General features: G+C 45.5%; 167 protein-coding genes, 15 tRNA genes, 3 rRNA genes, 1 pseudogene and 2 riboswitches (1 of these 188 only partly in view). Of the genes and pseudogenes, 132 read left to right on the forward strand and 54 right to left on the reverse strand.

What is annotated here, in order from left to right:
• Positions 1-29: 29 nt before the first annotated feature.
• Together NSQ91_RS03745 and NSQ91_RS03750 are read right to left on the reverse strand one after the other, a co-directional pair.
• Positions 30-476: a GNAT family N-acetyltransferase gene (locus NSQ91_RS03745; protein ID WP_340916472.1), complete on the reverse strand. Its 447-nt coding sequence runs from the start codon at positions 474-476 to the stop codon at positions 30-32.
• 21 nt (positions 477-497) lie between these two features.
• Complete coding sequence (locus NSQ91_RS03750) at positions 498-1,487, reverse strand: DUF4003 family protein (protein ID WP_340916474.1); 990 nt, start codon at positions 1,485-1,487, stop codon at positions 498-500.
• Between the two features lie 223 nt (positions 1,488-1,710).
• Between NSQ91_RS03750 and NSQ91_RS03755 the strand changes: the two genes are divergently transcribed.
• A complete protein-coding gene (locus NSQ91_RS03755; protein WP_340916476.1) occupies positions 1,711-2,553 on the forward strand; it encodes an aldo/keto reductase in 843 nt (280 codons plus the stop codon).
• A gap of 44 nt (positions 2,554-2,597) precedes the next feature.
• Here NSQ91_RS03755 and NSQ91_RS03760 read toward each other — a convergent pair whose 3' ends face one another.
• A complete protein-coding gene (locus NSQ91_RS03760; RefSeq protein WP_076185118.1) occupies positions 2,598-3,164 on the reverse strand; it encodes a TetR/AcrR family transcriptional regulator in 567 nt (188 codons plus the stop codon).
• A gap of 194 nt (positions 3,165-3,358) precedes the next feature.
• Here NSQ91_RS03760 and lpdA point away from each other — a divergent pair, with 194 nt between their 5' ends.
• From lpdA to NSQ91_RS03775, 3 genes are read left to right on the forward strand one after another with little or no spacing between them, the layout of a single operon-like run.
• On the forward strand, positions 3,359-4,753 hold the full coding sequence (gene lpdA / locus NSQ91_RS03765; protein ID WP_340916478.1) for a dihydrolipoyl dehydrogenase: 1,395 nt from the start codon (positions 3,359-3,361) through the stop codon (positions 4,751-4,753).
• Positions 4,750-5,379 carry an HlyD family efflux transporter periplasmic adaptor subunit gene (locus NSQ91_RS03770; protein WP_076308495.1) on the forward strand — a complete coding sequence of 210 codons (630 nt, stop codon included), beginning with the start codon at positions 4,750-4,752 and terminating at the stop codon, positions 5,377-5,379. Before lpdA ends, NSQ91_RS03770 begins: the two co-directional genes overlap by 4 nt.
• A complete protein-coding gene (locus NSQ91_RS03775) occupies positions 5,363-6,514 on the forward strand; it encodes an ABC transporter permease (RefSeq protein WP_339246432.1) in 1,152 nt (383 codons plus the stop codon). Before NSQ91_RS03770 ends, NSQ91_RS03775 begins: the two co-directional genes overlap by 17 nt.
• A gap of 20 nt (positions 6,515-6,534) precedes the next feature.
• Here NSQ91_RS03775 and NSQ91_RS03780 read toward each other — a convergent pair whose 3' ends face one another.
• Positions 6,535-7,158: an NAD(P)H-dependent oxidoreductase gene (locus NSQ91_RS03780; RefSeq protein ID WP_340916481.1), complete on the reverse strand. Its 624-nt coding sequence runs from the start codon at positions 7,156-7,158 to the stop codon at positions 6,535-6,537.
• Positions 7,159-7,326: 168 nt separating this feature from the next.
• Between NSQ91_RS03780 and NSQ91_RS03785 the strand changes: the two genes are divergently transcribed.
• Positions 7,327-8,001, forward strand: coding sequence for a winged helix DNA-binding protein (locus NSQ91_RS03785; protein WP_248549437.1), 675 nt, complete (start codon positions 7,327-7,329; stop codon positions 7,999-8,001).
• Between the two features lie 2 nt (positions 8,002-8,003).
• Here the strand turns inward: NSQ91_RS03785 and NSQ91_RS03790 are convergent, their stop codons facing one another.
• From NSQ91_RS03790 to NSQ91_RS03800, 3 genes are all read right to left on the reverse strand, one after another.
• Positions 8,004-9,317 (reverse strand): purine/pyrimidine permease, encoded by a 1,314-nt coding sequence (locus tag NSQ91_RS03790; RefSeq protein WP_340916485.1) that lies wholly within the window; start codon positions 9,315-9,317, stop codon positions 8,004-8,006.
• Between the two features lie 100 nt (positions 9,318-9,417).
• Positions 9,418-9,861 carry a cyanase gene (cynS, locus tag NSQ91_RS03795; RefSeq protein WP_076302909.1) on the reverse strand — a complete coding sequence of 148 codons (444 nt, stop codon included), beginning with the start codon at positions 9,859-9,861 and terminating at the stop codon, positions 9,418-9,420.
• Positions 9,862-9,900: 39 nt separating this feature from the next.
• Positions 9,901-10,485, reverse strand: coding sequence for a beta-class carbonic anhydrase (locus tag NSQ91_RS03800; RefSeq protein ID WP_076185111.1), 585 nt, complete (start codon positions 10,483-10,485; stop codon positions 9,901-9,903).
• A gap of 138 nt (positions 10,486-10,623) precedes the next feature.
• On the opposite strand from NSQ91_RS03800, the gene NSQ91_RS03805 reads away from it, so the two are divergent.
• Positions 10,624-11,061 (forward strand): Lrp/AsnC family transcriptional regulator, encoded by a 438-nt coding sequence (locus NSQ91_RS03805; RefSeq protein ID WP_076185110.1) that lies wholly within the window; start codon positions 10,624-10,626, stop codon positions 11,059-11,061.
• Between the two features lie 44 nt (positions 11,062-11,105).
• Here the strand turns inward: NSQ91_RS03805 and NSQ91_RS03810 are convergent, their stop codons facing one another.
• Positions 11,106-12,044: a helix-turn-helix transcriptional regulator gene (locus NSQ91_RS03810; RefSeq protein WP_248549439.1), complete on the reverse strand. Its 939-nt coding sequence runs from the start codon at positions 12,042-12,044 to the stop codon at positions 11,106-11,108.
• Between the two features lie 99 nt (positions 12,045-12,143).
• On the opposite strand from NSQ91_RS03810, the gene NSQ91_RS03815 reads away from it, so the two are divergent.
• Positions 12,144-12,593, forward strand: coding sequence for a VOC family protein (locus NSQ91_RS03815; RefSeq protein ID WP_076128596.1), 450 nt, complete (start codon positions 12,144-12,146; stop codon positions 12,591-12,593).
• 114 nt (positions 12,594-12,707) lie between these two features.
• Here the strand turns inward: NSQ91_RS03815 and NSQ91_RS03820 are convergent, their stop codons facing one another.
• Together NSQ91_RS03820 and NSQ91_RS03825 are read right to left on the reverse strand one after the other, a co-directional pair.
• Complete coding sequence (locus tag NSQ91_RS03820; RefSeq protein ID WP_139329906.1) at positions 12,708-13,313, reverse strand: hypothetical protein; 606 nt, start codon at positions 13,311-13,313, stop codon at positions 12,708-12,710.
• A gap of 95 nt (positions 13,314-13,408) precedes the next feature.
• Positions 13,409-14,119, reverse strand: coding sequence for a hypothetical protein (locus tag NSQ91_RS03825; RefSeq protein WP_340916491.1), 711 nt, complete (start codon positions 14,117-14,119; stop codon positions 13,409-13,411).
• Between the two features lie 152 nt (positions 14,120-14,271).
• On the opposite strand from NSQ91_RS03825, the gene NSQ91_RS03830 reads away from it, so the two are divergent.
• The 8 genes and pseudogenes from NSQ91_RS03830 (at position 14,272) to NSQ91_RS03865 (ending at position 23,604) form a co-directional block, all read left to right on the forward strand.
• Positions 14,272-15,969, forward strand: coding sequence for a hypothetical protein (locus NSQ91_RS03830; protein ID WP_340395029.1), 1,698 nt, complete (start codon positions 14,272-14,274; stop codon positions 15,967-15,969).
• Between the two features lie 113 nt (positions 15,970-16,082).
• Positions 16,083-16,289 (forward strand): annotated as a pseudogene (locus tag NSQ91_RS03835) (PAS domain S-box protein); the annotation flags it as partial.
• Between the two features lie 71 nt (positions 16,290-16,360).
• Positions 16,361-17,962, forward strand: a complete 1,602-nt coding sequence (locus NSQ91_RS03840; RefSeq protein ID WP_340921398.1) for an ATP-binding protein — start codon at positions 16,361-16,363, stop codon at positions 17,960-17,962.
• Between the two features lie 233 nt (positions 17,963-18,195).
• On the forward strand, positions 18,196-18,540 hold the full coding sequence (locus tag NSQ91_RS03845; RefSeq protein ID WP_076128602.1) for a YojF family protein: 345 nt from the start codon (positions 18,196-18,198) through the stop codon (positions 18,538-18,540).
• 23 nt (positions 18,541-18,563) lie between these two features.
• Positions 18,564-19,217, forward strand: a complete 654-nt coding sequence (gene bshB2 / locus NSQ91_RS03850; protein WP_038574105.1) for a bacillithiol biosynthesis deacetylase BshB2 — start codon at positions 18,564-18,566, stop codon at positions 19,215-19,217.
• 203 nt (positions 19,218-19,420) lie between these two features.
• A complete protein-coding gene (locus NSQ91_RS03855) occupies positions 19,421-21,328 on the forward strand; it encodes a flagellin N-terminal helical domain-containing protein (protein ID WP_340916493.1) in 1,908 nt (635 codons plus the stop codon).
• A gap of 165 nt (positions 21,329-21,493) precedes the next feature.
• Positions 21,494-22,867, forward strand: a complete 1,374-nt coding sequence (locus NSQ91_RS03860) for a hypothetical protein (protein ID WP_076305178.1) — start codon at positions 21,494-21,496, stop codon at positions 22,865-22,867.
• An 80-nt stretch (positions 22,868-22,947) separates the two neighbouring features.
• The gene (locus NSQ91_RS03865; RefSeq protein WP_038574107.1) at positions 22,948-23,604 is read left to right on the forward strand and encodes a M48 family metallopeptidase; all 657 of its coding nucleotides are present in this window, start codon (positions 22,948-22,950) and stop codon (positions 23,602-23,604) included.
• 58 nt (positions 23,605-23,662) lie between these two features.
• Here NSQ91_RS03865 and NSQ91_RS03870 read toward each other — a convergent pair whose 3' ends face one another.
• Entirely contained in the window at positions 23,663-25,360 is a 1,698-nt protein-coding gene (locus NSQ91_RS03870; RefSeq protein WP_076305179.1) for a PucR family transcriptional regulator, read from the reverse strand.
• Positions 25,361-25,901: 541 nt separating this feature from the next.
• Here NSQ91_RS03870 and NSQ91_RS03875 point away from each other — a divergent pair.
• The 8 genes from NSQ91_RS03875 to NSQ91_RS03910 all read left to right on the forward strand — a co-directional run bounded on the left by NSQ91_RS03875 (position 25,902) and on the right by NSQ91_RS03910 (position 34,599).
• The gene (locus NSQ91_RS03875; RefSeq protein ID WP_081391937.1) at positions 25,902-26,612 is read left to right on the forward strand and encodes a DUF2877 domain-containing protein; all 711 of its coding nucleotides are present in this window, start codon (positions 25,902-25,904) and stop codon (positions 26,610-26,612) included.
• A 3-nt stretch (positions 26,613-26,615) separates the two neighbouring features.
• Positions 26,616-28,160: an acyl-CoA synthetase FdrA gene (gene fdrA, locus NSQ91_RS03880; RefSeq protein WP_076305180.1), complete on the forward strand. Its 1,545-nt coding sequence runs from the start codon at positions 26,616-26,618 to the stop codon at positions 28,158-28,160.
• Between the two features lies 1 nt (position 28,161).
• Positions 28,162-29,592, forward strand: a complete 1,431-nt coding sequence (locus NSQ91_RS03885) for a YlbE family protein (protein ID WP_076305181.1) — start codon at positions 28,162-28,164, stop codon at positions 29,590-29,592.
• 89 nt (positions 29,593-29,681) lie between these two features.
• Positions 29,682-31,223, forward strand: a complete 1,542-nt coding sequence (locus tag NSQ91_RS03890) for a hypothetical protein (protein WP_036684876.1) — start codon at positions 29,682-29,684, stop codon at positions 31,221-31,223.
• A 34-nt stretch (positions 31,224-31,257) separates the two neighbouring features.
• A complete protein-coding gene (locus NSQ91_RS03895; RefSeq protein WP_076305182.1) occupies positions 31,258-32,523 on the forward strand; it encodes a tetratricopeptide repeat protein in 1,266 nt (421 codons plus the stop codon).
• Positions 32,524-32,559: 36 nt separating this feature from the next.
• Positions 32,560-33,510, forward strand: coding sequence for a carbamate kinase (gene arcC / locus NSQ91_RS03900; RefSeq protein WP_076128616.1), 951 nt, complete (start codon positions 32,560-32,562; stop codon positions 33,508-33,510).
• Between the two features lie 192 nt (positions 33,511-33,702).
• Entirely contained in the window at positions 33,703-34,284 is a 582-nt protein-coding gene (locus tag NSQ91_RS03905) for a hypothetical protein (RefSeq protein ID WP_076305183.1), read from the forward strand.
• A gap of 21 nt (positions 34,285-34,305) precedes the next feature.
• Complete coding sequence (locus NSQ91_RS03910) at positions 34,306-34,599, forward strand: transposase (RefSeq protein WP_076305184.1); 294 nt, start codon at positions 34,306-34,308, stop codon at positions 34,597-34,599.
• A gap of 69 nt (positions 34,600-34,668) precedes the next feature.
• Here the strand turns inward: NSQ91_RS03910 and NSQ91_RS03915 are convergent, their stop codons facing one another.
• A complete protein-coding gene (locus NSQ91_RS03915; RefSeq protein ID WP_076185095.1) occupies positions 34,669-36,390 on the reverse strand; it encodes a cellulase family glycosylhydrolase in 1,722 nt (573 codons plus the stop codon).
• A 341-nt stretch (positions 36,391-36,731) separates the two neighbouring features.
• A riboswitch (cobalamin riboswitch) is annotated at positions 36,732-36,932 on the forward strand.
• Between the two features lie 163 nt (positions 36,933-37,095).
• Here NSQ91_RS03915 and NSQ91_RS03920 point away from each other — a divergent pair.
• The 5 genes from NSQ91_RS03920 (at position 37,096) to NSQ91_RS03940 (ending at position 46,079) form a co-directional block, all read left to right on the forward strand.
• On the forward strand, positions 37,096-41,775 hold the full coding sequence (locus tag NSQ91_RS03920; RefSeq protein WP_076305185.1) for an S-layer homology domain-containing protein: 4,680 nt from the start codon (positions 37,096-37,098) through the stop codon (positions 41,773-41,775).
• Between the two features lie 71 nt (positions 41,776-41,846).
• Entirely contained in the window at positions 41,847-42,836 is a 990-nt protein-coding gene (locus NSQ91_RS03925) for a DUF4430 domain-containing protein (protein ID WP_076190128.1), read from the forward strand.
• Positions 42,836-43,726, forward strand: coding sequence for an energy-coupling factor transporter transmembrane component T (locus tag NSQ91_RS03930; protein ID WP_081391938.1), 891 nt, complete (start codon positions 42,836-42,838; stop codon positions 43,724-43,726). The genes NSQ91_RS03925 and NSQ91_RS03930 overlap by 1 nt, the downstream gene beginning before the upstream one ends.
• A complete protein-coding gene (locus NSQ91_RS03935; RefSeq protein WP_076305187.1) occupies positions 43,699-45,369 on the forward strand; it encodes an ABC transporter ATP-binding protein in 1,671 nt (556 codons plus the stop codon). Before NSQ91_RS03930 ends, NSQ91_RS03935 begins: the two co-directional genes overlap by 28 nt.
• Complete coding sequence (locus NSQ91_RS03940) at positions 45,351-46,079, forward strand: ECF transporter S component (RefSeq protein ID WP_036684891.1); 729 nt, start codon at positions 45,351-45,353, stop codon at positions 46,077-46,079. Before NSQ91_RS03935 ends, NSQ91_RS03940 begins: the two co-directional genes overlap by 19 nt.
• A gap of 312 nt (positions 46,080-46,391) precedes the next feature.
• Here NSQ91_RS03940 and NSQ91_RS03945 read toward each other — a convergent pair whose 3' ends face one another.
• Both NSQ91_RS03945 and NSQ91_RS03950 read right to left on the reverse strand, forming a co-directional pair.
• The gene (locus NSQ91_RS03945; RefSeq protein ID WP_076305188.1) at positions 46,392-47,666 is read right to left on the reverse strand and encodes an MFS transporter; all 1,275 of its coding nucleotides are present in this window, start codon (positions 47,664-47,666) and stop codon (positions 46,392-46,394) included.
• Between the two features lie 69 nt (positions 47,667-47,735).
• On the reverse strand, positions 47,736-48,647 hold the full coding sequence (locus NSQ91_RS03950) for an ArsR/SmtB family transcription factor (RefSeq protein WP_076305189.1): 912 nt from the start codon (positions 48,645-48,647) through the stop codon (positions 47,736-47,738).
• Positions 48,648-48,965: 318 nt separating this feature from the next.
• Between NSQ91_RS03950 and NSQ91_RS03955 the strand changes: the two genes are divergently transcribed.
• Together NSQ91_RS03955 and gshAB are read left to right on the forward strand one after the other, a co-directional pair.
• A complete protein-coding gene (locus tag NSQ91_RS03955) occupies positions 48,966-50,318 on the forward strand; it encodes an MATE family efflux transporter (protein WP_340916507.1) in 1,353 nt (450 codons plus the stop codon).
• Positions 50,319-50,337: 19 nt separating this feature from the next.
• Positions 50,338-52,668, forward strand: a complete 2,331-nt coding sequence (gene gshAB / locus NSQ91_RS03960) for a bifunctional glutamate--cysteine ligase GshA/glutathione synthetase GshB (RefSeq protein WP_076305190.1) — start codon at positions 50,338-50,340, stop codon at positions 52,666-52,668.
• Between the two features lie 80 nt (positions 52,669-52,748).
• Here gshAB and NSQ91_RS03965 read toward each other — a convergent pair whose 3' ends face one another.
• Positions 52,749-53,192: a hypothetical protein gene (locus tag NSQ91_RS03965; RefSeq protein WP_036684901.1), complete on the reverse strand. Its 444-nt coding sequence runs from the start codon at positions 53,190-53,192 to the stop codon at positions 52,749-52,751.
• A 183-nt stretch (positions 53,193-53,375) separates the two neighbouring features.
• Between NSQ91_RS03965 and NSQ91_RS03970 the strand changes: the two genes are divergently transcribed.
• The 7 genes from NSQ91_RS03970 to NSQ91_RS04000 all read left to right on the forward strand — a co-directional run bounded on the left by NSQ91_RS03970 (position 53,376) and on the right by NSQ91_RS04000 (position 60,570).
• Entirely contained in the window at positions 53,376-53,930 is a 555-nt protein-coding gene (locus NSQ91_RS03970; RefSeq protein WP_076305191.1) for a hypothetical protein, read from the forward strand.
• Between the two features lie 239 nt (positions 53,931-54,169).
• Positions 54,170-55,534, forward strand: a complete 1,365-nt coding sequence (locus tag NSQ91_RS03975; RefSeq protein ID WP_081383601.1) for a Dyp-type peroxidase — start codon at positions 54,170-54,172, stop codon at positions 55,532-55,534.
• A gap of 2 nt (positions 55,535-55,536) precedes the next feature.
• Positions 55,537-56,031, forward strand: coding sequence for a hypothetical protein (locus NSQ91_RS03980; RefSeq protein ID WP_076179118.1), 495 nt, complete (start codon positions 55,537-55,539; stop codon positions 56,029-56,031).
• A gap of 64 nt (positions 56,032-56,095) precedes the next feature.
• On the forward strand, positions 56,096-57,031 hold the full coding sequence (locus NSQ91_RS03985; RefSeq protein WP_076305192.1) for a catalase family peroxidase: 936 nt from the start codon (positions 56,096-56,098) through the stop codon (positions 57,029-57,031).
• A 136-nt stretch (positions 57,032-57,167) separates the two neighbouring features.
• Positions 57,168-58,445, forward strand: a complete 1,278-nt coding sequence (locus NSQ91_RS03990; RefSeq protein ID WP_076305193.1) for a glycoside hydrolase family 5 protein — start codon at positions 57,168-57,170, stop codon at positions 58,443-58,445.
• Between the two features lie 84 nt (positions 58,446-58,529).
• Positions 58,530-59,177 (forward strand): response regulator transcription factor, encoded by a 648-nt coding sequence (locus tag NSQ91_RS03995; RefSeq protein ID WP_036684906.1) that lies wholly within the window; start codon positions 58,530-58,532, stop codon positions 59,175-59,177.
• The gene (locus NSQ91_RS04000; protein WP_081391940.1) at positions 59,161-60,570 is read left to right on the forward strand and encodes a HAMP domain-containing sensor histidine kinase; all 1,410 of its coding nucleotides are present in this window, start codon (positions 59,161-59,163) and stop codon (positions 60,568-60,570) included. Before NSQ91_RS03995 ends, NSQ91_RS04000 begins: the two co-directional genes overlap by 17 nt.
• A 171-nt stretch (positions 60,571-60,741) precedes the next feature.
• Here NSQ91_RS04000 and NSQ91_RS04005 read toward each other — a convergent pair whose 3' ends face one another.
• Genes NSQ91_RS04005 through NSQ91_RS04015 form a run of 3 tightly spaced genes read right to left on the reverse strand, consistent with a single transcriptional unit; the run spans position 60,742 to position 63,794 of the window.
• Positions 60,742-61,881, reverse strand: coding sequence for a DHHW family protein (locus NSQ91_RS04005; RefSeq protein WP_076305194.1), 1,140 nt, complete (start codon positions 61,879-61,881; stop codon positions 60,742-60,744).
• 20 nt (positions 61,882-61,901) lie between these two features.
• On the reverse strand, positions 61,902-63,287 hold the full coding sequence (locus NSQ91_RS04010; protein WP_076305195.1) for an MBOAT family O-acyltransferase: 1,386 nt from the start codon (positions 63,285-63,287) through the stop codon (positions 61,902-61,904).
• Between the two features lie 6 nt (positions 63,288-63,293).
• Complete coding sequence (locus NSQ91_RS04015) at positions 63,294-63,794, reverse strand: DUF4358 domain-containing protein (RefSeq protein ID WP_036684911.1); 501 nt, start codon at positions 63,792-63,794, stop codon at positions 63,294-63,296.
• A gap of 227 nt (positions 63,795-64,021) precedes the next feature.
• Here NSQ91_RS04015 and NSQ91_RS04020 point away from each other — a divergent pair, with 227 nt between their 5' ends.
• On the forward strand, positions 64,022-64,459 hold the full coding sequence (locus NSQ91_RS04020; RefSeq protein ID WP_036684913.1) for a HEAT repeat domain-containing protein: 438 nt from the start codon (positions 64,022-64,024) through the stop codon (positions 64,457-64,459).
• 11 nt (positions 64,460-64,470) lie between these two features.
• On the forward strand, positions 64,471-65,049 hold the full coding sequence (locus NSQ91_RS04025) for an SMI1/KNR4 family protein (RefSeq protein WP_076305196.1): 579 nt from the start codon (positions 64,471-64,473) through the stop codon (positions 65,047-65,049).
• A gap of 91 nt (positions 65,050-65,140) precedes the next feature.
• On the opposite strand, the gene NSQ91_RS04030 is transcribed toward NSQ91_RS04025, so the two are convergent.
• Positions 65,141-66,736: an acyl-CoA synthetase gene (locus NSQ91_RS04030; RefSeq protein WP_076305197.1), complete on the reverse strand. Its 1,596-nt coding sequence runs from the start codon at positions 66,734-66,736 to the stop codon at positions 65,141-65,143.
• Positions 66,737-66,905: 169 nt separating this feature from the next.
• On the opposite strand from NSQ91_RS04030, the gene NSQ91_RS04035 reads away from it, so the two are divergent.
• Positions 66,906-67,427: a GNAT family N-acetyltransferase gene (locus tag NSQ91_RS04035; protein WP_036684918.1), complete on the forward strand. Its 522-nt coding sequence runs from the start codon at positions 66,906-66,908 to the stop codon at positions 67,425-67,427.
• A 186-nt stretch (positions 67,428-67,613) separates the two neighbouring features.
• Entirely contained in the window at positions 67,614-68,318 is a 705-nt protein-coding gene (locus tag NSQ91_RS04040) for a hypothetical protein (protein ID WP_076130101.1), read from the forward strand.
• A 98-nt stretch (positions 68,319-68,416) separates the two neighbouring features.
• On the opposite strand, the gene NSQ91_RS04045 is transcribed toward NSQ91_RS04040, so the two are convergent.
• Positions 68,417-68,542, reverse strand: coding sequence for a DUF4023 domain-containing protein (locus NSQ91_RS04045; protein ID WP_051491363.1), 126 nt, complete (start codon positions 68,540-68,542; stop codon positions 68,417-68,419).
• 168 nt (positions 68,543-68,710) lie between these two features.
• On the opposite strand from NSQ91_RS04045, the gene NSQ91_RS04050 reads away from it, so the two are divergent.
• The 13 genes from NSQ91_RS04050 (at position 68,711) to NSQ91_RS04110 (ending at position 99,199) form a co-directional block, all read left to right on the forward strand.
• Complete coding sequence (locus NSQ91_RS04050; protein ID WP_340916513.1) at positions 68,711-73,069, forward strand: S-layer homology domain-containing protein; 4,359 nt, start codon at positions 68,711-68,713, stop codon at positions 73,067-73,069.
• Positions 73,070-73,947: 878 nt separating this feature from the next.
• On the forward strand, positions 73,948-74,148 hold the full coding sequence (locus NSQ91_RS04055; protein WP_340916515.1) for a hypothetical protein: 201 nt from the start codon (positions 73,948-73,950) through the stop codon (positions 74,146-74,148).
• 88 nt (positions 74,149-74,236) lie between these two features.
• Positions 74,237-79,291, forward strand: a complete 5,055-nt coding sequence (locus NSQ91_RS04060) for an endo-beta-N-acetylglucosaminidase (protein ID WP_081391941.1) — start codon at positions 74,237-74,239, stop codon at positions 79,289-79,291.
• A gap of 178 nt (positions 79,292-79,469) precedes the next feature.
• A complete protein-coding gene (locus NSQ91_RS04065; protein WP_076208103.1) occupies positions 79,470-81,293 on the forward strand; it encodes a cache domain-containing sensor histidine kinase in 1,824 nt (607 codons plus the stop codon).
• Positions 81,286-82,806: a response regulator transcription factor gene (locus NSQ91_RS04070; protein WP_076105357.1), complete on the forward strand. Its 1,521-nt coding sequence runs from the start codon at positions 81,286-81,288 to the stop codon at positions 82,804-82,806. The genes NSQ91_RS04065 and NSQ91_RS04070 overlap by 8 nt, the downstream gene beginning before the upstream one ends.
• Before the next feature lie 175 nt (positions 82,807-82,981).
• Complete coding sequence (locus NSQ91_RS04075; protein ID WP_076130103.1) at positions 82,982-84,484, forward strand: ABC transporter substrate-binding protein; 1,503 nt, start codon at positions 82,982-82,984, stop codon at positions 84,482-84,484.
• Between the two features lie 124 nt (positions 84,485-84,608).
• The gene (locus NSQ91_RS04080) at positions 84,609-85,514 is read left to right on the forward strand and encodes an ABC transporter permease (RefSeq protein WP_282579979.1); all 906 of its coding nucleotides are present in this window, start codon (positions 84,609-84,611) and stop codon (positions 85,512-85,514) included.
• 24 nt (positions 85,515-85,538) lie between these two features.
• Entirely contained in the window at positions 85,539-86,462 is a 924-nt protein-coding gene (locus NSQ91_RS04085) for a carbohydrate ABC transporter permease (protein WP_036684927.1), read from the forward strand.
• Complete coding sequence (locus tag NSQ91_RS04090) at positions 86,459-88,753, forward strand: glycoside hydrolase family 3 N-terminal domain-containing protein (protein WP_076305201.1); 2,295 nt, start codon at positions 86,459-86,461, stop codon at positions 88,751-88,753. The genes NSQ91_RS04085 and NSQ91_RS04090 overlap by 4 nt, the downstream gene beginning before the upstream one ends.
• Positions 88,754-88,757: 4 nt before the next feature.
• Positions 88,758-91,916: an alpha-mannosidase gene (locus NSQ91_RS04095; RefSeq protein ID WP_076305202.1), complete on the forward strand. Its 3,159-nt coding sequence runs from the start codon at positions 88,758-88,760 to the stop codon at positions 91,914-91,916.
• Positions 91,917-91,952: 36 nt separating this feature from the next.
• The gene (locus NSQ91_RS04100; protein WP_076098666.1) at positions 91,953-93,272 is read left to right on the forward strand and encodes a glycoside hydrolase family 125 protein; all 1,320 of its coding nucleotides are present in this window, start codon (positions 91,953-91,955) and stop codon (positions 93,270-93,272) included.
• Positions 93,269-96,430, forward strand: a complete 3,162-nt coding sequence (locus NSQ91_RS04105; protein ID WP_370510808.1) for an alpha-amylase family protein — start codon at positions 93,269-93,271, stop codon at positions 96,428-96,430. Before NSQ91_RS04100 ends, NSQ91_RS04105 begins: the two co-directional genes overlap by 4 nt.
• A gap of 21 nt (positions 96,431-96,451) precedes the next feature.
• Positions 96,452-99,199: an alpha-mannosidase gene (locus NSQ91_RS04110; protein ID WP_076305204.1), complete on the forward strand. Its 2,748-nt coding sequence runs from the start codon at positions 96,452-96,454 to the stop codon at positions 99,197-99,199.
• A gap of 44 nt (positions 99,200-99,243) precedes the next feature.
• On the opposite strand, the gene NSQ91_RS04115 is transcribed toward NSQ91_RS04110, so the two are convergent.
• A complete protein-coding gene (locus NSQ91_RS04115; RefSeq protein WP_076305205.1) occupies positions 99,244-99,531 on the reverse strand; it encodes a hypothetical protein in 288 nt (95 codons plus the stop codon).
• A 472-nt stretch (positions 99,532-100,003) separates the two neighbouring features.
• Here NSQ91_RS04115 and NSQ91_RS04120 point away from each other — a divergent pair.
• From NSQ91_RS04120 to NSQ91_RS04210, 19 genes are all read left to right on the forward strand, one after another.
• Positions 100,004-101,561: ribosomal RNA gene (locus tag NSQ91_RS04120) — 16S ribosomal RNA — on the forward strand.
• A 262-nt stretch (positions 101,562-101,823) separates the two neighbouring features.
• A 23S ribosomal RNA gene (locus tag NSQ91_RS04125) occupies positions 101,824-104,749 on the forward strand.
• Between the two features lie 145 nt (positions 104,750-104,894).
• Positions 104,895-105,011 (forward strand): 5S ribosomal RNA (gene rrf / locus NSQ91_RS04130).
• Together the 16S, 23S and 5S rRNA genes with 15 tRNA genes alongside form the textbook arrangement of a ribosomal RNA operon.
• Before the next feature lie 57 nt (positions 105,012-105,068).
• Positions 105,069-105,145, forward strand: a tRNA-Ile gene (locus tag NSQ91_RS04135).
• Positions 105,146-105,148: 3 nt separating this feature from the next.
• Positions 105,149-105,224, forward strand: a tRNA-Asn gene (locus tag NSQ91_RS04140).
• Between the two features lie 5 nt (positions 105,225-105,229).
• A tRNA-Ser gene (locus NSQ91_RS04145) sits at positions 105,230-105,322 on the forward strand.
• Positions 105,323-105,337: 15 nt separating this feature from the next.
• A tRNA-Glu gene (locus tag NSQ91_RS04150) sits at positions 105,338-105,409 on the forward strand.
• Positions 105,410-105,415: 6 nt separating this feature from the next.
• Positions 105,416-105,491 (forward strand) — tRNA-Val (locus NSQ91_RS04155).
• Between the two features lie 15 nt (positions 105,492-105,506).
• Positions 105,507-105,583, forward strand: a tRNA-Met gene (locus NSQ91_RS04160).
• A 71-nt stretch (positions 105,584-105,654) separates the two neighbouring features.
• Positions 105,655-105,731: transfer RNA gene (locus NSQ91_RS04165), tRNA-Met, on the forward strand.
• 25 nt (positions 105,732-105,756) lie between these two features.
• Positions 105,757-105,834 (forward strand) — tRNA-Asp (locus NSQ91_RS04170).
• A gap of 16 nt (positions 105,835-105,850) precedes the next feature.
• Positions 105,851-105,925: transfer RNA gene (locus tag NSQ91_RS04175), tRNA-Gln, on the forward strand.
• 7 nt (positions 105,926-105,932) lie between these two features.
• A tRNA-Lys gene (locus tag NSQ91_RS04180) sits at positions 105,933-106,008 on the forward strand.
• A 15-nt stretch (positions 106,009-106,023) separates the two neighbouring features.
• A tRNA-Leu gene (locus NSQ91_RS04185) sits at positions 106,024-106,108 on the forward strand.
• 7 nt (positions 106,109-106,115) lie between these two features.
• Positions 106,116-106,190, forward strand: a tRNA-Gly gene (locus NSQ91_RS04190).
• Positions 106,191-106,200: 10 nt separating this feature from the next.
• A tRNA-Arg gene (locus NSQ91_RS04195) sits at positions 106,201-106,277 on the forward strand.
• 32 nt (positions 106,278-106,309) lie between these two features.
• Positions 106,310-106,383, forward strand: a tRNA-Pro gene (locus NSQ91_RS04200).
• A 12-nt stretch (positions 106,384-106,395) separates the two neighbouring features.
• Positions 106,396-106,466 (forward strand) — tRNA-Gly (locus NSQ91_RS04205).
• 101 nt (positions 106,467-106,567) lie between these two features.
• Entirely contained in the window at positions 106,568-107,032 is a 465-nt protein-coding gene (locus NSQ91_RS04210; protein ID WP_076279888.1) for a YdeI/OmpD-associated family protein, read from the forward strand.
• Between the two features lie 69 nt (positions 107,033-107,101).
• Here NSQ91_RS04210 and NSQ91_RS04215 read toward each other — a convergent pair whose 3' ends face one another.
• Entirely contained in the window at positions 107,102-107,557 is a 456-nt protein-coding gene (locus NSQ91_RS04215) for a GreA/GreB family elongation factor (protein WP_076130676.1), read from the reverse strand.
• A gap of 396 nt (positions 107,558-107,953) precedes the next feature.
• Between NSQ91_RS04215 and NSQ91_RS04220 the strand changes: the two genes are divergently transcribed.
• Positions 107,954-108,148: a sporulation protein Cse60 gene (locus NSQ91_RS04220; protein ID WP_036686883.1), complete on the forward strand. Its 195-nt coding sequence runs from the start codon at positions 107,954-107,956 to the stop codon at positions 108,146-108,148.
• Between the two features lie 151 nt (positions 108,149-108,299).
• Here the strand turns inward: NSQ91_RS04220 and katA are convergent, their stop codons facing one another.
• Positions 108,300-109,757: a catalase KatA gene (katA, locus tag NSQ91_RS04225; protein ID WP_076187446.1), complete on the reverse strand. Its 1,458-nt coding sequence runs from the start codon at positions 109,755-109,757 to the stop codon at positions 108,300-108,302.
• Positions 109,758-110,019: 262 nt separating this feature from the next.
• Positions 110,020-111,636, reverse strand: coding sequence for an alpha-glucan family phosphorylase (gene glgP, locus NSQ91_RS04230; RefSeq protein ID WP_076219778.1), 1,617 nt, complete (start codon positions 111,634-111,636; stop codon positions 110,020-110,022).
• A 256-nt stretch (positions 111,637-111,892) separates the two neighbouring features.
• Here glgP and rbsK point away from each other — a divergent pair, with 256 nt between their 5' ends.
• Positions 111,893-112,822 (forward strand): ribokinase, encoded by a 930-nt coding sequence (gene rbsK, locus NSQ91_RS04235; RefSeq protein ID WP_218641834.1) that lies wholly within the window; start codon positions 111,893-111,895, stop codon positions 112,820-112,822.
• 61 nt (positions 112,823-112,883) lie between these two features.
• Complete coding sequence (aroD, locus tag NSQ91_RS04240) at positions 112,884-113,648, forward strand: type I 3-dehydroquinate dehydratase (protein WP_076305084.1); 765 nt, start codon at positions 112,884-112,886, stop codon at positions 113,646-113,648.
• Positions 113,649-113,732: 84 nt separating this feature from the next.
• Here the strand turns inward: aroD and NSQ91_RS04245 are convergent, their stop codons facing one another.
• From NSQ91_RS04245 to bglX, 4 genes are all read right to left on the reverse strand, one after another.
• Positions 113,733-114,485, reverse strand: coding sequence for a MerR family transcriptional regulator (locus NSQ91_RS04245; RefSeq protein ID WP_076187440.1), 753 nt, complete (start codon positions 114,483-114,485; stop codon positions 113,733-113,735).
• A gap of 173 nt (positions 114,486-114,658) precedes the next feature.
• Positions 114,659-115,411, reverse strand: a complete 753-nt coding sequence (locus NSQ91_RS04250) for a 3'-5' exonuclease (RefSeq protein ID WP_036686897.1) — start codon at positions 115,409-115,411, stop codon at positions 114,659-114,661.
• Positions 115,412-115,597: 186 nt separating this feature from the next.
• Entirely contained in the window at positions 115,598-116,566 is a 969-nt protein-coding gene (locus NSQ91_RS04255) for a metallophosphoesterase family protein (RefSeq protein ID WP_076305085.1), read from the reverse strand.
• A 116-nt stretch (positions 116,567-116,682) separates the two neighbouring features.
• The gene (gene bglX / locus NSQ91_RS04260) at positions 116,683-118,842 is read right to left on the reverse strand and encodes a beta-glucosidase BglX (protein ID WP_076305086.1); all 2,160 of its coding nucleotides are present in this window, start codon (positions 118,840-118,842) and stop codon (positions 116,683-116,685) included.
• Between the two features lie 643 nt (positions 118,843-119,485).
• Between bglX and NSQ91_RS04265 the strand changes: the two genes are divergently transcribed.
• The 5 genes from NSQ91_RS04265 to NSQ91_RS04285 all read left to right on the forward strand — a co-directional run bounded on the left by NSQ91_RS04265 (position 119,486) and on the right by NSQ91_RS04285 (position 125,028).
• Positions 119,486-120,430 (forward strand): ABC transporter permease, encoded by a 945-nt coding sequence (locus NSQ91_RS04265; protein ID WP_305953532.1) that lies wholly within the window; start codon positions 119,486-119,488, stop codon positions 120,428-120,430.
• Positions 120,431-120,458: 28 nt separating this feature from the next.
• A complete protein-coding gene (locus NSQ91_RS04270; protein WP_076105429.1) occupies positions 120,459-121,355 on the forward strand; it encodes a carbohydrate ABC transporter permease in 897 nt (298 codons plus the stop codon).
• A gap of 80 nt (positions 121,356-121,435) precedes the next feature.
• A complete protein-coding gene (locus NSQ91_RS04275; protein ID WP_076105428.1) occupies positions 121,436-123,013 on the forward strand; it encodes a DUF3502 domain-containing protein in 1,578 nt (525 codons plus the stop codon).
• A 68-nt stretch (positions 123,014-123,081) separates the two neighbouring features.
• Positions 123,082-124,104: a LacI family DNA-binding transcriptional regulator gene (locus NSQ91_RS04280; protein WP_036686912.1), complete on the forward strand. Its 1,023-nt coding sequence runs from the start codon at positions 123,082-123,084 to the stop codon at positions 124,102-124,104.
• A 36-nt stretch (positions 124,105-124,140) separates the two neighbouring features.
• Positions 124,141-125,028, forward strand: coding sequence for a sugar phosphate isomerase/epimerase family protein (locus NSQ91_RS04285; RefSeq protein WP_076279882.1), 888 nt, complete (start codon positions 124,141-124,143; stop codon positions 125,026-125,028).
• Positions 125,029-125,115: 87 nt separating this feature from the next.
• Here NSQ91_RS04285 and NSQ91_RS04290 read toward each other — a convergent pair whose 3' ends face one another.
• From NSQ91_RS04290 to NSQ91_RS04315, 6 genes are all read right to left on the reverse strand, one after another.
• Entirely contained in the window at positions 125,116-125,895 is a 780-nt protein-coding gene (locus NSQ91_RS04290; protein WP_081387266.1) for a spermidine synthase, read from the reverse strand.
• Complete coding sequence (locus NSQ91_RS04295; protein ID WP_076194378.1) at positions 125,867-127,366, reverse strand: response regulator transcription factor; 1,500 nt, start codon at positions 127,364-127,366, stop codon at positions 125,867-125,869. The genes NSQ91_RS04290 and NSQ91_RS04295 overlap by 29 nt, the downstream gene beginning before the upstream one ends.
• 17 nt (positions 127,367-127,383) lie before the next feature.
• Positions 127,384-129,216, reverse strand: coding sequence for a cache domain-containing sensor histidine kinase (locus tag NSQ91_RS04300; protein ID WP_076130665.1), 1,833 nt, complete (start codon positions 129,214-129,216; stop codon positions 127,384-127,386).
• Between the two features lie 35 nt (positions 129,217-129,251).
• Positions 129,252-130,085, reverse strand: coding sequence for a carbohydrate ABC transporter permease (locus tag NSQ91_RS04305; RefSeq protein WP_076130664.1), 834 nt, complete (start codon positions 130,083-130,085; stop codon positions 129,252-129,254).
• Between the two features lie 2 nt (positions 130,086-130,087).
• Positions 130,088-130,981 carry a carbohydrate ABC transporter permease gene (locus NSQ91_RS04310; RefSeq protein ID WP_076105422.1) on the reverse strand — a complete coding sequence of 298 codons (894 nt, stop codon included), beginning with the start codon at positions 130,979-130,981 and terminating at the stop codon, positions 130,088-130,090.
• Positions 130,982-131,088: 107 nt separating this feature from the next.
• Positions 131,089-132,435, reverse strand: coding sequence for an ABC transporter substrate-binding protein (locus NSQ91_RS04315; protein WP_076194381.1), 1,347 nt, complete (start codon positions 132,433-132,435; stop codon positions 131,089-131,091).
• A gap of 312 nt (positions 132,436-132,747) precedes the next feature.
• Here NSQ91_RS04315 and NSQ91_RS04320 point away from each other — a divergent pair, with 312 nt between their 5' ends.
• The 5 genes from NSQ91_RS04320 to thrC all read left to right on the forward strand — a co-directional run bounded on the left by NSQ91_RS04320 (position 132,748) and on the right by thrC (position 142,580).
• Positions 132,748-135,300: a beta-mannosidase gene (locus NSQ91_RS04320; RefSeq protein WP_076194383.1), complete on the forward strand. Its 2,553-nt coding sequence runs from the start codon at positions 132,748-132,750 to the stop codon at positions 135,298-135,300.
• 25 nt (positions 135,301-135,325) lie between these two features.
• Positions 135,326-137,479 carry an alpha-galactosidase gene (locus NSQ91_RS04325; RefSeq protein WP_076305088.1) on the forward strand — a complete coding sequence of 718 codons (2,154 nt, stop codon included), beginning with the start codon at positions 135,326-135,328 and terminating at the stop codon, positions 137,477-137,479.
• 333 nt (positions 137,480-137,812) lie between these two features.
• Positions 137,813-138,778 (forward strand): alpha/beta fold hydrolase, encoded by a 966-nt coding sequence (locus NSQ91_RS04330; RefSeq protein ID WP_076194460.1) that lies wholly within the window; start codon positions 137,813-137,815, stop codon positions 138,776-138,778.
• A 1,658-nt stretch (positions 138,779-140,436) separates the two neighbouring features.
• Positions 140,437-140,940, forward strand: a complete 504-nt coding sequence (locus NSQ91_RS04335; protein ID WP_036680734.1) for a CYTH domain-containing protein — start codon at positions 140,437-140,439, stop codon at positions 140,938-140,940.
• A 248-nt stretch (positions 140,941-141,188) separates the two neighbouring features.
• On the forward strand, positions 141,189-142,580 hold the full coding sequence (gene thrC / locus NSQ91_RS04340; protein ID WP_340916531.1) for a threonine synthase: 1,392 nt from the start codon (positions 141,189-141,191) through the stop codon (positions 142,578-142,580).
• A gap of 87 nt (positions 142,581-142,667) precedes the next feature.
• Here the strand turns inward: thrC and NSQ91_RS04345 are convergent, their stop codons facing one another.
• Positions 142,668-143,942, reverse strand: coding sequence for a PucR family transcriptional regulator (locus tag NSQ91_RS04345; protein WP_340916534.1), 1,275 nt, complete (start codon positions 143,940-143,942; stop codon positions 142,668-142,670).
• A gap of 121 nt (positions 143,943-144,063) precedes the next feature.
• Here NSQ91_RS04345 and NSQ91_RS04350 point away from each other — a divergent pair, with 121 nt between their 5' ends.
• The 6 genes from NSQ91_RS04350 to NSQ91_RS04375 all read left to right on the forward strand — a co-directional run bounded on the left by NSQ91_RS04350 (position 144,064) and on the right by NSQ91_RS04375 (position 152,031).
• Positions 144,064-146,004, forward strand: coding sequence for an NAD(P)/FAD-dependent oxidoreductase (locus NSQ91_RS04350; protein ID WP_076219701.1), 1,941 nt, complete (start codon positions 144,064-144,066; stop codon positions 146,002-146,004).
• Between the two features lie 29 nt (positions 146,005-146,033).
• Positions 146,034-146,846 carry an acetoacetate decarboxylase family protein gene (locus NSQ91_RS04355; protein ID WP_081386450.1) on the forward strand — a complete coding sequence of 271 codons (813 nt, stop codon included), beginning with the start codon at positions 146,034-146,036 and terminating at the stop codon, positions 146,844-146,846.
• A gap of 77 nt (positions 146,847-146,923) precedes the next feature.
• The gene (locus tag NSQ91_RS04360) at positions 146,924-147,697 is read left to right on the forward strand and encodes an SDR family NAD(P)-dependent oxidoreductase (protein WP_036680744.1); all 774 of its coding nucleotides are present in this window, start codon (positions 146,924-146,926) and stop codon (positions 147,695-147,697) included.
• A gap of 250 nt (positions 147,698-147,947) precedes the next feature.
• On the forward strand, positions 147,948-148,934 hold the full coding sequence (locus NSQ91_RS04365) for a Gfo/Idh/MocA family protein (RefSeq protein ID WP_038568824.1): 987 nt from the start codon (positions 147,948-147,950) through the stop codon (positions 148,932-148,934).
• 22 nt (positions 148,935-148,956) lie between these two features.
• On the forward strand, positions 148,957-149,832 hold the full coding sequence (locus NSQ91_RS04370) for a radical SAM/SPASM domain-containing protein (RefSeq protein ID WP_036680750.1): 876 nt from the start codon (positions 148,957-148,959) through the stop codon (positions 149,830-149,832).
• A 129-nt stretch (positions 149,833-149,961) separates the two neighbouring features.
• Positions 149,962-152,031, forward strand: a complete 2,070-nt coding sequence (locus NSQ91_RS04375; RefSeq protein WP_076305090.1) for a class I SAM-dependent methyltransferase — start codon at positions 149,962-149,964, stop codon at positions 152,029-152,031.
• Between the two features lie 98 nt (positions 152,032-152,129).
• Here the strand turns inward: NSQ91_RS04375 and NSQ91_RS04380 are convergent, their stop codons facing one another.
• From NSQ91_RS04380 to NSQ91_RS04390, 3 genes are all read right to left on the reverse strand, one after another.
• Positions 152,130-152,945, reverse strand: coding sequence for a hypothetical protein (locus NSQ91_RS04380; protein ID WP_076282118.1), 816 nt, complete (start codon positions 152,943-152,945; stop codon positions 152,130-152,132).
• A gap of 174 nt (positions 152,946-153,119) precedes the next feature.
• Positions 153,120-154,007: a helix-turn-helix transcriptional regulator gene (locus NSQ91_RS04385; RefSeq protein ID WP_076129612.1), complete on the reverse strand. Its 888-nt coding sequence runs from the start codon at positions 154,005-154,007 to the stop codon at positions 153,120-153,122.
• 48 nt (positions 154,008-154,055) lie between these two features.
• Positions 154,056-154,946, reverse strand: coding sequence for an AraC family transcriptional regulator (locus NSQ91_RS04390; protein WP_076129611.1), 891 nt, complete (start codon positions 154,944-154,946; stop codon positions 154,056-154,058).
• A gap of 128 nt (positions 154,947-155,074) precedes the next feature.
• Here NSQ91_RS04390 and yicI point away from each other — a divergent pair, with 128 nt between their 5' ends.
• Positions 155,075-157,396: an alpha-xylosidase gene (gene yicI / locus NSQ91_RS04395; RefSeq protein WP_340916545.1), complete on the forward strand. Its 2,322-nt coding sequence runs from the start codon at positions 155,075-155,077 to the stop codon at positions 157,394-157,396.
• 124 nt (positions 157,397-157,520) lie between these two features.
• Positions 157,521-158,690, forward strand: a complete 1,170-nt coding sequence (locus NSQ91_RS04400) for an SGNH/GDSL hydrolase family protein (RefSeq protein ID WP_076129609.1) — start codon at positions 157,521-157,523, stop codon at positions 158,688-158,690.
• Here the strand turns inward: NSQ91_RS04400 and NSQ91_RS04405 are convergent, their stop codons facing one another.
• Together NSQ91_RS04405 and NSQ91_RS04410 are read right to left on the reverse strand one after the other, a co-directional pair.
• On the reverse strand, positions 158,691-160,352 hold the full coding sequence (locus tag NSQ91_RS04405) for a response regulator transcription factor (RefSeq protein ID WP_076129608.1): 1,662 nt from the start codon (positions 160,350-160,352) through the stop codon (positions 158,691-158,693).
• On the reverse strand, positions 160,349-162,169 hold the full coding sequence (locus NSQ91_RS04410) for a cache domain-containing sensor histidine kinase (RefSeq protein ID WP_340916549.1): 1,821 nt from the start codon (positions 162,167-162,169) through the stop codon (positions 160,349-160,351). The genes NSQ91_RS04405 and NSQ91_RS04410 overlap by 4 nt, the downstream gene beginning before the upstream one ends.
• A gap of 136 nt (positions 162,170-162,305) precedes the next feature.
• On the opposite strand from NSQ91_RS04410, the gene NSQ91_RS04415 reads away from it, so the two are divergent.
• The 4 genes from NSQ91_RS04415 (at position 162,306) to NSQ91_RS04430 (ending at position 167,512) form a co-directional block, all read left to right on the forward strand.
• Positions 162,306-163,187: a carbohydrate ABC transporter permease gene (locus NSQ91_RS04415; protein ID WP_036680772.1), complete on the forward strand. Its 882-nt coding sequence runs from the start codon at positions 162,306-162,308 to the stop codon at positions 163,185-163,187.
• Complete coding sequence (locus NSQ91_RS04420; RefSeq protein ID WP_036680774.1) at positions 163,187-164,020, forward strand: carbohydrate ABC transporter permease; 834 nt, start codon at positions 163,187-163,189, stop codon at positions 164,018-164,020. The genes NSQ91_RS04415 and NSQ91_RS04420 overlap by 1 nt, the downstream gene beginning before the upstream one ends.
• 61 nt (positions 164,021-164,081) lie before the next feature.
• Positions 164,082-165,383 carry an ABC transporter substrate-binding protein gene (locus NSQ91_RS04425; RefSeq protein WP_340916552.1) on the forward strand — a complete coding sequence of 434 codons (1,302 nt, stop codon included), beginning with the start codon at positions 164,082-164,084 and terminating at the stop codon, positions 165,381-165,383.
• A 137-nt stretch (positions 165,384-165,520) separates the two neighbouring features.
• Entirely contained in the window at positions 165,521-167,512 is a 1,992-nt protein-coding gene (locus tag NSQ91_RS04430; RefSeq protein WP_340916554.1) for a beta-galactosidase, read from the forward strand.
• A 374-nt stretch (positions 167,513-167,886) separates the two neighbouring features.
• On the opposite strand, the gene NSQ91_RS04435 is transcribed toward NSQ91_RS04430, so the two are convergent.
• Positions 167,887-168,288 carry a hypothetical protein gene (locus NSQ91_RS04435; protein ID WP_340916557.1) on the reverse strand — a complete coding sequence of 134 codons (402 nt, stop codon included), beginning with the start codon at positions 168,286-168,288 and terminating at the stop codon, positions 167,887-167,889.
• A gap of 69 nt (positions 168,289-168,357) precedes the next feature.
• Entirely contained in the window at positions 168,358-169,191 is an 834-nt protein-coding gene (locus NSQ91_RS04440) for an AraC family transcriptional regulator (RefSeq protein WP_254848824.1), read from the reverse strand.
• Between the two features lie 119 nt (positions 169,192-169,310).
• On the opposite strand from NSQ91_RS04440, the gene NSQ91_RS04445 reads away from it, so the two are divergent.
• The gene (locus NSQ91_RS04445; protein WP_076279876.1) at positions 169,311-171,341 is read left to right on the forward strand and encodes a beta-galactosidase; all 2,031 of its coding nucleotides are present in this window, start codon (positions 169,311-169,313) and stop codon (positions 171,339-171,341) included.
• 77 nt (positions 171,342-171,418) lie between these two features.
• Here the strand turns inward: NSQ91_RS04445 and NSQ91_RS04450 are convergent, their stop codons facing one another.
• Complete coding sequence (locus tag NSQ91_RS04450) at positions 171,419-172,108, reverse strand: hypothetical protein (RefSeq protein WP_076305094.1); 690 nt, start codon at positions 172,106-172,108, stop codon at positions 171,419-171,421.
• A gap of 199 nt (positions 172,109-172,307) precedes the next feature.
• On the opposite strand from NSQ91_RS04450, the gene NSQ91_RS04455 reads away from it, so the two are divergent.
• Entirely contained in the window at positions 172,308-172,865 is a 558-nt protein-coding gene (locus tag NSQ91_RS04455) for a DUF1273 domain-containing protein (protein ID WP_036680784.1), read from the forward strand.
• Positions 172,866-172,967: 102 nt separating this feature from the next.
• Positions 172,968-173,291 carry a YciI family protein gene (locus tag NSQ91_RS04460; RefSeq protein WP_143759986.1) on the forward strand — a complete coding sequence of 108 codons (324 nt, stop codon included), beginning with the start codon at positions 172,968-172,970 and terminating at the stop codon, positions 173,289-173,291.
• A gap of 6 nt (positions 173,292-173,297) precedes the next feature.
• Here the strand turns inward: NSQ91_RS04460 and NSQ91_RS04465 are convergent, their stop codons facing one another.
• Positions 173,298-174,755, reverse strand: a complete 1,458-nt coding sequence (locus tag NSQ91_RS04465; protein WP_076305095.1) for an amidase family protein — start codon at positions 174,753-174,755, stop codon at positions 173,298-173,300.
• A gap of 170 nt (positions 174,756-174,925) precedes the next feature.
• Between NSQ91_RS04465 and NSQ91_RS04470 the strand changes: the two genes are divergently transcribed.
• Complete coding sequence (locus tag NSQ91_RS04470) at positions 174,926-176,053, forward strand: copper amine oxidase N-terminal domain-containing protein (RefSeq protein ID WP_340916567.1); 1,128 nt, start codon at positions 174,926-174,928, stop codon at positions 176,051-176,053.
• A gap of 96 nt (positions 176,054-176,149) precedes the next feature.
• On the opposite strand, the gene NSQ91_RS04475 is transcribed toward NSQ91_RS04470, so the two are convergent.
• The 3 genes from NSQ91_RS04475 to NSQ91_RS04485 form a co-directional block, all read right to left on the reverse strand.
• The gene (locus tag NSQ91_RS04475) at positions 176,150-176,644 is read right to left on the reverse strand and encodes a hypothetical protein (protein WP_076099543.1); all 495 of its coding nucleotides are present in this window, start codon (positions 176,642-176,644) and stop codon (positions 176,150-176,152) included.
• Between the two features lie 69 nt (positions 176,645-176,713).
• Complete coding sequence (locus NSQ91_RS04480) at positions 176,714-178,129, reverse strand: HAMP domain-containing sensor histidine kinase (protein WP_076129601.1); 1,416 nt, start codon at positions 178,127-178,129, stop codon at positions 176,714-176,716.
• Positions 178,117-178,800: a response regulator transcription factor gene (locus tag NSQ91_RS04485; RefSeq protein ID WP_232061150.1), complete on the reverse strand. Its 684-nt coding sequence runs from the start codon at positions 178,798-178,800 to the stop codon at positions 178,117-178,119. The genes NSQ91_RS04480 and NSQ91_RS04485 overlap by 13 nt, the downstream gene beginning before the upstream one ends.
• Positions 178,801-178,947: 147 nt before the next feature.
• Here NSQ91_RS04485 and NSQ91_RS04490 point away from each other — a divergent pair, with 147 nt between their 5' ends.
• From NSQ91_RS04490 to NSQ91_RS04510, 5 genes are all read left to right on the forward strand, one after another.
• Entirely contained in the window at positions 178,948-179,661 is a 714-nt protein-coding gene (locus tag NSQ91_RS04490) for a YceI family protein (protein WP_076129600.1), read from the forward strand.
• Between the two features lie 167 nt (positions 179,662-179,828).
• A complete protein-coding gene (gene mutT / locus NSQ91_RS04495; RefSeq protein WP_076185009.1) occupies positions 179,829-180,224 on the forward strand; it encodes an 8-oxo-dGTP diphosphatase MutT in 396 nt (131 codons plus the stop codon).
• A 40-nt stretch (positions 180,225-180,264) separates the two neighbouring features.
• On the forward strand, positions 180,265-180,591 hold the full coding sequence (locus NSQ91_RS04500) for a nucleoside triphosphate pyrophosphohydrolase (RefSeq protein ID WP_076302821.1): 327 nt from the start codon (positions 180,265-180,267) through the stop codon (positions 180,589-180,591).
• 37 nt (positions 180,592-180,628) lie between these two features.
• Positions 180,629-180,979: a DUF1648 domain-containing protein gene (locus NSQ91_RS04505; protein WP_081391932.1), complete on the forward strand. Its 351-nt coding sequence runs from the start codon at positions 180,629-180,631 to the stop codon at positions 180,977-180,979.
• A 44-nt stretch (positions 180,980-181,023) separates the two neighbouring features.
• Positions 181,024-182,022: a Gfo/Idh/MocA family protein gene (locus NSQ91_RS04510; RefSeq protein ID WP_445670797.1), complete on the forward strand. Its 999-nt coding sequence runs from the start codon at positions 181,024-181,026 to the stop codon at positions 182,020-182,022.
• 80 nt (positions 182,023-182,102) lie between these two features.
• Here NSQ91_RS04510 and wrbA read toward each other — a convergent pair whose 3' ends face one another.
• Positions 182,103-182,738: an NAD(P)H:quinone oxidoreductase type IV gene (wrbA, locus tag NSQ91_RS04515; protein WP_076129597.1), complete on the reverse strand. Its 636-nt coding sequence runs from the start codon at positions 182,736-182,738 to the stop codon at positions 182,103-182,105.
• A 156-nt stretch (positions 182,739-182,894) separates the two neighbouring features.
• On the opposite strand from wrbA, the gene NSQ91_RS04520 reads away from it, so the two are divergent.
• From NSQ91_RS04520 to NSQ91_RS04530, 3 genes are all read left to right on the forward strand, one after another.
• Positions 182,895-183,467 (forward strand): GyrI-like domain-containing protein, encoded by a 573-nt coding sequence (locus NSQ91_RS04520; protein ID WP_312149557.1) that lies wholly within the window; start codon positions 182,895-182,897, stop codon positions 183,465-183,467.
• A 1,314-nt stretch (positions 183,468-184,781) separates the two neighbouring features.
• A complete protein-coding gene (locus NSQ91_RS04525) occupies positions 184,782-185,336 on the forward strand; it encodes a pyridoxamine 5'-phosphate oxidase family protein (protein WP_340033996.1) in 555 nt (184 codons plus the stop codon).
• 569 nt (positions 185,337-185,905) lie between these two features.
• A complete protein-coding gene (locus NSQ91_RS04530) occupies positions 185,906-187,306 on the forward strand; it encodes an ADP-ribosylglycohydrolase family protein (RefSeq protein ID WP_340916579.1) in 1,401 nt (466 codons plus the stop codon).
• Between the two features lie 608 nt (positions 187,307-187,914).
• On the opposite strand, the gene NSQ91_RS04535 is transcribed toward NSQ91_RS04530, so the two are convergent.
• The 3 genes from NSQ91_RS04535 to NSQ91_RS04545 form a co-directional block, all read right to left on the reverse strand.
• Positions 187,915-189,687 carry a hypothetical protein gene (locus NSQ91_RS04535; protein WP_340916582.1) on the reverse strand — a complete coding sequence of 591 codons (1,773 nt, stop codon included), beginning with the start codon at positions 189,685-189,687 and terminating at the stop codon, positions 187,915-187,917.
• A gap of 147 nt (positions 189,688-189,834) precedes the next feature.
• Positions 189,835-190,761, reverse strand: coding sequence for a hypothetical protein (locus NSQ91_RS04540; protein WP_340916585.1), 927 nt, complete (start codon positions 190,759-190,761; stop codon positions 189,835-189,837).
• Positions 190,754-190,906 carry a hypothetical protein gene (locus tag NSQ91_RS04545; RefSeq protein WP_155986556.1) on the reverse strand — a complete coding sequence of 51 codons (153 nt, stop codon included), beginning with the start codon at positions 190,904-190,906 and terminating at the stop codon, positions 190,754-190,756. The genes NSQ91_RS04540 and NSQ91_RS04545 overlap by 8 nt, the downstream gene beginning before the upstream one ends.
• A 205-nt stretch (positions 190,907-191,111) precedes the next feature.
• On the opposite strand from NSQ91_RS04545, the gene NSQ91_RS04550 reads away from it, so the two are divergent.
• The 9 genes from NSQ91_RS04550 (at position 191,112) to NSQ91_RS04590 (ending at position 210,360) form a co-directional block, all read left to right on the forward strand.
• Positions 191,112-192,929 (forward strand): vWA domain-containing protein, encoded by a 1,818-nt coding sequence (locus tag NSQ91_RS04550; protein WP_340916586.1) that lies wholly within the window; start codon positions 191,112-191,114, stop codon positions 192,927-192,929.
• Positions 192,930-193,017: 88 nt separating this feature from the next.
• The gene (locus tag NSQ91_RS04555) at positions 193,018-196,407 is read left to right on the forward strand and encodes a tubulin-like doman-containing protein (RefSeq protein ID WP_340916588.1); all 3,390 of its coding nucleotides are present in this window, start codon (positions 193,018-193,020) and stop codon (positions 196,405-196,407) included.
• Positions 196,408-196,411: 4 nt separating this feature from the next.
• Entirely contained in the window at positions 196,412-198,814 is a 2,403-nt protein-coding gene (locus NSQ91_RS04560; protein ID WP_081383413.1) for a transcription initiation factor TFIID, read from the forward strand.
• A 293-nt stretch (positions 198,815-199,107) separates the two neighbouring features.
• Positions 199,108-200,382, forward strand: a complete 1,275-nt coding sequence (locus NSQ91_RS04565) for a vWA domain-containing protein (RefSeq protein ID WP_340916591.1) — start codon at positions 199,108-199,110, stop codon at positions 200,380-200,382.
• Positions 200,383-200,406: 24 nt separating this feature from the next.
• Positions 200,407-201,048 (forward strand): beta-mannanase, encoded by a 642-nt coding sequence (locus NSQ91_RS04570; protein ID WP_076309540.1) that lies wholly within the window; start codon positions 200,407-200,409, stop codon positions 201,046-201,048.
• A gap of 82 nt (positions 201,049-201,130) precedes the next feature.
• Positions 201,131-202,393 carry a hypothetical protein gene (locus NSQ91_RS04575; protein WP_076129587.1) on the forward strand — a complete coding sequence of 421 codons (1,263 nt, stop codon included), beginning with the start codon at positions 201,131-201,133 and terminating at the stop codon, positions 202,391-202,393.
• Positions 202,390-205,386 carry a GAP1-N2 domain-containing protein gene (locus NSQ91_RS04580; RefSeq protein ID WP_340916596.1) on the forward strand — a complete coding sequence of 999 codons (2,997 nt, stop codon included), beginning with the start codon at positions 202,390-202,392 and terminating at the stop codon, positions 205,384-205,386. Before NSQ91_RS04575 ends, NSQ91_RS04580 begins: the two co-directional genes overlap by 4 nt.
• Before the next feature lie 127 nt (positions 205,387-205,513).
• Positions 205,514-205,716: riboswitch (cobalamin riboswitch) on the forward strand.
• A gap of 170 nt (positions 205,717-205,886) precedes the next feature.
• The gene (locus NSQ91_RS04585) at positions 205,887-208,451 is read left to right on the forward strand and encodes a DUF4430 domain-containing protein (protein ID WP_340916599.1); all 2,565 of its coding nucleotides are present in this window, start codon (positions 205,887-205,889) and stop codon (positions 208,449-208,451) included.
• Positions 208,452-208,653: 202 nt separating this feature from the next.
• Positions 208,654-210,360: a methyl-accepting chemotaxis protein gene (locus NSQ91_RS04590; protein WP_340916602.1), complete on the forward strand. Its 1,707-nt coding sequence runs from the start codon at positions 208,654-208,656 to the stop codon at positions 210,358-210,360.
• A 1,893-nt stretch (positions 210,361-212,253) separates the two neighbouring features.
• Here NSQ91_RS04590 and NSQ91_RS04595 read toward each other — a convergent pair.
• Positions 212,254-213,390 carry a polysaccharide deacetylase gene (locus NSQ91_RS04595; protein ID WP_340916605.1) on the reverse strand — a complete coding sequence of 379 codons (1,137 nt, stop codon included), beginning with the start codon at positions 213,388-213,390 and terminating at the stop codon, positions 212,254-212,256.
• 487 nt (positions 213,391-213,877) lie between these two features.
• Here NSQ91_RS04595 and qoxA point away from each other — a divergent pair, with 487 nt between their 5' ends.
• From qoxA to NSQ91_RS04640, 9 genes are all read left to right on the forward strand, one after another.
• Positions 213,878-214,897, forward strand: a complete 1,020-nt coding sequence (gene qoxA, locus NSQ91_RS04600) for a cytochrome aa3 quinol oxidase subunit II (RefSeq protein ID WP_036680822.1) — start codon at positions 213,878-213,880, stop codon at positions 214,895-214,897.
• Positions 214,898-214,935: 38 nt separating this feature from the next.
• Positions 214,936-216,879, forward strand: a complete 1,944-nt coding sequence (gene qoxB / locus NSQ91_RS04605) for a cytochrome aa3 quinol oxidase subunit I (protein WP_076129582.1) — start codon at positions 214,936-214,938, stop codon at positions 216,877-216,879.
• Positions 216,876-217,472 carry a cytochrome aa3 quinol oxidase subunit III gene (gene qoxC, locus NSQ91_RS04610; protein ID WP_042124373.1) on the forward strand — a complete coding sequence of 199 codons (597 nt, stop codon included), beginning with the start codon at positions 216,876-216,878 and terminating at the stop codon, positions 217,470-217,472. Before qoxB ends, qoxC begins: the two co-directional genes overlap by 4 nt.
• Positions 217,473-217,476: 4 nt before the next feature.
• Positions 217,477-217,767 (forward strand): cytochrome aa3 quinol oxidase subunit IV, encoded by a 291-nt coding sequence (gene qoxD / locus NSQ91_RS04615; RefSeq protein WP_036680878.1) that lies wholly within the window; start codon positions 217,477-217,479, stop codon positions 217,765-217,767.
• Positions 217,768-219,156: 1,389 nt separating this feature from the next.
• A complete protein-coding gene (locus NSQ91_RS04620) occupies positions 219,157-219,546 on the forward strand; it encodes a GntR family transcriptional regulator (RefSeq protein ID WP_076129581.1) in 390 nt (129 codons plus the stop codon).
• Complete coding sequence (locus tag NSQ91_RS04625; protein ID WP_076280586.1) at positions 219,539-220,441, forward strand: ABC transporter ATP-binding protein; 903 nt, start codon at positions 219,539-219,541, stop codon at positions 220,439-220,441. The genes NSQ91_RS04620 and NSQ91_RS04625 overlap by 8 nt, the downstream gene beginning before the upstream one ends.
• Complete coding sequence (locus NSQ91_RS04630; RefSeq protein ID WP_143763920.1) at positions 220,395-222,437, forward strand: hypothetical protein; 2,043 nt, start codon at positions 220,395-220,397, stop codon at positions 222,435-222,437. The genes NSQ91_RS04625 and NSQ91_RS04630 overlap by 47 nt, the downstream gene beginning before the upstream one ends.
• A 353-nt stretch (positions 222,438-222,790) precedes the next feature.
• A complete protein-coding gene (locus tag NSQ91_RS04635; protein WP_076304982.1) occupies positions 222,791-223,345 on the forward strand; it encodes an RNA 2'-phosphotransferase in 555 nt (184 codons plus the stop codon).
• Positions 223,346-223,384: 39 nt separating this feature from the next.
• Positions 223,385-223,906 (forward strand): mismatch-specific DNA-glycosylase, encoded by a 522-nt coding sequence (locus NSQ91_RS04640; protein WP_076129577.1) that lies wholly within the window; start codon positions 223,385-223,387, stop codon positions 223,904-223,906.
• A 1,091-nt stretch (positions 223,907-224,997) separates the two neighbouring features.
• On the opposite strand, the gene NSQ91_RS04645 is transcribed toward NSQ91_RS04640, so the two are convergent.
• A complete protein-coding gene (locus NSQ91_RS04645) occupies positions 224,998-225,933 on the reverse strand; it encodes an MraY family glycosyltransferase (RefSeq protein WP_076129282.1) in 936 nt (311 codons plus the stop codon).
• A 168-nt stretch (positions 225,934-226,101) separates the two neighbouring features.
• On the opposite strand from NSQ91_RS04645, the gene NSQ91_RS04650 reads away from it, so the two are divergent.
• Entirely contained in the window at positions 226,102-226,803 is a 702-nt protein-coding gene (locus NSQ91_RS04650) for a YjjG family noncanonical pyrimidine nucleotidase (protein WP_076304983.1), read from the forward strand.
• 60 nt (positions 226,804-226,863) lie between these two features.
• On the opposite strand, the gene NSQ91_RS04655 is transcribed toward NSQ91_RS04650, so the two are convergent.
• The gene (locus tag NSQ91_RS04655) at positions 226,864-227,841 is read right to left on the reverse strand and encodes a ring-cleaving dioxygenase (RefSeq protein ID WP_076304984.1); all 978 of its coding nucleotides are present in this window, start codon (positions 227,839-227,841) and stop codon (positions 226,864-226,866) included.
• Between the two features lie 179 nt (positions 227,842-228,020).
• Between NSQ91_RS04655 and NSQ91_RS04660 the strand changes: the two genes are divergently transcribed.
• The 3 genes from NSQ91_RS04660 to NSQ91_RS04670 all read left to right on the forward strand — a co-directional run.
• Positions 228,021-228,827, forward strand: coding sequence for an AAC(3) family N-acetyltransferase (locus NSQ91_RS04660; RefSeq protein ID WP_076129279.1), 807 nt, complete (start codon positions 228,021-228,023; stop codon positions 228,825-228,827).
• Between the two features lie 99 nt (positions 228,828-228,926).
• Complete coding sequence (locus tag NSQ91_RS04665) at positions 228,927-229,859, forward strand: manganese-dependent inorganic pyrophosphatase (RefSeq protein ID WP_076129278.1); 933 nt, start codon at positions 228,927-228,929, stop codon at positions 229,857-229,859.
• A gap of 239 nt (positions 229,860-230,098) precedes the next feature.
• Positions 230,099-230,686, forward strand: partial view of a Glu/Leu/Phe/Val family dehydrogenase gene (locus tag NSQ91_RS04670; RefSeq protein WP_076129277.1) — the 5' portion only. The gene runs 519 nt beyond the window's last position; only the first 588 of its 1,107 coding nucleotides appear in the window; the start codon lies at positions 230,099-230,101; its stop codon lies off the right edge, out of view.

The raw sequence follows: 230,686 nt of genomic DNA on the forward strand, positions 1-230,686 counted from the left end.
CATTGAACTGTCTCCTGCATAGGAAAAAGCTACTTAAGCGACATGTGCAGGATAGGAAAAGGATTACCTTGTTCGTCGAGTGCTGAACGCTCAAAAACCTGAAATCCCATATGCTCATAGAAACCTAAAGCTTGGGGATTTTGCTCATTTACATCCACGAGGTGTACGGCGAGTTTCTGCATGACATAAGCTACTAGCGCTTTTCCAACCCCTTTTCCCATTGCAGCAGGTTCTACGAACAGCATTTCAATCTTATTATTCTGAACCCCTATGAAGCCAAGCAACTGTTCCTCATCATCTGTAAAAGCAAACAAATCGCTTATGCCCTCAAGCGCCTGCGTGACCAGCGGCCGCAAAGCATTGATCTCCTGCTCGGATAGAAAAAGATGAGTATGCCGCACGGATGATTCCCAAATGTTCAGTAGACGGTTTAACAATTCTTCATTTCTTGTTGTGAAGATTTTTATTGAGTCCATATCTTTCCCTCACGATTCAATCTAATTCGAAGAAGAAGCTGCAGCCGCAGCTGATGCAGCCGCTGCCCCGGCAAGAGCAGCCTGTTGCGCAATTACAATATTGGTAATATTGGTAGAAAGCATCGTAGTTAATACGCCGTTTTGCACATCCTCCACAGATCTGAAGGCTACCAGTGCAGAAGACAAGAGCAGTAATTCCTGCTTGCCAATAGACCAGTTCCCGAAGCCCTTTTTTGTACGCAAAAATTCGTAAGTCTCCGAGACATCAGTAACGATGTCCTCCTTGTTGCAAGGGAGCAGGGATAACACGCCCAGTGAGGAGAGGGTATATTCCTTGTCTAGCCGGATACCCTGTGCACGAAATGCATCTCTTAATGCCAATACACGGTCCGCTGCTTGAAGGGCTTCTTCCCCAAGAACCAATACCTGGGTCAGGGCTTGCACACTGTTGCCTGACATAAACTCGGGCTTAAGCGTTACATAGAGCTGCTCCATGCGGTCCACGCCACTCTCAACATCGATATCGGAAAGACCAAGCATCGCGGAGAAGATATAATCGTCCTGTCCGGTAAGGAAACGATGTTTTGCCTTCATACTATCGTAAAATAGCTTTGCCCGTTCTACCGTACGCTGATATTGATCCGATGTTTCATTAGCAGCGATTTGATAGGCAGCAACGACGAGATAATCAGAGGCTCTGAATTTGGCTTCCTTCATTAAATCATACACGGCAAGTGTGTTTGCAAGCAGAGTTTCCTTCTCGTCAGAAAGAGAGAGCAGGGCAGCAATGCTGATCACCGAAGTCCCTCTAAATTGAGAGAAAATCCCGGTACTCTCCTTAATTAGCTCATAGCTGGCACGGATGGCTTCGTCATCTGCAACTTTGTCTTCTACAGCATACAATAGTGCCGCTAACCGATTAACCATTGCATTTTGCCATGGGAAAGCTTTTTTGATCCTCTGAGCGTTGTCTGCGAACAATTCAAGCCTAGCAGGATATTGCTCCTTCATTGGATACACCTCTTATCTCTACTTTTAATTCATAACATTACGAAAATCCTGTGTTGTAGATTCATTTTACTATAAAAAATAAATCGGATGCCCACGAAAGCGGCTTACTAATAGGCTAGAGGTTGTTCAGGTGACCCAATGATTGAGTTTACTATGAGGATGTTATAATAATTATAAGATGGATCGACAGGGGTTTAAATGACAACAAAGGAGAAGAGCGACGATGACTGAGAGAATACCTGAAATCGTATTGAACGATGGAGTGAAGGTGCCTGCGATTGGTTTTGGTACCTACGCGTTAAACGGAACTGAGGGAGCACAAAACATCACTAAGGCGATTGATGTTGGCTATCGTCTGATCGACACTGCGTTTAATTATGAGAACGAAGGTGCTGTAGGCCAGGCTGTTCGGCAAAGTTCTGTGCCTAGGGAAGAGCTACTCATTACTTCCAAACTGCCAGGACGCCATCACTCTTATAAAGAAGCGTTGTCTACTATACAGGAGTCTTTATTCAGAGCCGGATTGGATTATTATGATTTCTATCTCATCCACTGGCCTAACCCTAGAGTGAATTTATATGTTGAGGCCTGGCAGGCGATGATCGAGGCACGTAAGCAAGGTTTGATTCGCTCCATCGGTGTATGTAACTTTTTGCCGGAGCATATTGAACGTTTGATACAAGAAACTGGTATAGCGCCGAGTATGAATCAGATTGAGCTGCATCCTCATTTTAATCAGGAAGAGCAACGTGCATGGAACAAAGAGCATGGGATAGTGATTGAATCGTGGAGTCCATTGGGACGGGCTAGCAGTGTACTGGAAAATGAGGAAATAGCGGAAATAGGCAAGGTTCATAATAAATCGATATCGCAGGTTATCTTACGTTGGCATATACAGCTTGGGGCTATTCCCATTCCAAAGGCTTCTTCTCTAGAGCATCAGCGTGATAATCTGAATATTTTTGATTTTGAATTATCGGAAGCTGAGATGACCGTTATTTCCGCATTAACCTCGCCAACAGGTCGCATAGCTGATCAAGATCCCGCATCGTATGAAGAATTTTAATAAATTTAACTACGACACGCCATTTATTGGCGTGTTTTTTTATATTAGACTCTTACTAGCGCTTTGGCATACTGTTTGCCAGACGAGAGTAGGTTGTCGCTCAGTTCAGGATCTTTAACCGTCCGTGCAAGAACAAGGGAGCCAACCATAGTACTGAACAGTGCACTACCTTTGGACGCGTCAATTCCCGCCAGATTAGAGATAAAAGCAATCATCCGTTCCAGTTCCTGCGTGAATACCTGCCGAACTTCTTCTGAGGAACGGGATATTTCGCTAGAAAGGGCAGGGATAATGCAGCCCATCTCCATTTTGTCGCGGTGATACGGACTTAAATAATAATCAATGACAGCATTGATTTTGGGGTTCTGCTCTTCCTGGTCAGCGACCTTCTGCAGAAGTGCGATGGTATCGCTGATGGCATACCGGCAGGCTTCCGCGACAAGCTGTTCTTTGTTGTCAAAATGGGAATAAAACCCGCCATGAGTTAATCCGGCCCCCTTCATAATGAACGGAACGCTTACATCGTGAATACCGTTGGTGCGAAAAGCCTGAGCAGCACTTTCAACGATTTTATTTCGAACTTTTATTTTATGACCTTTGGGATACGGCATTGTAATCACTCCACAGCTTCATAGTTCTACTTTTAAAATATTATAGGCGTCATAATAAAGCCTGTCAATTTAGCGATTCTGAGAAAGTTAGCTTGTGAAAGGCGAGGCAAGGTTATTGACTGTTTTAAAATATGATGGTAATAATATATTACGATCATCATATTTTAAAAAAGTTCAACAGGAGGTATCAGGAGATGAGTAAGCTTGAAGCCGTAGAAACATTGGTCATTGGATCAGGTCCGGGAGGTTATGTGGCGGCGCTGCGATCTGCACAGCTTGGGATGAAAACGGCGATTGTTGAACGCAACCAGCTTGGCGGAGTCTGCACGCATGTTGGATGTATCCCATCCAAAGCATTAATTGCTGAATCACATCGCTATGATTTGCTCAGTCCTTTCAATTTTGCAGATGCGTCAGCATCTTTTAAAAATGCTCAGGATTTTAAACAAGGAGTTGTGAATAAGCAGGCAGGTGGAGTCAGTTATTTATTAAAGACTGCTGGGGTGAGCATTTTCGAAGGAGAGGCTAGTTTGGTTGATGAACATACAGCTATCATCAGTCAGTCTGGACAGGAGCAAACCTTATCCTTTAAAAACGCTATCCTGGCTACAGGATCTCGTCCGATTGAGCTGCCAGCCTTTCCTGTTGGCGGACGTATTTTGTCTTCCACAGAAGCACTGTCGCTCCCTGAGATTCCAACTAGCCTAGTAGTTATAGGTGGGGGCTATATTGGTGTCGAGCTGGGGCAGATGTATGCCAAATTCGGAACAAAGGTAACGATTCTGGAAGGGGGAGAACAAGTGCTGCCTGGATTTGAGGCGGAGCTTGTGAGCCCTGTTGGAACGCAGCTGAAAGCCGATGGCATGAAAATTATTACCGGAGCGACAGCTGTGGACGTAGTGGAGAGTGCAGATACCATTACACTGCATTATTTAAAAAATCAGGAACAGCAGCATGTTACAGCGGAATATGTGTTAGTTACTGTGGGCAGAAAACCAAATACAGACGGCAATTTAGGACTAGATCGCATAGGCTTGCCAGTGACGAGTAGGGGATTGATTGCGACGGACGAACAGTGCAGAACAGCTATCCCGCATATTTTTGCAATTGGAGATATTACGGCAGGCCCGACTCTCGCTCATAAGGCATCGTACGAAGCAAAGATTGCGGCAGAGGCCATTGCAGGTCTCTCCTCCGAAGTTGATTATCGAGCCATCCCGCTCGTTGTTTTTTCGCACCCAGAGCTGGCCAGTGTCGGCTTAAGTGAAACAGAAGCAAAGGCAAGAGGCATTTCGCTGGTTATTGGCAAATCCTCCTTTGGGATTAACGGAAGAGCCTTGGCCTTGAGGGAGACGGAAGGTTTCGTCAAGCTTGTAGCGGACCTAAATTCAGGAGTCGTAGTGGGTGCGCAAATCGTTGGAGTAGAGGCATCCACACTCGTGTCGGAGCTTGCTCTTGCTATTGAGATGGGAGCCACTGTGGAGGACTTGGGGATGACCATTCACCCTCATCCCACATTGGGAGAAGTAATTATGGAGGCTGCTGAAAATGCAGTTAAAAAAATGGTGATGAAAGAGAGTGGAAAATGAAGATAAAAGCAGGGCTATATATAGGAATTGCGATTGTGCTGATTGTTGGAGGGGCGCTTCTTGCTGTAAAAGGAAAGGATGCAGTCAGTCAGGCTGAGAGCAGGAAACAAGGGATTCTGGATGCGGAGCAGAAGACAATATTTTATCAGAATAGTCCAGGGTCAATTGTCGAGGTCGGTGTGGCTGCAGGTGATTCTATAAAACAGGGAGAGGTGCTGTTTAAGGTTAAATCTGCTGAAGGAGAAACGGATGTAGTTGCGCCGGAGGACGGATCAGTCAACAAGATTATTGTAAAGCCGGGAGATCTAGTCCAGCTAGGAATGCCAATGGCGGTTTTGCAAAAAAACAACTTTTATACAGATCTCTACATACAAGAAAGTGAAATCCAAAAGCTAGAGGTGAATCAAAGTATTGGCGTTCATTTTCCATATTTGGAGCACCCAACGGAGGTGACAGGTGTAATTACATCTATCGCAGCCGCGCCTCAATTTGCGAGCTTACGTATGTCACGTGAAAAAGGGCAAGCCGATTTAAGCATGTTTCTTGTCCGTGTAACTATGGATGGGAATGCTGATTTGCTTCCGGGGATGACAGCGGAGGTGAAGCTCGATGAAGTCACTGATTGACGAATGGAAGTACGTGGCGGGCAGTAAGTATTTACGCCTGATTTTTATAGGTCCGCTTATTGCGGCCCTATTTTTTGGCTTAATGTTCTCGAAGAACCAAATCAGCGAATCGCATGTTGTTGTCATTGATGAGGATCACAGTTCGTATTCACGACAGCTGATCTCAAAGATAAATGCCTCTCCATATATGAACGTAACAAATGTGTACTCCAGCCGCCTGAACCCAGAGACGTTACTAGCAAATGAGCAGGCTGTAGCGGTCATCATGCTTCCCAAAGAGTTGGGGCAACATCAGCAGCAGGGGATATCAACGAATATTGGCATCTTAATGGATAATACAATGCCATCAGGGTTAACCGGCATCCGGACTGCGATTCAGGAAGTCATCCAGACGGAAAATGTGACTCTTTCTATGACCCGGCTCCTCCAAAAGGGGGTGGATGCCGAAACCTCTAAAGGGCTTGCTTCTCCGTTATCTCTCCAGCAGCGGATGTTGTTTAACCCGACCACAAGTTATGTGGGTTTTATGGTCATTGGATTTGTGAATATTGTGGTGCTGATGATTACAACAAGCGCAGCGGGTTCAATTGTCCCTCGGTTGCGGCAGGAGGGGAAACTCTTTGCAAACGGGAAGTCTCCTTGGCAGATTTGGGTTCGCAGTGTACCTTACGCTGTTTTGACCACTATTTCGCTGCTCCTATGTTATGGCTTATTAAAGCAGGTGGGGGGAATGCGCTTTGAAGCAGCGCCTTATCTGTTTATTATTCCACTGTTTGTATATGCCTTTGCCTTGTCGCTTATGGGTCTGTTGATTGGTTATACTGCCAAAGACGTGTCCAAAGTTAATTTACGAACCAATTTCGTGTTGTATCCGTCGTTTCTTGCTACTGGAATCCAGCTGAGTCCACTTGCCTTTCCAGAGTTCTTTCAAATTTCCGCATGGGTATTACCTATGAACTGGCTTAATCGCCTCATACGTGGAATGGCTTTTCGGGATGGGGCGCTAACAGCCTACAGTCAGGAGCTGGGGGCGCTGCTGATGATTATCGGCGTTGTATCCTTATTCATTGGATTGCTGGTGCTTAGGGAGATGAAGAAACCAGAGATTCAGTTCTCAGAATCAGTCAGCGCTTGAGTAATTTGATCTAGTCTAGTTTAGTCCAGTCGTGCAAACCGTTGTTCTGTTTTATCAAGATGCTTCACCCGCTCTTCTAAGCTGCGATCTGACATCCCGGCATAATTATACCAACGGAGGTTCTTCCGTATTCCCATTTTGCGGAAGGTGCCTCTGAATAGAATTTTGGTGATGGGGTTGCCAAAAATCCAGCGATAAAAGAAGTCGGGCGTGTTCATTACGGTCAGCAGGGACACTCCTTTAATATTCGGGAGCAAGCATTTGAAGGGCCGCCCAGGTTTAGTTTCTTTGTAGACAATGCCTTTTGCGAATACCTTATCAAGAAAACCTTTGGTAAGAGCGGGCATGGCTTCCCACCATATAGGGAAAATGAAGACAATATGATCCGCTGCTATAAGACGCTGCTGATAATTGGCGACTAGCGGGTCGGTGGTTCTCTTTTGCCGCCAAGCAGTGAGTTCTTCGTGCGACATGACGGGATCAAATCCATTGGCATGCAGATCGATAAGATCAATCGTATGGCCTTTGATGGTGAGACCTCGCATTACGGAGGCTAATAAGGCTGCGGAATAGCTTCGCTGATGGGGGACATTCTCGGACGCTGTTGCTCCGTATGGATGATCAAAAATAATTAAGACATTCATATAAATACCTTCTTTTCGTATTATTGTTTCCTTGAAATAAAATATTAACCATGGAAACAATAATACGTTTTAAGTTTCCTTGTTGTCAATATTATTTCTAGGAAACTTTATTTATGATCTGTGTCTTGTTAAAATGAGCATAAGATGAATTTACGAGGAGACTTAACAGTGACGCATTCTTTCGAGAACTTACCTAATAAGGATATTCTGATAAAAAAACTGATAGAGATGATTCCCCAACTACAAAAGCGATTTCAATCGGAGGATGATGAAGAGAAGGAATGGTTGATTCAGAACTGCAGTAACCCCCTTATCATTGATTTCCTCCAAGACTCCACAGTCATGATGCTGCATGTAATAGATGCGATTGGACAGCTTGAGCCGGTGAATGGCACTACCATTTCGAAGCAATTCGGAATTCCGAAAGGCAGCGTGTCCAAAATCACTAGAAAATTAGTGCAGCAGCAAATTATTCGCACGGAGTATCTTCCCGATAATAAAAAAGAAGTGCTGTTTCTTACAACACCTCTGGGTAAAGAAATATTCGTTTTGCACCAAGCTCTACATCATCAGATGAATAAAGGGATAAACCGGTTTCTACAGAGATATAACACAGATGAATTGTTATTTCTGATCCAAGCGTTCAGGGATACTTTAGAAGCATCATGGGTTCATTCGGAATCGGTTGCTGAAGAAGAACTATTAAACACTGGAGAATCTCTTGAGGCAATGAAAAACGATGAAATGAGTCAAATCGTAGACATGCTTAACCAACTGGATACGCGTAACCTCAAAAAGGCTAAGGCAGTTCTCCAAGCTATGTTTTTCACCCCTTTTGATTAGCTTTATATTTTTTGATAATGGCTTATTTTCTTTTCACCCTTCCACAATTGCTCTAAAAGCATGGCCAGTATAGTGCCGACAAGCAGACCATTACTGCAAATATATCGAAGTGTGGAAGGAAGACTCTGAAATACCGCTGGAGGCAAAAACATAAGTCCGATGCTCACCAACAACGTTATTCCTAGTATCGTTAATCGGCGATGATCAAGCTGTTCCCGCAACAAGGATTGGAATGCAATCCCTACGATTTGTACAAAAGTAGCTAGAAGTGCTGCACTGGCTACTGGCGCTGGAAGTAACGCTAGCACATTGACAACGGACGGCATAAGCGCGATAACGGTTAGTAACAGACAGGCCATAAGAAATGGCCGAATTCGCTTTTGCCCCGTTAATTTCATAAAGCCCGCCGAGGCTGGCAATGGAACAACGCCTATCGTTGAGAATAGGGCGGCTAGTATATGAGAGATCCCTCCCGTCCAAATCCCTCGACTTAATGCTGTTTTTTCATCTTTCGGTACAACCAGAACTACTTGTTTTACAGCGGAAATAGAAGAAATTGTATTGGATACTAACAAAAACGTAAACAACAGTGAGGTAATCACGATCCCTAGATCGAATTGAGGTACTCCCCAAGCAAAAATTTGAGGGAACTTCAAGACGGGAGTTGAAGCTGTAAATGTTAGCCTCACTTTCCCCAATGCTGCAAATAGTCCCGAACCCAAGCCGATTCCAATCAGTACGGCGTAACTACTAATCCATCCGCTTCCTTTAATAGAGAGAAAAATAACAAGTCCAAAAATAAAAAAGGATATGAGTGCTGCCATAACATCTGGTTCGGCGCTTGTTCCCTGTAATCCAAGCATGCCCTTGACTAATACACCGCTTAATTGCAAGGAGAGAATGAACAAAAATGAACCTGAAACTAAGGGTGTAAATAAAAATTTAAGCCTATAAACTAGCCCTGTAGTTCCTAATACGAAGAGAAGAAGACCGGCTACGATTAATCCTCCTTCTAGAATTTGTAATGTATGCATCTGATCTTGCCCTTGAATGAAGGCTAAGTTGCCTAATATGACAAAGATACTTACCCATGATCCCGCAGGTCCATCTGCAATAGGGTATTTATGTCCGAAGCACCCCTGAATAAACGAACTGATTCCTACAACGAAAAACGTCCGCTGCATTAAGGTTGAAATTTGTTCAAACGACAATTGAAAAATACCTCCAATGACAATGGGCAGAGCCACTGCATTGGCTAGCAAAAAAATAAACCATTGTACAGTACTGAGACTATTAGTAACGCGTTTATTCTCCATATCAACTCACCTTTACTATTGTTAACTTTACAATCTATACGGAAAATGAAAGCCACCTTTCGATTTGAAATCGTTAAAAGGTGGCTTGCTTATTAATCTATTACCATTTGCGGTATGGCAAAAACTTTCCGTTCATCGTCAGAATGATGCGGTCACCGTTCGGATCTTCTTGCTTTTGTACGTCGAATTGGAAATCGATTGCGCTCATGATACCTTCGCCAAGCTTCTCTAAAACAAGTTCTCTAATCGTTGGACCGTATACAAGCAGCATTTCGTATAGGCGATACAATCCTGGATCTGTAGGCGGCATATCGATGACATCACCACGGTGTGGGATTTGTGCGAGCGCTTGAACCACTTGTTCGTCGAGTTCAAGCAATTCCCCCATTTTATCTGCTTCATTACGTGTCATTGTTGCTTGACCCAACAGTGCAGTTACAACCCAGCTCTCTGAATGCTCGCTTACCTTTGCGATTTCGCCCCAAGTTAATCCTTTTGCAAATTTAGCGTCCAATATCTGTTGTGTCGCTTCTTTTCTATTCATATTTCATTGCTCCCTTTAGTTTAGTATAATGAGTATCGCTTAGTGCTTGTCGTGGCCTGTTACTTGTTCATATCCATTTACAATCAGATCGAGTTTACCAGTGTCTGGTGCAATCACCAGACCATGAACAGCTACCTCTTTCGGAATGAGCGGATGATTACGCACCAGATCTATGTTTCCTCTAATCGAATCTACGACATTCGTAAAGCCGAACAACCATTTATGAAGATCGATACCTGCATATTCAAGTGAAGAAAGAATTTCTGGTGTCGCGACTCCGCGATCCATTATTTTTTGAAGTGTTCCTTCAGGGTTGCTTTGACTCATGCCACAATTGTGGTGACCGATGATATAAATTTCTTCCGCATTCAGTTCGTAGACAGCCGTTACGATACTGCGCATGATGCTTCCAAATGCATGGGTAATCGTTCCACCTGCTGTTTTGATGACTTTGGCATCCCCATTGTGTATGTTTAGGGCTTTAGGCAGCAGCTCAATCAGTCGAGCATCCATGCATGTTACGACAATCATGCGTTTTTTAGGGAATTTCGTTCCCTCATAAGGTAGATACTCCTTGTCTTCTACGAACTGATCGTTATACTCCAAAATTTCTTGTAATAGCATTCTTGGGCCTCCTTTGAAGTGTTTTAGTTATCACTGTTTCAATGGCTACTAACTAGTGAATCAGGATATAACTAAGTATAGATATTCATGCTTAAATGCTGAATAAGTTGGCGAAACGCTATATGTCCATTTGCTTTCATGACGAAAGGATTGATTTTTATTTTTGATCATATCGATTTTGCGATACTAGCATTACTAAGAGAAAACTCCAGAATTCAGTGGAAGGACATTGGCCAAAAGATACATATGACCGGCCAAGCGGTCGGAAATCGCATTAGGCGTTTAGAAGATTTGGGGGTTATCGAGCAATATACGATCGTTACTAATAAAGCAAAGCTAGGTCTGTCTATCACAGCCTTTATTACATTTTTTGTGGAATCAGCCAATCATCCTTTATTTCAGAAGTTCGTGATGGCAGAGGATGCTATTACCGAAGTGCATCGAATTAGCGGAGAAGGATGTTATGTATTAACCGGACATTTTGCTTCTAATGAGGAGCTTGAGGCATTTCTGGCTCAACTTTTGAATCATGGGAATTATCGAGTGAGTCTATCCATCGGAAAAATAAAATCTTAATCCATACAAAAAAGAGGGGCGTAGACCCCTCTTTTTTTTCCAATTTATAATTTTTGATAATGATGTAAGAGATTCTCTATTCTATTCTGAATCATTTGTTTTAAGGCTTCAGGTTTCACGGATGTAACAGCATGACCATATCGCATAAAATAATTAGCCAAGAAATCCTCTTCACCTGGATTATAGAATCCCTTAATGACTGTTTTCGGACCCACCTCTATTTTCATAGAAGGATAATGTTCTTTATAAAAAATATCCTTTGCTTGTTCCGCAATCTCAACTTCAAAGTCAATACTCTTCGCAGACTGATAGATTTCTAATGAACGACTAAGAAGTTCTTCTATAGAATAACGAGCTTTGCTTTCCTCTTCTTCAATGAAGGTTATTCGATCACATCTAAAAACTCTATATGTATTCGTCGTAAGCTCTATTCCAGTGGCATACCATTGACCAAACTTAGCGGAAATCCTAAAGAATTGAACAGGGTAGCTTTTTGTTTGGTTTTCTTTTGTATATGCAATGTTACAGGCACTCTCATTTAGAATACTTGCTAGGATTTTATCTAAAAAACGGCTGACATGCTTATGCTGATACATTTCGAATTGCAGGACCTTTTTCATTTTGTGAATTTGGTTGATTTGTGTACTCGAAAGACAGTGCTCGAACTTTTCGTTTAGCTTGTTAACACTCAGATGAAAGGGTGTAGATTGATAAGATTCTAACGTCAGCATGGCAAAATACAGCGCATAGACTTCATCTATCGTGAAAATAATAGGGGATAACAATCTGTTTTTTAAAAGTCCATAACGTCCGTGTCTTCCATGTTCCGCGAAAATAGGCATACCTAATTGTTCTAATGAACTAATATCGCGTAGAGCTGTACTTTTTGAAATAGCGTATTTATCCATGAGATCACTTAAATTAAAGAATTCTCGATTGTTTAAGTACCTCATCATGTCATTTAACCGTTCTGATTTTTTCATATATAAAACTCCTTATAAGGGTGTCATGTTTTGATACCTTTATATAGGATAATAAGTTTAAGGCCAGATATCAAATATATAAAAGGAGAGATTTATACTATGAGTACAACCCTAGAAGTAGCTATTTTTTTATCGATGAATGGAAGAGCTAAGGAAGCTATAGAATTTTACAAAGAACATTTTAACGCAGAGGAATTGCTACGTGTCACCTATCAACAACTAGCAGAGCGTGACAGCTCCATACAGCTTACGGATGAAAATAAGGATTATATTACTCACTCTGTCTTGTTAATCGGAAAAACAAAAATAATGATAGCAGAAGATACAATGAATACGAATGAGAAATATACAGTGGGCAATAACACTTCATTATGTATTCAAAGTGCTGACTTAGAGGGGATTGAAGGTTTTTATAAAAGCTTAATCACAGACGAGCGCGTGAAAATTATTGCTCCTTTATCTAGCAATGTGTTTAGCAAAGCCTACGGTATCATTGAAGATCCCTTTGGTATTCAAATCCAACTCATGTTTGATGAAAGATTACATTAAAAAAGCTTCCTGCTTCTAAAACAAACTAAGTTTAATATTCAGCCGACTTAATTTCAGGTGTATTGTCCTGAGTTTGGCCGGCTTTTTTTGAGAGTGCTATCTGAGGAATATAAATTATTTCAATTCCCCGGTGTCCTTCATATATTGATAATGCTGAGTGAGCTGCTGAAGGGTCGTTTCTTCATTAAAACTGAAATCATTCGATAAAAAGTAAGCGCGTGAGAGATCCTTTTGATTTTCAAACTGGTAAGGCAGTTCATCAATGCGCCTTCCTCCCACGCGGCTGATCTCTGGGAATTCAGCAATCGCTTGAGACATTGCATAAATCTTTTGGGAGAACTCTGGGATTGAATTTGGTGGAATTGAAATCACATAATCGGTGGTTCTCAGGAACTCGAGAAAGCTAGTTTGGGTGAAATCTGTTTTCTGATAAGCTTCCCAAATAGCATCGGTATTCACGGGTTTACCCAGAATCCTTTGATAGACATCTGCATATTTTTTAATCCAGAGGACTTCCTCGTAATTCTTAGAAACGTTATATTTATCAGTTTTGTGAAGAGGATACTGGATAATGTACTGTTGGTAGTTAAATTTGATGTCTGGATTGAGCTTAGGGTAGAGCTCCAAAATGTCGGATCCATCGTCATTTTTTCCTATGACTCTTGAATATTCAAAATCAATAAAATAGTATGCCTTCATATATGCTAGAGCATTCTTCACATATTTATCTCCTGACTTGTGACTCCCCGAGAAGCACCCTGTCAACAGAATACAGCAAATGATCATCAGAATGGAGATTTTATAAGAGCCTCTCATCACTCATTCCCTTCTTTCATCTGTTCATAACTGCTAACAAATTGCCTATAGATTTCATAAGAGTCGTATGGTTCAGCAGAAGCGAAATTGTGGCGGATCAATTGCAGCTTTGTACTGCCTTCAAATCTGTATGGAAGTTCTATGGTGGAACCGAGCTGATTGACTAAATTCGGAGAAGGTGGTCTGTGCGGATAGAATTCCTTTATAATCTCATAAAAGTCCTTGGATAACGGAATGAAATCTTTTTCGGTAACTCCATCGATGATATATGGTGCGGTTCCATCCCTCTCGTATGTAGATTTGTAAATCTCCCCATACTTCAGCGTTTCACTGAAATAGTCAGAAGGGAACTTGAAATTTAAATGTCTGGCGTACAATGAAGGGGCATAAGCAAAGAAAAGACCGTCTAGATAACTTTCCTGATGTTGTTCCGAACGAAAAATTGAATAGTATGATTTCGCATAAATGGAACTGGCAAAAAATTTAATGTTCGGATCATTAATGGGAGATAAGATTAGTTTCTCATAACCGTCTTTGTTGGTTACGCCCGTCCGTTCTACTACTTTGAATTGTAGGTTGTATCTTGGGGAGAGTGTGTTCAGAATATCTTTTTCGTATCGATTGCCAGACTTTGGACCTGGTCCACAAGCTGTCAACAGTAGGATTAAGGCTAGAATGATCAGTAAGTAACCATAATTTGTTCTACTCATATACGCCTCCAGTATTTTGAATTTATGTCCATTATATACCATACCCCGTTTTCATAATTAAGTTAAACGCGATTACCGATAAGATTAATAGATGGATACTGTGATTACCAAAAGCATGCCATTGTAATTATGTTTAAATGGAGGAAAGACGGATGAAGAGGATTTTTAGTGTTTTGCTAATTGTATTACTGGTTATACCAGCGCTCGGCACTACAACCTTTGCGAGCAGTACGGTGAAGGCTAAGGTAACCGAGAGCAGTACATATTTTGATGGAGAACAGCGGAACCTGAATGGGTTCAACATATCGAATAACAATTATTTCAGACTACGCGATTTGGCAGAGTATTTCTCGGGAACGAGCAGCCAGTTTGATATCACTTGGAATAAAGCGAACAATGCGATTGAGATCATAACTGGACAAGCTTATACGCCCGAAAAGAAAACAACAAGTAACTATTATAGCCGCAATAGAAATTATGCAGCTACGCTTTCAAATTCTAAGGTGTTGGTCAATGGACAGTTGCAGTCTATTACGGCGTACAATATTGATGATAACAATTATTTTCAGTTGAGAGATTTGGCGGGTAAAATTCCGTTCGATATTGAATTTGACGTTCAGTCTGATCGCATATCGTTATTCTCCACAATCCCAGATCATGCTTACCGGGTAAAGACGGCGGCTGTAGCTGAGAGTAATGCGGAATCTTCTTATTTTCCTAGATGGAAAAGTACGGCCTCTTCTTATCTTGTGAATAATAAGGATGGGACTGTAAGTGTTATTGAGGCGAACAAAGAGTTTACGATTGAAACGTACAATGAGAAGTACGAACTAACAGGCAATAAGAGCATTCCTTTTGAGCTTCCGGTGTTTGGTGGCTTCTTTAGTGGGGAGAAGTATAACTATATTGCTTTTGGCCAAGAGAACCGCGAAGAGAATGATAGCAAGGAAGTCATTCGTATTGTCCGTTATGATAAAAGTTTCAATAGAGTAGACAGTGTCTCCATAAAGGGTGGGGAGAGCTATACCGTTAGCCCGTTTGATTCAGGCTCCGGTAGTATGGCTGAGGCTGGAGATACGCTTGTATTTCACACCTCACGTACAAGATACACGACAGAAGATAAATTAAATCATCAATCCCAGCTTACCATTATTGTAAATACTAAAACCATGACCGTGACCAATGATCTGGGAAGATTCCAGAAAAATCATGTCAGTCACTCTTTTGACCAATATGTATTGTTTGATGGTACTGCGCATGTTCTAGTCGATCATGGCGACGCTTATCCCCGTTCGATTGTTCTGAATAAAGGAGACGGAGCCAGTTATAACGAAGTGGATTTATTTAATATTCCCGGCAAAATCGGAGCGAACGCGACGGGTGTTTCTATAGGCGGATTTGAGATGTCCCCGGCGAACTATATAGTCGCTATGAATTCGGTAGATCATTCCCTAGTCAAAGAGTATACATCTTTTGAGATGGTGGGTTTAGAAACGGACCAAAGGGATGTCATGCTTAGTGTGTTGCCCAAGTCCAACCTGAGCAGTAATTCGGTGAATCACATTACCTTGGCTAAATATGTAGGCACGAACCTGATCGCGTCCATCCCTAAGCTAGTAAAAATCACAGACGACAAAATGATGGTGCTGTGGCAGGAGTTTGATAAAGAGAATCATCCGGGTGATCTGAAATATGTTCTTATAGATGGAGCGGGAAAAGCTACTAGCGACATCCAAACGATCAAGCATTTTGCCTTATCAGAGTGCAGTCCTATTATTAGTGGAGACAAAATCATTTGGTATACGAACAATAAAGGATCCAGAGTGTTCTATTCGATCCCGTTAAATTAACGGATTCAATTAACAACAAAGTGGGTAAATTAGACTATAAGCTATAAATAGGACCTTCTAAATAGAAGGTCTATTTTTTCACGCAAAAATTACATCATCCCATGGAGGTCGCTATGCATCGCGTAAATCTAAACCAGGAACAATTCAACCAACAGGTGATTAATCACGCCTCCTTTGGGATCGCCCTTTTATCGCCAAATGGTTTGATTCTGACCGTAAACCCGGCCTTTGAGCAGACTTTTGGTTATTCCACTGAAGAGTTTGAGGGTATGCGGTTAGAAGACCTTTCTCACCCCGAGGATTTCGGCAACCTTCATGATTTAAAAGCAGTTTTGGGTGAGGAAACAGAAGTGCAGATGGAAAAGCAGTTTATCACAAAAATGGAGATTATATTTGGGGACAGCTCACGCTCCACCTATTCAGCGACGAGTCGAACCAGCCAGCATACTTCATTTGCCAAATCGTTAACATTACAAAGCAAAAGGAATCCGAGCAACGCCTTCAGGAGTCTGTTGAACGGTATACGTCGCTTAAAAAATATAACCATGACGCCGTCATTTCTTTTGACCTTGATGGTCGAATCATTAATACCAATAGTATGGCGGAAAAGATAACGGGCTATGCCATCGAGTCCGAGTTGATCGGGATGAAGCTTGCGAGTCTGATTGGAGAAGAGAATGTCCAGCGCATTCTGGAAAGAGCCCTTTACGATAATACAGTTGAGCAGTATATCAATAAGCTTGTCACTAAGGACAGCGAAGTCGTTGAAGTGCTCACCAGTATTGCACCTATTTATGTGAACAATCATAATATCGGATTTTATCTTATATGCAAGGACATTTCCGAGCAAAGGCAATTGTCGCTAGCTAAGGAAGCCGCAGAGTCCACGAATAGAGCTAAAAGTGAGTTCCTGGCTATGATGAGTCATGAAATTCGCACTCCCATGAACGGGGTGATAGGCATGACTGATATTCTGCTTGAAACAGAGCTTAATGAAGAACAACGTGAATATGTAGAAATCATTCGCAAAAGCGGAGGAATCCTGCTCAATATAATCAATGATATTCTTGATCTTTCAAAAATTGAGGCAGGCCGCAGCGAGCTACAAGAGGATACATTCGATCTGCGAACTTGCCTCAAGGACAGCTTTTCTGTTATTGCAATAAAAGCTGAACAAAAACATCTGGAGCTCACCAGCATCATAAATCATGATGTTCCTGACTTTATTTACGGTGACGAGGAACGCTTGAAGCAGGTGTTCTTGAACCTGCTAGGGAATGCTGTGAAATTCACACCCGCGGGCAGCATATCGGTAAAAGTGAGGCTTGTAAAGGAAGATCCCTTCCTGCTGGCCTTTACGGTAACCGATACTGGCATTGGAATTGATCCTGATCGACTTACTGATATTTTTGAACCGTTTGAGCAGGTGGATAGCTTTATGATGCGGAGACACGAAGGCACGGGTCTTGGCCTTGCCATCAGCCGCAGAATTGTCGAAATGATGGGTGGTGAGATCTATGCGGAGAGTGACGGCAAGAGCGGTACGTCGGTTACCTTCACAATCAGGCCCAAGAAATCAGTGGTAATCCCTAGCCAAGAGGCTAACATTAACAAGCTTCATACCGCACGTGAGGCGAGAATTTTACTTGCTGAAGACAACTCTATCAATGCGCTAGTGCTGACCAAAATACTCGAAAAAATGGGTCACAGCGTTATCGCCGTAACAAATGGCATAGATGCGGTTGAAGCAGCACGGAAAGAACCCTTTGATCTTATTTTATTGGATCTTCACATGCCCATTATGAACGGTATAGAGGCTATGAAGATGTTAAGAGATGAGCATCAAGAGAAATGTCCGCCCATCATCGCGGTCACGGCTAATGCTTTGAAGGGTGACCGTGAAAATTGTCTAGCTGCCGGAATGGACGAGTATATCAGCAAGCCTGTAAAGCGTGAAGTCATCATAAAGATGTTAGATCAGTTTGTGATCTAATATAAACAGCATAACCTCTCAGTGATATTATCCCCTTCAGGTGAACAGTAAAAAGCCAGTCCATTACTGTTACACTTGGAGGGGATCGCTCTATCCATTGAATTACATAGCATTGCACGTTATACTTTGAAAAGAAATACGGACCCGCTTATCATATAACAGATCCGTCCTTCTATAAGGTATGGATCTTATTTTTTGTATGTATATATTCAGTCAGAGACGGAGGCGCAACATTGCAGCTAATCAATCAATCGGAAGTACAAGATAGGATCGACCTGCTTAAAGATCAGGATCTATATATCCATCTTGAGATGACAACGGGAGCCTACGCTGCCCATTTAGATAGTTCGAAGCATCCAGCCGCTACTTTTATTACCAATGCTGTTATTCGATATTCCCATGGTTCGATTTCCGGCAACGGTCCTTATCGGGTCGGCTTAAAAATGTCGCAGGGCTGGGTTTACTCGGAAGGGCTAACTCACTATGAAGAGAGTGAGACAGGCAGATTGATTATGGCTGGACATGATGCTCAAGGCAAACTGATCGTATCGTTACAATTAAGCCGAGAGCCGTTCTAATGGAAGAGGAGATGAAGAGTTCTGTGGAAAAACATATTCTTGTTATTTTGCCACATCCGGATGATGAGGCCTTCGGTATATCAGGTACCCTTGCCAAACATATACAAAATGGGACCCAAGTTACCTACGCATGCCTAACGCTTGGAGAAATGGGCCGCAATATGGGCATCCCGCCCTTCGCAAATCGGGTAACCCTCCCAGAAATACGTAAGAAGGAGCTGGAGGAATCCTGCGAGGCTATTGGCATACAGGATTTAAGAATGCTTGGTTTTCACGACAAGACGATAGAATTCGAAGATCAAGTCTTGCTCGATGGGCAGATTGATGCGCTCTTGAAAGAGCTTAAACCTTCGTTGATCATCACTTTCTATCCAGGGTACAGCGTACATCCTGATCACGATGCTACTGGAGCCGCAGTGATCCGAACCGTTGCAAGACTTCCAAAGGAAGAAAGACCTCCTGTTCACTGTATAGCTTTTGCTAATAATATTGTAGAGATTGGGGAGCCAAAGGTTATCAATGATGTGAGAGATTTCCTCAAGCACAAGATGGCGTCCATTCAGGCGCATCGTTCCCAATTCCAAGCTGCTGAGCTGTTGGGCAGCAAACCTTTAAATGATAAAGAGATCCAAGCTCGTTTTGGAACAGAACATTTCTGGATTTATCCGTTTGAATGATAATGATCTAGTCAGAATTTTAGCGGTGATCTGTTGTCGGTGCTTAACCGGTGATAGATCGCCGTTTTTGTATGTGAATATTCAACTTTTCAGCGGGGGACGGTGGGAATTTAAGGCGAGGCCTTAAGACACGGGTAATTTGACCTAAAAAATTACTAAGGACTATCCGATATAGAAGATACTAACAATTGAAAGGTGATTAAATGCGAATCGGTCACAACATCACGTCTTTAAATAGTTTGAACAGATTAAATAAAAATAATAAATCTATTACAAGTTCACTAGAGAGGTTATCTTCTGGACTTCGGATAAATATAGCGGCAGATGATGCTGCAGGATTAGCAATTTCTGAGAAAATGAGAGCACAGATTCGTGGATTGTCTCAGGCAGCAAGGAATACACAGGATGGTATTTCACTAATTCAGACTGCTGAGAGTGGACTTGGAACTATACAAGATCCTAATCTGCTAAGACTACGGGAGCTTGCAATACAGGCTTCAAATGATACCTTAACAAATTTTGATCGAACATTGATTCAAAAAGAAGTTGAGCAGATAAAGCTTGGGATAAATGATATTGCTAATAACACTCAATTTAATGGAATTTATTTATTGAATAATGACCTCGAAGTAAACACGAATATTACCCCAGTACAGGGCAATATAAGTACGAACTGGACCGCTAACATACCTGCCAGAGATTTATCTAAGACTTCAGATGGAGGTTACGTCGGAATAAGAATTCCCGGTAATAATCCCTTCAAATTAGATAGTATGGGTAATCTGGTTTGGTCACAAGCAATTCCTAATATGGATGTGTATAGTATTAAGGAATCTAGTGATGGTGGTTATATTTTATTAGGAAATGATTTCTCAGCAGGGGCAATTTCCGATCAAAGGATAAATATAATTAAATGGGATGCGAATTTGAATGAGCAGTGGAGTACAGGGGTATCTGGTGTCTACTCCATTATGGGGAATGAAGTAATTGAGACTAGTGACGGTTCCTTTATTGTGGCAGGGACGGGTTCCGGTATTCAAAATTGGGATGGCCTTATGGCTAAATTTAATAGTAGTGGTGTGCAACAATCCACCTCGATAGTGGGTTCTTCACAATCCAATCCTGTTGGCTATGGAAGCGAAGAATTTAATTCTATTATTGAAATTGCTGACGGCGGTTATTTGGCTATTGGTTCATCAAGTCTCCAACTAAACGGTTCTTATACCGATAAGTCAAGCTGGGTTGTGAAATATGATAGTAACTTAAATCCGTTATGGGACACACGAGTCGGTGCTGCTGGGGATGATGAAGGTTACCGGGCCATCGCAACCAGTGATGGAGGGGCCATAATTGTTGGTTCTTATAACGACTCTACTAAAACTAGTGGATTAATCTATAAACTAGACAGTAGTGGAAACGTATTGTGGGAGAAGAATATCTCAAATGAAACTTCCAACTCCAGTCAACTTACTAGCATTACAGAAATGAAAGATGGGAATTACATCGTTGGAGGAATAGTAGATAATAATTATCGTCTTTCCATCTTTGATCCACAGGGTAATGAATTGGCTAATGTTAATCTAAATGGTGGGGGCTCTACGGATAGACTAAATAACATTATTAGTAATGATGACGGAAGTTACACTTTTTCATCTACAACTGGGATAACCAATTTCAATGTATCTTACGGATCAAACCCTGGTACCACATATGATTACAAAACAGTAAATCTTCAGGTGGGAGCAAACTCTGGGAATAACTTCGCTGTTAAATTAACAGATGCTAGAACTACTGCTCTGGGAATTGCGGATATAGATCTTTCAACTAGACAAGGTGCCGAATTAGCGATTTCGAAAATAGACAAAGCTATAAATACCGTTTCATCCAGGCGTTCAATGTACGGCGCGTATCAAAATGCATTAGAACATATCCATAATAACCTAACCAATTACGAAGTAAACTTAACAGCAGCTGAATCACGAATAAGAGATGCGGATATGGCAAAGGAAATGATGAAGCTTACCAAATACAATGTCTTATCTCAAGCATCACAAGCGATGTTGGCTCAAGCTAATCAACAGCCTCAAGGCGTGTTAGAGTTGTTAAAATAGGGCTATACATACAGTCTATGCATTTCAGTGCATAGGCTTTTTTTAGAATCTATGATGATCTAAGAAATGATTTACAAAAAAATTTCCAGAGACTATTATATTTCTATGCGTAATATTTTCCTTTTTTAACTAGATTATTGTAAGAATTTATCTTTGGAGGTTCAAATGAAAAAGCACGACAAAATCATTTCCTTCATCTTCATGTTCATTATGATGGTGACGGCTATTTTCTGGGTAAACTCGACCACTAGTTGGACTATGATGGGTACCCTTGCTTCCGTAGCCTGTTTCGTACTTTTTGTATTATTGGGACTCCGCACTATACCTGTTTTGACAGATTTTGTTCTGACAAATCCAGCACCTGAAGTAACTCTGGAAGATGAAATACGGGACAGAAAGCAGGCTTGGCTATATATTATCGGCTGGGTTGTGGCTAGTAGGGTCTTGCTTATGATTATCGGGTATATATTTTTGATCATACAGAATGGCTATTCCGGTGGTTTGTTTAGCAAAATAGCTGAGACCTGGCATATATCGGGGATCGACGCTTCACATTATTTGGGCATCGCGGAGAATTGGTATGTGACGGAGGGAGATCCGAAATACCATATTGTGTTTTTTCCTTTTTTTCCAAATCTAATTAAAGTAGTTCAGGTATTCGTAGGGAATTATCTCGTCGCTGGATTCATCGTTTCTAATATTTGCTCGCTTGTTGCTGCCTTGGTCGCCTATGAGCTTGCCGCACTAGACATGCATCGAAAGAGTGCTATGCGAGTAGTAAAGTATATTTTTATATTTCCGGCTGCGTTCTTTTTCTTTATTCCTATGACCGAATCTCTATTTCTGGCCTTATCTCTGTTGTGTTTATATTTTGTGAGAAAAAAAGAATGGCTCATCGGATGTTTATGCGGTGCACTTGCAGCGTATACGCGTTCTCCAGGGGTGCTGTTGATTGTACCGGTTGCGATTGAATTTGCACGGGAACTTATCGGGAATTATAAATTACTAGATAAAAAAGCGTTTATACATAAACTGACCACCGCCATTGGCTGTCTTGCTATCATATCGATGGGTTTGCTGGCTTATCTTTACATCAACTATTATGTTACGGGAAATGCTTTTCAGTTCAGTATTTACCAGAGGGAGCATTGGTCACAGAAGTTCTATCTCTTTTTCGATACCGTAAGATATCAGATGGAATATGCGGTGGGCACCTTTAAAAGTGGAGATAGCCGTTCTTTTCTCGGCATGTGGCTGCCTAATTTAATCGCTATATTCTCAGCACTAATTATCATGTTAATGGGAGCAAGAAAACTACGGCCATCCTACACTGCTTATTTTATCGTGTATTTTGCTTTCGTAGTGGGAGCTACTTGGCTGCTGTCAGCCCCGCGTTATTTGCTTGTTGCCTTTCCGCTAGCTTTTGCTGCCGTTGCGCTCACTAATGAAAAGCCGAAGGATGTTGCACTCACTGTTATATCTGTTGTGGGTAGTATACTGTACTTGGCAATGTTTGTAGCGGGATATCCGGTGTATTGAGGAATCGTGCTAAAATAGGAGAACGTCTAGGTGCGTTCTTCTTTTTTATTGCGAATAATCTTATAGAAACGATGGTGGGTATGAAGATTGATTACGACAATCAGGTGATCGAGTTTAATGTTCAATATGGAAACGGAAAAAAAATCTCCATTCATATAGATTCGTCAGGGCGCATAACACTCAAGGTTCCTAAGAAAACATCTGAAGAGACGATTAAAAGTGTGGTTGAGCGTAATGGCAAAATGATTGTGGAGAAGCTGCAAAGTCTCGAAGCGGCTCGTGAAACGCCAAAGATGATCAGAGCCTACGAAGATGAAGGGAAGTTCCTGTATCTAGGCAAATATTATTCTCTGCATGAGCTTATAGAGACAGCGGAGCTAAGTGAAGAACAACTTCAGTTAAAGCTGAAAAAGTTCTATTTCTCTAGCTGCAAGAAGCTTATAGGAGAGCGGATCACTAGGTACCAGACGCAGCTTAGAGTAAAACCTAAGAGTATCGAGATTGTAGAGTCCAGGACCAAATGGGGAAGCTGCAGCTCCGATAAAAAGCTAACCTTTAACTATCGTCTGGCCATGGCTCCCGTGGAGGTTATCGATTATGTGATCATTCATGAGTTATGTCATTTGCTGCATATGAACCATGATCGCTCCTTTTGGCGACGGGTTGGAAGCCTAATGCCGGATTATAAGGAGAAGGAAGAATATTTAGCAAGATATGGACGGGCTATGACGTTATGAAAAAAAGGGTATTCCAGTGCAACTAGAGTAATGGTTGCCGGGAATACCCTTCGTTATTTTAACCCCTTTGCAGCAATCGATAGAGGTTAAGTGCCAGTTGAATCTCGAATAACTCATCTGAGTTTTTCAGATCTATATTTAGCAAATCTTTGATTTTATCAATCCGGTAAATAAAGGTGTTGCGGTGAATAAACATCGCTTTGGCGGCTTCGGTTACATTCTGATTGTACATAAAATAGTACTCCAAGGTAGACATGAATCTCGTGTTCATCGTCTGGTCATGTTCATGGATGCCTCCCAGAACTTTGTTAAAGAATGTCTCCATTTCCGTAGGCTTAATATTGGAATCCAAAAAATGATAGACAGAATAATCCTCGAAGTGAGCAATGCTCCGGCTGTCTTTATTAAACCGCTGCATGAGCCGCATAGCTTCCTGGGCCTCGAAGAAGCTTCGATGGAGCGAAGCAAGTGTCTTATACTGACTGCCAATGCCGATGAGAAAATGATTTTTAGTCATTTCCTGAGCCAGCAACTGCAGCACCTCTTGAGCAAAGGCTTTCGTATCGCTTACGGAAATTGGCGGTTTATTTTCATTTTTTCCGATCAAGATGATGATTTGCTGATTGCGATAGTAACAGATTAGCTCTCCACCTGCATTACTGGACAAGCCATAGATTAAATTGACACATTTTTTGACCATATGCTCCATTTCGTATTTTCTATAAACCATGTCCGTGTAGTTTTCCAGCTGTGTAGCTTCAATATGGATAACTGTACAGTAATACGCATAGTTAACTTTAAGCCCATGCATAGCAGATAGGGAATGCAGTGTTTCTGTTGAAGTAATATTGCCAGCTAATAAGTCGTCGAAGAAGTCCTGCCTAATTTTATGCTTTACCTCTTCGATTTCCTTGGCTTTGATCCGGTCCAGTGCAAGCATCGTGGATACATGCTCTAACGCGGTGTAGTCAAATTCAACCAGCTTGCGTACCGTTTGCAGAACGACGATATACGCGTAAGCGTTACTGGATACAGAAACCGGCATAATGCAGCACTTGTACGGCTGTCCCTGAGAATAGTAGGTGCGTTTGATGGATTTTTTGATTTCAGTAATATACTTTGGGAAAGCTACCGTGAACTCTGGTGGAAAAACAGGCCTGTTCTTCACCAGTGGCAGGAATTCCTGAAGTGGAGATGGGTTATCCTTATGATCTGTATAGCAGAGTAGGTTCCAGTCTCTATCTAATATAAGAACAGGGTTATGGATCGTGTCGGACAATTCCGCCGATATTTGCTCAATACCGCCTCCTTCGAGTGCGATTTTGAACAGCGCATTATGAAGGTCGAGCGAGCGTCGGTTCACTGCATCGTAATCCGCGTTGGTCTTTTCGTTAATGATCGCAATGACTCTGGACAAGGTGTATTCAAAAGGGAGCTCCAGTAGCGGGAGTCCATGCTTATCAGCAAGCTCGATCATATTCTGCGGGATAGCATCGAAATATCGCTTCATTTTGATGCAGAGTCCTGCACAGTTATTCTCCACCAGCTCATGAATGAATTTGTTCTGCAGCTCCGTGCTGTCTTTGAAGATATATCCGGTGGATAAAAGCAGCTCGTTCGAGGTCAGCCAGTCAAATACGTCCGGATTCTCGATGATATTAACTACGGAGATTTGATTGTTTAGACCAGAATGCCCCGCAACGATCTTTATGCCTTCGATGGATTTGATTTGTAAGATATCTTTTATCGTTAGCATCAATTCACACCTCTCATCTTCGCCCATTGTGCAATGTGCATAGTGATTGCTTGTTGTTTTTAGTGTTCTTGTATGATGACCCCCAGTGTACGGAGGACTACAATAAGGGTGTCAGGTAACGTTTATCCGTTAAACTGTGATATATTTCACAAAAATATCCTTTTTCACACAGAAAGCAGCTCAATCTTCATCATTCTTGGAATTTTATGAACTGAGTGTAACATCTTCTATCATTCATCATCAACCGTTAAGGTTTTTTTATGAGAACGCTTTCTATATAGGATAACCTGACAGTAAGTGACCAAACCATTATCTACTTCCTTCTCAAGGGGGCGATCAAACGGAGCATTCTCAGAACAAGTGTACCTCTTATTTAAAAGCTGGGATATCCAGTGATAGCGCGTTCTTTTATCGGATTCGAGAATCAAGATTTTTCGGAAATGTACACAGCATATTTGAGCGGACGATAAATGTAAGGTGCAAGGCAACTGATGAATTATATACCATTGCGAGCAGTAGGGTAGATAATGCGCCTAATACTTTGATCACAGAGGTTAGTAGTTTTTCGGATCTTGGACTGGTTGTGGGAGATGAAGTTTTTGCGGAGAATGATCAATTATATATTGGCACTAAGCTTTCAATATCGATCAAGGAACTGACAGTTTGGCAGAGCTCTTTATCTATTTTTCCAATAGAACTAAAGACGCTAAGAGATAATTTGGCTGCGGCAAGGGCTTATATCAATAGCTATGGAAAACCAGGCGGTATAAAGCAGTTTGCGGGTTCTAGCAGCTTTGAGAGAGAAACGATGCGGCTGCTGGAAGAGCAATCTTCAGGTCTTCTGAATGCCTTGGCGAATGACAGCATGGAAGAGGCTACTCATTATGCAATTCGACTAATGGGATTAGGCCCAGGGCTGACTCCGTCGGGAGATGATTTTTTAGTTGGATTGTTTGCTGTGATCCATCTGCCTCAGAGTCCTATTAGTAAATATCAGCCGTGGTGCAGGGAAGTCGTGAACGAAGCAGCTGAATTAACGAATCAAATAAGCTATATGGCTCTGAAAAAAGCGGCTTGGGGTCAGGTGAGAGAGTCAATGGGTCAGTTGCTGCATTCGCTCATGTATGAGAGTAAGGAAACTATGCTTCTTGGCTTATCGGCAGTGCTGGATATAGGTTCTTCTTCCGGAACAGATATTGCCTTGGGGATCATTAGCGGTTTGGATCTTAATCTAGAACAACGTTGGAGGTAAGATATGTCGACTAAAATAGTAATTAAAAGAAACACATACTTTGATTCCGTCTCGCTCATGTCGTTGTCGACCAAAGCGAATCAAATAGAGGGTGTCGAACAAGCTTTTATCGCAATGGCTACTCAAATGAATAAAGAGGTATTAGCGAATGTAGGGCTGATAACCCCTGAGCTAGAGGAAGCTAAGAATAGTGACCTGATGATCGTAATCAAAGCAGCATCCCCTGAGCTGGCTGAAGTTGCCTTTGAAGCAATCGAAGAGCTGTTTATTAAAAAAGACAGTGCAGTTGGCGGTACAGCGCTTAAATATCCAACAATTGAGTCGGCAGTGAAGAATATGACAGCAGCTAATCTTGCAGTGATTTCAGTCAACGGAGCGTTTGCAGCCAGAGAAGCAAGAAAAGCGCTGGAGAATAATCTCCATGTCATGATGTTCAGTGACAACGTAAGCGTAGAAGACGAAATTGAATTAAAAAAAATAGCACATGAGCGTGGATTGCTGATGATGGGGCCGGATTGCGGAACCGCGATCATTGGAAATATGGCATTATGTTTTGCTAATAAGGTTCGTAAAGGCAATATCGGCATCGTGGGTGCATCCGGCACAGGAAGTCAGGAAATCAGCGTGCGGATTCACGATTTTGGCGGAGGCATCTCACAGTTGATTGGCACAGGCGGCAGAGACCTAAGTGAACGTGTCGGCGGAGTAATGATGCTTGATGCGATGAAAGCGCTTAACGAAGACGAAGCCACTAAGGTCATTGTGTTGATTTCCAAGCCACCCGCCAAAAGTGTGGAACAAAAAGTTCTGAATGAAATCAAAAATATGCATAAGCCTGTCGTGGTCTGCTTTATCGGAGGAACGGAGGAAGCTGTTCTGGAAGCAGGTGGACATTTTGCCAAAACAACTAAAGAGGCCGCGCTAAAGGCGGTAATTCTATCCGGCATTGATGAGAGCCAAATTGACAAGCATCCGCTAAACCTTCCGCTGATTGAGGAGATTAAGGTCAAGCTGAAGCCAGAACAGAAGTATATTCGCGGGTTATTCTGCGGCGGTACTTTATGTGATGAAGCGATGTATCTAGCGATGGAGAAATACGACGATGTCTATAGCAACATTCCAAAAGATCCGGAATATCAGCTGGGTGATATCCATATCAGCCAAGGACATACGTTTATTGATTTTGGGGATGATGGGTTCACTAACGGCAAACCACATCCGATGATTGATCCTTCTTCACGGATTGCCAGATTCAAGCAGGAAGCAAAGGACCCGGCGGTGGGCGTGATCATTATGGATTTTGTATTAGGCTATGGATCGCATGAGGATCCAGTAGGTGTTATGGTGCCTGCAATTATTGAGGCTAAGCAAGCAGCGGAACAAGAAGGCAGACATTTGGAGATTGTCGGCTATGTACTTGGAACCGATCTGGATACACCTTCCGTCCAAGAACAGCTTGATAAGTTGGTATCCGCGGGCGTTACCTATGCAAGCAGTAATACGAATGCAGGACTTCTTGCCAGAGGTTTTGTAGAGAAGGGAGTATAACATGAGCAGAATCAATGAGTTATTTAAGAGTGAACTTCACGTTATCAATGTCGGCCTAGAAATGTTCAAGGATGATATCCTGAAGCAAAAAGGCAACGTAACCCATCTGGAATGGAAGCCACCTGGTGGAGGTAAGCCCGAATTAATTGCCGCACTGGATGCGTTAGAGCAAGAGGGAATTGCTGCAAAGATTGAGGCTGCCAATAAGCTGGCTGTAGAGCGAATCGTGAATTCACAACCGGTATTGGTTGGTTTTGATCAAGCGATCAACGTCGTACCAGGGATGACTAAGACTACGATATTACATGCAGGACCTCCGATTACCTGGGATAAGATGAGTGGTCCCATGAAAGGTGCAGTTACCGGCGCTTTGGTCTTTGAGGGCTTGGCGAAGGATCTGGATGAAGCTGCCGAACTAGCGGCATTAGGTGAGATTACGTTCTCCCCTTGTCACGAGCATAATTGTGTGGGTTCCATGGCAGGGGTAACCTCAGCCTCTATGTTCATGCACATTGTAGAGAATAAAACGTATGGCAACATCGCTTATACGAACCTTAGTGAGCAACTGTCGAAAATCTTGCGGATGGGTGCAAACGATGAAACGGTCGTTGCCCGTTTGATCTGGATGAGAGATGTGCTTGGACCGATGCTGCGTGAGGCGATGAAGTTCTCTGAGAACGGCATTGATCTGCGGCTCATGTTATCCCAGGCGCTCCATATGGGAGATGAATGCCATAACCGCAACAACGCTGGAACGACTCTTTTGATTCAGGCATTAACGCCGCTTATCCTTAGAACGGATTTTACCAATGAGCAGAAAATCGAAGTGTTCGATTTTGTGGCAATGAGTGATTATTTCTCCGGACCAACCTGGATGGCTCTTTGTAAATGTGCGCTTGATGCTGCCCATGGCATCGAGCATAGCACCATCGTAACAACGATGGCTCGCAATGGCGTGGAATTCGGTATTCGTGTCAGTGGAATGCCAGGCAATACCTGGTTTACCGGCCCTGCGCAAAAGGTTGTCGGACCGATGTTTGCAGGGTATAAGCCGGAAGATTCGGGACTCGATATCGGTGACAGTGCGATTACCGAAACCTATGGTATAGGTGGCTTCGCCATGGCAACCGCGCCGGCGATTGTAGCATTAGTTGGGGGAACCGTAGATGATGCCATGAACTATTCTGTGAAAATGAAGGAAATTACTACGACGGAGAATCCAAATGTGACGATTCCTTTGTTGAACTTCCGCGGAATTCCTACTGGAATCGATATTCGTAAAGTGGGTCAAACCAGCATTATGCCAGTGATCAACACGGCTATTGCCCATAAGGATCCAGGCATCGGAATGATTGGAGCCGGAATCACTCATCCTCCAATCGAGTGTTTCGAGCAAGCCATTCTCGCTTTTAGCCAGAGCATGCATTCATAGAACCACCCGCCCTTCAGGCCTATTCAAGGGCCTGAGGGCTTCATAAGCCATTGGTATGTAAGCGCTAACGATCTAGGGGGAGATTTATTATGGATCAAGTATTTATGAAGATGTTCTGGAAAAAGGGAGATTGGGCCGCGTTTTTCGGGCTGCTTGCTAACAATTTAACCAATCTGCTTACGATGATTTCATTGTTAATTTTTGTAGTAGGATTTCCGGAAGGTATGGTTTACGGCAGAGTCGTTCCTGCGTTTGGACTCGCGATTTTTATCGCAAGTATTGCTTATGGCTGGTTTGGATATCAGCTAGCCAAAAAAACAGGCCGAACGGATATAACCGCATTACCTTCAGGACCTAGTGCTCCATCGATTTTTACGGTAACTTTTCTAGTGTTAATTCCCGTATTTAGAGAAACCAATGATGCATCATTTGCGCTGCAAATTGGTCTCGTATGGTGTCTGTTCGAAGCTTTGATCCTTATTGTCGGCTCATTTCTGGGAGATGTGCTGCGTAAGGTTATTCCAAGAACTGTGCTTTTATCTTGTTTATCTGGACTTGGATTGTTATTGCTGGCCATGAACCCGATGCTGCAATCCTTCGAAACACCAGTGGTTGCTTTTGTTGTACTTGTGATCATCTTTATTAACTGGTTTGGCAAATCGCCGATATTCAAAAAAATTCCTACAGGATTCCTGCTGCTGATTGCTGGAACCGCGCTGGCTTGGATATTCGGTTTGCAAAATCCAGAAGCGATCACAACGGCTCTTTCAACACTTGGGTTTAATCCACCTGAGGTGCATATTACCAGCTTAATTCAAGGGATTCCGCATGCCTTGCCATACCTGGCTTCTGCAATTCCATTGGGACTGGCGAATTATATTTTTGACCTTGAAAATATTGAGAGCGCACATGCTGCGGGAGATCCTTATAACACTCGTAACGTTATGCTAACGAACGGGGTTGCTTCAAGTATTGGTGCTTTTACAGGTAATCCGTTCCCGGTAACTGTGTACATTGGTCATGCAGGCTGGAAATCTATTGGGGCTGGACTTGGTTATACCATAGCTTCTGGTTTCTCCATGTTAATTATTTGTCTCTTTGGCATAGGAGCACTGCTGTTGTCTATCATACCTGTTGTGGCGATTGTTCCGATTCTGGTCTATGTCGGGGTCGTTACGGCGAATCAGGTGGTTCGAGAGACACCTAAAAATGAAGTGCCCGTTATCTTTATCACCTTGTTCCCATGGATTGCTAACTGGGCTTTAACGCTTGCGAACAACATTTTTAATGCGGCTGAAACTTCGGCTTCTAAGGTGGGGATTGATCTCTTATTAAGTAAAGGGGTTTATTACAACGGGCTGATGCATTTAGGAAATGGTGCACCGCTTAGCAGCTTGATTTGGGGCTCCATCACTATTTTCTCTATCCTGAATAAACCACTGCGGGCTGCTGTCTTTGCTGTAATCGCGTCTGGCCTATCTTTATTTGGGATCATTCACGCGCCGACTGTTGGATTTGCTCAAGCTTCACTTATGCCGTTCGTATACGCCTATTTGATGGTTGCAGGATTATTTGTTTATAAGCATTTTTCAGACCTTCGTGACCCAGCGAACAAGCTGCAATCCGAATAAATAATTGATAAAAAGAAATAGGAGAGCTAGAGCCATGACTAATCAAACTCTGTCAGAAGATTTAATTCAAGCAGCGGATCGCGGGGATTTAGCTGCCGTAGAACAGCTTTTAGCTCGTGGTGCCGATGTTCATCATAAGGATGCCAGTGGTCGTACTGCGCTGATGGCGGCAACGCAAAAAAATCATATTCCTCTCGCTCAAAAGCTGATTGAAGCAGGCAGTGACGTGAATGCAAGAGATATCACTATGTTATCACCCTACCTGTGTGCCGGTGCCAATGGATTTCATGAGATTCTGTCTTTAACTCTTGCCGCAGGTGCGGATACAACCAGTGTAAATCGTTTTGGGGGAACTACACTGCTCCCCTCCAGCGAGAAGGGGTATCTAAGAACTGTTCAGAAATGCCTGGAAGCAGGTGTTGCAGTTAACCATATGAACAATCTGGGATGGTCTGCCTTGTTGGAGGCAGTAATTCTCGGGAATGGTGGCCGTTTATACTCCGATATTATTCAGTTGTTGGTGGATGCTGGAGCGGATGTTCAATTGCCGGATCGTGACGGCAAATCATCGTTGCAGCATGCCGAAGAGCTGGGTCAGGAGAGGGTCCTCCGTATTCTCAATAAAGAAAAGCTAACGCTTCATCCACGTATTCAAAGCGCTCAAGAGCTAGCTCGGGCAGAGGATTTCCGGAAAGCAAGTTTGGTTATGGAACATGCAGTGCAAGAGGACAGTAATAATTCAGACTTCTATTACTATAAAGGATACTTCTTAGGGGAACTCGGGAGATATGAGGAAGCTCTGGCAGCCTATCAACAGGCACTTACTATTGATCCGGATGACCTTGATTTCTATTTCTATACCGCAAATGCCTACCGAATGATGAAGCGATCCGAGCAAGCGTTAGCAGAGTATGACAAAGTGATAGAACGCGATCCTGGCGAAAGCTTCTTCCGCTATCATAAATCCAATTATTTAAGAGAGTTGGGCAGGCATGAGGAAGCGGTTAAAGTTATGGATCAGCTTCTGGAACAGCAGCCTGAACGGTATGATTTCTCGTTTCATAAGGCGAACAGCTTGAGATCACTTGGCCGGCATCAAGAGGCAGTTGAGGCGATTGAGAACGCAATTGCTAACGATCCGAGCAATCCTTTATATCATCATCATAAGGCACAGTCACTTGGTTTACTTGGTGATCATGAAACGGCGATTCAAGAAATAGATATTGCTATCAGCTATAATCCTGCCAATCCGGATTTTCACTCCGCGAAGGAACAATTTCAGCTGGCCCTTAAACGCTAATAAATGAGGATCAACTGATCCGTCAGGAGGAATGGAATGAGTAAATTTATAGTTGTAGCCATTGGCGGTAATTCATTGGTGAAAGACAATGGCCGCGATTCTATAGAGGATCAATCTGAAGCAGTACGTGAAATTGCTGTCAATATCGCTGATCTGGTGCAAGCAGGCAACGATGTGGTGGTTACTCACGGCAACGGTCCACAGGTTGGATTCGAGCTGAGACGAAGCGAGGTGGCTTCGGAAGTCACTGGAATGGATGTTACTCCGCTGGTCAATTGCGTGGCGGGCACGCAAGGGGGCATAGGCTATTTAATTCAGCAGGCCTTAACAAATGAATTCATTCATCGCAGATTAGACAAAAAGGTTGCCACAGTCATTACTCAGGTCGAGGTTAGCAAAAATGATCCGAATTTTCAGTCTCCCTCGAAACCAGTGGGCTCCTTCTTCACGCTTGAGCAAGCAGAGGAGATGAAGCGTGCCAAGCCAGATTGGGTCATCATTGAGGATTCAGGACGAGGTTACCGCCGTGTTGTTCCATCGCCTAAGCCGATTGATATCGTTGAAAAAGACGTCATTAAATCACTCATTGAGACGGGTTATGTGGTAATCGCTGTTGGCGGAGGCGGGATTCCTGTGATCAAAACCGAAAATAATACCTACGAAGGTATCGATGCAGTCATTGACAAAGACTTTGCTACAAGTCTGCTGGCCGAACAGATCGATGCAGAATCTCTTATCATTACAACAGGAGTTCCTCAGGTATGTGTGAATTTCGGTACGCCTGAGCAGAAGGCTCTTGAAGAAGTTACAGCGGCAGAAATGTTGGTATATGCGGAGCAGGGTCATTTTCCTGCTGGCAGTATGCAGCCTAAAATTGAAGCAAGTCTTGGCTTTTTGAAAAAAGAGGGACGCAGAGTTATCATTACCAATCCGGAAAATATGAAAGCTGCGATGAGCCAACAGGCTGGCACACATATTGTAAATTAATAGGATCTAATTTATCTCATCATTTCATGGAGACCGCCACTGATCTAAATCAGGGCGGTTTTTTGACATATTCATGAATTGTTATCTAACTGTTGCTTTCAGATGGCCATATTCTGGTGAATAAAAGGAAGATAAGAGGTAAAACTATGTCCACTATAGAGAAAAAAATACATTAAAATGCGGGGGTAAAAGATGATATCGAATAAAGGAACAACACAACGTTTTACCAGGGCTACAATTCTTTGTTGTATTTGTGCATGTACGGTATTGCTAAGTGGATGCACTAAAGCAGCGGATGAGACTCAAGTGCCTACTCCAACAGCTCAAGTAGAAACCGCAGCACCTTCTGCAGAAGCAACTACACCTGTACCTACGAATAACGCAACAGAACAACCCCTAACATCTGCGTCACCCGGCTCAAATACTGGGAAACTTCCAGAGGGGGTTAGCATTCAGAGAGTTATCAAGGAGGTTTCGTTAAAAGATAACTATCATAAAAAGGTTGAGCTGCTAACTGACGGAGGCAAGCGGGTCACCATCACAGATCCGAATCAAAAGATTGTTTTGCAGCAGATTGAATATGACGGAAGGATCACTGCGGTTAAGGGTAAACAGGTTACTGTTCAAGTGGAGGGCGGTAAAGAGCAAACCTTAACGATTCCTGATCATATAGTCATTGAAGATGAAGACAAGCTCGGATTGAACAATGGCGTTGAAATCGAGTGGACGGTAAATGCAGACGGACAAATCGAAAGTGTGGAACTGGACGATTAAAAAATTACCGAGGTGAGCTGGATGAAATTTCTAATCGTACTTGGTAGTATTCTTGTTCCCATTGTTATGCTGATGTTACAGGGGAAATCGATAAAGTGGCGTATGGTTTTCAATGTTGTTTCGATCTTAAGTACGATTATCTTTGGAAATATTTCCGCCTTGGCGATTTACGAGATATTAAGAGATCGCGCTGTGTTTATGACCTCGATCCATGCGATATTTTTGAATCCAATGTTTCTTATTACCGGAGCCTATCTTGGCGTATATTTAATTTATCGATTGATGATAATTTCGTATGATGAGGTTTATATGTGATAGGTAGAATACAAATAGGGATGTTCCCTGAAGGGACACCCCTATTTGTGTTGTTAACAGGACCGATGCTTAAGAGGACTTTCCTACAACGTTTGTTCCGCTCTTCGTGATCTTGTAGGTGATAATATCCCCATTCCAGAAGTGGAACTTCAGGATAACCTCGCCGTCTTTAACATCTTTAAAGAACGCGGGAAGCAGCTTGATTTCTTTAGTGTTATAAGAAGGTGAGAAGGTATTGCCGAATTCCTTAAATGGAGTCCAGTCCTGCGGACCTGCATTGCCACCAGCGGTATACACAGCTTCCATTGTGGCAAGCTGGTTACCATTAAAGGTGGTCGGAATGGCAAAGGATTCAGTCGTGCCTTTTGCATCGCTTAATTTAGCTGTGTCATACACAATGACCTTAAGTCTCCACGCAACACCCTTGTTGAATTTCAGAGTCAGCACGGCATTTTCACCGTATTTTTGGGAAGCTGTGAGCTTTTTGAGTTGGCTGGCTTTGAGGGTAAGCTCCTCACCATTTAAGGTGTAATCTTTACCTTTGGTCAGATACTTTCCGTTGGCACTAATGGTGGTTAGCTTATTGCCGTTCAGGTTTAGCTTAACCTTGGTATCTTTGATTTGTGCACCTTTTTTTAGGTAGACCAAATCGCTTTCGGTGCTGGAGGAACGCTCCTTCAGACCAGACATTAATACATTGTGGAGTTCAGGATCAGACCACTTATAAGTTTTACGGTTGAAATGCTGCCCGTTATCCCAGAGCATGGAAGTCATTTTCTTTTCTTTCAAATAATAAGTCAGATACTCAAAGAATTTAAGCTTCTCGCCCTGTTCAATCACACCCGTGTCTTTATCGAAACCTAATAAACCAAATTCGCCGACGATGACAGGGATGCCTTTAGCTACAAATGTATTGTAAACGTTATCAAAAGTTTGAGTGATATCGTTTTTTGTATCTTTTTCAAACGTGGTGTAGCCGGCAATGTTCACACTAAAAGGCCAGAAGCCATAGAAGTGAACGGTCGCAATAATATTTGGATCGTTCAGAGCCGTAATCGTCTTATAGAGATGATCCATTCTTGTTTGCGTAGGTGAAGACTCTAATGAAGGTAATACAAGTGGGCGGAGGTCGTTTTTCCCACCGGATTTCCGCACGATTTGATAGAAAGAGTTATTAAGTTCAGTAAGCATTTGCTCCATTTTTGCTTCGTCCGTGCTTCCACCATCGGTGAACCGAGGCTCATTTATGCTCTCGAACATCAGCTTATCGGATTTGTCCTTGAAGCGATCGGCAATTTGAGTCCAGGCTGCATCATAACGCGCCAGCGTTTCATCGTGTTTTTCTTCCATATGGCTTACCCATAGCCAGGAATCATGATGGACATTAATCATGACATAAAGCTTGGCGTCCAGTGCCCAGCCGACAACTTCTTCCACACGGTCGAGGTAGGCCTTTTCTAGGGTATAGTCTGGTGCCGCACCCATGTGAGTATCCCAGGTCACAGGAATCCGAATGCTTTTATAGCCTTGAGCGGCGATCTTTTTAATAAGATCTTGGGTCACACGTGGATTGCCCCAGGAGGTTTCATCCTCACCTGTAGCATCTAAAGTATTGCCAAGGTTCCATCCGGGCTGCATTTCGTCTACATAGGATTGGATCTTACTCTTTGGCGCTGCCTTAGCTTGTTGCTCGTCCTTAGTTGCAGCTGCGGCCATGGATGAGAACAGAGAGAGCAGAAGAGCGGTGACAAGTGTCAATGATAAGAAGGATTTCTGGATTCGCGTAGTCATTGAATTCTCCTTTGTGAGATAAATTTAGGATGCTTGGACCTGGCTTTGACGCTGTACTCGGTGGTTAGATGAATACAAACACCTCCAGTTTTATTTTGTAAACGCTTTCTGAATATACCCTAACATAGAATACACTTAGCGAGTACCTTACTAATTTGTGGTAAATTCATATAAGAATTAGTGATTTAAATTAATTTACCCCACACTTGGATAAAGAAATTATTTGAATAACCCTACTCGTAGAAATTGGTTATTCAATAGGATTATCTCTAGCTGCCCGTTATACAAAAAAGAAATATAACATGACAAAAGCATATATATTAGATATGATGAAGCATGAAAATTTAAAATTAGAAATAGGTGCCAACTATGAATGTTGCGGAAGTACAATCATAGATTGGTTAAATGGAAAGCGGGTGTGAATCCCGCGCGGTCCCGCCGCTGTGAAAGAGGAGTCCTTGCAAAATGCCACTGGGAAACTGGGAAGGCAGCAAGGGTGATGATACTTGAGCCAGAATATCTGCCTTTTTCTGTTACACCATCAAACTCTACGATCGATAGAGAGGTGCTTGAATAGTGTTTGCCAGCTATTACTGTGGTTCACTATCTTAACCTCTTGACGTTTATGTTGAGTGGTTTTTTTGTGGTTATGAGAAAGTTTATTCTGTTTTTTATCATAGGTATGAAGGGAAGGGTTATGGAAAAATGAAGAAAAATAAGTTTTTAGCGTGGTTACTTATTGTAGCTGTATTTATTACGACATTCTCTACAAGTGTAATCCCGGCTCAAGCAGATGGAGCAAGCTCTACCCTTAAAGGGTATGTATCTGTATCCGTAGAGAAATTCACCTTAGGCCAAGGGTATATTAAGGAACCTATTAAAGTTCCGATTTATGAAGGCGATAATGGCGCATCTTTAATAACACGTGCGCTAGGTGATGGGAATTATAGATATTTAGGAAATATAGATAGTGGTTTTTATTTATCAGAAGTTAAAGATAGTGGCAGAAGCGAAGTCAATATTCCACAATATATTTTAGATATGATTTCAGCCGATGGGAATACAGTCAGCACTAAAGCAGACCCCGAGTGGTTAAGTCAGTTTGACTACACCTCCATGTCGGGTTGGATGTATGCAGTAAATAATGTGTTTCCTCCGTTTGGGATGACCGATTATAAGCCTCAAGACGGTGACATCATTCGAACTCAGTTCACCACTTATGGCTATGGTTCTGATCTTGGCGGCTGGGGGGAAATCCCAGTTCAACTTGCCAATAAGGATGCTTTAACTGCGGAAATCGCCGAGATTAACAGTGCCCCTAATAAAGAAACTATTTTGGACAGACCAGTAGTGCAATCGGCAGTTTATGAAGCCTATTCCGTGCTCGAAAACATGGCAAGCTCTCAAATAAGTGTAGATCATGCGCTTGTCGGTCTTAATAATGCATTAGACATAGAACCCCCTGTTATTACAGTAAGTGGCATACAAGATAAACAGGAAGTATCCAATAAAGAAATAAGCTTCAAAGTAGCTGTCACAGACAATGTATATAGTGACATTACTCCAGAAGTGAAGCTGAATGGAGTTACTTTATCACCTGCAAATGGGGAGTATAAAGCTACTCTGAATTCAGGCAGTAATGCAATTACTGTAACGGCTCTTGACGGAGCTGGAAACAAAACAAATGTAACTTATCAGGTTACTTACAAACTGGAAACTTCAGTTGCCGTCAAACAACAGTTAGATAAAAACCTTGCTTATATTTTAAATACTGTAAAGAATCCAACGTTTGGAACAGGCAGCGGAGAATGGTCGATCCTTTCTCTGGCCCGGGCGAACTATACAGTACCTAACGGTTATTACGATCTTTATTACAACAATGTAGCAACGAAAATAGCATCAATCATTAAAGAGGATGGAAAACTCGACGCCAATAAAAGCACAGAGAATTCCAGAGCAATATTAGGACTTACCTCTATCGGAAAAGATATCACAAATGTTGCGGGATATGATCTGAGAAAAGCACTCGCTGATTATCAATATATCCAAAAGCAAGGCAATAATGGTCCGATTTTTGCTCTGATTGCGCTAGATAGCCATAACTATGAGATTCCTGTAGTTGATGGAGTTACAGAACAGACCACAAGAGAAAAACTAGTTCAGTACATTTTAGATAAAGAGGTTAAAAAAGGTACAGCAGAAGCTGGTGGCTGGGAATTAGGCGTAACCAAAGCCGATGTCGATATGACTGCGATGGCGATGCAAGCTCTTGCACCTTATTATGCATCCCGTGATGATGTAAAAGCTGCCGTGGATCGGGCCATCCAATGGCTGTCCGATAACCAAAACAATCAAGGCGGATTTACAAGCTGGGGAAGCACTAGCAGCGAGAGTATCTCGCAGGTAATTGTAGCCTTAACTGGTGTAGGCGTAGATCCGCACACTGACGCTAGATTTGTTAAAAGTGGAAATTCGCTTATTGATGCATTACTTAGCTTTGCTGCACCTGAGGGTGGATTTAAGCATATCCTCACAGACAAAGTGGACAATATGGCGACGGACCAAGGTACGTATGCTCTTGTGTCCTATGATCGTCTGATCAATCATAGCAACCGTCTCTTTGATATGAATGATGTGCAACTGGAACAACCAGAAGAACCGGGGCCTGGGCAACCAGAGGGTCCGAAAGAACTTCCGTTACCTTCTGGGGAGAACCCGAAAGTTGAAATCCCAAATGACGCTAATGATTATATCGTTCCGATCAGCGCTGGAGATAGCAACAAAGAAATCACAGTAGCTATTTCAGAAGAAAATCAATCAAAGGTTAGTGTCAATTTACCAAGTAACAGCGACCTTCCTCAGATAGAGGCCATAAAAGGTAACGTATCTGTAGTCATTCCTAAGGGTGCAAAAGTTACGAGTGGGGATGCCTCAACGATTGAACTGATTTCAGCTTTAACCGGTGCAGAATCTGCACTAAAAGATAGTGTGAATCAGATTATTCCTGGGGACAAGAAGCTTGATAACATTCTTCAAGCATTTTCCATGGGTGGTAGTGCAAGAGTAGAATTTAGTCAATTTATTACGTTAACCTTTAAGGACCTTAAAGGAAAAGAAGCTGCTTATATTCAAAATGGCACCCCTCATGCCATTCAAAAATTTGCAAGTGATGACTTAGGTTTTGCAAGCGGTAAGTCTGAGTATGCCTATGATAGTGGAAATGACTTAATTGTAAAAACCAATCACTTCACTGACTACATTGCGTATGCTTCCAGTGCAGTACAAACACCTGGCGGCGACGGTGGTAACGGTAATGGTAGCGGAAATGGTGAAGGAAATGGCGGCAACAATGGTGGCAACAATGGTGGCGGAACCACTCCATCGAAACCATATGTAATCCTGTCCGTGGATAAGCTTACGATTAATAAGGGATATGTTGTTCCATCTGTACAGGTAGAGCTACAATCTGGTGACACAGTGTGGTCTGTACTAAAAAGAGTGCTGGATAGCCGCGGTATCGACTATAGAGATTCCTGGAACAGTGACTTTGGAAGTGTATATGTTGAATCCATAGCTGGTGATGGGGAATTTGACCATGGCAGCGGCAGTGGATGGATGTATAATGTGAATGGGAAATATCCTAATTATGGAGCATCTTCATATGACCTAAGTTCCGGGGACAGAATTCAGTGGCGTTATACTACGAATTTGGGTGTGGATCTAAATGCACCGATACCAACTACAAGCCCTACTCCAACCCCAACGCCTAAGCCTGGTGCTACTCCTGCTCCTGGTGGGGGAGCTAATCCGGAAGCCGGCGTTGATCCAAATGTGAGTCCATCTCCAACAGTGACTCCTAAGGATCCTACCCAGAACACGAATGATATTAAACAACTGTATACAGATGCTGATAAGATCTCTTCCTGGGCCTATTCAGCGATTGAAACAGCTACAGTAAAAGGATATATCCAAGGTAATAATGGCCAGGTGAATCCGAAAGCTTATATCACAAGAGCGGAGTTCACTAAGATTCTCGTTTCTGCATTAGAACTTGATATTAAGAGTGATAAAGGCATTACCTATAAGGATGTCGCTCTAGGTGATTGGTTCTATCCATATGTGAATGCTGCGCATAAGGCAGGTCTAATCACAGGCTTTAATAATGAATTTAAGCCAAATGACAAGATTACTCGTGAGCAGATGGCAGCAATTATCGTCAGAGCATTGGCCATCCCGGCGACGAAGCCAGGAACAGCGATTAAAGATATCAACACCGTATCGGCATGGGCCAAAGCAGATGTAGAGACCGTTGTTGCGACTGGTTTGATGTTAGGTGATGATAATCAATTTAAACCTAAAGAGCTTGTAACTAGAGAAATGGCGGCTGTTGTAGCTACTAGAACCCATGATTATAAGAGTGGGAACAAAGTGGTTAGTCCGACTATTCAGAATAAAGCAGTTAGTTCTTATATTCAGAACACAGCTACCTTTTTGCAAAAAACAGTAACAAACCCGGTTATCTCCTCGGTTGGCGGGGACTGGACAGTGTTCGGGCTGGCTCGTTCAGGCGTGAAGGTTCCAGATAGTTATTACACTAAGTACTACGCGAATGTAGAAGCAACTCTTAAAGAAAAAGCTGGGAAGCTGCATAGCGTAAAATATACGGAATATGATAGAGTTATTTTGGCATTAACTTCAATCAACAAAAATATTGATAAAGTGGCGGGTTATAACCTACTGGAACCGCTCGCGGATTTTGATACTGTAATTAAGCAAGGTATTAACGGACCTGTGTTTGCTCTCATTGCACTGGACAGTAATCATTACGACATTCCAGTGGTTAAGGATGTAAAGACGCAGACGACTAGAGAGAGGCTCATTGATTATATTTTGGGCAGAGAGATCAGCGGTGGTGGATGGGCACTAGGCAGTAATGCTACAGCGGCTGATCCAGATATCACGGGGATGGTCATTCAAGGCTTAACGCCTTATTACAAAACCAACGCCAAAGTAACAGCTGCTGTGGACCGGGGGATTGCTTGGTTATCCAAAACACAGACAGCAGACGGTGGTTTTGCAAGCTGGGAATCTACAAATTCCGAAAGCATCGCTCAGGTGATTGTAGCTTTAACTGGCCTTGGTATTGACCCGCATAAGGATTCCAGATTTATTAAAAATGGACATTCCGCAGTAGACGCATTGCTTAGTTTTGCTGCACCTGAAGGTGGTTTTTATCACGTGAAGCAGGGTGGAGTAGGCAATGGAGGCGCGCAACCAGGAGAAGTAGATCTTATGGCTACGGATCAGGCGATGTATGCACTGGTTTCCTATGATCGGCTCGTTAATGGCCAGACCCGTCTTTATGATATGACAGACGTCAAATAGAATTATATTTAGAGAGATAAGCAAGGGTAGCGTGTATACCCTTGCTTATTATTTAAGGTGGGACTAGAGAAATGAACAAGAAGAAATGGTTAACCGCGATACTAATCATAGGTGTATTGGCTATCGCCTTCTTTTGGGGCGGGGATTACCAGAAGAGCCCAAACAAGGTCGCAAATAGTAGCGTTGAGACACAGGTTATAGAGCCAGAGAACACTGCTTCCGCAACAAATGATGATGTTGAACCCACTGAGGCCATCGCTACCGAGACAACAGAGATAACACCGTCAGCTACGCCAAGTGAAACAGCTAAGCCCATTGAAACCCTAAAACCAAATGAATCGGCAACACCAACGGAAGCTGTAACACCAACAGGAACTGCAGCACCAACAGAAGTTGTAACACCGGTCGCAACAACAAAACCTGCTGCAACGAAGCAACCGACCGCAACGCCGAAAGCGGCTAAAACGTCCGTGCCGGAAACGAAAGCGACGGCAAAACCCGTAACAAAACCTGATTCAAAAGTAGCGACAACAGAAACCAAGCAGGAACCGAAAAAGGATAAATTTCTTACCGATCCAGTGCCAAGCGGGAAACCTAAACCAGTGGAATGGCAAGATGCAACGGTAGATAAGAAGAAGCAATTAACGGCTACCTTGTCCGTCTCAGCAGCAACAATTTTAGATAACATGGATATTTTTAATCAGGATAAGCTTGAAGTATTGCCGGCAGATGGTATCATTTATAAAGCGCAGAAGGTAACCTTTTATGAAGGTGAGTCTGTGTTTGATGTTTTACTAAGAGAAATGAAAAAGAATAAAATCCATATGGAATTTAGCATGACGCCGATCTATAACAGTAATTATATTGAAGGCATAAATAATCTGTATGAATTCGATGCTGGAGAGCTCAGTGGATGGATGTACAAAGTAAATGGCTGGTTCCCTAACTACGGCAGTAGCCGTTATGTTCTCAAAGATGGAGATGTCATTGATTGGGTATACACTTGTGATCTAGGTCGAGATGTGGGTGGTTATGTAGCCACAGGAGGAGCTCAGAAATAATGAAGGATAGCTTTTCTACCTTTCATCCGTTTGTGAATTTTCTATATTTTGTTGTTGTATTGCTGTTTAGCATGGTGTTCATGCATCCTATATTTCAAGTGATTGCCCTTATTAGTGCTGTAGCCTACTCAATTATGTTAAAAGGAAAAAAGGGCATCCGATTTAATCTGCTTTACATGATTCCTTTTCTGCTGTTTATGGCAGTGATGAATCCTGTTTTTAATCACCAAGGGGTAACGATCTTGTTCTATTTAAACAACGGGAACCCTATTACGAAGGAATCGATTCTTTATGGCGTGGCAGCGGCGTGTATGTTTGTGACGGTAATTATTTGGTTCTCCTGTTATAACGTCGTGATGACCTCGGATAAGTTTATTTATATATTCGGAAAAATACTGCCGGCACTGTCGTTGATTTTTTCGATGGTGCTTCGTTTTGTTCCTAGATATTTAGCGCAAATCAAGGTGATTTCGAATGCTCAAAAATGTATAGGCCGGGATGTCTCACAGGGAAATCTCCTCGCGCGTGCGCGGAATGGCATTACGATCCTCTCCATTATGACCACCTGGGCTTTGGAAAATGCGATTGAGACAGCAGATTCCATGAGATCGAGAGGGTATGGATTGCCGGGCCGTACAAGCTTTTCTATCTTTCGGTTAGATGCCCGAGACAAAGTAGCCCTCTTGATCATGACAGGCTTAATTGCGCTGGTAGCCGTAGGGGCAGTGATGGGTGAGAACACCATGAGATTCCATCCGTCGATTAAAGCGAGCGCAATTACGTCCTTTAGTATTCTTATATATATCGCTTATTTTGCGTTATGTATGATCCCAGTGCTCATCAATATGGTGGAGGCAATGAAATGGAAATCTATCGAATCGAAGAATTAAGCTTTACTTTTCCTGAACAAGAGCAAGCGGCTCTTTCGAATATTAATCTTACGATTGAAAGTGGAGACTTCATTACTATTTGTGGAAAGTCAGGCTGTGGCAAAAGCACTCTGCTTAGACAACTGAAAACAATTCTAACCCCACATGGCAATCGCCAAGGGGCAATTTATTATAAGGGTCAACCTGTAGAGGAGATTGATCAAAGAACGCAGGCAGCGGAAATTGGTTATGTACTCCAAAGTCCGGACAATCAAATAGTGACAGATAAAGTATGGCATGAGCTTGCCTTTGGGCTGGAGAGTTTGGGGTATGATCATTCTACTATTCGTCTGCGTGTGGCGGAAATGGCCAGTTTTTTTGGGATCCAGACCTGGTTTCATAAAAGTGTGACTGAGTTATCAGGCGGCCAGAAGCAGCTGCTTAACTTAGCCTCCATAATGGCTATGCATCCCTCGGTTCTAATCCTCGATGAGCCTACCTCCCAGCTAGATCCTATTGCGGCTTCCGATTTTCTGGAGACGGTCAAAAAAATAAATCGTGAGCTGGGAACAACCGTGATCATGACCGAGCATCGTCTAGAGGATGTTCTTCCGCTTACAGATCGGTTGATTGTGCTGAATGAGGGAGTTGTGATCGCCGATGATACCCCGCAAAAGGTGGGCGAGGCTTTAAGTAAGCTGAACCATCCGATGTTTCTGTCCATGCCCTCACCGATGCAGATTGTTGCAGGAGTAGATCATGACTTAGCGTGGCCTGTGACTGTGAAGGAAGGGCGCCAATGGTTGGATGCTTTTCTAAAGGGTAAGACTCCTGCAACGATGGCAGAAACTCAGCCTAGCACGAAAGAGGCCGGCCCTGTAGTCATAAAGTTTAAGGACGTATGGTTTAAATATGATAAAAATGGACCGGATATCATTAAAGATTTGTCGTTTGAAGTGAAGCAAGGGCAATTTTATTGTATTGTTGGCGGGAATGGAACAGGGAAGACATCGACGCTGTCGCTGATGAGCGGGATCCTTCAGCCATACAGAGGGAAGGTTCTTATCGGCGGGAGCAACCCTGCGAAGATGAATGCCAAAGCGTTGTTTACTAACAATCTGGGCATCCTCCCGCAAAATCCGCAAACCTTATTTGTGAAAAAAACAGTCGAGCTAGATTTATATGAAATGTTATCCCAGCTCTCTTTGACGAAGGAAGAAAAAACCGCCAGAGTTGAAGCTGTGGTAAAGTTCGCAGAACTGGAACATCTCCTCTCCATGCATCCGTATGATCTCAGCGGGGGAGAACAACAGCGTGCAGCGTTGGCGAAGGTGCTTTTGTTAGAACCGAAGATTCTGCTGTTGGATGAACCGACCAAAGGACTGGATGGACCCTTCAAAGAGAAGCTAGCCGTATTCCTGCAAAAGCTCAATGCCGAAGGCGTTACTATTGTAATGGTCTCGCATGATGTTGAATTTTGTGCCAAATACGCTGAGGTCTGCGCCATGTTTTTTGATGGAAGTATCATCACTACGAATGAAGCACAGAAGTTTTTTGCGGGAAACAGCTTCTATACAACGGCCGCCAACCGTATGGCGCGTCATGTATGGAATGAGGGAGTAACGATAGAGGGTGTGATTGATTTATGTCAAAGAAGCAGATAACGGATCGTCGTTTGAGTCGTCGAACTTTATTAGCGGCACTACTAATCCTCATAGTCATTCCAGCTACGATTTTATTAGGCATCTTTGTGCTAAATGATCGGAAGTATTATTTTATCAGTCTATTAATTGTTATCTATACGATGATTCCTTTTGCGATGGTATTCGAGAACCGGAAGCCGCAGGCGAGGGAGCTGATCGTTATAGCGGTGTTAGCAGCCATTGCCGTGGCGGGACGCGCAGCCTTTTTTATGTTGCCGCAGTTTAAGCCAGTGGTTGCTATTGTCATCATCGCAGGGGTAAGCTTGGGTGCGGAGGCAGGGTTTCTGGTTGGCGCTGTTGCAGGCTTTGTCTCGAATTTCTTCTTTGGGCAGGGGCCTTGGACGCCTTGGCAAATGTTTTGTTTTGGCATCATTGGCTTCCTGGCGGGCATTTTCTTCAAGAAGGGTCTGCTTAAAAAGAATAAGCTGTCGCTGTGTATATTCGGAGGCTTAGCGACGTTTTTCGTATACGGAGGCATTATCAATATAGGCTCGCTGATGATGTTCACTTCAGAGTTCTCATGGCCGGCTTTAATGACCACTTATATTTCAGGTTTTTGGTTTGATATGGTGCATGCGATCTCGACGGTGGTGTTTTTGTTTTTTATTGCTAATCCTATGATTGAGAAGTTGGATCGGATAAAAACGAAATATGGGTTGATTGAGCCTTAGGTTCTTGGTATTAGCTTTTGGAGGTTTGTGCGCTTTTTACGCTGGCGGACGCTCCGCTTTTCCACAATCAGTCCGTTCTCTCCGTTGCTATCAGCGCGAATTCCAAAACACCAACACACAAACACAAACTAAAGGCTCAACGCCTCCCGCTTCGGTTTTTACCGGAAGGGGGAGGGGAACTAGTGGCTACGAATCAAGCCACTGTGACAAACCACTGAAAAGAGAATATACCTAGTAGCGATGCTCTTAGGTGAAGACTTATAAAAACAGGCGATGTTCCGGTATCCGGTATCGCCTGTTTTTTTGATTCACTTAACGTTCAGCAACAACTTTGTGCGGGGGAACCCCGGCATCGGGCTGCCTATGAGTGGCTTCAAGTGTGGAGAGGTCACCGTCCAGTGTTTTGAGTCCGGGGAGCAGCAAGGCTGCGCTGGCGCAGAGCATTGGAAGCAAGCCGGCGATGACAAAAAGCGCAGGCACACCATAGAGTTCAGCAATCGCGGCGCCGGCAAAAGCACCAAAAGGCTGTAAACCGCCACCGATTAAAAAACGGATGGAGTTGACTCTTCCTTGCAGATTGCCCGGAACCAGACGTCCATGGAGTGAAGAGCTTAAGGAGCCGAAGAAGGGGCCTATCGTTCCGGTGGCGAATACGGCGGCGAGAGCAAAAGAAAAACTAGGAAATAACCCCCATAATGTTGTAACTAAACCGATGGTCCCCAGACTTCCGAGCATGACAAACCGCCTCTTTTTAATTTCCCCTATCATGGAAATGACGCTTAGCCCGACTAAGGTTCCAAGTGCGAAAACTGTACTAAGTGTGCCCATCGTCGCCGCATCACGGTGGAGCACTTCGCGTACAAAAGGAACCATCATGGTCCAGACGGCAATAGAGCTTAGATTACTAATAGAGGCCATCATCATTATCGTAAGCATGGCGGGGAATTGTTTATAGAAGGTAAAGCCCTCAGCTATTTCGCGAACGTAGATGGCAATGGAGAAACGGCCTGGAGCTGGAGAGGGCTTGGGTAGCTTCTGCAGGCACAGCAAGGTAGTGATGGCCGCAATGTAACATAACATGTTGATGCTAAGGGCTGGCAGCGCGCCACTGGCAGCGGTCAACGCTCCAGCCAGGGCGGGGCCCAGCAAGACTGCTGCACTTTTACTGCCATCGATGATAGCAAAAGCCCGCACCAGCTTCCGGCTATCGGCAACGCCGGGAATAACAGCCATGGCTGTTGGCATGAACAGGGCGGCGCAGGCCCCGCTGAGACCAGCGGCGACAAACAGATGCCACAGCTGCAGTTGGCCAGCCAGACCCATGCCAAGTGGCAATGCTATAGCCAGCAGGCGAATGGCTGCCAAGCAGGCCATAAAGCGTACCCGGTGGAGTCGGTCGGACAGCGGCGAGCCCAGCAAGCGCAGCAGCAGCTCAGGTATGCCGGAGCTGAGTGCGAGTGCTCCCATCGCTAGTTTGGAACCCGTCAGCTCATAGACGAGCCATTCCATAGCCAACAAGCCAAAAGCATCCCCAAAAGCACTTAAAGTTATGGTTGAGAGTAAACCATAATAGCTGCGTTTTATCATAGCCTGTTCGCTCCTTTCTTATATTTCTCGCATATACGCTTACCGTCCTTATAAGGACGCTTAAGGCGTTTATGCTTGACTCTCTAGATATGACCCAATCTGTTGCGGTAGCCCATTTAAGGCTTCCAATCGCAGGCTATACGATGTGCTTTTAACGTTGGTATGGACAATGACCAGCCCTGCTGCGCGCAGCGCGATCAGATGGTAGTGGATTGTACTTTTAGAAAGTCCGACTTCCCGCACGATTTCCGTGAAATTCAACTGCTTGCCTGTAAGCAAACGAAGGATATACAGCCGCGTCTCATCCGAGAGTGCCCGGGTAAGGCGAAGTAGTGCTGGAGCAGGCCGGCCAGCTTCCGGAGGGAGAACATCACAAGAGTAGCTAGTGAACACGAATTCATCAAACATAGAGGTGGTGACCAGTGGGCGGGCATGATATTGCGGAATGATAATGACCTGCTTCAGACGTTCGGTTGGATAGAGGCGCATTCCGTCGGTTGCTGCTTCAAATACTTCCATATCATTGTTCCCATTCAGTGTCGTTCGTCTTGACTCGGCTTCCTGTTCAAGCCCTTTGAGGATATTAGGTTCGATTCCATTGAAGTAACCCGCGTTCCATTCGCGCAGGATGTCAGAGGCAGTGTCCCTTAGCTCGGAAAGATTAGAGGGGACCGATTGGCCGAAACGTCCAGATATTTCATACAGTTCACCCGAAGTTAACCCATCAAACCAATCCAGAAAGCTGCTAACCGAACGTTCTACTGGACAGCACCAAATGTAGGGAGCCAAACTGAAATCATCAAGTTTCTTAACGACCTCTTGCATTTTACGAAGCAACATCGGGGCAAATCTTGCTTGGACTTCACGTACCCAGAGCTTACCGGAATCCATAGCAGTATGGTTCTGCTTGCTTAGAAAAGCAGTCATACTGTTCACACATTCATACATGGGGGCAAAATCGACTTCTACTTTATATTCCATGAGCTTCTCCATCCTTTGAGTAAGTTACTGAAACATTTATTAGTTCTATAATTATAGAACTTATTATTGGTTTTATTGTAAACGAACTATATTCCATTTTCAATAGCTTTTCGACTGAAAACAAAAGAAATTTTAATTACGAAAAAAAGACAGTTTCGTTGGGCACATTTTGTGCATTAGGAACTGTCTTTTGATGTCTACACAATTTATATAATTTTTAGGAGTTCTGAGTAGATTGCTCAAATATAATCAATTGATTATATAAGTGTTTGGTTATATAATCAATCTGAAACTCAGATGAAGAAGGTGTTTTTAGATTTGAAGGAATTGCAGGGCATGAATGATTTGACTCAAGGTCCTATTATGCCTACCTTAATGAAATTAACGCTTCCCATTATTGCGACGAATTTCATCTCCACAACCTATGGCCTCGTCGATATGATTTGGGTTGGAAGATTGGGAAGTGGTCCTGTTGCCGCGATTGGCACGGCGAGTTTTTTCATTAATCTAGCGATTGCATTGTCGACTATGATTACGATCGGTACAGGGATTAAGGTTGCGTTTTGTATGGGATCTGGCCAGATAGAGAAGGCTAAATCATATATTAAGAACGGGTTTATGATGTCTATTTTATTAGGACTTCTCTATATGAGCTTAGTTCTGTTGACCAACAATCAGTTGATTGGTTTTTTTGATCTTGGAAGTGATGAAGTTGAACGGATGGCACGACAATTTTTAGTGATTTCGATCTTCGGGACGGTATTTTCCATCGTAAATACTTTGTTTGCCACACTCTTAAACTCGATGGGAAATAGTAAACAACCGTTTCAGATCTACTCCGTTGGTCTTATGGTTAATATCGTCCTTGATCCATTTTTAATTTTTGGCTGGGGCAGTTTTGAAGGTTGGGGAGTAGCGGGGGCAGCCACGGCAACATTGACAGCGAACATCTTAGTTACGGCTCTTTTTATCATAAAGACAAGAAAGTCAGAAATCATTTCGAACACATCAGCATGGGACAGTCGTCAAATGAAAGAAGTAATTCGTATGGGACTTCCGATCACAATCCAACGGGTCACCTTTACGCTCATATCGATCGTCATTGCTAAGATCATAGTACGTTTTGGGGCGGATGCGATTGCGGTGCAAAAAGTAGGGATTCAAATTGAATCTATTTCTTATATGACTATTGGAGGACTACAGGGAGCTATTGCTGCCTTTTTTGGACAAAATTATGGAGCACGCCGATTGGACCGTATAGGGCAGGGATATCGTAAGGCTTTGATCTTAACCTCCATCTTTGGCGTGATCATATCGCTTATATTTATTGCGTTCCCGCAGCAGCTATTTTCCTTGTTTTTATCAGATCAGACAAGCCTGGAATTAGGCACTGATTATATGCGCATCATTGGCTACTCTCAATTATTTATGTGTATGGAATTAATGACAGTAGGTGCGTTTAACGGCATTGGCCAAACTCATATCCCGCCGATCTTCAGTATTACATTTACTGCACTGCGAATTCCACTAGCCTTGATTTTATCCGAACCTTTTGGCCTGAATGGGGTGTGGATGTCGATTGCTCTAAGCAGTGTGTTTAAAGGGGTTATTCTTGTGTTCTGGTTTAGAAGATCTTTATTCAAAATGAACAAACAGCAGATAAACTACTAAGCAAAGGATGATCGTTGAAATGGCTTTATTAAATCGTAAACTCATACAGCTTCTGAGGGATAACCATTTGAATAAGGAGCTTTTTCACGGCGAATTTGGACTGGAAAAAGAAAATGTCAGAGTGGATCCAGAGGGAAGGCTTGCGCTGACACCACATCCTAAAGCTTTTGGCAACAAAATGGAGAACCCGTATATTCAAACCGATTTCTCAGAGAGTCAAATTGAAATGGTCACCCCCTCTTTTGATTCTATTGATGAGACTTATAACTTTCTGGAGGCGCTGCAGGATATTGTGTCGCTTGAGCTCAAGGAAGAATATCTGTGGCCAAGTAGTAATCCTCCGAGGCTACCGAATGATCAGGACATCCCCATTGCCAAGATGGGTAATCCGATTGAGGATGAATACAGACATCAGCTAGCAGACAAATACGGTCGCAAAAGACAATTGCTGAGCGGAATCCATTACAATTTCTCTTTTGATGAACAATTTCTGAGACAGCTTCATGACATAGCAGATCCACAGGTGAGCTTTAAAGAATTCAAAGACGCTACCTACTTAAAAATAGCCCGTAACCTATTGCGGTACCGTTGGCTTCTTATCTATTTAACAGGCGCCAGCCCTATTTTTGATAAGACTTATATGGAACAATGTGTTGCTCGCGGGGAATCAGATGACGACAAAAGCTTTTATTATCAGAATATGAATTCACTGCGGAATAGCGAATGTGGGTATCGAAATGAAAAACCTCTTTATGTATCTTTTGCTTCGTTAAAGGATTATGTTCATGATTTACAAGCTTTGATCGAATCGGAAGAATTATTAAGTGTAAAAGAGTTTTATAGTCCGGTTAGAGTGAAGACAGCAAGAGGCAAACACCCTTTAGAGGAACTGATGCAAGATGGGATAGCTTATTTGGAGCTTCGGTTTATTGATCTGAATCCACTCTACAAAATAGGAATCGGCAAAGAAACGATGATTTTCATTCATCTTTTTATCCTGTATATGCTGCTGAAGGAGGACGAACCGTTCGGAGTAGAGGATCAGAAGATGGCGAATCTTAATCATGATCAACTAATCATGGAAGGAATAAAGGGATGTTTGCATGATTACGGGGATTCATGTACAACGATGGAGCAGCAGGCATTAACTTGTATTCATGAGATGCAGGATATGATCCAACTGTTGAACCCGGAGAATGAAGTGTTTTTGAACGTATTGCATGGAGCTAAGAATAAAATTGTAGAGCCAGACCGGAGTTTTGCAGCTATTGTGAAGTCGGAAGTTCAACAATCCTCTTTTGTACAATACCATCTGAATAAAGCTAAACAATATGCTAAGGAAAGTCTTGCGAATGGATACCGTTTTGTGGGATATGAGGATCTGGAGCTATCTACACAGCTTCTTTTGAAGGCAGCGGTTAAACGTGGCATTAAGTTTCAATTGATCGATCGGGAAGAGAACTTTGTAGTTCTTACGCAAGGTGATCATAAAGAATATATTAAGCAAGCTACGAAGACCTCCCTTGATTCTTATAGTACGGTATTAATCATGGAGAATAAGATCGTTACGAAAGAAGTTCTTAAACAGCAAGGCATTCGTGTTCCCGCAGGAGAAGCTTTTCGAAATCTGGAAGAGGCAATGAATGCGCATGGCACTTACCGTAACAAGGCTATTGTGATTAAGCCCAAATCAACCAATTTTGGACTCGGCATTACTATTTTTACAGACGACTTCTCTAAAGAAGATTATCAAAAAGCCTTCGAAATCGCCTTCGAGTTTGATCGAACAGTGCTACTAGAGGAATTCATGACGGGTAAAGAATATCGTTTTCTTGTCATGGGTGATGAAGTAGTCGGAGTATTGCACCGGGTTCCTGCAAATGTGATTGGAGATGGTGTACATACGATTGAACAACTAGTGCACGAGAAAAATAAGGATCCGTTAAGAGGCCGTGGGTACAAGACACCACTTGAGAAAATTCAGATCGGTGAAGCAGAAGCGATGTTCTTGAACAACCACGCTCAGGCTTGGAGTGATATTCCTCCATTAAACGAAGTCATCTATCTTCGGGAGAACTCTAATATTAGCACGGGTGGTGACAGCCTGGATTTTACGGATGAGATCCCAGATAGTTATAAGGCTCTGGCGATTCAAGCGGCTAAAGCTGCGGGCGCCACTTTTTGTGGAGTGGATATGATGATTGATGACATCAAGGAAGAAGCCAATGATACGAACTATAGCGTTATTGAGATTAACTTTAATCCAGCGATTCATATTCATTGTTATCCTTATAAAGGGAAGAACCGAAAGGCGGATGAACGGATTCTGAATCTATTATTTGGGGAATAAACAGAAGCTCAACCAGTACCTTTGGTTGAGCTTCTGTTTTTAAAGGGGCAATTCGCTCCCTCACCCACTACATGTTCATGTTAGGAGTTACCCGCAGCTGCAACGCCACTAAAGTTTCTGGCTTGGACATTATTAAAGGGATCTGTTGCAGCTGCATTTGTGAAGATCTCTGCTGTGTACTGAATTTGACCTGTTGCGACAGCCGCTGGTGGTGGAATATCTACTGCTGTAAAACCGAAAGCTTCATTTTCTCTGCTGATCGCAACCCCAAATGTCGTGGTGAAAATGATCGTTCCGTTTCTGCGAACATTAACGGTATTGGTATTGAAAAGAGGATTGTTTTCTACTTTTAGAAATCCGGTCAAAAGTACGCGGACATTGCCTTGATTCTCAGCCGACACGCCTGCGGTCTGAATACCAATATCCCCAAAAACAAGGGGAGTCGCCGCTAGTGGAATAACTGCTGGTGTAGCATCCGAAGCAGCTTGGTTGGATAGTCTTAAATCTACAAACTGAATGGTCATCTTATATTCACCTCCTATAAATAGAATATGATAGAAGAAGAGTTAACTCTTGGATTTGCTATATAATTCATCAGCTACCTACTTGCATGGCTTGATGATCAAGTGTTAAATGAAAGAAGGGTTATAAGTTTAAGGAAAGGCGGAGCTATTATCAAATATAGGAATAAGTCTAAAAGGATATTATTGATTTCATTGATGCTATTGGCAGTAGTTATCATTGGTGCGGTGGTGCTTGGGGAACGCGGAGGAATAATGAGTAAATCCGAGAGCTCTTTCAAAAGTCCTGCTGAACCGTCGCCCCTTATCATTACACATGAGAATAGTACAGATGCTATAGAGAATTATGTCATTCTAAAGACGAGCTGGAATGGAGCGGACTATGATCGGGCTTCCTTTTACTATACGGCTTGGCATAGTGAACCTACGCTTCTAACGGGGCTGCATCGTTTGAAACCAGGGGAGAAACTGCAGGTCGACTTTGGAGATTACGCACCGAGTGAAGTCACAGTAAAGATGGCCTATCTAACTGAGAGCTTTGATGAATCGCAGCTTCCAATTGTAGAAGTTCCTGTAACACTCGTCGAAGGGAATTATGAATTTGTGAACCCTCCAGCATCCACCAGTGATATTCCCACTTCGGGTCGCGTCTTTAGTGTTATAGCTAGATGGGGTGAGAACATCTGCGAATATGTCTTCGCATCAGATGGCAAGTTTGATAACTATGAATATGATTTGTGAGGTTAGTCGAAGATAAGAGATGTTCTAAAGCCGGTACGGTTTTAGAATATCTCTTTTTTGTCTCGATTTTAGACAAATCTAACGATGTGTCTATTTTTTAGACAATGTACCGTTATTGTCTAGTTGGGGAGGACTGTTAACCTGATTAACCATTTAGGGCTAAGTTTAATTAGATCGAGAGACGGATGAGAGAATACCCGTTTTTAATATTATGAAAACAACTTTAAGACGAGGGAGGAGTGAGCGTCATAGGTACAGAAACGGAAGAACTGAATTATGATGACATTCAAGGAATCGTCTTACAAGAACGGCCTACCCCCTACGTAGGAACCTATGTATTGCTGTCTATCGATCATCAACAGGACGGGAAAGTGATGCTGAAGCGGCTTCTCGACGAAGTGACGTCGGCCGGACAGTGGAATAATCCTCACGAAGGTGCTTGGGTCAACGTTGGTTTTACCTATCAAGGACTCCAGAAGCTGGGGATTCCCAAGGAGTCACTCAACAGCTTCGACCTGGAGTTCCGGGAGGGCATGGCTGCCCGGGCAGCTAAGCTAGGGGATGTAAACGAAAGCAGCCCGGAGCACTGGGAAGACCCGCTGGGTACTGACAAAGTCGATGTGGCGCTTGCTCTGTTCGCGCCCACCAAAGAAGCGCTGCTACAAGCAGAAGAAGCAGCCCGTCGAATCCACTGCGAACTGAATGGTGTATCCGTCGTTTACCAGCTGGATGTCGGAATGAATCCTGACGGACGTACTCATCTGGGATTCATGGATGGAATCAGCAATCCGAGAATCGAAGGAAACCATATACCCAATGCGGTGGGACAGGAAGCGGAGATTAAAGCCGGTGAATTCCTGTTCGGGCATTTAAATGAATCCGGCACTATAACACAGGGACCACAGCCGGCAGAACTTGGCCACAATGGCAGTTACCTCAGTTTCCGCAAATTGCATATGAGGGTCGCGACTTTCCGTCGTTATTTGCGGGAGCATGCGGATAACCGGGAAGAGGAAGAACTTTTGGCCGCTAAAATGGTAGGAAGATGGCCGAGCGGAGCCCCTTTAAGTCTGGCTCCTGAAGCAGATGACCCGGCACTGGGCGAAGACGTCAGCCGACGGAACGCATTTACGTACGGGGATGATCATAAAGGGTTGAAATGTCCGGTAAGCTCGCATATCCGTCGTGCATTTCCCCGAGACAGCTTGCAGGATTCGGTTGTTAATGTGAACATTCACCGGTTGCTCCGGCGGTCAACGATGTATGGCCCTATACTGCCAAAAGGTGTAATGGAGGATGATGGTCAGGATAGAGGCCTTATTTTTGCAGGTATATGCAGCTCATTGTCCCGCCAATTCGAGTTTATCAAGAGCGATTGGTTAAATGGAGGCAATTTCGCGGGCATGTCAACCGAGAAAGACCCTATTACCGGTAAGAATGAGGGGGAAGGGATGTTTACCATTCCGGACAAACCTATTCGCCACCGGATGAAAGAAATTCCAAGTTTTTCAATCACCAAAGGCGGGGAGTATTTCTTTGTTCCCAGCATGACTGCATTGCGGTGGATGGCAGAGTTGGATCAACATACATCTAAGGAGGAATAAACATGTTAGAAAGACAAGATCAGACTAATCCGATTACAAGCGCTGGACGTGCCGGCCTGCGGGAAGGTGAAATATCTGAGCTTACCATCATTGCGCCGCTTAAAGAAGGTGGGGCGGATCGTCTCCGTGAGAAGCTGAAAAAAAGTGCATCGAGACAAGCCGAAACGATGGCGAAGATCGCGACCGTTCACGACATGCGCTTCGTAATCTTTGATAACGACACGCGGCTGTTGTTCGCGACGGCTTATGATGGAGATTGGGATAGTTATATCGATGATTTTGGAACTGAAATTCCAGAGTTGTTGAATAACATGTTTAATGAAGTGAAGGATTTTCCGGGAATTGAATCTTCGGAAGCGAAAGACTTCATCGCCAATCATCAGATCACTGCATCCGGCTGGTACAGTGCTTATCCCGATGCCACGGTCAGAGATATTTGGCGCGGACAGCGAATTACGAAGGCCTGGAACGACTTGCTTGACGCATCACAAAGCTAAATAACTAGAAAAGGGGGCTTTGTCCCCTTTTCCTTCCTGATAAATTACAAAGAGGTGAACGAAAATGAACAATAATAAATCAGTGTCGTCTGAACTCGCAGAAGAAGCGGTAAACTCCATTGAGGAGGTAGCAGGCAAATATCCGGGTTATCGACGCGCGCACGCCAAAGGTGTTGTCTACCAGGCGGTGTTCACCCCTAACGGCCAAGCGGGTCCTTTAACAACAGCGCCACATTTGCAAAATCATGAGGTGCAAGCTCTTGTACGCTTCTCCAATAGCTCGACTAATCCGTCCATCCCTGATGTTTTTTCGCCTGCAAAAGGAATGGCGGTTCAGTTTGTATTGCCTGATGGGGGCGTGACAAGTTTGGTGACAATTACATTGCCGATCTTTTTTGCCAAAACACCGCAATCCTTTATTAATATCTTACGTACAATTAAAGAAAATTCGTTTGAGGGAGCGACCATTGCAGACAAATTCAAAGCCGTCATGGAGAAGTATTCGGAAAGCCGGGCTGGGCTTCAAGCCGTGAAAATGCTGCAACCGCCACTCAGTTTTGCAACCAACCTTTATCATTCCATTCATGCCTATTACTTCACCAATGCTGCTGGCGAGCGGCGGGCTATTAAATATGAGTGGGAACCGGAAGCGGGTCTGCACTTTCTGGCCCAGGAAGAGGTGGAGAATCGATCTCCCGATTATTTGGAGGATGAACTAATCGAGAGACTGTCCAAAGGTCCGGTGGCGTTTCAATTGACAGTAATCCTCGGGCAGGAGGGAGATCCTACGGATGACCCGACGTCTGCTTGGCCTGAAGACCGGGAACGGATTGTTGTCGGCCATTTGTCGATCACCGGCGTGGCAGACGAGAAGGCTCAAGAGTACGTCTTTGATCCGACAGTTGTACCTGCCGGCATTGAATGCTCTGAAGATCCTATTCTGAACTTTCGACATGATGCCTATGCGGAGTCACATTCCCGTCGAAGTACTAATCAGTAAGCATTTATTTTATATTCTATGAATATGATCGGGCTGTCCTAGAATGTCTGCCGACATCCTTAGGGCAGTCTTTTTAGGTATCTCTTGTGACACTCTTGTAACAGAGATTGGCTACGATAGGTTACGAGGTGAGAGAATGAAGAAGTTTAAAGGATTTATCGTATTGATTTTGTTGGCAGTCGTAGGATGCAGTGCAGCAACACCACAAGCAAATCTTGAACCGGAGAAGGAGGTAAAGAAAGAGGTCAATGAGAAGATCGCTTTCTGGGATCAACAGCGTAAAGGAACAAATTTCATGAATTCCAAATCTATACCCGAAAATTATGATGCAGCGAAAGAAAATAATATAGAGTTCATTAGACTTGCGCCAGATAAATGGGCAAAAGATAGTGATTTCCTGTTTAACGATCAACCGGATGCTAATCCAGATAAAGACTTTTTAATAGGGAATGCAGATAAATACGAGGGGCTTGTTGAGGATGATTTTACAGCGTTAAAAGCAGACTTGGATGCAGCCGAGGCGCGGGGTTCAAAAGTAGTGCTGACAGTCCTTAGTTTGCCCGGCGATCGGTGGCGGCAGTTTAATAATTATACAAATGATGATCGAATCTGGAAGGATTTCAGTTATCATGAACAAGCGGCAACATTTTGGAAGGATCTTGCGGAAAGATTAAAAGATCATCCTGCGGTGGTCGGCTATAATCTTATTAATGAGCCACATCCTGAACAAGCTACTGGATTTAATGATTTCTGGACAGAGGATTACAACGAATGGTATAGCTCAGTGGAGAATACTCCGGCGGATTTGAATCTTTTATATGAGACTATTGTGACAGCGATTCGAACCGTAGATACGGAAACCCCTATTATCGTCAATTCTGGTCTGTATGCTACACCATGGGCCTTTAAATATTTGAAACCCATCGATGATGCGAATGTATTATATGCTTTTCATATGTACGAACCCTACGAACTCACCAGCCAAAATAAGAAAAAAGGCTTAACCTATGAATATCCTGGAACAGTTAAAGTAGGTGAGGAGAAGACGGAAAAAGCATTCAATAAGAAAGCCTTAAAGGATTTTCTAGAACCTATCGCACAGTGGGCAGAAAAAAATAACATCCCTGCTAATCGTATTGTCGCTGAAGAATTTGGCACGAACCGGCTTGTAAAAGGTGCAGATCAATACTTGGCTGATTTAATCTCGATTTTTGCTGATTACGGCTGGCACTGGGCGTTTTATGCGTTCCGGGAGGATACTTGGGATGGCATGGATTATGAACTTGGCACTGAGCCACCAACCTGGGAGTATTGGGAAGCGATAGAGAAGGGTGAACAGCCTGATCGAAAGACGGTCGATAACCCGATATGGAACGTACTGACGAAGGGATTAGGTGTAGAGAAGTTGCAATAACGTAGCATGAAAATATATGAAAAGGTGAAACCTGTAAAGGATTTCGCCTTTTTCTTCTGATAACTATAGGAAGGAGAATCTACTTTGAATATTTTAATTGCGGATGATGAGAAACACATGACCACTATATTGAAGACTTATTTTGAAAAAGAAGGCTATAACGTTTGGACAGCAGCGGATGGTGAGGAAGCGCTAGAGCTCTTTTTTTCCAATAGGATTGATCTTGTGGTGCTGGATTGGATGATGCCTAAGCGAAGCGGGCTTGAGGTTTGTAATGAAATCAAGAAGGTTAGTTTGGCTAAAGTTGTAATGCTGACCGCAAGGTCTTCCCATGATGATGAATTCAGTGCCTTGGATATAGGAGCAGATGAATATATAAGAAAACCATTCGACCCAAGGATTTTGATGCTTAGAATTAAAAAAATGCTAGGCACTGAAAAAGTGGCTGCGATTAGGGATTTAGAAATCGATTTTGAGCGGAAGAAAGTGTACAAGAATGGGGCCGAACTGGCGTTATATAAGAAAGAATTTGAATTACTAACCTTCCTGTATGAGCATAAAGGACGTATTTTATCCAGAGATGCCTTATTGTCTGCGGTTTGGGGAATGGATTATCTGGGTGAAGAAAGAACGGTAGATACGCATATTAAGAGGCTGCGCGATAAGATTGGGGCCGACCACGTGATCACGCATAGGGGAATGGGGTACAGCTTCCATGATAAAAATTCATAAAATAAGTACGAAGTTATTGATCATGGTGAGCATTATTTTGCTGATTGTTTTTGGTACGTCTTATTTCCTGCACAACTATTTCTCAGCAGATTATTACCTATACAAAATGAAAACCAAGATCAACACCATTTATGACGAAGTAAAGGATCTCCGTTTGGATCAACTCATGGAAAATGAAAGCAGGATCGAGAACAATAATAACGTAACGATTGTTAGGGTTGAAAACAGTGGAAGTACAGCAGAAATTAACGAAAATATTCAATTTGCGTTGTTTAAAGATAAGGTGGCACTTAATAAATTTTGGATCACAGATGAGGTATTACAAAAAGTAAAACAAGGCAACACGGTTAATCTTTTATTTAATCAGGGCAAATTGAAATCGAGTCTGTTAACGAAAATATACGAGCAGGATAGCAGTCTAATCCTCATAGGAACTGTGGTTGTGCACAATACAGATGCCTTGACCCTCGTAAATCAATTCAGCTTTTACTCCATTCTACTGGGGATTATTATCAGTTTGCTGTTAGTGGCTTATTTTTCAAAAAAGATCATTACACCGTTAGAGCAATTACAGGATGTCGCGAAGGATATATCCAATCTCGATTTTAAACAAGTGACGATTCAAACGGGGGATGAAATCGAAGAGCTCTCGAAAAGCATCAATCAGATGAGTCAGCGTCTAAAGAGCACCCATGCCAAATTGGAGGAGAAAAATCAAAGTTTAAATACCCTTATCTCAAGCATTTCGCATGAAGTGAAAACACCATTATCCTTAATCCAAGCCTATACGATTGGCATTCAGGACGGTCTGGATGATGGCACGTATACGGATATCATTTTGGAGCAAGTGAAGTATACGTCGGATATGGTGGATTATTTAATTAAATTGTCCAAGATCCAGAAGTCAGAAGTGCATAAAGAGCCTTTTGATCTTAAAGAGCTTCTGCTAAAAGTGATCTCACATTATAATATTACGTTAAAAAATAAAAACATAACCTTAATGAGCGACTTTCATTCGCTTGAATCCTCTATCGTTGAAGAAGATATCAGCCAAATCGAGATAGTATTCAACAACTTAATTAGTAATGCCATTAAATATGGTGAAGAGGATTTTTTTGAAATAAAACTACGGAGTGACACTACGCGTACATTAAAATTTACGATCTTTAATAAAACCACTCGCCTGAAAACGGAACATTTAGCGTATATCTGGGACCCATTCTATGTAATTGAAGAGTCTCGAAATAAAGAAATCTCCGGTACTGGACTTGGCCTGTCCATAGTCGCGGAGATACTTGCTAAAAACGATCTGAAATACGAGTCCAGATTAGAGGACTCATATATTAGTTTTAGTATTTGGTTTGAAGTTAAGGAGGGAATTTTGGAACAGTAGGAGCGTTAGCGTTCGCCTGAAAGCTTTCCGAAGGAAAGCTCGCATCGGAAGCATAAGCTGTCTCCGGATGTTATCCGCTGATAGCGGTAAAATCAAAAACATCTGGAGACAACAGCGACCGAAAGTCCAACATTCCCGCAGTTACGCACAACACCTATTCCCTGAGTGCCTTTAATTTAACTTCAATAGCGCCGCATTATCAATAAAAGTAGCCGTATTAAAAAGCAGCAAGACATCCTTGATATCATTTTGAGCCATATAATCACTGATGTTTCCATTATAATAACGGATATCGATCACATGGATTTCAGGCACATGCTGAGTCAGGAAAGGAATAACGCTATGTGCATAAGAGTCCTTGATGACGAGCAGCTTTTTCTGTTTGACCGTTGTTGGATCAAGCTGGCTGGTGATTTTCATTAGCGCATGTACGCCCCCTAAGAAATAAGAGTACTTATCCTTTTTCTCCAGATAACTTAGGTCATACATACTTTTTAAAGTCTCACCGGTATCTTGAATGTACATTTGGGTGGATACCTCATGATTAGGTTTGTACATTTGAATGGAATCAGGTGTGACCCCGATAAATTGCCCCCGGGTATGATAGCTTCCGAGAAATGAATTACTCACAGTCTGAATCTGGTATTCGCTCTGGGACAGAGGCTGCCAGCCCATGCTTTGAGCATAGGCTACATAAGCTAAGTAGGCACCGTAGGTTGTCCAGTGATGGTCGGTCCGATAGTAAATGGGTTCTGCGGCATGTGGGCTAAGAACATCAAATCCATTTATAAAAGTAAGGCTATCTCCTACATCCTTAGCTATTGTTTGATTCACCTCAGCTTGCGAGTAGACAGGAGCTAACCAGGGTAGACGTTCCTTGTACAAGCCAACCGATGTAGGTGCCAATAAGAAAGTGGTGTTTGCATCGGGATTGTTATCGGCAAAGCGTTTCACAGCTGCTGCATATTGCTGAACTTTAGTGTAATCAGGTGCTGCGAATTTTTCGAAAAGATAGCCGTCTTTTCCTTTATAGATTCCGTTATTCTCTTGCTGTAGCCTCATCTGTTCCACCGCCGATTTCACCCATACCCATTTGGCCCGAAATGGAAAATGATCAGTTACAAAGCTTTCGGCCTCTTCCGCATAGGTATGGGATAATAAATTGTCCCATGTCAGATGGGGGGCCTTTTGCAAATACCGGTTCTCAAGCTCAGAGAAACGCTGAACAGGCAGTAAGAAAAAGAGGATAGCGACCAGAAATAACGTTGCAACAAATCCCCCAACCAGGATTCGATCCGTCTTCTGCTTCATAAACAATCACCCCCTAATGGTTAGAACCGGAAATATAAAAATGGATTAAAGGTTGCATCTACTAAGTAGGCAACAGATAGGAAAAATAACACGCCATACCAAACAAGAGCAGGAACCGATCTAGAATCTATCCGCTTGGAGATTTTCACAGGTGTAGAGGCAAAGGTTAACACCACGAGTAGAATTGCGTTCGTGTAAGTGAAGTATAAAGTGGTGTTATTCCATAACGGCTGTCCATTAAAGCCAAGCATCGCATGTAAGTAGCCAATGACCAGAGGAAGTTCTTCAAAAGCGAACAAGACCCATCCGATGAGTATAAGTACTACAGCATATAAATGTCTTGTCCAACGGGGGAGGCGGCTTAATAGCTTTAATCCCCACCATTTTTCAAAGATAAGAATGACCCCGAAGTATAATCCCCAGAGCAGAAAATTCCAGCTGGCCCCGTGCCAGATACCCGTGAGCAGCCATACGATGAGGATGTTGCGCACTTGAACGCCTAACCCCTGGCGGTTGCCTCCAAGCGGGATGTAGACATAGTCACGAAACCAACTGCTAAGGGAAATATGCCATCTTCGCCAAAAGTCAGTAATACTCTGAGAGATATAAGGTTTGTTGAAGTTCTCATTAAAGCGGAAGCCGAACATGAGACCGAGACCAATAGCCATATCCGAATACCCGCTGAAGTCAAAATAGATCTGAAAAGCAAACGCAATAACCCCAAGCCAAGCGGTAAAAGCAGGCAGGGAATCTAGATTGGAGCTGGATATGGTGTGCCAGAGCAGACCGATGTTGTTGGCGAGCAGTACTTTTTTGGCTAATCCGATTATGAATCTCCGTACACCTTCTGCGAACATGGGGATATCGACCGTACGTTCACGTAGTTGCCCGGCAATGGTGTTATATTGAACAATCGGACCTGCTACTAACTGTGGAAACAGGGCTACAAATGTACCGAAATCAATCCAATTGCGTTGTGCTTTCGTAGTTCCTCTATAGACGTCAATAATGTAGGACATGGATTGAAAAGTATAAAATGAAATCCCAATAGGTAAAGGTAAATCCGTTAAAGGAATATGTGTACCGAGGAGTCCATTTATATTTTGGATGAGAAAATCTGCGTATTTAAAATACGACAATAAGCCTAGATTAATAATGACGGAACTAACCACAATCCACTTGCGCTGCACCGCAGTCAGCTTTGGTCTGCTGAGAAGTAGACCAAAGCTGTAATCTGTAATGGTGGACAGCAACATGATTACAATGTAGACAGGTTCGCCCCAAGCATAAAAAAACAGGCTGCTTAAAAACAATATGAGGTTTTTGATTCGCCAGGGCGAAACATAATAGAGCGCTAGGACAGCCGGCAGGAATAGGAATAGGAAAAGTAGGCTGCTGAATACCATGGTTATTTATTTTTCTGTGAAGTAAGTATCGAAGTCTGCTACGAGTTTATCTTGATCCGCAGGATCAGCAATAACGAACAGGAAATAGTTACCCTTTTTAATAAGTTTATAGTTCTTGGCATTTTCGTATTGATCAGGCAGATAGGTTTCGAATTGTTTTTGAACATCTGTTGCACGCGCTTTGATGGCATCCTCAACAGTAGTCATATCTTTTACATCTTTAACTTTCAGAACGGCGATTTCGTTAGTTTTCACATTCATCATAGGCATTCTAATGCTATAATCTTCAAGCAATTCTGGGTTGAGATGATATAGCTGTTCGACTGTAGCCGCATCAAGCTCCATTAATGATGGCTGCTCTACTTTGCTCAGCATTTGATCGACCATTTCTTTTGCAGTTAGATTCGTTTCAATGGCAGCTCCATTGTTACTGTTGTTGCTGGAACAGGCGCCAAGCACCACACTTAGTACAATGGTTAACGCTAGCATGAAGGTATGCTTTTTCAACTTAGGTCACTCTCCTTGATGTATTGTCTGAATTTCTCTAGTTACTAACGTATATAGTCGATAGAATGTTGCGCTGGGTACTTACTCCGGATACTTTACCCATATTTTTGCGGAAATATGATATTCACATGAATTCATGCAAAGATCTTCCTCTCTTAGCTTGCGCAATGGTTGGTTATACTGTTACTGTAAGATAGATAGTTTTTAATAGAAGGGGATTGAACGGAATGATCGAAGAACTGAACAATGAACTACCGGAGAATTATGAGGAATTAAAGAAAGCTGCCAACCGCTCTGCGGATTGGAGAGCGCGTCTAGAAGCAGTTGAAGAGCTGGGACAGACCAACCACAAACAAATTATCGATATCCTGACGCGTTTAATGGAGAGCGATCCTGTATATACAGTTCAAGAAGCTGCTTACCTTAAGCTGAAGGCTTTTGGTGAAGACGTTAAGGTGCCATCGAAGAACAAGCCTGAACTAGTTAAAGGCGTATCCAAGATCCTGCTGAGAATTAAAAAGAGCCTGCCAAGAGATCATTCTTACGAGGACTTCAAAGAGAAGCTGAAGAAGATGAGAGTTGACGTGTACGACGCTTATGAAGGTGAAAAAGGCGCTGACTTCGATACGTGGCTGATGAAGATGTGGACTTCCGCAAATAAGTAAAGGATGACAATATGCACACCAATAAATTGACAGAACAATTTCAAGAATACCTTAAGCTGTCCGCAGAATTACGCCCTGATTATATTGCCAGCTTGGGCAAGGGTGATAACGAAGCAAAGATAACGGCTGTTTTGCCGGAGACTCCTGAACTGCTGAAAGCTATTTATAGCACTGTCTCAGGGACAAGCAGTGAGGAAGAGGAACCAAGCCTTATCGAATTTATTCCAGGGTACCGCCTGATTCATATGGATGAATATGAAGAGGAGATGAAGGTATTAGCTGGGATATTGGAGGAAAAAGGTCAACATCCTGATGGAGTTATCTTGCCTATCTTAACGAACTATGGCAGTGATTTCATTTGTTATTATAAGTCTGCTGAGGGTGTGGAACAGGTATGTGACCTGCTCCATGATTTCGGCGATTTAATTGTGATGTATGATTCGCCTGATAAATTCCTAGAGACCTTATGCGAGTTCTACAAGCAGGAGGTTTATTTCCTGGATGAAGAGGGCTACCTCGATTGCGATTTAGTATTAGAAGGCGAAGTTGGTGCGGCACTGAACCCGGATGCGAAATATTGGTCCGAGTAACGGCCTGATGCCAAATAAACAAGAGCAGCAGTCCATTATGGATTGCTGCTCTTGTTTATTTTTTAATAAGGTGAATTTTATATGGCTATGTTTATTCCTGCGCAGCTTGGTTCTCCTGCTCACGAAGCTCTACTCGCCGTATTTTACCGGAGGTCGTCTTCGGAAGATCCTGAATAAACTCGATTTTGCGCGGATATTTATAAGGGGCTGTCCACTCTTTAACATGGGATTGCAGCTCTTTTACAAGCTCTGGTGAACCAACAATCTCATCCTTGAGCACGATAAATGCTTTAACAATGTGCCCACGGATCTCGTCTGGACTGGCTACGACCGCACATTCCTTGACGGAGGCATGCTTCATCAATGCTTCTTCTACCTCGAAAGGACCGATAGTGTAACCTGAGCTAATGATGATGTCATCTCCACGACCCTCGAACCAGAAATAACCATCTTCATCCTTCTTTGCCCGGTCGCCGGTTATGAAGAATTCGCCGTGTGTGGAGCTTTCTTTTCTACCGGGATCTTTGTAATAAGTGTGGAACAGGGCTGGCATACTCAAATGTACTGCAATATCACCAACCACTCCAGCAGGTAGTGGCTTACCGTCTTCGTCCACAACCTCGACTAAGCCGGGTGCGATTGATTTACCCATAGAACCAATGCATATTGGAGTATCTTTGAGTGTTCCGATAATCAGTGTGCTCTCCGTCTGGCCGTACCCATCACGGATCGTGATATCGAATTCACGCTGAAAGGTGTTAATGACCTCTTGATTTAATGGCTCTCCGGCAGATACTGCACATCGCAGGGTAGACAAGTCGTAACGACCTAAGTCTTCTGTTTTAGCCATTAGACGATATTCCGTTGGGGTGCAGCACAATACTTGAATTTTGTGATCCTGCAATAGCTGCAAATATTTTTTGGGATGAAAGGATCCACTATATACAAAACCTGTAGCTCCGTTGCCAAGAACGGTTAAGAAGGGACTCCAGATCCATTTTTGCCAGCCGGGAGCTGCTGTTGCCCAGACGGTGTCAGATCCTTGAATATCCAGCCATTGAGGTGAGGTGATCCGCAAGTGAGCATAACCCCAGCCATGACTATGAACGACCGCTTTAGGGTTGCCGGTAGTACCTGAGGTGTAAGCGAGAATAGCCATATCATCCCGGCGGCTTGCGACTGCTGTGAAGGTATCTGGTTGTCCAACCATCAGACTTTCTAGATCCAGCCAGCCTTCACCGAGTTCGTCTGAGCTGCCAGATACGGAAAGACGGTAATCGAGAGCAGGAAGATCCTCTGAGATTTTATTAACTTCCCCGGTTACTTCGGACCAAGCAATAACGGCTCTGGCTTCAGAATGGCGCAGGCGGTAGGATAAATCTTTGGCACGCAGCATTTCTGAGGATGGAATGATGGCAAGTCCTTGTTTCAGACAAGCTAAATAGATGACATAAGCGATGATGCGGCGTGGAACCATAACAAGAACACGATCCCCTTGTTGCAGCCCAAGCTTCGCAAGTCCTCCGGCCAGCCGGTTAGCTTGTTTGCGTAATTCACCGTAAGTAATTTCCTCATAATCTCCTTGCTCATTTAACCACTTAAGCGCAATCTTCTCAGGAGCATGGCTTTCCATTTCCGAAGTGAGATTGTAGAACTCAGGTGCGATCCATTGCTGATTATCCAATATGAACCTCTCCTATATCAAACAAGATGTGTATAACTGTTCTATTTAGTATATCACGTTATCCTAGTACCAGGTACTAGTACCTTGAGTTCTTAATGAATTTCGGGTTAAGATAATATGTGTAAGGTAAACTTATAATAGACCACAAATCCAGAAAGTGAGAACTTATGTTATGAATCACACAACTTTTGATGAAATATTCGCTATTATGGAAGCCTCATTTCCTACTTCTGAGATCAGAACCTTTGAGGGACAACAGGAGTTATTGGACGTTCCAGATTATCGTCTCATTACCGAGATGAATTCTGAGGGTAAAATTGTTGCTTTTATGGCCTGCTGGGAGTTTCCCGGCTTTCGTTTTGTAGAACATATAGCAGTCGACCCGAGCATCAGAGGTGGAGGAATTGGCAAAAAGCTGATGACTGAATACATCAGTCTATCTAACAAGCCTGTCCTTTTGGAAGTTGAGCGGCCACTGGGTGAAATGGAGCAGCGGAGAATCGGCTTTTATGAGCGGCTGGGCTTTCATTTGAACCCTTACGATTATGTGCAGCCTCCTTTGCGTGAAGGAAATGAAGATTTACCACTCTTAATTATGACTTACCCTAACCCTGTTGATGAAGAAGAATTCCAACTTTATAGAGAAATTTTATATTCAGAAGTGTATAAGGTTACAACTCCGTATCAAGGTTAAAGCCCTCAGCAATCCGTTAAATCCTTATGGGATAAGCGGGTTGCTGTTTTTCTTATACAAACCAGAGCTCCAGATGAATAGTTTCTTTACAAATTGGGTACAAGTTAAATACAACTTAGAGACATATTCCTTTAAAACTTGAGCTAAAGTAAAAACCGAGATTGATCTTCTAAGGAGGCATAACATATGAAAAGTAAAAAGTTCATTATAGCAACGATGGTATTTGGGATGGCAATTACAGGTTCGGCTGGTGTGTACGCAGGAACTAAGCTGCAAAAAATCACCGCATACCTCAATCACAGCATTGGATTTAAAGTGAATGGTGCAGCTTATACGCCTGTTGATAATAAAGGTAACACATTAGCTCCGATTACTTATAACAATACAACCTATCTTCCTGTACGTGCCTTGGCTGATGTGTTGAAGGTGCCAGTGACTTTTGATGCGGCAGCGAATCAGGTCATTCTGGGTACTGGAACTGTGGTGCCGGATAAAGATACATTAACACCAGTACAGTACAGCAACGCTCAAAAAGAACAAATTTCTAAAGCTTTTGCAAATTTCGATGGGTTTAAAACGGTTTATGCACCAGCACAAATGGTGAGTGGAGATGCTTTTCAAAAAGCAGCTAGCTCTGAAGATGGAGTGTACTTTTTGTTCGACCATATGAGGGTGAACGTTTCTCCACGTGACTACTCCTATGATTACAAAGGCGATACCGTAAAGCTTTCCAATGGTACAGAAGCTAAGTGGTACAGCCCTACCAGCGATTCATTGTTTTTGACCTATAAACTGGATGATCGTTTTGTGACGATTAGTTCTCCAGACAAGGCTTTGAGCAAGGCACAATTAGAGAAGGTAGCCGTGAATGTGGTGAAATGGAGTAAATAACTCCTTTAAAAGCAAAGCTCAATATACAAAAAGTAAAGCAGCAAGTCACTCCGATCCGGGAGGGCTTGCTGCTTTTTTTGTTTTCGTGTAGGCGTGTTCTATTTACTGTGCTGTTTATTAGGCAGCTTTTGGCTTGGTGTTCCTTTACCGTGATTCTGTTTGTTCTTTTCTGCTTTCTTCTGGGTGTCGTGTACTTTGTCTACAAAAGCCTGAGTATCGTCCATGTTTGTCCTCCTTGATCATAACCTTGCCGTTACTGTAACCACTTTTGCCTGATTAAATACACAAGCCGTTTTTACAAACTAGTGGATCAATCCGTACATTGTGAAAATATTTAGTAGTTACTATGAATGGATGCAAGCATTTCATAATAACAGTAAGGGAGACTGATTATGAACAGGTTATTAAAACAAGCAGTATCCATGACACTAGCCTTCGTTATGGTACTGGGACTTACATTTACAGGAATGCCAGCTTTTGCAGAAGACAGCAATGAGGATGCTGGATTACTGCAATTACAAACGCTAGAGCCAATAACACTACTGGCGGGCAATTCTACATGGAAATATCTAGATAACGGAACGGATCAAGGTTCGGTATGGCGGTCTGTTTACGATGATTCTACATGGGCATCAGGCCAAGCGCCGCTTGGTTATAAAGATTCTGGGGCCGGAGTCAGCAGCAAGCAATTTGGTGCTCTGAATACAAATATAAGCTACGGCACGGATAAAAAGAAGAAATATCGTACTTCCTATTTCCGGACAAATGTAACTGTGAATAAGGAAGAAATTACGAAATCGGATAAAGTATTAGGTAATTTTGCATTTGATGACGGAGTAGTGCTGTATCTGAATGGTGCAGAAATCTACCGCGAGGCTATGCCAGCTGGTGAAATCGACTATCAGACACTTAGTACAACTAATGGCAGTGATCCAAATGAGTATACAAAGGTTGACCTAACGGAAATCGTAAAAGCCAATCTGAAGGATGGAAGTAATGAGCTTTCAGCTGAAGTTCACCAGACGGGCGACACTAGCTCTGACCTTTATTGGGATATGAGCCTGATTGCTTATCCTGTAGTGGAGACAGTAGAACCTGGAGTTGGGAAGCCTGATTCTATCGCAATTACTTTTAATGGCAACCCGCAGACTAGTATGGGATTCAACTGGTATGCACCTGAAAGTGTGACTGGCACCAAACTGGAAGTAGTAGAAGCTTCTAAATTGGAGAATGGCCAGTTTCCTGCGGCAGGCGCTCAATCTTATGAAGGGACATCCGTTACAACTAGTGTGTATATGACAAAAGCGGATAAATCAGCTAAAAAACCAGTTGTGCTAACCAGCCATAAGGTAATAGCGGATCATCTGCAGCCGGGAACGGAATATGCTTACCGTGCTGGGGATGGACAAGCTGATAACTGGAGCGACGTAGGAACTTTTAAGACAGAAGGCTCCAGTAATCAGGCTTATAAATTCTTATATACAACGGATTCCCAAGGAACAACTGAAGAAGATTTTGATATCTGGAATCATACCCTTCAAGAAGGATTAGCTAAATTCCCGGAAAGTGAGTTTATCCTGAATTCTGGTGATTTGGTGGATAACGGTGATATTGAGGAGCAATGGGGATGGTTTTTCAATAAGCCTAAGGATATTTTAGCGAATATTCCGTTGGTTCCTTTGGTAGGCAACCATGAAAGTAAAAATTATAGCAATTATAGCTCTCATTTTAATTTGCCGAACGTATCGAATACAGGTGCGAAACCTGATGGTTCTGTATATTCTTTTGACTACGGTTCAGCACACTTTATGGTAATTAATACAGAATATTATGGTGCAAGCTCGAATCTTGAGAATAACGAAATTTACAATAAACAAGTGGAGTGGCTTCGTAGCGAAGCGGCAAAAAGCAATCAGAAATGGAAGGTTGTGCTTCTGCATAAATCTCCTTATTCCGTTGCCAATCACACCAATGATACAGATGTACTTTTTTACAGAGCGCAATTAACGAAGGTATTTGACGAGCTTGGCATTGACATGGTAATTGGCGGGCATGACCACACCTTTGCTAGAAGCTATCAGATGTACAACAACAAGCCATTGACGGATATTGTTCCGGACTCAAACGGAGTAGTAACTGATCCTAAGGGTACTTTATACCTGATTACAAATGCAGCGGGCAACAAGAAATACAACGTAGCTTCAGGAACATTCCCGTTTGCAGCTAAATACGGACAGCCTGGTAAGGAAATGTTCACGGGGATGACGGTAACGAATGATGAGCTTTCTTACGAAGCCTACACCACAACAACTGGTGGTTCTACAGACTTGTATGATAACTACAGCATTCATAAATCGGAAGTAGCAGTTAAACCTGTGCAAAATGCAAAGGCTACTGCAGCAGATGGTGGTAAAATAACGTTGACTTGGGATGCGCCAGCTTCCGGTGCACCAGTGTCTGGATATCGTATTTATGAGCAAAATGATCTGGTATCGGCAAATTGGACGGTCAGTGTTCCTAATGAAGAAGGTAAAGCTTCTTATACTTACACTGTAGAAAATACTAATCCAAACCAAACCTATCAATTTGTTATCAAAGCTGTAAGTGAAAGAACAAATTCAGAAGCTGCTATCGCTTCAACGGATTCGATTAAAAAAGTTACAGTTACCTTTAATGGCGACCCAGTGAGTGCAAAAGGCTTCACTTGGTACACAGCGTTGAAGTCTACTGGAAACGATCTGCAGGTTGTAGAAAATACGGGCGTTACTCCAGACTTTGCTAAGGCTTCTGAGTTTACAGGACGTTCGGCGGTTTCCAGAAATTCAAAGGACGAATTAGTTCATAAAGCGGAAGCTTCGGGCCTGAAAGCTGATACAAAATACTACTTCCGTGTAGGTGATAAAGCACTAGGTCTGTGGAGTGCAGTGGGAACTTTTGAAACTGCCGCTAAGACAGGAGCATTTACTTTCATCGATTTGGCTGATACACAGGCTAAGACCGAAGATGAAGCGATTCTTTCCGGTGAAACGATGGCAAAAGCACTTACGACGTTCCCGAATGCTGAGTTTGTGGCGATTAACGGAGATATCGTGGATACCGGAACTAATGAATCCCAATGGAATTGGCTGCTTGGTCATTCGCAAGATACCCTGCTTAACACGACCATCGTGCCAGTGGCAGGGAATCATGAGGATAAGGCAAATGCCTTTTATGAGCACTACAATATTAAGGAAGCACCGGGCTCTGCAACAGAAACAGGAGCTTATTATTCCTATGATTACAGCAATGCTCACTTTGTAGTCCTGAATACAAATGAGAATTCCGATGAATTTGCTAACTTCAGCCAAGCACAGTTGGATTGGATGAAGGCTGACGTAAAAGCAGCGAAAGCTGCTGGAGCGAAATGGATTATCGTAGCTATGCATAAAGGTCCGTACACAACCTCTAACCACGCTACTGACAAAGACATTATGGGTACAAATGGAGAAAGAGCGAAGGTTGCTCCAATGATGGCTGAACTGGGCATTGACTTGGTTCTTCAAGGGCACGACCATATTTATGCCCGGACCAAGCCAATTAAAGCTGATGGAACTGCGGCAGACACAGTGAAGATCAAGGAAAGCTTCAATGGTCAAACTGTAGAGTACACAGTAAATCCAGATGGAACGATCTATCTGATCCCAGCTACAGCGGGAGCGAAGGTTTACTACAAGAACATGAAACCAGAATTGGGAGATGCGTATTATAATCTCTTTGAAGTAGCAAATGAGAATACAGCTGCTAAATACGGGCCGGACCCAAGTGATGCTACGCGCCCCAAACGCGGTCAAGTTCAGACCTTTGTAGGTATTACTGTAGATGCTGGCAAATTAACAGCTGTATCTTATGAGATCGATCAGAATATTAATGATGCTAAACCATATGTTCTGGAAGAGTTCGGTATTATTAAGGAAGCAGATCCTGAAGTAAACCCAACACCAGAACCTACAACAACGCCGACAACAGCGCCAACGACAGCACCAACAACGGAACCTACAACGGAACCTACAACGGCGCCAACAACGGCACCAACAACGGAACCAACAACAGGATCATCAACAGGACCAGTGACAACAACAAAACCAACAGCAACACCAACGCCAACAGTAGCACCAACAGCTACACCAGCACCAACAACGGTGCCTACACCAACTGCAACACCAGTAGTCAAACCATCATTGACGGATACTGGCAGCCATTGGGCAGCAGCGGCTATTGAGAAAGCAGTAGCAGGGGGCTTCGTTAGCGGTTATCCGGATAATACTTTCCGTCCTAATCAGAAAGTAAATCGGGTTGAATTTATCACTATGCTGGCTCGTGCCCTGCAATTGCCGGACAGTGGTAGCACTTCAAGCTTTAAAGATTCAGCGAAGATTCCGGCATGGGCCAAGTCCTTTGTAGCTCAGGCAGTAGCTTTGCAAATTATCAGCGGCTATGATGATGGTACCTTCCGTCCTACGCAGGAGCTTACTCGCACTGAATTAGCAGTTATGGTTGTTAGGGCTCTGGGTATTACAGTAGATCCAAAAGCGACCTTAACCTTCAATGATGCTAAGGATGTACCCGCATGGGCAGTACCATATATTGCGGCAGCAGCAGAAGCGGGCATTGTGAATGGCATAGGACAAAATCGTTTCGCACCTAACCAGGTAGCGTCCCGGGCCGAAGCAGTAACAATCATTCTGAACTTGCTGGAGAAGCAAGGAAAGTAACTAAATCGGATGGTTTGAAAAAAGATTGCCTCAAGGTCATCGTTGATGACGGAGAGGCAATCTTTTTTTTCGTAGCTGGGTAGTGTGAGGGAGGAAGCGATACGGTGGTGTGGCGGAAAAGAGAGGCAAAAGTGCCTCAGAAATGAGCGAATGCAGCGGATTGGCGTGAAAGAGAGGCAAAAGTGCCTCTGATTGTGAATACGGCGGATGGGCGTGAAAGAGAGGCAAAAGTGCCTTTGATTGGAGTGAATACGGCGGATGGGTGTGAAAGAGAGGCAAAAGTGCCTCTGATTTGAGCGAATACGGCGGATTGGCGTGAAAGAGAGGCAAAAGTGCCTCTGATTGGAGTGAATGAGGCGGAGTGGCGGAGATGAGAGGCAAAAGTGCCTCTGATTGGAGTGAATACGGCGGATGGGCGTGAAAGAGAGGCAAAAGAGCCTCTGATTGGAGTGAATACGGCGGATGGGTGTGAAAGAGAGGCAAAAGAGTCTCTGATTTGAGCGAATACGGCGGATTGGCGTGAAAGAGAGGCAAAAGTGCCTCAGAAATGAGCGAATCCGGCGATTGGCGGACATGAGAGGCAAAAGAGCCTCTGATTGGAGTGAATATGGCGGATGGGCGTGAAAGAGAGGCAAAAGTGCCTCAGAAATGAGCGAATGCGGTGGATTGGCGTGAAAGAGAGGCAAAAGAGACCACGCTCCTTCATCCTCTTTATATTTTCAACCAACATATGTTTAACGACCCACTCATTGCCAGGATATCGAGCCCTGATAGCACGATAATCTTTAATTTATCCAGCATATCTTTAATTTTGCGGCTATTTGTAAGGAAAGATCTGGGTTAGATTAGGGTGGACTAATCAAAGTAAGGCAGGAGGGGTGCCGACAAAATTGAATGCGCTTGCACGATCGGGGTTGAATACAGAATGTGCTTGCACGAATGTGGTTGGATACAGAATCTGTAGGCAGAAGAGAGTAGAAGTAGAAGAAGAAGAAGAAGAAGAACAAGAACAAGAAGTAGAAGTAGAATTAGAAGTAGAAGAGGGTAGGAGCAGCAGAGGGACGGGACAACAGAAGTAATCTACTTGCTGTTCGGCGACATAGTGAGACACATTACGCTTCATGGATGAGAGTAACCGAAACAACTACAGGACGAGGAGAGTGGAAAATGAACCTTCACACCGGTAAAAAGGCGCGTCGTAAGCTGACATCAGCTGTTCTGGCGGCAGCTTTGCTAGTTTCAGGACTTCCCCTAACGGCTTACGCCGGCGATACGTGGCCTTTTACAGGAGACAGTGCGCCGGGTGCCAATCAGCCTAATGTACATGGATATACGAGCAGCCATATTGCGAACTGGAGTCCGGCAACCGATCCGGATGCAGAGCTGTTGAGATCGCGGGTACCGCTGCAGAAGCGGAATGCCCCATTTGCTGCAACCCAAGCTAACCCAGCGCTTAGCGCAGATACACAGATGATCAACGTTTCTGGCGATTACGGGAATGCTTTTATTGAGAACGCGCCGTATACGAACAAGTTTGCGCAGTATCATTTTAACTTTTGGCAATATATCGATTACTACTCCTACTGGCATGGTACAGCGACTGCGTATACCCCGCCGGAATATTATGATGAATTGGCCCAGAAGGACTGGCAGCAAAAATGGTTCGAATTCGGCATGCTGAACATCCCGAACCCTACCTACACCGATGCAGCGCATAAGAACGGCGTGTTGTCATTGGCAGGAATCTTTTTTTCCAATAATGACCGTGGACAGCAGACGTACAAACAAATGATAGTTAAAGATGAGAATGGTAATTTTCCGGTGGCGGATAAACTGATCGAGATGGCCGGGTATTTCGGGTTTGACGGTTATTTTGTAAATCAGGAAGAGATGAATCCGAATGTAGCGACCCAGGATATCCCCGATTACATCGCGTTTATGAAGGTGCTGCAAGAGGGCGGCCTGTATGTACAGTGGTACGACTCGTTGAACACCAATACCGGTGCTAATACGTTCGCCCGGACGATTAATGATACCAATATCTCCTTTTTAGTGGATAAAAGCACCAAGGAACCCGTCTCCAATTCGTTTTTCTTCGACTACGGGGCTGGCAATACACAGATTACCAACGCGGCTAGTTACTTAAGCAATCTGAATGCCAGTCTGGGAACAAGCTACAACTTGTTTGAAGTTGGTTTTGCAGGGCTGGAAGCAGGCCGTGACCGGTTCAAGTCCGTTAACGGAACAGCGTTGATGAACAAGCTGGATAGCAATGGCTTGCCGCGGCTCAGCTTGGCTACACTCGGTGCGGACTTTGTTCATGCCGGTCTGGATGAGGACATGAACCTGTCTTACCCGGTCTCGCACAGATCCGAAAATGACTACCAATGGATGACAAAACTGCGTGAGCAGCTATGGTGGTCAGGCCCGAACGTGGACCCTAAGAATACGGTCAAATCGGCAACCAATACCGTTTCCGATGTTTATGCCGACAACCGTTACTGGCCGGGAATCTCGTCCGTCATTGCGGAGCGTTCGGTGATTAAGGACAAGAACTTTTACACCAATTTTAACACTGGACAGGGCTTGTCCTATTCCGTGAACGGTGAAGTATCGAACCCGGATGAGTGGTCTAATATGAGCCTGCAGGATATCCCAGTGACTTGGCAGTGGTGGCAGGATACTGCTGGCAATAAGCTTACTGTAGATTTTGATTATGGACCGGAGTACAACCTTGCGGGTACAAACCGTTACAACTATGAGCAGATCGGTGCGTATAACGGTGGCAGTTCACTGGTGGTGAACGGCAATCTGAATGCGAAGAACTTCTTGCGTCTGTACAAAACAGAGCTGGGGGTCAATGGCAACTCCAAGCTGTCGATCAGCTTCAACAAGCCATCTGCCACAGATGCTTCGGCGATGGCAGTAGGACTCATCCTGGCTGATGATCCGAATACCGTCGTAGAGGTCGCTGTTCCAAACAGTGGTCAGCACTCGGACGGTTGGTTGACAAAGGAGCTGGACCTCAGTGCATACGCGGGTCATAATATTGCAGCCCTTGGACTGGTCTTCGATCCCGGGCAAGGAACAGCGTCCACCTACCAGATGAACGTCGGACAGCTGCGCGTCTATGACGGGTCTGCCGTAAAGCCCGCAGCTCCTGCGGAATTAGCAGTTGCGGAAGCTTTTACAGATACAGGTGAGATGGTTGTGAAGTGGAAGCTAGATCCCGATTACACTAAGATCAAGCAATATAATGTGTACGTGAATGATGTATTTATGGGCGGCAAATACGATGAGGTGTTCTACCTGAAGCATCTCCCGGTGAAATCCGGAACCCTTAAAGTGGTTGCAGTGGGTGCGGATGGAGTGGAGGGTGAAGCGGCAACGCTGGCTTTTGATCTGGATGCGGCGGTTTCCGGAGTGAAGGTGGATTCAAGTCCGGACGGGGAGTTGACTGTGAACTGGACGAACTCCGCCCAAGCTTCCGGTGACATTACCGTTCGAGTGCAGTCTTTGAATTGGATTACGACATCCGAACCGGTGTCACAGCAAGTGGTTGTCCCGGCAGGTGCAAGCACTGCGCTGTTCACGGGGATGCCGGTAAACGGCGATGATTACATTGTCACCGTTACCGCAGGCAACACCGATCCAGTCTCGGTCAGCGGCCAGTTCATCGACACGGTCGCGGAACCTTACGCGGAAGAATGGTCCTGGACGGACGGTAAGCTGAATCTGCCGATGCCGAATACCAGAGACTGGCGGTATATGTATGTGTATGAGGATGGGAATGCAAAATCTTTTGCCACAACGTATAGCTCTGGCAATAAGCCGATGATTATCCGTGGACGGACAACTAAGGCGAGCTTAAGCTTCACCTCGTCGGCAAAAGTTGTGCATGTGGTGATGGAGGATTATGCAGGCAACCGCTCCAAACCTGTCTATCTGAAAGGAAGCTATCCCGTTCTCTTTGATGCTAATGGGGGTGAGCCAGCAAATACTGTGGCCGAGGCTGTGTATGGCACTTTGCTGATGGAGCCTACAGGCATTGCCAGAGAGGGTTATGACCTGGAAGGCTGGTATGTTGGAGAAGGAGAAGGTGCGCGAAGATGGAATTTTGCCGAAGATCTAATAACCGGTGAACTGAACTTGCAGGCGAAGTGGGCCTTGCAAGCTCCAAAGGTGCAGATCGTAGGGGAAGGCTCCTTCCGTGAAAATACGTCCGCGACACTAACGGCAGTTGCCACTGGCGCAGGGCAGCTGACTTATGCCTGGTATGCGGACACAGGCAGCGGTTATGGAGATGCGTTGGGAGTGTCCGCCTCCTATACTATCCCTGCTTTGACTACCGGGATGGATGGCAATAAGTACAAGGTCATCGTCACCAATGAATCTGGTGACAGCAGTGAAGCAGAGTACACAATTAACTTAACTCCGGCTGAAGCACCATGGGAAGCGCCTGATTTCATAACCGATCTTCCGTCTGCACTTGATGTCATTACTGGTGAAGAAGTGAAGCTGTTCGTACAGATCCGCGGGGATGTGGAATCGGTTCGCTGGGAGACGAAGGCAGCAACCGCAGAGGAATGGACTGTGGCGGAGAGCGTGACTTCGGCGGTATACGCATTTACTGCTTCTGAAACAGACAGCGGTACGCAGTTCCGTGTGGTTCTGACTGGAAAAGAGGGAACGGAGCCTTCAACAAGAACCGGTAATGAACTTACGGTGACAGTACATCCGGCACCCGATGCGCCAATTATCACCTCTAATAGTGTAGATAAGAATCCGGCAGTTGTAGGTGATAAGGTGTCTTTTGCCGTAGTAGCTTCTGCAGTTTATGGCGAGTTAAGCTACCAATGGTTGAAAGACGGGCAGGCCATTGAAGGTGCTGTGGAGCGTAATTATACGATTCCTTCTGCAAAAGAAACAGACAGCGGCGAGTACACGGCCGTAGTCACCAACACCAAAATACTGAATGGCCACCCTTATACGGCTGTTCAAAAGAGCGGAATTATTAATTTCAAGGTCCACAATACTCCTGTATCTACACCGCAGCCGACATCGGCTCCAGGGACAGGTACGGGAACTGGTGGAACGACTCCGGCAGCGACAGCAACGCCGCTTCCAAGTCCTACTAGCACAACTTTGACAGTTCCAGCAAGTGCACTCAGTACATCTACTGAGAACGGCAAAGTGACGGTAAAGGTGCCGGCAGGCGTTACAGCTATCGAGCTGCCTGTAAATGCAGGTGAGTTGCTAGGGATCCGTCAACTTGAATTGTCCGCTTCGGGAACCACACTTGGTATTGCGCCGGAATTGCTGGTGCAATTGAAGGCTCTGCTTAATGAAGCCCAAGCTTCAGGCAGCAAGATTCAGGTGAAGCTCAGCCCGGAGACTTTGAACATGAGCACACTGAAAGCAGAGCGTGGGGTGGTCTTGCGGGGTACGGGTATGACGTTTGATCTGAGCGTCATCGCGGGGAATGGCACATCTAGCCGTCTTCCAAGCTTCAGCAAACCAGTAACCTTACAATGGAGTGCAACAAATACGGATTATAATACTAATTTGCTTGGTTTATATGCTATTGCTGAAGGGGGTTCGCTTACCTATCTCGGCGGAGTGTATGCGAATGGCTTCCTGCAAGGGGAGTTTAGTGGAACAGGCAGGCTGGCTGTGCTGGAGTACAATAAATCCTTCGCTGATGTTCCGTCTACTCACTGGGCTGCGGACACTATCCGCCAGCTGGCGGCTAAACATCTGGTACAAGGCACTTCCGAAAATGGATTTGAACCCGCCCGCAGGATTACAAGAGCGGAATTTGTGAAGCTGCTGGCTGGCGTGCTGGGACTGCAAGATCAGGCGGAATTGAAATTTAGTGATGTGCCTTCTGGTGTCTGGTATGAGCAGGACCTGGCGCGTCTGGTCCGGGCAGGTATTGTAGGCGGACGCACTGCTGAGCAGTTCGATCCGAGTGCGAACATCAGCCGCCAGGAGATTGTCACTATGCTAATGCGTGCCTATGTACTGGAGCATGGAGCGCTTCAGTCATCAGCCCCGACAACATTCACCGATTCCGGTGAGGTAGCAGCCTGGGCGGCAGACAGCGTGAATGCTGCTTCATCACTGGGTCTGGTGAATGGCCGCACGGACGGGAAGTTTGTTCCCGGTGGCTTGGCGACCCGTGCCGAGGCTGCGCAGTTCATCTTGAATTACATCCGGTAGATTATATTGCCTCACCACGGTCTGCCCAAGGAGCCCTTTGCTCCATGGGCAGACTGTCTTTGCTTGGCGGAGGATTGCAAGCTTTTACCAGCCACAGGCAGGAAGCACCTCATGCTATACTTTATTCATAATGACAAGCAGCGAAGCTTAGTCTTCCCCCTGCTGTAGGAGGTTGCTGATGTTTCCGGGGAAATTGTACAGAAAGTATCTGAAGAATAATCTGTTTATGAAAATCATCCTGCTCTTCTCAGTCATTGCCGTGGTCACCATTATCACCTTCTCCTACCTGATGTTCTTGCTCATGTCTCAGGCTGTAGTGCAGCGGCAGATGGAGATTCAGAAACGTACCGTGGAGAGCATCAACAGCTATATTGAGCAGAAATATGACTCTGTACAGTCTATGATGCGGGACGTGTACCGGGACACGGAGCTGACTGCTAATACGTCGTATTTGCTGGAGCATCCGTATGAAGATTACGTGAGGTACCGGCTGGACCGCTATTTCAACGAAAGTAATGCTACGACGGATACCGTGCAGTTTTTTCGCAATCAAGTTGAAGATGATCCTGATATCCGCAGTTTAATGCTCTACAGTGCAGCTGAACAGCAGCTGTATGTCTATAATGACCAAGGCAAATTTCAGATTATTTCCACTAATGCAGCCCACTCTTTCGTACCGGATGCGCTGTATCTGGAGGAGGAAGGCAGTGTCACCGCTCCAAACACTTGGGTCAGTCAGGCGATCTCATCTCCGGAGGGGCCGATGTTTACGGTTCGTACCCCGGTCAATAACAAGATATCACTTCGCAACATTGGTCAGCTTCTAGTCTATTTTGATGCCAGCGAGGTCTGGGGGAGTATGGGCAATTATAAGGATGACTTCAAGGGAAAGATTCTGGTGCTGGCAGCGGATGGGGATGTGTTATTTGATACCTCGGGCACCTATTATGGAAAGCGCTATCCTTATCCCGAGCAGATGAATTCTGCCTATACAGATGGTGAAGAAGTCGGCGGGATGATCATTACTAAGCAGACTCACACCCAAGGCGGATTTACTGTGTTGAGTGCTGTACCTAAGCAGGAATTAGCCGCCACTTATAGGGGATTGCGGAACATGATCTTCATTATCTGCTTGATCTGCCTGTTGTTTGCGATTATTACACCCACTTTATTTATCAATAATTTTGCCAGACGGACTCATAAAATTATCAAGTTCACCCGCAAAGTGAAAAACGGTGACCTGGATGCCCGGATTACCGATGTCAGAGAAGACGAGCTGGGGCAGATCTCCAAGAGCTTCAACGATATGCTGGATGAGCTGAATCTTCATATAGACCGTGTGTTCAAGGCTGAAATCAAGCAAAAACATACCGAAATCGCCGCGCTTGAAGCCAGGGTAAACCCACACTTTCTCTACAATACCTTGGAGGTGATCCGGATGAGAGCAATCTCTCAAGGAGCTTCAGATGTCGGGGAGATGATCTACAGCTTGTCGGTGTTGTTCAAAAGCTATGTTCACCAGAAACCCAAGCATACGATGAAGGATGAACTAGAGGCCTGCCGTTTATATCTGGAGCTGTTCCGCATCCGTTATAAGGATAAATTCTCTTATACAATGGAATGCGGGAAAGAGCTTACCGGAAGAGTTGTACTCAAAATGTCGCTGCAGCCTATCATTGAAAACTACATTCTACATGGGATGCGCGTGGACAAGAATGATAATCACATCAGTGTGGCTGTGGCCAAGGATGGCCAATATTTGCGTGCGGTAGTTACAGACAATGGGCGGGGGATTGCGCCGGACAGATTGGTCCAGCTCAAAGAAGGTCTTTTGCAGCCAGATGAACAATCGGAATCATTCGGCCTGCGCAGTATTCATGAACGTTTGAAGCTGCTTTATGGCAGTGAGTATGGCATTGAATTACAAAGCGAAGCGGGTACCGGCACAACCGTGACTGTGTATTTTCCCGATCTGGGAGAGGATGATCCAAACCATGTATAAAATTTTCATTGTGGACGACGAGCCTTTTATTATCGAAGGATTATATGACATTGTGGATTGGGCAGCACTGGGGATGGAGATTGTCGGCCACGCCGAGAACGGACAGGAAGCGCTGGAGTCGTTGCGGTTTGTTCCAGCGGATATTCTGATTACGGATATTTCCATGCCGCTGATGAACGGGCTGGATCTGATCCGGGCCGTACGGGAGATTCAGCCGGAGATCAAAGTTGTTATCCTCAGCGGCTATGATGAGTTCGGTTATCTTAAGGAAGGAATGGCGCTCGGCATTGAAAATTATCTGCTCAAGCCTATTAATTTGCAAGAGTTCCGGGCAACATTAGTGACTGCCGCCGAGAAGCTGGGTGTCTCCCGTCAAGAGAGTCAATTCAATGCGCATAGTATTTCCATTCTGCGCGATAATGTGATGTACCGCTGGCTGCGGTGCCAGATTGGGCCGAAGGAATTCAGTGAACGGACTGATTTTCTGGGACTTAGACTAGATAAGCCGCTAGTGCAAGTAGCCCTGCTTCGCCCTGAACAGGACGCTGCCGAGCTATTTCAGGCGGTGGAAGAGGTTGTAGGCGGTAACCCGTCTTTGATTGCATTCCGGGATATGGATGGAGATACCGTGCTGCTGCATCTGCTTAGTGAGTATCAGCAGGGTAAAGAAGCGGTGGAAAGGCTTCATGCGCAGCTGCTGTTATCCCTAACTGGCGGTCCGCCAATGCGTCTGTCCGTAGGAACAGTGGAGGAGATGGAGGAGGCGGCGGCTCAGAGTTATGCCCATGCAAAGATGACTCAGGAATATTTCATGCTGTTTCCAGAGCGGAATTTGCTGCATTATGAGGAAGTTCAGGACAGGCATGAGGTTGCCGTCCAAGGCATGCCGCTGAATTGGGAAGATGATCTCAAGCTGATTATGGCGAAGGATAAGGAAGCGCTGCTGGTGCGGATCCAGGATCATTTTGAGCAGCTGCGGCGGATGGAGGGGATTACACCCGTGCTGCTGCAAGGCATTGCCATGGAATGGTTGATCCGCTTCAAGATGCAGCTGCAGGAGATTCGTCATGTGGAAGAACCGGAGCTTTTCGCAGACGGTTTTGGCCTCATTCGCTCTACAGTTTCCATAAATGAACTGACTCAGATTATTCAGGAAGCCGCTACCATTACGGTAGACGCCTTAGTTCGGGACGTAAAGAGTCCAGTCGTGCAGCAGGTGCTGAATTATATCCATGAGTCCTACAATGAAGATGTGTCACTGAAGACCCTCGGTGCCCAATACCATATTCACCCGGTGTATTTGGGACAGCTGTTCCATAAAGAGGTGAATGAGTCATTCACCGAATATATCAATAAATACCGGATTGAGAAGGCGAAGGAGCTGCTGCGGAATACCTCACTTAAAGTTCATGAAATCGCTCTCAAAGTAGGCTATTGGGAGACCGGCTATTTTTACAAACAGTTTAAGAAGCATGTCGGGATATCTCCTACGGAGTACAAAGGGCTTGTCTAGCGGACCCCCGCTGCAAGCTTTTTCTTTATTTTCTACATGATTTATTTAGTTTAGCTTCTGTTTGAAAATGCTTTCATAAATTACAGTAAAGATAGTCCTTGAAGGAGAAAGCTGCTGGTTTAATTCCGGATTAGGCCAGCGATCTTGAGGTAAACAAAGGGGAGGTTATACAGGAATGGGCAACAACAAAAGAAAAAGGTTTTCCCTGTTACTGACATCACTTATGGCATTCTCGCTTGCGCTCAGCGCATGTGGCGGCGATTCAAACAACGCGGCAACTAACAGTTCAGGAGCGGGCGGCGACGGTGCATCATCCGAGAAACCGGTCGAACTGATCTGGTACACGATCGGCGGACCGCAGAAGGATCTGGACCGTGTCGTGGAAGAAGTCAATAAGTACACTAAAGAGAAGATAAATGTCACCCTGAAGATGAATATGATTGATTTTGGCGATTATACACAAAAAATGCAGGTTAAAGTAGCCGCTGGTGAACCCATGGACATTCTCTTTACATGCTCCTGGGCGTTCGATTATGTGCAAAATGCCCGCAAAGGCGCTTTTATGGAATTGGACAGCCTGCTTAATGAATATGGAAAAGGCATCGTGGACACGATTGATCCGGCGTTCCTGGAAGGCTCCAAGGTAGATGGACATAATTATGCCGTACCTGCCAACAAAGAGCTTCCGGCGCAAGAAGTTTGGCGCTTCAATAAAGAGCTGCTCGACAAATATAACCTCGACATTTCCGGGGTGAACACAATGGAAAGCATTGAACCACTGCTGAAGACGATCAAAGAGAATGAACCGGGCATCACGCCTTACGCTATGGTGAAGGATTTCATGCCAGTACTGCCGTTCGATTACATCATTGAAAAGATGCCAATGGCTGTTTATATGGACACAAAGGATTACAAGATCGTGAACATTCTGGAAACACCTGAACTCAAAAGCACTCTTGAAACCGTTCGCAAATATTACAAGGCAGGTTATATCTCGCCGGAAGTAGCAACTACAACTTCGGTGGATGATCTCTATAAATCTTCGAACTGGTTCATGGATCGTGCGGCTACCCAGCCGATGGCGGACAATCTGTGGTCGGCAAGCTACGGCTATCCTGTAGTTTCCACGCCAGCTGGCAAACCTTACATTTACAACTGGTCCGTTATGGGTTCGATGCAAGCCATCTCGGCTAACTCCGCATATCCGGAGAAAGCGATGGAGTTCCTGAACCTGCTCAACACCGATCCGGTGCTGCGCAACATGATTGACTCCGGAATCGAAGGCGTGCACTACGAGAAGACCGGTGAGAATTCTATGAAGAACCTGGATGAATCCAAGAACTATGACATGCCAACCTTCTCGCTGGGCAATATCATGATCAACTATTTGAACGAGGGTGACCCTGAGAACAAATGGGAAGAGTTCAAAAAGTTTAATGAATCCGGTGTGAATGCACCACTGCTTGGTTTTAACTTCGACACTTCCAAGGTGACCACTGAAATCGCTGCGGTTCAGAACGTAAAAGAAGAATACTGGTCACCACTGATGACTGGAACCGTTGATCCTGACGAGTATCTACCGAAAGCTATTGAGAAATTCAAGGCAGCCGGTTTGGACAAAATTATCGCTGAAGCGCAATCGCAAATTGATGCCTGGAAAGCGTCCAACAACAAGTAAAACATCAACGTAAGAGAAGATCGGGGCAGGGGCGTGGCCTCTGGACCCGGTCTTTTTTTGAAATATAAGGACATACAGGAGGGATCTAAGTGTGAAGACAATCAGCGGATTTATAAAAAATATTATGAATAACAAGATTATGCTGCTCATGGTTTTACCAGGTGCGCTTTGGTTTCTCTTTTTCTCTTACCTGCCGATGATAGGGACGATTATTGCATTCAAAGAATACCGCTTTAGCCGCGACGGCTTCTGGGCGAGTATTATCAACAGCAAATGGGTGGGGTTAGACAACTTCAAGTTTTTGTTCACCACCAATGACGCGTACATTATTACCCGCAACACCTTGCTCTACAATGGAGCATTTATCCTGCTTGGCTTGATCTTGTCGGTTCTGATGGCGATTGTGCTGTCCGAGATTGTGAACAAGAAGCTGGCCAAAGTGTATCAGACCGGCATGTTCCTGCCCTACTTCCTGTCATGGGTCGTTGTCGGCTATTTTGCATTTAGTTTCCTGAGCTCCGAACGCGGGATGCTGAACCAGATCATGGGCTTTTTTGGCGCAGAGTCAATTCAGTGGTATTCGGAAAAAGCCTACTGGCCGTTCATCCTGATCCTAGTCTATCTGTGGAAAGCAGTTGGTTACAACAGCGTAGTTTATCTCGCAGCTATTATGGGGATCGACAAGTCGCTGTATGAAGCGGCGATGATCGACGGAGCTAGTAAGTTCCAACAGATTCGTAATATTACACTGCCGTTGCTGAGTCCAATTATCACGATCATGACCCTGCTGGCCATCGGTAAAATCTTCTACGCCGACTTCGGTCTCTTTTACCAGGTGCCTCGTAATTCCGGTACGCTCTACAGTGTCACGAATGTTATTGATACCTATGTCTATCAAGGCCTCAAAACAACGGGTGAGATTGGTATGAGCACTGCCGCAGGTCTGTATCAATCGGTTGTCGGCTTTACGCTAGTGATGACCTCTAACTATATTGTCCGCAAATACAACAAGGATAGCGCTTTGTTCTAGAACCTCATGAAAGGAGTGGGCCATATGTCTTCCATTACTAAGACTAAAAAAGAACGTGATTTCCACCATCTCTCGACGCCCTGGAATATCACTTTTAATCTGATAGCCGGCATCTTTGCGTTTCTGTGCGTGTTTCCGTTTCTGTTCGTCGTGATCATCTCCTTCACCGATGAGGTGGCGCTGGCGCGGGATGGCTATAAGCTGATTCCGGCAAAATGGAGTCTCGGCGCATACCGTTATGTGTTTGAATCCGGAGATATGCTGCTGCGTTCTTATGGTGTGACGATTTTTGTAACGGTGATAGGGACGATTATCAGCCTTTTGTTTATCGCTTTTTATGCGTATGCCATTTCCCGGAAAAGCTTCCGTTACCGCAATTTTTTCTCGTTCTTCGCGTTTTTTACCATGCTGTTCAACGGTGGACTTGTGCCGACTTATATTATCGTTACGCAGTTTCTAAGCCTGAAGGATACGATCTGGGCGCTGATTTTGCCGCTGGCGGTGAATGCTTTTTACATTATGATTCTGCGCACCTTCTACAGCACGAGTGTGCCTGATGCCATTATCGAATCCGGCAAAATCGACGGGGCGGGCGAGTTCCGTATCTTCCTGAAATTGGTGTTGCCTTTATCACTGCCCGGTCTGGCTACGATTGCTTTGTTCAGCACCCTCGGCTATTGGAATGACTGGTTCAATGCGCTGCTGTACATCGACAACCCGAATTTAGTCCCGCTGCAATCGATGCTGATGCGGATCGAGACCAGTATGCAGTTTATTTTGCAGAACTCCCAGAACAGTTCGCTCAGTCTGGAAGCTCTTCGCTCCATGCCGCAGGATACATCGCGGATGGCGATGGTCGTGCTGGCGACAGGACCGATTATTTTTGCCTATCCGTTCTTCCAGCGTTATTTCATTCAAGGTCTTACCGTAGGGGCTGTTAAGGAATGAGTTATACAAACCCGAATTTACCTGCTGAAGAACGGGCGGAGCATCTGCTCGGACTGATGACTTTGGAAGAGAAGGCCGGTCAGCTGATTCAGCCTTTTGGCTGGCAGGCCTATGAACATAGAGACGGTAAGATGACCTTGACAGAAAGCTTCAAGGAGAAGGTTGCCGGGGGCGGCGTTGGTTCGCTTTACGGGATGTTGCGCGCTGACCCGTGGACCGGTGTGACGCTGGCTACTGGCCTGTCTCCGCGTGAAGGTGCGGAAGCGGTGAATACGCTCCAGCGGTATGTGCTGGAGCATTCGCGGCTGGGCATTCCGGTATTGATCGGCGAGGAATGCTCGCATGGCCACATGGCGATCGGGGCCACCGTATTCCCGGTGCCCCTGTCGCTCGGCAGCTCCTGGAATGTAGAGCTGTATCGTGAGGTCTGCCGCGCCGTAGCGCTGGAGACACGCAGTCAGGGCGGCGCGGTTACGTATTCGCCGGTGCTGGATGTGGTGCGCGATCCCCGCTGGGGCCGCACCGAGGAGTGCTTCGGCGAGGACGCTTACCTGATCAGCGAGATGGCGGTTGCGGCTGTTGAAGGTCTGCAGGGGGAATCCTTGCAGAGCGGCGGCAGCGTGGGGGCTACGCTGAAGCATTTTGTGGGATACGGCAGCTCAGAAGGCGGCCGGAATGCCGGGCCTGTGCACATGGGCTGGCGTGAACTGCTGGAAGTGGATCTGCTGCCCTTCAAAAAAGCGGTCGAAGCGGGTGCAGTCTCCATTATGCCTGCTTATAACGAAATAGACGGCGTGCCTTGCACGACAAATACAGAGCTACTAGAGGATATACTCCGCGAAGCTTGGGGATTTGAGGGTCTAATCATTACCGACTGCGGAGCTATAGAGATGCTGGCCTCTGGCCATGATGTGGCTGAAGATGGCATGGATGCAGCAGTGCAGTCACTGGAAGCCGGCATCGACATGGAGATGTCCGGGGAGATGTATGGCAAATACCTGGTGGATGCCGTTCGTGAAGACAAGCTGGACCCGGCACTGCTGGATCGGGCGGTCCGCCGTGTGCTGACGCTCAAGTTCAGGCTAGGCCTGTTCGAGCAACCATTCGCTGATCCCGATGCGGCTGAACGCGTCATCGGCAGCAAAGCGCATCAAGAGCTGGCCCGGCAAGTGGCGGGCGAGAGCATCATCCTGCTGAAAAATGAAGCAGGTGTGCTGCCATTGTCCAAGACCGCCGGCACGATCGCCGTCATTGGCCCTAACGCCGATGCCGGGTATAACCAGCTCGGCGATTATACCTCACCGCAGCCTCCGGCTAAGGTAGCGACCGTGCTCAGCGGCATCCGCAGCAAGCTGGCTGCAGAGCCGGAGCGGGTGCTCTATGCACCGGGCTGCCGGATCAAAGGCGATTCGCGCGAAGGTTTTGAAGCCGCGCTCGCTTGTGCAGAGCAGGCCGATACCGTTGTTATGGTCGTCGGCGGCTCCAGTGCACGCGATTTCGGGGAAGGCAGTATTGATCTTAAGACAGGCGCGTCCAAGGTGACGGAGAATGCCTGGAATGATATGGACTGCGGCGAAGGCATTGACCGGGTGTCATTGACCCTGTCGGGAGTGCAGCTGGAACTGATCCAGCAGGTTCATCAGCTCGGCAAACCTGTGATCGTTGTTTATATTAACGGCCGTCCGGTGAGTGAGCCTTGGATTGACGAGCATGTACATGCCATTCTGGAAGCCTGGTATCCAGGCCAAGAAGGCGGGCACGCTGTTGCGGATATCCTGTTCGGCGATGTGAACCCGTCCGGGAAGCTGACTGTATCCGTGCCGAAGCATGTGGGCCAGCTCCCGGTCTATTACAACGGCAAACGTTCCCGTGGCAGAAGATATCTTGAGGCCGATTCCCAGCCTCAATATCCGTTCGGCTTCGGGCTTAGCTACACTGAATTTACGTACTCCGGGTTGAAGGTGGAGCCGGAAGTAATTGCGGGTGGGGAGACGGCTATAGTTTCCGTGGACGTTCAGAATACAGGAGACCGTGAGGGCGCAGAGGTGGTGCAACTGTACATTTCCGATGTCGCCAGTAAGGTCACCCGTCCCGCCAGGGAATTGAAGGCTTTTGACAAAATTAAGTTGGCTCCGGGTGAGAAGCAAACCGTGTTGTTCACGGTAGGGCCGGAGCAATTGCAATATATCGGACCGGATTTAAGACCAGTTGTAGAGCCAGGAGCGTTTAAAGTGCTGGTGGGTAAGCATGTAAATGATACACTGAGCACCGATTTGACGGTGAGGGGGTAAAGAAATGGAACGCATTAAACGCTTCATCCGCGAGCTCTCCGAGCAGCAATGGCTAGAGGTGCAGGAATTGCGCGATTGGGAGATTCTGTCCTCGGTGTATCAATTGCCGGGACAGTATGACAAGCTGCAGCCTTATAAGGACGGCAGCAATTATGATCTGTTCCCGAGTGTGCAAGGAACGACCTATTTCTTCCGCCGTACTTTGGAGATTCCGGCTAACTGGCTGCCGGGCCACATCGGGTTGATTTTTGCTTCAGGTGGGGAAGGGCTGCTGCGGGTGAACGGTGAATCGCGGCAAGGACTCGACCGCAATCATACCTTTGTAACTCTGGCAGGTGATCCATCGGGCCGTCCGTTGGACCTGGAAATCGAACTCTTCGATCCGGTCCCCGAGCCGGTGGACCCATTAAATCAACAGGCGGTGATCCAGCCGCCGATTCGGATGATCCACAGCCAGCTGGTGCTGGTGAATAGACCTGTACAGAGTCTAATGTACACGGCAGTAGTGATTCGCGATTCGGCAATTCTGCTGCCTGAGCAGGACCAGCGCCGTAACCGGATGCTGGAAGCTTTGTATGTGGCAATGGATGAATTCGTTGGCCTTACCACGCAGGAGATCCGCGAGGGTGGTGAGATTACGCGAATCGAGCAGAAGCTGCGGGGCAGAGTCGGGGAGATCGGCGGTCATGCCGAAGGAACAATCCACATGGTGGGCCAGTCTCATATCGATATTGCCTGGCTGTGGCCTGCGCGCGAGACCGTGCGCAAGACGAGCCGGACATTCTCGACGGTGAATGCCCTGATGGACGAATATCCTGACTATCAATATGCGCAGAGCCAGCCGCTGCTGTTCGAATATTTGAAAGACAATGACCCGGTACTCTATGAGAAGGTCAAGGCACGCATCCGTGAAGGACGCTGGGAACTGGTCGGCGGGATGTGGATCGAACCGGATCTGAACATTCCGAGCGGAGAATCGCTAATGCGGCAAATGTTGTATGGCCAACGCTTTTATCTGGAAGAGTTCGGGCGCACCTCACAGATTGAGTGGCTGCCGGATACCTTCGGCTACTGTGCTTCTCTGCCGCAGATTCTGCAGCATGGTGGCATCAAATATTTTATGACCACCAAGCTGGGCTGGAATGACACTAATGTCTTCCCTTACGATCTGTTCCATTGGGTCGGCATTGACGGCACGCCGATGTTGTCTTACCTGAATCATGGGGTCAATGAGAATACGCTGCCCAAAGATGTGCATGAACACTATCAGTCCTTCCGCGAAAAAGATAAACATAATGAGCAGATGCTGCTCTATGGGCATGGTGACGGCGGCGGCGGGGTCACCCGCGAGATGCTGGAATATATCCAGCGTGCCGAGCTAATGGTCGGCCAGCCGGAGAGTAAATACAGTAATGCCGCGGATTTCTTCGCAGGCATTACACGCTGTCAGCCGCAGCTGCCGCAGTGGCGGGGCGATCTGTATCTGGAGCTGCACCGCGGCACCTACACTACGCACGGCCGCAACAAGCGGAACAACCGCAAGGCGGAAGTGTTGTACCGTGAAGCGGAGCTGTGGCAGACATTAGCTTCGCCGCAGCTGGACACGGAGCAACATGCCGTAGTTGCCGGGCAGCTGCATCAGGGCTGGAAGCTGATTTTGTTGAACCAGTTCCATGATATTATTCCGGGCTCGGCGATTACCGAAGCTTACGAGACCTCGGAGAAGGAATACGCAGAGGTATTTGAGCTTGGCCGTGATGCACTTCAGCCGGGGCTTGCGGCATTGGCCGGGAACATTAACACGACAGGCGAAGGTACACCTTACATTGTTTTTAATGGTTTGGGTTGGATGCGGGATGCCGTGGTCGAACTTGCCCTCAATGAAGAAGGAGTCGCTAGCGGAAACTTTGCGGTGTATGGCGAGGATAACGTACTGCTGGAAGCAGATGTCCTGACGGAGGAGACAGCAGTTTCTGGTGTCTCGGTTCTCGTTCCGGAGATTCCAGCCTTTGGTTACAAAACGATCTGGATTCGTGATCTGTCTCAGAACACATCCGTTGAAAATAATGCAGAATCTGCCGCTGCTGAACATAATCAAACAGCTGTAGGAGCTGTTCCCTTCGGCGACCGTTGGGAGACGGACTATTATCGTATTACCTTTAACGAGCGGGGAGAAATCACCAGTCTTTTTAATAAAAAAGGAAACCGGGAGATCGTAAAATCCGGTGAGCCGGCGAACCGCTTCCACTTTTTCCACGACCGTCCGACGCTTTGGGATGCCTGGGACATTGACAACCGTTATGAAGCCCAACCCGCCGGGGAGGCTGAACTTATAGAAAAGGGAGTGATCCGCACTGGTGCGGTGCAGGATATTTTGCGCTTCCGCTGGAAGCTGGGCCAATCCGAGATTACTCAGGATATGATTCTACATCACCATAATTCCCGGATTGATTTCCAGACGCATGTAAGCTGGAACGAAGCCCATAAGCTGCTTAAGGTAGGGTTTCCGATTGAAGTTGTCGCGGATAAGGCGACTTACGAGATTCCATTTGGTGCGCTGGAACGTCCGACCCACCGCAACACCAGCTGGGAGCAGGCGCAGTATGAGGTTTGCGGGCACCGTTTTGCCGATGTATCCGAACGTGGATATGGCGTCAGTCTGCTGAATGATTGCAAATACGGCTATGACATCCAAGGCAGTACCATTCGCTTGTCGCTCCTGCGCGCGCCGAAATGGCCGGATGTTACTGCGGATCTCGGCGAGCACGACTTCACCTATTCGCTATATCCGCACCGTGGGGATTGGCGGGAGGCTCATACTGTTCGTCGTGCAGCAGAGCTAAATCATGAGCTGTATACTTTTGCCGCTTCTTCAACACAGGGGCAGCTGCCACCAACAGGCTCATTTATTGGATTCTCCGGTGAGCATGTGGTGCTGGATACGATTAAGCCATCCGAGGACGGACAGGGGACTGTTCTCCGTTTCTACGAATCCTCGGGAGGCCGCGAGCGGGTCCAGCTCAAATGGCAGCATCCAGTTCAGAGCGTCTACCTGTCCAATGCTCTGGAAGAGCAGCTGGAACAGATCGAACACACGGCTGGCGGTGAATTGGAACTTCACTTTGCCCCTTACGAGATCAAAACAATCTACATCAGAAATTAAATAATCACATCACAGATGCAAAGGAGCATAACTCACTTGGAACAATTCCGATTACCCAAAATAGCAATGCCCCAGCTGCCGCTGCCGCAGGCCGTACAAGAAGTGCTTGCCGAAGCAGAGGAGAAGCTGGCACATCGCCCGAAGCTGTTGCAGCTGTTCAAGAACTGTTTTCCGAATACGCTGGAGACGACGACTAAACTGCTGGATGACGGAACCACCTTTGTGATTACCGGCGATATTCCGGCCTCCTGGCTGCGTGATTCAGTGGAGCAGGTAATTCAATACGTGCCTCTGGCCAAAAACGATCCCGATCTCCAGCGCATTATCGGCGGTCTTATCAAACGCCATATTCAATATATTCATATCGATCCTTACGCCAATGCATTTAACGAGTCGGCCAATGACTGGCACTGGAACACTACGGATGTGACCGAGATGTCGCCATGGGTGTGGGAGCGTAAATTTGAGATTGATTCGTTATGTTTTGTTGTACGCCTCGCTTATACCTACTGGAAAGAGACGGGCCTGACTGATTTCTTCGACGCTGGGTTCAAGTCGGCCATGCGCCAGATTTTCGATTTGTTCAAAAGAGAACAGCGGCATTTCGAGCAGTCTCCGTACCGGTTCAGCCGCAATAACGGCATTCCGGAAGATTCTCTGCGCAATAGCGGTCTCGGCATGCCGGTGAACTATACCGGAATGATCTGGTCGGGCTTCCGGTCCAGCGATGATGCCTGTGATTTCCACTACAACATTCCTGGCAATATGTTCGCTGTTGTCGCGCTGCGCCAGATGCAGGAATTCGCGGAGTGGGTCTTCCGCGATCTAGACTTCCTGGCTGAACTTAAAGAGCTGGAATTTGAAGTAGACCATGGCATTAAGCTCTACGGCATTTATCGCCATCCGGAGTTTGGTCCGATTTATGCTTATGAGACCGACGGCTTCGGCAATTACTGCCTGATGGACGATGCGGGAACGCCCGGACTGATCTCCATTCCGTATCTGGGTTACGCTTCGGCGGATGATCCCATCTACCAGAACACCAGACGTTTCGCATTGAGCAAAGAAAATCCGTTCTATTATGAAGGCACAGCTGCCAAAGGGATCGGCAGCCCGCACACTCCGGAGAACTATATCTGGCATATGGCGTTGTCTATGCAGGGCATTACGGCTCAGACTGCCGAAGAGAAGCTGGAACTGATAGCGATGCTGGAAAGTACGGATGCCGGAACCGGATATATGCATGAAGGCTTCCATGTGGATGATCCTAGTGTATTTACCCGCAGCTGGTTTGCATGGTCGAACAGTTTGTTCTCGCAGCTTGTCTATCGGGCGATGAAGGAAGGTATTCTGTGAGCGGGGGCCGTATCATCCTGTTCGCGGACCCGTCTTTTCCCGGGTATACCGCAGCGGGCGGACTGACAGCGGAACAGGCACAGTCTATAGGAATACATCATACTGACCCTCCTGTTCATGCAGCACAGCTGGCCGAAACGCTGGACAGCGCCAAGGCCGGGGACTGCTTCGTTAGCTTCCATGCGCCATACTTCCCAAAGGAAGCTTGGCCTTCCATCGTCGCTTATTTGAGCAGAGGCGGCAGCTTGATCAGCATTGGCGGTGCCCCGTTTAAGCATCCAGTCCGCCTAGTCGCTGAAGAGTGGCGGATCGAAGCTGAGCAGACTGCCTATCACCGCCAGCTGCATATCCATGAAGCGCTGCAGGTGAGCAGCGCAGATCGCATACAGCAGCATGTCGCGCTTAGAGACATTCCGCTCTTCGTAGGCGATGAGCAGCTGCTGGCTCTGGCGGATACCTGGAACCTGGTGCCGCATGTCACTAAAAGCAGTGACCTGCCGGAGCAGATGGGTTCCAGCGGACCCATGGACACGCGGATCTATCCGCTGCTTAAGGGCATTACCGCCGCCGGGCGGGAAGTTTCAGCTCCAGCTGTGCTGTGGGAGCATATCGGCGGGCCTTTTGCTGGTGGCCGTTGGATCTTCATCGGCCAACCGCTTACGCCTGATTTCTGGAATCAAGGCGGAACGGAAGCATTAACCCGCTGGGCAACTTTTGCCGCTCGGGGAGTAACAGAGCTGTGGCTGAAGCCTAACTATGCTTCTTATGAAGAAGGCGAGCGGCCGCTGCTGTTTTTGCAGGGTCAGCGGCTAAGCCGTAGCCAATCGTCACCGACATCAGCGCAGTGGACCCTGAACATCACTCTGAACAAAGACGGGGAGTCTATCCCATGTTTCACTCACGAGTGCAAGCTTGAGGTCAGTCGCGAGCTGAACTTCCTACGTGTACCGCTTGCTATAGAAATTCAACCTGGCCTGTATCATCTTTCTTGCCATGCTGTATCGGAAGAAGGCGAAGTGCGGATGTTGCGTCAAGGCTTTTGGGGATATGACGTGGGCCTGTTATCGCAGGGGGAACCGATTAAGGCTGGAAGAGATTATTTTATCAAAGACGGTCAGCCTTTACCTGTTGTCGGCATGACTTATATGACCTCTGACGTAGCGCGGAAGTTTCTATTCCTGCCAAATGCTGATGTCTGGGATCGGGATATGGCACAGATGCGGAAGGCAGGCATCAACTGGATTCGTACCGGCATCTGGACAGCCTACCGCAATATTATGCAGGTAGACGGTCATGCCTCGGAAGAAGTGCTGCGAGCGATTGATGCTTTTCTACTGACTGCGAAGCGGCATGAGCTGCAGGTAACCTTTACGTTCTTCTCCTTTACACCGGAGACTTGGGAAGGGACGAATCCTTATCTCGATCCGCGCAGTGTAGAAGCGCAAAAACGGTTCATCCGCTCCATCATCGCACGGCATCGCACGACAACCCATGTGGATTGGGATTTGATCAATGAACCGTCAATGTTCGATCCGCCGCGGATTTTCTCGGACGGACCGAGCTCGGCGCGAGATAAATATGAACACGCTGCTTTCTCTGCTTGGCTGGAAGAACGCCATGGTGATATAACTTTGCTGCAAGAGCGCTGGAATATGACGCCGCTGGAATTGCCGGATTTTGCGGCTGCACAACCTCCTGAGCGAGAAGAGATTAACTTTAGTGTGCAGGATATTCATTCCGGGAAGCGCGGCACACGTTGGCTCGACTACTGCCTGTTCTCCATGGACATGCACAACGTATGGGCAAGGGAGCTTAGCGGGACTATCAAGGAACTCTGCCCAGATCATTTAGTGACCGTAGGGCAGGATGAGGCTTTAGGTGCCCAACGGCCATCGCCGTTCTTTTATGAGCGCGATGTCGATTACACCACTGTTCACAGCTGGTGGTTGAATGACAATCTGCTCTGGGATGGAATTTTTGCCAAAACCCATCATAAACCGAACCTCATTCAGGAGACCGGCATCATGTACGTAGAGACGCCAGACGGACGGGCTAAACGCAGTGAGGAAGAATTGCGGGCTATGCTGGAGCGCAAATATGCCTATGCGTTTGCTTCTGGAGGTGCCGGGGCTGTGCAATGGATCTGGAACACGAACTTTTATATGGATAATGCCAATGAATCACAGATCGGTGCGCTGCGGGCCGATGGGACTGAGAAGCCGGAAGCGGATGTGTCTTATGATTTTGGGCGGTTCATCGGCGAAGCCGGGGGATTATTTGACGGGCGGAAGCTGGAAGAGATTGCCGTGGTTTTCCCTTACTCTAATGACTTCTCTAACCGGAAGCTCGCCTATGATGCGACTACCCGCCTGACGCGGATCTTATCTTATCAGCTTCATTTGCCTTTCCGCGCCGTATCGGAATACGATCTGGCTCCGCTGGAGGCAGAGCCGGCTAAGTTGATTCTCCTGCCGAGTGTGCACAATCTGGATAATGACGCCCTTCAGCAATTGCTGGACATAGTGGAGCGTACAGGTGCCGTTCTGCTCATTACTGGAGCATTGGGGGTTGATGCGTATTGGCAGCCTTCGGATCGTATGGACGCAATAGTAGGAGCCCGTAAACTTGGTAACATGCGCCGTGAGGAGCAGCTTCTATTGAACGGACGCAAGTTTGCGGTGTCCTATGGACAGAAGCGAATCGCGGAGCTAGTCAAAGAAACGCCAGCAAATGCAGATGTTGATTCGTCTAGCTCAGGTGGTGTGGGTGATCACCTCATCGAACGCCAGCTTGGCACAGGTCGCCTGATCTGGTGCCCGCTACCTTTAGAACTGAATGACCGCGACGAGCCGATCGCCGCGCTCTACCAATATGCTGCACAAGCCGCAGGTATCGAAACCGGGCTGGAATGGATCAGCGGTGGAGACCTGCCAGGTGTGTACGGGCGAAAGCTTGCTTTTGCAGAAGGTTCATTGTATATCTTCGTATCTGAATACGCCTGGGATGCCGAACTTGAAATAAAAGATCCTGCAACTGGAGCTCATTACTCATTTTTACTGGAGAAAGAACGTTCGGTGTTGTTTGCAGCTGATTCAGCGGGCAAGCTGGTAGCTGTCTACAGACCTGAAGAGGTTAACATTACGCTTAATAAATGCTGAAGAACTGAGGTGTACACACAGATGACCCACACAACAACCAAAACAGCCCATATCGTGTCCCATACTCACTGGGACCGTGAATGGTATTTGCCCTATGAGAAACACCACGTCCGTCTGGTTCAGCTGGTGGATGCACTGCTTGCGAAGCTGGACGGAGATTCCGCCTTCCGCAGTTTTTACCTCGATGGGCAAACCATTATTCTGGAGGATTATCTTCAGGTTCGGCCAGAGAACAAAGAGAAGCTGGAGAAGTATATCCGGGATGGGCGAATCTTGATTGGACCTTGGTACATTTTGCAGGATGCGTTCCTGACGAGCGGCGAGGCAAATGTGCGGAATATGCAGATCGGCCATCAGGATGCCGAGAAATACGGCGAGCCTTCCAAAATCGGCTATTTTCCCGATACGTTTGGATTGGTCGGACAGACTCCGCAGCTGATGTTGCAGTCAGGGATTACGAATGCTTTTTTTGGACGCGGGGTGAAGCCTACGGGATTTAACAACACTGTATCGGATGCAGGTTATGAGTCCTCTTTCTCCGAGCTGATCTGGGAAGGGCCGGATGGATCCAAAATTCTCGGTATCCTATTTGCCAACTGGTATTCTAACGGCAATGAAGTTCCTGTTGAGGAAGGTGCGGCTCGGGAATTCTGGGACCGTAAGCTTGCGGATGCAGAGAAGTATGCTTCAACGGGGGAGTTATTGTTCATGAACGGGTGCGACCACCAGCCTCTGCAATTGGATTTGCCGGAAGCTATCCGCACCGCCGAAAAGCTATACCCTGAAGTGAAGTTCGTGCATTCAAATTTCCCGGACTATCTGCAAGCCTTGGATCAGCAATTATCCTCGGGTCAGCGGGAGCTCTCCACCGTTACAGGGGAACTGCGCAGCCAGCGTACTGACGGATGGGGCACCTTAGTGAACACAGCCTCAGCCCGGGTTTATTTGAAGCAGATGAACCAGCTGGGCCAGACTCTTTTGGAAAAAGTAGCCGAGCCGCTGGCCTCCATCGCCCGCCTGTCCGGACAGGACTACCCGCACCATCTATTCACCTATGCCTGGAAGACGCTGATGCAGAACCATCCGCATGACAGTATCTGTGGTTGTAGTGTGGATGAAGTGCATCGTGAGATGGTAACTCGTTTTGATAAAAGCCGGCATGTTGCTGAGAGCATCATAGATGACAGTGCTAAGTTTATCGCAGATCAAGTGGAGACTTCTGGCTTTTCCGCATACGGGGAAGATGCAGTTCCTTTTATAGTGATGAATACCACGGGGTGGAAGCGTACGGGAACGGTAACTATAGAGCTGGATGCTGAACGGTTATATCTGCGCGAGGGTTATCCTTTGGATGAGACCGCCCGCAGAATGCTGGCTGTTGATTTGTCCGGCAGGATTCTCGTCGATCACACAGGGGAGGAATTAGCGTCTACAGTGGAAGATCTGGGTTTAAACTTTGGTTATGATCTGCCTGATGACCAATTCCGTCAGCCGTATATGTGCCGCAAAGTGAGACTTACTTTTGAAGCACGCAATGTGCCTGCACTTGGGCTTTGTACTTACGCTTGGGTACAATCAACTACGGAATCCGCTCAGGGAAGCTCTTTAATAGAAGGAGAGCGCAGCTTGGAGAATGCATCTCTCAAGGTAGTTGTTGCTGAGGATGGTTCATTTACGTTATTGGATAAGCATAGCGGTACCACTTATCGTGAGTTGGGGATTTACGAGAATACCGGAGACGTAGGCAATGAATACATGTACAAGCAGCCAGAAGGTGAACAAGCGCTGACGACCAAAGGCCAGCCTGCAGTTATTAAGGTGATTGAAGACTCTCCCTTCCGTGCGGCCATTGAGATCCGAATAGATTGGGAGATTCCGGCTTCGGCGGATGACACCTTGGAGGCGGAACAGCGTGCACTTGTGTATTATCCTGAGCGTAAAGCGCAGCGGAGTGTAAATACGGTGGTTTTGAAGCTTCGTACCGTCGTATCGCTGGAGCGGGAAGGCAAAGGTGTGCATATTGAATCCACAATTAATAACCAAGCCAAGGATCACCGGATACGAATGCTGTTCCCGACCGATCTGTCTACCGATGTGCATCGTGTGGATTCTATGTTTGAAGTGGCTACACGGGACAATAATCCGGCACCAGAATGGGCAAATCCGAGCAACACTCAACATCAGCAATCCTTTGTCGATGTCAGCAATGGCGATGTAGGACTTACGGTAGCCAATCAGGGATTGAACGAATATGAGGTTCTGCGGGATGGACGCAATACTATTGCCGTCACCTTGTTACGCAGCGTAGGGGAATTGGGGGATTGGGGCTGGTTCCCAACTCCGGAAGCTCAGTGCCTGGGCGAATACACAGCACAACTGGAGCTGATTCCTCATTCTGGTGAGGGAAGTGAACAACGGGCATTTACAGAGGCCTATCAATTCCAGACTCCTTGGACGGTATGTCAGACCGGCCTGCATAGCGGGAAGTTGAACTCTGGATATACCCCATTGGTTTGGGAGGGAGACAACATGGCCTTCTCATCCATGAAAATGAACGGAACTTCTGACGACTTGTTTTTGCGTTGGTACAATATGTCCGCTCAGCAGACACAGTTGCAACTGAAAGTGAACAGTCCTCAAGAGTATTTATTTAAAAGCAATATCTTAGAGCAGCCTAACCCTGCTTTACAAGGAGTAACGTCTTCGGTTCACCACTTAGAGGTCGGACCATCTGAGATTGTAACTGTAGGTGCGAAATTAAGCTTCTAGGTAAAAAGATGCCCCGGCGCTTCCCTGCCAGGGCATCTTTTGATTTACTTTCTTCTATAAGACTTGTGCCAATCTTGAATGGCCTCTTGGCGGGAGGGGAATCTCAACTGGATCCAATTGTTTGTTTCCCATTCATGAATCGCCTGCTGTTTAGTTTGGTAAAAGCTGTAGTCGCAAATGTTCCAGCTGTTATACAGTTTCTGATACCATTTCCCTTTAGGGATGTCGCCAGGGTAACGGCGGACGGCTTTATTGGCTTGTTTTTTAGCCCATGATGAACCATCTTTCTGTTGGTCGCTGCACACGGGTTGCTTTTTCACACTTCTGCTCATTGATTCTCCAACCTCCTTTTAGAGGGAAGCTAGAGATCATGCAAGGTCTTTATATGAATCACCTCTTTGCCAAAAAATAATGGAATTGATACCTATGTATGAAGGGGCTCTGATGTTAAATAGATAGACGCGGAAAAGGGGAATACGGTTGCGATACAATTGCGGAGAAGTATGTGTTTAGTTTTTTTAAAATAAAGCTTGCAATGGATCTCTATACATGATATATTCTAAGTCCGGCCAAGAAGTACACATGCCGAGCTCGAAAAAGAAGTTAAAAAAAGAGCTTGACATTAAATAGCCGAACATGATATAGTATAAGAGTTGCTGCTGAGACATTAAATGGCACCAACGAGAACTTGATCTTTGAAAACTGAACAACGAGTGAGTAGGAAATCACGCAAGTGAAATCCAAATTAGAGAATTAATTTTCTCGTCAGATGTTTCAAAATGAGCATATCGCTCTTTTCAATACTAATTGGAGAGTTTGATCCTGGCTCAGGACGAACGCTGGCGGCGTGCCTAATACATGCAAGTCGAGCGGAGTTATTTTGAAAGCTTGCTTTCAAAATAACTTAGCGGCGGACGGGTGAGTAACACGTAGGCAACCTGCCCTTCAGACTGGGATAACTACCGGAAACGGTAGCTAATACCGGATAATTTCTTTTTTCTCCTGAGAGAAGAATGAAAGACGGAGCAATCTGTCACTGAGGGATGGGCCTGCGGCGCATTAGCTAGTTGGTGGGGTAACGGCCCACCAAGGCGACGATGCGTAGCCGACCTGAGAGGGTGAACGGCCACACTGGGACTGAGACACGGCCCAGACTCCTACGGGAGGCAGCAGTAGGGAATCTTCCGCAATGGGCGAAAGCCTGACGGAGCAACGCCGCGTGAGTGATGAAGGTTTTCGGATCGTAAAGCTCTGTTGCCAGGGAAGAACGTCCGGTAGAGTAACTGCTACCGGAGTGACGGTACCTGAGAAGAAAGCCCCGGCTAACTACGTGCCAGCAGCCGCGGTAATACGTAGGGGGCAAGCGTTGTCCGGAATTATTGGGCGTAAAGCGCGCGCAGGCGGCTATTTAAGTCTGGTGTTTAAACCTTGGGCTCAACCTGAGGTCGCACTGGAAACTGGGTGGCTTGAGTACAGAAGAGGAAAGTGGAATTCCACGTGTAGCGGTGAAATGCGTAGATATGTGGAGGAACACCAGTGGCGAAGGCGACTTTCTGGGCTGTAACTGACGCTGAGGCGCGAAAGCGTGGGGAGCAAACAGGATTAGATACCCTGGTAGTCCACGCCGTAAACGATGAGTGCTAGGTGTTAGGGGTTTCGATACCCTTGGTGCCGAAGTTAACACAGTAAGCACTCCGCCTGGGGAGTACGGTCGCAAGACTGAAACTCAAAGGAATTGACGGGGACCCGCACAAGCAGTGGAGTATGTGGTTTAATTCGAAGCAACGCGAAGAACCTTACCAGGTCTTGACATCCCTCTGAATCTGCTAGAGATAGCAGCGGCCTTCGGGACAGAGGAGACAGGTGGTGCATGGTTGTCGTCAGCTCGTGTCGTGAGATGTTGGGTTAAGTCCCGCAACGAGCGCAACCCTTAACTTTAGTTGCCAGCAGGTAATGCTGGGCACTCTAGAGTGACTGCCGGTGACAAACCGGAGGAAGGTGGGGATGACGTCAAATCATCATGCCCCTTATGACCTGGGCTACACACGTACTACAATGGCCGGTACAACGGGAAGCGAAGCCGCGAGGTGGAGCCAATCCCATCAAAGCCGGTCTCAGTTCGGATTGCAGGCTGCAACTCGCCTGCATGAAGTCGGAATTGCTAGTAATCGCGGATCAGCATGCCGCGGTGAATACGTTCCCGGGTCTTGTACACACCGCCCGTCACACCACGAGAGTTTACAACACCCGAAGTCGGTGGGGTAACCCGCAAGGGAGCCAGCCGCCGAAGGTGGGGTAGATGATTGGGGTGAAGTCGTAACAAGGTAGCCGTATCGGAAGGTGCGGCTGGATCACCTCCTTTCTATGGAGAATCGTTCTCTGCAATGAGAACATTCAAATCGGAAGTTTAACTTCCAAAACTCAGGTTTAGGCCTGTTACTCACTCGTTGCTCAGTTTTGAGAGTTTAAGCTCTCAAGTAAGACTTGATCCTTGAAAACTGGATACCGAAACGAATTTGCGTTTTAGAACATCTTTTAGCAACTTGTGTAAACAAGTAAATGTTATTAGTGAGATGATTCCAAAGAGAATGTCATCGTATGATATTTTCCTGCGGAAAAATCAAGGTTAAGCTAATAAGAGCACACGGAGGATGCCTAGGCGCCAGGAGCCGACGAAGGACGTGGCGAACAACGAAACTGCCTCGGGGAGCTGTAAGCAAGCTTTGATCCGGGGGTGTCCGAATGGGGAAACCCAGCTGTGGTAATTCGCAGTTACTCATTTCTGAATACATAGGAAATGTAGAGGCAGACCAGGGGAACTGAAACATCTAAGTACCCTGAGGAAGAGAAAACAATAGTGATTCCGTCAGTAGCGGCGAGCGAACGCGGAACAGCCTAAACCTAAGAGCTTGCTCTTAGGGGTTGTGGGACGTCTCACATGGAGTTACAAAGGAATATGGTAGGTGAAGAGGTCTGGAAAGGCCCGCGATAGAGGTAAAAGCCCTGTAACCTAAACTGTGTTCTCTCCGAGACGGATCCCGAGTAGTGCGGGGCACGTGAAACCCCGTATGAATCCAGCAGGACCATCTGCTAAGGCTAAATACTACCTGGCGACCGATAGTGAAACAGTACCGTGAGGGAAAGGTGAAAAGCACCCCGGAAGGGGAGTGAAATAGAACCTGAAACCGTGTGCTTACAAAAAGTCAGAGCCCGATCTATGGGTGATGGCGTGCCTTTTGTAGAATGAACCGGCGAGTTACGTTTAACATGCAAGGTTAAGCCGAGAAGGTGGAGCCGCAGCGAAAGCGAGTCTGAATAGGGCGAATTAGTATGTGGACGTAGACCCGAAACCGTGTGATCTACCCCTGTCCAGGGTGAAGGTGCGGTAACACGCACTGGAGGCCCGAACCCACGTACGTTGAAAAGTGCGGGGATGAGGTGGGGGTAGCGGAGAAATTCCAATCGAACTCGGAGATAGCTGGTTCTCCCCGAAATAGCTTTAGGGCTAGCCTCGGTATAAGAGTAGTGGAGGTAGAGCACTGATTGGGTGCGGGGTCCGCAAGGATTACCAAGCTCAGTCAAACTCCGAATGCCATATACTTATTGCCGGGAGTCAGACAGTGAGTGCTAAGATCCATTGTCAAAAGGGAAACAGCCCAGACCATCAGCTAAGGTCCCCAAGTGTGTGTTAAGTGGGAAAGGATGTGGAGTTGCACAGACAACCAGGATGTTGGCTTAGAAGCAGCCACCATTGAAAGAGTGCGTAATAGCTCACTGGTCGAGTGACTCTGCGCCGAAAATGTAACGGGGCTAAACACACCACCGAAGCTATGGCTAGATGCTTTGCATCTGGGGTAGGGGAGCGTTGTGTAGGGGTTGAAGGTGTACTGAAAAGAGCGCTGGACACTACACAAGTGAGAATGCCGGTATGAGTAACGAAAAGATCAGTGAGAATCTGATCCGCCGAAAGCCCAAGGTTTCCTGAGGAAGGCTCGTCCGCTCAGGGTAAGTCGGGACCTAAGGCGAGGCCGAAAGGCGTAGTCGAAGGACAACAGTTTGAAATTACTGTACCACCGTAATCCGCTATGAGCGATGGGGTGACGCAGGAGGGTAGTGACGCGGACTGATGGATGTCCGTCTAAGCAGTGAGGCTGATGTGTAGGCAAATCCGCACATCGATAAGGCTGGGCTGTGATGGGGAGCGAAAATTATAGTAGCGAAGGTCATGATCTCACACTGCCAAGAAAAGCCTCTAGCCAGGAGAAGGTGCCCGTACCGCAAACCGACACAGGTAGGCGAGAAGAGAATTCTAAGGCGCGCGGAAGAACTCTCGTTAAGGAACTCGGCAAAATGACCCCGTAACTTCGGGAGAAGGGGTGCCCCGGTAGTGTGAATAGCACGAGGGGGCCGCAGTGAAAAGGCCCAAGCGACTGTTTAGCAAAAACACAGGTCTGTGCGAAGCCGCAAGGCGAAGTATACGGGCTGACGCCTGCCCGGTGCTGGAAGGTTAAGGGGAGTGGTTAGGGGTAACCCGAAGCTATGAACCGAAGCCCCAGTAAACGGCGGCCGTAACTATAACGGTCCTAAGGTAGCGAAATTCCTTGTCAGGTAAATTCTGACCCGCACGAATGGCGTAACGACTTGGGCGCTGTCTCAACGAGAGATCCGGTGAAATTTTAATACCTGTGAAGATGCAGGTTACCCGCGACAAGACGGAAAGACCCCATGGAGCTTTACTGCAGCTTGATATTGAATTTGGGTACGATCTGTACAGGATAGGTGGGAGCCGTAGAAATCGGAGCGCAAGCTTCGGTGGAGGCGCCGTTGGGATACCACCCTGATCGTATCTAGGTTCTAACCTAGTACCCTTATCGGGTACGGGGACCGTGTCAGGCGGGCAGTTTGACTGGGGCGGTCGCCTCCTAAAGAGTAACGGAGGCGTTCCAAGGTTCCCTCAGAATGGTTGGAAATCATTCGCAGAGTGCAAAGGCATAAGGGAGCTTGACTGCGAGACCTACAAGTCGAGCAGGGACGAAAGTCGGACTTAGTGATCCGGTGGTACCGCATGGAAGGGCCATCGCTCAACGGATAAAAGCTACCCTGGGGATAACAGGCTTATCTCCCCCAAGAGTCCACATCGACGGGGAGGTTTGGCACCTCGATGTCGGCTCATCGCATCCTGGGGCTGAAGTAGGTCCCAAGGGTTGGGCTGTTCGCCCATTAAAGCGGTACGCGAGCTGGGTTCAGAACGTCGTGAGACAGTTCGGTCCCTATCTGTCGTGGGCGCAGGAAATTTGAGAGGAGCTGTCCTTAGTACGAGAGGACCGGGATGGACGTACCGCTGGTGCACCAGTTGTTCCGCCAGGAGCATGGCTGGGTAGCTACGTACGGACGGGATAAGCGCTGAAAGCATCTAAGCGTGAAGCCCCCCTCAAGATGAGATTTCCCAATTAGTAAGACCCCTTGAAGACGACGAGGTAGATAGGTTGGAGGTGGAAGTGCAGCAATGCATGGAGCTGACCAATACTAATCGGTCGAGGGCTTATCCTAAAAATACCCCAAAAAGTGAAGAAAAGGCTGCGAAGCTAATTCCGAATACTTTCCGGGGGCCCCGAAGAGATGACGGGCGACGCAAATTCAATTCGGATTCAGTTTTCAGGCGATTAAGCCTGAGCATTTACGCTGTAAATGCCCGTTTGGTGGCGATAGCGGAGGGGTTCCACACGTACCCATCCCGAACACGACCGTTAAGCCCTCCAGCGCCGATGGTACTTGGACCGAAGGGTCCTGGGAGAGTAGGACGCCGCCAAGCGGACAACCACATTACCCGTGGTATTTTTTTTGCCCTTAATATTAATATGTCTTAGAAGGGCCTTTAGCTCAGCTGGTTAGAGCGCACCCCTGATAAGGGTGAGGTCGGTGGTTCGAGTCCACTAAGGCCCACCATATTCCCTGATAGCTCAGTTGGTAGAGCACTCGACTGTTAATCGAGTTGTCACAGGTTCGAGTCCTGTTCGGGGAGCCATTTATGGAGAGGTGTCCGAGTTTGGCCGAAGGAGCACGATTGGAAATCGTGTAGGCGCCACAAGCGTCTCGAGGGTTCGAATCCCTCTCTCTCCGCCATAAAATTATTAGCATGGCCCGTTGGTCAAGGGGTTAAGACACCTCCCTTTCACGGAGGTAACATGGGTTCGAATCCCATACGGGTCATATCATGGAGGCTTAGCTCAGCTGGGAGAGCATCTGCCTTACAAGCAGAGGGTCGGGGGTTCGATCCCCTCAGCCTCCACCATATTTTTTTCACTGACGCGGGGTGGAGCAGCCCGGTAGCTCGTCGGGCTCATAACCCGAAGGTCGCAGGTTCAAGTCCTGCCCCCGCAACCAATTTACTCTTATACATTATGTTTAGGGATAAGCTGGTATGGTGAAAATGAATAGTATATACTAATTAATGACGCGGGGTGGAGCAGCCCGGTAGCTCGTCGGGCTCATAACCCGAAGGCCGCAGGTTCAAATCCTGCCCCCGCAACCAATTTACACTTATGCATTATGTCTATGGAACCGTGGTGTAGTTGGCCTAACATGCCTGCCTGTCACGCAGGAGATCGCGGGTTCGAATCCCGTCGGTTCCGCCATTTAGTTAATTATTATTGGGGATTAGCCAAGCGGTAAGGCAACGGACTTTGACTCCGTCATGCATAGGTTCAAATCCTATATCCCCAGCCATTTATGAGAGCCATTAGCTCAGTTGGTAGAGCACCTGACTTTTAATCAGGGTGTCGAAGGTTCGAGTCCTTCATGGCTCACCATTTTCTTTAAAGTGTGCGCGTGTGGCGGAATTGGCAGACGCACCAGACTTAGGATCTGGCGTTTCACGACGTGGGGGTTCGAGTCCCTTCACGCGCACCATGTTTTTGCGGACGTGGCTCAGCGGTAGAGCATCGCCTTGCCAAGGCGAGGGTCGCGGGTTCGATTCCCGTCGTCCGCTCCATATAGATTTTGCGCCCTTAGCTCAGCTGGATAGAGCGTTTGACTACGAATCAAAAGGCCGGGAGTTCGAATCTCTCAGGGCGCGCCATTTTTATTACTAAGCAGTTATAGTATTGTTAACGGGATGTAGCTCAGCTTGGTAGAGCACCTGGTTTGGGACCAGGGGGTCGCATGTTCAAATCGTGTCATCCCGATTTTATACCTTTGCGGGTGTAGTTCAATGGTAGAACTTCAGCCTTCCAAGCTGATAGCGTGGGTTCGATTCCCATCACCCGCTTATAAAGAGAAACACCTGCCGGTATTAGGCGGGTGTTTTTTTGTATAGTTAAGCACGTATGGATACAATAGGAACTAGAGATTTTATTTGAGGAGGGGCCAATGTTTGAATTTGAAGCAAGGTTAGTCAGACCAGATACGAATGGGAGTTGGACATATCTTACGGTTCCTTTTGACGCTGAACAAATATATGAAACTAAATCAAGGATACAAGTTAAAGGAAGCCTGAATGACATTCCCTATAGAGGAACACTCATGCCGCATGGTAATGGGAAACATTTTATGGTCGTGAAAAAAGAACTGCGAGACTTAGCCCATGCTCAACCTGGAGATATAGTACGGGTGACAATGGAACAAGATCATCAATTGCGAGAGATAGAAGCTCCAGAAGATTTTCTGGACGCACTAAGCAGCAATGAGCAGGCAGAGGTGTATTATAACAGCTTGGCTTATTCCTATCGGAAGGAATATGTGAGCTGGATCGAAGGGGCGAAAAGACCGGAAACCAGAGCAGCAAGGATCCAGAAGTCAGTTAATAAGCTGGAAGAAGGTTTGAGGCTTAAATAATAGAACAGCGTCCTCCTCCTTAATATCTGGAAAGGGACGCTGCTGTAGCGGGTATATAAGGGATCGTCCTTATATAAGAACGCCTACTTCACCATTATTCACGAACTTAATGCTTTCGATCTTCACCTCTAGTTGACCTGAAGGAATCGCTAGCTGACAAGTACTGCCGAGCTCAGCCAGCAGCAGCTGCATGCCTATAGGTGACAACATAGAAATCTTGTTATTGTTAGGTTCTGCTTGGTTAGGAAATACGATGGTATAGATATCTGTAGTATTATCGTCCAAGTAACGAAGCTGCAGCTGACTTCCGATAAAGACCTGTGAATTTAAATCTTCACCATTGAACTCAGTTAGTAATTGTTCCAGCTCGGAGCAATAACGGGATAACAGCGTTTCAGCGTTGCTTCTATCCTTGCTCCGTACCGGAAAGTATTGATTTAGAAATGCGATTTTTTCCTCATCAAAATAGATAAGCTGCTGAAGCAGCTGTGTCCGTGAGCCTTCATAGATAAGACTATGGTTCATAGTAGATTTCACCCCCTCTAAGTAGCACATTCCTTGTAAACCTGTTATGGTGTGTTGCCATCTTAAAATCCCTCCTATACAAATAGAGGTCCCCCAATGGAGACCTTCTGATCAGTATACCAGCTTCTATTTGTAAATCCAATCCATTTTAAAAGGGGAATTAAAACCTTCTAAATATTGTAATGAAAACCTTTGACTATTACATACTTGGGTGCTATGATAGGCTGATGCATAGGCATTTCGTAGAAAACTGCGAAATGCCTATACTGTATTTTGAAGATATTTTTACATTAATTGTTACCTGGGGAGTGATACGCCATGTACATTTCGTTGAGTTCACATATAGATTCCAGAACTATAAAATAACTACTTAATTTATTAAAGGAGGAGATCAGGATGATTCAAGTTAAAGAGTTTGTAGATGCTGACAATTCTTATGCAGAGAATAAAGCTAATGAGTTCCTGGCAGGACTACGGGAGGAACAGATTGTGAATATCTGTTACGGTTCGGTAGTTAAATCATCACGTGATGGGGCAGAGCACCAAAGAACCACTATACTGGTCGTGTATAAGACAAATGAAAGGCAATAACTGGAACACGTTTTTTTCATGTCTATCCATTGTCTCCACGCTGGGCGTTGTGATTGTCATCATTTATTATGTTTTCAGCTAATTAGCAAAAAGAGGACCTTTCCCATCTACGGGCAAAGGTCCTCTTTAGTTTATAAGTGCATTTACAATCTTACATTCCGTCTGGTACAGATAAACCCAAACCGGATGCGATACGCTGTCCCAAGTCTGGATCAGCTTTAAAGAAATGCTCAATCTGGAGACGTTTGATATCGTTACTTTCAACAGGAGTCATAGCGCCAACGATATTTTGAACTAGACGGGTACGTTCTTCTTCAGACATTAGACGGTACAAGTCACCTGGTTGTGTATAGTGATCGTCACTATTGTAGGAGACACTATCCGCATAACCAGAGACTTCGAACGGCGATGTTTTATGCTGCGGTGATTCTTTAGGTCCTCCTAAGCTGTTAGGCTCGTAATAGGCACCGGAACCGCCATTGTTGCCCAAGGCCATACCACCATCACGTTGATAGTTCTTCACTTCTACTTTTGGACGGTTGATAGGTAAACTGTTATGGTTGGGACCAACCCGGTGACGGTGTGCATCACCATAAGCGAACAGACGGCCTTGTAGCAATTTATCAGGCGAAGCTTCAATACCAGGAACGAAAGAGCCGGGGGAGAATGTAACTTGTTCTACTTCAGCAAAGTAGTTCTCCGGATTGCGATCCAATACCATACGTCCAACCTCGATTAACGGATAATCTTTTTGCGACCAGACCTTTGTTACATCAAATGGATCAAAACGGTAAGTCTTCGCATCCTCGATTGGCATAATTTGCACGTAGAGCTTCCAAGCAGGGAAATCTCCTTTATCAATAGCATTAAACAAGTCCTCTGTATGATAATCCGGGTTTTCCCCAGCGATTTTGGCAGCAAGGTCTGCATCTAGATTCTTAATGCCTTGTTCTGTTTTGAAATGGTATTTCACCCAGACTGCATTGCCCTCGGCATTTACCCACTTGAAGGTATGGCTACCGAACCCATGCATATGTCTCAGCGTAGCTGGAATTCCGCGATCCGACATCAAAATCGTTACCTGATGCAGAGATTCAGGCGATAAAGACCAGAAGTCCCATACAGCATTCGGGTTCTTCAGATGTGTCTGTGGATCACGTTTCTGTGTATGAATAAAGTCCGGGAATTTAATCGCATCACGAACGAAGAATACAGGCGTATTGTTACCTACGAGATCATAGTTTCCTTCTTCAGTATAGAACTTCACGGCAAATCCACGAGGGTCGCGTACGGTATCAGCAGAACCTAATTCACCAGCTACAGTAGAAAAACGAATGAACAACGGTGTACGTTTGCCTACTTCAGACAAAAAGTTAGCTTTTGTGTATTGGGTTAGATCTTTTGTAACTTCAAAATACCCGTGAGCGCCAGCACCTTTAGCATGAACGACACGTTCAGGAACACGTTCTCTGTTAAAGTGGGCTAATTTCTCAAGCAAATGGACATCTTGCAGTAAAGTGGGACCGCGGTCACCGGCTGTCATTGAATTCTGATTGTCGCCTACTGGAGCACCCCAGCTGGTTGTAAGATTATTATTATTGGAGCTCATTAATAGAATCACCTCATGAGATTTGATTTTAGATTTAGTATAAGTTCTATATTAATGTTTTTTAGAGAAATTGCAACACTTTTTAAATAATTGACTCATTACAATATGTGGTAATCGTCAATACATCGTTGGCACATTCAGATATATATGATAGACAAAGTGATTAATTGCTTAGCAGAATTAAAAAAGAAACAGCGCATCCCTACCATCACTGAAGGGGTGCGCTGCATTTTTTGATATAGAAGATATTCGGTTCTTGTACTTAGGCTTTAATGTACATTCTGTTGTAATATTCATCTAACATTCTTTTGGTGGCAAACTCCGTACGGGTGGTTTCGATACTCTTTTTCATCATTTGTACCCACTGTTCACGATTCTCGTAAAAGGTTGGGAGCACACGTTTCAATAAGGTGTTGTACAGTGCATCACTATCATGCTTATCCAGAACCTCAAAGTCTGTAGTTTCGAAGCCGTCTCCAATCTGCCAGCCATTCTCGCCATCGATGCAGGCTTCCGGCCACCAGCCATCCAGAATAGAACAGTTCAATACACCGTTCATAGCTGCTTTCATCCCGGAGGTGCCGCTGGCTTCCAATGGTCTGCGTGGATTGTTGAGCCAAATATCAGCACCGCGCGTCAGCTGGGCACCAATCGTCATATCGTAATTCTCGAGGAACACAACACTCTTTGGATACTTTTTCATCATCGCTACTAGGTTACTGACGATTTTTTTACCGTTATCATCGAGTGGGTGCGCTTTGCCGGAGAATACAATTTGTATCTTTCCAGACTCCAGATAAGGTTCGATAATTTCTGGCTGCGAGAAGATCAGGTCGCTTCGTTTATATGGAGCTGCTCTGCGTGAGAAGCCGATGAGTAAATTGTCAGCATTTAAGCTAATGCCGGAACGTTCTTTGATGAACTGGATCAGTTCGCCCTTGATCTCTTTATGCACTGCCCATAAGTCTCCATCCTGTTCGTAGGCTTGCGTCATTCTATCATCTACCCAGGTAGGAGTATGGATGGCATTAGTAATGCCTATAATTTCCGATCTTCCGGCTACTTCCTTCCACATTTTATTAGCCGTATCGGCGTGTAGCTGGGCTACTGCGTTGGAAATACGTGATAGCCTTAGACCTGCAACCGTCATATTAAATGGCTCGCCGCCGATCCGCTCCATCTGGTCACGGGTTAAGCCGTTGAACGCACTCATATACTCAAGTCGGTCGAGAGGATGGGTTTCGTTGCCTTCTTTGATTGGTGTGTGGGTAGTGAATACGACTTCTTCGCGAGTAGCTTTCCACGCTTCTTCGAAGGTATGGCCTCCGGACATTTTTTCACGGATTAGCTCGATAGCCGCTAGAGCCGCATGACCCTCATTGAAGTGATAGACATCAATAGGGATTTGCAGTGCACGCATAGCTTTGACTCCACCAATCCCAAGTACGATCTCTTGTGCGATCCGTTCTTCGCCGAACCAGCCGTACAATTGGCCTGTGATCCAGGCATCATTATTCTCGGGAATATCCGTATCCAGTAAATACAATGTGCTGTTGCCAAAATAATCAGTTTTCCATACTTTGCATACCACATCGGTTTTTCGGACTTTAACAGTTACCTTAACCCCTGTATCTTCAAGAAACTCATAAACATAATTGTGATAGGAGTCGTACGGATTGCCATTGGCATCAATCTTTTGGTCCGTGTAACCTTGTTTCCACTTCAGCCCAATAGGGATGATAGGGGCGTTGATATCTTTTGCACCCTTGATGTAGTCTCCGGCAAGAATGCCCAGACCTCCGGCATACATTTTGAAATCGGAATGCAGCCCGTACTCCATACTAAAATAAGCGACTGACGGTAATTTTTGTTCGTTCACTTGATAAGCCTCCTAATCACGGATTAGATTAAATTGCAGTGAAGCTGCGGGCATTATCTTAGGTGCAAACGTTTGCTCAAAATAGTGCAGGCAATCATTGTGGAAGCGATTGCACCACTATTCTAGCACACTCGATGAATAAAAGCATAACGTCAATTTGGTGAAAACAACCATTTTGAATCCAATTGAGCGGAATTGATTGATAAAGTGGACAGAAGCCCCTAAGATAAAGAGATTGAAGAAATAATTAATGGTGGTGTCTAAGTTGGATATAGTTGTGATTGGAAGCTTGAATATGGATATGGTGGTACGTACAAACCGGTCACCAAATGCAGGAGAAACCCTGATTGGACAAGCCTTTGCTCTATCTCCTGGCGGAAAAGGGGCAAATCAGGCCGTTGCCGCAGCACGTCTGGGTGCAGAGGTTAGTATGATCGGAAGAGTTGGAAAAGATACCTTTGGTAGCGAAATGCTGGAGATTATCAGGAATGAAGGCATTCATATAGAGCATATTTCTGTAAGTGAACATGAGGCAACAGGAGTCGCCTCAATCGTTATTGAAGAAGATGGAGAAAATCGGATTATCGTGGTACCTGGAGCGAATATTGAGCTTACGGTAGAGGATATTCAGGCATTGGAGGCTGTGATTAGCCAGGCTAAGATCATTGTGCTGCAGCTTGAAATGGATCTGGCGATGAGTGAGCAGGCGATTGCGATTGCCCATCGTAAGGGGATTCCGGTCATCCTTAATCCTGCACCAGCTAGAGTGCTAAAGGATGAGATGCTGGCTCAGGTATCTTACCTGACACCTAATGAGACGGAAGCCGGGATTTTGTCCGGAATGACTGTGGATAGCGCAGAGACTGCTGAGCAGGCAGCCCGTATTTTGCTTCAAAAAGGAGTACAGAACGTAATTGTAACCTTGGGTTCAAAAGGTGCCCTGATTGTGAATGCTGAAGGTTTCAAGGCTGTTTCAGGCTTCCCGGTAAAGGCGGTAGATACAGTTGCTGCCGGTGACTCATTTAATGGCGCATTAGCCCAGCAGCTGGTCTTAGGGAAGACCTTGGAGGAAGCCGTGAGCTTCGCTAATGCTGTAGGTGCATTGGCTGTAGGGAAAGAAGGGGCGATCCCTTCATTGCCGCAGTTGTCCGAGGTCGAGCAATTTCTAAAACGTAAATCGCTGTAGAATAGACAGTACAGGATATTCAAGATCTATACTAGATGAGATAGGATAAGGAGCTTAAATAATGAGCAGAACAGTAACCGTTAAAAATGTGATCATCGGCGAAGGAATCCCTAAGATATGTGTTCCGCTAATTGGAGCGACCTTGTCTGAGCTGAAGCAGGAAGCGGAAGCGCTGAAAGTACTGCAACCTGATTTGGTGGAGTGGCGGACGGATTTTTTTGCTGAAGTGGAAGACGTTGCAGCTGTAAAGAACGCACTAAGCGAAATCTGTTCTGTGATTCCAGATCTGCCGCTGATTTTTACTTTTCGGAGTGCAAAAGAAGGCGGAGAGAAGCAAGTCAGCACGGAATATTACACAGCACTGAATAAAGCTGCTGCCGAGAGCGGTCTAGTAGATATAATAGATGTTGAACTATTTAATGATGAGCAGGATGTAAAGCTACTGGTCGAAGCTGCTCATGCTCAAAACGTGTCTGTCATTATTTCAAATCATGATTTTCAGGGTACACCTCCTAAAGAGGAGATCATCTCGCGGTTATGCAAGGCGCAGGAGCTTGGCGGGGATTTGCCCAAAATTGCCGTTATGCCCCAAGATGCAGGCGATGTGCTAACTTTGCTGGAAGCTACACACATCATGAAGGAAAAATATGCAGACCGTCCGATTATAACGATGTCTATGGCGGGAGCCGGGGTGATCAGCCGTTTGGCAGGTGAAGTTTTTGGTTCAGCGCTTACCTTCGGAGCTGCACATAAACCTTCTGCACCTGGCCAGGTAGCTGTCGCTGAGCTTCGGAATACATTGTCGCTGCTGCACCGCAGTCTGTGATTTTTGCTGATTGCTATTGCCTCAAAAAAAAGGCATCCGGAGTATCCGGATACCTTTTTCTATTTTAAAATATTGTTCGTGCGCTTACGCATTTTTTCCCGTATATACATGTACGGCATCTCTTAGAAACGCAGCGAGTCCAGGGCGGCGTTTGTCATAGTATTCGGTAAAACGTTCATCATCAACATACAATTGTGCAACACCAGCATGAGCTTCTTTGGAATAGGAATTCCAGTAGAAGGAGAGCCACTCACGGTGTAGGTCTGCACTTTTTTGTGCTAATACACTGGCAGGGTCTCCATGCTCCATTGCTTGCAAGAGTGTTTCGAACATCTCTTCCTCAAGCTGTTGTATAGCGGCATATTGATCTTCTGTCATTCCTTTAAGCTTTTGGTTGGATTGATTAATGGTGTCATCTCCGTATTTCTCCCTTATTTCTTGGCCATATTTCTTTTCGTTGTCATCTACCAGCTTTTGTTTAAAGCCTTCGAATTTTTCAGTATCACTCATGGTAATTCTCCCTTCTTTTTGAGCCAGCGTCTTTTCGACGTTAGCGATTAATAGATCTAATTGCTGTCTTTTTTCCAGTAGCTTGTCATGATGCTCCCGCAGCGCTTTGGCTCCGTCGAATGAGGGCTCTGTCATAATAGCCTTGATACGTTCCAGACTTAAGCCAAGCTCCCGATAAAATAAAATTTGCTGTAGTAGATCTACTTCGGTACGGCCATAGATACGATACCCCGAAGAGTTGATTCTCGCCGGCTTAAGAATGCCAAACTCATCGTAGTAGCGCAGGGTCCGTGTGCTGATTCCAGCTAACTCTGCGAGCTTCTGCACTGTGTATTCCGTAGTATCACCTCCTACAAATCAAATGTACACCTTTACGTAACGTGAAGGTCAAATGGTTTTTTTAGCATATCCAAAACAGCGACAGCTACCCTCTGAATGATCATGGGGAAGTCTGCCGCTGCTATGAATAAGTCTATAATGTTGAGCTTTGCTGCTTGAATTTATTTATGGCCCATCTGTGCTGTGAAATAATTGTGCAATTCCTCCAGCTTACGAGGGTCCGCAAGGGTTGCTTTGTCTGAGAAGTAGTGTTCAACGACAAGGTCCCAGGTAGGTACAATTTTTTGTGAGGTCATAGCCTTAATGGCTACCTTAACTGTTTTGCGTTCTTTGGCATTGGAGAAGGTATCTACGTAATGCTGTGAACGCTCAAAATCCAGATCCTTAAACACGGCGCGGAAGATCTCTGACGTCATCCGTGCATCATCCAGCGCCCGGTGTGCAGATCCAGTAGGCTCAAGCTCAAACAATGCCATCGCGCTTTCCACGCTGACATCATTGCTAAGACCACGCGCACGAAGAACTCCTTTGAGCAAATCGAAATACGTAGCGGACATCCAGTAGGATTCGTCCATCTTGTGCATGCGCACATCCTGAATGATTCGCTTCATGTCTTCGCCACCCCAGGTAAGCAGCAGAACTCCGTCTGTACTTAGATCAAGCCACTCTCTAAAAGCAGTGATGACTTTGGGGAAGCGGGCGGCAATGTCGATTTCCTCTTGAGGGATACCCGTTTTTTTCTTAATAAAGGAATTCAGGGTGGAGAAATATATAGGTTTGATCAAGGAAGAAAATTCATCCTTATACTGCAGTGAAGAGTCTAACCGGACGGCTCCAATCTCAATGACCTCCATAGGGTGCTCGCTGGCAAACTTACGGCCGTTGAATTCGATGTCCAGAATAATATAATCCACAGGTACTTGCCTCCGTTTCCATGACTGACGCTGTAGTGCTTAATACGTCGACTTCTCTATTTTAACAAAAAAAGTGATGTAATGGGGAATATGGAGACAAGCTAATATTTGCACAAAAAAATGAACCAGCGTAACATCTGCGCACTGGTTCATTTAATCACTATTAAAATTTAATCCTATAAAAGATTAATGTCCTGAATCGGCAGCAGGTTCAGGCATATGCATCGGCTGTTCATTTATAACGGATCCGTCATCAAGACGAAGCCAGGTATTGAAGTCTTGAGTGCCTTTGACCAGTTCGATGACGCGTGCTCCCCGCATAAAGCCTTCTTTTCCATAAGTATTGTAGCCGGTAGCACGGCCATAAGAAAGACGTATGCCATACAGATTGCCGCTAAAATCGTTGATATGGTCATGTCCGCAGAAGGTGCCAAGCACATCACCCATTTCCAGCAAAGCTGAGAATAAGCCCGAGTTCACCTCAGGTGAGCATACACGCTCAAACTTATGCCCATGACAGACTTGTGTAGACCAGACATCCCGATATTCGGGAATTGGAATATGGAAGAAAGCCAAGGCAGGCAGCCTGTTCTCAGCAGTCTTCGGATTCAGCCGCGCAGATTCAGCCGTCAGCCAGTTGATCTGATTCCGCCCAATCCAATTGTAGCCCGGGATATCCTCATACTCGGAGTAGCCGCCAGAGTCCAGAAAATACAAAATAGCAGCCGAGTCGTCCTCCTGATCTTTAATTTCAAGAGTGTAATTGCCCGAGCCTTCCAGCTCTTCTGGACCGGCTTCGGTCAGGCAGTGGGGATGTTCCAGGGCAATTTGCATCAGTTCACTCTTTGAAATCAGAGTTTCTGTGTCATGGTTGCCAAATACAAAGGTCCAAGGGATGCCGGATCTCTCCACGGCAGCGACAGCCTCACGAAAAGCTTGTGCGGGGTGCTCGCATGCCTTGTTTCCCGGTGATACAGGACCCGTGTAAATAAGATCTCCCGTGAAAACCACAAGATCAGGTTGTTCCGCATCCAGAATGCGTTCCATCAGTGCCTCGGTAAGCTGATCCTCAGCTCTTCCATCCATCCAGTGCAGATCTGTAAATTGTACGATTTTAAAAGTGCCATCTTGCTGAAATGATAAACTGTGTCTCATTAGAATAATCTCCCTTACTATCGAATATTGAATAGCAAGCTGTGGAGGCGCCAACCCCTCATTGCGCCAAGAGGGCAATAAGGGCTGACGTCGTTAGAAGCATAGCTATACGCAGGTCAGCAGATCCAGATCCGCTGAGTGCAATGATCTCCAGAGTTTCTACCGATCATAATATCATATTCCCCAGGCTCGAAGACCAACTGATCGTCTTTTCCGTAGAACATTAACATTTCTCTGGTGATTTCGAAGGAAACCACCTGTTTCTCATGCGGTGCGAGTGTAATCTGCTGGAAGCCTTTCAGTTCCTTGACCGGGCGCACGACACTTGCGCTGACGTCGTGGATGTAGAGCTGAATGGTTTCCTTGCCGGCGATGTCCGAAGTATTCTCTACTTCAATGGAGGCAACCACCCGATCCGCAGCTTCAACATTGAAGCTGTTGTAAGCAAACTTGGAATAGCTCAGGCCATAACCAAAACAGAACAGCGGGTCATTCGGGCAGTCCAGATAACGGGTCACGTAACGCACATTAGGATACATAGGATCATAAGGACGTCCCGTTTGATAAGCATTGTAGTAGACAGGAATTTGCCCAACCGAGTAGGGGAAGCTCATCGATAAACGTCCGGAAGGATTATAATCTCCGAACAGCACATCGGCCAGCGAATTTCCTGACTCTGTACCCAGAAACCAAGCCTGCAGCAGAGCGTCGCTGGCATCAAGAACGGGTTTCAGCTCCAGTGGTCTGCCGCTGAATACAATGGTGACGACCTTTTTTCCGGTATCCTTCAGACGCCAGATCAGCTTCTCCTGATTGGCTGATAGGCGGAGATTGGATTTGCTTCCGCCTTCCCCGGTATCCTGCTGGTTCTCACCGACAGCGGCGAGAATTACATCACAATCCTTCAGCGCCTGGTAGGCGTCTTCAATTTCATCCTCCACATCAAAAACACCCTCAAGCATGCTTCCCAGCTCACCAGTCATGGCCGTAAAAATATTTTCGGCAGATGTTTTTTGCGAAAGGCCGGTGTAGAGTGATACAGCCGGATCTTTTTCTGTCCCGGCCCAACCGCCCAGCACATGAATGGAGGTGGCGAAAGGACCAGCCAGACCAATCTTCATGCCACGTTTAAGGGGCAAAGCATCATTGTCGTTTTTGAGCAGTACAACTGAGCTAGCTCCAAGCTCCCGTGCGGCCTGCAGATGCTCCGCGCTAGGTTTCGGAGCCTCATCCACCAGCGGATCTGCATCCTTGAATGGATTATCGAACAAGCCAAGCGCGTCCTTGAGCTCAAGCACCCGGATGACGGCTTCATCGATCAAGGCGATATCAAGCTTTCCTTCCTCGACCAGAGCAGCGCCGTGGTTTAGATAGTGAGTGGACATCATCTCAATATCCAGCCCAGCAGCCAGACTTTTCTCGGCTGCCTCACGGCCATCTATTGCGGCGCCATGGGGAATCAGCTCATTAACGGAATTGAAATCGGCGATGGTAACGCCGTTGAAGCCCCATTCTTCCCGTAAAATCCCGCGAAGAAGCTCGGAATTACCACTTGCCGGGATACGGTCAATGGTATTAAATGCGGCCATCACCATGGCCACACCAGCATCTACGGCAGCCTTATAGGCTGGCAGGTAGAACTCACGCAATACGCCGGAAGACATATCCACCGTGTTGTATTCCCGTCCGCCTTCGGGAGCACCGTAACCAGCGAAATGCTTCACACAGGCAGCGATGCGTCCTTTTTCTTTTAGGTCCTTGCCCTGATAACCCCGCACCATACTTTCGGTGACACGGGCATTCAGATAGGGATCCTCACCAGATGTCTCCATGACGCGTCCCCAGCGCGGGTCGCGTACGAGATCAGTCATGGGCGAGAAGGTGACGTGAATGCCGGCAGCCGCACTCTCCTTGGCGGCGATTTCAGCAAACCTTTCACAGGCTTCAAGGTCAAAGCTGCTGCCCATGGCCAGCGGAATCGGGAGGATGGTCCGGTAGCCGTGAATGACATCCGCCATGAAGAGCAGAGGAATCTTTTGTCGGCTGGTTTGCAAATGTCGGGTCTGTTGCTCGATTACATTCCGGGCTCCAATACCGTTCAGAACACTTCCGATGCTCTCCATTACCTGCGGCTTAATATTCAGTTCCTTAAATGGACCAGTTAAATCCACGGTATCGTCCAAACCCCAATAGTGAGGACCTAGCTGGGTTAATTGGGCCAGCTTTTCGTCCAGGGTCATATCGTTCACAAGATCTTGGATAAACGTTTTAGTCATGGTTAACTCCTTCCTCGTGAGCGCATTGAAAGTTAGTTTGTTAAATAGATGTGTAGTTCCCCGCCGGGCAGCGTAAGCATGATTTTATTAGCAAAACTTACGTTAGATAGGCGATAAGGATGGGAGTGAACCGTTTACTCTCCTGGCACACAGCTCCGAGATGCGGAATGGGCCTGAGCTATAATCAGGTTCATTTGTTGTGAAAATCATAGCATTTCTCTCTTCGGATACAGGGCTGAGGCATAAATTAAATCAGAAGAGGATTGCATCATTAAGATGTTACATATGGAGACTGACATGTCTATGAAAGAAAAGTATAAAAACGTTTCCACAAACGATACACCTCGATATTAGTCTGAACACCAAAAAAAGTCAATCGCCTTTAGAAAAACAGCTAATTTATATTTTTTTACGTGAAATATGTAACTTTAGTACTTGTAATTCAAAAATAAAATGAATTGACAGCGCATACATTTTGGGAGTATGCTTCTCACACAGAGAGTTTTACAGAAACACTGGAAACGTTTCTACAACGCTCGATACACTTTTTTATGAAGGTTGGGCAAACTGTTTTTATTCTGGCTGCTGGACAAGAAAGGAAGGTAATTTATGCATGTGACTGAATGCATCTTTCAAATTGGAGGTGGGCACTTTGGCGAGACTGAAGCTTGTGGGTGGAAACATTGTTCGGGAAGTCATTAAGAACAAAGTTCTTTTTCTAATGTTGCTGCCTGTAATCGTATATTTCGTTATCTTTCACTATGCTGTAATGCCTGGAGCTTACGTCGCATTTGTAGATTACAAGCTCAATAAGGGGATTTTTGGAAGTAACTTTATCGGCCTTAAGAACTTTGAGTTTCTGGTTCAAAATGGGGATCTATGGAATATTACCAAGAATACGCTGCTCTATAATATCGTCTTTCTGGCTTTAGGTAATATCATTCAAATAGTATTTGCCATTATGTTGTCTGAGATCTCAGGCAAGTGGTTCAAAAAAATATCACAATCCGTTATCCTGTTACCGAATTTCATCTCCATGGTTATCGTCGGTGTGTTTGCCTACAATATATTCAATTTCAATTCCGGGTTTATCAATACGATGTTAACTGGAATGGGGCTAGACCGTTACGAGTTCTATTCCGATCCGGGCATCTGGAAATATATTATTGTGGCTTTCAAGATCTGGGCGGGTACCGGATATGGAATGATTGTTTATCTGGCAACGATCACAGGGATTAATCATGATCTGTACGAGGCTGCTTATATGGATGGAGCGACTACCTGGCAGCGAATCCGTTATATGACCTTGCCGATTCTGAAGCCAACCTTTATTCTGCTTCTACTGTTCGGTATGGGTGGAATTCTCAAGGGATCCTTTGACCTTTTCTATAATCTGATCGGTACGAACTCTGTACTGTATCCGCAGACAGATATCATCGATACCTATGTCTTCCGTTCACTGGTGGGACAATTCAACTTCTCTATGGGTGCCGCAGTGGGCTTCTACCAATCCTTATTCGGTCTGATCCTGGTGCTTGTAGTTAACTTTATTGTACGCAAGGTAGAACCGGACAGCGCTTTGTTCTAAGACTAGACACGAAACAGGGGTGATAAATATGGAAAAGAGTACAATCAAACAGGATTCCGGAAGCATTCTCATAAAAGCAGTCAGTTATATCTGTATCGCTATCTTTGCGCTATTCTGTTTATTTCCCTTCGCGTTGATGATCTCCTCATCGTTCATGAACGAGCAGGAAATTGTTCGTGAAGGCTACAAGCTGCTGCCGAAGGCATTTTCCTTTAAGGCTTACGAGATGCTATTCAACAACTCTACTCAGCTGGTGAATGCTTATCAGGTAACTATCTTCATCACCGTAGTGGGTACGGTACTCGGACTGTTTATGATGTCGATGGCCGGATTCGTGCTCAACCGTAAGGATTTCAAGTACCGCAACTTCTTTTCCTTCTTGATTTACTTTACAACACTATTCAGTGGCGGCTTGATTCCGACATACATCCTGATGGTTAAGCACCTGCATATGAAGGACAGCTTATTCGCCATGATTCTTCCGGGTGTAGTTGGTGCATGGTCCATCTTCCTGATGCGTAATTTCATGAAGGCGATTCCGGATTCCTTATATGAATCCGCTACCATTGACGGTGCTGGCGACTTTCGCATCTATTGGCGGATATTTATTCCGCTGGCGGTTCCATCCTTGGCTACTATTGGGCTTTTCTCAGCACTAGGCTTTTGGAATGAGTGGTATAACGGGATGTTGTATATTGACAGTCCGACGAAATATCCGCTCCAATACTTTTTGCAGCGAATGGTCAATCAGACGAACTTAGGAGCGTTAATCAACTCGGGAGCGGTCATCAATACTGCTGATCTTCCGACGCAATCCATCAAGATGGCTACAGCTGTGCTGGCCACTGGACCGATTATTCTCCTGTATCCATTTGTACAGCGTTATTTCGTAACAGGCCTCACCATCGGGGCTGTAAAGGGTTAATGGACGCAATCTTCTTTTCGAAGAGCGTTTATTATAAATGAAAGTTTCATAAATAGAAGAGAAAAGGGAGGCTTACCTAAATGAAAGGTAAAAAGATCGCGTCTTCTTTAATTGCTGTCCTCATGCTTACTGGAGCACTGACAGCCTGCACATCCAAGAACAACAATGAGCCGAGTAATGATCCGGCAGCCACGAAAGCTCCAGAGGCTTCAGCCAATGCAGGCGGAGTGGATACTTCCAAGGAAGCTAAGCTGGTGTACTACCTGTGGGGCAGCGAAGGAGTTAAAAATAAAGAAATCCTCGCTGAGATTAACAAGAAGCTCAAGGCTGATCTAAACGCTACGATTGAAGTGAAGTATATTGACTGGCCGGATATCGCTACTAAGTACCCGCTGCTATTTGCTTCAGGCGAAGAATTTGATATGTCGCATGCATCTCCCGGAGCTCCGGTGTCTTATTTCACATTGGCTAGTGAAGGCGCTCTAGTGGACCTTACAGATATGCTGGATAAAGTTGCTCCTAAGCTAAAAGCGGAAATCCCGGAAAGTGTGTGGGAGAATACAAAATACAAAGGCAAAATTTATGGTGTACCAAGTCTTTATAGCGAATACACACCTGCCGGTTATGCCTATCGTTCTGACTTGCTGAAGAAATATGGAATGGACAAAATCACTTCCATTGATGATATGGTTAAATACATGGATAATGTGGTTGCTAATGAGTCCTTCCCACCAATTAACGGCAAGGCAGAAGATGCAGCCAATATGTTCAGAATGCTCGTAGATACTACAGGGATGTGGCTTAACGCTCCTGGTATATCTTTGAATGAGCTGAATCTTGTGACCAAAAGTCCAGAGGACTACAAGACCGTCTTCCATCCAGCCTTCACTCAGGAATTTGAAGATTGGGCTGTGAAGATGCGTGAATGGGCGGATAAGGGTTACTGGAGTAAAGATGTGCTGTCTGCGACCCTAGGCAGCAAGGATAACTTCAGAGCAGCTAACTCCGCAGGTTATTTGACTCATGCTCAGGACTGGATCGGCCAATACGGTGCGGATTTGAAGGCACAACCGGAATCAGATCCTTACTTCTTTACTTTTGCGGAAGCTAATAAGAAGATCAAACGTAAGATGGGCGTTGACAACTCGACTGTAATCAGCACGAACTCAGCTAATCCAGAGCGCGCTCTGATGGTGATCGAGAAGTTCATGACCGATGAAAGCTACTACAACCTCATCCAAAACGGTATTGAAGGCAAACAATATGTGATGGAAAATGGTGTTAAAAAGCAGCCTGCAGGCTTCAACGATAAAACGGACGGCGGAGGTTTCGCTGCTTGGTCACTTCGTAATGACAAATTCGTAGTTCCTACGGATACAGAAAACCCAATCCGTAACTCCTTATTCGCAGAATGGGATAAAGTGGCTATCGATGATCCTTACAATGGCTTCAGCTTTGATCCAACCAATGTTACAACTGAAATTGCTTCGATTTCCAACGTGAATTCACAGCTTGGTATTCAATTGATGCTTGGTAAAACAAGCAAAGATCCAAAAGCAGCTGTTGCAGAGTACCGCGATCAGCTGAAAAAAGCAGGAGTTGACAAGGTCATTGCCGAAGTAGAGAAGCAATTGGCTGCGTTTGTTCCTGTCAACTAAAGAAAGTTAAGGGGTGTAAGGGAGCTATAATTCGATATAGCTCCTTTACCCATAAATGGGGGAGTAAAGTGGATGTAAATATCAAGGATATCGCGCGGATTTCCGGTGTGGGCATCTCGACGGTCTCCAGGGTAATCAATAACAAGGGACCGGTGAGCAAGTCTACACGTGAGAAAGTGATGAGTGTGGTTAAGGAATACAATTATATTCCCAATTCCAACGCGCGGAATTTGAAAACTACACAATCTAAGAACATTGCACTTATGGTCAAGGGGATTACCAATCCTTTTTTCTCTAATATGATCAGAGAAATTGAACGGCAGGTCAATCTGCGGGGCTACCCGTTTCTTATCCAGCAAGTAGAGGATGGGACCGATGAAATCAATGCTGCAATTCAACTGGTGAAGGAGAAGAATCTGTGCGGGATTATCTTCATGGGTGGAACCTATGATCATTCTGAAGAGAAGTTCAAACAACTGACGGTTCCGTTTGTGCTGACAACGATCACCTCAACGCAGGAGGTGAACCCGCTTATTTTTTCCAGCGTTATTATCAATGAAACGAAGGAAGCCTATAAGGCTACCAATTATTTGATCTCATTAGGTCATACGAATATCGGCTTTTTAGCCAAGTCTCCATTATTGGATGAAACCACGGGCAACCGGCGGTATTTAGGCTACAAAAAAGCACTCGAAGAGCAGGGTCTGCCCTATGATTCAGGGTTGGTTGAGGATTGTGAATACAGTCCCAGCTCGGGATTTAATGCTGCGCGAAGACTGCTCAACAAGAACAAGGGAATTACAGCTATATTTGCCGCTTCCGACACAATTGCCATCGGTGCTGCCAAAGCGGTGCTTACCGCGGGGTTATCTATCCCTGATGACATTTCGATCATTGGCTTTGACGGGATCGAGATGGCTGAATATTATCATCCTTCTCTTGATACAATCAGCCAGCCGGGTACGGAAATGGCCTTATCCAGTGTAGGTGTTCTGTTCGACCTCATTTCCGGACGATCAAACCATCAGCATATTGTCTATGATGCGGTATTGCTCAAGCGTGGTTCCTGCAAGATGATTAAACCTCGTTAAGATCACACTATAAACCTTTATTGGAGTGGAACCCAAATGCAAGATACACTGAGAATAGGTACGATTGTTCGTGGTGGAGAAGCCGTTAAGGTCATTCCACAAATTGTGGGGCATGGATTTGAATCATTTAATCTGAACTTTTGGCAGACCACCGGCGAAACCGATTTGATAGAAACGGCTGCACGACTGAGGGAGTTAGCTGCTGAACATGATTTTGTCATCTCTTCTGTGGGCATCTATGGCAATCCGCTCGCAGGCAGCGGCGACAATGCCGACACGTTGGCCAGCTGGGAGCGGCTGATTGATCATGCACATTTATTTGGCACAGATATTATAGGCGGCTTCACTGGCCGATTGCCAGGTTTGTCCATTGATGAGTCCATCCCGAAGTTTACAGAGGTGTTCGGAGAACTGGCGAAGAGAGCGGCAGATCGTGGCCTGCGGATTGCTTTTGAGAACTGCGCTATGGGCGGAAATTGGAAGAGCGGAGAGTGGAACATCGCTCACAATCCTTCGGCCTGGGAGAAGATGTTCAATGCCGTTCCGGCGGATAATCTGGGATTGGAATGGGAGCCTTGCCACCAGATGATCGCATTGATTGATCCGCTTCCGCAGCTGCGCAAATGGATGGATAAAGTATTCCATGTGCATGGCAAGGATGCGACCATCGCTTGGGACATCGTCAAGGAATACGGTATTCATGGCCCCAAACCTTATGTATGGGACCGGACCCCTGGCTTCGGGGATACCAATTGGGTAGATGTAATCACCATCCTGCGCCAAGCGGGTTATAAAGGTACGATTGATATCGAAGGCTGGCATGATCCAGTGTATCGTGATGAGCTGGAAATGACCGGCCAGGTGCATGCATTGAATTACTTGAAATATTGCCGTGGTGGCAGCTTTGTGCCTAATCCGGTTTAAATGGTGCCGTATGAAAACAACCCAAAAATGACCTCGAAATCCACAGTGAAGTGGAGGATGAGGTCATTTTTTATAGTTAATCCTGATTTAATCCTGAATCAGATATCCTTGTCCCAGCTGTATTTCTTTGAAGCCAGCCAAATGGCGGGCTTGAAAGCGGATAGGGGTGCTGCCGCCAACCATAATGATATTTTGGATATCGGCGGCCCCTTCTGAAGGCAGGGAAAAGGCTCTGATATAGGCGTACTCTTCGGCTAGCGTTGTATAAATCGCGTTGATCAGCGGGTCATGTTCACCTTTTCCCATTAGATTCATGAGAATATATCCGCTTGTGTTCAACTTCGAACGGGTAATACTGAAAAATTCACGGGAGATCAAATGCCTTGGTGTACCAGCGGCAGTAAAGGCATCCAAAATGATGTAATCATATACCTGCGGGGCTTCGCCTTCAAGGATCTGACGTCCGTCACCGATCACTACGTTATCTTGACTATATCCAAAGCAGCGGCGGCTTAATTCGACTACTTGTTTGTCTAGCTCGGCTACTTTAAATCTTTTATCCGGAAAATGTCCGGCAATTGTTCCAATTCCATGCCCAATAAGAAAAACATCCTCAAAAGAGGGGAGGTTGAACTCCATGAAGTGAATGATGGCCCGCGGATATTCAAAGAGAATTCGTTGCGGGTCATTAAGATCCATCGCACCTTGAGTGGCATGATTCGAGAACTGCATAACACGGAAGGAGCCTTTTTCACCATATAGTTCTGTTGTGTCGTAGACGGTTATTTCATGATTTTCGCTATTTCTTTGAAGCTCTGAATGCAAGTGATCGATCTCCTTATACAATACTAATTCGTTTATATTCATTGGGTGTAACCCCGACAACACGTTTAAAAAGCTTGTTGAAGTAGGCGGGATCGCCATATCCAACCTCTGCCCCAATCTCGTGAACCTTCAGGTCGGGAGCATTCTTGAGCAGATGTTTGGCTTTGCGCAGCCGAATTTCCGTGATGTAGTCCGTCAGTGTAAGTCCGGTCTCTTGCTTGAACAGCTTGCTTAAATAGCTTGGAGTCAAAAAAACCATATTTGCCAAAGTGTTCAGATCTGCATGCTGATTATAGTTAGCGGATATCCAGCGTTTTATGGTTTCTATGGCTGTGCCGGACATCTCCAGACGATGGGTTCTGATTTCGGTCAGAATGTTTGTGAAATGAGCGGTAAACATCTCCTCAATGTCGCAAAAGCTCATACTGGACGCGATTCTGTCGTCCAACCTGAGGTCGGGAACACTTTTATTGCGGGCCTCGAATTCTTGCAGTTCCTTTTGTGCAGTTTCTTCAACCCAGCGACAGACCCGGAGAATTTGGTCAGGACCGGCTTGTTGTGCTTTCAGCACTGAGAACAGGTCATGAATCCATTCTAAGACGCCTGTCACATTCAGAATCTGCAGGTTATGGATCAGCGGTTCTCTAATTGTATTAAAGTGATCCAGGAGGTTCATCTCCGGCTGTTGAATGTTCTGAATATTCGCGTAATGTACAGGCTCCGGATTATATATGCCCATGTTGCAGGCTTGTTTAGCATCTAGGTATGCCTGTCTAAGCTTGGATACCTCATTATAACAACCGCTGGTACCTACATGTAGGATCTTTCCGTGTGCAGATATCCGCATAATGTCACCGATATCTTTTAAATCGTTGTCTGACAGCGGCTCAGCAGAATATACAATCCAGACGTAGAGTCCTTTTTGAATCTCCAAGCTGTCGAAGCTCAACGCCTTCTCTTGCCGCAGACTGTCTGCGCAGGAGCAGACGGTTTCTCTGGCGCTCCCTTTGAGGACAAAGACCGAGAAATAAGGCTGGGGCAAGGTAAGGCTGGATAATAGGAGAGGGGAAGAGGGCTCTTCGATATGTAAGACTGTCAATAAAAGCCCGGAACGGTGGCGTTCTTCCTTGTCGCGCGCGAGCTGCCGTTCTTTGTCTAGCCGATAAAGCAGCTCGAACAGCTGCTCTTTATTAATTGGTTTTAATAAATAGTCTACAGCTGAGCTGCGGATGGCTTCTCGGGCATAATTAAATTCAACAAATCCACTCATTAGAATAGAGTAGATCTGCGGATGGGTGGCTTTTAACTGTTTAATCAGCTCCAAGCCATTGATTTGCGGCATACGAATATCTGTAATCACAACATCAAGTTGAAGTGTGCTTAACTTATCTAATAGATGTTTTCCGTCGGAGTAGGTGCCGATGACCAGAAATTCGGCGCTTTCTTTACTGATCATTCGGGCCAGTCCTTCGCGGATTAAGATCTCATCATCCACAATCGCAATACGCAGCAATCTGAGCAGCCCCTCTCCTAAATAAATTCATCTTCACTGAATTTAGCGTTAATATCCGCAATGCGCAGGGTAACACGAGTGCCGATTCCAAGCTCACTCTCAACAAGCAGACCAAACGAACTGCCGTAATGCAGGCGAATTCTTTCATTTACATTTCGTAGTCCAATCCCGAACCTTTCATTGTCCGTTCCAGTCTGCAGACTATTGTTTAAGGAACGAAGGGTGGCTTCATCCATACCGATCCCATCATCTTCTACACAGAATACGGCATCTCCATGCTCGCTCCATGCGGTGATGCTCAAGGTGCCCGGTCCTACCTTTTGATCCAAACCGTGAAAGACAGCATTTTCTACGATCGGTTGAAAGACAAGCTTAATAACAGGAAGATGAAGGAATTCGTCCGGCACGTCGATGTTAAGTCTGAACTTGTCTGGGAATCGGATTTCCAACAGCTGATAATAATTTCTCACATGATCCAGCTCTTGTCTAATTGTAACAGCCTCTTCGTTTCGGACAATGCTGTAACGCATTTGAAGCCCAAGTAAATAGGTTAGCTTCGCCACACGTGGATCATCATTGCTCTCTGCAAGCATGCGGATGGATTCCAGCGTATTATAAATAAAATGGGGATTAATCTGGTTTTGAAGCGCCCGCATATCAGCCTTTTGCTTCCGTTTCTCCGTGATAGACACTTCTTGTAACAGATCTTTGATCCTTATGATCATCCGATTAAAATGACTGCCCAGCATCCCAATCTCATCATTATATTTGGAATGCTGCCAGACATCCAGATTACCATGCTGCACTCGTTTCATTAAGCGGACCAAGGATTTAAGGGGTTTGGTCAGGGCATGGGAAATTATAGTCGCAACAAAAAGTGCAAAAGCAATGATAATCAGTGTGGTCAAGATAAGCGTATTACGATTCTTTTGTACAGGGGACAGGATACGTGTTAAAGGAATCGTAACCATAGTGGTCCACCCGGTCTGTTTCGAGACGGTATACACTGCAAGATAAGACTGGCCATTCAAGTCTATTTGAAAATGATCCTGCTGCTGATTTACTTGCTGCAGCAACAGCTTTGTATTCAGAGTTTGTGTATCGGCAGCCAGATTCGGAACCGCGGAATCTTCACTGGCATAAATCAGATCTCCATTGTTATCTACAATGAACGTGTTTCCTTGCGTAACTGCATTTACGGGATCGATAATGCCCTTAAACAGATTGATGTCTACATCGAAAACGAGAATTCCTATATTCTGTAATGTGCTTACAGAGTTAATCGTACGCAGAACACTAAAGACCTCTTTATGGACATTCGAGTTGGTGCGGATCGTATGTCTGCCCTGAATGACAGGCGCTGCTCCGGCATCTTCACTCATGGTTCTCCATTTGGCTAATCGTTCCTCTGGATACAGTTCATTAATTCCAGCGTCTTTATCATAAAAGACAGAACCGTACTGATCCACCAAATACACGGCAATGATCTCTTCCTTAGTATGATTCAAATAGCTAAGGAACATCGCCATGCCCGTATTTTTTTCCCAGTCGGTATTTTGCTGTGTCAGGTAGACTTGCACATCGGTGTTATACAGCGGCAGGGCTGTATATCTTTTGAGGTCGGCAATATATCGGTCGATGGTATCTGAAGCATTCGATGTCATTTGACCCGCACCGTCAGTCGCATTCACAAGAACCGAGTTGAACATGGAGCGGGACGATAGATAACTTACATAAGTGATCGGCAGAGAGATCAGAAAGACAAAGATAACGATCAGCTTGCGCTCCATCGGTAGATTGGCAAGGAACAACCACATTTTGCGTAAAGTTAACCGGATGTATGATAGCATTTGCGTTGTTCCTTTCCTGTAATAAGCTACCTACCTTATTTGACCGCTCCACTGGTTACGCCTTCAAAGATGTAACGCTGCAGGAAGAAATATAGAATTACTGTTGGCAGCAGGATAAGCAGAATAGCCGCACAGATTAAATTCCATTCCCCCGAATTGACCCCTTGAAAACGCATTAGGATCGTCGTAACTACACCAAGGCTTTGTTTCGGCATGTAGAGGTAAGGGATGTACATGTCATTGTAAATGCTAATGGTTTTCAGAATAATCAAAGTAGCCGTAGCTGGCGTAAGTAAAGGGAAAATAATCGACCGATAGATTCTGAACAGAGAGGCACCTTCTACCATCGCACTTTCATCGAGATCCACGGGAATATTACGGATAAATTGCAGATATAAAATAATTTGAATTACATCCGCTCCAATATAAAGCACGATCGGGGCGCCAAGTGTATTGTAAAGCCCCATGCTTTTGATGATACCAAAAGTCGCTACTTGTGTCGTGATACTAGGAATAATGGTGGCTACTAGATATGCACCAAAGACTACGGGTTTCAATTTGAAAGAGAAGCGTCCCAATACAAATGCTACCATAGTGCCGAACAGAATGTTCAGAATTAAAGTAATAGCTATAATGATTAACACATTACCAAATCCGTTAAGTAGACCCCCACGCTGGAAAACGGCAGTGAAATTATCGAAATTCAAAAAGCTTTTTGGCAGTGCCATGGAGCTGCTGCTGTTAAATTCGTCAGTGGATTTAAAGGCATTGACGATGACCACATACGGAGGAAAGAGTACAACAAATACGCCGATAAGCAGCGAGAAGTATTTAATAACATCTGTGAAGCGAAATTTGGAGTATGTCATATCTATTTGTCCCCTCCCCGGCTTAGAACTAGTTGCTGTACTAACAGTACGATGACGACAAAGAAAAGCAAAATAATACTCATGGCAGAAGCGAGGCCGTAATTATTGTAAGCAAATGCAGTATCTACAACTTTTTGTACGTATGTTTCGCTGGCGCCTGCGGGGCCGCCCTTGGTCAACACGAAGGGGAGATCGAATACTTCCAGTGCCCCTGTGACGGTAAGAAATAAGTTAAGCTGGATGACTGGCTTCATATTCGGTAAAGTAATTCTCCAAAGTGTTTGAAAAGGTCCGGCACCATCGATCTTTGAGGCCTCATAGATATCGTTTGGAATGGCCTGCAAGGAGGCGATGTAGATTACCATGTTATAACCCATGAAACGCCAAAATCCTGTGGACGCCAGAGAATAGTTAACCAGTCCTTCTGTTCCAAGCCAACTGGTCTGTCCTAGTCCGGTAAGACCGATGCTATTCAGGAACATATTCAGAGAGCCATTGGTGGTGTCAAAGACATAACCAAACATAAAGGCGACGGCGACACCGTTCATAATGTAAGGGAGGAACAATAAGATTCGAAATGCATTTTTTCCTTTCAACTTACTATTGAGCACAATCGCAAAATAAATAGCGACGATATTCTGGAGAATTCCCATCGCGAAATAAGCAAAGTTATGGGTAAATACCTTGAAAATATCGGGGTTGGAGAAGACTTCGCGGTAATTATCGAGACCGACCCAAGGCTTCTCAGGGCTATAGCCATCCCAATTCGTAAAGCTGTAATAAATCAGCTTGAGTGCCGGATAATACGTGAATGTTGCGAGCAGCAACAAAGGAATCGTGAGGAAGGATACAATGATAATCGTCTTCTGTTTGTTATAGGAAAGTGTTCCGAACATCGCTAGCCCTTCTTTCATAAAAACGTGGTATGGAAAGGCAAAATGGATTATCCGTAAAAGCAATAATCCATTTTGCTCCGTAGTGTACTTCGAATCAAAAGCTCAAATTAATAACCGAGGTCCTTCTTGGCTTTAGCCCAAGCTTTATTCCACTTGTCTAATACGGTTTGTGGATCTTTGGCAAGTACAAATTCCTGTACAACAGCAGGGAGATCCAGTTGTGCCTTGTTGCCGATTTCTGTAACCTTTGCATCGTCAACAGTTCCTTCTACCAGTTCTACTCCGGTAGCTTGGAATTCTTTCAGCTGAGTCAGATTGGATTCCTTGCCTTTTAATGGAGAGATAAAGCCGGCGAAATCCTCATAACCTGAATCTTCAATCATCCATTTTACGAAGGCTTTAGCTGCCTCTAAATTTTTGCTGTTTTTGGCAACGGCATAGAAGAAGTCAGGGCTAAGGGTAGCGGATGGTTTACCCGAATTGTCATAAGGGAATGGGAAGAAGCCAACATTGTCTGAAGAAGCGCCTGCTCCGATGACTTGGTTAATAACCCAGTTGCCAAGATAGTACATGGCGAATTTGCCGGAAGCTATGTCCTTTTTCGATTGCTCCCAGTTGGTGGAGTTGATGTCTTTTTCCAGATAGCCTTTTTCATTGAGCTCTCTAAGTAGGCTGAAAGCTTTGCCATAACCGTTGTCTATAGTGAACGGTGTTTCAGAGCTCAGCTTAGCATTTGGAAAATCAGGATTGCCTTCAATTAAGCGTGGTGTGTCATAAGCCCAAGTACCAAGTGGCCATTTGTCTTTAAAGTTAGAGGACATTGGAATAACACCTTTTGCTTTCAGCTTCTCGCAGGCAGCCAGGAATTCATCCCAAGTCTTAGGCGTTTCGGTGATGCCGGCATCAGTGAATGCTGTTTTGTTATAAACAATACCGGAAGTAGAGTTCCCTGTAGTAATTCCGTAAAGCTTACCATCAAAGGATTTGAAGTCTTTAAAGGTGATCTGATCGTTCAAGCCGAGATCATCCAGTGAAGCAAAATATTTTGGCAGGTCGGAGTTAGGGATGGAAGGAATAAACATAACGTCTGGAAGCTCGCCGCTGGCCATTCTGACTTTAGCCTGTTGGTTATAGTCGGTTTGGGAAGCTTCGAATTCGACTTTAATGTTCGGGTATTTTTCATTAAAGCGCTTTAAATATTCGTCATATTCTTTGCCGATCATATCTGTTCTGTTAGTTAGGAAGGTGATTTTGCCGCTGATATCAGCTCCTGCTGCAGGTTCGGCAGTTGCATTCGTGTCACCGCCGGTATTCTCTGCGTTAGTTGCTGCGGGCTTTTCAGTTGCGGCAGCACCGTTATTCGTGGTGTTGTCATTATTCGAACCACAGCCAGCAAGTGTTGAAGATAAGACCATAATCATAACAAAGGATAACGAAAATAACTTATTTCTCATAGCTCAATCCCCTTTTCGTTTTTATTGTTAGCGTTTACATGAACATTATAGCTTTATCGAAGCCGTTAATAAATGTATTGTATTATTATTTATTGTCTTTATTTGTTTTGTTTCTGCGTTTATAATTAGCATGTACCTAACAATCAGATAACAAAATACAAAGAATATCAAAAGGGTTCAATGAATTAATTGAAGTCTTATGCTATTTTTGAGAAGTCTATGCTTACAAAACTTTAGGCATCTGCTTCCGAAGCGAGTTTTGCGCGAAGTCATTCAGAGAAGTCTATGCTTACAAAACTTTTAGGAGGTATTATGAAACATTTGCATATGAATCTTGCGAAGTGGGAATTTAGAGGCTGTGGTGATGAGGAGTGGCTTCCGGCGACTGTGCCAGGTACAGTCCATACGGATTTACTAAAGAACGGGAAGATTTCAGACCCCTTTTATGGAACAAATGAACATGATCTACAGTGGATCGATAAGAAGGACTGGGAATATCAAACCTCGTTGCAGTTGGGGGAAGAGTGGCAGGAGCTTGCTTGTACGGAGCTAGTTTTTGAGGGACTGGATACTTATGCAGATGTGTACGTGAATAATGTACATGTGCTCGCTGCTGATAATATGTTTCTGGCATGGAAAGTGGATGTCAAAGATCAGTTAAAGACTGGAGAAAATAATATACGGGTGAAGTTCCGCTCTGTGGTTAAGGAAGATTTACCGAAATTAGCGAAGCTGGGTTACGCGCTGCCTGCCTCGAATGATCAATCCGAGCTTGGGGGATTAGATGAACAACGGATTAGTATTTTTGCGCGCAAAGCACCTTATCATTACGGCTGGGATTGGGGCCCGCGTTTCTTGACCAGTGGAATATGGCGTGCGGCAGCTCTGGTGGGACGTGACACCGTTCAAATTACAGACCTCTATATCCGTCAAAATGTGATTGCTAAGGAAGAAGCTCGCCTGACCGCAATTGTTGAAGTGGATGCTCCTGCTGCTTGGCGGGGAATGCTGCGAATAAGTGCCGATGGTTTGGAGTGGATGCAAGCGGTTACTTTAGAAGAAGGCATGCAGCAATTAGAGATGAATATTGTTATATCCGAGCCACAGCTCTGGTGGTGCAGAGGGCTCGGAGAGCCTCATTTATATACATTCCAGGCAGAATTGATACAAGATGCGGAAGTAGAGGTTAGCAAAAGTGTAAAAACCGGACTCCGCAGTATTGAATTGATTCGGGAGCGTGATGCCAAAGGAGCTTCGTTTTCTTTTGCACTGAATGGAGTTTCCGTCTTCGTCAAAGGTGCCAATCATATTCCAAATGACAGCTTCACCACAGAAGTAACCGAGGAGCGGTATCGGCATGAAATTGCCACGGCAGTAGAATCGAATATGAATATGCTGCGCGTTTGGGGCGGCGGTATATATGAAGAAGATATTTTTTATCAGCTCTGTGATGAATACGGATTGCTGGTCTGGCAGGACTTTATGTTCGCTTGCAGTATGTATCCCGGGGACGAGGCGTTCCTAGAAAATGTGAAAAAAGAAGCCGAATATAACGTCAAAAGATTGCGCAATCATCCCTGCATCGCCTTATGGTGTGGCAACAACGAGATTGATTCGGCCTGGTCACAGTTCGAGGAAAATATGGGCTGGGGCTGGAAAGAAAAACTCGGCGCTGAGCAAAGAACGACAATGTGGGCCGATTATATTAAAATCTTCCACCGTATTCTGCCGGAGGCTGTAGCCGCGTTCCATCCGGGAGTGGACTATTGGCCGTCTTCGCCGCTGCGGGAGCTGACTGGCGATATTAATCAGCATGCGACACGGATTGTGGGCGAAGGGGATGTGCATTACTGGGGCGTGTGGCACGGAATCGAGCCTTTTGAGAACTATAATACAAAGGTTGGCCGCTTCATGAGTGAATATGGCTTCCAGTCGTTCCCGGAACTAAAAACGGTAATGAGCTATGCAGAAGAGCAGGATTTGGAGCTTACCTCAGAGGTGATGCTGGCGCATCAGAAGAATGGTCGCGGTAATCTGCTGATCAAAGAATATATGGATATGTATCTGCCGCAGCCAAAGGACTTCAAAGCTTTTTTATATATGAGTCAAATCCTGCAGGCCGAAGCGATCCGAATCGCGATTGAAAGCCATAGAAGAAATAAACCTTATTGTATGGGCACTTTATACTGGCAGATGAATGATTGCTGGCCGGTGGCTTCTTGGGCGGGCATGGATTATAACGGGCGCTGGAAAGCCCTGCAATATACCGTGCGTTCAAGCTTCCAAGATGTTCTGTTGTCTATCGACGGTACAGACCGTGAGAAGGTAGACGTTCATGTCGTATCTGATTTAAGAACAGCAGTGAGCGCTGAGTTGGTGCTTACTTTGTATCAGTTTAACGGTTCGGTGCTGCGAGAGTGGGCACATCCCGTTGAGCTGGGAGCTGATTCTGCTGCTATCGTATTCTCGTCTCCTGTGGCAGAGCTGCTAGAAGGTCAAGGGGTGGGTGATGTATTGCTTGGAATTGGCTTGCAGGCGGATGGCCAGGTGATAGATCACAAGCTGCATTATTTTACTCCGGAAAAAGAAATTCCATTGCAGCGCTCAGTAATTACCGTGCTGGAAACTCCAGAGAGCAGTGGATTAAGCTTCACCGTGACCAGTGATGTATTGGCTAGAGGTGTATACCTGACTTCGGAAGAGGAAGGAATATTCTCTGACAATTATTTTGACCTTCTCCCAGGTCAGACCAAGACGATAGAGTTCTCACAACGCGGGAACGATGGAAGAGACTGGATTCCTGCCGCACCTAAAGGGCTAAAGGTTCAATCGATGGTTGATTTTGTGAGCGAAGATTTGCTGTAAATCCTAAGGAGAGAAGGACTGGCACATGGGGATTTTAGTTCAGGAAGATAAGGGATTATTCCATTTACAGAGCGCAGGGATGAGTTATATTCTTCAGCTTGTTAATGATTATCCGGCACATGTGTATTGGGGCAAGAAGCTGCGTAGTGGCAGCAATTTGGAAGGGCTGTTGAATCTGGGAGGAAATACGGGTCTCGACCGGCTCCCGCAGGAATATCCCCAATACGGCACGGGAGATTTCAGAACACCTGCTTATCAAGTTCGGCTCGAAGACGGCACTCGTATTACAGAGCTGAAATACAGCGGGTACCGGGTAGTTGAGGGTAAACCCTCACTGCCAGGTCTGCCATCTGTATATGTTGAGTCTGCGCAAGAAGCACAGACGTTGGAGCTTACACTTAAGGATGATTACGCCAAGCTGAGTGTTAATTTGCGCTATACGGTTTTTGAACATACCAACGTAATCACCCGCTCTGTGGAGTTCACCAATGCGGGGGAAACACAGCTGCGATTGCAGCGTGCACTGAGTGCTAGTGTCGATTTCTCGTCTGGCGATATGGATATGATCTATTTGGCAGGAGCTTGGTCAAGGGAAGGTAATCTGACCCGTAGACGTCTGGTGCAAGGGGGTACGACCATTGGGAGCCGCAGAGGGATGAGCAGCCACCAGTTAAATCCATTTGCAGCGCTGGTGAAACCTGAAACGGATGAAAATCATGGAGAGGCCTACGGCTTCAGTCTTGTATATAGTGGAGGCTTTGAAGCTGAGGCAGAGGTCGACTCCTTCGGGATGACCCGGTTTACGATGGGGCTGAATTCATTTGATTTCTCCTGGCTGCTGGAGCCGGGAGAACAATTTCAGACCCCAGAGGTAGTGATGGTGTATTCTTCCAAGGGGATCGGGGAAATGTCGAGAACCTATCATCGCCTGTACCGGACCCGTTTATGCAGAGGGTTATATAGAGATAAGGAACGGCCCATTCTGGTCAACAATTGGGAAGCCACCTATTTCAACTTCGATGCGGATAAATTGGAGTCGATTGCGGCGGAAGGAGCGAAACTCGGGATAGAGCTATTCGTACTGGACGACGGCTGGTTTGGCAAAAGAGATGCAGATAACTCCTCTCTCGGAGACTGGGTAGAGGATCTGCGCAAGCTTCCAGGCGGATTGTCTGATGTAGCGCAGCGTGTGAACAATCTAGGCTTGCAGTTTGGCCTCTGGTTCGAGCCGGAGATGATCTCGCCAGACAGCGAGCTCTATCGTAAGCATCCCGACTGGTGTCTGCATGTGCCGGGACGCCGCCGTAGCGAAGCCCGCTGGCAATTGGTGCTGGACTATACTCGGGAGGATGTACGTCAGTACATTTATGAGTCACTGTCCCGGATTTTCTCGACCGTGCCCATTAGTTATGTGAAATGGGATATGAACCGTTGTTTAACGGAGATTGGCTCTGCAGAGTTACCTTCTGAACGCCAAGGGGAAACCGCTCATCGTTATGTGCTTGGTCTGTATGAGCTATTGGAGCGAATAACTTCAGAGTTTCCGCATATCCTGTTCGAGAGCTGCTGTAGTGGTGGTGGCCGCTTCGACCCAGGCATGCTGCATTACATGCCGCAGACCTGGACCAGTGACGATACAGATGCTGTGGAACGACTGAAGATTCAGTATGGAACAAGTCTGGTGTATCCGGTTAGTTCGATAGGCGCGCATGTGTCTGCCGTGCCGAATCATCAGGTAGGACGGATCACCCCGCTGTCTTTTCGTGGAGATGTAGCTATGTCCGGTAATTTCGGTTATGAGCTGGATCTTACGAAGTTTACAGACGAAGAGAAGGAACTTGTGAAGGAGCAGGTTGCGAACTATAAACAAATCCGCAGTCTTGTGCAGCAAGGGAATCTGTACCGGCTGCAAAGCCCGTTTGAGGGCAATGAGACAGCATGGATGTTCGTGTCCGATGATCAGCGAGAGGCATTAGTTTATTACTTCCGGGTAATGGCTGTGCCGCACCCGCCCCGCCTTAGCCTGAAGCTGAATGGTTTAAATCCGCAGCTGGATTACATTCTGGAGGCAAGTGGTGAGGTTTACGGTGGTGATCGGTTAATGCAGGCTGGACTGGCTCTGCCGGATATCCAGCAGGATTTTGTTAGCGGATGTTATAAATTGAAGGTGCAGGAATAGAGTTTATTGCAAGTCATCAGCAAGCCATGAGCCTAGCTCGTGGTTTGCTTTTTTTGTTCAAAGATGAATTTGAATCAGCTGAATCAGCTGAAGCTGCGGATGGCAAGGCAGCCTTGATCGTATCCACCTCCACACATATATTCCTCCTGTTATGGCATCCTGTGCAGCTACCCTTGTGCATGACGCTATAGCTTTTTTGCATGTTCATATTCCGTTCATATTGAGGTCATAGAGAGTACATCTTCATTGGTTAATCTTAGCTTAGCAGTTAGTTATGGTAGTCCAAAACACAGCTGATGACAGGAGAAGATACGAGTGGAAATAAAAGAAAAAATGAAAATGAAGGCGGGCACGAGAACAAGTAAAATACTAAACATACTACTTAAAGTAGTAGGAGCAATAATCATCGCAATCGTGCTTTTTCTCGCTATTGTCTATACAGTTAATTTGATCAGCAATAAATCGGAACAAAATAAAATAGAACCCTATGGTCAGTTAGTACCCGTAGATGGGAAAAACATGAATGTTTATATTCAAGGAAAAGGTGAAGAAACAGTCGTGCTACTACCGGGTTATGGCACAGCAGCGCCAGCTCTTGATTTTAAAGCATTAATAGATGAACTGTCGCCGTTTTACAAAGTTGTCATGATTGAGCCTTTTGGGTATGGATTAAGTGATCTGACCAAAAAGGAGCGCAGCACAGAGAATATTGTAAGTGAAATTCATGAAGCTTTACAGGCTCTTAATATTGACCGTTATATTCTAATGGGCCACTCTATTTCAGGCATATATGGACTAGATTATGTTAACAAGTATGAAAATGAAGTGAGTGCATTTGTCGGGCTTGATAGTAGTGTTCCATCGATAAGCGAGAGGAAGATCGAAGCTTCGGAATTAAGAGCTATAAATCTGCTCAAAAAATCAGGTTTAATCAGATTGCAAATGAAATTTAGTGCTGACCCAATTGCTGAACTACCATTTGATGATAAAACAAAAGAACAAATGAGACTGATCAATCGCAAAAACATATTTAATCCTACCCAATTAAATGAAGCTGGAATGATGTATTCTAATTTTAAATCAGCTGAAAGCTTAACATTTCCTAAAAATCTTCCTCTTATTTTCTTTATACAAGCGAATCAACCAGCAACGGATAGATGGATACCAGAGCATGAAAAGCAAATCAAGGACTCTGTGCATGGAAAAATAGTGAAGTTTGAAGAGGGACATTATTTATATCGCACTAAAGCAAAAGAAATCGTAAAAGACTTTCAGGCATTTATGAAAGAAATAAAATAAGTGCTGCCGTCGAGCCGACCGGATTTCAGGATTTCCTCTGATTTTCGTTCGGTTTTTTATTAGTCCGTAAGATATGGGGGAGTGCCACCAGTAACGATGGTCTAATCTTTAGGTTTGGTCTGGGATAAGAATGAGAAGGCGTCGGCTACATTTAATGGAGAGTCCCTTGGTTGCTGCTAGGTTCCTAGGTACCCTGCTTCGGATCGGACTCAGTAGTCCTTATTTGCTAGAAAAGAGGCAATTGAGGCTACTTTCGGACCCCAGCGACGTTATTGGCTAATTATTGCGACCGTATGGGGTGTTTTGGAGTAAATAGCTGCACCTGAGTCCGATACCATCTCAAATATGCGTTTTTTTCGCAAATAGTGGCTATACGGTCCGTAAGTAAATAGGGAGTAGGGGTGGTATGAGAGAGTATGAGAAAGTATGAGGGAGTATGAGGTAGTATGAGGGGGTTCCACCAGTTAACGATGGTCTAATCTTTAGGGTTTGGTCGGTGATAAGAATGAGAAGGGGCTGACTGCATATGATGGAGAGTTCCCTTGGTTGCTGCTAGGTTCCTAGGTACCCTGCTTCGGATCGGACTCAGGAGTCCTTATTTGCTAGAAAAGAGGCAATTGGGAATACTTTCGGACCCCAGCGACGTTATTGGCTAATTATCGCGACCATATGGGGTGTTTTGGAGTAAATAGCTGCACCTGAGTCCGATACCATCTCAAATATGCGTTTTTTTCGCAAATAGTGGCTATACGGTCCGTAAGTGAATGGGGAGTAGGGGTGGTATGAGAGAGTATGAGAGAGTATGAGAAAGTATGAGGGAGTATGAGGGAGTATGAGGGGGTTCCACCAGTTAACGATGGTCTAATCTTTAGGGTTTGGTCGGTGATAAGAATGAGAAGGGGCTGACTGCATATGATGGAGAGTTCCCTTGGTTGCTGCTAGGTTCCTAGGTACCCTGCTCCGGATCGGACTCAGAAGTCCTTATTTGCTAGAAAAGAGGCAATTGAGGCTACTTTCGGACACCAGCGACGTTATTGGCTAATTATCGCGACCGGATGGGGTGTTTTGGAGTAAATAGCGCACCTGAGTCCGATACCATCTCAAATATGCGTTTTTTTCGCAAATAGTGGCTATACGGTCCGTAAGTAAATAGGTGAGTACGACCAGTGGAGTGTGACCAACTAATCGAATGGGTAAGTACGACCAGTGGCGAGTAACCAACTAATCGAATGGGTGAGTGCGACCAGTGGAGCGTGACCAACTAATCGAATGGGTGAGTACGACCAGTGGAGCGTGACCAACTAATCGAATGGGTAAGTACGACCAGTGGCGAGTAACCAACTAATCGAATGAGTGCGACCAGTGGAGCGGAACCAATTAATCGAATGGGGGAGCCTCACCAGTGGCACACGGAGCAACTCATCGAATGGTGATTCCAATGATCGCCGGCTGACTCGCTAATTATCCGTAGTTTCCAGTAATCTATGGTGAGCCCTATCTTTCCATAACCTCCATAAATCCCACAAAGAACACCACGGTAGCCTTTTTTAAGCTAGAGCATGTCCTATTTCCCTATAATCCACATTGACTTGGGTTTGTCACACCCCTATGATGATTATTAATATAAAAATATATGACACGAAGAGGAGCGAAACATCATGGCTTTGGAGATCGAACGCAAGTTTCTGCTGCCGGAATTTCCGGAGCAGCTGATTCAAAAGGGAGAATTGAAGATTGTTACCCGTCATAATATCGATCAGACATATCTGGCAATAGATGGTGGTCAAGAGCTTCGTGTGCGTAAAATTACGGATCTGGACTCAGGTGAGGTAACCTACACGCATACGTTTAAGGATGGCAAAGGGATCAAACGCGAAGAGATCGAATATTTTATCTCAGAGGGTTTATATAATCAGATGATCGAAGCGGTAAATGCGGTAGCTTTGGTCAAAGAGCGAATTACAGCGGTGTGGAATGGCACAACGGTTGAGATCGACGTATATTCCCAGCTGAAATTGTCCGTATTGGAGGTTGAATTTGAATCTCTGGAGGAAGCGGAAAGCTTTAAAGAGCCGGAATGGTTCGGTAAGGATGTTAGTACAGAACGGCAGTACAGCAACAAAACGGTCTGGAGAGAGCTGCAAAATAAGACAAAGAATTAACGGACTTTAGCGCGTAAACGTGGTAGTATATAGGGAAAACAAGCAGAAATAGCTTTATCATCCCTAACTGGCTTAAGGATAACGTTTAGGGTGAAACTTATAGTTAATTATAAGAATTTATAAGTGGTGCAACTATAATAGCCTTATATTTCTGCGAGAAACAGTTGTCTTCTATATAGGACGACAACGTTGTTTCTTCTTATCATATATTCTTGTCATATATTAACGAGGGGTTCAGGAGGATGAGCATGAAGTTTATAAGCACAAGAGGTAATGTGGAACCTAAAGGTTTTATTGATACGGTGTTGATGGGACTTGCGGACGACGGTGGGCTGATGGTTCCATCCGAGATTCCAGTGGTTTCAGCAGCAACGTTGGAAGAGTGGAGAAGTCTCAGCTATCAGGAGTTGTTCCTGAAGATTGTTGCCTATTACACCAATGATGAGATTCCTTACGAGGATTTGCAGGAAATGGTCAACACCAGTTATGCCAATTTCCGCACACCTGAAGTAACGCCTATACACCAAGTGGATGATTCTTTATATGTCCTTGAATTGTTCCATGGGCCTACTTTTGCTTTCAAGGATGTAGCGCTGCAGTTTATGGGTGAGCTGTATTCATATATTTCCAAAAAACAAAAAAAAATCATCCACATCCTCGGTGCAACCTCTGGGGATACTGGAGCGGCGGCCATTCAAGGTGTACGCGGCAAAGAAGGCATCAAGATCTGTATTCTCCATCCACATGGCAAGGTAAGTAAAGTGCAGGAGCTGCAGATGACTACGGTGGACGACAGCAATGTACTGAATCTGTCTGTTCATGGTAACTTTGATGATTGCCAGAAGGTGATTAAGGATCTGTTCGCAGATCTGGACTTTAAAGGTCGGTATCATCTGCGTGCAATCAATTCCATTAACTTTGTGCGGATTCTGGCGCAGACTGTTTATTATTTCTATGCATATCTGCATGTCGATGGCAGCAACGAGAAGAAGATTAATATCAGCGTGCCTTCCGGTAACTTCGGTAATATTTTCTCGGGTTATTTGGCTAAGCAAATGGGGCTTCCTATTAACAAGCTGATCATTGCTACGAATGAAAATAATATTTTGGAGCGTTTCGTGAATACTGGCGAATACAAACCAGGTAATTTCACAAGCACTTACAGCCCTTCGATGGACATCCAAGTGGCAAGTAATTTCGAACGGTATCTGTATTATCTGGTAGGCGAGGATTCTGAGAAGTTATCCGCGTATATGTCCAAGCTGCAAACCGAAGGCAAGATTACGGTTGAAGGCGAGGCGCTTCAGCAGGTGCAGAAGGATTTTGCAGCGCTGGGTGTGAAGAATGATCAATGCTTGAATACGATCGCTAAGTATCAAAAAGAATACGGCTACCTGCTTGATCCACATACAGCATGTGGAATCGCGGCTTACGAAGCCTTTAATGGCCCGGATGAGATTGGCATTACCTTTGCGACTGCACATCCAGCTAAGTTTGATGAGGCAATTACTTTGATCGATATTAAGCAGGAATTCCCGGCACAGATTAAAGCATTGTTCGAGATGCCACAACATCAAACCGTAGTGGATCATGACAAGGATGAAATCGTGCGTCAGCTGCAAGCTTTTTACGGATTGTAATATCATATACTGTTCAACTTCACAGCACAGCCCCCGTTCTTGGGATAAGAACGGGGGCTGTTTGTGTGTTTATAGTAGCTTCTAACATTAACGTTGCGGCGTACGGGTCTGCTCCCTAGCTTTTTCACAAAAAGCAGCGACCTTATAAGAGACATAGTACGCCAGCATTTTTTCAGAATCGGTAAAGTCGGTGTCCAGCAGTCTGCTGATAAGATCGAGCTTATATCTGAGTGTATTCCGGTGAATGTACAGCTCGTCTGAGGTAATCTGCATGTTCCGGTTATTTTTGAGATAAACGTAAAAGGTATGATACAGATTGGACTGGTGCAAAGTATCGTATTCTTGAAGCTTGAGCAGCTCTGGATGGTAGTAGTTATTATCCTCGTTAAACACAACATCAGCAGAGAGCATCTCATAGAGCTGGATATCTGAATAGTAAGTCAGCTTCTGCTGCGGGCTGAGAATGGAACCGATCCGAATAGCATTTCGGGAGTGAAGATAGTGTCTCCTACATTGCGTAAGATTAGTGAACATATTGCTGATGCCAAGCGAGATGCCGGTTTGGGCTAGAAATTCCTGCAGCTGCTTATTTACAAGCTCTTTGGAGAGGTTTCCATCATGGATCATTACAATCTGCCCGTCATAATAGGTGGAAGGACTGCCCGGAAAAAGCTGTTGCAAACGTTCTCTTAAATAATCATCATAACGGCCTGAACCCTCATACCAGGTAAGATCGAACAGCAGCACAAGCAGCTGATTCCCGAACTTTAGTCCTGCACTCCGCATCCTGTCCTGAATAATCCGGTTGTCCTGAAGCTGTTCCTCTAGCAATGCGCAGATAAAATCTTCAACTTTTATATTTTTGGCGTTGCGATAGTAGCTATTTTTGCCCATCTCTTCGGCAAGTATGGTAGCGGTGATGGACAGCAGCTCGTTATCTCTGGCGCGAAAAGGATTTGTGCATCCTAGAAGCAATACATTGCCGATTTGTTTGCCGGCTACTTTTATTTTGGAGATCAGTTTGGAGTTTGATGTTTCCTCGCAGGTTACCTCATAAGATTCATCGCTTTGTTTCCCACGCTGGACACTGTTCATTTTGCTCACAGCCGCAATGAAGTCGTAAGAGCAATAACCTTTGCCGATATTATCACTCCATATGTAATCGTCGATATCGGAAAGGTCAGAGTGAGCTACAATTTTGAAGCTGCAATCAAATACAATGACGGGATTCTGCAGTAGCTCGGCAGCTGTCTGTACGATAGCTGAAAGGCCTGCACCTGAAATGTATGCAGTAAACAAAGATGCGGTATAATGCTCCATTTCGATTTTACCTGATACTTGCTCATTTAAGGAAACATCCATTCATATCGCCCCCTGTTTCAATAATAGTGCAATATGCACTATAAAGAAGTGATTTTTGGTGCTTGTAAATATATTCACAAAGTATTGGACGCCTTAAACTAAAGGTGGAGGTGCTAAGCAGATGAAATATGAAAAACTGTTTGCAGCAGGTAAAATTGGACGCCTTGAACTTAAGAATAGAATTGTATTGCCGGCTATGGGAACGTCACTGGCTGCGGCCAGTGGTGAAGCATCGGATGAAATGATTGCTTTTTATGAGGAACGTGCCGCAGGTGGCTGTGGTCTAATCATTACGGAAATTACGCGTGTGGATAATGAGACCGGAGTAGGTACACCGAACCAGCTGAATGCAAGTGACTTGCTGTTTGTGCCACGTCTGGAGAAACTGGCAAGAGCTGTGCATCGTCATGACAGCAAAATATTCCTTCAGCTCCAGCATCCGGGCCGGCAAAATCACGGACGGCTTATTGGAGGCAAACAAATTGTTGCTCCTAGCGCAGTGATGTCTTCAGCGATTGGGGAAATGCCCCGGGAGCTGTCTACTGAAGAGGTAGAAGAGTTAGTTCGTAAATTTGTGTTCGGAGCTTATATAGCTAAAACAGCAGGTATTGATGGTGTGGAGATCCATGGTGCCCACGGCTATCTCGTAGGACAGTTTCTGAGCCCACTTACCAATCTGAGAACTGATAAATATGGCGGTTCACTGGAAGGTAGAATGTCATTCCTGAACGAAATTGTGCTTGGCATCAAAAAGACCTGTGGCGCAGGATTCCCTGTATCGGTGCGAATCGACGGCGATGAATTTGTCTCAGGCGGGATTACACTGGATGAGGCTATCCAGACTGCGAAACATCTGGAAAGCATCGGAGTGGATTGCATAAATGTAAGCTCCGGCACTTATGAATCATCCAATACGATCATTGAGCCGATATCCTACCCGCAAGGCTGGAAAAAACATCTCTCCGCAGCCATTAAGCAAGCGGTGCAAATTCCAGTGATTGCTTGTGATGTGATCCGTAAGCCTGAATTTGCTGAGAGTCTGCTACAGGAAGGAAACACGGATTTTGTAGCCCTTGGAAGAGCCCAACTGGCCGATCCGGAGTGGGGTAACAAAGCGGCAGCAGGCAAAGAAGCAGAGATCAGAACCTGTATCTCTTGCCTGTACTGTATTCAGGAAGTAATGGAGTGCAAGGTAATCAAGTGTGCTGTCAATGCCAGAGTGGGCCGTGAGCTTGAATTTGCAGAACCAACCAAAGATGGCGCTGGCAAAGTAGTAGCTGTGATCGGCGGGGGTCCAGCAGGTATGGAAGCAGCACGGATTCTGGCGCTCAGAGATTTTAAACCTGTATTGTTCGAAGCCAGAGATGTGCTAGGCGGCAGCGTGGAGCTGGGAAGCCGGCCACCATTGAAGGAGAAGCTGAACTGGTTTATTGATAATATGCAGCATCAGTTAGAGGATCTGGATGTTGATGTCCGTCTCTCTACGAAACCTACGCTGGAACAACTGAAGCAACTGAACCCTTATGCGGTATTTGTTGCTGCTGGGGCACAGCCTATAGTGCCTGTTATTCCGGGAGTAAAGAAGGCAGCGGTCTGCACCGTTGTTGACGTACTTAGTGGGTCAGTTGTGATTAAGAACAAGCAGGCTGTGGTCATCGGCTCCGGCATGACAGGGCTGGAAACGGCTGAATATTTAGCCGATATGGGAAATCAGGTCACGGTGGTGGAAATGCAGCCGCGGGTTGGTCCAGATGCCTATCTGCCAAATCTGATCGACATTGTGACTAGACTGAAAAAGAACGGCGTGGAGCTCTTAGCATCAACCAAGCTGGTAGAAGTGCAGGATGGCGCGATTGTGCTTGAGAATACGTCCACGGGGGAAACTTCGCTGAAAAAGACGGATGCTGTTGTATTATCCATTGGTGTTACACCCGATCGCTCATTTGTTGATGAGTTGAAGCAGGTACTGCCTAATGTGAAGGTGATCGGCGATGCAGGCAAGCCAGGCCGAATCGGACAGGCCATTCAATCTGGATTCGAAACGGCTTTTGTGCTGAACTAAAGGGTTACTAATCTAAGGAGGGTTCATTCATGGTGAGTTTTGTGAAAAGTTTCGCAGATATGCAGAAATACGGAGGCAAGCCAACCACCTTTTATGATGCAGAGATGCTGACGGTGTATTGGGAGACCAAACCAGAGATTATCGAGCGTTTGTTGCCGAAGCCACTGAAGCCAACAAGCCGGCCGCTGGTAAATGCTTTTATCGCCAATTACCCAGCTACGAACTTTTGTCCACCTTATCGTGAAGCTGGATTGTTCGTTCTAGCGGACTATAACGGACAATTAGGCAACTACTGCCTGTCGATGCCTATTACAAGCGATATCGGGATGGCTATGGGCCGGGAAGTATGTGGGCTGCCTAAGAAAATGGCCGATGTGCGTATGAACACCTCAGAAGATGGCATTGATGGGGCAATCGGCCGGCATGGCATTGACTTTTTCAACGTAAAAGCCACTATGGATGGACACTTCAATGACAATGGAGCCGAGAAGATTCTGGAGGAATATTACGGCAAAGATATCCCTTTGTATAACATCAAATATGCCAATGCAATTGACGGAAACGGCTTCGATCTGATGCCAACCTTGGTCACACAGCGTTTAGTAAGTGAGGTTAAAGTCTATAAAGCGGCTGAAGCCTCTATCACCTTCCAAGACTCCCCGCATGATCCTTGGAGTGAGCTTGAAGTTGTGAATATGCTGGGCGCGGTTTACACCGTCAGTACAAATGTGCTTGAAAAAGGTAAAATTCTGGAGCCTCTGAATCCAATGGAGTATCTTCCATACTGCTATCTCCGCTGGGACTGGTGGGAGAACAATTTGCAACCTGTTTCCTCAGTATAAGCCTACGTGTTTGAAGTGAGTTTGTGCGAAATGAAACCGAAGAAGGATCGGCTAACTAAACATTAGGAGGAATTAGAATGACTAACCTTTTTGATTTGACGGGTAAGACAGCTATTATCGCAGGAGCATCCAGTGGGATCGGGGTACAATTCGCAGAGATGCTTGCTGAGCAAGGAGCAGACATTGCTATTTTGGCTAGAAGATATGACAAGCTTGTAGCAGTAGCCGAGGATATCCGGGCTAAATACCCTGAACGCAGAATAATTCCTATCGAGTGTGATGTAAGAAAAGAGGACCAGATTATTGTGGCTGTTCAAAAGGTTATGGAAGCCTTTGGCAAAATTGATATTCTGCTGAATAATGCTGGTGTGGTGGATGCGGTTCCGATTGAGGCGCTGGAAGAAGAAGCTTGGGATCGGGTACTGGATACGGATTTAAAAGGTGTTTTCCTGATGTCGAAACATGTGATCCGGCATATGAAGGAACGGAATTACGGCAAAATCGTCAATACAGCCTCAATGCTAGGCCTTACAGCTTCTGCTTCGGTTCCTACGCATTCTTACAATGCTGCTAAAGGTGGAGTGATCCATCTGACAAGAGGGGTGGCGGCAACTTACGCTAAGCATGGTATCACTGTTAATGCGATTGGACCAAGCTTGTTCAAAACTGAAATGACTGAGAATACATTATTTGCAGAAAAAGCGCTAAAAATGTACAACGCAGTGTGTCCGATGGGGCGCCCTGGTAATCCGGGAGAATTAAACGGCGCCGTGCTCTACTTTGCTTCAGATGCTTCCAGCTACACTACAGGTCAGACTTTGTTTGTAGATGGCGGCTGGACAATTATATAGAGTTCATCTGGTTCTGTAAGCTCGGGGAATGATTGTAACTCCAAAAAAAGGGTATCTCAAAAGCCATGAAAGGGTGGCTGGGATACGCCTTTTTTTGCGTTGTACGATGAGCGGTGCTCCGCCATAACAAGAGAATTGCTGAATTTATCAGAAATTGTCGTTAATTTGCCTTAAAAAGTAGACATGACTACCTATGAGTGAGAAAATAGCATGTAGAGTTAGTAATAACTAAAAAGGACGGGATAACATCATGACAATTCGTTTCGGGGTCATTGGAACAAACTTTATTACAGACCGCTTCGTGCAAGCCGGCTTGGAGAATGAGGAGTTTATCCTGACAGCCGTGTACTCTCGCACAATGGAGAAAGGTCAGGCCTTTGCTGCTAAATATGCGGGAGCTACAATTTATACGAATTTGGAAGATATGGTGAAAAGCAAAGATGTAGATGCTATATATATTGCCAGCCCAAATTCTATGCATGCAGAACAAGCGATTATGTGCTTAAATCACGGCAAGCATGTGCTCTGCGAGAAACCGGCTGCATCCAACAGTACGGAGCTTAAAGCTATGATTGAAGCTGCGCGCACAAATGATGTGCTACTGGTAGAGGCGATGAAATCGACCTTTATGCCGAACTTTGGAGTGATTCGTGATAATTTGTATAAACTCGGCCAAGTTCGCCGTTATTTTGCAAGTTACTGTAAGTACTCCTCCAGATATGATGCCTACCGGCAGGGGACTGTGTTAAATGCGTTTAATCCCGCTTTTTCCAATGGCTCGTTAATGGATCTTGGAGTGTACTGTTTGTATCCAATGGTAGTGCTCTTTGGCAAGCCTCAATCAGTACAGGCAGTGGGTGTCATGCTCTCGTCAGGTGTGGATGGTGAAGGAAGTCTCATTATGAAGTATGACGATATGGATGCGGTAGTTATGCACTCCAAGATTTCCGACTCCTATCTGCCAGCTGAGATTCATGGAGAGAACGGTACGATGGTGATCGACAAAATCAATGAGCCTTATCAGGTGAAAATTTACTATCGTGATGGTACAGTTGAGGAGCTTACGTTGCCTCAGGTGTTTGAACCTATGTATTATGAGGTGGAAGAATTCATCAACTTGATTAAGAATGGTGAACGGGAGAGCAGAATTAATACTCATGAGAACTCCATGGCCGCAGCAGAGATTATGGAGGAAGCCAGAGCACAGATCGGTCTCCGCTATGCCTCAGATTTATAATAAATAGAATGGGGAGCAGGACTTGAAGACTTTTAAAAAGGTTTATATTGAGATAACAAGCGTCTGCAACCTCGCCTGCAGCTTTTGTCCACAAACCGCCCGGACGAAAAATTTCATGAAGCTTGATACGTTTAATACGATATTGGATGAAATTAAACCACACAGCAATCATATTTATCTTCACGTCAAAGGGGAGCCGTTGCTGCATCCCAAGATCGGTGAACTGTTGGATGCTGCTCATGCCAAAGGGTTCAAGGTTAATATTACAACCAATGGCACGTTAATTCATAAAGCCGGACCTAAAATTCTTGGTAAGCCCGCACTGCGTCAGATGAACTTTTCTCTGCACAGCTTTGATGGGCATGAAGGGTCAGAGAACCGTGAAGGCTATCTTTCAGAGATAATTTCTTTTGTACGGGAAGCCTCAGCGCAAGGGGTCATTATTTCTTTCCGCTTGTGGAATTTGACGGAGGATAATCTGACGAATCTGGAGAGAAACCGTAACCGTGAAACCCTTGCCCTGCTGGAGGAAGCCTTCAACTTGGATTTCAAGATCGAAGAAAAGGTTGTGCCTGGCAGTGGTGTGAAGATTGCCCCACGCGTCTACCTTAATCAGGATCATGAGTTCCGTTGGCCAGCGCTGAATGAGCCGGAAGATGACGGAAAAGGGTTCTGTCATGCCCTGCGGAGCCAAGCGGCAATCCTTGTGGATGGCACGGTTGTGCCATGCTGTCTGGATGGTGAAGGAGTAATTAACCTAGGCAACATCCATGAAACTCCGTTCTCAGAGATTGTAGAGGGGGAGCGGGCGAACAATTTATTCTATGGCTTCTCACGTAGAGAAGCGGTGGAGGAGCTGTGCCGCAAATGTGGGTATCGGCAGCGGTTCGGAACCTAATGATAGGAATGCAAACAGAACCGGGACATGGCTATTTCATCAGTCCTGGTTCTGTTTTTTAATTAACGGGATTGTATATATATAATAATAGGTCTTTATAGTCTCCACTTTGGAGCGAAGGAGGAGCATATGCTGAAATCACTGGAAGCCATCGCCTTATACCGTGAAGGTGTGCAAGATCATTTGGAGGATCACCTCTGGCTGAAGCTTATTGTCCAAGCGGAGGAGCAGATTGTAAATTTGGAACGTGTGGAATCTCTGGAGGAGCTGGATCGCAGGAATCCCGTACTGGACTATGTGGAACGTAGCTTGCAGATTCTGGACCAACTTCCCCGTTCTATTTGGATAAAAGAGCTGGTGGAAGAAACGTTAATTTGGTCAGAAACGGCTAAGGGAGGTACAGCAAAGGAGCGGCTGGTTTGGCAGGAGGAAGGGATCAATTGTTTTGTACATAATTTAGGTTCCGCGCAGTTATATGAGAGATATTTAGGGAGGGCTGTCTCCGAGAAAGGTGCGATGATTCAGCGGCTTATTGAGACTCATGGACTTATAGGACAGCAAATTCGCGGAGAAGTGCCGCCGGAAGTCAATAAGCCACTCCATGATATAGTGGAAGATCAGCTGCTGACCGCGGAGGAACTGGAACGCCTGCTGACCGTGCTCAATCATTGCATCATCGGAGCTGTGTCTCCCGAGTTATGGCAGAATGTGCAGCATGAAGTGAAGCAGCTTATTGAGCTGATTTCTTCAGGCAATCTTGCTAGTCCTATGCCGATGAAGGAACGGCTGCGCAGAATGCGGCTGGGTCCGATCTCTAGAGGAGAGGATTTCACTACGGAATGGGCTAAGCTGACGCAGGAAGGTTTCCATGCTGAACGGTTGGAGTCATTAAGTAAGATTACCTTCTGGTATGTGGAATCTGCACTACAGACCTTTTCGCTGGAGCAATTTCTGAAGGTGATGGTGCTTGCTGCCCAGAGGGCGCAGAATCAATCCTTAAGCCATATCAGCTTCGAGCATGTCATGAACAGCATTTACTACGATTACAAGGGTGTTAAGAAGACCAATGTTTATAAGAAGCGGATTATCGAAAAATATTTAGCGGAGCTTACATGGAAGGATATCGAGCAAGGGACTTTGCCTGCTGAGAACCCTCACCTACTCTTGCGGCAATATTCTAAGGAACATCTGCCAGACACGGTATTTTTTCAATTCCAATTCTCGGCAGCGGCAGAGAAGCTGATCGAATTCTGTATGGAAGCTGAAAAATCACCCTTGTATGAACGTGCTGTATTGCTGTTATTCGATCTATTCGAGCTGCGCAGGGATGCTTTTGACCGTTTTCATAATGAAGATACCTACTTAAGCCAAATGAATAATACAGCAGATTATAAAGCTGTAATTCTAGATCATGTCACTGGACAAAAAGTGCTGGATATCGGTCCGGGCGGCGGTGTGCTGCTGGATTTACTGGAAGAGCGTATGCCCGAGGTTACTCCAATCGGCATTGATATATCAAGCAATGTAGTGGAAGCCTTGCGACAACGCAAGCAGCGGGAAGGTCGCCACTGGGAGGTGCTGCAGGGAGATGCGTTGAACCTTAAAGATTTCGTGGAGGCCGGAACGGTGGACACGGTAATTTTCTCTTCGATTTTGCATGAGCTATATTCTTATGTGCCGCTAAATGGTAATAAGTTCAATCACGACACCGTCTCCGCAGCTCTGCGAAGTGCCTTTGCTGTATTGTCAGCTGGCGGGGTTATCATTATCCGCGATGGGATCATGACTGAACCTGCATCATTGCTGCGGAGAGTTCGCTTTCTGGAAGAGGACGGTCTGGTGTGGCTGGAGCGTTATACGAAGGATTTTGCTGGACGTCAGATTCAGTTTCAGAGATTAGGGGAACAAGAAGTGCTCATGCCCGTTAATGATGCCATGGAATTTTTATATACTTATACCTGGGGCGAAGAGGCTTATATTCACGAAGTTCAAGAACAGTTTGGTTATTTCACCCCTACGGAGTTTGCCTCATTTATTGAACAGATTTTAGGAGAGCAGGCAAAGATTGAGGTCTTCCGGCATTACTTGCAAGAAGGTTATACCGAAGCTTTGCGTGATAGAGTAAGGTTCATGGATGAGAGCGGACAGGAAGTGGCGCTGCCGGACAGCACCTGCTTTATTGTGATTCGGAAGGAATAGCCGAAAAGTAACATCAGCTGCATCTAAAAAAGCAATCGGCAGACCCTCTGATGCGGAGGAGATCCGATTGCTTTTTTAGATAGGGAATCTTGCCCTTGTTAGAGTAGTATTTCTAGCTGCGACTTATCAGATTCTTCGGCTAAACGTTGAATTTCTTGATAGGTAGCTAATTGTTCTGTCCGCTCATTGGTGTTCTCTTCAGAAGGTTTAATTTCTGTTGAACCTGCTTTATCGATCTGATCTTTAATTTTATCTCCCGTGTCTTTCATGGCATCGCCTAACGTTTCGTTCATTTCCGAGAGTTTAGTTTCGATTTTGGATAACTGCTCCCGTTTGGCTGTTGCGGAATGAGTAGAACGAGCCTCGTCCAGCTCTATTTCCTTGGTCAGAACTTTTGCCTCGCCACGCATCTTAGTGTGGGTAGAAGAAACTACCTCCATTTGGCTAACATCTTGGCTTACTGAAACAATCGTATTCAATCTTTCGTTCTGTATCTCTTGCTCGGTTTTAGGTTCATCCTTTGGATTAGCTTTTTGAGCATCTTCTAAGTTCTTTTGTTGCTCTTCGAAGCTGTATTTTGCAATTTGTTGGTCAATCGTTTGGAGCTGCTTGTCGAACTCCTTAAGTTGATCTTGAATAGATTCGAGATTATGTGAACTTTTGGTAGTTCTTTCAATCAGACTGTTCTTACTGTCGATGATATTTTGTTTTTGTTTAAGCAGGGAGTTAACCATTCCGTCCATTTTGGATTGATTTTGAAAAGCAGCCTTTGCAGATTTACTTATTGATAATTTATCTCCATTACCATTACCACTAGTATTGCTGTTTGATTTCATAGTTTTATCATTAGTTTGGTGACTAACAGATACATTAAACCTCGTTCCCATAGATGAGGTCATATTCGTTATGTGCATGGTTCATTATCCTCCTACGACGATAAGATCTATCTATAATATATCGGCAAATCAGCAGTAATATTTAATAAAGAGCGCTGTTAGCCGCAGCGTTGTTTGATGTACGCTTAACAGCTTTTTTGTCCAAACTATCCCGGAAGAGGAAGATATTTACCATTTCAGGCTTTGTAATGTCTATTTACCGGTGAATTTTTGTCGAAAGTTAGAGGGAGAAATGCCTTCTTTCTTGGAGAAGCAGGAAGAGTAGTAAGTAATATGATGGAAGCCAACCTCTTCAGCGATGCGGGCAATGGACCAGGAAGTTTGAATTAACAGCCGTTTGGATTGTTCTAGACGATAGGACAGGAGATAGGCCATAGGGGTCACACCGTATATTTTTAGCATGTTTTTGGCGAGATAGTTGGGATGATAGTTAAGTTCTTTTTGAAGTAAGGAGTTAGAGACATCACGAGTATAATTTTGCCGAATGAACAATTCAATCTTCTCGGCAAGATGAATGGCGGTTGCATCGGATGCCTCGGCCAGATCGCGGTCCAAGAATTGCAGGAACTGTTGAAAGGAGGCTTGGCGCTTCCAGTTGCGCATCGACTGGGGTTCTTGTTCCAGATGGAAAAAGAACTCTAATACCTCCATTGCCTTCTCTGATATTTCCGTATACTTCGGAATAAAGATCGAGCATACATCGCAGTGATTTAAATAAGCTTTTTGTTTATGGCTTTCGATGAGCTCGCTCTGATTTTCCAGACATTCGTTCATATCCTGACACTCGATCCAGCTGCCGAAGGTCTGGAAATGAATCCAGATGATTTCTGTTTCGATAGGACAAGGGGCAAAGCCATAGTGATGGGCATCTGGACGAAGGATGAGGAATTCTCCTTCCTTTAGCTCCCAGTGCACCTCGTTCTCGGCGATGGGCAACATCCCCTTTTTAACAATGATTAGATCAAATACGCCGATGCAATTACGACTGATATGATAGTCTCCAGCATTGTAGTGAGCACGGCCACAGTCTATGAAATAAGGAATAGGCGGTGTGATAAAGCTAAGAATCGGTGAGTTCATCGCGAGCCTCCAATTGGAATCCATCGTTTTTTTATGATGTAGATGAAACTAGCCAGCACCTTTCCTGAACTCCGAAGGCGAGCATTTCATCGCTTTACGGAAAACCTTTATGAAATAGCTTACATTATCAAATCCGACCTCGAATGCGATGTCGGATATTTTTCTTTCACTTTGTTGCAGCAGATCGGCAGCCTGGCGAATCCGGTATGAGTTGATGTAATCGACTGGCGTTTTACGAGTCATCATTTTGAAGAAGCGGCAGAATTGTCCCTCGCTCATGGGAATAAGCTCTGATAGATCACGGGTACGTATCGGTTCCTGATAGTTATCTTGGATATAAAGGATCACCTTTTTAAGGCGGTTAATTTTGGTGGTATCAGCATCATCCGATTGGCTGCGGTTCTCAAATCGGCCCTCTGCGGTAATCTTGGAAAGCATGATTAGCAAAGTTCCTTTCATAAAGGTCTCAAATCCGGGCATTTTATTAGCGTATGCCTCCATCATTTGCTCCAGATGATGAAGCAGCTCCTGCTGCCAAGGGACATCGGGTGTAATATGTCTCGGAAAGCTCTGGCGTTTCTCTTGCAGTGGCAAAATCGCGTTTTGCTGGATCGTATCGTACTGGGCGCTAGCCAAAAGATCAGGCAGAAATACAAGCGCACAGAATTTGCAGGGGGTGTCTTCGTTCAGCACATAGGCGGCGTGTATATCGCCAGATTCGATAAATACCGCTTCGCCCGCGCGGAGTGGAAAATATTCTGTGTCTACTTGGAACAGAATTTCTCCTTCTAGCAGCATAAAGAACTCCGCTTCTTCATGCCAATGTGTATCGAGTACATGCGTTCCGGATGGAAGTTCTATCCAATAAGCTGCGAGTGGAAACATACTATCTCCATGAACTCTGTTTTCTTTTAGCAAACTCTGAGTTGTACGGTCCATATAAAGGCCTCTTTTCTTAGAAAAACATCAAAATAGTGTTATAAATGAGCTATATAGTATTAGTTTTGTTCATTTTTTATCGGTATAATGCAACTATAAACACCAAATTGAAAGGTGGCAAGTACACAATGAAATTTACTGATGGTCTCTGGCTGGTTCGTGAAGGTATCACGATTAACGGCGCAGTTCAAAATTATGTTGTAGAAAAGACTCCCGAAGGATTAACAGCAATTACACAAACGACTCCAATCACAGGGCGCGCAGCAACGCTGAATTCAACCCTGCTTACTGTAAAATTCCATTCCCCGCTTCCAGGCGTGGTAGGCATTAAAATTATTCATCATGATGGTGTACAGGAACATGGTCCGGTTTTCGAACTGACTAAAGGTACTGGCGATCATGTGAAGATTGAAGAAACGGATCTCGAAACCGTGCTGATCAGCGGCGGACTTCGTGTAGTGATTCGCAAAGGCGAACAATGGGCGGTGGATTTCTATCGCGGCGAAGAACGTATTACAGGCAGTGGCTTTAAATCCATGGCTTACATCACCGACCAAGACGGTAACACGTACATGCGTGATGAGCTGGATCTCGGCGTAGGCGAATTCGTATATGGTCTGGGCGAACGTTTTACCGCTTTCGTGAAAAATGGACAAACCGTTGATATCTGGAACAAAGACGGCGGCACTAGCTCTGAGCAAGCTTACAAAAACATTCCTTTCTACGTATCAAGCAAAGGTTATGGCGTATTCGTGAATCATCCGGAATTGGTTTCCTATGAAATCGCTTCAGAAAAAGTGAAAAAAGCCCAATTCAGCGTAGCTGGAGAAAGCTTGGAATACTTTGTGATTGATGGACCTACCATTAAAGACGTTATTAGCAACTATACTGCTCTTACTGGTAAACCAGCGCTTCCACCAGCATGGACTTTTGGCTTGTGGCTGACAACTTCGTTCACTACCAACTATGATGAAGAGACTGTAAATTCCTTCGTAGAAGGTATGGCAGAACGTGATCTGCCGCTGCATGTATTCCACTTTGACTGCTTCTGGATGCGTGAGTATCAATGGACTGATTTTGAATGGGATAAACGTGTATTCCCAGATCCAGAGGGCATGCTGAAACGCCTGAAGGAAAAAGGCCTGAAGATCTGCGTATGGATCAACTCTTATATTGGTCAACGTTCACGCTTGTTTGAAGAAGGCAAGAAAAACGGCTACCTGATCAAAAAGCCTAACGGCGATGTTTATCAATGTGACCTGTGGCAAGCGGGTATGGGACTGGTGGATTTCACTAACCCTGCGGCTTGTGAATGGTATGCCGGCTACCTGCGTGATTTGGTAGATATGGGCGTAGACAGCTTCAAGACAGACTTCGGTGAGCGGATTCCTACAGATGTAGTTTATTTCGACGGATCTGATCCGATGAAAATGCACAACTACTACACTCAACTGTACAACAAAGTTGTATTTGAAGTATTGGAAGAGAAGCTTGGTAAGAATGAGGCAGCATTGTTCGCACGTTCTGCAACTGCTGGCGGCCAACAATTCCCAGTTCACTGGGGCGGAGATTGCTACGCAGATTATGAATCCATGGCAGAAAGCCTTCGCGGCGGTTTGTCTCTGGGCTTGTCCGGTTTCGGTTTCTGGAGTCACGATATCGGTGGTTTCGAGAACACTGCTCCGGCACATGTATTTAAACGCTGGTTAGCTTTTGGACTGTTGTCCAGCCACAGCCGTCTGCACGGCAGCACTTCGTACCGTGTGCCTTGGGCGTACGATGATGAAGCTTGTGATGTTACCCGCTTCTTCACGAAGCTTAAATGCAGCTTGATGCCTTACCTGTATGATGTGGCTGGGCAGGCTGCAGAGCATGGCTGGGCTTCTATGCGGGCGATGGTTATGGAATTCCCGGAAGATCCAACATGCGAAGTGCTCGATCGCCAATACATGCTGGGTGATTCCTTGCTCGTAGCGCCTATTTTCCAAGAAAACGGCGAAGTGAAATACTATCTGCCAGCAGGTCGCTGGACTCACCTGTTATCTGGTGAAACTGTACAAGGCGGATCATGGCGCAAAGAGAAATATGATTTCTTCAGCCTGCCACTGTTCGTTCGTCAGAACTCCTTGCTGGCAATCGGCAGCATCGACAACAAACCGGATTATGACTTTGCGGATGGCGTGAAATTTGGCCTATATTCACTTGAAGAAGGTACTACTACTTCTGCAACCGTACGTGATCTTAAAGGTGCTCCTGAATTGACTGTGAAGGCTGCCCGCAAAGGCAACAGCGTAACAGTTACTGCAGAAGGCAGCGGTAAAGAATTCTCGCTTTCCCTTAAAGATCTGGGAGCTATCGCTTCCGTAGAAGGTGCAGAGCAAGTGGATGAGACTACAGTGAAAGTAAACGCAGGTGCAAAATCTGTATCGTTTACCATTACACTGAAATAAGATGATTTCTTAAAGCATATTGATATAGCCATAACCTCTCTTGTAGACTGGGTGAACGATCCGTTCCCTGGTTTATAGGAGAGGTTTTAGTGTTACAATCTTAACTAATAACGGGGGAAACGTTATGAATACTAATTTAATTAAGGGAAGTGGAGTTTTGAATCAGACGGACTATACCTCTGCTACGGTTCTTTCAACCGCCGCTAATTTTATTATGAATAGGCAAGAACCTTTTACACATACCTTCCGGACTTATATTCGTTTACGGGAAAACGGCCCGGTGCAGCTGAAATTTTGGCATAGCAATGCGGTGGATTCCACCTGGGACCAAGGGCTTGAAGCTTCGGGCAGTGAACCTGGGGGCAGTTGGGTGATCGAATCGGCATTTATCGCGGATGGGGGCACTGAGCCAAACGGAGCTATTATTGAGCATACACAACATGCTGTCACTTTTGAAGGCAATGTCTCCAAGTCAGTAGCGGCCGGTGAATGCTTCTGGAGTGATGAGACAAGCATCAACCTACCTGATGGCCATTACTTAGCGTTTACATGGACGATTAAGACAACTACTGCGGGTAAATCCATTCCTTTCAACGTAGAAGGGATGCTGGCAACCGCTTATGATGCGCCCGGAAATCTGGCTGCACAGGAGTCAGCCGATGGGTTTACAGAATCTGACAAGCTTTTGGTACTGCCAAGCTATATCGGATATAAGAAAGCTGTGAATAAGAAGCTAGTATTTTTGGGAGATTCGATTACTCAAGGTGTGCGGACATTAAAGGACGGATACGAATATTGGGCAGCGAGAATTGCGGATGGTCTTGGTGCAGAGATTGGTGTATGGAATCTCGGCTCAGGCTGGGCTAGAGCGTATGATGTAGCTGCGGATGGCCCTTGGCTTCACAAAGCTAAACAGAGTGATGAACTGATGATTGTCCTCGGCGTAAATGATATTGATATTGGCTGCCGCTCTGCAGATGAGTTACTTGGTGATCTGACAACTATTATTGCTAAGATCAAAACAGCAAATGCTGATGCTAGTATTATTCTAAGTACGGTGCCGCCGTTTAATTTTCAGGAGGCAAGAGAAGAGACTTGGCGTAGAGTGAATCATGAAATCCTGACTAACCCACCCGCTGGAGTAGACCGTGTGTTTGATATAGCAAGCCTATTATCGTTGCCTGCACCAGACGATCACCGGATCAGACCGGAATATATGAGTGGACAAGACGACCCGCATCCGAACGGCATAGCCGGTAAGACGGTTGCGGACGCCTTTTTAAACTGGTATTGATCAACTCTTAAATGTGTCCCGGTAGTCCTTAGGTGAAGATCCAACCTGCTTCTTAAACACTTTGCTGAAATATTTAACATCATGAAAACCGACCATTTCGGAGATTTGGGCCAGCTTCAGACGAGGATTCTGCAATAGTAGTTTAGCTTTATCTATTCGAATATTAACAATAAAGTCGGAGAAGTTAATCCCGTATTCCTGTTTGAATCGGCGAGAAATATATTCACGGCTAACAAAAAACTTTCCGGCCACTTCCTGTAAGGACAGGTCGGAAGCGTAATTAAGCTCGATGTATTTGACGATATCATGCATCGGATTACGTTCTTTAGCTTGTTTCAGGGCGATTACTTCGGCCAGCTCCTGCATTAGGGTATACGACCAGTCACGCCAAGCGAATAAGGAGAACGAGTAACCGTTCGTATAAGGAGCTGGGTGAAGCTGGTCGGCCTGTTCAAGCTCGGCCAGTGCGCCTTCAGCTTCAGGGCCTAACATTTCCCGTACTAGCTGGGAACGAAATAGTAGAGCATCATTTTTCCATGAGTTTAGGATTTCTGGTGTCACAACCCCACCTCGGCTAAGCTCATCTACCCAGTGCTGCGCAGCTGTTGATAATATCTCTGGACTTCCGCTGATGACTGCCATTTTCCAATCTTCCTTGACGTCAGCAAAGTTCGTTGTTGATACATTACCGCGAACCTCTGCTTTGGCGATCTCTTTACGATCTCTGAACTCTTCGGAGGAAGAGGAGAAATGGCAGTAATCCTCATGAATTAATAAGTTTCGGCGTTGTAAGGCCTCTGCCACCTCTGCACGCTGATAAGGTAACTGCTTAGGTAAGTTGCCGATGCTGCTGATTCCAAAATGCATTCGGACCTGCAAGGTAGAGTAGATGCCATGATTGATTCTGCCTATTAGCTCGACCACAGAGGTTTGAATATCCCACAGAATAATCGCAATCTCCGGAGGACCTCCCCAATAACGAAAAGCAACACCCTTATGCGGACTGTGCAAAAATTCATTACAAATATTGACGATAGCGTAGTTCATTAGCTCGGTGTCTCCGCCAAAACGTTTAATCAACGGATTGTTACCCGCATCTGTCTGCACCAATATTAACCGAGCGGAATGGATGTTTTCCGGAATGATACCATCACTGCATAACCTCCGCAAAGATAAATCAGAATTGATCGGATCATCAATTAGTGCAGATAATAGCTTTTCCCCATAAATGGGCTTGAACTCATTAAGCTGAATACTCTGTTTCTGCCGTTCGCTTCGGTCGTCTTCTTCTGAGCGCCAGGCTGCAACTGCTTTAGCTACCGCTACATTGATTGCCTCGGCTTCGATAGGTTTCAGGATATAATCAATACCCCCATGCCGCACAGTCTGCCGTACGAACTCAAAATCATTATGTCCGCTGACTACAATAAACTTAGTGTTGCCGGCGAATTCGTTCACCCAGGTCATTAACTCTATCCCATTACCTGATTCCATCATCATATCCATAATGACTAATGCTGGTTTAGCCTGCCGGATGATCTCGATGGCTTCATTTCCATTTCCGGCTTCCAGAATTTCATCTATTTGATGGGCGTCCCAGTCGACAAGCAGTCTGACTGCCTTTCTAACTCTTGCCTCGTCATCAACAATCAGCGCCTTCATATCTTTTCACGCTCCGCTATAATTTCAATTTCCAATTTCACTACTACTCCGCCTGCTCTAAGGTTATCCACAGTTAAAGTGGCACTATCTCCGCACACAAACTTGAGTCGAGCCAGAACGTTCGGCAGACCAATACCTGATCCTGTAGCTTCCTTGGTTTGCTCTGTATTTCTTAATAAATCTATATCTGTTCTAGTAGGATGCTGTAGCTTCTGCTTTAAAAGATCTAACTTCGCTGAAGGGATCGCATTTCCGTTATTTTGGATACAGATTTCCATCCGGTTGTCATCCACTCTTGCTGCGGTGATTTCAATGAATCCGTCACTGCGGGAAAGATTAAAGCCGTGTTTGAAATAATTTTCTACAATAGGCTGTAAAATCATTTTCGGCATAAACGTCTCTAAAAGTGATTCCTCCATATCGTAGCGGAAACTGAACTTATTTTCAAAACGTTCCTTTTGCAGTTCAATGTAGGCTTTGACATGATCCAGCTCATCCTTAACAGTTACGATCTTCTCCTTATTGTACATGCTGTAGCGCATCATTTTGGCTAGAGCTGAAAGAAGTGAGTAAATTTGGGGCACTTTAAGCTCTAAGGCCAGCGTGCCAATGATCTGTAACGTGTTATTCAGAAAATGCGGGTTGATTTGTGCCTGCAGTGCCCGCAGTTCATTGGTCTTATTGGACAATTCCAGCTTGTACTCTCTTAAAATCAGGTTGTTGATCGTGTCCATCATACTGCGGAATCGCTCGGTAACCACGCCAATCTCATCTTTGCCCATAGGTTGAATTTCAACATCAAGATTACCGGTCTGCACCTGATTCATGTAACGAGTCAACTGCTTGATAGGAGCCGTGATTCGAAAAGAGATCAGGGTCGTTAACGTGGCAATTGTAATCAAAAGTAGAACAAGGAGGAATATATTGATCGCTGCCGCCTCGTTAGCTTCCCGGAAAAGATAGGACGTAGGAATCTGCTTCACGAGGGTCCAATTTAAACCTTGGGTTTCGATTCTTTGGTAAATAAACACAGCATCTTCCTCTTCAAAATACCCTTGCGAGCTTTGATTCGTGGCGATTTGCTTGTTGTACCAAGAAGCGTGTAGGCGCTTGCCGTATTCCTCACTATTGCTTCCGTATACAATCCTGCCATCGCCATCCAGCAGCCAAATGTTCTCCTGCTTCTGATCATATAACTGGCTGACGATGTCGGTAAGAGCCGTTAGCTTAACATCGATCGACAGGAAGCCGAGTGGGGTGGTAGTGGGAATCCTTTCAATTCGTCTATGCAATGTAAACACAGGCTCCGGTATGAGTTGCGGGATAGGTGAGGTTAGACCATAGCTGTGACTTATATGTGTACTTTGTATAAACACAGGAGAACTGCTAGTGATCTCTGAGTCAGCATAAGGGGGGATACCCTGCCAACGTTTGGGTGTATTTTGGGTGAGCAAAGTGGCTTTTCTATCCTTTACACCGTAAAGATACACCTGGGATATATCTGGCATGGATGAAGAAATGTAATTTAGAGAAGAATAAATTCGTGTATTTGCTGCCATATCCTCGTATCCCGCTTCGAGCAGTCTGTAGAAATCTGAATCTGAATAGACGATAAGGGAAAGACGATTGATCTCCTGAATCAGACTTTCGATGTTTCTATTGCCTTGAAAGAGGAGGTTCGTATTCTCATCTACTGCCCTTGTTCTTAGGGATTGAGTGCTATAGTGATAGCTAATAAACATGGTGGCCATAATACAGATTAACGTTGGCAGTAGGATAAAAACGATCAATTTTGTGCGAATCGTGTTCCATTTCATCGAAATTTGTCACATCCGATCAATATTTTACACCTGAAAGATCACTTTAGTAGGTGTGAGGTACCCTGAAAAAAACAGATAATATGTGTATAAAGCATAAACAAGTAAGTGAGCAAAAGAAAGGGGGGGGCAATAAATGCGCGGCACTAAGTTGTCCCAGTTAGGTCAACAGCTTTTTTTCGTTGGTCCGGCAGTTTTGTTTTTTACCTTAATAACGATTATCCCATTTTTGATGGGGATGTATTACTCTTTCACAGATTGGAACGGTGTATCCGGTAATGTAAGTTGGGTCGGATTTCAAAACTTTTCCACTATTTTCTCAAATGACCCTGACTTCTGGTCTTCCTTTTGGTTCACGGTAAGATTTACGGTGTTAGGTGTGATTTTGACTAACGTGGTAGGCTTCTTCTTAGCTTATCTGTTAACTAAACCTTTAAAGACACGTAACATGCTTCGGACTATTTTCTTTATGCCGAACGTTATCGGGGGATTGTTGCTTGGTTTCATCTGGCAATTTATCTTCATCAAAGGGTTCGCCACTATGGGCGACCTCACAGGATGGTCCTTCTTTAATCTTCCTTGGCTCGGTGATGCCACAACAGGATTCTGGGCGATTGTAATGGTCTTTGTTTGGCAGTCTTCCGGTTATCTAATGGTTATCTACATTGCCTCGTTGAGTAACGTATCTAAAGAAGTACTAGAAGCGGCTGATATTGATGGTGCATCCCGTTGGCAGGTGCTACGCAATATCGTAGTTCCGCTAATTATGCCTGCTGTAACTATCGGATTATTCTTGGCCATTTCCTGGTCATTCAAAATGTTTGACCTTAACTTGTCCTTGACGAAGGGTGGACCGTTCAAATCGACGGAATCCGTTGCTATGAATATTTACAATGAAGCCTTCCTGAACAATCGTTACGGGCTGGGTACTGCAAAAGCGCTGCTGTTCTTTGTAATTGTAGCCATCATTACTCTGATTCAGGTCCGTATCACGAAGAGCAAGGAGGTTGAAGCGTAATGAAACCTACGGAAAAAAAGAGATGGAATATTGGTACGGAAGTGATAATGATCCTTCTGGCGCTGCTCTTTCTCTCTCCATTCTATTTCTTGCTCGCAAACTCGGTGAAATCCTTCGGTGAAATTCTGAGTGATGCGGCAAGCTGGCCAAAAGTATTTATGTGGTCGAACTATTCAACCGCCTGGAAATTAGCCCGTTTCGGTGAAGCATTCCGAAACTCGGTTATTATCACAGTGATCAGTGTTATTCTAATCTCTCTGTTCAGTGCGATGGCATCTTATCGTATGGTTCGGGCGAATACGAAATTCAATCAGTTCTTGCTGCTTATCTTTGTAGCAGCAATGGTAGTTCCGTTCCAAACGATCATGATTCCAATTCTGAAGGTCGTAAATGTTATTGGAGTAAATAACTCTTTCCTTGGTTTGATTATCACGAATCTAGGAATCAGTGTTCCGATGGCGATCTTCCTGTTCCACGGCTTTATCAAGTCCGTTCCTCTTGAAATTGAAGAGGCGGCTACAGTAGATGGATGTAATCCTATTACCGTGTTCTTCCGTATTGTGCTTCCTTTGCTGAAGCCAATGGTGATGACAACAATCGTGCTAAACGCACTTGGAATATGGAATGACTATCTGTTGCCATCCTTGATTCTTCAGGCACCAGAGCTTCGGACCATTCCACTAGCGACTTTCTCCTTCTTTGGTCAATACACCAAACAATGGGATATGGCACTTCCGGCTCTCGTAATCGGGGTCGCACCAATTATAATTTTCTACCTGTTTATGCAACGTTACATTGTTGAGGGAATAGCGGCTGGCTCGGTGAAAGGTTAACACCGAGCCCTCCGTTCCAAATATTTTTTAAGCAGTCCACTATTTTAAGGGGGAATATATAATGAAGAAGAAACACTCCGCAGTTGCTCTATCAGCAGTAATGGCAATGAGTTTAGCTCTAACGGCATGTGGTGGTAATAATAACGCTTCTAGTAACTCACAAAATGGAAGCGCTGGCACAAATTCAGGTGAAGTGAAGACCGTTAAGATCTTCCAATTCAAAACTGAAATCGTAGAAGGCCTCAATGAGCTTAAGGTTGAATTCGAAAAAGAATACCCTAACATCAAGCTGGATATCCAAACAGTTGGTGGTGGTGCGGACTACGCAGCAGCATTGAAAACTAAATTCGCTTCCGGCGATGCGCCTGATATTTTCTCCAATGGTGGATATGCAGAAATGGAACTTTGGGGAGACAAGATGGAAGATCTGTCCGACCAACCTTGGGTAGAAGATCTGATTCCTATGGCTGCAGAGCCTATGACTAAAGATGGCAAAGTATACGGTATGGCAATGAACCTTGAGGGTATCGGTATTGTGTATAACAAGGACTTGTTCGCTAAAGCGGGAATCACTGAAACTCCAAAAACATTGTCACAGCTTGAAGAAGCAGCCAAAAAGCTGCAAGCTATCGATGTAACTCCTTTTGGTAATGCATATCAGGAATGGTGGCTGCTAGGTAACCAAGGGATCAGCGTAGCCTTTGCACAACAAGATAATGTAGATGAATTCATCAAAGGTTTGAATGAAGGAACTGGTACAATTGTAGGCAATAAAACGTTTGAAGAGTGGAGCAAGTATCTCAAACTGACTTTACAATACGGACAAAAGAATCCTTTGACCACAGATGCTAACACTCACCTGGCAATGTTCGCAAAAGGCGAAACTGCAATGATGCAAGAAGGTAACTGGGCACAAACTCTTGTTGATAACATCACTCCTGATATGAACATTGGCATGTTCCCTATGCCAATCAATGAAGATGCTGAGAAGAATGACAAAATGACTGTTGGTATCCCTGCGAACCTTGTAGTCAACAAAGAATCCGGTTCTAAAGAAGAAGCAAAAACGTTCTTGAACTGGTTGGTAACTTCCGATATGGGTAAAGAGTACATCGTTAAAAAATGGAAATTCATCCCTGCTTTGTCCACAATCGAAGCAACACCTGAAGACATCGGTATGCTTGGAGCAGACGTATGGAACTATGTAAAAGAAAACAAAGTTTATGGCCTGCAATCCTCTAAATTCCCTGATGGTGTAACGCAAGAATTTGCCAGCGTGATTCAACAGTTCATTGCTGACAAGGTTGACGTTAACGGTTGGATGACTGGTATGCAAGCTGCATGGGACAAGCTTAAAAAATAAGTAAAGCACATTATAGAGAAGATTTAATGGATATTAGTGGTTAACAGAAGCGCTCTCCGTATACCTCATCAATTTGAGACGGGGAGCGCTTTTTTTGGGAAACAGGGCTGATTATCAAGGGATGGGGAGAAGCGCCAATGAAACGATATGATCATGTTCAGATGGGTGTGGACTATTACCCGGAGCATTGGGATGAATCCATGTGGGAACCAGATATCAAGTTGATGAAAGAAACAGGTGTTAAAGTAGTCCGGGTTGCTGAGTTCGCATGGAGCCGACTGGAGCCAACTGAGGGGAATTACCAGTTTGAGTGGCTGGACCGTGCGCTGGACCTTTTTCATCAATATGATCTGCAGGTTGTGATGGGTACGCCAACAGCTACACCGCCAAGATGGTTAACGACGAAATTTCCGGATGTGCTTCCGGTGTTTGCTAATGGAGAGATTTTTCACCCGGGGGTACGTGGACACCGCTGCTATAACAGCACATCGCTGCGTGAGTATGGCAGCCGTATTATTCTGCGTCTTGCCGAACGTTACAGTGAACACCCGGCCGTCATAGGCTGGCAGACTGATAATGAATTTGGCATGTTGGATTGTCATTGTGACGCTTGTAATACTGCTTTTCGAGCATGGGTACAAGCTAAATACGGAACACTGGCTGAGGTCAATGCAGAATGGGGAACCGTTGTTTGGAGCGGGGAGTACAGCGATTGGAATGAGCTTACCGTGCCGTTGGGCGGATCACCTCATCAGAATCCATCTTTTCTGCTGGACTTTCAGCGGTTTCAGTGGGATTCGGTGGTAGCGTTTCAGACAGCGCAGATCAATATTTTGCGTATGATTTGTCCAGAGCATTTCATAACCCATAACTTTCACAGCTATCCGCAGCGTCTCGATATGTACGCAGTGGGTGCAGATCTGGACGTGGCTGCGTTTGATTATTATCCGAATACTTCGCCAACCAAACAAGAGACAACGCCTTATAGCGGAGCACTTTCATTGGACGTAACCCGTGGCATCAAACGCCAAAACTTCTGGATCATGGAGCAGCTGAGTGGATCTCCGGGTTGTTGGATGCCGATGTGGCGAACCCCTTATCCGGGACTGATTCGTGCCTATGCATGGCAGGCGATTGCTAGAGGTGCGGATACTGTTGTTCATTTTCGCTGGAGAAGTGCAACTTCAGGAGCAGAACAATTCTGGCACGGGCTGATTGATCACAGCAATGTTCCCGGACGCAGATTAGCGGAGTTCACGCAGCTATGTCATGAGGTTAATGGGCTGAGCGGCAAGCTCCAAGGAACGATGCTGAAAAACGAAGTGGCTATCCTCCATTCTCATGAAGAGAAGGCTGCGCTGGATATTCAGCCGCAGGCAGAGGGCTTTGATTATTATGAGAACATTAAGCAGATTCACCGGGCGGTGACCAAGCTTGGCATGGGCTGCGATGTTATCGACCTCAGACAACCGCTTGATGGATACAAAGTAGTAATCGCTCCGAATTTATATTTGCTGGATGAGGAGATCGTACGTAATCTGGAGGATTTTGCCCTCGCTGGCGGGACCTTGCTGATCACCAACCGTAGTGGCGTCAAAAATATAAACAACATCGCAGTCATGCAACCGCTGCCTGGGCAGCTGAGCTATTGTACCGGCGTTGAAGTGCTGGAGTATGATCCGATTGGCGTTGAAACACATGTCATCGTGGATGCGGAGGGTAACCCATATGAATGTACGCAGTGGTGCGACATCCTCCGACCTGTAGTGGCCCAGCCAATTGCCTGGTATGGTGATGATTTCTATCGCGGCACACCCGCTGTTACTGTTAATTCCTTCGGCAAAGGTCAGGTTTATTACTTTGGAACCCATGCGGAAGAGCAATACTGGTCAGTTCTATTGGAGAACCTGGCTAAGGAAAAAGGGTTGTTATACTATGAAGGATTGCCAAACGGAGTACATGCCTCCGTGCGGACTGGAGATCAGGGAAGCTTCTTGTTCCTGCTTAATCTGAGCCGCGAGTCGGTGATCGTTCCGTTGCCACGAGAATACAGCAGCCTGCTGGATAATAAGATTCGATCGGGAGAGCTCCAGCTCGAGCCGTATGGTGTTGAGGTGCTGGAGATTTGAGTGGTTTTGAGTAAAGAGATTTTGGAGTGGGTTTGGGAGTGTGGCAGGAGAGGGGAAAGTGGAGTGGGAAATGTGTGGAGTAGGGTGAAGTGAAGGTTGGTGAAGATGGAGTGGGGGATGTGTGGAGTAGGGTGAAGTGAGGTTGGTGAAGATGGAGTGAGGGATGTGTGGAGTAGGGTGAAGTGAAGGTTGGTGAAGATGGAGTGAGGGATGTGTGGAGTAGGAATAGTGAAGTAAGTGGAAGTGTGGAGTAAAAAATGAGTGGAGTAGGGCATGCAGAAACTTCAACAGAAGCACAACAGAAAATAGTTGCACTTCGTACATTTATTTGAAGCATTGGAGTACTTAATTGGTTTTAGTTGCACTTTGTGCAGCTATAAATTGGCTAATCCCGCTGCAAGGCCATATTCCGAGAATATAGTTGCACAGAATACACTTATATGGATAATTTCTGCCGTGCAGGCTATTTTAAGTGTATAAAGTGCAATTATTTCGTCTGACTTACTCATACTGAACTGAAGAGAGCTGTACAATGGAGTCCCCATCATGAGCAAATTTCCACATGGAGTCCACCATGAGCAGATTTCCACATGGAGTCCACCATGAGCAGATTTCCACATGGAGTCCACCATGAGCAGATTTTCACAAGGACTCCACCATGTGCAGATCTGCACGATCCATCTCAGAGGTGCCGTACACTCGCAGCCAAATGAACCCGGCCAACGTAACGTACCGCACTTCACCGTACCGCCCATTTCTACACAATAGTAGCGCATACCATACTCTTACTACGTTCTAGCCGCATATTCCCAGCGAGCAATTTTTCCACAGCAGGCGGGGCATGTTCAATGCAGGCGTCTAAATTGCTCCGGCGTAGTCCCGGATTGCTTGCGAAATGTGGCTACATAATGGCTGACATCGCGGAAGCCGACTAGCTGGGAGATAGCTTTTACCGTAAGATCGGGTTGGCTTACGAGCATTTCTTTGCTTTTCCGGATGCGTAAACGTACGAAATAGGCATAAGGCGAGAGTCCGAAAGTTTGGACGAATAGGTTGTTAAGATAGCGCCCAGATACGCCTAGTTCATCGGCTAGATCGTTCAGTCCAAGATCAGGATCGCCATAATGGCTGTCCATCCATTTTAGCAGTGGCTGCAGCTTATCTACATTGCGGGAAATCGCCGTATTATTTTGAAGCTGGCCATATTTACTCAAAGTAAGCAAAAAACGATAAGCATCTGTGGAGGCGCCGAGACCAAACATATCCTGATAGGCATCATGACGATCCAGCATTTCCTTCAGCAAATTGGGGAGAGGCGCTTCATTTTCCCAACGGTAAAAAGAATTACTATTCATCCCAAGGGTCTCCAAAATAGAGTGTGCCGAATCGCCACCAAACGTTAGATAATAGGTACCCCAGTTTTTAGTGGAAGCCTCATAACGATGGGGTGTATAAGGAAGTAGTAATACGCCGCTGCCTTCGGGCAGGGAAAAGGTTTTATTGTCAAAATGGATGATCCCTTCACCTTCTGAGGTTTGAAGCCAATGATACGTGTCATAGCCATCGGGGCGGGATACTTTTTCCTGATCATGATTGTGCCCCATACTGTCTAAAGTGATTGGCAAGTGCTGTCCACCTTCATGGACGAATACGATCCTGCGATGCATGATTTCGGACAATGTTATCCTCTCCTGTTAGTTCTATATTCTTATATGTATGAGATATTATTTTATATTTAAAGGGCAACCTTAACCATTTACAATAGATATATAATTATACTATAAAGGGTGTGCGAAGTGTGATTAACGATAAATTACCTAAAATTTGGTACGGTGGAGATTACAATCCGGAGCAATGGGATGCGCCAGTATGGGCTGAGGATGAACGGATGTTCAAGCTGGCGGGAATTGATGTTGCCACAATTAATGTGTTTTCCTGGGCTTTAATCCAACCTTCCGAAGATACTTATGATTTCTCCTCATTGGATGAATTAATGGATAGACTATATAAAAATGGAACTTATGTATGTCTAGCTACAGGAACAGGAGCACATCCAGCTTGGATGGCTCATCGTTATCCTGAAGTGACCCGTGTCGATGTGCAGGGCAGAAAACGTAAGTTCGGCGGACGTCATAACTCCAATCCGAACAGTTCAGTTTACCGCAAGTATGCAGCGAAGCTGGCTGGTAAGCTGGCAGAACGCTACAAGGATCATCCGGCACTGGTAGCTTGGCATATTTCTAATGAATATGGTGGCTATGATTATTCCGAACAGTCCGCTGCTGCCTTCCGTGTCTGGTTGAGGGAGCGTTATGGTTCGCTGGATGCTTTGAACAAGGCTTGGAATACACGCTTTTGGGGACATACGTTTTATGATTGGGAAGAAATTGTGGTGCCAAATGAGCTGAGTGAAGAATGGAACGGTAACCGTACTAACTTCCAAGGAATCTCGTTGGACTATCGCCGTTTTATGTCTTATAGCTTGCTCGAATGTTACAAAATCGAATACGAAGCGATCAAAGAACACAGCACCAACGTACCTGTTACAACGAACCTGATGGGCTTTTATCCGGAGCTGGATTATTTTGAGTGGGCCAAGCATATGGATGTAATTTCTTGGGACAACTATCCTTCACTGGACACACCGGTCAGCTTTACAGCAATGACACATGATCTTATGCGTGGATTAAAAAATGGCCAACCGTTCATGCTGATGGAGCAAACACCGAGCCAGCAGAACTGGCAACCGTACAACTCTTTGAAACGTCCAGGCGTTATGCGTCTATGGAGTTACCAGGCTGTGGCGCGTGGTGCAGATACTGTGTTGTTCTTCCAACTGCGTCGTTCGATAGGGGCTTGTGAAAAGTATCATGGAGCGGTAATTGAGCATGTGGGTCATGAACACACACGGGTATTCCGTGAATGTGCTGAGCTGGGTAAAGAGCTGGAGCAGCTTGGAGATCAACTACTGGATGCGCGCAGTGCAGCTAAAGTAGGGATCATCTACGATTGGGAAAATCGTTGGGCGCTTGATCTCTCAAGCGGTCCGTCGGTTGCCTTGGATTACGTGAATGAAGTCCACAAATATTATGATGCGCTGTATCAGCAAAATATCGAAGCCGACATGATCGGGGTCGAAGAGAACCTGTCCAAGTATGAAATTGTTATCGCACCCGTAATGTACATGGTCAAGCCAGGTTTTGCAGAGAAGGTTGAAGCTTTTGTAAAAGCGGGCGGCACATTCATTACAACTTATTTCAGCGGTATTGTTAATGAGAACGACCTCGTGACGGTTGGAGGTTATCCAGGCGAATTGCGTAAAGTGCTTGGAATTTGGGCAGAGGAAATCGATGCATTACTGCCAGGTATGAGCAATGAGCTCGTGCTGGATAAAACGTGGGGTAGCTTGAGTGGTTCTTATAAATGTGATCTGCTCTGCGATCTGATCCATGCCGAAGGGGCAGAAGTTTTGGCAGAATACGGTTCTGATTTCTATAAAGGAATGCCTGCGTTGACTGTGAATAAATTTGGCGAAGGTAAAGCTTATTATGTGGCGACTAGCCCAGAAGCTGGATTCCTACAAGGATTCTTAGCGAATCTATGTGCCGAAAAGAACATTCAGCCGCTGGTAACTGCACCGGAAGGTATCGAATCTGTTCAACGTGTGAAGGATGGCGTATCTTACTTGTTCTTACTGAACCACACTGCCGGGGATTTAAGCGCGGATATTGGGGCAGCTGAGCGTACTGATCTACTGACAGGTAATGTAATCAGTGGTTCAGCAGTTGTACCGGGTCGTGGAGTATTGATTTTGTCGGATAAAAAATAGTTTATAGTATACGATTTTTAAAAAACTTTCCGGGCATAGCTTGTCCCCGGAAAGTTTTTTTGTTGTGAAGAAACTGATTAGCTGCTGCTGCCCGTGCTACCGTCTGGAGCGGATCCGCCGGGGTTTCCGCTGCTTAAGGTAATGCTCTCCGCCACAGTGGAATCTGATTTAAGCGTATATTGGATAATGTCATCAGCTTTCAGGTCAGCTAAGCTGATCGTGTTCTCCTGACGCGTACCATTGTCAAAGGTCATCGTTACAATTTTGGTATCAGCATCAATTGTAATATCTGTGGTTTCCTCGGAGAAGGTTTGCTGCATCCCGCCGCCCTGTGGTCCACCACCTTGTCCACCGCCGTCAGGGGCTCCGCCTTCCGGTATTCCCCCCTCTGGAGGTGTACCGTTTTCTGAGCCTTGATCACCTTCGGGTCTTTCCGGTGGAGTACCAGCCTGGCCGTTCTGCATATCGGCTCCAGCCGTATCTCCAGTGCCTTGTGCGGGCGGGGAAGGCATTTCTGACGTATAGATTGTAATTGTGTTGTCGCTAATACTCTTAATCTTGCCGAAGTTCATGGACATGCCGGGTCTGCCGTTTTGTTGATTGCCGTTTCCTTGAGATTGCTGTGCCTCAGTGTTATCTGCGGGTGCCGTGTTCGCTTGGTTATTAGTAACAGCTGTTCCTTCGGACTCCGAATTGGTGCTGCAGCCAGCCAATAGTAGAGAAGCGAGTAGACTTCCTGAGATCATAATCGGTATTAATTTCTTCATTTATTTTCTCTCCTTAATAGTTTTAGATTGATTAGGAGAAATATATCAGACGGTTCTGAAAGGTTGCTTAAGATCAGCTGAAAGTTTGCCTAAAGAAATAGATCATGTAAATGCTATATAATAATCATATAAGTGGGATAAAACTCTACAAAGGTAAGTCATTGTAAGACATAACCAACGTTCAGGAAAGAGGCAGTACATGAAGAATTTACTCGTAACAGGCTACCGTGCGCATGAGCTCGGTATTTTTGACAATAAGCATCCGGGAATTCCTTATATCAAAAAGGCGCTGTCTAACAGATTAAAGCCGCTAATTGAAGAAGGCGTCGAATGGATTATTACCCCCGGCCAGTATGGTGTCGATCTTTGGGCTTGTGAGGTGGTATGTGAACTCAAGACTCAATATCCTGAATTGAAATTGGGGATCATTACGGCTCATACTGGACAGGAAGAGAAGTGGAAGGAAGAGAAGCAGGAGGAATACCGACGTATTATTGCGGGTGCGGACTTTTGCAGGGCGGTCAGTAATGCCCCTTATGACGGCAGCTGGCAGTTCCGGGCCAGAGATGACTTGTTGTTCCGCAAAAGTGACGGGATATTGCTCTTTTATGATGAGGATGCGGCGGAAGGCAGCCCGAAGTTTTTTAAAGAACGAGCGCTGAAGCTGCATGCAGAGGGGGACTACGAGCTATTTCTTATTCATTCTGATGAGATTCAAAATATTGCCGATGAAGAAAATCAGCGAGATTATGAATAAAGCTACGAACGAAGATATTGCGAAATAAAAAAGCCCGAATCGGCATTGGGAAATCACCGTTAAGGGCTTTAGTTTCTATTTGAACGAGAGGCGGAGAATAGGATGAGTGAGGTCAATCAAGCAGATATTCGTTATGTTATTTTGCTTAGCCCGACGAATAAAGACCGTAGAGACATGGAGATTATTCGTGGTCATGTTAAGCATTTACAAGAGCTGGACCGTAAAGGACAATTAGTGCTGTGTGGTCCCTTTAGTGATTGTCCTGGCGGTATGGTTATTGTAAGAGCGAACTCACGCGAAGAAGCCGTTCTCCTTGCCGAAAAAGATCCTTACGTGCTGTCTGGCATTCGTAGCTATGAAGTGCGTACATGGAGTCTGTCCCATGAGGGAAACAGGCATTTAGGTATTGTTCCACTCCAGGAATAGGTTTAATCAAATGAAGCTTTTTAGCGAAGGTGCTTTTCGCACCTTGTAATGCTGCTCATAGGCATAGGCTAGCTTGATAAGCGTAGGCTCCTGATAAGCTTTTGCTGAGAAGGTTACACCAAAGGGAGCGCCGGCCGACGTGTATCCAGAAGGAACGACGATGGACGGATATCCTGCTCTGGAAGTAATTCTGGCGCCAAAATCGGCAGGGAACAGCAGGGCATCCAGATTGTATTCTTTCATAGTGGCATCGATCCCTTCTTCCTTGCACAGCTTCAGGTCAGTCGCACGATGGCGTAAATATTGAGCTTCACTTTGTGTGCCGGAGGAGGTATATTCCGCATCTATTAATGTAGCTTGACCAAATCTCAAAGTCTCCACAGGGTGTGCATGATTAAAATCAATAATATCCTTCAAGGTTCGCATAGGTGCTCCGGGGCCCAAATGAGATAAATAAGCATTCAGTGCTGTTTTGAATTCGTTTAATACCACCGAAGAGTAACTAATTTCGCGGGCGGTCTTAATATCCGCAGGATCAATGATGGTCGCTCCAAGCTCTCTCATTCTGTCGACGGAAGCGTTGAACAAAGCAAGCTGCTCAACTGTGAGCTCTTCAAAATAATAATCACGTGGTATCCCAATTCGAGCGCCCTGCAAACCATTCGGATCAAGGAATACAGTATAATCCTCGTGGATTTTACCTGTATTTGTTCCCATAGCTGCATCGCGCTGATCCTTGCCCAGCATGGCGTTTAGCAGTAACACGGCATCATGAACGGTTCTAGCCATAGGGCCTGCGGTGTCTTGTGTATTGGAGAGCGGCAGGATTCCTGAACGGCTGAGCAGCCCCACGGTTGGCTTAATGCCGATGATGGAGCCCAAATTACCGGGATTAAGAATCGATCCCGAAGTTTCTGTGCCAACAGAGACCGTACAGAAATTACAAGCGACAGCTACTGCTGAACCCGCACTAGAGCCACCGGTTGGCGTAGAAATATTGTAGGGGTTAAGGACTTGCCCGCCGCGGGAGCTGTAACCGGAGGGCATGCCGTTCGTCATAAAATTGGCGAATTCGGTCATATTGGCTTTACCCATAATAATGGCGCCGGCTTCACGCAGCTTGGTAACTATAAACGCATCTTCCCCGGCAAAAGAATTCGCCAAAGCCAGCGAACCCGCACTTGTATGCATTTTGTCCCCAGTATTGATATTATCTTTCAATAACACAGGTATCCCGTGTAGGGGGCCGCGTGGGCCATTAATTGCCCGTTCCACATCCAGAGATTCTGCGATAAACAACGCATCAGGATTAATCTCCAGTACAGAGTTAATCGTCAGGCCGTTTTTGTCGTGATCAGCAATGCGTTCATAATACATGAGAACTAGTTGTTTTGACGTAATTTCTCCGGCTTCTAATGCGGCTTGGATGTCCGGTATGGTGGCCTCTACGATTTCAAAACTCATATGCGTTCACGCTTCTTTCCCTCTAGGATATGGCTTCTCCTTCATCTAACCATAATTTGGGTGTCGTTGGTAGTTTTCTTTTTAGACTTACATTTTGATTGGCCATTTGATATATTCAGGTCTGCATTGTAATTTTTTTATTTTTCTAGATTAGGAGCTAAATTAAGAACATGAAAAACCACAACTTTGCTTCAAAAATTATCACTTTTTTTGTGGTGATGATAAGTTTTGCTGTTTTATCTTCAAGTCAAGCCTTTGCGGAAGACAGTGATCTCAAATGTTATTTGGACGGTAAGCAATTACATTTTAATGTAAGTCCTATACTGAAAGATGGAGTTACATACGTACCTATGCGGGCGATCTTTGAAGCTTTAGGCGCAACTATTAAATGGGATAATCATGCGAAGTCGGTCTCAGCGGTTAAAGGGGATATTAACATTTTTTATCTGGTCAAGGAAGGAAGAGTAATTGTAAACGCCAAAGAGCATGAGCAAGTCTTAAAAGGTATCAATTTTCAAAATAATACACTCGTCCCTTTAAGATTTATTAGCGAAGTGTTGGGTAGTAGTGTCACTTGGGATGAAGGTACAAAATCTATTTACATAACCTCACCAGTTGCCGAGGAGAAGATTATTGCCCCGGTCAACAGAACAATTTCAGTAGGAAGCCAAGAGCAATCAAAATCGTTATCAGATGAGAGAAACAGGTTTGTTATAATCGTAAAGCACTACGGAATTAAAAATAATCAGTTGTATAGCTTGCTCGAATTTTCTAACATGGATAATAAAGACATCTCAATAAATTTTAAGTCCGGTGATCAAAAAATCATAAAGACATTCTCAAAGGAAAAGGACCCCATGCCGACTCTGAAAATTGAAAATTGTACGGAAGTAACCCATAAAGTAGTTATCGATAATATTGGCGGGAATATATATAAAATCCCTGAATTTTCAGTTAATCAGGCATGTGTCAGTTCCAACCAATCCCAACAAGATGCGCTTGATGTATGGCGGAACGACAATTCCGGCCTCTCGGAATTAGGCAGTAACCTCGTGTCTGTCCGTAAATATATTCAAGATCAGACGGGTGGGCTGCAAAACTTTGTGATCCCAGCCAATAAAGCTGAACAGCTGATCTTGGTCGCCCCAGTTGGAGGGAAGGATAGGTTGGTTGTGGAGGGCAGTTATTTTGTAGGGGGTCTATCAAATAAGACTATAGAATTCCAACTAGATTATGAAGTGGTTTCTGAGCTCGATTTGGGTATTTATAGTTACATATATACGGAACCTGTATATTAAGGATCGTTTTATTAGAAAAGAGGTGTCCGAACGGCCAAAATAAATGGCTGCTCAGACACCTCTTTTGTTGTGAGTGTGTAGATTAAAGTCTGACAATTACTCCTGCGCTGCTGTAAATCCCTCTTCCGCTAAATATTCTTTAGCTTCCTCAAGCGTTTCAAACGCCATCTCCAGATTGAGGTCGGCATAGACATACCATAAATCATCCTCAAGCTTTAGGGTTAGGGTTTGGCCCTCATCATTAGTCCAGAGTGTATCGGCAGTTGCCGCAGCCTTTTTCTTTCTTTTGCTGGCTACAGGAGCATCAGGAATGTAAATAGACAGTGAGGTGATGGAGGCATCCAGCAAACTGCGCAGCTCGGATTCCGAGTAGTCGCGAATATTCACGAAGCCCTTATCGTCTGTCTCGTAGCCCCGCAGTAAGCCTGCGAACACATAGCCATTACCATTTGGATGCAGGTGAAAAGCCACGGTTTTCTTATCATGCTGGCTTTCCTCGTAGTGATAGTTCACGCGCCCAAGGGATACATTTTTGCGTTCCAGCTGGGGGTAAGAGTCGAGAATCGCTAATTTTTGTTCAAAAGTAAGCATATACAGCCTCCGGTTTTCGGTGTGATTGTGCACATGATTATACCATGTCGATGGATCGTAGACTATTTTTTAATCATCAAGCGGCAGAGACAGCACGAAGGTGCAGCCTTTGTCTGAGTGCTCCTCAAGCACGAGGCTTCCGTTCATAGATTCGGCCAACAGACGGCTGAAGGTTAGGCCGAGTCCTAGACCACGCAGTGTGCTCTGCTTATCGCTGCCCCGGAAGAAGGCTTCGAAGACATGCTCACTATGATTGGATGAGATGCCAAGCCCATTATCTTGAACACGGATTTCGGCAAAGCCATGACCTTGCTGCTCCAGCAGGTCTATCGTAAGCTGCACCTTTCGATCCGGAGCTTTGGCTTGTACGCTGTTATTAAGTAGATTGACGATAATCTGCTGGATACGAAGGGAGTCCCCACGCAAAAATAAGGGATTGATCGGCATATGGAGCACGGGTTCAGCAACATCTTCCGCCTGTGTCAGTTTCCATTGATATACGATTTCTGATAGTAGTGGTACGGCATCGAGTCGGTCGTGACGAACGGAAACCATTCCTGCAGTCAGGGCATTGTAATCCAGAAGGTCGGCTACCATTCGCTGCAACCGCCCAGCCTCCAGCAGGGCAATATCCAGAAATTCCACAGCTTCATCACCTTCAACGACCCCTTCGCGGACGGCATGCACCAGGCCTTTAATAGAGGTTACGGGTGTTTTCAACTCATGGGAGACTCCGGCCAGCATTACGGCTCGAGACTGCTCAAATTGCTGTAACTTGCCTGCCATCTCTTCAAAAGACATCATCAGCTCATGAATTTCCCGCTCTTTAGCATCCTTATCTAGAACGATATCATAACGGCCATGGCTGATTTGAGCCGCTGCCTCGACTACCTTCTGAATGGGTTTTGCCAGTTTACGAGATAAGAGGTAAATGGTTAGCCAACTTAAGATGATTAGAAACAGCAGCAGTATGGAGAAAAATATGATCTCCTCCTGTGGAATATGCCGCAGTGATTTTTTGGATTGCAGGACAATAACCTGTCCCAGTGTTTTGTCATCCGAATTTATGGGAGCCACAGCAGCTTTGAACTCCGGACTGCGGGAGTCGTTCAAGCTATCATTTAGCTTATATCTCATTTCCTTGTCAGTTAGAGGTGGCAGGGAGAATAGCATTTGACCTTGTTGATCAGTAATGATCACGCACATCTCTATGGTTAACTTGAAAAACCGCTTCCGGTCTTCGATCAGTTTTTCGAGATTTTGGCTGATTTCAATGGAGCCTTCCATATTTAAGCTGCGATCTGCAATCTCCTGTGCCAAAAGCCCCGCAGTCTGCAGACGATTGCTCATAGCCTCCTGACGGATCCACCATAATGTAGCTAAAGCTGTGAGGAGCAGGCCTACACTAATAATGAGCAAATAACGTATCGTCCAGTAAGAAAGGATAGAGGTACGTTTGGCGTTGTTTCTCTTTAAGTTGTCCATAATTGATATCCCGTCCCCCTTAGGGTACGGATTTCCCCCTCACTAGTTGGCCAGTGCGACAACGCTTGGCGTAGTCTTTTGATCGACAAATCTACCGCCCGGTCGCTTCCTTCATAATCCATTTCCCATACAAATTCTATTAATTGCTCACGCGTACAAATCTGATTAGGTCTTTCAGCGAGAAATAACAGCACTGACATATCCCGAGGACTAAGACTCAGCTCAGCCCCATTTAAAAAGACAGCACGTGCTGTGAAGTCGATAAACAAACTGCCATAATGCCGTTTACGGCTGCCATCAGACCACTGCGAGGGACGGCGTAAGACAGCGTTCACGCGTGCTACCACCTCCTCGGGAATAAAAGGTTTAGACATATAATCATCCGCACCACCGTCGAGGCCGGCTAGCCGGTCATTGATCCCATCTCTTGCCGTCAGCATGATCACAGGGCAGCTGCTTTTTTCACGGATGAGCTTAAGCAGTTCAAAGCCGTCCATGTTTGGCAGCATGATGTCTAGTAATACTAATGAAGGAGGAGATATAGCAAAAGACTCCAGCGCAGCGCGTCCATCGGCTACACGGGTGACTTGAAAGCCTGCTTTTTTCAGATAAGCACTGAGGACCCTAGAGATGGCTTCTTCATCTTCTACAACAAGAATGGATTTCGTCAAATTGGAGTACCTCCAGTCCATAAAATTTACGACAAGTTTAACACATCATAGCCCGTTCTGCTCTGACTTCTTCCCGACATATTGCTTTGTTAGAATGAGGGACGAGCTTGAAAGCATACAGAAATTATGAATATTGGAGGGAACAGGATGAAGAGAAAAAGAATAGCCTTGATCGCTGCAGGAGTTATTATCGTAGGAGTAGTCACAGGTTATACATTACTGGATAAATCGCTGGGCAATAATGTAGAGATCGAGTCCGTGATTCCAAATCAAGCAACCACAGCAGATGCTGGAGAGACAACAAATAACACTGGAGCATCAGCAGGGGTGGCGGTCACAGCCGAACAATTAAACGGGGATTGGACCCTTGCGGAAACCTCTAAAGTCTATTGGTCAGTGACGACCTCTAAAGAAACAGTAAACTTCGTAGACAACAAAGTTCAGGGTACCTGGAAGGTAAATATAGAGGATTCTACTTCGATGGCCGGGGAAGGGACAGTGGATATGAGCGCTCTGGATTCTGGCAATAGCCAACGGGACGAGCATGTAAAAGGAGAGGATTTTCTATCCGTAACGGAATTTCCACAATCCACGTTTGTAGTGAAGTCATTTTCGGAGCTGCCGGCAGAATGGACTGAAGGAGCAACTGTGCCTGTTGAAATGCAGGGGACGCTTACCGTAAAAGGAGTAGAAAAGGACGTCACCTTTCAGTCGCAAGCGGCGTATAGCGGGGGACAGTTGATGCTGTCGGGAACGACAACAGTGGCCTTTTCTGACTTTGGTCTAAGCAATCCCCACACCGTTGTGCTGGATACAGAAAATAATCTTGAGGTTCGTTTGGAGCTTGTGCTGACAAAATAGTAGCTCTTTCGTAAGGATAACGCTGCTGTGAAATTTATAGAGAGACTGTACTGAAGAGATTTTCCCAGGCCGTGTTGGCTTTTGGGAAAGTCTCTTTGGTTTGGAATGAATTGTATGTTTTAATAGTAGTATCTGTCGAATAACTAGCAATAGTGGAGGTGTTCTTTGTGATCAAGGTGGCGGCAGCAATTATACATAATGAAGAAGGGCAGATTCTTATTGCCCGGCGGCGGCAAGGTAAATCGCAGGCAGGTCTGTGGGAATTTCCTGGTGGCAAAATAGAGCAGGATGAGAGCATCGCAGAGTGTCTGCAAAGAGAGCTTCAGGAAGAGATGGGGATCACAATCCTTCCCTATGAGAGCTTTGGCATGAACGAGCATAACTATGGAGAGATAAAGATCCAATTGATTGCTTGGAAAGCGCGGTATCAGGGAGGTGTAATTGATCTGGTGGATCACGACGAACATAGGTGGGTGCTTCCGGCTGAACTGGATCAGTTCATGTTTGCTCCGGCAGATCTTCCTTTTGTAGAACGTCTAGTGATGGAATCAAAGCCGGATTGAAGGGAGATATAATATAATATAGAAGAAAGGAAGAGCTTAAATGCCTGTATATGAAAAGCTAGTGCGTGACGGTATCCCCGATTTGATAGCTTCTCAAGGTAAAGATTTTAACACAAGGATATTAGAGTCCAAAGAATACATAACTGAACTACGTAAAAAATTGCAAGAAGAGTCGAAGGAATATTTTCAGGCAGCAAGTGATGAAGAAGCTCTGGAGGAGCTTGCCGATATGCTGGAAGTGATTCAGGCTCTGGCGGAGACACACGGGAGCAATAGCGTGGAGCTGGAGAAGCAACGTGCAGAGAAAGCTAAACGTCGCGGTGGATTTAAGAAGGGGATATATCTGATTGAAGTGGAAGGAGAATAACGGGGAGATTATTTTTCCGCACAAGGAGGGTAAAACGTTGTTCAAAACCAAACTGACGATGATCTTAAGCAGTGTGGTAGCCTTGATTCCTGTAGCTATTTATTTATTCCTTTATTCCAAAATGCCGGATACCGTGCCGATTCATTATGATGGGAACATGGCTGATCGATTTGTAAGTAAAGCTAGTCTGGAGGTTATTTTGCAAAGCGGGCTGGGTTGTTTAGGATTCGTAATCATGAAGCTTTTACAATTCCTTTTGCAAAAAGCGTTTATTCAAAGCTCTAACGAGCACTCAGCGGCCTTGAGCAAGATCTGGAATATTGCTATTTTGGTGGTGACGGTGGTGTTTGCTGGCATCAGTTCCTATACATTCATTAGAATGGTCTGATAGAATTAAAGAGACTTAGCAGAAGGATTAGGAGGAACATGCAAATGAAAATGGACAACGCTTACAAGGTGAGATGGGGAATTATTAGCACAGGCTGGATTGCTCATCAATTTGTTACTGATTTGGCGCATGCCAGTAATGGTGTGGCTTATGCCGTTGGGTCAAGATCTCAGGAAAGTGCCGATGAATTTGCTAAAAATCATGGGATTCCGCATGCCTATGCAACCTATGAGGAATTGCTGAATGACCCGAATGTAGACGCGGTATATATTGGAACGCCGCATCCTTTTCACAAAGAAAATGCTTTAATGGCGCTGCGTGCAGGCAAAGCTGTCCTATGTGAGAAACCTTTTACCGTAAACAGCGGTGAATTGGAAGAAGTTGTGGCCTATGCTAAAACGCATAAGCTATTCCTGATGGAGGCAATGTGGAGTCGCTACATCCCGGCGATTGTGAAGGTTAGAGAATGGATTGCTGAGGGTAGAATCGGTGATGTTCGTTTGGTGAAGGCAGACCTAGGGTTTCGTACCGACTGGAATCCGGAAGGCAGATTGCTGAATCCGCAGCTGGGCGGGGGTGCGCTGCTGGATGTGGGGATTTATCCGGTTTCTTTTGCCTCCATGGTGTTTGGACCTCATCCTGAGTCTATTTCCAGCACAGTGCACATAGGTGAGACTGGAGTGGACGAGCATTTCTCGATGCTGTTGTCATATGGTAACGGGAAAACCGCTTCGTTGAACGGTGGTATTCGTCTTAACATGTTGGAGGAAGCGCATGTGTTTGGCACAGAAGGCCGTATTATTGTAGAGGGTACATTAGTGAACCCGAAATCGGCTGCGCTTTATATAGGAGATGAGAAGGTAGAGAGCTTTGCAGATGACCGAGCTTCTATTGGATATTGTTTTGAAGCGGAGGAAGTAGGACGTTGTCTTCAGGCAGGGCTTACAGAGAGTCCGGTGATGACATTGGATGAATCGTTAGCGATTCTGAAACTGCTGGATCAAGTGCGTGCACAGTGGGGGCTTAAATACCCTGGAGAGTAATTAAAATATAAATTAAACACCCCTCGGCGCAGTGCTACACAAGTAGCTCCGAGGGGTGTTGTTATATTAACTAAGCTGCGCTAGTTCTGATTATTGGCGTTTTTGCCTGCCTGGACCCAGCCGGCCACTTCAACGGTACGCTTCGCTTGATGAAAAACAGCGTCACGGATCCGATCCTGATCTTCGATCATTTTACCGTCTCCATCTACACTGACACTTGTTCCGTAAGGGTTGCCTCCCGCACCAAATGTGACTGGATCGGTATAACCGGGTGCTGCAACAATGGCTCCCCAGTGATACATCGACGTATAGAGTGCCAAAATCGTAGCTTCTTGTCCACCATGCGGGTTCTGTGCTGAGCTCATGGCGCTGACGACTTTGTTTACTGTTAGTCCTTTGCCCCAAATGCCACCGGTTGTATCAATGAACTGCTTCATCTGGGAAGCAATGTTACCGTAACGGGTTGGGGAACTGAAAATAATCGCATCCGCTTCGACTATATCGTCGGGTGTGGCAACTGGGATATCTTTTGTTTTCTCAGCTAGGGCTTTCATGGCTGGATTTGCTTGAATTTTGTCCTCGGGGACGAGTTCCTGCACCTTCAGCAGTTTTACCTCAGCTCCTGCTTTTTCTGCGCTTTCCGCGGCCCATTGTGCTAGCTGGTAGTTAGTTCCTGTGGCACTGTAGTAGATGACAGCTAATTTGATTTTTGGCATGCTGTAGTCATTCCCTTCGAGTGTAGTTCCATACTATTAATTACCCTAATGGTGTCTTTATAACCCAGAATGAAATCAATCTATTCGAACTGGACAGACAGATGTCCACTTTGCCTGTGTATACTAAGTTCAATCACAGGAAATGAGGGAGAATGGATGAATACTTATTTTGTAGAGAAAGCAAAAATGACCTTGGCGGGGGTTAGCATACGCACAACTAATGAAGCAGAAATGGGACCTGATGGAGGTTTGTCGCAGCTGTGGGAAACTTATTTTCAGAGTAATGTTGCGGGGCAGATAGCTACGGTAAATCCTGAGTATATCTATGCTTTGTATACGGATTATGAGAGTGATGCGAGCGGAGCGTATACCGTTGTGATCGGGCATGAAGTAGCTGAGGAGAGACATTTAGAGGGAAGTCAGCTAGAGGAAGGCGAGCTAGAGGAAAACGAGCTAGTGGAAAGCGAGCTAGAGGAAAGCAAGCTAGAGGAAAGTCAACTAGTGGAAAACCAGTTCACCTATGCGGCTGTACCGGAGAGCAAATACATGGTTTTTACGACGAAAAAAGGTCCGGTATTTGAAGTAGTCGCGCAAGCGTGGGGGGAGATTTGGGCGTACTTTAAGGAGTCTGGGGAGGTAAGAACTTACACGGGGGATTTTGAGATTTATGATTCACGGAATTTTGACCCTGCTGACACGCAGGTTGAGATTTATATTGCGATTGAATAGATAGGGGAAAAATGGCTTTAAGTGCTTAGTGGGTTAAGTGCTTAAGAGGGAGATTTTTTAGGGAAAAGTGTTATAGGAAAGTGTTTAAAGGGAAGTATTTTATAGGGAAAAAGGGATTTAAGGGAGTTGCTTCTGATAGTAGTATCAAGCAGCTTGCGAGAGAAAGGGGGGCTGCCGAGAGGTAGTCCCTATTTTTGCTGACGGCCAGGTACCGGGGAGAAGGGTTACTTGACGGTGGAAGAGAATATGACAACTTAAAATTCTCGGGATGTGTTGTTAATCTTTGCTGAGGCTTGCATTTAGGCAGACGGGGGGAGACATAAGAAAAGCCCTAGAGTATATATACTTAACTAATATGTCTGCGGAAAAATATACGGTAAAAATCCCGTAGATTTGCTGGATTGGGCAGAAATGGCGGGGATGTACGGTAAAAATCCCGTAGATTTGCTGGATTGAGCCAAAGTGGCGGGGATGTACGGTAAAAATCCCGTAGATTTGCTGGATTGGGCAGAAGTGGCGGGGATGTACGGTGAAAATCCCGTAGAATAGTTGGATTGAGCCAAAGTGGGGAAATGTACGGTAAAAATACTCTACATCAGCTGCATAGCGTCGAATTAGTCAGAAATAAGAGCAAAAGTGCCCTACATTAGCGGTATCGAGCCAAAGTAGCAAGAAAGAGAGGCAAAAGTGCTCTACATTAGCCGCCCCAAGCCAAAGTAGCAAGAAAAAGAGGCAAAAATGCCTTACATTAGCCGCACCAAGCCAAAGTAGTAAGAAAGAGAGACAAAAATGCCTTACATTAGCCGTCCCGAGCCAAAGTAGCAAGAAAGAGAGGCAAAAGTGCCCTACATTAGCCGCCCCGAGCTAAAATAGCAGGAAAGAGAGTCAAAAATGCTCTACATTAGGCGCCCCGAGCCAAAGTAGCAGGAAAGAGAGTCAAAAATGCCCTACATTAGCGGCAAACGCCGCTTGGACCTAGTCAAAGTTAGTTTGATGGAGGAGCTAGTGGAACTGTTATTGTTAGTGGAGTTAATGCGCTTAAGGAACTGATTCAGTTGGTGAAACTAACGGAGTTGATAGAGCTAATGTAACTGTAGAAGTTAATGTAGTCGGCAAAGCTAGTTAGTTAAGCAAATGTGGTTGATGGAACTGAGGTGATTAGTGAAGCTGCTGTAGTTCATGTAGTTCATGTAGTTCATGTAGTTCATGTAGTTCATGTAGTTCATGGAACTCATTGAGTCGGCTGATCCGATAGAGTTGAGTAGAGATGACCAATTAGCCAACACACAAATATACAGAAATGGAGAATGCCAAATGGGAAAACAATTCACCGCTATACTACCTGTACATGAAGAGTTTATTCTTCGGCAGCACCTATTTTTCGTAGGGTCAGCGCCGCTTTCAGAAGATGGGCATGTTAACCTTTCGCCGAAGGGACATGATTGTTTTCGGATATTGTCTCCTAATCAGGTGGCCTATCTAGACATGACTGGCAGCGGTAATGAGACGAGCGCGCATCTGCTGGAAAATGGAAGAGTGACGGTTATGTTTTGTGCGTTTGAGGGGCCGCCTAATATTTTAAGACTGTATGGAACAGGGGCTGTGATTTTGCCTGAATCAGGAGAATGGGAAACACTGTCCCCTTTGTTTACATCTCTGCCTGGAGCTAGACAGATCATTTTGATAGATGTTCATAAAGTACAGACTTCCTGCGGATTTTCGGTCCCATTCATGAGTTATGCGGGTGAGCGGGATACGTTGCAGCGTTGGTCTATCCAAAAGGGCGAGGCAGGCCTGAAAGAATATAGACAAGAGAAAAACACTAAGAGTATAGACGGGCTACCCACACCTCTTGGACAAAAAAACTGACCAGAGAGGGAGAGGATCTCCCAAACTTATGGTCAGTAGAAGGAAGGCACAAACCATAGGGTTGCTTACTTAAGTCATTAAAAGTTGTCTACTTCGAATAGGGATGTACATCCAAGTCGTTCAAAGTTGTCTGCTTCGTATATGTACACCCAAGTCGCTATAGTTGCTTGACTACCATTATAAATGTTCACTAGGTGGATACAGTGTATGCTATAAACCATTACATTCGATCTCATTAGGCAAAGTATTAAGCTAATTGAACGCAACAAGTAATCCCGTAATCCTGTAACCTGTAATCCCGTAATCCTGTAATCCCGTAATCAAAAAAATGAAGGACATAAGGGTGACGATTCATTTGGCATCCCATTGGAGGGTTTTTTAGAGTGTCTTACCCTATTTAATAGTCTATTAAACTTATTGCTTTTACTGTTATTTCTATCATCGCATGCTCGTTTATTTAAACTTATAATGAAGGCGATGGGATGGGCTGCTTTTCCATCAATCATCGTTTACATTCTCATGTAGAAGTTATTTTACGTAGATTAATAAACGGACAAAGGAGATACAGCATGCTGCCATCACTCGCATTTCTTAAACGTCAATTAGAGGGGATTTTACGCAATAAATTTGCACAGGGGCATCAAACCTCGGGTTATTTAGCCAAGCTGGAACAGCTTCCCGCAAGCTATGATGCCTATCTGGAATTCGCTCATAGCTTGGTGGCCATTCCAATGAGGGACAATTGGCCTTACTATGAACCAAACGATTTACAAGAGATATGGCAGGAATGCGATCCGGCACGACCTTTAGGCCAGGTCGGCATCTTGAATCTTAAGGATAGCTCCAAGCGTGTGGAGGCGGGATTCCTCGCTTCAGTCTGTGGTTCAATGCTAGGCAAACCGATTGAGGTAAACCCCAGCTTGTCGGAATTGCTTAAAGCTTTAACTTCTGTAGGGGAATGGCCACTGAATGATTACATTTCTGATGAAGTTCTCCATGCTTTGGATCGTCGACATTGGTCTTGGTTTGAGACGACGCGGGGGCGAATTCGTTATGTGGCACCTGATGATGATATCAATTACACATTAATGGGAATGATGGCGTTAGAACAATTTGGCGATGGTTTTACGAAAAGAAATTTAAGAGATTTATGGATAAATCATCTTCCGATAAGTACTACTTGGGGGCCGGAGAGGACCATCTTGCTTCGATCGGGGATTAGCTATTTGGAGCATGATAGAGAACTATTCAATCATTCTGAAATAGAGGCTTGGCCCGACTTCATGGTGCAAGATACAGAACTATGCGGAGCAGCGATTCGCGCAGATGCTTACGGTTATGCCTGCCCCGGTCAACCCGCTCGTGCCGCTGAGCTAGCTTGGCGTGATGCAAGTTTTACACATCGCCGGACGGGGATCTACGCCACGATGTTCATCGCCGCTGCGATTGCAGTTGCGCAAGTGCTGCGCGATCCTATTAAAATAATAAGTACTGCACTGCAATTCGTACCTAGAAGGAGCCGATTCTATGAGATTACTCAGGATTGCCTGCAGAGGGTAGCGAATGCAGATAACTGGCTGGAAGCTTATCAGAGCATTAACCATAAGTATGCAAATTATAGTCACTGTCAGGTTTATCAGGAAATAGGTACCTTAATTAATACATTTCGATTTGCAGACAATGTCGGTGACGGGATATGCAAGCAGGTGATGCAAGGCAACGATACGGATAGCTTTGGAGCAACAGCAGGCTCTCTGCTCGGGGTTTATTTCGGTTCTGACAGCCTGGAAACAAGATGGCTTGAGCCTTTCCAAGACCGGATTCATACGGGATTATCTAATTTTCATGAGCAAAAGCTATCCCGTTTGGCTGAGCGGATGGGGCGTTTGCCAGAGCTGTTGCATACTCACCAACATCGAATTGAACCCAGCGAGCTCTATGTAAACGAGAACACCGATTTAAACCTTTGAATTTGATTTCACCAAAAAAATGGTTAAGATATCTGTTACTACGGTTCACAATTTTATTTCCTTGGAGTGTTTGTGGGACCTATATAGAAGTGCTTTAGAAATTAAAAGTTCCAATTGAGTAGCTGAGTAAAAGTCACCGTGCTTAATGCAATACGACATTATCCCGTAACAGGTTACTTTTTGATTTTTTTCATCTATCCATAGACTGCTAGTACATGGAAAAAAGACACCACCCCCCGGTTAGTGTCTTTTTGTCTAGCAACAGGTACTGCTAACAATGGCAAATTTGCTTGAAGATGTTACATCAAACGTAGATCACATAAGGGATGATGCGTAACCAATGGTGTGAAAGCGTCTAGAGCAGATTACTTGAAAGTTCAATGGTTTGTTAAAAACATCCGCAATAGGTAAATTAACGAGACTTAGACTACAGGATAATTACGAATGATTAACGAGCTATGTGATCTTCATGGCATTACGTACCTATTAACCATCGAAGCGCTGTCCAACGCTAGTTGCTATAAGTGGTGGAGCTTACAGGATCGTCGAGCCGACACAAAGACAAGGTTATCCCGTATGCCGTATCCCGTATCCTGTATCCCAAATCCCTACCGCCCAAAGCTCATGCTACCCACGGATTCCACTATAAACACAGGCACATATTGCTCGCCCATGTCTGTTCCAACGAGCTCATAGCCATTCTGATATTGGCCACTAACTAACGCGTTACCTGTAACGGAACCCACTTCTCCTTGGAGCAAAATATAAATCCCATCCGAGTAAGCAAGACTATTGCCGAAGTTATCTACGATGATCTCACAATGAAAAGAGACCTTTTCAAAAGGATGAGTGGTAAGATCCGCAGCTGAGATTACAGCATACTCCTGAACAATCTCCGCGAATTGATAGCTGCCGTCTACTTTACGGTAAAGCGCATTTTGCCCGTCAACACCGTCTCCAAGATCCGCATTAGGCACGAGAATAGAGTCATCCGGCTGCAGTTCATAACTATCACCAGCTAAAGAAAATAACTGCGAAATACCATTCGATTTCATCTCATATGCTGTGAAAAGGGTGCGTCCACCTTCAACCTCAGATTGGGCTAAAACTACAGGTACACCTGAAGAGGTTGCCAACTGTTCATTAAAAGTAAGACTGCGCAGACTCTCGAAGCGTGGCAAGCTGTTTCCGGTTAATGTGACCACATTGTCGTCGTTATTCATCGCGGTATAATAGAGCACGCCACTATTATCCGTCCCGGCAACGATCACTTTTGTGCCCAATAGTCCTTTGCGGGAGATGACGTTGTTGTATTTGTCTTGCTCTTCACCGCCAGGAAGGAGGCGAACAGGCTCTGCGATATTCCAAGCCAGCCTAGTAGCGGCAATGTTTGTCGAAGTGTCTTCTAGCGGAGCAAGCTCTCCGTATAATTGTATCGCTTCAGCATATTGACCTTTAGTTGTCAGACGTTTGGCGTTTTTTAGTAGCTTAGCCTTACTAGTATCGATCAAAGTCAGCACCTTGGATGAAGTGATGCCTGCCGATCCTGCAAAATTACGATAAGCTACAGTATGCCCAGCAAAAGCTGTGATATTGTCACCTTCAAGATCTTTGTTCAGGATGATCTTCCCGCTGCTTTCTGCTTGTTGAAGTACCCAAGGAGCTTCGTAATTATGCTGGCTATAAGCACTCATCAGGGACAGGGTGCTTTCCAGCATGCCGGTAAAGTTTCCTGCTCCTGCTAAGGATTTTAATATAGCTGTGTCATGGCTTTTAAACTTTGAGGCTAGTAAATCCTCTTTGGAAGCTGCACTTCCATAATAAGCATCAGGAATCTGCAAAAGATTCCATTTGAAGTTCTCTTCATTACTCACCCCTCCGCTCTGGTTCTGGGCAAGATCGGCAAGGAACTGCTCCTTAAACTGACGGAAATAAGAGGTGAACTGGTCTGAAATGCCTGAGGCCGACGATAACTGGCGATAATAGGATTCATAGGGACCGCCTGGCTTCATATATGTAGCTTTTAAACTGAGCAGAGCTTGATAGCTTTTCATAAATCCGGCAAAATCCTTAGTCGCTGCTTCCTCCTTAGTAGAGGCTACCAAATCATTCAGAACTTTGCGGATGTCTGTGATTGGAGCTAATTCATCCAGACGTTTTGCGACTCTTTCTTCCTGGTAATCAATGGAATAGTTGGCCGCTGCTTGACGGTACTGATCCTCTGCATTAATCAGATCCCCGGCAGCGTAGAGACGGTCGGCTTCTTTGGTGATTTGTATTTTATCTGCGATGAGAAAAACCTTCTGTCCAAGCAGCACAAGCATGCATATACACAAAATGATCATAAAGTTTCGCAGGGTTATTAATTGTTTGAACGTCATATAGAGTAGCCTCTTTTTTCAAAATATAAGAAAGCCTAAGAAAGTATAAGTTTTACGGTATACATCATCCTTATATTTCTTTGAGAAACGCTTGGTTGTCATCAATAAGGATGTTTGCTTTATATTGGTTCATCTTAGCTTTCAGGTCTATTGGACCTCCGGGTCCCAGCGATATTTGGCTTCACGAATGTCAGCTACCCTGAGGTCTAAGCCGTTCCAAGGTTCATGGGGATTCGCAGCAATGAGTTTGGACAACCGCAAGAAACGGTCCTTGGGCAGATCTTGCACGTATCGGCCAATCATATTGGAGTAGAGCAGGGCATAACGCTTCATTCTTACCGCCGCTCCTGCAACGCTCGTAAGGATGGTTAAGCCGTTAGCCATCTGGCGAATCTCCACTTCATAGTTCTTCACGTAGCGTAGTGTACGATCCTTAATGAGATCGGGACGGACTTTAGCGATCTCGCCGATATATTCGGCTAGCAGTGGTTCGAAGTCTTTTAGAAGAAGCTGCTCCAGTTCTAGATCCATATCCTTGCGGAGTAAAAATCCATGCAGCAAAGCCACTCGCTGCCGCGCGATCCGGTCGCCGCGAAGCAGGATGGAGAGCTCCCGCAGCTTCTCATAGGCAAGAACATCATCCTCACGGAGTACGGAGACAGCTTCCTGACGGTTGACCTCCAGCCCTTCCTTGATGATGCCGATCCCACGACCAAGCAGCTCATTGAGAGAACGAAGATTCTCGTTCTGCCTTACTTTTCGCTGCGTATAGTACAATAGTCCAGCAAGCACAAGACCCCCGGCACCACACAATATCATTTGTTGGATGCTATTTCCAAAATAGACAGAGGCTAGTGTGAGCAGTAAGATGAATAGTAGGCGGGTATGCATCTTCCGTCTGACTAGTGATGCTGCGTGCTGCTCTACAGCAATAAGTGAGGCTCTGCCACATTTGCTACAGCGGTCTTCGCCAAGAGCGGTATACCGCCCGCAGTCGCGACAGATGCGCAGCTTGTCATAAGCGTAACGCGGGGCCTTGAAAGGCCGGAAGGTAACGGGTCTTTTCTTATTCACGGCCTTTATCGCCTCCGTTCAAAGCGGCTAGCAGTCGATCGTTAATATCATCACGTGTCAGTGGTTTGCGCTGATGTGCGGCATAAATGGAAATCTGAATTACGGCAATTAGGAACGTAATCCCAAGAATGACGTATGAAATCATGGAACAATCCTTTCTCATGGACGCTCTGCAGTCCAGATGGCTTTTAGAATGATAATCTTCTATGCATCAATGCACTGGGTCCGGCGGTCCTAAAGTTGAAGTTTACAAGGTTTAATTATATCATAATGGCATGCTATTTACAGATTTTAGCGATAGTGCTGAACCTGTCATATGTGCCTAATATAACACAAGAGGAGCCCTATTTATGCTTCGTAAATATCAAAGTATTAGAACAACCAAGACTCTCTTTCTACGTATCTTTCCGGCATTGCTCCTGGCTCTTTGTCTAGCTGCCTCGCCTTTTGCAGCTGTTAAGGCCTATGCGGCAACGTCGGCGCAATCTCACATTGACGCTGTGCTTCTTATTGATGTCAGCAACTCCATGAAGACTAGTGACAAGAACAAAATCGCCAACGAAGCGATGAAAATGTTCATAGATATGTTATCCACCCAAGGTGATAAAGTAGGTATTGTTGCCTATACCGACAAGGTGCAACGGGAAAAGGCCCTGCTGCAAATTAGCTCGGAGAGCGATAAGCAGGATTTGAAGGATTTTATTGATGGTTTGGACCGAGGAGCTTACACCGATATCGCTATTGGCGTAGAGGAAGCTGTAAAGGTTCTGCAGAATGGAAGTGACCCTTCCCATGAGCCTATCATTGTAATGCTCGCTGACGGCAATAACGATTTCAACAAAGCGACAGGCCGGACGCAAAGTGAATCAGATAAAGAGCTGAAGGCGGCCGTAGAGGTTGCCAAAAAAAATGGCTATCCCATCTATACCATTGGACTTAATGCAGATGGCAAGCTGAATAAACAAAGCCTCGCCGACCTGTCCAACGAGACGGGTGGTAAAGCATTTTCGACGGACTCAGCAGACGAACTGCCGCAAATCCTGAGTGAGATTTTTGCCAGCCATTTGAAGCTGAAGGTAGTGCCTGTGCAGTCGATTACTGCAAATGGCGATTATCAGGACGTGACCGTCAACGTGCCTAACGGCAGTGTTTTGGAAGCCAATATCTCAATTATGTCTTCACAGCCTGTGACAGCGAAATTAACGGACCCGTCAGGTAAAGAAGTTGCGATCCCCTCAAACAATGTCCTGCTGTCCAAGTCTTCTACTTATAGCTTGATTAAGCTACTGTCACCGCAGGAAGGAGATTGGAAACTTCAGGTTAAAGGTGTGCCAAAGGATAAGATTGATATTAATCTAGTCTTTAACTATGACCTGGAGCTTAAGATCGATGCGCTGCCATCAGCAACCTATAAAAAGGGTGATAAAATCGACATCACCTCCCATCTGTTCAGCAACGGTACTCAGGTAACACTCAGTAATTTGTATCAAGATATGAAGGCGGTACTGCTTGCTACAGATATTGATACAGGTGATGTGCAAGAAATCGAACTGGATAACTCCGGAGCTGTCTTCAAGGGTACATTTGAGGTAAAAGAAAGCCATAACTACGAGTTGAAGGTACGGGCAGAGGAAAGCAGCTTTTATCGGGAAAGTGCACCTGTCCAGATCAGCGCGAAGACAGGCGGAGCAGCAACAACAGCACCTTCTACAGGGACTGGCAACGAAGAACCCCTGAAGGAAGCCTCATCCAAAACCCTGTATTACATTATAGGGGGCATTCTTTTAGTGCTGGCAGCGGGTGCAGCATGGTATGTGCTGAATAAGAAATCGGCACGTGGTTTTGTTGGACAGCTGGTAGTAGAGGTTAAAGACAGCAATACGGGTGAGAAGACCTACCCACAATATAAGAAGCTTGCAGGCTTCAAGGGCAAGTTCACCCTTCATCAGCTGCTGCAATTGGCGCCTGAACTGAAGGAGAGCGAAACTGTTATTTTCACACCGGCTAAGAATGACCGATTGCTGTTACGCAGCGGAGAAGGTGTTACTGTGGAGAGATCAGGACGTGCTGCGGATGCTTCGCGTGGTCTTGAACTGAAGAGTGGGGACCGCGTTTCAGTATCTCTACAGACGGTAGATAAGACGATTTATCTGGAATATTTAGTATAGTAGGCAATGGCAATGTATGCCGCAGAAACAGTTTTGCTGCAAGATATCTGAAGTACAGCTTCCGCAAAACTTTTAGGAGGATAAGCATATGAAACCAGTAGTAAGAGAGCATATACAGCAGTTGGATGTATCACTAGGCGGCGGGATTGTCAGCGATAAGATCAGGGTGGATACGATTGATAATCCGATCCTGATCATTGGACTAGGCGGCACGGGCATTGATGCTCTGCTGCGTCTTAAATATCAGATTAACCGCCGCTTTAAGCTGCCGGAGGATCCGATATCCAAGAAGAAACGGGACAAGCCGGATAATGTGGAATTTCTAGCTTTTGAGACGAATGAACAGGATCGTGGAAAAAAATACAAAGGCATTGGGCTGGACCCGCAAAATGAATTTGTACTGTTGGCGAATGCCGAAATCGGCGGATTGTTGCAGAACCGCAGTATCCTCGATTCCTATATTACGGATTGGCTGTCACCTGAGCTGAGTATTACAGATGGTATGAATGGTGCTGCTGGTGTGCGGCAGGCTGGACGTCTGCTTTTGTTCACCAAGATTAATCAGGTTGTAGGCGCGATTGATAAGAAGATCAAGACGTTATCCGTAGGCACTAACAAAAAGCTGATGGTCTTTCTCCTGACAGGTCTGTCGGGCGGTACAGGCAGTGGGGCTTTCTTGGATATTGCCTATATCGTGCGCGGTATTATTGAACGTGACTATGGATCAGCTGGTATTGACCGTGTGAACACACTGGGGTACCTCTTTACACCTGACGTGAATTTGTCTAATAAAAGTCTAAGCGAGCACACGCGTGAATATATTCGCAAGAACGGTTATGCAGCGCTAAAAGAGCTGGATTACTGGATGAATGTGGACAGTCGTGGTGAGCGGTTCCAGCAGCAATACGGTAATATTTTGACGGTAAATTCACCGCTGCCTCCATTTAATCTATGTCATTTGATCTCTGCAACGAATACCGAGGGTAAGCTGCTGGAGAATGCGTACGATTACTGTATGAACGTAACGGCGGAGAACATCACGAACTTTATGGCGAGTGAAGAAAAACAGTCTGGTGAAGAATTCGCCATCCATGACTATATCAGTAATATCCGCACTAACATTGCGCAGATGAACAAGACCTACCCAGCTAACTATGAATACAACATTATCGGTGCCTCGTCCGCTGTGCTTCCGATTGAGGAAATGACGACTTACCTGGCTTTCCGCTTGTTTGATAAAATGGAAAAAATGTTCCAGCAGGCGCCAGGTCAAGAGGATGTAGAGAAATTCGCACGTAAGCTTGGAATTGATCTCGACAGTATGATCAAGACGTTTGAATCCCGTGTGCCTGAGCCGTTGCCAGGCTACGAGAACAGCGAACGCTTGAGCCATGCCAATGTTGTTAAGAATCAAGTGGTAAGCATGGATACAGAGCTGGAGCAGAACTTCCTGGCTCGTGCCCGTGAAGAATATATCAAATCGAAAAAGCAGCTGCCTGGCGAAATTGTGGGACGTTTCAGTGAAGAGCTGGAGCGCATCTTCCTGCATCCAGAGCAAGGGCCGTTCTACGTTTCCCGCTTGCTGTATACCGAGAAGGGCTTCTGTATTTTGAAGCTGATTCAGTCTTATATTGAGGCTTTACGTGAAAGCTTGTTGCGTTTGCCACGTGATATTGAGACAGCGCAGGACAGTGCGGATGAGAAGCTGAGCGATGCCCGCAGTGCTTTTGTCTCCAAAGAGAAGAAGAAAAATGCCTATATTGAGGCTAAAATCAATGAGTATTGGCTGCACGCCGATGTAGAACGCACTGAGCAAATGATTCAATTTTACGAGGACTTATATGAGCTCTTAAACAATGAGAACAGCCGGATTTACGGTGTGTTTACAGAGATTCTTAGTGCGCTTAGCTCGATTTTTGCCAAGAATGGGGACATCCTTATCAATGGCGAAGAGCAGGCAGACTATAAAGGAAACAAAACTTATTATTGGAACATTGTGAACGTGCCGGATATTTCGGCGACCATCTCCAAGATTATGGATCAGAAGGACGGCGACGACCTGATTCGTGACTTCACCCGTGAAATGCTGAAGCATTCCGGACGTTGGGTCAAAGAGCAGGAGATTGATATCGTTCGCTCAATTTCGGAATTCCTTAGCGATAAGTTTGGGGATCTGATTACCCGTTCGATGGAGGATTTCCTTGTGATGAAATTCGGCCATGAAGAGCCGCTGGATAAATTCGTTGAGCGGATTATTGCCGGTAAATTGGACGAAGAGGCTGTGCCTACCTTCCACCTTAGCAATAGCTCAGGCAGCTTACATTTCCCATCATGGGGTTTCGTTTCCGTGCCTGTTAAAGCGCCGGGTATCCTAAAAGGGATTCGTAATTATCAGAATAATGCGCTTGGCAAATCGCAATTTACGATCAAGGAAAGCCAAGTGAAAAACCGTATTTTCTGGCTTAATACACGTAACGGTGTGCCACTTTTCGTATACACGCCGCTGCGGGTGTTTGAAGAAAACTATGAGCGGACCATTCTCGACAAGGAAGGGATCGGCCGCCATCTCGTGATGACGGATAAGAACAACTGGACGTACCTGCCTTCTCCGATTCCAGAAAAATCATGGGGCGACACTTACGTCAATTCTCGTGTACGTGATTATAACGCTAGAGTGCGTGCAGACTTTGCAAAAGCGCTGGCAAGTGGAGTCATTATTGAAAAAGGTGTAGATGAGAACACAAGTAACAGATTTTCTGTTGTGTTCACCAAACCTTTTGATCTGGACGCCATTTTGAACGGTTTCGATATACAGTTGCAATCCACACGCCCAAATCTCGGTGAAGTGAAGAAGGCGGTTGATGAGCTGAAGAGCCTGCGTGAGAAGGGCTTGGAGCGGGAAGGCATTAAAGATATCTTTGGCAGCATCAACAAGGACATGGCGCAGGAGAATCTCATTCGTTCACCGCAGCTGATTTCACGTGTTCGTGTGGAGCTGGCTAAATATGCTGAACTGACTGCCAAAGCCGCTGAGCTTGAAGGTGTGCTTCATCAATATCTGGACGAAGATAAGTGGATGGATCAGTTCATTGAAGCTTTGTATACGGACAGCATTATCAAAAAAGGCGCACTCTACGTTTATGACCGTGATGAAGAAGAGGACGCTTGGGAGCCGTTTGCTAATTTGATGAAAGAGCGCAGCTACGTAGAGTATGCCGTGTATCGGCACTTCCGGGAGCTGGATGAGAAGAGCCGCAGCGTACTGCTGCGTAAGGCAGCACGTCGTGCAGGTGAAATGACTGCCGCTGAAGACGTTACCCCGCTGCTCTATAAGCTGGAAGGACTGTATGTATCATTCCTGGAAGCACGCGATAGCTTGGAGTACGAACGGGTAGAGTATGAGAGCGGCGATGAGATGTACGGATTCTACAAGAGCATGACTAGCAAGCTCGGCAGTATCCGCAGAAAGTTGAAATAGGCCTATGATCAAAACACAGGCATTATCTTATGGTGAACAATATGCGGTACAGGAAGAGGCACAGCGCAGCAAAGGGGATGGACGCAGCAGCATCCATTACCCTGCCCTGTTTCTGTTCGTAGGCGACAAGGTTGCTCCGGCCATCGGTCCGGTGCTGGATAGCTGCGAACGAAAATGGGATAACGCCGGCGGTGTTATGGCGTTACATGCTGTGTCAGGTGCGGCAAAAGAGGGAATAGACGGAAGTATAAGTGGATCTGTTGCGGGAGGAAAAGACCGGGTGCTGGCCATGGCCTTGCCGGAAACGGCAGGGTCAGATCCACGCACTGTGCGTCATGAACTTTACCGCAAGTTTCATGAGGATACACGTTATCTTGCTGAAATGAATAAAGTTATCCGGCGGCTGAGCAACAGTATAGCGGATTATGGACGTCTATATTCATCTTTTGACGTCATCCATCTCTCTATCATTACGCGGGTTGATGATCCGCTTAATGTATTGCTGCCGGAAATTACACTGCTGGCTCGTGCTGTACTCGGCCAGTCCTTTAAGTCCGTACAGACAGATCTCTACGCTCTGATCAATGAGCGGGAGCAAGGGGATAATTTTGGATATTCCAGCTCAGTAGGGCTGGCTTTTCTGCGTGAATTGGACAGAATGCAAGCTACGGACTATAAGTTTAATGCGCCGTTACTTGTGACGGAAGACGGTCTGTCGATTCCAGTTGCCCATGGTCCTTCCGCATTATTTGACCTTGTGTATCTGCTCTCCGATAAGAATGAGCGCGGTATGATGTCTGCACACGGTATGGATGACAACTACGAGATTATTTCTCATATTAGTCTGCTCAAAAATCGGGTCCGCCCGGCTTCTGATCAGGCTACTGGTCATGGCGGATATAACAATATGACCTTCAAAAGCGGCATCAGGGGCAGCACTGGAAGACAAGGCTACGCCTCTGCTGGCTTTTCCGGGGTAAGAAGACCTAATGTTCAAATTGCTTTGGCGGTGCTGTATCATGCGTTCCGGCGGCTTGTCTCCGATATGCGTGAGGGCAGTTCGTGGACTATACGTGAACGGCAGGCGTTGTTAGGGCTGGACCCTGACAGCTTGCGGGAACACGCGGTACACCTACTTCCGGAGAAAGACGGCCTGAATGAAATGACGGGGTTAATGAGTCACGGACGCCCTACCTATAATGAACTGAAGCAGCTGTCACTTCGTGAAGCTGAACGGCAGTTGTTCGGTGACGGGGGCGAAGCTTATTTCCGCAATAACTTTGTGGCAGAGTCAAACCGGAGAGTAGAGGGAATGAATCCATTACGCCAATGGCGCACTATGCTGGCGGCACAGGAAACATCTACGCCAGCGGTAAGCTTTTATCAGCTTGCGGAGTGGACGGCAGATCGTGATGAAGCCGGAAGTGTGCTCCATCTTTTACGTCAGCATATGGCAGGCCTGCGTTCCGCAATTCTCTCCATGCAGGAGGAGCTTGAGGACCTTTACGCAGAAAGCGTGGAGCGCCAGCCGTTCCAGCGTGTGCCGCTTTTTGATAAAAGAACAGTACGTAACTTCATTCATTATTTATTCTCAGCCGTATATGGCAAAAAATATGAACTATTGGGCCTAGAAAGTGAGCTTGCCCTATGCAGTCGTTTGGAATCTGCACTTGAGCAGCTTCATATGGAAAGTATGGCCCGTGTGAAAGCTATGGAGACTTTGGAGGAAGAATTGCGTATTACTGTTATGGACAGCATTGGGCGAACAAACGAAACAACGGGCCAGAACGTAATGGAATACTACCGCGTAGTCACAGAAGAAGTGATGAAGGATATCGAAACCCGGCGTGGACCTGGAATATTCTTCAGTGAGAAGTACATGGGCAGTATCTCCAAGCTCTTAGAACAAGGGAAAGAAGCTGTGATTGAGCGTTTGATTGATATTTGCCGCCGGGAGCTGCTGACAGCAGAACCTTTCAATTTATCTTTTGAGGAAGAGCTTCTGCGGCGTGCAAATGTTGCGGCAGCCTATGAGAATCGTCAGGTTCTATCGAGGGAAGAGCTGTTCAAGCGCTTGTATCATAATTTAGAAGAGGGCGCGGCCATTAATGTTCGGTTATTCGAATATACGCAAGAGCATCGTCATGAGGAGAAATATTTCTTCGGAGACAGTTCATCAGAGTTTCTACGCTACGCCTTTGGAGTAGATGAGACAACCCGGATTTACCGGTTAGGATTCGTGCATGAGCAGCGGAGGAGCGGAGTGGAGAAGCTAAACCTGATGGGCGGCTTTCATTTAGAGGACCTGCTCTATTATCGCAACGGTAAGGTCTATTATGAGACTTATGCTCAGAATGGCTATCAGCTCCATGGGCTGAGTGAAGATCAGCTTCCTGAGATGCGCTGATGGCGTAATAGATAGGTCCCCTCACTTTGAGTCCCTTTATTGCCTTGGTGCAATAGAGTCATCGGATATAACGCTTAATTAGATTTCTGGGATAGGGACATTTCTCCTTATTTCCACTGCACACTATGCAATAGAATAGAAATAGATGTTTCTCCTATTCCATTCTATTGCACAGAGTGCAATCTGGGGGATGATAACACATCCGGGTAGCCCGTTTATCAGGCAGCATAACCCCCGGAATGTTTAAAGGATAAGAGTACAATTCAGATTTTACCCGGAAAGGAAGTATAACGATGCAGAGAAAAATCAATCTGCTGCTGCTCTTCTTCAGTCTGATCGGCGGCGGGGTCGCCTTTCTTTTTGGCGAATGGCTGCTAAGCTGGTATAACGATCTGCCTTCCATCCTGCTTGTGGGTATTTATTTTGCCATTGTGGCGCTGGGAGTCGGTGTAGGCTGCCTGCTTGCAGAGATGATCTCGCCACGACTGAACGGAGCGTCATGGAAGCAGCGCTATCTGGGGTTATCGTGGAAGCTGCTGCCTCTGATGATTGTTCTTGCACTTGGTGTTGGAGCCTTAACGGAGTTTGTTTATGAGCTGAATTTTGGCGGAGCCAGACCAGTTAAGAATGTAGTAATGGCTATCGATGACTCAGGCAGTATGACACAGAGTGATCCCGATAATAGCCGGTATTCCGCAGCAAAAGCGTTAATTACAAAAATGGACACTGACAATAAGGTAGCCGTGGTGACCTTTAACAACGAAGCGGTAGTTGTCCAACCTTTAACGCCACTTTCAAATTCGGAGAATCGTGAGAAGGTGCTGACTGCAATCGATAATCTGCAGCCAACCGAAGGCGGCACGAATATTAGCGGTGCGGTCTCGGAGGCACTCAAGGAGATTGACAGTGACGGCAAAAAAGACCAAGGAGCCATGGTCATCTTGTTGTCTGACGGAGTGAGTAATTTCGATACCACAAGAGAGTTGCAGGCTTATGTAGAGCGCGGTATTGCGGTGAATACCATTGGTCTGGGCTTGAATGATCCAGCAGGCACTCAGCTGTTGCAGGATATTGCGAGAGTGACAGGCGGACACTATTATGATGTCAAGGATTCAGCCCTTCTGGGCGATGTATTCCAGCAGATCTATGACCGTCTGGGAGATCGGACGCTGCTAACTGAGCGCAGTGATTCAACGGCAGACAGTCCTTATTATGCTGCGGTTCGTATTTTGTCACTGATGTTGATGGGAGCTGCGCTTGGATTAGGTCTGGGAATTATGTTTGATAACCGTCATTTGGCTAAAAGCTTTGGGATTGGCGGCGTAATATCAGGCTTGTTCGCAGGACTGATTCTGGAATTTGGACTTAGCGGTGACTCCTTTACAGATAGTCTTATTCGTCTTCTGGCTGTTCTTATATTAGCTGCTATTATTGCATTATTTACAGGCGTCATTCCGGTAGGAGAAGGACGTATTTATCGAAATAGAAGAAACAATAACGCAGCGCCTGCACCAGCATCGGATAACTTTCCGGGTCGGTGCAGAAGCCGGAACAGCAAAGGATTCTAGTGTAGCGGAAAGGGGTTTACAGTAATGAGGTACGCCGAGGTTAATGCTTCCGCTGCGGGAATAACGGATGTGACATCCCAAGTGGATGACCGATTCTGTACGCTGAGATGGCGCTGGCCGGACGGCGTGCAGGCGGTGTACATCCACAAAACCTCCGCAGAAGCGGCTGACATGGGAACCGGAGATGATCCGCCGATCGGGATGAAGCTCTACACTCGTGAGGAATACAAATCTAACAATGGTTATCGTGATCGATTGGATGAGATCGGATTGATATCCTATACGATATTTGCTCGTCTTGCTGAGAACGGTGAGACTGCCCTGGTGAGGCAAAATGATGGTGTGAACCGGGTGATGGTCAGTGCAGGCAAAGCCCGGATCTATTATTCCATTCAACAAAAAAAGGCCTTATTCGGAAAACAAAAGACCGTACATATGGCGATTACGGCAGAAGTGCCCGTGGCACGGGATGTCCTCTGTTATGTCAAGAAACGTGGAGGGCATCCTGCAGGGAAAGAGGATGGTATTCTCTTTCCCTTCGTCCAGGATTTCGCTCCTGGACGCAATGTACTTCCGCCGATTGAAATCGGTAAGGATGATTTTGTACGCATCTTTTTCACCGATGGCAAGAAATATGGGCTTTATTACGAATTGGTACCGGAGTGAGACTGGGTCTACGCGTACAAGCGGGTAATGAGCAGTGCGTTCATAGCAAGTACGTAGATACAACTTTTGGGAGGATGAGTAGATGTCTTTTTTTAGCCGTTTTATGAAAAAGAATCAGCCGGAGCCGCGGCCGCTTTTTTACGATATAGTGTGTCCGTATTGCTTCACCAAGTTCTCTCCGGAGGATGTCGTCTTTCGGGCTATGCACAGCCGGGAGGACGATGAAAATTACGCATTGGGTGAGGATGACGCCTTGAACAAATACCGTGAGCGCTTTGGGCTTGATACGGTAGATGACATAGAAGCGATTATCAACCCGGCGGATATTCCGGAAGAATATCATCATTACACGGATCATGTGTTAACTGGGCTTACGGATCGTTACGGTGTGCTTACGCGCAGACGGCTTTGCCCGTCCTGCCATAATGAGCTGCCGGTGACTGCCGGGAAGGTGCCAAGTAACATCATCTCGATTATCGGGGCATCCCAAGTCGGGAAATCGGTGTATATGACCTCGCTGATCCACACATTGCAGCATACTACAGCAGGTCATTTTGATGCCGCTTGTATGCCGCTTAATGCAGAGATTAGCCGTAAGTTCCGTACATTGTATGAAGAACCGCTTTTTGAGCGTGGGGATCTGCTGGCTTCTACACAGAAGGAAAAAATGCAGGAGCCTTTTATCTTTCAATTTGTCTTTAAGGATGAAAATAAACCGCCACTGACACTTGTATTCTTTGATGTAGCAGGTGAGGGTATGGTGGATCAGGATTATCTTGGACTTCATGGTCAGCATATCAAGAACTCTGCGGGTATTTTGTTTATGGTCGATCCGCTGCAAATCCGTTCTATCCGTGAAAAGATTCATATTAACATCGGTGACCGCCCGGGAGAATGGGTCTCACAATATGACGAGCCGCGCGATGTGGTGCTGACGATGTTCGGTGATTTTATTGCCTATCAGGAAAAGAGTAAGACAGACATTCCAACAGCGGTTGTGCTTGCCAAAAGTGATATGCTGCATTCGCTGAAGGATGAGGATGGCGATTACATCAAGTCCAACAGCAATGTGTTCAATAACTATGTTCACCGCAAAACATTAAACATGGACGAGTTCCATAATATCGACGGGGAAATTCGCAGATTTATTGGTAAGGTGGACAGACCCTTTAAAGATACGATGGATGTTTATTTCGCGAATACGGGTTATTTTGCAGTATCTGCGTTGGGCAGCAATCCTGTGAATCAAAAGATTGAGGGTGTAGTAAGCCCGATTCGTGTAGACGAGCCTTTTATTTGGCTGCTGCATAAGCTGAAGTATATTGAGGGGAGCGACGGCCCGTGAATGTTTTCTCAGGGTCAACAATCGCCCAACAGATGTACACCCGCGAACGTCGCGGAGTGTTTCGTTCCACAGAAGGCTTCGATACGGTAGCGAAATCAGATAGTCTAGACAATAATTTTGTGAAAAAAATCCTTCATCCCTTCTGCCTCTACGATGCTCCTGCGGAGTTAACCGCACGTGGAGAGATGGATGAGGCTGCATATCCTGGTGCGCTGCACCTATTTCATGCTGAGAACGGGGATACAGTTATTGGGCTTAGTCGTTATCAAGCGGCCGATTTCACAGGCCAACGAAGCGCTTTTTTTGCACATAACTATGTAGTTCCTGCTTCACGTTCCGAAGAAATTGTGCAGAGCTATGGAGACTGGCTGCATGCTGATTTTGCAGAGCGTTATACGGGAGAGCTTGGTGGAACCTTGCCGGAGCTGCCCTCTATTCCAGTTGTTCGCACAGACCGCAGCCCGGATCCAATCGCAGGCTTACGTCTATTAGGGATTGATGAAGGGATATTCAAGGCATTATTGCAAGCCGTAATGCTCTCTGTTGCAGGTAAGAAAAAAATCTACGTGGCTCTAAACGTACCTATCACCGAGTTGTCCGCGCGGGCGGTGGAGCTTACAGAAATTCTGTATAGCGTGCTGCCGTATGAATTCCGCCGTAGATTAGGCGTGATTACGTATGCGAATGAACCGCAAAGCCGTAAATATATACATCTTAGCTTTGTGGAAAAAGGTTCACTTCGTCCCGGTGATCGCAGTATTGAGAAGGATTATACCTTTGATTTGGCTTCCGGACGGATGGGGAATGTCGATTTTGGCGAGACCCGCCAGCCTTATGCTGATTTGGTGTGGAAGCTATTACTGCTGAATCCAGGAGATATTAACGACTTCGTAAGCTTCGCCGATCAGATTCTGCGTGGAGAGAGTCCTGAGCACAAGCTAACCCTTTCTTTCTATAATGAGCTGGCTATATTTTATGAGATTGAGCAAGGGAACGAGCATTTATATACGGAAAACAAGAGTGCGGTGCTAAGTGGTTTGCTTTCTTACCTTAAACCAGACGGTGCAATTCATTCTAGAATCCGCTTGAATGATATTTTCTTAGAACGGTTTGACCGGGAATTTGATCTGATTCGGCAAAGAAATGTGCCAGATCCGGCGATTATGGAATGCTTTAAAGAGTATTTTGTACTTAAGGATCACAATTACAGGGTCAGAATCGTGGATTATTTCATCAATGGGATGCTTCATAGTGTGGAAGCGGGCCGCAAGGATATTTTGAGTGCTGCTTACGGGATCATTGAGAGTAATGATGAGTTAAGTGCAGCTTACTTCCAGCGCGTGATGTCTGAAACTTATTTCCGTAAGCAGCTACTTGAGCCTTATATGGAATCAAGACTAGCTGCGGCGTCCAGATCTGCGGATATTCTGAGCTTTGTGCTCCATTGGGGGCGGTTCCTGCCAGTGGCGTTAGAGCAGTCTTTTGCTCAAAATGCTGTGAAGGATTATTTGCTAGAAAAGCTCCAGCTGGAGCATGATCCGGTGGCTTCTGTGGCGGAAATTCATGAAATTGTAGATAAGGCAGAAAAAGATCGCCGCAAAGGAACAGGAGTTGCTCCTAAGGCACTCTCCCTAATGCAGGATCTTGCTGCTTCAGCAGATAGATTCTTACTGAACCGCTTATCGCTTTCTGATATGACGCAGGAGGAGCTTCTGGAGGTAGTTTTTTTACGGTATGGTAATGTTGTCGATTGGCAGCCGCCACTGGATAGGATTAGCAAGCAGAAAGAGAATGCGCTGCGTGCCGCTTACCGCTGGTTTGGTGAAGAGAAGCCGAATGAGGAGATTTTTACAGGATTGTCTCCGCAGGAACTAGACGATGTGCAGCTACTGGGTCGTCGTTTGCTAAAAGAGGCGCGTGTTCTGGAACCCTTTGAACGGCTTCCGCTAGCCTTTTACTATACAACTCAGCGTGAAGGGGGTCCGCTGGATTACGATGCGCTTCTGGAGCTGTTAAAGCGTAAAGCCGGTTCCGACAAAGAAATCATCTATCGGTTTTTTGCTTGGTCGCAAGGCAATCCTTTATTTACGGTTTCGAATAAAAAGCTGCAACCGGGTTACCGTAAGGCGATTCTGAAGTATTTCCTGAGCAGTGATCGTGAAGCGTTCAAGAATCGGGAATTCCGAAAGAACTATGTCGCGGCAGCTCGGCCTGCTCTGCAAAATGTGTACAATGAAGCCCGCTCCCAACTGGCTTCCCCGCTGGCGCGCTGGATCAGCCGCAGCCGATTTCGACTCTTAATCTCCGGCTCCATTACGGGTATTCTGGTGATTATTGCAATTATCGTATTCAGTATGCTGCGTCCGGATGATACGAAGACGGCTCTGCCGGGGACAAGCCCTGAGCCGACCCCTGTTCAGAGTGCAGGCAATATGCTGCCTCCGGCTTCAGTATACTTGAAGGATCAGAGCGTCGAAGGAGATAAGGGGAGCAGCATATTGGTGTTCACCTTCGCAAGTGCAGATGACTGTGTGCAGTTTAAACCGACTGAGGTTAGTTTAATGTCTTCGTCTACAGAGATAGATAAAAGCTTTAAGGTCGCTGCTACAAATGGGACTTGTCCAGTGCCGTCAACGGATGGGACGGATGAGGGAAACGCTGCTGACGAGTCAGATGCCGCTGGCACTACTGGAGGAACAGCAGAAGGTGCAGACTCTACTAACGCTGTAGCTGATGCTTCTCCGTCCACTACGCCTTCCTCTGATACTGAGAACAGCACTGGGTTACCTTCCGCAACAGCTGTGACTGAAGGTGAACAACCTTCCTATCAGGTTGAGGTTACATTGGAGTCTGGAGCGACAATTCTAGAGAAAAGTATGATCAAAGCCGGAAGATTTACATTGATCGTAGATCCCGATCCTAATATTCCACCAGCTTCTGATTCAAGTGCTGAACCCTCCCCGACTGCAAGTCCGGATGGAACAGTCGAATAACAAGCTTTCTGAACAGCAATAACTACCGGAAGGTGGCGTATTGCTGTTCATTTTTTTGCTGCCCATACTAAGCTTTTCTATAGACATGCTATGTATTAATAGATATGATTATGGATGTCAAAATAAGATACTACATACTGGAAAAGGTGCAGACTCTATCAATCTAGTCGTCTGCTTAAAAGGGAAGTCCGGTGCAAGAGTCCGGCGCGGTCCCGCCACTGTATGTGCGGAGCGTTTCTTCTATAAGCCACTGCCCCGAAGGTAGGGTGGGAAGGTGAAGAACAGCGATGAAGCATTAGCCAGGAGACCTGCCTTTTTCGTGAGCGTTTCTATTCTTCGTGGGGTAAGAATGTGGAACATATACAGATGGACTGTTGGCAGGAAGCAAGCGCCGCAGCCTCAATTTGTAATCTTCCCTGACCGCCCTCCAAAGGGGCGGTCTTTATGTTATGCGTCTTATTCCCGGCAGTACCCATTCTTATACAGAAAGAGGTTAAACAATGAAGAAAATCATGTCTTCCAAGTTTGTAGCACTTGGGCTGGCCTTATTCATGGTCATTTCAATTCTAGGAACATCTCTTGCTCCGGCGGGACAAATATTTGCAGAAGCGAGCGCTGGCGCCGGTCTGGAGGCAACTGCCGCGGAGCGGATTAATGTTGCGGATGCGACTTATGCGGCTGCAGAATATCTCTTGAAAGGTGGCGTGCAATCGGATTGGCAAGCCATTGGATTAGCGCAAGCAGGGTACAAGCTGCCGGCTAGTTACCTTTCAGAGCTTGAGAAAAAAGTAAAGGATGCAGCTGGCGATTTCACCAATGTAACCGATTATGCTCGAATCGTGCTCGCAGTGAGAGCGATTGGTGCAGATCCTACTAGCTTTGCTGGTAACGGAACGACTCCTGGCTATAATCTGATTGAGAAAATTTATAATAATAGCAAGCTCAGTGAACAGACGCTTAATAATCCGGTATATGCTTTACTTGCGCTGGATTCTGGTAAATATAATATCCCAAGTGACGGGAAATGGACGGCGGATAAGCTCCTTACGGAGATTCTCTCCAAACAGAATCCGGATGGGGGCTTTGCACTAACATCAGGCGCAAGTGAGCCTGATATGACAGCGATAACCTTGACGGCTCTGGCGGCACATAAAAATAATCCCGAAGCCTACTTAGCAGGGCTACAAGCCGTAGCTTGGTTATCTGCAGCTCAAGATAGCCATGGGGGTTACGGTGACAGTGCTGAAAGTAGCGCACAAGCAATCCTTGGACTCACCTCCTTCGGAGTTGATCCTAGTGGATTAGAATACACCAAAAACAAAGTGGATCTAATGGAGAACCTGCTTAGCTATCGTCTAGCTGATGGTAGCTTCACCCATAGCCGTGGTGGAAGCAGTAATATTCTGGCGACAGAGCAAGGGCTTCAGGCGCTGGTTGCCTATAATTTGCTATATAAAGGAAGCAACAGTAAGCTATACGATTTTTCCAAATCCTCCATTCAGAGCTCACTCATCTACGCTCCAGTAACGATTGAGGGACCACAGGCCACGTTGGCACAAGGGTACGCCTATGCTGGCAACGCACTTGGAGCGTTAGAGAAGCTGGCGCTTCAAACGAACTTGCCGATCACGAATCCTTCGGGCAGTTATGTGACTGGCATCGGAAGTATTGCTGCTGGAAGCTTTGGTGGTTATGACGGATGGATGTATGTTGTATCGCGTGACGGAAAATGGATTAATCCCGATGTAGGCATGAGTGATTTTGTACTTAAAGATTCAGATCAGGTACTGGTTTATTATGCCGGAGACGACACTAAGCTTGTGGATTCCGTTACGCTTTCCAAAGCAAATCTTAAAGAGGGCGATTCTTTTACCGTCACTGTAACTAGTAAGACGTGGAAATGGGACGCTGCTACGAATACTTCCTCTCCTGTAACTGCAAAAGCTGCGGGTGTTCAGGTCCAAATTGGAGCTCACAAGGTAACGACGAATGCTAAAGGTGAGGCCGTATTCTCAGGAAATATGCCCGCAGGTGACTATACACTGACTGTAACTGGCTACCGTGAAGGCAAAGCCCCAACGATTGCTAAATATACAAAAGCTCTAAAAGTGATTTCTAAGAATGTAACAGCTTCGCTAACCGTTGAAGGCCCGGAAGGGTTGATTAGTGAGGGGACTTTGAAAGCCTCCAATGCCCTTGAAGCGTTGCAACAACTAGGGTCTACCGATGATTTTAAAGTAGATATCACCAAATCGTCTTATGGCAACTTTGTATCAGGTATCCATGGAGTTTCGCAAGGTACTTACGACGGATGGTGGAGCTTCGTGGTATCACGCGGCGGGGAGTGGATATATCCAAGTGTGGGTATGGATGCGTTCGAACTACAGGAATCCGATCGTGTGCTTGTCTATTATGCAGGAGAAAATACACAGGTTGTAGATGCTGTGGTGCTTACCCCATCACAGCCAAAAGCTAATGAAGCTTTTACTGTAAAGGTTTCACAGAAAAAGTGGGTGTGGAATCAGGAAAGCTTAACTTCTGATCCGGTTACCTCACCGGCTGCAGGTGTGCAGGTTTCGGTTGGTGGTAAGAAGGTAATCACGAATGAACAAGGTGTGGCTGTTATTGATGGGGGTCTCCCAGCAAATAGCTATACAATAACTGTTACCGGTTATGCTAAAGATAGCGTACCGAGCGTAGCGCGTTATACTCAGTCTCTGACTGTCGGATCGTCTGTTATTGCTCCAGCAAAAGCTACCGCTACCCTCTCAGTGATTGGAGATAGCCGGAAAGGAACCATCCTAGCCAGTACAACAGTAGCTCTAAAAGAGGGCGAAACGGCTTATAGCTTACTAGTCAGTCAATTAGGGACTAAGGTAGTATCATCCGGCAACGCTGGAAGCATCTACGTGAAATCTATTGACGGGTTGGCTGAATTTGATGGAGGCCCAAGCAGCGGATGGAAGTATAAAACGAACCGGGATGCGGATCCAAGCATCAGTGCAGACAGTTATATTTTGCAGAACGGTGATACTTTGTACTGGTACTATACCTCTGGAGAATAAGGAAGAGGAAGTTTGATTAGGCGGGCACACATGGATTCGGAGTAATAGCGGATCGGGTGCCCGCCCTTTTTTATTTGAGGAAAGTTGTTTTATGACAATATATACTTTTATTCGACACAATATTTTAAAAATCATCAAACTCTTAGCCCTTCCGACCGATAAAAATAGATAGATCATAAGATAATGTGAAGGCGGAGTGTAGATGAAAAATTTGAAAGTGAAATACAAAATAGGGCTGCTTTTGGTATTCGCAGTAATTATGGTGAATGCTGTAGGGGGCATAGGCATCATCACAATGAACAAAATGGCCGAAAAGACAAATGAGACATATAATGAAAATTTATTGCCTGTTTCTTACGTAGGGCAGATGCGTACGAATAATAGGGCTATTGAATCCTATCTTTTGGAGCGTTTGATTAGCGTTGATGCCAGCAAAAACAAAGAACTTTCTGAGAGTATCCAAGTGAAGGTTCAAGATAATAATGAACTTATGAACAAGGTGAAAGCGATTCAGTATAATGATCCTGCTATTGTAAGTAAAATCAAAGAGTATGAGTCCTTTTTGCCAGATTATCGTGCACAGCGGGATAACATTATAAAGATTGCTGATAGTAATCATAATCAAGAGGCCTATAAAGTATTTTCAGGCGAATTTAACGAATCCCGTGAAAAAATGATCAACCTGCTTAAAGGAATTAGTGATTCTTTGCTTAAAGATGCTGATGAACACAATTCAGGTTCCATGGCAACCGCTAAAAGCATGCGGGTAAACAATACCTTAATGATTACGTTCGCTTGGGTGATTTGTATCGTGATTAGTATTGCAATCATTCGACTGATAACAAAACCGCTTAAAGAACTGCAAGGACTAATGAAGCGGGCAGAAGATGGAGATTTGACCGTGGTAGCAACGTACACCGCCAAGGATGAGATCGGCCAAATTAACAGTTCATTTAACAATATGCTGCAGGGCTTGCGGAAGATGATGCAAGGCATTGCAGAGAGTGCAGAACTGCTGTCAGCTTCATCGGAAGAGATGAGCGCTAGTGCTGAGCAGACCTCATTGGCTTCACAAATGATCGCTGTATCTTCTGGAGAGATTGCTGCGGGATTTGATGAGCAGACAGAGAGCATTAACAGTACAACACGTTCTATAAAAGCAATGACCAATGATATTGCAGCCGTAGAGGGCAGCAGCTATGAAATGTCGGATCTAATGGGAGTAGTTTCCGGTTCATCGGATCGTGGAGTAGAGGCTGTAGACCAAATCATTGTGCAGATGAAGGAAATTGACCTCAGTGTAACTCAGAGTCAGGAGATTGTTTCTAATCTAGGGACATTGTCACAAGAGATTAATACAATTATTACAACGATTAACGGTATTGCTACACAGACGAATCTGCTTGCGCTCAATGCTTCTATAGAAGCAGCACGGGCTGGTGAGCATGGACGGGGATTTGCTGTAGTTGCTGGAGAAATTCGTAATCTGGCGGAAGCAACTAGAAATAGTTCTTTGCGGGTTACAGATATTATTACACATATCCAAAAGCAAACCGAAAGCGCAGTAGAATCCATGGCTTTGGGTACTGAGCTAGTCACCAATGGCGTAGTTCAAAGTCATCTGGTATCTCAAGCTTTTCATGAGATTCAGACTTCCATTAAAGAAGCTACCTTACAGACAGCGGAGATTAGAGAAGCGGTTGCTCATGTCGCCATGGAATCACAAGGTGTGGCAGCAGCTATGGAACAGGTCAACGTTATATCTAGTAAAGGTGCAGAAGGTGTTCAGGACACAAGTGCAGCGAGTCAGGAGCAACTATCCGCAATGGAGGAAATGTCGGCTTCAGCTCAGTATTTAGCGGTGCTCGCAGAAGATCTGCAAAAGACATTGTCCAGCTTCAAACTATAGGCTTCATAATATTGTTAAAACCAGCAGAGCAGCGGTTCTCCAGTAACGGAGATCGCTGCTCTGCTGGTTGTGGTTATAGTAGATTGGGACAAGTACGAGCCAGCTGATCTCAGTTGGTCAAGGGTGAGGGATGTAAGCTGGTCTCAGAAGGTCAGGAGCGTATAGACGTAGGCTAGTTTCAGCAGGTCAGGGGGGAGAGATGTAAGTTGATCTCAGCAGGTCAAGGGGGGAGAGATGTAAGTTGATCTCAGTAGGTCAGGAGCGTATAGACGTAAGTTGGTCCCAGCAGGTTGCGGGCAAACATATGCTATGTGATCTCCAGCCCACACTAGTGGTAAGACGGAGGCGTGGAAACAATAAAAACCTAGGAGATGATCGGTATGCTCATACATCGTAACCCCGTACCCCGTAACTCGTATCCCGTACCCCGTACCCCGTACCCCGTACCCCGTACCCCGTACCCCGTACCCCGTACCCCTAGTGTTCCCGGCTGATCTCTAGTTTTTCAAACACACTGTCTACTTGATATTCCCCAGTTTAAGGTCATCTGGGTCCGATGCGTGGGCTCATACCCATCCCCATATGCTATCGGACTCAGTAGCCGCTATTTGCATATTAATCGCCATTGGGGGTAAGTTTCGGACTCCAGTGCAGCTATTGGTGTGGAAAACGCTGATAACTGGTGTTTTTTGCACCAATAGCGGCTATGTGGGCCGATAACACCCGAAACAGAGGCAAATCCAGCAATTTAGGTCATCTGGGTCCGATGCGTGAGCTTATGCTCACCCCCAAAGGCTATCGGACTCAGTAGCCGCTATTTGCCCATTTATCGCCTTTGTAGCAAAGTTTCGGACTCCAGTGCAGCTATTGGTGTGGAAAACACTGATAACTGGTGTTTTTTGTACCAATAGCGGCTATGTGGTCCGATAACACCCGAAACAGAGGCAAATCCAGCAATTAAGGTCATCTGGGTCCGATGCGTGGGCTCATACTCATCCCCATATGCTATCGGACTCAGTAGCCGCTATTTGCACATTTATCGCCTTTGTAGCAAAGTTTCGGACTCCAGTGCAGCTATTGGTGTGGAAAACACTGATAACTGGTGTTTTTTGTATCAATAGCGGCTATGTGGTCCGATAACACCCGAAACAGAGGCAAATCCAGCAATTAAGGTCATCTGGGTCCGATGCGTGGACTCATACTCATCCCAACTGGTTTAGCGGACACAGCAGGCGCCCTTCGCTCATTTTGTGGCTTGGGAGTGGAGTTTAGGACTCAGCAGCCGCTATTTCCATATTTATCGCCATTGTAGCAAAGTTTCGGACACCAGTGCAGCTATTGGTGTGGAAAACGCTGATAACTGGTGGTTTTTGCACCAATAGCGGCTATGAGGTCCGATAGCATCTGAAATATAGCTAAATCCAGCAATTAAGGTCATCTGGATCCGATAGCGTGGGCCCATACTCATCCCCATAGGCTATCGGACACAGCAGACGCCATTCGCTCATTTAGTGGCTTGGGAGTGGAGTTTCGGACTACACAGTAGCCGCTATTCGCATATTTGTCGCCATAGGAGCGAAGTTTAGGACACAGCAGCCGCTATTTGCCCATTTATCGCCCTTGGAGCAATGTTTCGGACACCAGTGCAGCTGTTGGTGTGGAAAACGCTGATAACGGGTGTTTTTCGCACCAATAGCGGCTATGTGGACCGATAGCACCCGAAACAGAGGCAAATCCAGCAATTAAGGTCATCTGGGTCCGATAGAAAAATTCGGGAGCATGAATGTGGTTGGATTAAACAAAAATTAGTGTTTAGTTCAAGACCAAAAAAAGAGGGAATCCCAATAGCTAGTTCACAGCTGTTGGGATTCCCTCTTGATTTTTTTGAAAAACTCAGCGTGTATCCTTCCAGAAATTCAGAGGTTTCAGATCTGAGCTAATGACGTGGAATGTATAGCCTTCTTTTTTCAATGACTCTAAGATACGCGGAAGTACTTTAAGCGTAGCTTTTTGATCATGCATCAGAATCACTGGATTGGTCTGCGATTTCTGCAGCTTATGAACCTGATTCATTACCGAATTATAGATCGTCGTACTAGCATCCTTGTATTTCCAATCCTCTGAGTCCACGTTCCAATCCCATAGATGATAACCTTGAGCCAGCACTTTATCTCTAAAGGCCTTTGTGAAATAAGGCTTGCTTCCATAAGGAGGACGAATCAGTGTAGTGCTTTGACCTGTAATCTTTTTCAAAATGGCGTTATCGTTATCCATCTCTCCCAGCGCAGCCGCAGGTGAAGCATAAAACTTCTCTTTCCGGTGCGTCATTCCATGCAATGCGAGAGCATGCCCTTCATTCGCAATCCGTTTCACTTGCGCAGTATGCTGGTTCATATTCGGTCCGATCATGAAAAAAGTTGCCTTCGCATCATATTTTGCCAAAATATCAAGCAATGTAGAAGTTGTAGCCGTTGGCCCATCATCAAAGGTGAGGTATACGGTCTTACCTTGCTTCCCAACAGTTGGCGTAGAAGTTCCAGGAGTTGCGGTTGGCTTCAATTCCTTTTTAAACTTACTTACAAATGTTGCATCATCTAATGTAGCCGAGCCGTCTTTTACACGCAATAAATATTGATCTGCTTTAAAGGAAATTCCAAAACCAAGATAAGAGGTCAATTTCAGTGGAACCATTGTTTTTCCGCTTTTCAAAAATGTACTCATGGATATGGTCTTTCCATCGCCTAGAGTAGCTGTTGCATGATCATTCAGCAGTTTGATTGATCTGTTCTGACCTGTAACTTTTATCCCATCGCTCACTCCAGTTAGCGTTAACTTAAGTTCCTGTGATAGATCACGTAGAGGAACGTAATAGGTATCTTTTACCGAAACTGCTTCAATAGTTGTTAACTTATCGTTCACACCTAACCTAAGGGAGCCTGCACCTGCTGCATTCACTGAATCTATCGCTCGTATTGATCCGGAACCAATGAATAATACGATTAATAATAGCCATACTTTCTTTAAAGACATCGTCAAAAATCTCCTATCTATGTATATTTGTCTATTACCTTATCATACATTGATAGAATGAAATTTGAGAGATTGTAACCCCCAGCAGAATAATTTGTTACCTTTTAGAAGTTAACTGTGATTTCAACCACAATCATAAAAAGCACGCGACTCCGGCTAAATACTGGCGCATCAACAAAAAATGGTTAAAATCACCCTGTTTTGCGCAGAATAGATGTGTCTAAATTAGCAACTTTAGTAAACTATTGAACAAAGTTTGAACGGAATTTTTCAACCCATAAACAGCGCCGTTACAGTGATCTTTATCATACTATTAGAAACTTGTAACAAATTGATCACACATATTTAACTTGTTCGCCATTATTAAGGTCTTTTTTAGGCTAAATGGAAAAATAAGTCTTTTGCTTTCTTCCCCATAAATTCTTACTATATATTAAGGTTAATGTTGAGGGTTAATAAAAGAAGTATTGAAGGAAGGAGCTTAAGCATGAACAAAAAGGGACCGTTATACGCTTTATTTCTCAGCCTAATTTTACTCTTGCCAGGATGCAGTTCAATCGCTGTTCTGAATCCGAAGGGGCCGGCTGCAAGAACTTTATCTGACACGATCATTCTCTCCATTGTTATGATGCTCGGCGTTCTGGCAGTTGTCTACATCTTATATGTCTTTGTGCTTTTGAAATACCGTGCTAAAAAAAGCAACGAAGATTATATTCCTCCTCACGAGGAAGGAAACAAATGGCTGGAGGCTATCTGGATTACCATTCCGATTATTATCGTGGCATTCCTCTCCGTAGTCACCGTCAAAACAACAGTAGATGTAGAAAATGTTGCAGCGGATTATAAAGATCAGAAACCGCTTGTAATTTATGCTTCCTCCTCTAACTGGAAATGGCATTTCAGCTACCCAGAAGAAGGTATCGAAACAGTAAACTACGTTAACATTCCAGTTCACCGCGCTGTAGAGTTCAGACTGTATTCTTTCGGTACGATCTCAAGTCTTTGGATCCCACAATTGGGAGGACAAAAATACGCGATGAGCGACATGATCACAACCTTGCATCTTTCAGCTGATACTGTAGGTTCTTATGTCGGAAGAAATGCGAACTTTAATGGTAAGGGTTTTGCCCACATGGAGTTTGAAACACTTGCGATGACAGATAAGGACTATCAGGAATGGGTGAAAGACGTTAAAGAAACGGCGGGTCCACTGACGGAAGATGAATTTAAAGGTCTTTTGGAAATGGAACATGTCGGACGTAAAACGTATACGAATACTCACTTATCCTTTAGCCCGCCTCCGGGAAGCCATGGTGACCATATGAGTAATGGTGGCACTGAAATGGATACGGATAACGGAAGTATGGAGCATCAGGATAATAAAGAAATTCACCCGACTCCAGCACCATCCAGCGAGACGGAATTCAACACCGAGCCTAATCCAGAACTGGATGAGCCGACACCTAGTTCTCCATTAGAAGAGAGCACAACACATGACGGACACTAGTCAATGTTAATTGAACAACTTGAAAGGAGCGATTCCTAATGGATTGGGATAAATTTAAGGTCCACGGCGAACCCCTGATATACGGAGCTATGGCAAGTATTGTTCTGGCTACAATCGGGATTATCGTCGGCCTGACCTATTTTAAAAAATGGGGATATTTATGGCGCGAATGGTTGACTACTGTTGACCACAAACGTATTGGGATTATGTATATCCTCGCTGCATTGCTTATGCTTTTCCGCGGCGGCGTTGACGCTATTATGATGAAGCTGCAAACAGCAGCCCCGGACATGAAATTTCTTGACGCACAGCATTACAACGAGGTATTTACAACACACGGATTGATTATGATCCTTTTTATGGCCATGCCGTTTATTATCGGTCTGATGAATGTTATCGTTCCGCTGCAAATCGGTGCTAGAGACGTTGCCTTCCCGCGTCTGAATGCTGTCAGCTTCTGGCTCTTCTTCTTTGGAGCTATGCTGCTTAACATTTCGTTTGTTATCGGGGGATCGCCAGATGCTGGTTGGTCCGCATATTTCCCGCTAGCAAGTTTAGAGTTCAGTCCAACGGTGGGTAATAACTATTACTCGCTCGCACTACAAATTTCAGGTATTGGTACGCTCCTCACAGGCGTTAACTTTATTGTAACGATTCTGAAAATGCGTGCACCAGGCATGAAGTTGATGAAAATGCCGATGTTTACTTGGTCCGTATTGATCACCAACGTAATTATCGTATTCGCATTCCCTGTGCTTACGGTTGCACTCGCGTTGATGATGTTCGACCGGTTGTTCGGCTCTCAATTCTTTACGATGGCCAATGGCGGTATGGATATGTTATGGGCCAACCTGTTCTGGGTATGGGGTCACCCTGAAGTATATATCGTTGTCTTACCGGCATTCGGTATTTATAGTGAAATTATCGCCACCTTCTCTAAAAAGAACCTGTATGGATATACATCCATGGTATTCAGTATGTTGATCATTTCCCTCTTGTCCTTCCTAGTATGGGCTCACCATTTCTATACAATGGGTCAAGGTGCTATGGTTAACAGCTTCTTCTCGATTACAACCATGGCCATTGCCGTACCAACAGGTGTGAAAATATTTAACTGGCTATTCACCTTACGAAAAGGGCGAATAACCTTTACGACACCTATGCTATACACCCTGGCCTTTATTCCGATCTTTACGATTGGTGGGGTAACAGGTGTCATGCTGGCTATGGCCAGTGCCGATTACCAGTACCATAATACGATGTTCCTGGTTGCCCATTTCCACTACGTTCTTATTCCAGGTGCGGTCTTCGCCGTTATCGCAGGGTTCCATTACTGGTTCCCTAAAGTATTCGGTTTCCGTCTGAATGAACGTCTTGGCAAGCATGCCTTCTGGTGGATTATCATTTCCTTTAACGTATCGTTCTTCCCGCTGTTTATTCTCGGACTTAAGGGTATGACCCGCCGACAATACACCTATTCTGCGGATACCGGATTTGGCCCGCTGAGTATGGTCTCATTCGTAGGTGCGATCGGTCTCGCTATTGGATTTGTAATCCTGGTTTATAACATTTACTGGAGTACTCGTTACGAACCAAGAGATACTGATGGAGATCCGTGGGATGCACGTACTTTGGAATGGGCAACGAAAAGCCCGATTCCAGCGTACAACTTCGCAGTGGTTCCAAATGTAAAAACACGTGATGCTTACTGGTCTGCTAAACAAGATAAAGTACCGCTTTTTGAAGATAAGATTACTAAGATTCATATGCCTAGCAACACAGGAAAACCATTTGTTCTGGGTGTTATCTTCTTCATTGCAGGGTTCTCTCTGGTCTTCAGTCTTTGGATTCCAGCGATCCTCTCTGGAGTAGGTATCCTCATTGTTCTAGCTGCTATGTCCTTTGATCGGGATCACGGATTCTACATCCCAGCAGAAGAAGTTATTGCTACTGAAAAGAAATTGCGGGGTGAGACAGTATGAAAATAGATGCGTCTAAGCCGCTTGAATACTCAACAGAAGAGAATAGTAATAAAATCTTTGGCTTCTGGGTTTTTCTAGGAGCGGAGATTGCACTGTTCGCTACGTTGTTCACTGTTTATTTTGTAATGGTAGACCGTTTTGCCAGCGGCCCTAGCGGGCCGGATCTTTTCGAAATTGGTCCAGTAATGATCGAAACATTGCTGCTGCTGACAAGTTCGTTCACGATTGGTCTTGCAGTTCATGCCATGCGGCATGGTTACCAAAAAGCCATGATGGTCTTTTTCGGACTAACCCTTCTAATGGGTCTCGGCTTCCTTGGTATTGAAATCACGGAGTTTGTCACTTATGTTCACGAAGGGGCTACACTTCAAACCAGTGGTTTCCTATCCAGTCTCTTTGTACTGCTGGGAACACACGGAGCTCACGTATCGTTCGGTTTCCTGTGGGGTGCGGCTATTCTAATCCAGTTGAAGCGTCAAGGTATTAATCCGGCTACGGCCAATAAATCCTTTATCTTCTCGCTGTACTGGCATTTCTTGGACGTTGTCTGGATCTTTATTTTCAGCTTCGTCTATCTGAAAGGACTGATGTAGCATGATGAAGCAATTGTTTCCAATTCGCCATGTGATGGGTTTCTTAGCCTCTCTTGTCCTTTCTGTGGCTGCACTTGCTGTAATCTACCTTGATCTATCCAACACTGCGAACATGGCTATCCTGCTTGTTACAGCCCTCATTCAGGCTTCCTTGCAGCTCTTCCTGTTCATGCATATTGGTGAATCAGCAGATACCAAGAAAGAACTTTACATCAATATCGCCTATGCCTTATTCGTTGGTCTAGTTACGATATTCGGTACGCTCTTCATCTTCGTATGGGGCTGGTATGCTTAATTACAGACACTAATACTCAAAGGGACGTCTCTAAAGCCAAAATGGCTTAGGGACGTCTCTTTTTTTGCGTTTATTTAGGAGGTTTATTGTAGCGGATGCCCGGAAATGTGCGTCTTTTTAGGCAATAGTTGCACTGGAGTCCGAAACTTCGCTCAATAGGCGAAAAATGTGCGAATAGCGTCATCTGGGTCCGAAAGCTACGGGGGAGATAAGGGGGGCGGCGCGATCGGACTCAGAGGAGCTTAAAAGCGGGAAACAGCGGCGTTTGGAGTGGTAACGGACCCCAAAGTCGCTATTGGTGTGAAAAACGCCCAAAATGAGCGCCTTTCAAGGCAATAGCTGCACTGGAGTCCGGAACTTCGCTCAATAGGCGAAAAATGTGCGAATAGCGTCATCTGGGTCCGAAAGCTACGGGGGAGATAAGGGGGGCGGCGCGATCGGACTCAGATGACTTTAAAAGCTGGAATCAGCGGCGTTTGGAGTTGTAACGGACCCCAAAGCCGCTATTGGTGTGAAAAACGCCCAAAATGAGCGCCTTTCTAGGCAATAGCTGCACTGGAGTCCGAAACTTCGCCCAAAAGGCGGATGATGTACGAATAGCGGCATCTGAGTCCGAAAGCTACGGGGGATGAGGATAACTCGGCACGATCGGACTCAGATGAGCTTAAAAGCAGGAAACAGCAGCGTTTGAGTCCGAAAGCCCCGTGAGACAAGGTCGGCTTGGCGCTATCGGACTCAGATGAGCTTAAAAGCAGGAAACAGCGTCATTTGGAGTGGTAACGGACCCCATAGCCGCTATTGGTGTAAAAAGCGCTCGAAATGAGCGTCTTTCTAGGCAATAGTTGCACTGGAGTCCGAAACTTCGCTCAATAGGCGAAAAATGTGCGAATAGTGGCATCTGAGTCCGAAAGCTACGGGGGATGAGGAGGCTCGGCGCGATCGGATTCAGATGACCTTATAAGCGGAAATCAGCGGCTTTTGGAGTTGTAACGGACTCCAAAGTCGCTATTGGTGTAAAAAGCGCCCGAAATGAGCGTCTTTTTGGGCAATAGCTGCAGTGGAGTCCGAAACTTCGCTCAAAAGGCGGATAATGTACGAATAGCGTCATCTGAGTCCGAAAGCCACGGGGGATGAGGTTGGCTCGGAGCTGTCGGACTCAGATGAGCTTAAAAGCTGGAATCAGCGTCATCAGGGTACTAAAACTATTGTGGACGAGATTGGCTCGGCGCGATCGGACGTAATTTTGATTAATAGCAAGGAATAGATAAATCCCAAAGGATAATCTTGGGGATTTTTTGTTGACATATAAATCAAACTGTATTAATAATAGTAGTACAGTTAATACACAGCATAATGGATTTAATGCAAGATAGTGGAAGGAGGAAGGTTATGTTCGAACTGGACGTTCGTAGTCGGAAGCCGATTTATGAGCAGCTGACCGATAAGGTCAAGGAGATGATTCTGCATGGTATTTTGCAGACGGATGAACAGTTACCTTCTGTAAGGACGTTATCCCAGCAGCTAACCGTGAATCCCAATACGATTCAGAAGGCTTACCGTGAATTGGAACGTGAGGGATATATCTATTCATTACAGGGGAAAGGAAGTTTTGTAGCCCCAGTGAAAAAAGAACAAAATGCGATCAAAAAAGCGGAAGTCCGGAACGAGTTGCTGAGGCTGATGGCGGAGGCGGTATACCTTGGGTTCACCGCAGCTGAGATTAGTTCTTTGTACCAACAAGTGGAGAAGCAAAGAGAAGGAGGGAAGAGTGATGATTGAGATTCGGGGAGTCAGCAAGTTATTTCAAGGCGAGAAGGCAGTCGACGATATCTCTTTAACGGTACATAAAGGAACAATTTATGGGCTGCTCGGCTCTAATGGCGCGGGCAAAACAACGCTGCTCAAAACATTGGCGGGCATCTACTCTCCAGATAAGGGGACCGTGCGGGTGGATGGTGAAGCGGTATTCGAACACCCGACGACTAAGCAACGGGTTATTTTTATGCCGGATGCTCCTTACTTTTTCCCACAATCCACCATGCTGCAAATGGCGGCCTTCTATCGCTCGATTTATCCGAGCTGGAATCAGAAGCGTTTTGAAGATTTGGGAACCGTATTTCAGCTCGATAAAAAGCGCAAGCTCAGTCGTTTCTCCAAAGGGATGCAGCGGCAAGCGTCATTCTGGTTATGTTTAAGCTGTATGCCGGATGTGCTGATTATGGATGAACCGATTGACGGATTAGATCCGGTGATGCGGCGTCAAATCAAAAACCTGCTATTTCAGGAGGTTGCTGAACGCGAGTTGACGGTAATCATTTCTTCCCATAACCTTCGTGAGATTGAAGATCTGTGCGATCATGTCGGGATTATGCATGGTGGGAAGATGTTGATTGAGAAGGATCTGGATGATCTTAAGGCGGATACACATAAGATTCAAGTGGCGTTTCGAGATGAACGGCATGAGATTCCGTTAGTTGCCAAGCTACAAGTTCTGCATCAAGAGCGCCGGGGAAGTGTGAACCTATATATTGTAAAAGGGGATCGTGAACGGATCAAAGCGGCTTTTCAGGTGTACGAGCCATACGTATTCGATTTGCTTCCATTAACGTTAGAAGAGATCTTTATTTATGAAATGGGGGATGTCGGATATGATGCGCAGCCATTACTACTTTAATAGCAGTATTTTTCGCCAGAACTTCCGCCAGCATGGCTGGATAGGGATTATATATGCACTCGGCTTATTATTTGCACTTCCATTACAGCTCTTCATGAGCAGCAATCCGGATGCAAAACCGCAAGAAATAGATCATTTATTTCGCATAGCTGGTAGTGTGCAAGCCTTGTTTATCATTACGATCCCAGTTGCCGCAGGACTATTCTTATTCCGATACCTTCAGGCAAAATCACCCGCAGATCTTTGGCATAGCCTGCCTTTACGCAGAGAGCATATATTTACAGCTCATCTGACGAGTGGACTTACCTTACTATTGCTGCCTGTTTGGTTAACTGCTGGGGTGGTTGCCGTTGTTAAGCCGTGGAGTAGTAATTTTTATATTTTTCAAGGCGCAGATATTTGGCAATGGTGTATTACAGTTAGTATTCTGACTTTGTTCCTCTTTTGCTTTAGTGTTTTTGTGGGAATATGTACGGGCCAATCTATTCTTCAGGGAATTATCATTTATATTTTGCTTATTCTTCCTGCTGTACTGATCTCATTAATCCACAGCCATTTAGCTATGTATCTTTATGGATATGCAAATGCAAACTCTAACTTGCGTGATTCTATTTCGCAGATATGGTCTCCTTTTGTTCATATCGTGTATTATTTTACCGGCAAACCCTTCACCAATACAGAATTATGGATTTATGGGGTATTGGCACTTCTATTTATCGGGTTGTCGTACCTGTTATACCGTAAACGTAATACGGAAAAAGCGGGTCAGGCTATTGCCTTTGGATATTTCAACCCACTGTTTAAAGCAGGGGTTATGTTATGTGCCATGCTTATTGCCGGTAATTATTTTGCGCAAATGAAGCAACAGCAAATGGGCTGGGTGATTGGTGGATATGCCATCGGAGCCATTATTGGTTATGTTGCCGCAGAAATGATTGTTCGGAAAACATGGCAGATTATGACGCGTAAAATGGTAGCTGAGTTTGCAGTTTATGCGGTAATGATAGGGTTACTTCTGTATATCCCGGTATCAAGTGTTACGGGGTATGAAGCTAGAGTGCCTTCCGGTGATAAGATTAGCGGTGTATATATGGGAGCTAACTACCGGTTGTATGCCCCAACGGATGATTTGTACACTACAGCCTACATGGGGCAGAACCCTTTTTCCGATGATAAAGATTATATAGAAGCTGTCCGTAAACTCCATCAAGCGGTAGTTGCGGTACGTCCAGAACTTACCTCACAACAATACGTTTATGAATATTTTACTCTGGCTTATCAATTGGAGAATGGTCACAAGCTAGTGAGGGAATACTGGATCCCTAATAAGGGATTTGAATCAGAGCTCAAGGCGGTTAAGGATACCGAAGCTTACAAGTATGAAAAGTATAATTTAGCTCTCTTAGACAAAGACCTGGATTATATGTGGGTTACTAACAGGAATAAAAAAGTAGCCATTTCTGATCCCGGGGAAATTTCAGAGCTAAAGGAGATTATCAAACGCGAAATTTCGAATATGTCCTACGAAGTACAAATAGATAAGGACGGAAAACCTGATGTGGCTAATATCCAAGTAGAGGTGAAGACAAAAGAGAACAGTAATCAAGTTATTACAGATTATGGTTATTATTATCCGTGGAAATCTTCTTTCCATGAGCTTGAAAAGTGGATGGACGAAAAAGGTTATGCCGATAAAATACGAATAACAGCTGAAGATATCCAATCGGCAGAGATTATAAAAGATGATTATATGGACGAGCAAACACCTAAGAACCCTACTAGTCCTGAACAAAGAGTAGCGCTTGCACGCGAAAAGAATCGTACGGCTGTTACGAAGGATAAGACATTATTAACAGATATTTTGGACCATCATTTCCATAATGGTGTTGAGAATGGCAACTACATTGTGAAGTTGATGTACAAAGAGGGTTACAGCGATTTCGTAATGTTAAAAGAATCGGATATGACGCCTGAATTGAAAGCATTGCTGAAATAAGTTAAGAAGTTAGTAAAAGATTACAGATAAAAGATTACAGATAAAAGACTACTGGTTGACATAAACTGGATAGTTGGATTATGCTTTTGGAGATAGGAGAAGGATGAAATGGAACTTTCAGGTCAGCCTCTGAACCAGTATATTCGTTCCGGTAAAATAACATCGCTGTATTAACTGGTAAGGAGTTTTGTATTTAGGTGAAGCCCGACCATGGACGATAGAGTCCATGGTCTTTTTTGCATAGTAAGAGGTAATACATGGATGTGTGATTGCTGTAATGCCTCTGGAATCTGCTTCGAAGAGATCCTTTACTGTAGAATAATATAAATAGGAAAAATTGAGGTGAAAATATAATGTTAAGCAATACAGCGGAAGTGTCGTTAAGTAAATTTATGACTAAGCTGCTTCGGCATACCCCGGAGCAATATGGTCTTATTTTGGATCCAGAGGATGGTTCCTGTAGGTTGGATGATTTACTGTCTGTTATTGTAAGCACTCCTAGATGGTCAGAGGTGACTGTGGGAGATATTCGGCAAGTGGTCGCAGATTGTGACAAGCAACGATTGGAAATCATTGACGACCGGATCAAAGCCCGGTACGGGCATAGCCATACAAAAATCACTTATGGGCCGGGGACTCCGCCTGCTATACTTTTTCACGGAACTCATTCTGGTGTGCTTTCTGTGATTTTGGAGGAGGGGCTCCAATCGATGGGACGGCAGTATGTTCATTTGTCTGAAGGGACTCATTTTGCCAGTTTAGCCGGAAGTCGCAGAGGGAAATTGATATTGTTAACCGTTGATACGATTAGAGCGGGTCAAATGGGTGTAACCTTTTATAATGCGGGTAATAAGGTATGGTTGGCAGGTCATATACCGCCGTCCTGTCTTAAGGTGTATACCCCGTAAGTTGAACTAGATCGACGTTTGGTTAGGAGGCATAATAACATGGATGAAATTCCAGATCACTTAGATCACGGATTACAGATTGTATTTATTGGATTCAATCCTAGTATCCGTTCTGGCGAGGTAGGACATCATTACGCGAATCCGCGGAATAATTTCTGGAGAATATTACATCAGTCTGGACTTACTCCCCGGTTGTATGATGCGTCTGAGGATGGGGACTTGCTTAAGCTGGGCTATGGGTTTACAAATATTGTTGCCCGTCCCACACGGGGAATCGACGATATTACTCGTGAAGAATACCAGGAGGGTCGGGAAATGCTTCGCTCCAAGCTGGAGAAATATCGGCCTCAAGTCGCCTGTTTTGTAGGTAAGGGTGTGTATACAGAGTTTAGCCGCAGAACAAAAGCTAACTGGGGATTCCAAGGGGACGTGCCTCCAAAGGTAGATGGCGTTCGTGAATTTGTTGCACCCTCTTCTAGCGGATTAGTTAGAATGCCGATGGAAGAGATCGTTGGGATTTATCGCAGATTAGCCGAGTTTACGCAAGAGAACGATGGGTGATTGATGTATTTGGAGTTAGGGTGCTAAAGGACACAGGAGTCGCTAAAAGTAACAAATCACTCTAATTTGTGCGCTATCGGACTCCGATGCAGCTATTGGGTGGAAATTGACTGATTATGAGTCCATTTTGAGTAGATAGCGTCTCTGGAGTCCGAAAACACGACTATATGGCCGAAAATTCACGAATAACGGCGCCTGAGTCCGTAACAGTAAAAGCTGGGGAATTGGCCATGGATCTACGTAAATCCGCAGATCCCGCAGATCCCGCAGATCTCCGTAGATCGCAACTGTTCCAACCAGCAGCAGAGTGTAGGTTAGAAAGACTGAGCAGTAATGCTGCAAATGGAGCTAAAGGACACAGGAGTCGCTAAAAGTAACAATTCACTCTTATTTGTGCGCTATCGGACACTAATGCAGCTATTGGGTGGAAATTGACTGAATATGAGTCCATTTTGGGTAGATAGCGTCTCTGGAGTCCGAAAACACCACTAAATGGCCGAAAATCCACGAATAACGGCGCCTGAGTCCGTAAGAGTAAAAGCTGGGGAATTGGCCATGGATCTCCGTAAATCCGTAAATCCGTAGACCCCGCAGATCCCGTAGATCGTAACTCTTCCCACTAGCAGCAGAGTGTAGGTTAGAAAGACTGAGCAGTAACGCTGCAAATGGAGCTAAAGGACACAGGAGTCGCTAAAAGTAACAAGTCACTCTAATTTGTGTGCTATCGGACTCCAATGCAGCTATTGGGTGGAAATTGACTGATTATGAGTCCATTTTGGGTAGATAGCGTCTTTGGAGTCCGAAAACACCACTAAATGGCCGCAAATCCACGAATAACGGCGCCTGAGTCCGTAAGGATAAAGGCTGGAGAGTTCGCTGTAGATCTCTGTAGATCTCTGTGGATCTCTGTAGATCCCGCAGATCCCGCAGATCCCGCAAGCTCTGGCAAACTCTCGCATCTTAGCTATCTCTCGCTACTCTAGAATACCCTCAAACACAAAAGGAGCCAGATTCCATATCGGAATCTGGCTCCTTTTATAACTTCAAAGGGCAGTCTCAGTATATGAGACATGCCCTTAGTCCCTAATACATTAGGTCTCAATCAGCAGCAGAATGATAGAGGATAAGGATAGGCAAACACTAATCAGGCAAAGCACGGCAACGACCTGCTTCTGGTTCAGGCCTGCCCGAAGCAGGCGGTAATGAGCCTGGGTGGCATCGGCTTGATAAATGGACTTGCCTTGGATGAAACGTTTGACTACGACAAAAATGTTGTCGAAGATCGGTACGCCCAGCGCCAGAATCGGAATGAACAGCGACAGGACGGTGGCTTGCTTGAACGCTCCGTCGAGTGCAATTACCGCTAGGATGAAGCCGAGAAAGGTTGCCCCGGCGTCGCCCATAAAGATTTTGGCGGGCGGCTTATTGTAGCGCAGATAAGCAAGCGTAACGCCAATCAGTGAAATTGCCATAATGGCAGATGAGGATTGTCCCTTTGCCAGTGCGACAACAAATAACGTAATCGCCGAAATGGCCGTCAAGGCACCAGCCAGACCGTCCATGCCATCCGAGAAATTAATAACTGTGGTTACACCGAAGATCCAGATAATCGTCAGCAGAAACGATAGAATGACAGGCAAAACGATATAATCGCCTGAGAATGGATTGTAGAATCCGGTAAAGGCATTGCCAGAAACATAAACCAGGATCGCTGCGCTAACTTGTACAATTAACTTGGGCAGAGCTGGGAAATCTTTGCCTTTCGTTTTGTACCAATCATCCACCGTGCCTATGGTCAGCAACAGTACGCCACCTACAAATAATGCGACAGTCTCCATGGAGAAATCACGCGCGAACACCAGATAAGTGATAAAAAATCCGATGAATATGGCGTAGCTGGCCGTTAGCGGAATGGGCTCTCTATGAATTTTACGCTCAACGTCCTGCCGAGGCTTGTCCACAAAATCAAGCCGAAAAGCAAGCTTGCCGAGCGGCGGAATTAGAAAGTAGACGATAAGAAATGACATTAGAAATGATAAAACGTATAAAATGACGCTCACCACCGTTTTCTTTTTAAAATACCACAGATCGATTAAATCTACCTTAAAAAAGTAAAATTTTGTCGTGAGGGGTGTGAAGTTGACTTGCCAGCAACGCTGTAGTACCTTGTTGAGAAAAGCCTTTGGGGGATATTTATGAAATACGATGTTATTTTATTTGATGCCGACGATACGTTGTTTGATTATGGAATGGCAGAAAGTCACGCGTTGTCTAATGCCTTTCTACACTTTGGGATGCCCACAGGTGCAGCAGATTATGCTGCCAGTTATCAAGAGATTAACCACGCATTGTGGAGGGATCTAGAACAAGGAAGGATTTCATCTGCGGCGCTGCGGGTAGAGCGGTTCAATCGGTTGTTTGCTGCACATGCGCTTGAGCTTGATCCTGAAACATTCAGTGAGGCCTATCTACGTTTCTTAGGCGAAGGAACCTTTCTGATGCAGGGAGCAATCGAGCTATGCGGAGAGCTTGCAGATTGCCGCCTGGCGATTATCACGAATGGAATCAAGGATGTGCAAACTTCCAGAATCCAAGGCTCGCTGCTGAGTGATACATTTGAGCAGATCATTATCTCAGAGGAGGCAGGATGTCAGAAGCCAGAGACGGGGATTTTTGATTATGCTTTTGCCAAATTGGGGATTGAAGATAAGGAAAAAGTATTGATTGTGGGTGATTCCTTAACCTCTGATATTCAAGGCGGAATTAATTATGGGATTGATACTTGCTGGTTTAACCCGCTAGGTAAGATTAATGAGTCCGGCGTTCAGCCAAAATACGAAATCCGAAACCTGTCGGAGCTACTAGATATTGTAGGGAAAGTTACTAACCTTCAATAATAAAATAAGGTGTGAGCGCATAAGCGGCTCACACCTTTTATTTAGTAACCTGAAAGAGGTTTATTGCCGAGTATCCAGCGGCTTCAGATACGCCTCGATTTGCTGGCGTTTCGATTCCAGAAATGGCGGCAGCGCAAGGGATTCACCTAAACTTTCCATAGGCTCATCTGTAGCAAAGCCTGGTCCGTCTGTAGCCAACTCAAAAAGGATGCCGTTAGGCTCGCGGAAATAGAGGGAACGGAAGTAGAAGCGGTCGACGAAACCGGAATTAGGAAGCTGTGCCTGGCGGATGTGTTCGATCCATTGCTTCAATTCGTCTTCATTATCTACGCGGAATGCGACGTGATGTACCCCGCCACGGCCCAAATGCTCTTGCTCCAGATCATTGCGTTCCTCCAGATGAACCTCAGCACCTGATCCGCCTTCACCAGTCTCGAATACGAGCACATCTGGCTGGCCGGCAACTGTTGAAGGGTAGGTTCCTATACGGCGGAAGCCGAGCAACTGCTCCAGCACTACCGCTGTATGTTCTGCACTTTCTACTGTGAGATGTGCGGGTCCTAAGCCTACAATGCCATATTGGGCAGGTACTGGGCTTTTAGCCCAAGGAGTACCGCCGGCAACACTGTTATCATTTTCGTCGGATACGAGAATGAAACGTTGGCTCTCGTGATCGCGGAAGGATAAAGTCTGGCGTCCACCAAGTTCCTGTATCGTCCCATGCTCCACGTTAAGCTCGGTGAAGCGTTGCTCCCAGTAGGTAAGTGCGGCATCGCTTGGCACTCGAAGGGAGAGCGCGGAGATGCTGTTATTGCCCTCTCGGTTGCGGCCTGCCATCGGAAGCTCGAAAAAGGTTAATTCGGTTCCGGGATTCCCCTTCTCATCTCCATAGAATAAATGGTACACTGAAATATCATCCTGATTTACTGTTTTTTTAATGAGACGCAGTCCGAGTACCTCTGTATAGAACTTAAAGTTCTCCTGTGCTTTGCCTGTAATAGCTGAAACATGGTGAAGTCCTTTTAACGTTAAACTCATGGTAGTTACCTCCGTGTAAATGCTTTGGGTTTGTGGATTATTTTAATTTATTTTTAATATATCGATAGAATCTTTGGTGAATATTATTAAGTTACTATAATTTTAATAGTAATAAGAAACTTTTGCAAGTGGATATTAATGTTTCATGAAATTTAATTCATACATAAGGAGAGAGTATAGTGCACACAACAACAAGCTTGATGAAACAATTACAGGAGTTAGGGATTGATCCACGGGGGACCATTCTAGTTCATTCCTCGTTAAAAAGTGTTGGCGAAGTAGAAGGAGGCGCGAACACGGTGCTGGATGCACTCAGTGAATATATGAAGGATGGGCTGCTTGTTTTGCCAACGCATACATGGGCTTATATTAATGCGGATAATCCGCGCTTCTTTGTTCAAGATTCCCCATCTTGTGTAGGGATATTACCGGAGCTGTTCAGAAAACGTCCAGGTGTTGTCCGCTCTTGGCATCCGACTCACTCTGTAGCGGCTTTGGGTGTTGATGCTGAGGCGTTTACTGCAGGGGATGAACGTTGGGATACGCCATGCGCCCGTGGTTCAGTGTGGGGCAAGCTGCTTGATCGGAAGGCGGAAATAGTACTGCTAGGCGTCGATCTGCGGCGGAATACGTTCATTCACGGTATTGAAGAGTGGGTGGATATTCCGGGCAGAATGACGGATAGTCATGAGGAATTATATACGGTGACGCCGGGTGGCGATGAAATCATGGTGCCTTCTCGCAGACATTGTGGTCTCTCTTGGTCGGAGCATTTTTGGAAAGTGGAACGCGAGCTTGAGGAAGGCGGTGCCATGCGTAAGGGGAACTTCGGGGATGCACTAGTTAGAGTGTGTGGAACAGTAGAAACGACGGATATTTTAAGCCTGATGCTAAAAGAGAATCCTGATCTTTTCTCCGATAATGAACCGCTGCATGGTGAGTCGAAACCAGATCCGCTTCCAAAGACCAGACGTGAACAACCGTAGGTGGGAGAGGCTAAACCATTTTTTCAGCACGCACAATCTGGAAGCCGCTATCAATGTATGGTATATTAATCTCACTAAAACATAGTAAGGAGATTGGAAATGGAAAAAACATTGGTCTTTGGACACAAAAATCCGGACACGGATACTATTTGTTCGGCAATTGCTTATGCAGCACTCAAAAAAGAATTAGGCTGGGATGCTGAGCCAGTTCGTCTGGGAGACGTTAGTGGTGAAACGCAATTTGCGCTTGATCATTTCGGAGTAGAGGCTCCTCGTCTGGTAGAGAACGTAGCTGGAGAAGCTAATCAGGTTATTCTTGTTGACCATAATGAACGCCAACAAAGTGCGAATGACATTGATCGAGTGCGTGTAATTGAAGTTATCGACCATCACCGGATCGCTAATTTTGAGACTGCACATCCGTTATACTACCGTGCTGAGCCAGTAGGCTGTACTGCTACTATTCTTAACAAAATGTATAAAGAAAACGGTGTAGCTATCCCTAAAGACATCGCCGGATTGATGTTGTCTGCAATCATTTCTGATTCCTTGCTGTTTAAATCTCCAACCTGCACCGCTGAAGATGTAGCTGCAGCACGCGAATTGGCTGAAATCGCTGGTGTAAATGCAGAAAGCTACGGCCTTGATATGCTGAAGGCTGGTGCTGACCTTAGCGACAAGAGTATCGCTCAACTGATCTCCTTGGATGCTAAGGAATTCAAAATGGGTGAATACAAAGTAGAAATCGCCCAAGTGAACGCGGTTGACGTTAATGATGTACTCTCCAAGCAGGCTGAACTGGAAACTGCACTGACTTCCATTATTGCTGAAAAAGAATTGGATCTGTTCCTGTTCGTAGTTACAGATATCCTCAACAACGATTCGGTGGGTCTGGCTCTGGGCCGTGTTGCAGGTGCAGTAGAACAGGCGTACAACGTGAAGCTTGATGACAATAAAGCACTTCTTAAGGGTGTAGTATCCCGTAAATCGCAAATCGTACCGGTACTTACAGAGACAATTGCTAAACTGTAAAGCATTTTGACAGTTGCGTTGTATTTTGTACAATAGAAATCCTCTCTATGAGAGTAGATTGGATAAAAAGAGCTCATGCCCCATCAGTAGTTAAGATGGTGACATGAGTTCTTTTTGTTTTACGGCGTATTCTGCTACAATATTTTGGGAGGGGATCCAACTGATCCTCTTCCAATTGCATGAACTTTGAACCAGCATGAGGAATATGACAAAGGGATAGGGGATAGGGGATATTGGAAATGGAATTGTTTGCAGCATTGGAACGGGACGACTACGAGGAATTATTATTTTGTCAGGATAAGGCATCGGGATTAAAGGCGATCATCGCGATTCATGACACGACACTAGGACCAGCACTGGGTGGAACACGGATGTGGACCTATGCTACGGAAGAGGAAGCTATTGTTGATGCGCTTCGATTAGCAAAAGGGATGACCTATAAAAATGCAGTATCCGGCCTGAATTTGGGTGGTGGGAAAACAGTAATCATTGGAGATCCCAAGAAGGATAAAAATGAAGCCATGTTCCGTGCTTTCGGAAGATACATACAAGGTTTAAATGGACGGTACATAACTGCTGAAGATGTAGGGACTACGGAAGAGGACATGAACATTATTTATCAAGAGACAGATTATGTTACTGGCACCTCACCTACGTACGGTTCTTCGGGCAATCCGTCACCAGCAACGGCTTACGGTGTTTACCAAGGAATGAAGGCAGCCGCTAAAGCCGCCTTTGGCAGTGATTCGCTTGAAGGGAAGACAGTAGCTGTTCAAGGCGTGGGGAACGTGGCCTTTACACTGTGCAAACATCTTCATGAAGAAGGA

Origin of the sequence: Paenibacillus sp. FSL R7-0048, assembly GCF_038004505.1 — a bacterium.
Taxonomy (GTDB): domain Bacteria; phylum Bacillota; class Bacilli; order Paenibacillales; family Paenibacillaceae; genus Paenibacillus_AQ; species Paenibacillus_AQ odorifer.

What these genes read in the sequence shown, in the direction of transcription:
- NSQ91_RS03745 (WP_340916472.1), bottom strand. Translation starts at nt 476, where the DNA reads ATGGACTCAATAAAAATCTTCACAACAAGAAATGAAGAATTGTTAAAC.
- NSQ91_RS03750 (WP_340916474.1), bottom strand. Translation starts at nt 1,487, where the DNA reads ATGAAGGAGCAATATCCTGCTAGGCTTGAATTGTTCGCAGACAACGCT.
- NSQ91_RS03755 (WP_340916476.1), top strand. Translation starts at nt 1,711, where the DNA reads ATGACTGAGAGAATACCTGAAATCGTATTGAACGATGGAGTGAAGGTG.
- NSQ91_RS03760 (WP_076185118.1), bottom strand. Translation starts at nt 3,164, where the DNA reads ATGCCGTATCCCAAAGGTCATAAAATAAAAGTTCGAAATAAAATCGTT.
- lpdA (WP_340916478.1), top strand. Translation starts at nt 3,359, where the DNA reads ATGAGTAAGCTTGAAGCCGTAGAAACATTGGTCATTGGATCAGGTCCG.
- NSQ91_RS03770 (WP_076308495.1), top strand. Translation starts at nt 4,750, where the DNA reads ATGAAGATAAAAGCAGGGCTATATATAGGAATTGCGATTGTGCTGATT.
- NSQ91_RS03775 (WP_339246432.1), top strand. Translation starts at nt 5,363, where the DNA reads ATGAAGTCACTGATTGACGAATGGAAGTACGTGGCGGGCAGTAAGTAT.
- NSQ91_RS03780 (WP_340916481.1), bottom strand. Translation starts at nt 7,158, where the DNA reads ATGAATGTCTTAATTATTTTTGATCATCCATACGGAGCAACAGCGTCC.
- NSQ91_RS03790 (WP_340916485.1), bottom strand. Translation starts at nt 9,317, where the DNA reads ATGGAGAATAAACGCGTTACTAATAGTCTCAGTACTGTACAATGGTTT.
- cynS (WP_076302909.1), bottom strand. Translation starts at nt 9,861, where the DNA reads ATGAATAGAAAAGAAGCGACACAACAGATATTGGACGCTAAATTTGCA.
- NSQ91_RS03800 (WP_076185111.1), bottom strand. Translation starts at nt 10,485, where the DNA reads ATGCTATTACAAGAAATTTTGGAGTATAACGATCAGTTCGTAGAAGAC.
- NSQ91_RS03805 (WP_076185110.1), top strand. Translation starts at nt 10,624, where the DNA reads ATGACGAAAGGATTGATTTTTATTTTTGATCATATCGATTTTGCGATA.
- NSQ91_RS03810 (WP_248549439.1), bottom strand. Translation starts at nt 12,044, where the DNA reads ATGAAAAAATCAGAACGGTTAAATGACATGATGAGGTACTTAAACAAT.
- NSQ91_RS03815 (WP_076128596.1), top strand. Translation starts at nt 12,144, where the DNA reads ATGAGTACAACCCTAGAAGTAGCTATTTTTTTATCGATGAATGGAAGA.
- NSQ91_RS03825 (WP_340916491.1), bottom strand. Translation starts at nt 14,119, where the DNA reads ATGAGTAGAACAAATTATGGTTACTTACTGATCATTCTAGCCTTAATC.
- NSQ91_RS03830 (WP_340395029.1), top strand. Translation starts at nt 14,272, where the DNA reads ATGAAGAGGATTTTTAGTGTTTTGCTAATTGTATTACTGGTTATACCA.
- NSQ91_RS03855 (WP_340916493.1), top strand. Translation starts at nt 19,421, where the DNA reads ATGCGAATCGGTCACAACATCACGTCTTTAAATAGTTTGAACAGATTA.
- NSQ91_RS03860 (WP_076305178.1), top strand. Translation starts at nt 21,494, where the DNA reads ATGAAAAAGCACGACAAAATCATTTCCTTCATCTTCATGTTCATTATG.
- NSQ91_RS03865 (WP_038574107.1), top strand. Translation starts at nt 22,948, where the DNA reads ATGAAGATTGATTACGACAATCAGGTGATCGAGTTTAATGTTCAATAT.
- NSQ91_RS03870 (WP_076305179.1), bottom strand. Translation starts at nt 25,360, where the DNA reads ATGCTAACGATAAAAGATATCTTACAAATCAAATCCATCGAAGGCATA.
- fdrA (WP_076305180.1), top strand. Translation starts at nt 26,616, where the DNA reads ATGTCGACTAAAATAGTAATTAAAAGAAACACATACTTTGATTCCGTC.
- NSQ91_RS03885 (WP_076305181.1), top strand. Translation starts at nt 28,162, where the DNA reads ATGAGCAGAATCAATGAGTTATTTAAGAGTGAACTTCACGTTATCAAT.
- NSQ91_RS03890 (WP_036684876.1), top strand. Translation starts at nt 29,682, where the DNA reads ATGGATCAAGTATTTATGAAGATGTTCTGGAAAAAGGGAGATTGGGCC.
- NSQ91_RS03895 (WP_076305182.1), top strand. Translation starts at nt 31,258, where the DNA reads ATGACTAATCAAACTCTGTCAGAAGATTTAATTCAAGCAGCGGATCGC.
- arcC (WP_076128616.1), top strand. Translation starts at nt 32,560, where the DNA reads ATGAGTAAATTTATAGTTGTAGCCATTGGCGGTAATTCATTGGTGAAA.
- NSQ91_RS03905 (WP_076305183.1), top strand. Translation starts at nt 33,703, where the DNA reads ATGATATCGAATAAAGGAACAACACAACGTTTTACCAGGGCTACAATT.
- NSQ91_RS03910 (WP_076305184.1), top strand. Translation starts at nt 34,306, where the DNA reads ATGAAATTTCTAATCGTACTTGGTAGTATTCTTGTTCCCATTGTTATG.
- NSQ91_RS03915 (WP_076185095.1), bottom strand. Translation starts at nt 36,390, where the DNA reads ATGACTACGCGAATCCAGAAATCCTTCTTATCATTGACACTTGTCACC.
- NSQ91_RS03920 (WP_076305185.1), top strand. Translation starts at nt 37,096, where the DNA reads ATGAAGAAAAATAAGTTTTTAGCGTGGTTACTTATTGTAGCTGTATTT.
- NSQ91_RS03925 (WP_076190128.1), top strand. Translation starts at nt 41,847, where the DNA reads ATGAACAAGAAGAAATGGTTAACCGCGATACTAATCATAGGTGTATTG.
- NSQ91_RS03930 (WP_081391938.1), top strand. Translation starts at nt 42,836, where the DNA reads ATGAAGGATAGCTTTTCTACCTTTCATCCGTTTGTGAATTTTCTATAT.
- NSQ91_RS03935 (WP_076305187.1), top strand. Translation starts at nt 43,699, where the DNA reads ATGGAAATCTATCGAATCGAAGAATTAAGCTTTACTTTTCCTGAACAA.
- NSQ91_RS03940 (WP_036684891.1), top strand. Translation starts at nt 45,351, where the DNA reads ATGTCAAAGAAGCAGATAACGGATCGTCGTTTGAGTCGTCGAACTTTA.
- NSQ91_RS03945 (WP_076305188.1), bottom strand. Translation starts at nt 47,666, where the DNA reads ATGATAAAACGCAGCTATTATGGTTTACTCTCAACCATAACTTTAAGT.
- NSQ91_RS03950 (WP_076305189.1), bottom strand. Translation starts at nt 48,647, where the DNA reads ATGGAATATAAAGTAGAAGTCGATTTTGCCCCCATGTATGAATGTGTG.
- gshAB (WP_076305190.1), top strand. Translation starts at nt 50,338, where the DNA reads ATGGCTTTATTAAATCGTAAACTCATACAGCTTCTGAGGGATAACCAT.
- NSQ91_RS03965 (WP_036684901.1), bottom strand. Translation starts at nt 53,192, where the DNA reads ATGACCATTCAGTTTGTAGATTTAAGACTATCCAACCAAGCTGCTTCG.
- NSQ91_RS03980 (WP_076179118.1), top strand. Translation starts at nt 55,537, where the DNA reads ATGTTAGAAAGACAAGATCAGACTAATCCGATTACAAGCGCTGGACGT.
- NSQ91_RS03985 (WP_076305192.1), top strand. Translation starts at nt 56,096, where the DNA reads ATGAACAATAATAAATCAGTGTCGTCTGAACTCGCAGAAGAAGCGGTA.
- NSQ91_RS03990 (WP_076305193.1), top strand. Translation starts at nt 57,168, where the DNA reads ATGAAGAAGTTTAAAGGATTTATCGTATTGATTTTGTTGGCAGTCGTA.
- NSQ91_RS04000 (WP_081391940.1), top strand. Translation starts at nt 59,161, where the DNA reads ATGATAAAAATTCATAAAATAAGTACGAAGTTATTGATCATGGTGAGC.
- NSQ91_RS04005 (WP_076305194.1), bottom strand. Translation starts at nt 61,881, where the DNA reads ATGAAGCAGAAGACGGATCGAATCCTGGTTGGGGGATTTGTTGCAACG.
- NSQ91_RS04010 (WP_076305195.1), bottom strand. Translation starts at nt 63,287, where the DNA reads ATGGTATTCAGCAGCCTACTTTTCCTATTCCTATTCCTGCCGGCTGTC.
- NSQ91_RS04020 (WP_036684913.1), top strand. Translation starts at nt 64,022, where the DNA reads ATGATCGAAGAACTGAACAATGAACTACCGGAGAATTATGAGGAATTA.
- NSQ91_RS04025 (WP_076305196.1), top strand. Translation starts at nt 64,471, where the DNA reads ATGCACACCAATAAATTGACAGAACAATTTCAAGAATACCTTAAGCTG.
- NSQ91_RS04035 (WP_036684918.1), top strand. Translation starts at nt 66,906, where the DNA reads ATGAATCACACAACTTTTGATGAAATATTCGCTATTATGGAAGCCTCA.
- NSQ91_RS04040 (WP_076130101.1), top strand. Translation starts at nt 67,614, where the DNA reads ATGAAAAGTAAAAAGTTCATTATAGCAACGATGGTATTTGGGATGGCA.
- NSQ91_RS04045 (WP_051491363.1), bottom strand. Translation starts at nt 68,542, where the DNA reads ATGGACGATACTCAGGCTTTTGTAGACAAAGTACACGACACCCAGAAG.
- NSQ91_RS04050 (WP_340916513.1), top strand. Translation starts at nt 68,711, where the DNA reads ATGAACAGGTTATTAAAACAAGCAGTATCCATGACACTAGCCTTCGTT.
- NSQ91_RS04060 (WP_081391941.1), top strand. Translation starts at nt 74,237, where the DNA reads ATGAACCTTCACACCGGTAAAAAGGCGCGTCGTAAGCTGACATCAGCT.
- NSQ91_RS04065 (WP_076208103.1), top strand. Translation starts at nt 79,470, where the DNA reads ATGTTTCCGGGGAAATTGTACAGAAAGTATCTGAAGAATAATCTGTTT.
- NSQ91_RS04070 (WP_076105357.1), top strand. Translation starts at nt 81,286, where the DNA reads ATGTATAAAATTTTCATTGTGGACGACGAGCCTTTTATTATCGAAGGA.
- NSQ91_RS04075 (WP_076130103.1), top strand. Translation starts at nt 82,982, where the DNA reads ATGGGCAACAACAAAAGAAAAAGGTTTTCCCTGTTACTGACATCACTT.
- NSQ91_RS04080 (WP_282579979.1), top strand. Translation starts at nt 84,609, where the DNA reads ATGAATAACAAGATTATGCTGCTCATGGTTTTACCAGGTGCGCTTTGG.
- NSQ91_RS04085 (WP_036684927.1), top strand. Translation starts at nt 85,539, where the DNA reads ATGTCTTCCATTACTAAGACTAAAAAAGAACGTGATTTCCACCATCTC.
- NSQ91_RS04090 (WP_076305201.1), top strand. Translation starts at nt 86,459, where the DNA reads ATGAGTTATACAAACCCGAATTTACCTGCTGAAGAACGGGCGGAGCAT.
- NSQ91_RS04095 (WP_076305202.1), top strand. Translation starts at nt 88,758, where the DNA reads ATGGAACGCATTAAACGCTTCATCCGCGAGCTCTCCGAGCAGCAATGG.
- NSQ91_RS04110 (WP_076305204.1), top strand. Translation starts at nt 96,452, where the DNA reads ATGACCCACACAACAACCAAAACAGCCCATATCGTGTCCCATACTCAC.
- NSQ91_RS04115 (WP_076305205.1), bottom strand. Translation starts at nt 99,531, where the DNA reads ATGAGCAGAAGTGTGAAAAAGCAACCCGTGTGCAGCGACCAACAGAAA.
- NSQ91_RS04210 (WP_076279888.1), top strand. Translation starts at nt 106,568, where the DNA reads ATGTTTGAATTTGAAGCAAGGTTAGTCAGACCAGATACGAATGGGAGT.
- NSQ91_RS04215 (WP_076130676.1), bottom strand. Translation starts at nt 107,557, where the DNA reads ATGAACCATAGTCTTATCTATGAAGGCTCACGGACACAGCTGCTTCAG.
- NSQ91_RS04220 (WP_036686883.1), top strand. Translation starts at nt 107,954, where the DNA reads ATGATTCAAGTTAAAGAGTTTGTAGATGCTGACAATTCTTATGCAGAG.
- katA (WP_076187446.1), bottom strand. Translation starts at nt 109,757, where the DNA reads ATGAGCTCCAATAATAATAATCTTACAACCAGCTGGGGTGCTCCAGTA.
- aroD (WP_076305084.1), top strand. Translation starts at nt 112,884, where the DNA reads ATGAGCAGAACAGTAACCGTTAAAAATGTGATCATCGGCGAAGGAATC.
- NSQ91_RS04255 (WP_076305085.1), bottom strand. Translation starts at nt 116,566, where the DNA reads ATGAGACACAGTTTATCATTTCAGCAAGATGGCACTTTTAAAATCGTA.
- bglX (WP_076305086.1), bottom strand. Translation starts at nt 118,842, where the DNA reads ATGACTAAAACGTTTATCCAAGATCTTGTGAACGATATGACCCTGGAC.
- NSQ91_RS04270 (WP_076105429.1), top strand. Translation starts at nt 120,459, where the DNA reads ATGGAAAAGAGTACAATCAAACAGGATTCCGGAAGCATTCTCATAAAA.
- NSQ91_RS04275 (WP_076105428.1), top strand. Translation starts at nt 121,436, where the DNA reads ATGAAAGGTAAAAAGATCGCGTCTTCTTTAATTGCTGTCCTCATGCTT.
- NSQ91_RS04285 (WP_076279882.1), top strand. Translation starts at nt 124,141, where the DNA reads ATGCAAGATACACTGAGAATAGGTACGATTGTTCGTGGTGGAGAAGCC.
- NSQ91_RS04290 (WP_081387266.1), bottom strand. Translation starts at nt 125,895, where the DNA reads ATGAATATAAACGAATTAGTATTGTATAAGGAGATCGATCACTTGCAT.
- NSQ91_RS04300 (WP_076130665.1), bottom strand. Translation starts at nt 129,216, where the DNA reads ATGCTATCATACATCCGGTTAACTTTACGCAAAATGTGGTTGTTCCTT.
- NSQ91_RS04305 (WP_076130664.1), bottom strand. Translation starts at nt 130,085, where the DNA reads ATGACATACTCCAAATTTCGCTTCACAGATGTTATTAAATACTTCTCG.
- NSQ91_RS04310 (WP_076105422.1), bottom strand. Translation starts at nt 130,981, where the DNA reads ATGTTCGGAACACTTTCCTATAACAAACAGAAGACGATTATCATTGTA.
- NSQ91_RS04315 (WP_076194381.1), bottom strand. Translation starts at nt 132,435, where the DNA reads ATGAGAAATAAGTTATTTTCGTTATCCTTTGTTATGATTATGGTCTTA.
- NSQ91_RS04320 (WP_076194383.1), top strand. Translation starts at nt 132,748, where the DNA reads ATGAAACATTTGCATATGAATCTTGCGAAGTGGGAATTTAGAGGCTGT.
- NSQ91_RS04325 (WP_076305088.1), top strand. Translation starts at nt 135,326, where the DNA reads ATGGGGATTTTAGTTCAGGAAGATAAGGGATTATTCCATTTACAGAGC.
- NSQ91_RS04330 (WP_076194460.1), top strand. Translation starts at nt 137,813, where the DNA reads ATGAAAATGAAGGCGGGCACGAGAACAAGTAAAATACTAAACATACTA.
- NSQ91_RS04335 (WP_036680734.1), top strand. Translation starts at nt 140,437, where the DNA reads ATGGCTTTGGAGATCGAACGCAAGTTTCTGCTGCCGGAATTTCCGGAG.
- thrC (WP_340916531.1), top strand. Translation starts at nt 141,189, where the DNA reads ATGAAGTTTATAAGCACAAGAGGTAATGTGGAACCTAAAGGTTTTATT.
- NSQ91_RS04345 (WP_340916534.1), bottom strand. Translation starts at nt 143,942, where the DNA reads ATGGATGTTTCCTTAAATGAGCAAGTATCAGGTAAAATCGAAATGGAG.
- NSQ91_RS04350 (WP_076219701.1), top strand. Translation starts at nt 144,064, where the DNA reads ATGAAATATGAAAAACTGTTTGCAGCAGGTAAAATTGGACGCCTTGAA.
- NSQ91_RS04355 (WP_081386450.1), top strand. Translation starts at nt 146,034, where the DNA reads ATGGTGAGTTTTGTGAAAAGTTTCGCAGATATGCAGAAATACGGAGGC.
- NSQ91_RS04360 (WP_036680744.1), top strand. Translation starts at nt 146,924, where the DNA reads ATGACTAACCTTTTTGATTTGACGGGTAAGACAGCTATTATCGCAGGA.
- NSQ91_RS04365 (WP_038568824.1), top strand. Translation starts at nt 147,948, where the DNA reads ATGACAATTCGTTTCGGGGTCATTGGAACAAACTTTATTACAGACCGC.
- NSQ91_RS04375 (WP_076305090.1), top strand. Translation starts at nt 149,962, where the DNA reads ATGCTGAAATCACTGGAAGCCATCGCCTTATACCGTGAAGGTGTGCAA.
- NSQ91_RS04380 (WP_076282118.1), bottom strand. Translation starts at nt 152,945, where the DNA reads ATGCACATAACGAATATGACCTCATCTATGGGAACGAGGTTTAATGTA.
- NSQ91_RS04385 (WP_076129612.1), bottom strand. Translation starts at nt 154,007, where the DNA reads ATGAACTCACCGATTCTTAGCTTTATCACACCGCCTATTCCTTATTTC.
- NSQ91_RS04390 (WP_076129611.1), bottom strand. Translation starts at nt 154,946, where the DNA reads ATGGACCGTACAACTCAGAGTTTGCTAAAAGAAAACAGAGTTCATGGA.
- yicI (WP_340916545.1), top strand. Translation starts at nt 155,075, where the DNA reads ATGAAATTTACTGATGGTCTCTGGCTGGTTCGTGAAGGTATCACGATT.
- NSQ91_RS04400 (WP_076129609.1), top strand. Translation starts at nt 157,521, where the DNA reads ATGAATACTAATTTAATTAAGGGAAGTGGAGTTTTGAATCAGACGGAC.
- NSQ91_RS04405 (WP_076129608.1), bottom strand. Translation starts at nt 160,352, where the DNA reads ATGAAGGCGCTGATTGTTGATGACGAGGCAAGAGTTAGAAAGGCAGTC.
- NSQ91_RS04410 (WP_340916549.1), bottom strand. Translation starts at nt 162,169, where the DNA reads ATGAAATGGAACACGATTCGCACAAAATTGATCGTTTTTATCCTACTG.
- NSQ91_RS04415 (WP_036680772.1), top strand. Translation starts at nt 162,306, where the DNA reads ATGCGCGGCACTAAGTTGTCCCAGTTAGGTCAACAGCTTTTTTTCGTT.
- NSQ91_RS04420 (WP_036680774.1), top strand. Translation starts at nt 163,187, where the DNA reads ATGAAACCTACGGAAAAAAAGAGATGGAATATTGGTACGGAAGTGATA.
- NSQ91_RS04425 (WP_340916552.1), top strand. Translation starts at nt 164,082, where the DNA reads ATGAAGAAGAAACACTCCGCAGTTGCTCTATCAGCAGTAATGGCAATG.
- NSQ91_RS04430 (WP_340916554.1), top strand. Translation starts at nt 165,521, where the DNA reads ATGAAACGATATGATCATGTTCAGATGGGTGTGGACTATTACCCGGAG.
- NSQ91_RS04435 (WP_340916557.1), bottom strand. Translation starts at nt 168,288, where the DNA reads ATGCGCTACTATTGTGTAGAAATGGGCGGTACGGTGAAGTGCGGTACG.
- NSQ91_RS04450 (WP_076305094.1), bottom strand. Translation starts at nt 172,108, where the DNA reads ATGAAGAAATTAATACCGATTATGATCTCAGGAAGTCTACTCGCTTCT.
- NSQ91_RS04455 (WP_036680784.1), top strand. Translation starts at nt 172,308, where the DNA reads ATGAAGAATTTACTCGTAACAGGCTACCGTGCGCATGAGCTCGGTATT.
- NSQ91_RS04460 (WP_143759986.1), top strand. Translation starts at nt 172,968, where the DNA reads ATGAGTGAGGTCAATCAAGCAGATATTCGTTATGTTATTTTGCTTAGC.
- NSQ91_RS04465 (WP_076305095.1), bottom strand. Translation starts at nt 174,755, where the DNA reads ATGAGTTTTGAAATCGTAGAGGCCACCATACCGGACATCCAAGCCGCA.
- NSQ91_RS04470 (WP_340916567.1), top strand. Translation starts at nt 174,926, where the DNA reads ATGAAAAACCACAACTTTGCTTCAAAAATTATCACTTTTTTTGTGGTG.
- NSQ91_RS04475 (WP_076099543.1), bottom strand. Translation starts at nt 176,644, where the DNA reads ATGCTTACTTTTGAACAAAAATTAGCGATTCTCGACTCTTACCCCCAG.
- NSQ91_RS04480 (WP_076129601.1), bottom strand. Translation starts at nt 178,129, where the DNA reads ATGGACAACTTAAAGAGAAACAACGCCAAACGTACCTCTATCCTTTCT.
- NSQ91_RS04490 (WP_076129600.1), top strand. Translation starts at nt 178,948, where the DNA reads ATGAAGAGAAAAAGAATAGCCTTGATCGCTGCAGGAGTTATTATCGTA.
- NSQ91_RS04500 (WP_076302821.1), top strand. Translation starts at nt 180,265, where the DNA reads ATGCCTGTATATGAAAAGCTAGTGCGTGACGGTATCCCCGATTTGATA.
- NSQ91_RS04510 (WP_445670797.1), top strand. Translation starts at nt 181,024, where the DNA reads ATGAAAATGGACAACGCTTACAAGGTGAGATGGGGAATTATTAGCACA.
- wrbA (WP_076129597.1), bottom strand. Translation starts at nt 182,738, where the DNA reads ATGCCAAAAATCAAATTAGCTGTCATCTACTACAGTGCCACAGGAACT.
- NSQ91_RS04520 (WP_312149557.1), top strand. Translation starts at nt 182,895, where the DNA reads ATGAATACTTATTTTGTAGAGAAAGCAAAAATGACCTTGGCGGGGGTT.
- NSQ91_RS04525 (WP_340033996.1), top strand. Translation starts at nt 184,782, where the DNA reads ATGGGAAAACAATTCACCGCTATACTACCTGTACATGAAGAGTTTATT.
- NSQ91_RS04530 (WP_340916579.1), top strand. Translation starts at nt 185,906, where the DNA reads ATGCTGCCATCACTCGCATTTCTTAAACGTCAATTAGAGGGGATTTTA.
- NSQ91_RS04535 (WP_340916582.1), bottom strand. Translation starts at nt 189,687, where the DNA reads ATGACGTTCAAACAATTAATAACCCTGCGAAACTTTATGATCATTTTG.
- NSQ91_RS04545 (WP_155986556.1), bottom strand. Translation starts at nt 190,906, where the DNA reads ATGATTTCATACGTCATTCTTGGGATTACGTTCCTAATTGCCGTAATT.
- NSQ91_RS04550 (WP_340916586.1), top strand. Translation starts at nt 191,112, where the DNA reads ATGCTTCGTAAATATCAAAGTATTAGAACAACCAAGACTCTCTTTCTA.
- NSQ91_RS04555 (WP_340916588.1), top strand. Translation starts at nt 193,018, where the DNA reads ATGAAACCAGTAGTAAGAGAGCATATACAGCAGTTGGATGTATCACTA.
- NSQ91_RS04560 (WP_081383413.1), top strand. Translation starts at nt 196,412, where the DNA reads ATGATCAAAACACAGGCATTATCTTATGGTGAACAATATGCGGTACAG.
- NSQ91_RS04565 (WP_340916591.1), top strand. Translation starts at nt 199,108, where the DNA reads ATGCAGAGAAAAATCAATCTGCTGCTGCTCTTCTTCAGTCTGATCGGC.
- NSQ91_RS04570 (WP_076309540.1), top strand. Translation starts at nt 200,407, where the DNA reads ATGAGGTACGCCGAGGTTAATGCTTCCGCTGCGGGAATAACGGATGTG.
- NSQ91_RS04575 (WP_076129587.1), top strand. Translation starts at nt 201,131, where the DNA reads ATGTCTTTTTTTAGCCGTTTTATGAAAAAGAATCAGCCGGAGCCGCGG.
- NSQ91_RS04585 (WP_340916599.1), top strand. Translation starts at nt 205,887, where the DNA reads ATGAAGAAAATCATGTCTTCCAAGTTTGTAGCACTTGGGCTGGCCTTA.
- NSQ91_RS04590 (WP_340916602.1), top strand. Translation starts at nt 208,654, where the DNA reads ATGAAAAATTTGAAAGTGAAATACAAAATAGGGCTGCTTTTGGTATTC.
- NSQ91_RS04595 (WP_340916605.1), bottom strand. Translation starts at nt 213,390, where the DNA reads ATGTCTTTAAAGAAAGTATGGCTATTATTAATCGTATTATTCATTGGT.
- qoxA (WP_036680822.1), top strand. Translation starts at nt 213,878, where the DNA reads ATGAACAAAAAGGGACCGTTATACGCTTTATTTCTCAGCCTAATTTTA.
- qoxB (WP_076129582.1), top strand. Translation starts at nt 214,936, where the DNA reads ATGGATTGGGATAAATTTAAGGTCCACGGCGAACCCCTGATATACGGA.
- qoxC (WP_042124373.1), top strand. Translation starts at nt 216,876, where the DNA reads ATGAAAATAGATGCGTCTAAGCCGCTTGAATACTCAACAGAAGAGAAT.
- qoxD (WP_036680878.1), top strand. Translation starts at nt 217,477, where the DNA reads ATGAAGCAATTGTTTCCAATTCGCCATGTGATGGGTTTCTTAGCCTCT.
- NSQ91_RS04620 (WP_076129581.1), top strand. Translation starts at nt 219,157, where the DNA reads ATGTTCGAACTGGACGTTCGTAGTCGGAAGCCGATTTATGAGCAGCTG.
- NSQ91_RS04625 (WP_076280586.1), top strand. Translation starts at nt 219,539, where the DNA reads ATGATTGAGATTCGGGGAGTCAGCAAGTTATTTCAAGGCGAGAAGGCA.
- NSQ91_RS04630 (WP_143763920.1), top strand. Translation starts at nt 220,395, where the DNA reads ATGAAATGGGGGATGTCGGATATGATGCGCAGCCATTACTACTTTAAT.
- NSQ91_RS04635 (WP_076304982.1), top strand. Translation starts at nt 222,791, where the DNA reads ATGTTAAGCAATACAGCGGAAGTGTCGTTAAGTAAATTTATGACTAAG.
- NSQ91_RS04640 (WP_076129577.1), top strand. Translation starts at nt 223,385, where the DNA reads ATGGATGAAATTCCAGATCACTTAGATCACGGATTACAGATTGTATTT.
- NSQ91_RS04645 (WP_076129282.1), bottom strand. Translation starts at nt 225,933, where the DNA reads ATGTCATTTCTTATCGTCTACTTTCTAATTCCGCCGCTCGGCAAGCTT.
- NSQ91_RS04650 (WP_076304983.1), top strand. Translation starts at nt 226,102, where the DNA reads ATGAAATACGATGTTATTTTATTTGATGCCGACGATACGTTGTTTGAT.
- NSQ91_RS04655 (WP_076304984.1), bottom strand. Translation starts at nt 227,841, where the DNA reads ATGAGTTTAACGTTAAAAGGACTTCACCATGTTTCAGCTATTACAGGC.
- NSQ91_RS04665 (WP_076129278.1), top strand. Translation starts at nt 228,927, where the DNA reads ATGGAAAAAACATTGGTCTTTGGACACAAAAATCCGGACACGGATACT.